We start from the raw sequence: 229,829 nt of genomic DNA, 5'->3' as shown, positions 1-229,829 counted from the left end.
CGCGCAGAAGACGATCGCTGACTTCCTGTTTAACGATCCAAACTCCCCGCGCATCGGCGCGAAAAACCCAAAGCTCACCCTGGTGGTGTTTACCGACTACAACTGCCCGTACTGTAAAAAATTCGATCCGTACCTGGAGAAGATTGTCGAAAAACATCCGGACGTGGCGGTGGTCTTTAAGTTTTTACCTTTCCGCTCGGAAAGTTCGCTGACCGCCGCACGAGACGCGCTAACCGTCTGGCGTGCGCATCCTGAGCAGTTTATGAAGCTGAACCACACCCTGATGGCGAAAAAGGGGTACCACGATGACGCCAGCATTCAGGAGGCGCAAAAGCGGGCGGGCGTGAGCGTGACGACGCCGGACGAGGAGAGTTTTCTGACGATCAGGCGCAGCCTCATTGTGGCGGAAAAAATGGGGATCCAGGGCACGCCCGCCACGCTTATCGGCGAGGGGCTGCTTCCCGGCTGGGTGCCGTTCGAACAATTCGACGAAATGGTCAGTGAAGCACTGAAAAACCGCTAACCTGAAGGGGGCGAAATGCCCCCGATAAACCGGAGAGGGAAATGAGAAAATTACTGTTACTTTCGGCGCTGGCGACGTCAGGGCTGGTACAGGCGGCTGAAGCCATACCGGATGTGGTGAAGCAGTTCAGCGAGCAGCAGCAGATCAACATCATCAAGAAGCTGGATGCGCCGGGCGGGGCGCCAGCCTGGCTGGGGCAGTATCAGGATATGGGCGTGACGCTCTTTTTAACCCCGGACGGCAAACACGTCATTTCGGGCTATCTGTACGATGACAAAGGAAAAAACCTCAGCGAAGGCTATTTCCAGAAAGAGATCTACGCCCCGATGGGACGCGAGATGTGGAAGAACCTGAATGCGGCGCATCCCCTGAAAGAAGGGGCGGATAACGCCCCGCGGAAGGTCTTTGTCTTTGCCGATCCGTTCTGTCCGTACTGCAAGCAGTTCTGGTCCGAGGCGCAGCCTTGGGTCAAGGCCGGTAAGGTGCAGCTCAATACGCTGCTGGTGGCGTTTCTCAACCCTAACAGCGGGCGCAACGCCGCCGCCATTCTGAATGCGAAAGATCCGGTTTCGGCCTGGCGCGAATACGAGCTTTCCGGCGGCAAAAAACTGCCTAAGCCTGAAGGCGAGGCTTCCCGCGAAACGGTTGCGATCCTACAGAAACATCAGGCGCTGATGGACAGCCTCGGCGCTAACGCCACGCCCGCAATTTACTATCTGAATGCGGAAAACGAGCTGCAGCAGGTGGTGGGTATGCCGGATGCGCAGCAGCTCGAGGCGATGTTCGGGCCGAAGCCGTAAAAAAACAGGCAGAAACGGGCGTTTCTGCCTGGTGGTCACTCAGCTACCCCAGCGTCCACGGAGATAGTTTACCGCCTGCTGGGTCTGCGGCTGGTTCAGGTAATCTTCCCGGAACAGGATGGTGCCGTTGACGTTGGGCAGCGAATCGTTGAGATCGAGCTGCTTTTTCAGCTCCGGCACGCCGCCCTGAACCGTCCAGTCCGGCTCTTTTTTCGACGGCTCGCCTACCTTGTAGAACGCAATGCCGATATACAGGCGAGTGTGGGTCGGCTTCACCACGTCGGCCCACCATCTGGTCAGCACGTCGTAGCGCGCGGCATCCCGCGAGAAGGGCCAGTAAATCTGCGGCGCGATGTAGTCCAGCAGGCCCTGCTGCACCCACTGACGCGTATCGGCGTAGGATTCATCATAGGCCGCGGCGCCGCGGGTGTCGGAGCCTGCCGGGTCAAAGGAGCGGTTGCGCCACACGCCCGCCGGGCTGACGCCAAACTCCACGTTGGGTTTTGTCTGCTTGATCGCGCGGGAGACCTGGACAATCAGCTGCTGCGTATTGTGTCTTCGCCAGTCGGCTTTTGAGGCAAACCCCTGGCCGTACTGCCGCCAGCTCTGCGCGTCATTGAGCGCGGATCCCGGCGATTCGGCATAGAAGTAATCATCAAACTGCACGCCGTCTACCGGGTAGTTCGCCACCACTTCGGTGACCACTTTGGTTATCCAGTCGCGCACCTCCGGAATGCCCGGGTCGAGCACAAAGCGGTCACCCGAAATGCGGACCCATTCCGGGTGCTGGACATAAACGCTGGACGGCGTCTGGTATGACGTCCGGTTCAGGGCGGCGATGGTGGACGGTTTGGTGTTGGTCGATACGCGATAGGGGTTAAACCAGGCATGGACTTTCATGCCGCGCTTGTGCGCTTCATCAAGCATAAACTGCAGCGGATCGTACCCCGGATACTCACCGATGTTGCCGGTCAGCATATCTGACCACGGTAAAATTTTGGATGACCAGAGCGCCGTGCTGTCCGGCTTCACCTGAAAAAATACCGTGTTGATGCCGAGCTGCTTAAGGTTGTCGAGCTTTGCGATCAGCGCCTGCTTTTGCATCGCGATGCGCTGGTCCGCGCTGCGGCCATTCACCGAGGCTACCGGCGGCCAGTCAAGACGCGAGACGGTCGCCAGCCAGATGCCGCGCATCGGGGCGTTTGCCTGCGGCGTCGGTTTGCTGACGGTGGGAAGAGGGGTAACCAGTGATTTGGGTGGTTTTGAGGAGCAGCTTACAAGTAAAAGCGCGCAGGCAGCCAGCGCACCAATCCGTTTTACGTGTCGCGTCATTTGCGTATTAGCTCTTGATAATCCTGCTGTTGGCCCAGGGATTAAAGGCGGGCGCCGCCTGCGCTGTATTTCCCTCATCGCTGAGAGAGTCCAGATACAGGGCTTCAACCTCCGCGCGCGCCCACGGGGTGCGGCGCAGAAATTTCAGGCTCGATTTAACGCTGGGGTCTTTTCTGAAACAGTTAATTTTGATGCGGTCACCCAACTCGCTCCAGCCATATTTCGCCACCAGGGCGTTGACCATCATCTCCAGCGTTACGCCATGCAAAGGATCTTTGGAAATATGTGCAGTCATAGGCGTCCGGATGTCTCGATTTTTAGGGGATTGGGGTAAACGCTGAAAGGGTACAAGAAAGCAGGGGAAGCGGCAATTTTCCTTTTCCCCTCGCTCACTTTATGACGGACTCCGTGCGCTGATTTTCGCCGACAATTTTTCCCGCGCTGTTTTTAATCGTAAACCGAATCGACACGTCGTCCTGGCCCGCGGGCGTGGCCGTGACCGCTTTTACCATCGTTCCCGAGTCTGCTGCGATCGTCATCGTCGCCGTGCCATTTGCCAGCACCTTATCGCGCTGGGTGATGCGCCAGCTCAGACGGCATTCGCGGCACGGTTTCCAGGTGTCGTTGATGGCCCACAGACGCACGGTCGCCGCCGCCCCGGATTGCCACTGCGCCGTGACGGGTTCAATGGACGGCAAAACAGGCTGGTAGGCGCGTTTTAAGGCGTAAAACCCGGCCTTAGGCTTACGCAGGTAGTCCACCACGCCCCAGTTGATGGAGGGCCAGGTTTCTACAAACATGAAGTGGAACAGGGCCGTCACCGGCTGGTAGCGCTGTCGACGGTAGCTCTCTGCCGCCGTGGCCACCAGCTGCGACTGGTACGCCTGAGTATTGCGGATCATCGCCTGAATGTTGTCCCCACGCGAAATACCGGCAAACTTAAAGGTCTGGAACGGCTGAAAATTATGGTATTTCCAGACGGTCCAGCCGGGATCGTCAGCGGCGGTCGTTTTGGGCCAGAGTGACGCCGCCGGGATGATGGTTTTTAGCGTCGACAAGCGGGGAAGTGCCTGCGCGCCGAACTCGGTGATGATCCCCGTTTTGGCCGGAGCAAGCAGGTCGCGTACGGTACCAAAGTACCAGCCCGCCCAGTAATGCTCCTCAACGGCGGAAAAGCGGTGCACGATGCGCGAGGTATCTTCGGCAAGCGTATCCGCCACCTTTTGCGTGAGCTCGCGATTCAGATTTTTATTCCAGTCCGGGAAGCGTTTTTCCATCCACGGCGAGTTCCACGGCGGTTCGTTATGCCCGCCCCAGACGATGATGGCGGGGGAATTGCCGAACTGTTCGATCATCTCCCGCGTCTGTCGAACCGCATTTTCCGTGAAAGCCGCACTGTTGTTGTAGCCCCACTGCAGCGGAACATCCTGCCAGATCATCATGCCCATCTCATCGGCCACGTCATACAACGCACGTCCGGCAACGTGTCCGTGCACGCGTATGGCGTTGGCATTCATGGCTTCCACCAGACGAAGATCGCGACGGTATTTTTCTCGCGTCATGGTGCTGAGCCAGGGGGAACCGATGTAATTACTGCCCTTAATGAAAAGGCGTTTGTCGTTAATGAGCCAGCCCTTATTGTCGGGCTGCTCGACGATCTTGCGCAGCCCGGTGCGGGTGACCGCCGTATCCATCAGGCCGTTTTCATCCCGCAATGCCACGCGAATGGTATACAGGTGCGGTTTTCCGGTACCGACGGGCCACCACAGTTTTGCCTTCGGCATGGGCAGCGTCAGCTGCACGGAATGGGCGCCGCTTTCGAGGGTAACCGGAAAGTCAGCTTGGAAGCGCTTGCCGCTGAAGTTGGCGGGCGTGGCGGTGAGCCGCACGGTCGCCGGGCCCTGACCGAGCGCGCGATAGCGAATGTCTGCTTTCAGCGCGGGGTGCGTCAGCCCCTGTGACCAGTCTGGCCGCAGGATGGTCTCATCAAGGGTGGCGCCCCGGCTAAGATGCAGCCTCACCGGCGCCCAGATGCCGCCCGAGTTGGCGTCCTGTCCTTGCGGCGACCAGGCCCCGCCGGGACGCGTGTCATGCTGGTTAAGGATCCCCTTCATGACCGTTTTATGCAGCGGCCAGACCTTAGTGGGATCTTCGTAAGGGCTGTCCACCCTGACCACCAGTCGGTTGTGACGTTGTAACGCTTGACCGGCATCCAGCGAAAAGCGCTGAAAATAGCCCTCATGCTGGCCCAGCGGCTGGCCGTTCAGGGTGACCTCGGCCAGGTAGTCGACGCCGTCAAACACCAGGGTGCTCATTACGTCGGGCGGCTGCACGGGCAGGGAAAACGCGTGCTTGTACCACAGCGCGCCCTGATGATCGTACCCGGCGCTGTACCAGTTGGCGGGGACCTGAAGCGGGCGCCAGCCTGATGCGGCAGGATGTGCGGTGTCATTGGCGTCCTGAACCTGCCATTCTCCGGCCAGAGACCAGCTGACCGGCGCAGCGTTCGCCACCGTATGGGTGGTCAACAGGGCAACGAGCAGCGCGCAGTAGCGAGTCATCATGCGTTTACCCCGCGCGCGTTGAGCCACGCCATCAGGCGCAGCGATTCCTTTTGAAGCTGCTGGTTTAGCGCCGCAAGCTGTTGCCCCTCCAGCGTGTGCGCCTCGCTCTCGAGCGCCTGCAGCTGACGGGCGAGTCGCCCGAAATCCAGCGTGACGGCTTCTCCTCGCAGCTTGTGGGCCGCGCGGCGCAGCGTTTCACGATCGTCGCTGTCGATAGCCAGGGTGATGGCCTTCATGGCCTCCTCCAGCCCTTCGCCAAACAGGGCCAGCAGCTCCTGAACCAGAGCAGGGTCGTCAGCACACTGCTTCAGCAGACGTGCTTCATCCGGGAAGGCGGAAGGGTCATCGTGGCGCGGGAGCACGCGAGCAATCTCCTCAGCGAGACGCTCCTGGCTGATGGGTTTGGCAATGTAGCCGTCGAAACCCATCTGAAGACAGCGCTCTTTATCCCCCTGCATGGCGTGTGCCGTCATGGCGACGGTGGGCTGCGCCGGTCCGGGCCGGGCGCGTTCTTCTTCACGCAGCAGGCGAATGGCGGTTTCACCGTCCATCTCTGGCATCTGAAGATCGATCAGCAAAACGTCCCACACGCCCGCGCGCCAGCGTTCCAGCAGTGCGACGCCATTATCGACGATCTGACAGGTGTGCCCGAGCCGCTCAAGCAGGCGCGCGGCGACCTTCTGGTTGACCAGATTATCTTCCGCAAGCAGGACCCTGAGCCCGGCCGTGTCCGGCGCGACGGTGGGCGCGGGCGCGCTTTCACTCACCGTCTTTGGCGCACGTTCAAACGCCGCGGCAATCGCCTGATGCAATTCATTCTGGGCGATAGGTTTATGCAGGTAGTTCTGGATACCGATCCGCTTCAGCATATTGATATCAAAATGTCGGCTCATGGAGCTCAGCATGATGATATGGCTTTCAGCAACCTGCGGCAGCACCGAAAGTTCGAGAGCCAGCGACACGCCGTCCATATCCGGCATCTGCGCGTCCAGCAGGATCAGGGGCCATGCCGTTCCGGTTTTAACCCGGTTGATGGCCTCGCTGGCATTATTAACGCAGGTGGGTTTCAACCCCATCTGGCTAAGCATGGCGGCCAATAGCCGCAGGTTGGTCGCGTTATCATCAACCACCAGCACGGGTTCCCCGTTAAAGCGATGGCTATGCCGGCGTTCCTCCGGGCCGGGCGCCTGGGCCGCAAGCGGTAGCACGAAGGAAAATTCGCTGCCTTTCCCCGGCTCGCTGGAGACCGTTAATTCGCCGCCCATCGCCGCGACCAGTCGCGCTGAGATGGTTAGCCCGAGCCCCGTACCGCCATAGCGTCGGGTGGTTGAGTTATCCGCCTGGCTGAAGGCTTCAAAAATGGCTTTCTGCTTATCTGCCGGTATGCCAATGCCGCTGTCGCACACCCGGAAACGCCATCGATCCGCGCTATCCGCGGGCTCAACAATCAGGATAACTTCCCCCTGATGGGTAAATTTCAGCGCGTTACCCAGCAGATTGGTCAGGATCTGACGCAGCCGCGCGCCGTCGACCAGCAGCACGTCGGGAACGTCGGGCGCAATATCGACCAGCAGCTCAATGCCTTTTTCGCTCGCCCCCGGCATGTGGGGGCGAATAAGCGACTGAATGAAGGGGCGGACCGGGACGGGCTCCGCCTCCAGCTCCACTTTGCCGGCTTCAATCCGGGAAAAGTCGAGAATGTCGTTGATGATATGCAGCAAAGACTGGGCAGAACTCATCACCAGCGTCAGGTAATCGCGCTGATCGGCACTGAGAGAGGTATCGAGGCACAGCTGGGTCATGCCAATAATGCCGTTCATGGGGGTGCGAATTTCATGGCTCATATTCGCCAGGAACGCGCTTTTTGCCTCATTGGCTTTTTGTGCCTCAATGGCCGAGGCGAACGCCTGAATTTCAGCCTCCTTGCGGCGCGTAATATCCTGCAGCGTGCCAATCACGCGCTCGGCGTTTCCCTCAATGGAGAGCGTGACCACCTGGCCGGAGAGCAGCATCCAGCGCAGACCTTCGGTAGGGTGATGCACGCGAATTTCACATTCAAAGACCGGACGATGATCCTGCTTCGACGCGTGCAGCGCCTTGCGCAGCGCAGCGCGATCGTTCTCGTGGACCTGATTGAGCAGAAAACGCACCGGATATCGCCACTGGGTGCGCGACTGGCCCAGCATGGCCAGCAGGGTATCGTTGACCTGGAGCGTGTCGCCAGACACCTGCCAGTCCCAGATCCCGATATGGATGGATTCCGCCGTCAGCAGAAAATCGTCATGCAGCTGATGACGCGCCCGCTGTGCTTCATCCAGCTCCGTGACATCGCTGTGCAGGCTGACAATGCCGCCGTCCGCAAGGCGCTGGTGCTGGACGAAGATCCGCCGCTGGCCTGCCTGCCGCACTTCGCAGTGTTTATCCTGCCGACAGTTGCGCACGATCGACTCGCGCAGCGTCTGGCGAAGGCCAGGGTCGACGTTGTAAACGGCGTCGATAAAGCGTTCCGCCAGCGACTCCAGCGTTGTGCCCACCTTCAGCCACGGGGTGATGACCGGATAAAAAAGGGCCACGTTGTGATTCCAGGCCTGCAGGCGTTCCTCGGCGTCATAAATCATGACGGCGGCCGGCAGCGCGTTAAGATCGTACGTGAATGCGCTCATCGTGATCCTCCTACGCGCGGTAGTGCAGTTCTGCCTGTCGGCGCAGGTATTCCAGCCCGGGCGCGATCGCCATGGCCCAGGCCGTCAGGATCTCATCGTCGCACTGCGGATCGCGCAGGCTCACGGTGTTCAACATCGCTTCGCGCCACAGGGCGAAAAAACGCGGCGGGAGGTGGAGACCATCGTCGCTTTGCTCCCGCGCCAGGCGCTCGAGGAAATCAGGCACGATTAACGCGCCGTCTACCGCAAGCATGGCGAAGAAACTCTTAAACAGAGTCTGCTGACCCTCGCTATCCGGCAGGCGAGAAAAATGCTGCTCCGTCTCGGGTGACATATGGACGAAGGCGTCATAGAACGTCTGAAAAAACGCCGTTTTATCATTATCCGGAAAGACGCGGTTCAGACTGGATTCAAACAGATCGCGGTAAAATTTCACGGCGTCCTCCTTACGGCATTTTCGCCCGGTAGACAGTGCCCGACGGGCGTATAGTCATCTGCCACACGGCGCGTAAAGTAGCTCTCTTTTTTAGCCCGGCGGGCGTCAAACAGGGGGCCCGCGTTGTGTTTAAAGAACAGGGCTTCCAGCACCGTGGCATTGGTAGAAAGGGTGAGCGCAGCGTTAGTATCGCCCGTGGCTTCCTGGCGGCCTTCGTACCAGCCTTTTTGCGGATCGTTAAGATGCTTTGTCACCGCCATCAGCACGTCGGTGTACGGGGTGTCCCACAGGGCCCACAGGGCAAAGACCGCCTTGGTCGATACCTGCGCGAAACGGGTGTAGTCCCGGCCATCGTCACCGACAGAGTTCCAGGCATAGCCATTTCCCCAGACCGTATCCTGGATATGCCAGGGCGCCTGCGGGAGCGAGAAATCTGCCCTGGCCGTCAGGATCTTATCGGTCTCCCAGCGGCTCTTCTGGCTCAGCCAGACGTTTTCGGCCTGCTTGCGCAGGTGTTTTTGCCGATCGGCCGCAACGCCTTCGGGCTCCCAGCCAAACTCCAGGCCCGGCAGCATATAGGGAAGGGTGGTGATCAGGGAGGGCTGCCACGTGGTGCGCGGATCCCGGGCATCGACGGCCAGACGCCGCTGGGCGATGATGACGTGGTGCGCCGGGGGCGTAAACGCTTTCTCCGGGGAAAATCCCCACAGCTGAAACGCCGTTGCGGCATATTCGCTCTCGCCCAGGCGCAGCTCCTCGCGCACCACCGGCTGGCCGTTTTGCAGGGAAGATGACCACAGTTCGCCTTCACGATCGATAACCGGACAGAAATTCCAGCGCAGGATGATTTTATCGAGGTATTCGCTGTACTGCGGTTCCCGCTCTGCGGTAAGGCGCAGGGCGAGCATCAGACGCGCCATGTCGCGCGCGGACCAGCCATTTTTAACGGGCTTGCCGCTAAAGTCGATCGGCGTCGCCGTCTGGCTGGAATAGAGTCGACCGGGCGTCCGGGCCTCGGTCAGCATCAGGCGATTGAGGGTGCCCATCAGCCGCGTCAGGCGTGCGTCATACTCGGCCTCCTCAATCAGCCCCAGCTCTTTGGCCGCCAGCAGGGCGATAAGCGTATCGCCCATTTGCCAGAGCGTGACGCGGGGCTGTTTGTCGCTGCCGTTGACCAGCCCGGTTTGCGGCTGGGTATTATTGACGAAATAGCGCCAGGCGATCGCCGCCCACGTCTGCTCTTCCGGCGTCAGGGCGGCAATACGCGCGCTGGAGTGCCAGCCGCCACTGATGAGCCAGCGCCAGCCTGCGCCCTGATGGGCAAACAGCGCAAAGACGATCGCGCCTGCAAGGAGTAATCCCGCAAGCCCTCTGGCTATGGTTTTAAGCATTGCGCAGTCACCGGAGGCAGTTTAACGGGCTCGTCCGCGCTGCATGACGCGCACTGACAGGCCTGGCAGGCGGGTTTGGTTCGCTGCGTGACGCCGGTCCGGTCGCACCAGCTTTTTACGGCCGGGGTGCTGGCAAGGAACGGGCGGCTGCGCAGCGCGTTGTTCTCTTCAAACTGATCGAGCAGCTTTCGATCCCACAGAGACGGGGCAAAATCCTTGCTCTTCGGGTTGTCGGTGTTGAAGGCCAGCAGTTTTCCCTCTTTTTTGAACAACAGGGCCTCCAGCATGATGCCGTTATTGTTCGCGGTGAACTCTTTGATCGGGCCGTCGCCGTTTTCATACAGCCCTTCGTAGTAGCCTTTTCCCTCTTCGTTGGCATTCTCAATGGTGTTCAGCAGGCGGTCAGTATAGGGGGAGTTCCACAGCACCCACATGCCCAGCGCCGCCTTCAGCGAAATCGCGGCAGCGTTAGGGACGAACTGGCCTTTATCGGTAATGGTGTTCCAGTTGTACCCGTCGCTGAAGACGGTGTCATAGACGAAGTAAGGGGCCTTATCGAGCTGGTGCTCGGAGCGCGCGGTCAGGACGCCGGTAATGGTATAGCGGTTCTCCTGAGCCTGATAAACGCGGTCGGCAAAGTTTTTCATCCACGTCAGGGAGTAGTCGCGCGGGGCGTTATCCCGGTCGGTCGGTTTATCAAAGCCGAACTCCAGCCCGTAGAGCAGGTAGGATTCCGTCACCACGTAGTTATGCTGCGACGTGTTGCGCGGGTCGCGCGTATCGTACGGGACCAGCACGCAGTAGATCTCGGCCAACTCGTAAGGCTGCGGACGGCTGGCTTTGCAGGTATTGAACCCCCACAGCTGGAAACCGGCCGCGCCGTACTCTTCATAGCCCAGTCGACCTTCCTGAACGTACTTCGGCTGGCCGTTCTCCAGATAGGCCCCGTACAGCGTGCCGCAGGGGTCGATCGCGTGGCTGAAATCCCAGCCGAGCACCACGTTATCAATGCTGTTGCCGTATTCCGGGTAACGCTCCTTGATGATTTTCAGCCAGACCAGCATTCGCCCGATATCCAGCGCCGAGAAGCCAATTTCGCCGGGCTTGTTGGTGTAGTCCACCTTCTGGCCGCTGATGGTGTTATAGGCCTTGTTGGGCAGCTCGTTGCGGAACAGCACCAGGGTGTTTAACGTGGCGAGAAACTTCAGCATCCGGCGGTCAAATTCCGCTTTATCAATGATCCCCAGCTCGCGCGCTGCCGTCAGGGCGGCCAGATAGGAGGCGCTGTCCCACATGGTGGTGGAGGGATATTTGTTGACCGCATTCACCAGGCCCGTCGTGGGCTGATAGTTGGTGACGAAATACTGCCAGGCGTTTTTCGCGATGGTCATCTCCCGGGCCGTCAGCTCGCCGCTGCGCGGGGAGTAACCTGATGCAGGAAGCTCGGTGTCCGCACGCACGGTCGATAGCGCCAGCCAGCAGATCGTTATTCCCGTGAGCAGGTGGAAAAGGATCGGGGATCGTGGCTTCATGGCGTTGCTCCTGCTGAGGGGGATGTGTAGAGGCAGGCCAGACAGAGCATCTGGCCATGCGCGATGTAAGACAGACTTTCCAGCACAATGGCATTGGTATCGGCGTCCACGACGGCATTGACGCTGTTGTTGAGATTTAACCCGCGCTGCCAGCCTTTACCCGGCACCTGAAGCGGCAGAACCTGCTGGCGCAGCGCTTCGCTCCAGCTGTTGCGGAACAGGGCGTACCAGGCAAACGCGGTGCGGGTGGAGGTCATCGCCACTTTCTCCGGCACCTCGTCGCGCAGGTTACGCGCCTGTACCGGCTGCCTGTCCGGCAGATCGTTAACGTAATCCGGCGCGGGCTCGGCATAATCCGTGCTGACGGGGGGTTTTGGCGCGCGCAGGCCGTGGCGCCGCTGCTGGATCTGCATAATCCGCCACGCAATTTCAGCGCTCTGCGCATCAAAGCCCAGCTCAAGACCGGTTAACAGATAGGGGAGACTGATCAGCGAGGTTTGCTTGCCCCAGGGCGTGCGAAGCCCTTCATCGGGCACCATTACGCCATCCAGATCGATCATCTTTTGCCCTTCAGGCGGGTTGGTCACCGCGAGTCCTGCCGCGCTGTCAATCAGGCGCAGCGTATGGCTGGCATAGAGACGGTAGCCAAAAGTGTCCCGCTGTTCATCGTCGGCCAGCGTCCAGTGGTGGAGCGGCACCGCAGCCTGGCTTTGGGTGTTATTTTCAATCAGCGCCGCGGTGCGCCACACGCTCAACAAATCGCGGATGGCCGCCGCGTGCTGGGGATAGCGCCACAGCAGGGTCTGTAATGCCGTCAGCAGCCGGCTCAGACCGATTGCGGAGGCGTCAGGTTTGCCCAGGATCTTGAGCGTGTCCGCATGGTAATAGGCGGCGGGGAGACCTTTGTCATTGAGCGGCAGTTGCCCCAGCGTGAACACGGCGGTGCTGACCCTCTCGTCAAACTCATCGGCGGAAATGATATTGAGCTGCTCTGCGGCAGCGGTCGCAAAGAGGTAGCTTCCCACGCTCCAGAGGCTCAGCCAGGGTTCACCGTCGCTGGCGTTCGCCAGCCCGTTTGGCTGGGTATTATTCACGTAGTATTGCCAGGCGACCCGCGCCCAGATGGCTTCGTCATAGGTCAGCGCCCGTGTTGTGGGCAGCGGCGGGAAATCTTTACTGAGCGCGATGCCGCCGCTGCTTTCCACGCGCGTGGGCATCTGTTTCTCCACCCAGACCACAATGGCAAAGCCGATCAGGAAGCCGAGCAAAATGGTGAGGTAGCTGCGCGCGGGCAGCAGGGCATCACGTATCCTCATTGAGTGACCTCGTCCTCTTCAGCGGGCGTCCACATGGCCGCGAAAATCAGCGGCAGCATGGCGGCGATGTTCACCCCTCCCCAGAAAATATTGATGACGTAGCCGGAGGGATCGTCCACCTGCCCACGCGCCACCTGAATACCGCCCCAGATAAGCCCTGCGAGGGTCAGCACCACGATGGCAATCTGCGGCTTCACCAGGTAGAGAAAACGGCCCGTCTGCCGCTCTTTTGGCGTGACGTGAAATTTGATCTGCTCGCCCCGCAGCACCGTATTGAGCGCGCGCAGGTTCATGGAAAAGAAGGAGAGGTATGAAGCCCTGCCGTCCCAGGCCGAGATCCCCCAGGTGCCGAACATAAACGCCAGTTCAGAGAAGATAAAAAAGGGGAGAAAGTGGAGATAGAACGGCGTCGACCAGGCGGACACCGGCGGAATGCCGGTAAACAGATAGATAATGGGCGAAATCAAAAACACCGTGTTCCACACGCAGGCCATGTATGACCAGAAGGTGGTGGCATACATCAGCGTCTGGGGGAGTGAAAGCCTGAAGCGGCGACGGCTGAAGATGTTGTCATGAAACAAAATATCCAGCGAACCGGCGGCGTACTTAAAGCGCTGGATCATCCAGGTGAGCATATCCTGCGGAGAGAGCATCTTCGACTCAACCCGCGGATGCATAACCGAGCGCCAGCGCCGTGCGGCGTCACCGTGCAGCAGCACCGAAGTGTAAATATCTTCCGAGACGTGGAATTTGTAGGGGGTAAGCTCGGTGTCAAACGCCACGTGCGGACGCATTGCATTCTGCAGCGCGTCCCGGGTCTCCTCATCGCGAATGTCGCGCGTATGACGATGGATCTCCTCTTCGACGGACCAGACATAGCTTCTTAGCGCGGCCTGCATGACCGCCTCGCGACGGTGAATGGACGCTGCGCCGCAGCAGAAAGCCGCGTTCGCCCAGTTGCGCCGCCGCAGGATCACGTCATAGAACATGCGCGGATCGTTAAAAAACGGGTCGCGGCCAATCGTGATCGGGCCAACACACTTTTGAATCAGCCAGCCCAGACCGTAGCCCACTTTTCCGGCTTTTCGCTGGCCCCAGCGCGACAGGTTTTCTCCTTCCGGAAGATCGAAGAACCACTGCGGCGTCTGTACCCAGGCCACGTCCGGATCGCGAAAATAGCCCAGCGTATGGCTGAGCAGGGTGGGAAATACCCGGGTGTCGGCGTCGCAGATAACAATAAAATCGCCGTCGGTTTGCTCAAGGCCGTTGCGCAGGTTGCCGGCCTTAAAGCCGATGTTGGTCTGGCGAGTGATATAGTTAACGCCTTCCTCTTCGCAAACGGCTTTCATCTCCGGGCGGCGGCCGTCATCAAGCACGTGGATGCGGTAGTCAATCGGGAACGGGTACGCCATCTTCAGGGCGTCGCGAATGGACAGCCTGACCAGCTCGGTGTCTTCGGAGTAGGTGGCAATGAACAGATCCACCTTGACGGGACGGGGCTCTACGGCCTCCTCAGGCGACAGGCATTCGTTAATTTCGCCGGGCGGCGGACTCTGAGGAGGATCCTGTTCTTTCCACAAATTGATGGTAAACAGCACGGTGCCAATCCACGCCAGGGTTTCGGCGAGGACCAGCGGAATGGCATACCATAATGCGTCAGTATTCAGGGAGGCGGTCCAGCGCCAGTAAATATAATTGGCACCCAGAATAAGCGCCGCGACCGCTAACACCTGCCAGGTGAACATGACCCAGCGCGGTGTTGTTAACGGTTCCGGAGGACGACGATGTTCAAAACGGGAAAAATAAAAATCCATAGTTCCGGCGTTCCTGATTCCGTGAAAATGCAGACCCATTCTGCTGCGCAGACAGTTGCCCAAAAGCGAAAGAAAATAGCGATTAAACAAGATTTAAGATAAGTGTAGAACGCCGAATAAAAGTGTCCAGCCACGTTTTTATTAATATTTAGCGGTGGTTAATTCAGCTTAAATTCTGCTTAATGATGTTTCATCGGCCGTCGATAAATTGCGGTTACTATTCCTTTAGGCTATCTACTTTATTTAGACCTTAATTTTCGTTTTCAGGCAAAGGACACCCTATGAGCCATGTTGCGCCGTCGGTAGCGCAAGAAGATGACGCTAAATCAACAGCATGGCGGTATGCCGTTGCAGGTGCCAGGGACCTGAGAATCGACTTTATGCGCGGCATTGCCCTCGTCATGATGGTCGTGGCGCATACGGAGGTGATGTCGGTATTTAATATATTCTCCTGGGAGCGTTTTGGGTTAACAACCGGTGCAGAAGGTTTTGTTATTCTCTCGGGGTTTATGCTTGGCATGCTGAACCGCGCGCGTCTGCAAAAAGTGGTTTTGCTCACGGTTTCCTGGGGGCTTTATCTCAGGGCATGGAAAATATATCGTGTAAATATCATTATCATAGTGTCGTTTATTCTTCTGGCCTATATCCCACATATTAACGTTTTCGAGGTCACCCATTTTACCGACCGTTTTTCGGGTGAAAGCTGGTCGCTTTATCCGGTTACGCCGCAAATAAAAGAGACCTGGTTCAACATTATCCTCTATTTGCAGATTGGCCCTCATCAGACGCAAATTCTGGGGCTGTATATCTTTTTACTGCTACTCAGCCCGCTATTTTTGGGGATGCTGCAGAAAGGAAAAGTCTGGTGGCTGCTGGGGCTGTCGCTGCTGGTGTACAGCCTGTGGCAGCGCTGGCCGCTTCGGCTGACGCCGTCGGAATTCGAATTTGCCTTCCCGCTGCTCGCCTGGCAGTTCATCTTTGTGCTGGGCATGGCCAGCGGCTGGTATAAAGCCGAACTGCTCTCTTTCGCCCGGACGCCTCCGGGGAAAGGGGTGGTAGTGGCGCTGGTCATGGTGTCGCTGGTGCTGGGATTTGTCGCCCAGAACCATACCAACCCGTTTATGCCGCCCGCGCTGCTGATGCACGTCATCCCGCCTGACAGCTTCAATTCGTTTTATCACACCTGGGCGGCGAAGAACGGGCTGGGCCCGGTGAGGGTGTTAAACGATATCGCCCTGATGGTCACCGTCTACCTGGTGCTGACGTATTGCTGGACGCCGCTCAATCGCCTGCTGGGATGGTTCCTGATCCCGCTCGGCCAGCACTCGCTTTATACCTTTATTTTGCATGTGTACGTGGTGCTGCTGGTGAGCCAGTTCATCACCTTCGACTTATGGCGACATGCCTGGATAGAGAACACGTTAGTGCATGCGGCGGCACTGGGTATTTTGTGGCTGATGGCAAAATACGACGTCGGCGCACGCTGGATACCTAACTAAGGATGGCGGTTATGCGCGAAAAATGGCTTCTGGCGGGCGTGCTGCTCGCCGCGATCCCCGCCGCAGAGGCGGCGAAAAGCAGTGAAAATGAATCCCTGCGCGATAAGAACGGTGAACCTGTTCAGGCTGGCGTCTTTACCAGCCGCTGGGGGCGCCTGTTCTCGGGTAACGATAAGAAATTATCAGGTGCGCTGAGCTTTAGCTCGGGACTGAAAGAGCAGTGGATGAGCATTCCTAACAGTTCAGACACCGCCACGGAAAAGAAAAAGATTAACCAGACGCTGAATCTCAGCCTTCAGTATTCCCCCTACAGCTTCTGGTTTGCCAACATTACGTCCCGACTGCCGGTCAGAGACACCAGCCGCTACACCGCCGATTTTCGCTACAGCTTCGGCTACGATGACTGGCACGCCAACACCGTCAGTCTGGTTTACAGCAACTACGGCGATAACCATTTCTGGACATCGGGCAGCCGACGACACACCTATTTCGAACAGGGCGCCTTCACGCTGGCCTACAAGTTTTCGCTACCGAAACCGGTCGAAAACACGCTCCTGATTAATAAAGGGGATTCCATCATTTGCCAGGTCGGGTACAGCTGGGTGCCGCGCTACTACGACCTCAGCAGCGATGACATCCGCAAAAATAAAAACGTCATGCTCGGCGGCTGCGGCTACACCTTCAAACAACATTTCTTCGTTCGCGCGACGGCATTCTGGTTCCCGGACAGCAGCCAGCAGCAGCCCTGGAACGGCGATTACAGCTACAGCTTCGGTTATGCCGGCTATACGCCGGGTTCGTTCTCCATCCAGTACGCGAACTATGCGGGAACGCGCTATCCGGGGCACGGCAACGGGAATGCAAAATTCAGGGAAGGGACCGTGAGCCTCATCTGGTTCTTACCGCTTTAGGAGGGATGTATGTCGGCGCTGCACGTGTTAATCGTTGAAGATTCGCTGATTTATCGTCGGTTACTCTCCCGAATGCTCACCCAGTGGGGGTATATCGTGAGCGAGGCTGAAAATGGCGTCGCCGCGCTGGAAATACTGTCCAGCCAGCCGATCAGCATGGTGATAAGCGACTGGGACATGCCGGAAATGGACGGACTCACGCTCTGTCAGACCATCCGCAACCGTCAGTTTGGCCACTACGTCTATGTCATTCTGCTCACGGCACGCGAAAATGCCGGGGATTTAACGCAGGGCTTTGATGCCGGAGCCGATGATTTTTTAAGCAAGCCGGTCGAACAGGATGAACTGCGGGCGCGTCTGCACGCCGGGGTCCGTATTTTAACGCTGGAAGCGACCCTCGCGGCGCACAACAAGCGCCTGAGTGAAGCGTTGCATCAGATTGAACAGGATCTTGAACTCGCGGCGCGCGTTCAGCACTCCGTGCTGCCTTCGCACCGCTTACGCTTTGGGAACTACTTTTCCGACTGGCTTTTCATGCCGTCTGCGTGGGTCTCAGGCGATGTGTTCAATATTTTTCCACTCGATTCTCACATTGGGTTCTATTGCGTGGATGTGTCCGGTCACGGCGTGGGGGCCGCGATGATGTCCCTCGCGGTGGCGCGTCAGTTCTTACATGGCCGGGTGGTAGACCGTTTTTTGTTTACCGATCAGGGCGGCATTCAGTCGCCTGCGGAGGTGATCGGAATCCTGAACAGCCGCTTTTGCAGTGAAGAGAGCGACATTACCAGCTATTTCACCATTATCTACGGGGTGATCGACCCCGAGAGCGGACGAGGGGTGTTGTGTCAGGCCGGGCATCCTACTCCCGTCATTGTGAACGCAGACAGCGCCGTCACGTCCGTGGGCAATGGCGGCCCGCCGGTCGGGCTGATGCCTGACCTCAGCTGGGAGGACGTCGCGTTTACCCTCAATCCGGGGGATCGCTTATGCTTATTCAGTGACGGTATTACGGAGTGTGAGAACGTCAGCGGCGAGCAGTTTGGCCCGCAGCGTCTCGAACGCTGGCTTCATGACCATGCCCGACTTCCGGTTGACCAGCTCCTGGCGCGGTTCGGTGACCACCTGACCGGCTGGCGCAATGCAAATCGTGATGAACCGACCGCCTTAACCGATGACGTTTCACTGCTCGTGATCGAGCGTCAGGGAGAACAGAATGATTATTAACACCGAACGACTACCGCATGCCAACATCCTCACGCCCGCAGTCCGGCGGCTGGATGCCTCCGTTGCCGCGACGTTTAAAGCGTCCGTGACGGAAGAAATTGGCGACGATCGCAAGGCTTTGATTGTCGACTTCAGCAAAGTGGATTTTATCGACAGCAGCGGGCTGGGAATGCTGGTGTCGTTGTTTAAGCTGATGAACGGGAAAGGCGACATGGCGCTGTGCTCCCTGAACCCTGGGATCATGAACATGTTCACCCTGACCCGCATGGATCGCATATTCCGCATCTATCCGGACAAAAGCAGCGCACTTGCGCAGCTGGGGCAGTAGATGCAGACGCCGGTGCAGGCAGAATTTCCGGCGGTGCTCGGTTCCCTGACGCCGCTGGCCGGCTGGCTGGAAGCGCGGCTGAGCGCGCTTCCCGTAGATGATGAGTGGCGTTTCGCGCTCGATCTCGCCGTCTGTGAGGTGGCGACGAATATCATCCGGCACGCGCTGCATGAGGATGCCTCGCGCACATTCAGCGTACGCTTCGATATCCGCGACAGCGACGTCTGCATTGTTTTTACCGACGCGGGCGACGCGTTCCCGCTGGCGCGGCTCGAGGCCGCCAGACGAGACCGCTTCTGCGAAATCTCGCCGTTACTGGAGAGCGGCAGGGGGCTGATGCTCATTTTGCTGAGCGTCGATCGTTTCTCGGTGGAGCGAGCGGCGGGTGAAAATATTGCCACGCTTGAAAAGAAAATCAGCGTATGACCTGCGGGCCATACGCGTGCTGTTTCTATTTCGTGTTGTCAGCAAACAGCTCCGGCGCCCACGGACGCGGATCCACCTCCATAAACGGCGCGCGCTCGAAGCGGTCCTTCAGCGCCCACGGCACCGTGCAGTCGAAGATCGTCTTGCAGGAGATGCCGTTTCCGCGAATCGAGGTGCTGTAATCCGGCGACTGGGACGGATCCAGCTGGTGGCCGCGGATCCCCGGAATATTGGTGATGCTCACATCGCCCTGCATGCGGGTGGTCATCGCCCACAGGATGTCGTCGCTGTCGAAAATATCCACGTCCTCGTCGACCAGAATAATGTTCTTCAGCTCCGAATAGGTGGCTAAGGCGATAAGCGCCGCCTGGCCCTGACGTCCTTCGTCTGACGGCTGGCGTTTTTTCACCTGCAATATCCCGAGGAACTTGCCGCCGCCCGCGGTATGGGCATAGACGTTTTGCAGGAAGCCCGGAATAGCCTCCTCTACGGCATTGCGGATGCTGGCCTCGGTCGGCAGTCCGGCCAGCGTGGTATGTTCTTCCCCCGGTCCCACCAGCGTTTGCAGGATGGCGTGGTTTCGCATGGTCACGGCTTTCACTTTGATCACCGGCAGGGAGGGGTTCGCCTCGCCGCAGTAGCCCGGGAACTCCGGCATCGCGTGGCCGGTGTTGGTGTGCTGATCCTCTCTCACACGCACGCCCGGCAGCAGTTCACCTTCGATGATGATCTCCGCCCGCGCGATGGCTTTCTCTTTGACCGCCACGCCCTGCACCAGCTCGACCGGCTGCTGGCGCAGCGCCCCGGCGACGCCCAGCTCGTTGTAGCCAAACGGCGTGGTAGGGGCCTCAAAGCACGCGCCGATGTAGATGGCGGGGTCGAGACCCATGTTGATCGTCACCGGCAGCGGTTTTCCGGCATCCTCCGCTTTTTTGCGGAAGACTTCGATATGGCGCCCGGCGGCAAGGAACATGGAAAGCTCGTCGCGCTCCTGAACGCAGAGGCGGTGGATGGTGACATCCGTCAGCGAGCTGTCTTCCGGATCGCTTGCCAGCACCAGCCCCAGACAGAAGAACGGACCCGCATCAATCGGCGTGTTGGTTGGGGCCGGAAGCAGCTTGCGCAGGTCGAAGTCAGGATCGTCAGCGTAAAAGACCTGCTCCTGGCAGGGGGCCTGCGAGGCCGGAACGACAACCGGCGCAACCGGCTTTTTCACCGCCTGGCCGACGTGCTTTGCCAGTTCCGAAGGCTCACAGCCCAACAGCAGCGCCGCGCGCTCGCGGCTGGCGTGCATGCCCACCAGGATGCGGGAGTGCGGATAGCCCTTCACGCTGTTGAACATCATCGCCGGGCCCGTGCGGGTCGGACGTTTGACCGTGCCGCCTGCGCCAATATGGCGGTAGACGCCCGCCAGTTCCGCGTTGGGGTCGACCGGACGATCGGTTTCAATGTACTGCCCTTCGTGGCGCTGCAGTAAGGCGATGGCGCTGCGGAGATCGTTAATCTGGTTTTCCATATTTTCCTCCCTCGGTTGAATACCTCCATTTTTATGGCAATGACCAATAGCATCAATTGCATCATTACTGTTAAATTGATAAGTAAATTAATATCAATTCAGGAGGTCGTCTCGTGCAGTTTCGCCAGATGCGCCACTTCATCGTCGTGGCCGAAGAGCTCCATATGCACCGGGCCGCCGAGCGTCTGAACATGGCGCAGCCGGCGCTGAGCCAGCAGATAAAGGCCCTGGAAGAACGTTTAGGCGTCACGCTTTTTAGCCGGGCGAACCGCCGCTTGACCCTGACGCCCGCGGGCGAAGCATTTCTCGTGAAAGCCCGGCTTGCCATCTCGCTGACCGAACAGGCGGTGCTGGACGCCAGACAAACGGCACGGGGCGAGCAGGGTGTGTTAAACCTCGGGTGCGTGTCGAGCGCGATGTTTGACGGCAGGCTGCCCGCCGCGCTGCGCCAGATGCACAGCCGCTGGCCCGCCATTACCATGTCGCTGATGACGGGAAACGTGCAGACGCTCTACGCCGCCGTGCAGAGCAACCAGCTGGATGTGGCCATCATCCGCGCGCCGCTGCCGTCGCTGCCGGACGATCTGCAAAGCCGCCCGTTCGCCTCGGAGAAAACGGTGCTGGCGCTGTATCGTCAGCATCCGCTGGCCTGGTCCGCCGCGCTGACGCTTTCGTCGGTGAAAGACGAAAAATGGATCTCCCTGCGCGACCCGGAGGGAATGGGGCTGGAGCAGTACTTCTATGACGCCTGCAGCGGGGCGGGCTTTCAGCCGGACGTGGTGCAAAACGCGACCGATGTGCCCACGGTCATCAGCCTGGTTTCGGCGGGGTTTGGGGTGGCGCTGCTTCCCGCGTCGGCAAAGGCGGTGAGCGTCGAGAACGTCGTCTACGTGGACATCCTTGACCGGCTGCGGGAGAGCGAACTCACCCTGGTTTGCCACCGGATTATTCGCTCAGAGGTGCTTAAAAAGTTTCTGGTTACGCTCGATCACACCTGACGTCCTGCTGCCCGCAGGAGCTGCTCGCGCAGCCAGGCGTTCGCCGGATCCTGGCTGTTTTTCGGGTGCCAGTACATGTTGATGGTAATGGGCTGGAGCGGCAGCGGTGGTGCAAAGAGATCCAGCGTGCTGGCGAACTGCTTCAGCATCCGTTCCGGCAGGGTGCACACCAGGTCGGTACCGGCAACCAGCGCAGGCGCCATAGCGTAGCTCTGGGTGGACATGGCAACGTGTCGCTGATAGCCCAGCCCGGCGAGGGTTTGGTCGACAAATCCAGTAAACGGATCGCCCGCCGACGACACCACAAGATGGGAAAGCGCGCAGTAGATCTCCAGATCTAACGCACCCGTTCCGCGCGGATGCCCTTTTCGCTGGGCGGTGGCAAACGCGTCGTCGAGGAGTTTGCGCCTTACCCACCCGTCATGGGCGCCCGCGCTCACGCCGATGTAGAGATCCACATCGCCGTTCTCCAGCTGCTGCGGCAGTTCGGCCATCTCGGGCAGGGCGAAGCGCAGGCGAATACCGGGAGCATCGGTACCCACCTGGTTAAGCAGCGCGGTGCCGAGCATCAGCGCCGGGTTTTCATGCAGCGCGATGACAAATGTCCGGCTGCTGGTTTGCGCGTAAAACGCGGTGGGCGCAAACATCGCGCTGATGCCGCGCAGCACGCCTGTCACCTGCGGCCTGAGCGCTTCCGCGCGCGGCGTGGGCAATACCCCGCGTCCATGCGGGGAGGGAATGAACAGCGGTTCGCCAAACAGCGTGCGCAGACGCGCGAGACGGGCAGACAGCGCGGGCTGGCTGATGCCCAGCCGCGCGGCCGCATGGGTGATGTTCCTGTCCTGAAGCAGGGCGTCCAGCGTCAGGAGCAGGTCTATGTCCATGTCAGATATCCGCGTCATCTTATTTCGCGCTGCTGGCGTCCCGGTTGGTATAGGTCACAGGGACCCAGGCATAGCCGCCTTTCTCGCCTTTCGTCACATAGCCGATGCCCGGGAAAGGCAGATGGGGCGCGGCAATGAGGTCCTTATTTTTCACAAAGTCAGCGAACGCATGCTCGCGTACGCTTGCCGCTTTGTTCTCATCTTCATCGTAGGTGATGGTCACCGCAGGCTGCGGGAACTGGACCGCCGCGGCGTGAATGATGTCGCCGACAAAGGTGATGTTCTCGCCTTTGCTTGTCAGGGTGTAGAAGGCTGAACCCGGCGTGTGTCCGGGATGAACCGTGCCGGTAAGCCCCGGAAGAATCTCCGATGTGCCGCTAAACGGCACCACTTTCCCCGCGTCAAGGTAGGGTTTTAAGGTCTTCTGCGCGACGTCGAAGTAGTTCTTGCCGTAGCCGGTTTTCTTTTGATTGTCGTCGTTAAAGAAAAAGTCGATGTCCGGTTTGCCAACGAAAACGCGCGCGTTGCTGAACACCACCTTGCCGTCTTTCACCAGGCCACCCGCATGATCGGAGTGGGCGTGGGTCAGCAGGACTTCAGTGATGTCCTCGGGTTTTATTCCCTGCGTGGCGAGGCTCTCAACCAGACGTCCGCCGGTATCAGGACCAAAGAGCTGGCCCGAGCCCGTATCCACCAGGATTTTATGTCCGGGTATCGCAATCAGAAAAGCGTTGATGGAAACCTCAGCCGGGTTGGTCTGAAAATTTTTTGCGAGCAGCGCATCAATGTTTTGCGGCGTTGTCCGGCGCAGCAGCTTGTGCAGATCCTGCGCGACGGTCCCGTCGGTAAACGAGGTGACAAGCACGTCGCCGACCTGCACGCTGTAACCGCCCGCCGGTTGTTTAACGACGTGCTGCGGCGTTTCTGCGGAGGCCTGGAGCGCAGGGTAGAAAAGCAGTGAGCTGGAAATCAGCGTGGAAAGAGCAAGTTTTTTCACGGTAAGCATACGAGTCTCCTTTGAAAGTGCTCATCTTACTGCTCCGTAAAATTATAAGAACCTGCTCAGAAATGATAGGACCTATAAACGGGATGGATAGGAAACCGAAGGGCCGGGAAGGGGCGCGATAGCTTTCCCGGCCCGTAGACATTATTTTTTCAGCGGCGCGTTCCAGCTGTCCGGCGTGGCTTTGGACCATGAGCCATAAGCGGCATTAGGCAGCACAATCCAGTCGTTGCCGAAGTGTTCCGCGCTGGCCTCAACCAGTTCACGCTGCTGCTCGCTCGGCTTTTTGTTTTTAAACTGCACGGCGAAATCCGGCAGGCTGTCGCCGAACAGCATCACGATCTGCTGCTTTTTGAGGATGCTCTGACGGCGCTCTTCCTTGCTGACCGTATCCAGCAGCACGCTTTCGTCAGATACCTGCGGCAGGCCGAGAGCGTTTAACGTCTTCAGCGTGTCGGCTTTGTTTTCCTGCATACGATCCGAGACATAGTAGATGCGGACCTTGCTTTGATTCACGTGGTCAAGAAACGCTTTCGCCCCCGGAATTAAGCCGGGTTTTCCCTGTTTCTCCCAGTCGCTCCAGGTGTCCCATTTCGTATAGTCGTGACACTGCTCCATGTCGCGCACCAGCAGAGGGGTGTTATCCAGTACCGTTTCATCCAGGTCCATTACCACGGCGTAATTTTCGGGCGTTTTCAGATCCTTTAACTTTTCGTTGAAACGCTCGGTGGCAAACCGATAGGTTTGCAGCTGAAGGGCCATAATCTCTGCCGATTTCTGCTGATAGCGCAGCGCCATTTCGTACGCTTTCGGTTCACACAGGTCGTGCTCCGCGGCCGTCGCCGCTGCCGTTGCACTCAAAACCGGTAATGCCAGCAGTAATGCCTTAGCCATTGAATTCACACTTCTTTCCTCAACACCGTGGTTAAAATCCCGAAAGCGTAATGAAATTCAGTGACAGAAATATGACCGTGATGTGGCAATGTGTTTCCGCTAGACCAGCATGTAATACCAGAACAGAGCGACCTCGTCTTTTTCCGGTAGGGCGTTGTAGAGATAACGATCGTATCCGCCCAGGGTAAATCCGTAGTGACGGTAAAACAGGCAGGCAGAGACGTTCACATTTTGTGTTTCAAGCCGTAATCCCGGCGCGTTTACGCTGCGGGCCCACACGTGCGCGGCGGCCATTAATTTATGCGCAGCGCCGGTTCTGCGTTTGGAGCGCTCAACGGCAATATAATCCACTGAAATAAATTTATTCCAGCCGACTGACGCGGTAATAAATCCGGCTATTTCACCGTCGTCCGTTTCCGCGACAAGAAATATGGCGTCCGGATTAACGCAGTGATTTTCAAGCGTTTGAATGTCGAGTTCGTAGGTTTTTATCCACGGCTCTGCCACGGCTTCAATATGCAAATCACAGTGGATAAACGGCTCCCGGGCAATGTGGCTAATGGTGAAAGAAAAGTCACAGCATTCAAGGCGTGCGAAGTCGGTATTGAGTCCTTTTCGAATCTGCATAGTATTCCCGTTAGTGAGTTATTTCATAAAGAATAGACGAAGCGGTTAAATCCGCTGAGCTCACGCACTTTTAATCCTGAACTAAGCTTGTACTTCGTTCCGCGTAAAATGTGGGTCATTCGAGGACAATGAATGGAATTCAGGACATTTCAAAAGCAGTGGGGTGCTGAGTTTATTTCCGATGACGTTGTACGTTTTCGCGTCTGGGCAGAAGGACAGAAAGAACTTACGCTACGTCTTGCCGCCACCGACGTGCCGATGACGGCAACCGGCGACGGATGGTTTCAGGCGGACGTCCCCGGCGTCAGGCACGGTGCAGAATATCAGTTTGTTCTTCAGGACGGCACGGCGGTGCCCGATCCCGCCTCGCGGGCGCAAAAGGGCGACGTTAACGGCCCCTCAGTCGTGATCGATCCCCGACGTTACCAGCCGGTCAACCGCGACTGGGCAGGGCGGCCGTGGGAAGAGACGATCATTTACGAACTGCACATCGGCACGTTTACCCCGGAGGGCACCTTCCGGGCGGCGATCGACAAGCTGCCGTATCTGGCGGAGCTGGGGATTACCCAGCTTGAAGTCATGCCCGTCTCCCAGTTTGGCGGTTCCCGCGGCTGGGGGTACGACGGGGTGCTGCTGTATGCCCCGCACTCTGCGTACGGCACGCCGGAGGATTTCCACGCGTTTATCGACGCCGCGCACGGGCTGGGGCTTTCCGTGGTGCTGGATATCGTGCTCAACCACTTCGGCCCCGAGGGGAACTATCTGCCTCTGCTGTCGCCCGCGTTTTTTGATGAGCATCGAATGACGCCGTGGGGCAACGGCATCGCTTACGAGCGCGAGCCGGTGAGGCAGTACATCACCGACGCACCGCTCTACTGGCTGACGGAGTACCGTCTGGACGGCCTGCGCTTTGATGCCATCGACCAGATTAAAGACAGCTCCGGGACGCACATTCTGGAGAAGATTGCCGCAAAAATTCGCGAGGCGATCCCACACCGGCACGTTCACCTGACCACGGAAGACAGCCGCAACGTGATTTTTCTGCATCCGCGCGATGAACAGGGCCACACGCCGCTGTTTACCGGTGAGTGGAATGATGATTTTCACAACGCTGCCCACGTGTTTGCCACCGGTGAGACACACGCCTACTACCAGGACTTTGCCTTTGAGCCGGAGAAAAAGTTCGCCCGGGCGCTGGCGGAAGGCTTTGTCTACCAGGGCGAGATTTCTCTGCAAACCGGCGAATCCCGCGGCGTGGAGTGCCGCACGCAGCCGCCGCAGTTCTTCGTCGATTTCATCCAAAACCACGATCAGACCGGCAATCGCGCCCAGGGCGAGCGGCTTCTCTCCCTCGCGGGGGTTGATAAAACGAGGGTGCTGCTCGCCGCGCTGCTGCTTTCCCCCCATATCCCGCTGCTGTTTATGGGCGAGGAGTTTGGTGAAACACATCCGTTCCTGTTCTTCACCGACTTTCACGGCGAACTGGCAAAGGCGGTGCGGGAAGGGCGCGCGAAAGAGTTCACCGGCCATGCCGGGCACGATGAAACTGTCCCGGACCCGAACGACGTGAACACGTTTATCCGCTCAAAGCTCGACTGGAACAAAATCGCCACCGACGAGGGCAAAACGTGGCTGCGCTATACGCGCCATCTGTTGACGCTGCGCCATCGCTATATCGTTCCGCTTCTGCATCCGGGCGGTGCCGTTGAGGGCCATGTGCTCAAGACCGCGCCCGGCATGGTGGCGGTGAGCTGGCGCTTCACGTCAGGCACGCTTTCTCTGGCGCTGAACATTGGAACGAAGCCCGTCGACCTGCCCGCGCTCGCGGGGGAGACGCGCTTCGCCTGGCCGGAGGTCAATGACGTTTTACCCCCGAACGGTATTGTCGTTCGCTTTGCTGATGGAGAAGCATCGTTATGATCCCTTCCGCCACGTACCGTATTCAGTTCCGTAACGGCATGACCTTCGACCGCGTTGTGGCGCTGGTGCCGTATATGAAGGACCTCGGCATCAGCCACCTTTACGCGTCGCCCGTGTTCACTGCCACGACGGGGTCTACCCACGGCTATGACGTGACCAACCCGAATGAAATCGACCCCGCGATTGGCGGACGAGAAGGCTTTGACCGCATGGCCGCGGCGCTTAAGCAGGCCGGTATGGGGCTGATTCTGGATATCGTCCCTAACCATATGTCCACCTCGCTGGAAAACCTCTGGTGGCGGGACGTGATTGAATACGGCCAGCAAAGCCGCTATTTCCGCTATTTTGATATCGACGGGTCGAGGCCGCTGACGCTGCCGTTTCTTGGCGATACCTTTGATGCGGAGCTGGAGAAGGGAGCCATCACGCTAAAACGTGACCCTGTCACGGAAAAGGCCGCGCTGGTTTACTACGACGCCGAGTATCCGCTCAACCCGGGCACGTACAGCGAGGAGAAGAGCATTGCTGGGCTGCACAACGCACAAAGCTGGCGGCTGATGTCCTGGCGGGAGGCGCCGAAGCAGCTCTCGTGGCGGCGCTTCTTTGAGATCACCGGGCTGGTCGGTGTTCGGGTTGAAGATGACGCAGTTTTCGACGATACGCACCGGCTGATCCTTGAGCTGGTCCACGCGGGCGTGGTGGACGGCCTGCGCATTGACCATGTCGACGGCCTGGCGGATCCGCTGGGCTATCTGCAGCGCCTGCGGCAGGCCGCCGGGCCCGACTGCTACATCACGGTCGAAAAGATTCTCGCCAAAGGGGAACAGCTCCCCGCTGACTGGCCGGTATCCGGCACCACCGGCTACGAGTTTATCGCCTCGCTGGCGGAGGTGCTGGTCGACGATGATAGCCTGTCGCGCCTGGAGACAATCCACGACGAAACGCTCGGCGTGACGGTCGATCGCCACGCGGAGCTGCGCGATGCCAAAGGCCTGATGACCGATCGCAATTTCGAGGGTGAATTCACCACGCTGCTAAACCTTGCTGAGGATCTGGCCCGCCGCAATGAGGTTGCGCTGCCGCGCGAGGATATCCGCCACGCGCTGCGCGAGCTGCTTATTGCGTTTCCGGTCTACCGCACCTACGGCACTCGCGAGGGGTTAACCCCGCCGGACGTGACGCTGCTCAACCGCGTGGTTGCCAGCGTGGAGACGTCTGAAGCCGCGCTCAGCCTGCTCGTGCGCATTCTTACCGGCGACCTGCCGGACGCATGCCGCGAGAGCGCCGCGCTGTTCAGGACCCGCTTCCAGCAGCTGACCGGGCCGCTGATGGCGAAGTCCGTTGAAGACACGCTGTTCTTTCGCCACAACCTTGAGCTTGCGCTCAATGAAGTGGGGGCCGACCCGACGCCGCGCGCGTTTTCCTTATCCCGCTTCCACCAGGAGATGCGCATTCGTCTGGCCCGTCAGCCCGACGCGCTGCTGGGCACCTCCACGCACGATACCAAGCGCGGGGAAGATGCCCGGGCGCGCCTTTACACCCTGACGGAAGCCCCGGAACGCTGGGGGGAAAATCTGGCCCGCTGGCGGCAGATGAACCAGACCCAGGTGCGTTTTCTCAATGACGGTACCGCGCCGAACGCCGCCGATACGTGGATGATCTACCAGGCGCTGGCGGGCGTCTGGCCCGCCACGCTGTCACCGGACGACGCTGAAGGGCTTAAAGCACTCGAAACGCGGTTCCTCGGCTTCCTCGAAAAAGCGCTGCGCGAGGCGAAACAGCGTACCGACTGGATTGACAGCAACGAGAGCTATGAGAGCGTGGTGTTGAGCTACGCGCGGCACCTGCTTTCGCCGGACAACACCCTGTTCCTGCACGATTTCAGCGAGGCGATGCAGCCCTTTATTCGCGCCGGGCTGATGAACAGCCTCAGCCAGACGGCGATCAAGCTGACGGCGCCCGGCGTGCCGGATATCTATCAGGGCAGCGAGGCGCTTAACTTCAGCCTGGTCGACCCGGATAACCGACGCGAGCCGGACTTTCCGGCCCTGGTGCAACACCTCAGCGCGGCGGATGCCGGGGTGTTTGACAACCCGGCCTGCTGGCGGGACGGACGGGTCAAACAGTTTGTTACCGCCACGCTGCTGCGGCTTCGACCGCACTACGACGCGCTTTTCCGCTACGGCGACTGGCTGCCGCTTAAGGTCACCGGCGAGCGGGAAGAGAACCTGATTGTTTATGCGCGCGTTAAGGACGAGGAGGCGCTGATTGTCGCCGTGCCGCGTCTGGTTTTTGGCGTCACGGATAATCATCAGCTGTGGGTCAATACCACGGTGGCGATACCCGACGAACTGGCCGGGAAGTGCTATCGGGATCTGTTCAGCGGTGAGAGCCGCATTCTGCAAAAGACGCTGGATTTAACGTCAGAAAAGGGATGTGTACTGGTTCTGCTTACCTGCGAATAATCGTGGAGAACGAAAATGGCAAAGGATACAACGTTTGAAATTCGGGCCGGTCATGGCCAGCAGTTGGGGGCGAATTATGACGGGAAGGGCGTTAACTTCGCGCTGTTCTCCGCGCACGCTGAACGAGTGGAGCTCTGTCTGTTTGACCCGTCCGGGAAAACGGAAATCGCCCGGCTGGAGCTGCCGGAGTATACCCATGAGATCTGGCACGGCTATGTGCCTGACCTGAAGCCGGGCGCGCTGTACGGCTATCGCGTCTACGGCCCCTACGACCCGGAAAATGGTCATCGCTTTAACCCGCATAAGCTGCTCATCGACCCGTACGCTCGCGAACTGGTGGGTGACATCGACTGGAACGACGCCCATTTCGGCTATGCGCTGGGGCATGACGAGCTGGATTTGAGCTTTGATACCCGCGACAGCGCGCCGTTTACGCCGAAATGCAGGGTTATCGACCCAAACGCCTTTGACTGGCAGGACAACAACCGGCCGAACGTCCCCTGGCCGCATACCGTTGTCTATGAGAGCCACGTGAAAGGGTTTACCCAGATGAACCCGGCCATTCCGCCCGAGCTGCGCGGGACGTTTGAGGGGATGGGGCACAAAGCCTCGGTCGACTACATCAAAAGCCTGGGCATTACCTCGGTGGAGCTGCTGCCTGTTCACTGGTTCCCGGACGACCAGCACCTGCTCGACCGCGGCCTGAAGAACTTCTGGGGCTATAACACGCTGGGCTTTTTTGCTCCGGCGTCGCGCTACTACGGCCCGGCGGGGATCCAGGGCTTTCGCGATATGGTGCGCGCCTATCATGACGCGGGCATCGAGGTCATTCTGGACGTGGTATACAACCACACGGCGGAAGGGAACGAGCTTGGCCCGACGCTCTCGTTTAAGGGGATTGATAACTACAGCTATTACCGCACGCTGCCCGACCAGCACCGGTACTACATCAACGACACCGGGACGGGAAACACGGTCAACACCTCGCACCCGCGCGTGCTGCAGATGGTGATGGATTCCCTGCGCTACTGGGCGGAATCAATGCACATAGACGGTTTTCGTTTCGACCTCGGGACGATCCTGGGCCGCGAGCCCGAAGGGTTTGATCCGCGCGGCGGTTTCTTCGACGCCATGACCCAGGATCCGGTCTTATCCCGACTGAAGCTGATTGGTGAACCCTGGGATATCGGCCCCGGCGGCTATCAGGTGGGCGGATTCCCGCCGGGCTGGGGGGAGTGGAACGACAAATACCGCGACACCGTTCGCGAGTACTGGAAGGGGGACAACGTCTCCACGGACTTTGCCGCGCGGCTGCTCGGCTCCGGCGATCTGTACGATCTGCGTGGACGCCGTCCGTGGGCCAGCGTCAACTTTATCACCGCCCACGACGGCTTTACGCTAAATGACCTGGTGTCGTACAACGAGAAGCACAACGCCGACAACGGCGAGGACAATAACGACGGGCATAACGATAACCGCTCGTACAACTACGGCGAGGAAGGGCCAACCGAGAACCCGGACATCATCGCTACCCGGGAGCGGCAAAAGCGTAATTTCCTGACCACGCTGCTGTTCTCCCACGGCACGCCGATGCTGCTGGCGGGGGACGAGTTTGGCCGCACGCAGAAGGGGAACAACAACGGCTACTGCCAGGACAGTGAGATCTCGTGGATCGACTGGAAGGGGCTCTCCGAAAACGACGCCGCGCTGCGCGAGTTTACCCGTCGTCTCATTGCCCTTCGCGCGCAACAGCCGCTGCTGCGCCGTGAAAGCTGGCGTGACGGGCTGGAGATCCGCTGGTTCAATGCCGGAGGCGGTCCACAGCAGGCCGAGCAGTGGGATGAAGGCTCAACGCTCGGGGTCTCCATCAGCAGGCCGGATCTTCAGCAGGAGGACGGCATCTGGCACGACGTGCTGATGCTGTTCAATCCGTTTGAAGGCACCGTGCCGTTCCAGATCCCGCAGTTTGGCGAAGGGGGATGGGTGCTGGAGCTGTCTACGGCGGATGATGCCGCCACCGGGACAGCGATCACCGAAACCGTTGAGTACGCGCTGGCCGGACGGAGCATTACGCTGTTCCGCCGTCCTTAGTTACAGTGACGCCGCCGCCCGTGCGGCGGTGTCATACAGGGAGGAGATCGTGCGTAACAGCTGCGCGGTCTCGCCAATCGACTTCCCGGCAATGCCGCTCTCCGCATGGATCGCAATCAGACACGCCTCCCGCACGTCCCGGTATTTCATGCACAGCGCTTTCCCTTCCTCGGTGGTAGAGAAAAAGAGCTCTTTGCCCGCTTTCTCGCTCGTCACGTAGCCCGCTTTGACCAGCTTTTTCAGCGCATAGGTCGCCACGTGGGTGTCTTCCACGTTGAGGACGAAGCAGATATCGGCCAGCTTTTTCTTGCGGTCGCGGTGGTTCACGTGATGCAGCAGCGAAACGTCAAAGGCGCCCATATCGGGCTCGCCGGCTGCCGTCATGCAGCGCACCATCCATTTGTTAAAGGCGTTGCCGGTCATGATCAGCGCATATTCCAGCTCTGATAACTCCGCGCAGCGCTCGGATACCAGATGGCGGGAAGAGACGATCCGGCCCTCGTTGATATCGTCGCGATCGGGTGAGGCACTCTTTTCTGAGGTCATAACGTTCCTTAGCCAGAAATGTAAACTCATCGATAAAATAAGAACATTTTATTGATAATTTGTTTACATGTTTTTGAGGTTCAGATATAGCTTTTTAGCGCAGGTTTTGCGAAGCCTGCCAACAAAACACAACATCGCTCGCCGCAAATTAAAAAAATAGCCGTCGGCGCGCAACGCTCACTTTCGATAGGGTAAACGTTATGGACGGTACTACGCTGCTGCCGCTGATCGGGATACCGATCGTGGTTATTGGTTTTGCACTGCGCTTCAACCCGCTGCTGGTGGTCGTGGTGGCGGGGCTGGCGACGGGTCTGTTGGTCGGCATGGATTTCGGGATGCTGCTGGAGACCTTTGGCGAGAAGTTCGTCAATAGCCGATCGCTGGCCACCTTCATCCTGATCCTGCCCGTGATTGGTCTACTGGAATATTACGGGCTTAAGGAGCGCGCCCAGGCCTGGGTGGCGAAGATCGCCAGCGCCACCTCGGCGCGTATTCTGATGCTTTACTTTGTCGCACGTGAAGGCACCGCCGCGCTGGGACTGATGTCGCTGGGCGGCCATGCCCAGACGGTGCGCCCGCTGCTGGCACCGATGGCCGAAGGGGCGGCGCTGAACGAATACGGCGAACTGCCGCAGCACATCCGCGACAAAATCAAAGCCCACGCCGCCGCGTGCGACAACATCGCGGTCTTCTTTGGGGAAGATATCTTTATTGCCTTCGGGGCGGTGCTGCTGATCGACGCGTTCCTGAAAGAAAACGGTATTCCGGGCATTGAACCGCTGCATATCGGCCTGTGGGCTATTCCGACCGCCATTGCGGCATTAATTATTCATATGACGCGCCTGCTGCGCCTCGATGCGAGCATCCGTCGCGACGTGATGGCCTGGCGGGCAGAGCAGGGTACGCAGGAGGCCGCGCAATGATGACGCTGATCACCATTAACCGCGTGTACTACCTGATTGGCTTTGTCGTAATGCTGCTGGTTGTCATGACCCTGCGCGATCGCGCCAACCCGAAGCGCTTTACCACCGCGCTGTTCTGGTTCTTGTTTGGCGGGATCTTCCTGTTTGGCGATCTGATGGTGCAGGAGCTGGGGAAATCGCTGGCGTACCGGATCATTGGCGGCGGCGTTATCGTTATCGCGCTGCTGGCGGGTTTTGGTCTCGTCGGGAAAGGGCACTATAAAATGTCCACCGAGGAGGAGCGCGTCGCGTCGTCAAATCGGCTTAAAAACTGGCTGTTCCTGCCGGCGCTGATGATCCCGGTGGTGACGGTGCTGGGCACGTTATTCCTGAAGGGCGTTTCGGTCGGCGGCGTGTTTCTGCTCGATCAGAAACAGCTCACCCTGGCGGCGCTGTGCGTGGCCTGCGTCGCGGCGATCCTCACCGGCTGGTGGCTAACCAAAGGCACGCCGCTCCATGCCGTTCGTCAGTCCCGCCGTCTTGTCGATACCATCGGCTGGGCGGTGATCCTGCCGCAGATGCTGGCCATGCTTGGCGGCGTGTTCGTGGTGGCCAACACGGGTGACTCGGTGCAGAAGGTGGTGAGCCTGTTTGTGAACCCGGATAACCGCTTCATGCTGGTGGTGATTTACTGCGTGGGGATGGCGCTGTTTACCATGATCATGGGTAACGCCTTTGCGGCCTTCCCGGTGCTGAGCGCGGGGATCGCCTTGCCGTTTCTGATCAACGTGCATCACGGTAACCCGGCGCCGCTGCTGGCGATTGGCATGTACGCAGGCTACTGCGGCACGCTGATGACGCCGATGGCCGCGAACTTCAATATCGTTCCCGCCGCGCTGCTGGAGCTGAAAGACAAATATCAGGTGATCAAGATACAGATCCCGACCGCGTTAACCCTGCTGGTGGTGAACGTGTTCTTAATGTATTTCCTCGTGTTTCGCTAAGGAGCTGTCATGGAATTAACGCAACATCAGGCCGACGCGTTTGCCCGCATGCCTTTGACCTATTTGCGCCAGGAATACCCGAACCACATCATGCACCTGCTGAATGATGATGGTGACGTACTGCCGCCGCGCGAGCTGCATCCCATTTTCTACGGCTGTTTTGACTGGCACTCGGCGGTGCACGGCTACTGGCTGCTGCTGCGCTGCGTGCGCCTCTATCCAGAATTACCGTGCCGGGACGCGATCGTCGCGCTTTTTGACGAGCACCTGACCGAAGAGAACGTGGCGAAGGAGCTGGCCTATTTTACCGCGCCGTTCCGCGCCTCGTTTGAGCGGCCGTATGGCTACGGCTGGCTGCTGGCGCTGGCCCAGGAGCTGAAACAGTCGTCGCTGCCGCAGGCCGCAGGCTGGTACCAGACGCTGGAGCCGTTAACCCAGGACATTCGCAACCGGCTGGTGGATTACCTCGGCAAGCTCACCTATCCGATCCGCGTCGGGACGCACTACAACACCGCGTTTGCCCTCGCGCTGGCGCTGGATTATGGTCGCGCAGTGGGCGACAAGGCGCTTGAGCAGGCAATTCTGGCGGCGGCTGAGCGGTTTTATCTCGCCGACACGCGCTATCCGGCTCATTATGAGCCCGGCGGAGACGAGTATATTTCCGGCGCGCTGACGGAGGCACTGCTGATGAGCAAGGTGTCGGAGGGCTTCCCGGCCTGGTTTGACGCGTTTCTGCCGGAGGTGGGCGCCGTTACGGCACTGATGAACCCGGCGGAAGTGAGCGATCGTACCGACCCGAAAATTGCCCATCTGGACGGGTTAAACCTCAGCCGCGCATGGTGTATGAAGCACATTGCGAAAGCGCTTCCAGCCAGCCACCCGGCGCAACCGGCATTGCGCGAGGCGGTGACGAAACATCTGGCCGCAAGCGTCGGGCATGTGGTTGGCAGCCACTACAGCGGCGGACACTGGCTGGCGAGCTTTGCGCTGCTGGCGCTGGAGTAAACAAACGCGCCGTCTTTCTTGCCGGGTGGCGCTGCGCTTACCCGGCCTACATTGTGCAACGCTTGCCTGGAGGCCTTGCCGGGCGCAGCCTACATTTCTTTGATTTTTAATGCGATTAATACCTTAGTCGGATATTTTTCCGTCATTTCTCTGGAAACAGATATCTTTTTTACCATCGCAAAAGTGTACGATACGCGGCCACATACCCACAGTGGATGGATGGTTAATATGGCTGTTATACCTTTGTTGCCTAAAGAAGGAATCGCACTTGTGTTGGCAAACATGAGGATTGCAAGAGCGCATGGTATGAGTAGAAACATGGCTATCCCTACGACCTATCTTTGGTTTTATCAAAAAGTAAGAAATAAGGGGCCGTGGGATTACAAGCAAGGACACCCGGAGTTAGCAAATTTTGGGAACTTCAATTATGGTTCGGCTGGCTATGCTGCCGGGATACCCTCAGAAACGCTATTGATGGGTGCTGGATGGGCGCAGGAAAGAGCTAAAACCTCCAAAAAGAAATGGGGGCACTGGTATCAAAAACCGCCTTATGGGGATGATCCTCACGATCAGTTTTGGATAAGGCAAGGTATAGAATATGCAAAGAAATACGGTTATTAAACGGCTTCATTGCTTACTCACAACGATTCTATTGCTCGTTGTTTGTGGGTTTCTGACATATCAATACTCTTTTAACGCACCTTCTCACGATAGTTTTGTCAGCAAACAGAAACTCTCTGATTCCGTCACACTGTACATAACTAAGTATGATGATGGAGGCGCTACGGTGTCGGATGTTTACCGCTTCTATTTAGATAAAGACAACAGCGGGAACATTATGAAAGCCCTTGAAGATCGATCACCATTCCTTGAAGCCAATACAAGCAATGTTACTGCTTCAGCTTATGGGAACACGGTAAATGTAAAAATCACCGGCAAGGTTTATTCATTCACTAATTCTGATCTGTTCTATGCAGATGGTGTAGCGATCATGCCTGTAATTAACCTCATAGCCAATGGAATAAGAGATTAATTAACATAAGGAGTTATAGAAATGGCTGTACCAGTACACCTCTTTTTGAAAGACGATGGCGGAGCAATGATCCGTGGCGGTTCTGATGTTGCAGACCGTGAAGGAAGTATAGAGCTCAGAGATCTGATTCATAACCTGAGCATTCCAACAGATGATGCAACGGGTAAACTTACAGGTACAAGGCAACACTCTGCTTTCAGTCTAACAAAAGCAATTGATTCATCTTCACCCTATCTATACAAAGCTGTGGCTACAGGTCAAACGCTTCATAGTGCTGAATTAAAGTTCTACCACATCAATGATGCTGGTCAGGAAGTGGAATACTTCAATATTCTTATGGAAGGGGTGAAGGTCATTTCAATAACTCCAATAATGCATGATACAAGAGATTGTCCCGGTACTGGTCACATGGAAAATGTATCTTTGCGATATGCAAAAATCACATGGAAAATTCTGGACGGGAATATTCAGTACACTGATGCGTGGAACGAACGCCCCGCAGCGTAGGCGTAAAAACGAGCAGCGCCGAGAGGCGCTGCAACAATTTACGCGGATGCCCGAACCGCAGGGCGCAGCCTGCTCAGGCTAAATACCACCGAACCCGTCGAGGCGATGACGGCTAACCACAGTGCAACCTGGATAGCATGTTGATGGTCCCATCCTGCCGCTGCTCCCAGCAGAACCCCCACCACGGCGGCGCCGAGACACTGGCCGAATGTTCTGACGATCGACAACACGCCGGAGGCATAGCTGGCATGTTCCCGCGCGACGTTAGCGAGCATTTCCCGATTATTGGGACTCTGGAAGCAGCCAAAACCCATCCCGCATACCAGACTGCGCAGACAGATATTCCAGGCGGAAGGATTGTCCGGCAACGTGGCCAGCAGGACCAGCCCGCCGACAAAAACCATCAGCCCGAGGGTCGAGATGAGCGGCGCGGAGATCGTATCCGCCCAGCGACCCGCGTGCGGCGCGATCAGCACGATGCCAATCGGCCATGGGGTGAACAGCAGCGCGGACGCTACAGGGCTGTAGCCATACACGCTCTGAAACAGGAACGGCAGCGCGACAAACGTGATCCCCTGGCTCACAAACGAGGCCAGCGAGGTCAGCGCGGCGAGGGTGAAGCGCCCGTTTCTGAACATCACCGGCGGCAGTAACGGATGTTGCGCGCGCCGAATCCGCCAGGTAAAGGCGAGGGCGCTAACCAGCGCCAGAACGCTCCAGCAGACGGCCTGCAGACTAATGTGTTGCGCCACGTGCTGAAGGCTGTCGGCCAGCATGATCGCGGAACCTAACAGGACAGCGGAGAGCACGGCGCCCGGCGCATCAAAGGGCGGTCTGTCAGCAACCGATTCCCGCGGCAAGGCCCGCCATGCCAGCAGCAGGGCGATGCTGCCCGGAATGAGGTTAATGGCGAACAGCCACTGCCAGCTCAGGGCGTCCAGTATTGTTCCACCGAGTACCGGGGCAATCGCCGTGCTGGAGGCGATAAGCAGGGCGTGCAGCCCCAGAATACGGCCCAGCAGTCGGCCCGGAAAAACGGACCGCAGGATCGCCGGAGCAATACTCAGGGTCGCCGCCCCGCCGATGCCCTGCAGAATTCGCATCCCGGTTAACATTTCCGGCGTTGTTGCCAGCGCGCAGCCGAGCGAGGTGAGCGTAAAGGTGGCAAGCCCGCTCAGAAAGACCGGGCGATAGCCCACGCGTGCCGCCAGCGCGGCGAAAATAGCCAGCGTCATCGCCGCTGACAGCAGATAACCGTTAGCGAACCAGACCGCAACGTTCGCGGGGACCTGCATCGCTCTAGCCATGGAGGGGAGCGCGATGTTGATCATGGTGCCGTCAAAGACGCCCATCAACGTGGTGGTCATGACGGCGGCCAGGACCCGGGCGCGTTCATGCCCGGGTAAACCTTCATCGCCGGGCTGGTTGGTAAATAGCGTCATCGTCGTTACTCCGGATAAGAATAGTGATGACGAAACTATAATCATGCGCTATACAGGGCGGAAGACGCAGCATTTGCACTAAATCGTTGCATATAACGCCTTATCTGAGGAGCCATCGTGTCCGATCCTGACTTTAACCTTCTGGTTGCGCTCGACGTTTTGCTGGCCGAAGCCAGCGTGGCGGGCGCGGCGCGACGTTTAAACCTGAGCACCTCCGCCATGAGCCGCACCCTGAGCCGGCTGCGGGAGGTGACCGGCGATCCTATTCTGGTGCGGGCCGGGCGTCATATGGTGCTGACGCCCTGGGCCGAAGCCACCCGGGACCGCGCCAGATGCGCCGTGCACGAGGCGAGGGCGGTGCTGCAGCCCTCCACCGACACGCTGAAGGTGGAAAGCCTCGAACGGCTGTTTACCATCCGGGCCAACGACGGTTTTGTCGTGGCGTTTGGACCTATGCTCATAGCCGCGGTGGCGAGCGTTGCGCCCGGGGTCTGCATCCGCTTCGCTCCCAAACCTGAAAAAACGTCGCGCTATTTACGGGAGGGGCTTGTCGACCTGGAGATCGGCGTGCAGAGCAACATGGGGCCTGAAATACGGCTGCAAAGGCTCTTTCAGGATCGGTTTGTTGGCGCGGTGCGCAAGGGACATCCGCTGTCTTTACAGCCTGAGGTCAGCCTTGACGATTATGTTGCCTGGGGCCATGTAGTGGCGTCGCCTGATGGGGCGTTACACGGGTCTGTGGACGACGCGCTGGCGGAGCGGGGGATGAAACGAAAGATCGCCAGCGTGGTGCCTGGATTTCCGACGGCGTTATCCGTAGCGCTGGCCTCCGACCTGGTTGCTATGGTACCGGCGTTGTACCTGCTCAATCAGGCGATGACCGAGCGCGTGCACGTCTTTGAACTGCCCTTTAAGACCCGGGCCATTACGGTATCCCAGATGTGGCATCCGCGCATGGAGCGGGACCCGGCGCATCGCTGGCTCAGGGAAAAGGTCCTTGAAGTGTGCCGCGCGGTTTGCTGACGCTCAGAGCACTTTCCCCGGCACGGTGAGGATGAAGCGCGTCGACACCGCATCCGATTCCACGCGGACTTTTCCGTGGTGCGCGGTGACGATGGACTTCACGATGGCAAGCCCAATCCCGCTGCCTTCGCCCTTACGCTGCCTGGACGGATCGACGCGATAAAAACGGTCAAACAGCTTTGGCAGATGCGCCTGCGGGATCGGCGTGCCGGGGTTTTCTGTCACCAGCTCAACGTCGTTATCCCTTTTTCTGATGGAGACCGTTACCGCTTTCCCTTCCGGCGTATAGCGCAGGGCGTTGGAGAGCAGATTATTGATTGCTCTTCTGAACATCTGCGGATCGCCTTCTATCAGGCAGGGCATCCCGTTAAATTTCAGCGAGACGTGGCGTTCTTCCGCCCAGGCTTCGAAGAAATCGAAGACTTTCATCACCTCGGCGCTTAAATCAAACATCACCCGATCCGGGATGAGCTGATTATTATCCGCCTGCGCCAGGAAGAGCATGTCGCTGACCATGCGGGTCATCCGGTTGTACTCTTCGAGGCTGGAGTAGAGGACATCTTCCAGCTCTTTCTGGGAGCGGTTCTGACTCAACGCGATTTCCGTTTGCGTCACCAGGTTGGTGATGGGCGTCCTGATTTCATGCGCGATGTCGGCGGAAAAATTCGCCTGCCGGGTAAAGACATCTTCAATTTTCCCAATCATATGGTTGAAGGAGATCACCAGCTGTTCCAGCTCAACGGGCACGCGGGACGGCTCCAGCCGCGCATCCAGATTTTCGGAGGTGATATTTTTAATGGCGGTGCTGACGTTACGCAGGGGCAAGTGTCCCTGGCGCACCGCGATACGAATCACCAGCACAATCAGCAGGCTGATCGCTGCGGCTATGGCAAAAAGATTCTTCTTCAGCGCCTCAAGGTAGTGGAGATGAAAATTAATCGAGAGCCCGATCAGCATGACGTAGTCCTGGCTTTTGCCCTGCAGCGTTGTCCTGCCTGAGGAGGCGATAATCCGGTACGTTTCCATTTTCATGTCGGACCCGGCATGCATAGGGTTGACCGGGTCTTCTACCGTCCAGAGAAACACATCCTGTGCCTGACGGTGTTCGCTAAAGTTCGCTGTGTTCATCGCCGGGCGCAATGCCGCGCCTTGCGCCGAGCTGAACAGGGTATTGCCCTGCGGATCCAGAAGCAGGACGGCCACGTTGCGGTAGCTGGCGACCGACTCTTTGAGCTTGCTGATTTTCTTTTGGTCGGGATCGGCCGGAGACTGGAGGATGCGATGCATTGCGCTGCTAATCTGCTGTAAGTCGCTGATATCCTGCTCGGCAAAGTGCTTCTCAACGGAGTGCAGCATAAACCAGGTAAAGGCGAAGAAGGCCAGTATGGTGGAGAGGCTGATAAAAAAGGTCAGCCGCAGCGCAAGCGAGAACGGGCGTCGGAGGGGCCTAACGGGCATCCGGCACCTCCAGCATATAGCCTACGCCGCGTACCGTCTGGATCAGCTTGGGTTCAAAATCGTTATCGATCTTTGCGCGAAGGCGCTTTACCGCCACATCTATTGCGTTCGTGTCGCTGTCAAAGTTCATATCCCACACCTGGGAGGCAATCAGGGAGCGGGGCAGCACCTCGCCCTGATGACGCAGGAAAAACTCCAGCAGGCTGAACTCTTTGCTGGTGAGCAGGATGCGATTGCCCGCCCGGCTGACCTTCCTCGACACAAGGTCAACCGTCAGGTCAGCCGTCTGAAGCTGGCTTTCCGCGATCACCGTATTTCCGCGTCTTAGCAGCGTCCTGACCCGGGCGAGCAGTTCCGCAAAGGCGAAAGGCTTAATCAGATAATCATCCGCGCCCAGCTCAAGCCCTTTAACCCGGTGCTCTATCGTCCCGAGGGCCGTGAGTAACAGGATGGGCATTCCTTTGCCGGCAGAGCGAAGCATGCGGACAATATCCCAGCCGTTCACGTCGGGCAGCATGATATCCAGAATCAGCAGGTCATATTCCGCGGTCATGGCGAGGTGGTACCCGGTCAGGCCATTATCCGCGTGGTCCACGACAAACCCCGCTTCCGTCAGCCCCTTGCTGAGGTATTCCCCGGTTTTCATTTCGTCTTCAACGATCAGTATTTTCATCTTGCTCCCCAGACTGGCTGCTGATGACATTCTAGTGAGCCCGCGATCGTTAACAATGACTTACGCCATAAATGACAACATTGTCATTATCCCGTCACCGGTCAAACAGAATGCGTTCAGTAGAGTAGCCCTAAAAATCCTCTGGACTTGATTTGAACCGCTATGTTCCTGTTAAAACGACTCAGCATCACTACGGTATTTATCCTGGCAGGCTGCGTCTCGCTGGCGCCTGAATACCCGCGCCCGGCATCACCGGTACCCCGGCAGTTTTCGCTCTCGCGCAACGGCCTGACGCCCGCGGCGGCCGGGTATCAGGACACCGGCTGGCGCAACTTCTTCGTCGACCCTCAGATAGCTGGATTGATTACAGAAGCCCTGAAAAACAACCGCGATATCAAAATGGCCGCCCTGAAGATTGTAGAGGCCCGGGCGCAGTTCAACGTGACGGAGGCAGATCGTTATCCGCAGTTGAATGGATCCGCAAGTATCACGTACAGCGGCGGGCTAAAAAGTGACAACCCGACCTCACGGCAGTACGACGCCGGTCTTGCGCTTAGCTACGAACTCGACTTTTTCGGCAAGCTGAAGAACCTGAGCGAGGCCGACCGACAAAACTATTTCGCCAGCGAAGAGGCCCGTCGCGCAGTGCATATTCTGCTTGTCTCTAACGTGTCGCAGAGCTATTTCAACCAGCAGCTGGCGTATAAACAGCTGCGCGTCGCGCGGGAAACGCTGAAAAATTACCGGCAGTCTTATGCGTTCGTTGAGCACCAGCTGGCGACGGGGAGCACCAACGTGCTGGCGCTGGAACAGGCCCGGGGACAGATCGAAAGCACGCAGGCAGAGATTGCCAAACGAGAGGGGGAGCTGGCGCAGGCCAACAATGCTCTGCAGCTGCTCCTCGGCACCTATCGCGGATTGCCGGGCGACAGCGGAATGAACGCCCGCGATATTGCGCCGGTAAAACTCCCGCCCCATCTTTCTTCAGCGATACTGCTGCAACGCCCGGATATTATGGAGGCGGAGTATCAGCTTAAAGCGGCCGATGCCAATATCGGCGCCGCGCGTGCCGCCTTTTTCCCGTCAATTTCCTTGACCAGCGGGCTTTCAACAGGCAGTACGGAATTATCCAGCCTGTTTACCGCGGGCAGTGGGATGTGGAATTTCATCCCCAAAATTGAGCTTCCAATTTTTAATGCGGGCAGGAATAAGGCCAACCTGAAGCTGGCTGAAATTCGTCAGCAGCAGTCGGTTGTGAATTACGAACAAAAAATACAGGCTGCCTTCAGGCAGGTTGCCGACGCGCTCGCGCTGCGGGACAGCCTCAACCAGCAGCTTGCTGCGCAAGAACGGTATCTTGATTCGCTAAATATTACCCTGCAGCGGGCCAGAGGATTATATACCAGCGGTGCGGTGAGCTATATCGAAGTATTAGACGCGGAACGGTCGCTGTTTTCCACGCAGCAAAATATTCTCGACCTTATTTATGCCCGGCAGGTTAATGAAATTAACCTCTTCACCGCGCTGGGCGGCGGTTGGGCCGAATAACCTCACTTAATTAAAAAGGATATTAAACATGCGCAATTCACTTAACGCCGTCGTATTTGGTGCAATCATTATGTTTTCTGCCGGTCTTCAGGCTGAGGTTCATCAGCACGCGGAGATGAGCGCCGCCAGCGAAGGTGCCTCAGAGCAGGTTATCACCGGGACCGGCATTGTGAAGAATATTGATCTCACGAATAAAAAAGTGACGATTTCTCACGAAGCCATCCCGGAAATTGGCTGGCCCGCGATGACCATGCGTTTTACTTTTATGCATGCCGACGCGAGTATTACTGCCTTAAAAGTCGGCAGCCACGTGAATTTCTCGTTTGTTCAGCAGGGCAATCTCTCTTTACTCAAGAGCATTAAATAGCGAGAAACGGCATGGCCTCATTAAAAATAAAATATGCTGCCATGATAGTCAGCAGCCTTATTGCCGGAGGGCTGATATCCGTGACGGCATGGCAGACACTTTATTCATCTGAAAAAACAGCAAATAGCGTTGCGGAAAGAAAGGTCCTTTTCTGGTATGACCCGATGAAGCCTGACGTGAAATTCGACAAGCCCGGTAAATCACCGTTTATGGATATGGATCTGGTGCCGAAATATGCCGATGAGGATGGTAAAAGCAGTGACGGTATCCGTATCGATCCGACCCAGGTTCAGAACCTGGGATTAAAAACGCAAAAAGTGACGCGCGGAAAGCTGAATTATGCCCAGACGATCCCGGCCAACGTCAGCTATAACGACTATCAGTTTGTCATTATGCAGGCGCGTGCGGAAGGGTTCGTTGAGAAAGTGTACCCGCTGACGATTGGCGATAAGGTGAAAAAAGGCACGCCGCTGGTTGATATCACCATTCCGGACTGGGTCGAAGCGCAGAGCGAGTTCCTCCTGCTCTCCGGTACCGGCGGTACGCCCACGCAGATAAAAGGCGTTCTGGAGCGTCTGCGCCTGGCGGGTATGCCGGATGACGACATTCAGCGGCTGCGTGCGACCCGCACTATCCAGACCCGGTTTACCATCAAGGCGCCCATTGACGGGGTGATCACGGCCTTTGACCTGCGCACCGGAATGAATATTTCCAAAGATAAGGTGGTGGCGCAGATTCAGGGGATGGATCCGGTCTGGATCGGCGCGGCGGTTCCTGAATCCATTGCTTATCTGCTGAAAGATACCTCGCAGTTTACTGTTTCGGTACCGGCTTATCCGGATAAATCCTTCCCGGTTGAAAAATGGCGTCTTCTGCCGAGCGTGGATCAAACCACCCGTACGCTGCAGGTGCGCCTGCAGGTCTCCAACAAGGATGAACTGCTGAAACCGGGCATGAATGCCTACCTGAAGCTGAATACCCAAAGTCAGGAAATGTTGCTCATTCCGTCTCAGGCCGTTATCGATACCGGGAAAGAACAGCGCGTTATTACCGTTGATGCGAACGGGAAGTTTGTACCGAAAAGGATCCACGTTCTGCATGAATCTCAGCAGCAGTCCGGCATTGGTACCGGACTGGAAGTGGGGGAGTCGGTGGTGGTCAGCGGTCTGTTTCTGATTGACTCGGAGGCCAATATTACCGGCGCGCTGAAGCGCATGCGCCACGCTGAAGCCGCTGACGACGCGCATTCAGGCCATTAAGGAGACGATGATGATTGAATGGATTATCCGGCGTTCGGTTGCCAACCGTTTCCTGGTGATGATGGGCGCGCTGTTTCTCAGCGTCTGGGGGACATGGACCATCATCAACACCCCGGTCGATGCCTTGCCCGATCTGTCTGACGTTCAGGTGATTATCAAAACAAGCTATCCCGGCCAGGCCCCGCAGATTGTTGAAAACCAGGTGACCTATCCACTCACCACCACCATGCTGTCTGTTCCTGGCGCGAAGACCGTGCGCGGTTTTTCACAGTTTGGTGATTCGTATGTGTACGCTATTTTTGAAGACGGGACCGATCTGTACTGGGCCCGCTCGCGCGTGCTGGAGTACCTGAATCAGGTTCAGGGCAAACTCCCCGCCGGCGTGAGTTCCGAAATCGGCCCGGACGCCACGGGCGTAGGCTGGATATTTGAATATGCGCTGGTGGACCGCAGCGGAAAACACGATCTCGCCGAGCTGCGATCATTGCAGGACTGGTTCCTGAAATTTGAGCTAAAAACAATCCCGAACGTGGCCGAGGTGGCCTCCGTCGGCGGTGTGGTGAAGCAGTATCAGATTCAGGTTGACCCGTTAAAGCTGGCGCAGTTCGGCGTCAGTCTGCCGGAAGTTAAGCAGGCCCTTGAATCGTCTAATCAGGAAGCGGGGGGATCGTCCGTAGAAATCGCGGAAGCGGAATATATGGTGCGGGCCAGCGGCTATCTGCAGACCATCGATGATTTCAATCACATCGTCCTGAAAACCGGTGAGAACGGTGTGCCGATTTACCTGCGCGATGTTGCCCGCGTACAAACGGGGCCGGAAATGCGCCGTGGTATTGCCGAGCTGAACGGACAGGGTGAAGTGGCGGGCGGCGTGGTGATCCTGCGTTCGGGTAAAAACGCGCGCGAGGTCATTACGGCGGTAAAAGACAAGCTGGAGACGCTGAAGGCCAGCCTGCCGGAAGGCGTTGAGATTGTGACCACCTACGATCGCAGCCAGCTCATCGACCGGGCCATTGATAACCTGAGCAGCAAACTTCTCGAAGAGTTTATCGTGGTGGCCATCGTCTGCGCGCTGTTCCTCTGGCACATTCGCTCGGCGCTGGTGGCGATTATCTCTCTGCCGCTTGGCCTGTGTATTGCCTTTATCGTCATGCATTTCCAGGGGCTGAACGCCAATATTATGTCGCTGGGAGGCATTGCCATCGCCGTCGGCGCGATGGTGGATGCCGCCATCGTGATGATTGAGAACGCGCATAAGCGGCTGGAAGAGTGGGATCACCAGCACCCGGGAGAGCAGATTGATAACGTCACCCGCTGGAAGGTGATTACCAACGCCTCTGTAGAGGTTGGACCGGCGCTGTTTATCAGCTTGCTGATCATCACTTTATCCTTCATTCCCATCTTTACCCTTGAGGGGCAGGAAGGGCGGCTGTTTGGTCCGCTGGCCTTCACCAAAACGTACGCCATGGCAGGAGCGGCCGCGCTGGCCATCATCGTGATCCCCATTCTGATGGGATTCTGGATCCGGGGTAAAATCCCCGCCGAGAGTCGTAACCCGCTGAACAGGCTGCTGATTAACGCCTATCATCCGCTGCTGATTCGGGTGCTCAACTGGCCCAAAACAACCCTGCTGGTTGCGGCCTTATCCATCTTCACGGTGATCTGGCCCCTGAGCCAGGTGGGCGGTGAGTTCCTGCCGAAGATTAATGAGGGCGATCTGCTGTATATGCCGTCAACGTTGCCCGGCATCTCTCCGGCAGAAGCGGCCGCGCTCTTACAGACCACGGACAAGTTAATAAAAACCGTCCCTGAAGTGGCCTCTGTCTTCGGCAAGACCGGCAAAGCCGAAACGGCCACGGATTCCGCGCCGCTCGAAATGGTGGAAACCACCATTCAGCTTAAGCCTGAGGATCGGTGGCGTCCCGGGATGACGATTAACAAGATCGTTGAGGAGCTTGATAAGACCGTTCGTTTGCCTGGCCTTGCGAATCTCTGGGTTCCGCCCATTCGCAACCGCATTGATATGCTGTCGACCGGGATTAAAAGCCCGATTGGCATCAAGGTGTCTGGTACCGTTCTGGCTGATATCGACGCCACGGCGCAAAGCATTGAAGCGGTAGCCAAAACGGTGCCGGGCGTGGTGTCTGCCCTGGCAGAACGTCTGGAAGGCGGGCGCTACATCGATGTCGATATCAACCGGGAGAAAGCCTCCCGCTATGGAATGACGGTGGGCGACGTGCAGCTGTTCGTCTCCTCGGCCATCGGCGGTGCGACGGTGGGTGAAACGGTGGAAGGCGTGGCCCGCTATCCGATTAATATTCGTTATCCTCAGGACTACCGGAATAGCCCGAGCGCGTTGAAGCAGATGCCGATCCTGACGCCAATGAAACAGCAGATTACGCTGGGTGATGTGGCGGATATCAACGTTGTTTCAGGCCCCACGATGCTGAAAACGGAGAATGCCCGGCCTGCGAGCTGGATTTATATCGATGCCCGCGGCAGGGATATGGTGTCGGTGGTGAACGACATTAAGACGGCCATCGGCCAGAACGTGAAGCTCAGGCCGGGTACCAGCGTGTCATTCTCCGGGCAGTTTGAACTGCTTGAGCACGCCAACAAGAAACTGAAGCTGATGGTGCCGATGACGCTGATGATCATTTTCGTTCTGCTCTATCTGGCGTTCCGTCGCGTGGATGAGGCCCTGTTGATCCTGATGAGCCTGCCGTTCGCGCTGGTCGGCGGGATATGGTTCCTGTACTGGCAGGGCTTCCATATGTCCGTGGCAACCGGCACCGGGTTTATCGCCCTGGCCGGGGTGGCAGCAGAGTTTGGAGTGGTCATGCTGATGTATTTGCGTCATGCCGTTGAAGCACATCCGGCGCTGTCCCAGCGCGAAACGTTCACTGAACAGGGGCTTGATGACGCCCTTTATCAGGGCGCCGTGCTGCGCGTGCGGCCAAAGGCGATGACCGTCGCGGTGATTATTGCCGGTCTGCTGCCCATTCTCTGGGGGACCGGGGCTGGCTCAGAAGTCATGAGCCGGATAGCGGCGCCCATGATCGGCGGGATGATCACGGCACCGCTGCTGTCACTGTTTATTATTCCTGCGGCGTATAAGTTAATTTGGTTACGCAGACACAAACCAGAGACAGCCGTTGGTGAAGATGACAGAGGAGTCAATACCTGATAAATTAGTTATTCAATAACCTATTCATAAAGCTATTCAAGGTCATGATAAATCGATCCGAAACACTACGACAATTGCTGAGGCAAGGCCCGGTATCGGTAAGGCAAATGACTGATATTATGGGTATTAGTCAGCCTACCGTTTCACGATCGATTAAAGCGCTTGGCGATGAGGTGGTTCGCATTGGCTCCGGTCCATCTATTCACTATGTGCTGCGGGATACACATCGAGGATTCAGTTCGGCTCCTGTCTACCGCATCACGGAAGAGGGTCAGGTAAAATCGCTGGGTAAACTCATTCCGGTTTATCCAGATGGTTTTGTAGTGGCGCAAACGGACAATGTGTGCCTCCATAGCGATGGGTTGCCGTGGTGGTTGTTTGACATGCGGCCTCAGGGATACCTTGGCCGCGCGTACGCCTCGCGATTTTCATCCGAGCTGGGCCTGCCGCCGAATCCAGAGAACTGGAGTGATACTGACGTTATCAGGGCTTTGCTCGCTCATGGACACGATGCGGTGGGGAACCTGTTAATCGGAGAACAGGCGAGGAATCATTTTGTAGAGATGCCGTCGCCTGTTGCGGTGGACCGCGCAACCGCCTACCCGTCGCTGGCGCAGGCCGTGAGCGCGGGCGAAGTACCGGGCTCCTCTGCTGGGGGTGAGCAGCCGAAGTTCTGTACTTATACAGAACGTGGCCACGTCATTGTGAAATTCACGGCACCGGACGATAACCCTGTAAGCGAACGCTGGCGAGACCTTTTGCTAGCAGAACATCTTGCGTTAAGCGTGCTTGGCGTCGAAACCGAGGTGTTTGATTTTGGCGGACAGCGCTTCCTTGAGATCCCGCGGTTCGACCGTACGGGACCCCTTGGTCGTAAGGGACTCTTTTCTTTACGTGCGCTCGAGGCGGAGTTTGTCGGCAGGGCAAGAGAATCCTGGCCGGTACTGGTGAATGAGCTGGCAAAGCAGGGCTGTGTTCACCAGGATGCGGTCGCCAGCACGTCAAGGCTTTGGGCGTTTGGTATGCTGATCGGCAATACCGACATGCACCACGGTAATCTGTCGTTTATCAGTTCCCACGGACGGCCTTACGATCTTGCTCCTGCCTATGACATGCTGCCCATGGGATTTGCCCCGAAATCAGGAGGCGCACTGGTGAATACGCTGCGTCCGGCTACGCTTATTGACGCGATCGCGGGAGAAACCTGGCATGAAGCACTGGCGCTGGCCGAGCGCTTTTATACGCTGGCCAGTAGTTGCGGCCGCTTTTCTGCCAATTTTGCGCCATGTCTTGCCGCATTGCGCACCCATCTGGACGAGGCGAGATTGAAGGTGTCGCGTCTTGGATAATGAGCGAGGTTTTTTACGCGGTGCATCCTTAGTGCGGTGTGTGCATCGCGAATTTGCCCGCTCAGCTTGCGCCAGGTACGATTATGCAGAGTAAACAGCAGCATCTTATAAAAGGATGTGGAGAGGATACAGCTGCCGCTAAGCAATAACATGACGATACTCACCAGGGCCGCAGTCAGACTGACAACCGGCAAAGCATTCCCGCTCAGCGCGGCCAGCAAAAAGGCTGCCGTTAAGACCAGGCTTATCGCCGCCAGCGTAAGATGAAAACGCACGGCGCGCATGCTGCCTTTGCCAATCATAAATATCGTCACGCCGTTGATGCCTGCGAACAGCAGGGCGATCAGCACAACCCACACGAATACGCGTTCGGCTGGCTGACCGAGTACGGCGAGTACGCCATAGCCCAATCCTGGGTTTAGGGGATGTACATAATCAAAATCATCATTATAAAGCATGTAGCGTACTGTATTTAAAGATATTTTTTTCAATTGAAAATGTAAATTACCGCTCATAAAACGCACAATTTATCAGATCTCAGTTCATGAACTTTTCTTTCAAAGATTGTAATGTGAACTACGAATTCAGGTTTCCGATGACAAAGTTCAGTGCGAAAGCGTGTCCAACTTGAAGTAGAACGGTAAACGAGACAATCGATACCGTACCTGCCGCAACAGTGAATTATCTCAGTAATAAAATTTGCATAAATTGCACTCCTCTTCTTTTTAAATCCCTGCGATTATTGCGGTCTTAGGGATTTCACTTAAGGAAAGACAATGAATATATGTTACCCGGTACGGAAGGCCGACGGACGGGAGTATAAGAACTATGACGAATTGCTGACCGACATTCGAAAAAATGCCCACGGTTGGTGGTTACTTGGCACAAATCGTTACTGGCATGGGGGAATTCATGTCGGGATGTCATCGTCCCCGGCCACGGTGCTGGATCCTGATTCACCAGAAAAATCTGTTCCGCTTCAGTTCATGATGGACGGTGAGGTGGTGGCATGGCGGGTTAACCGCGATTACGCGGTTATCGAGTGTTGCCAGGAACGCCCCCTGCGCCAGTCCGGCACCTTTGTGCTGGTTAAATCAGTGTACAAGCCTGACGAGCAGGATGAATCCTCCTGGCTGACGCTGTACCAGCTTTACATGCACATCGCGCCATTGTCAGAATTTCCGAAACGCTCGCTTTACCGGGTCACGCAGACAGGCCACGGCGTGCGGATGCGTAAACATTCCCGCTACGATGACAGCCGCGAAATCGCGCCGGACGTTCTGGAAAACAAACACGGCCACGCCAGAACGCTCGTACAGGGTGACACGCTTGCCGTACTGCAACAGAAATCGTTTTTACTGGAACAACGTCCGGAGCCGTTTGCTCTGGTGCAGCGTCTTCAGGACGGTAAACCCGCCGGAGAACTTTTCTGGGTCTCGATGCGCCCGGAATTTCTGGAGCCTGACGGCGAATGTTACGTGTGTCTGCCCGACTGGATGCACAGTGCGCTGAATCACGGCGTGTTAGATGATGTGGTGGTGCCGCCTGTGCCGCTGAAAGTGATGGTGAAAGCAGGGGATGCGGTCGGATTCCTCGGCGTTCAGGATCTGGCTGACGAAGATAACTTTCCGCAGATTATTACAACGGACTATAAAGCCCATATCGAGTTGCTGAGCCTCGATGAGCATGTCCCGGATGTGGTGGCAAACGTAAAGGGGATTAAAACGGGTAAACAGTTCATTAAGCTGAAGCTGAAACGCCCACTGTACCTTAGATGCGGGGAGGGCGAGGAAAGTACCTTTGAGCAGATGAGCGCCATTACCCGTGCCGATGCCGGAAAAATTATCCCTCGTGATGCCACGTACCCGTTTACGGATAAAACCGGAATCACATACTTTCAGATCCGCCCGCATACGTGGATACACGAGGACGATGTGGAACAGCTAAGCCAGCATGATTTAGCGGGGCTAAACTTTCACTGTATTGAGGATGAACACACAACCGATTTTACCCGCACGCTGGACGAACGATGGCTGATTGACGCCTTGAAAAGCATCAGTTCGCACTTTGACGGTGAAAAAGGACCTCAGTTCGCTCAGGCAAAAATGTTTTATGACAGCCTGATCCACAACGCTGAAACCAGAAGATCGCCTAGCCCGTATCCCGATAAATCACATGACCAGTATTTGTTTCGTGCACTGCATACCAACCAAATGAATATCCCTGAATATGCGCGGCGACTAATAGTGAAACACGACAGCGACTGGCACAGTACGCGCGATGATACACGCTGGTCATCGGTATTTAAGTTCAGGGATGAAAGTCCTGTTGTGAAGATGGCCAACGGGGGATTTCTGGATGCAACGCGCTGGATGGATAAGGTTCCGCCGTTCGCCAGTCAGCGCTCAGTATGGCATTTTCATCCGCTTGAGTTTCTGGAAATATTACGAAGTGCAGAGTTTCCCAAGACTCCTGTTAATGGGGAATTAACGCCTATAGAATTTATTAATTTCTATAATGAAGACAGAATTGATGATACTGATTATGAAGAGGCTGCAAAAGAGTTGGGATGCGAAGTTGCAGCAATTAAAGCTGTAGCAAAAACAGAAACAGGTTCTTATGGCTCCTATTTTAAGTTTGAAGATAACGATGATTATGTTCCTGCGATATTATTTGAAAGACATCACTTTCATAAATATACAAATGGGAAATATGATCATTTCGAAGATATATCAAACTCTGTTGCGGGTGGATATGGCGCAACATCAGTACAGTATACAAAACTAGTCAAAGCGTATGCCTTAGACCAAAAAGCTGCTTTGAAATCAGCATCCTGGGGTAAGTTTCAGATTTTGGCGTCGAACTTCGCCACGGCAGGCTACGCCAGCCCTGAGGATTTCGTTTTGGCATTAAGTAAGTCTGAAAAAAATCAATTAAAAGCATTCGTTAGCTTCATTAAGGCTGATAGAGTTTTATTGCATTCAATTAGGACTAAAGACTGGCTTTCATTTGCAAAAAGATATAATGGACCAAGACAGAAGGGTTATGATTTGAAAATGGAGAGAAATTACAATGCGTCATTATAAATTACTTGCGTTAGCAGCAATGTTTCTGTGTGGTTCATCGTTTGCGAATGATGAATATTTTGTGTGCGACACTGCAAAAGGAACAATCAAACTAGAAGAAAACGACGGTGTACTTCGGTACACCTTATTGAAAGACCACAAAAATGAATTTAACTATGAGTCGAAAGGCAATGAACATTTAGAATTTAAATACAATCATTATTCACGATTTCAAACTGATTACTTCAATGTGTCGTTTGTAAATGCAGGGTATAAATACACGATATTTAGTAATTATGAGAATGAGAATGAAAGTCGTGGGGTTAGTGTTACGAACCTGAATAGCAAGAAGGAATCTATTTACGATTGTAAGTCCGTTGGCATTGATCGCCTCAGTGATTTGTCGGCAAAATTGACCTGTGATAAGGACTCAGTTCTTGGTTGTGAGTAGATACTTCTTTTAGGTGGGCATAATACTGAATATGTCAAAAGCACCTCTGGTTTTGATAAGTCTCATGACTGTGGCGCAATTTCGGCAATAATTTAGAAATTGTTGCAACATGATTAAAAAGGGCAATTAATTGCCCTTTTGTTGTGCCGAAGATACTCCTGAATTTCAATACTGACTGGCGAAGCGCCGTTATATCTTCTTTACGCCCCCAATTCCGGCCATTTATACCCGCCATACTATGAATCTAATCACTGCGCGTACTCACAGTTATGAACTCAGTTTTGGTTCATAACTGTGTTAAACGCTGTCCAGAAATCACTCGATGTTACGTCTGTTAGTTCATGAACTGTTCGTTCTAATTTTATTATGTACGTCAGGTTTTAGTGTTCAGTAATATTACCTTTTACTCGATGATCGATTGTTTAGCACCTCTCCGACAACCGGAGCAGCGGTAAATGCGTTTGGCCAGCCAGCATAGAAGGCGGCCTGGGTAACGATCTCACCAGCTTCCTCAACAGAAAGTCCATTATCCATTGCTCTATTGAGGTGATAGCCAATCTGCGCGCTCTGTCCGGATGCGATTAACGCGCTGACCGTAATCAGGCTTCTGTCGCGGGGTTTCAGCGCGGGTCTTTGCCAGAGATCCAGGAACAGTGGATCTGCAGTGAATTTAACCAGGCCCGGAGATATTGGGCCAACATTTTTCTCCACTGTCTCTGAACGCTGCTTTTCTGCTTCCTGATTGAGAGGAAGCAGGTCCGGAGAAGCTTCAGGAAGTGCATCTGCCGTGACGCCACGAGTTTCAAATACTGCTTTGGTCACGCTGACGGCTGACATGGCATTTGGCCAACCTGAGTAGAACGCCAGATGGGTAATGATTTCTGACAATTCCGCTGGCGTAACGCCATTATCAAGGGCAATGTCTATATAGTGCTTAAGGTCGCCAGGCTGGTTTCTGGCAATTAGCATGGAGACGGTCACCATACTACGATCCCTGGGCGAGAGGGCATCGCGTGTCCACAGATCTTCAGCAATAGCTTCTCGACCAAAGCGCGCAAGAGCCGGTGAGACAGAACGAATATCAGCTTCAGAAATCGCTGAAGGTTCAATTTTCATCATAGCTTTACCTCTTGTTTCCTCAGCATTAGCAAAATCAGAAATAACAAGCGACATGGCCGCCGCTGCAATTACGCTTTTCATGTCAATCCTCACTGGTCAACGGTGCGGATCCTGTTTGATTCCGCCTTTGTTACGAAGAAATACCGGTTTTACCGGGATAGCGTCCTTACTGGTGCTCATATGCGCCGTTTGCCTGAGATAGTCACGGAAGTGTGGCGTTTGTCGGTGCAGTTGATACGCTTCCTCACTGGCGTAAATCTCATAGAAATACCAGCGGTTCGGAGTCTGTGAGTCTGTAGCGGAATACATGGCTAACACGCCTTTCTCTACTTTGAGTGACTCAGCCATTTCAGGCATGACGATGTTTTTAAATTCGGTCTGAAATTCAGGCTTTACCTCGACGATCACCAGATTATTAATGGTTCGCTCATTCGGTATGATGTGTTTGTCCCCCAGAAATTGGGGCTCCAGAGTGATTTTATTTTTCCAATCGATAATGTCAGGTGCCCGGGCAGCGAATGCCTTGTATGGTTCAGCATTTAGATGTTTGCGGTAAGCACTCTCGTTTTCATAGAGTTCGACCATGAATGCCTTATGTGGATTGTCGCTGCGGTGCAGGGCGTACATCGCCAGCGTACCTGCTTCATGATCAACCGAAGCGGAAATCGTCTGTCTGGCTACGTCTGCAAAATCTTTGTCCCGATCGTGCCTGACGCCAAGCTCAAAGATATTCATCACTACCTTATCCGGCGCGTCCAGTTTTGTTGCAAAGACAGGGCTGCTTATCAGCATGCAAATTAAAAGCATAAGAGTCTTTTTCACGATGATCCTTTTACTGAAATGGCTGTTTAAGACGTTCTATAAGTTGGTGTTGGTAAGAAGGTAACCGATCGCTGCTGGCGCTCTCAAAGACAAGGGGAGGAAGCCACGTCATACCTGCGTGCAGGGCGCTTGCCTTCATCGGTAAAAACACATCCGCGAGCGATACCCCGATCCTGCCGTCCGGCCCGTAAGTAGAGCGTCCCCCCGCAGCCGTACTGACTACAAGCATCTCCTTTCCCTGCCACAAACCGGGTCCGACACTCCCCCAGGTTTCATTCAACCAGGCCTTCATCATCGGCGTAATATTGAACCAGTGTGTCGGGAAGATAAAAACGACACGACTGTGTTCACGCATCATTTTTCGCTCCGCGTCGCCATTAATCCGTCGTGTGTCATAGCCATACAGCGTCTCAAGGTTGCGAACCGTCACGCCTTCCAGACTCTCAGCGGCTTCCTGCAGCCCTTTTGTCAGAACTGAGCGTTCCGGATAAGGGTGAGAGACGATAACGAGCGTTTTAATGTCGGTCTTTTCACGGCTATGAGCATGACTAATGGGCATGAGGAAGATAAAGGCAAACAAAAACAATGCTGCTGCTCTGCGCTGAAGTAACACCATCATAAACCTCCTTTGTCTTAACAGGATTGTAAAACGTTATGGTGTAACAGGAGCCAGTTCTGGCAATCCTTCTACGATATAGGTTCGCGAATTGCCGGCACGGTGTCGGATAGGAATGATCTTCTGGTACGCGGCCGAGCTATACCAGTCCTGGGCATTTTTGAGACTCTCAAACTTGATTACAACCAGTCTGCCCTGTGCTCCAAACCCTTCTTTAACATCGGGTTCACCTCCTCTGACGATGAACCGTCCACCAAAAGGTCTGAAGGTGGATTCAACCTGAGCGCTGTACGGTTTGATAGCGTCAAGATTGGTCGCCTGAAACTCTGCGATGTAATAAGCAGGCGTTGCTGCCAGGGCTGACGCGAGCCCTGAGAGGGTGAAAAGAGTGGCTACCACTGTTTTAAAAATCATCCTTCCTCCTCATAAGCTTTCATGAAAGTGAATAAGGGCTACCGCGTCCAGACCTGCCTGGCGTCTTTCGTTTGCGGCGTGTTTTGCCCCATGATCCCCGTCAGAACATGCGGCTGGTAGGTTTCTTCCAGAAACCGGATTTCCTCCGGGCTCAGTTGAAGATTTACGGCGTTTACCGCGCCATCGACGTGATCTTTTTTTGTGGCCCCTACGACAGGTGACGTGACTTTTGTCAGCAGCCAGGCGAGTGAGATTTCCGTCATGGACACCCTCTGTCGTTCAGCAAGCTCGGCGACGCGCTCGATAATGATCCGATCCTGTTCAGCCGTGCTGTCATATTTTCCGCGGGCATAGGCATCCTCGGTGGCTCGCCGCGTGTGGCCTTCTTTCCGGGCGAGACGGCCGCTGGCAAGCGCGCTATAGGGGGTCATGGCGATATCATCCTCAGCGCACAGACCGAAGAGCTCTCGTTCATCTTCACGCATAATCAGGTTGTAGTGGCTTTGCACGGAAACAAAGGGCGTCAGCCCTTCGCGTTCGGCAAGGGCGTTCGCTTTCGCAAGCTGTCAGGCATAGCAATTGGAAATACCAATAGCGCGCACTTTGCCCGCAGTAACGGCGGCATGCAGCGCTTCAAGCACCTCGATAACTGGCGTGTTGTAATCCCAGATGTGGTAAATGTAGAGGTCGATGTAGTCCATCCCCAGATTCTGCAGGCTCTGATCGAGCGATCGGGCTATTGCCTCTTTTCCGCCGATCCCCGCGGCAATTTGCGCGGCGGTTCGCGGCAGAAACTTGGTGGCCAGCACCACGTCCTCGCGTTTTGCCATCTCCCGCAGCGCCCGGCCAACGTATCGCTCGCTGGAGCCGTTCTGATAGGCGATGGCGGTATCGTAAAAATTGATACCCTTTTCGAGACCGTAGCGGATGATGTCCCGGCTTGCTGTTTCGTCCAGCGTCCAGCGATGCTGGCCCGTTAACGGGTCGCCAAATCCCATACATCCCATACAGATGCGGGAGACCAGTAAGTCACTTTTACCGAGCCGGGTATACTGCATCGTTATTCTCCCTCTGGATTATTCACGACGGAATTGAGCAGCTCGACAAGCCTTGAAGCGTGTTCCCGGGCAAGCGTTTTTTGCTGCGCGATTTTGTCGGCATCCCGGTCGGCATAGCTGATACCGCAGGTATAAACCGGCGCCAGCAGCTCAAGATTGCACAGCCTTGCCGTGGTCTCGAATGGAATAAGATACTCTTCTATGGCATGGCCAAAGAAACCGTCAGCGGTATAGAGCACCTGCGGCGCCCCTGTAGTGAAGGAGAGGATCAGCTTTTTACCGCCCAGTTTCGCCGTTGAGCCATGCGCGAAGCCGTGGACAAAGACCTCGTCCAGCCATTGTTTCATTAACCCGGGCAGCCCATACCATGAAAAAGGAAACTGCCAGACAATCACATCGGCCCTGAGCAGGCTTTCCTGCTCCGCAGCGATATTGAATTTTCCGTCCGGATAGAGCCAGTCCAGACGACGAATTTCAGCCTCGGGAAAGGCGGTCGCCACTTCGTCAAGGATAGTGGCGTTGGCGACAGAATGGTTCAGCTCAGGATGACCTGAAATAACAAGGATATTTTTCATTTCAATAAGTTAAAGAGGCTGGTGGATTTTTAACCCAGTATAGAGTGACACCATTATTTTTTTTAGCGCAGTAAAGGCTCATTCACTTTTAGGCAAAAACTAATAATGGTCGACTGTTCTCATTGTACCGGTCATCATGAACCCGTGAACTACGCTGTGATGCCCAGTAAACGTTCTGCATTGCGAAACGCGATGGCCTCTTTTTCAGCCTTATTGACCGGCAGACAGTCGATAAATGTTTTTACACCGTCCAGGGTCTGATAGGGATAATCAGCGGAGAACAGGATCCTTTCTGCCCCCATTAACGCGTAGATAAACTGGAAGTGCGGCAGCGTCAGCATACCTGACGGGGTAACGTAAACGTGCTCCTGGAAGGTTCTCGTTAGCGTGCGTGACAGACCCGTTGCAGCCAGTGGAAGGCTGTCATCAAGACGCTGCAGCCAGAAGGGCAGCATCTCCCCCCAGTGGCCACTGATTACCTGCAGGTGGGGATATTTATCAAATGCGCCCGATAACATAAGCCGTAACAAATGGATCCCGGCTTCGTGATGCCAGCCCCAGCCAAACATAGAGAGCCGGGAGTTGACCTCTGCGCTAAAGCCCGTGAAGTAGGCCTGTTGCACGCTTTTAAACGGTAATCCGGGATGAAGATAGAGTGGCACATTCAGTTTATTAAAGCGGGAAAGCAGGGAGTCATAGTCAGGATGATCGAGAAAGCATGAAGAGGGTCGGCCATTCAGAAGTGCCCCCTTAAACCCCAGTTTTTCAACTGCGCGGACAAGCTCATTTTCAGCATCTTTCGGCTGTGCCCAGGGAAGTGTGGCAAATGCCGCGAAGCGATCCGGGTGATTTCTTACCGCCCCGGCAAGGCGATCGTTTGCCGCCGTATTTAATGTTACCGCTTCATCCTCGGGTGCCAGCTGGGGGAATCCGCCCACAGAGAGTATCTGCAGGGTAATTCCAGCCTCATCCATATCCCTGAGGCGGCGGCTTCCCAAATCAGCGCCTTTCGCGTTTATCAGCGCATTCTTTTCTATCTGCGGCCGGCTTCGGTCAGGATTATGACCATCAGCGACGGTTTTCCCCCAGTCGCCAAGGAAAGGCGCCTGCTCAAGCGCAACAGGCATACACGCTCGCCCTAACTCGCTGTCGAGATAATGTTCTTCAAGGCAAATGATTTTCATATTCTCACCCTTCATACAAAGCAGTAAAAGTGATACAGATTAGGATCGCCCTGAACTGTCCATACGTGAATGTGATTCATGACAGTCTGTTCCGGATGGGCTTTACACCATCGGTTTTTCCCAGGCGCCTCGTGTATCCACTCTGGTCTCTGCGGCGAGTTGTTCCAGCAGGATGATTTCCTCATCGCGTAACTGGATGTCTGAAGCGCAGGCGGCGTCCAGCACGTGATGGGCTTTAGTCGCACCAACGAGGGGAAGGGTACCTTTTGCAATAGCCCATGCGATGGCTATCTGTGCAACGCTGGCATTCCTTTCGGCTCCCATTTTTTTCATGGCGGCGGTTAATCTTTCAATCTGCGGCAGTACAGAGTTATAACTTTCGGCCCGGCCACTCCCGGCAGGCATGGGATGATTTGAATCATAACGACCACTGAGCGCGCCTTGCTCCAGGACCATGTAAGCAAAGAACGTGATGTTATTTTTTCGGCAATAATCAAGGATCCCGGCCTCTTCAGAAGCGCGATAGAGCAGGCTGTAGTGATTTTGTACTGCACTGAGGGAATAACCGGATGCGTTAAGGATTTCGTTGGCGCGTCTGATTTGTGCCAGATTGTGGTTGGAAACACCTACGCGTTTGACCTTACCGCTTTGTAAAAGTGGGATCAGTCCTGGCGTCCATTTCTCAACGTCGAGGGGATTATGGATCCAGTAGATATCAATCGCGTCCACACCCAGACGTCCGAGGCTGGCCTCAAGCATATCGCTGACAGGCTGCGCTGACTGTTCGTTCGCAATCTGCGGTGTGAATTTGGTGGATAAAATCATATCCTCGCGGGGGAACTGACGGACTAATGCTCCCAGCGCTGCCTCGGAACTCCCCATGCCATATACTGCTGCGGTATCCCAGAGATTGAGGCCCTTACTCATGGCCGTGGTGAACACGTCTGCCATCTGAGTATCAGAAAGATGATTGCCGAAGACGGTGTCGCCACCGGCGAAACCTGTGCCCCAGGACCATGTGCCCAGCGCGACGGAAGGTAGTGTTTTCATATTCAGCTCCTGTAAAAAGGCCGGAACATTGCTGACGTAAACCGGCCAAAGAGGGTGAGTAACGATGAAAGACAGATGAATGAATTAAGTTGGCTGGCGGAGGGCATTTAACAGCGCCACACCGACACCGTGCGCTGAAGCGGGATTCTGCCCCGTGATAAGGCGTCCGTCGGTAACCACGTTTTCAGACCAGTTCGGGGCTTCATGATGAAGCGCGCCATGCTCGCGGAGTGCAGTCTCAAGCAGGTAGGGAACCACATCTGTGGTGTGAACTTCTTCCTCTTCCTTGTTGGTAAAGGCCGCCACGTTTTTGCCTTTCACCAGGTATTCGCCGCTGCTGAGCTTTGCGTCAACCAGTGCCGCAGGCCCGTGGCAGACGGCTGAGACAATCCCATCACTTTCATACACTTCGCGGATAATACGCTGGGCATCATGGCTGTCGCGGAAATCCCACATGGTTCCATGCCCGCCCGCAAAGAAAACGGCGCTGTAATCGGAACCGTTCAGCTCAGATAACGCAGGCGTTGTGGCCAGGCGCTGCTGAAAATTGGTTTCGTTCCAGTACCAGGCGTTGACAGGATCACTGAGGTCAAATCCATCCACCGGCGGCTGTCCCCCGCGAATGCTGGCTATCATCGTTTTTAGTCCGGCATCTTCCAGTACTTTCAGCGGATGGGTCAGCTCGGCCAGGAAAAAACCGGTTGGAACACCGGATGCGCCTTTAATCGGATGGCTGGAAACGACACACAGCACGGGTTTATCTGCAGGTTTCATATCGGGCCTCACTATTTATTTTTGTATTCAGCGGCAAAGAGATTTTCCCAGTTAATAAAGGAGCCAAGCGGAATGCACTCAAAGCTTAATAAGCCAGCTTTTGCCAGCGGGAATTCGGCCATTACGTTCATCGCTTCATCGACAGAGTCACATTCAAGAAAAATAGCGACGCCAGGTCTGTCCTGACGGAAGTAGATGTCGCGGATGAAGCCGGATTTATACAATCCCCAGGCGTGCAGCGCTTCAGCGTTAAGGTGTGGAGCATATTTTTCCAGCGATGCTCCAGGTGCGGGGATATCCAGACATAAAATTCGCATCATAGTCTCCTGAACTCAGGTCGTTGTAGAAAGAGATAAAAGTATAAGAGGCGAATTTCACGAAGATTAGAGGAGCATTGACTTAAGCATCTTTAGACTGTACTTAATAATCAGGCGGAGATTGCTTTAGGAAAACATTATGAATAACGCCCTGTATAACCAGATACGGATCTTTCAGAGCATTGCACGTGAGGGCAATATTTCGGCAGCCGCAAGAAAACTGGAAATTACGCCTCCCTCCGTCAGCAATGCGCTTAAGCTGCTGGAAGATCATATTGGCCATCCGCTTTTTGTGCGTACGACCCGCCGTATTGAGCTGACGGAAACCGGGCAGCTGTTGCTGGAACAGACCGCTGCGGCGGTGGAGTCGCTGGAAAATTCGCTTGAAAGCATTCGCGACCAGAATCAGGAGCCCTCTGGTATCGTGCGAATCACGCTCTCGCGTTTTGCCTATCTGTTAATTCTTAAGCCTGCAATGGCGAAATTCTGTCAGCAATATCCGGGTATACAGCTTGAAATTTCGGTTTACGACGGTACCGTGAATGTTATCGAAGAGCGTTTTGATCTTGGGATCCGTTTTGGCGATATCCTCGAAGGTGGGGTGGTGGCGCGGCCGTTAATGAAACCCTTTCGTGAAGGGTTATATGCATCCTCAGCTTATATCAGCGAGCATGGAATGCCCGAGGTGCCGGCTGACCTCAGTCAACACAAGCTGATTGGCTACCGTTTTATTACTAACAACCGCATCCTTCCGTTGATTCTGAACGATCGCGGAGAGCAGTTGACGGTTGAGATGCCCGGGCAGTTAATCAGCAACGATATTGACGTTATGGCAGACGGGATCCGTAACGGCCTGGGAATCGGACGTTTGTTTGAACCCATCTTGCAGTTACAGCCGGACAGGGAGCGCTTTATACCCGTGATGGAGAGCTACTGGAAAACCTACCCGCCAGTGTATCTCTATTACCCCAAAAACGCGGGTAAAACGAAAAGAGTGAAGGCCCTGATTGATTTTCTGATATCCGCTACGGGACGATAACGCCTCGTTCAGTATGGAGGCGCTATTTCACAACCCCAGCGGCCGGGCCTCCTGTATGAACTCAATCAGAAGGCGAAGCCCGGTCGGTAGTTGCCGGCGGCTTGAATAATAGATATGAAAACCTTCCTCCAGCGGGGACCACTCCGTAAGCACCAGGCGGAGCCGTCCATCCTTCACATAGGGTGCAACAAGAGGCTCCGGAAAATACATCAGGCCGGCTCCGCCTAATACGGCCACAAGGCCCGTTTCAGCCTGATTGACCGTCACAGAGCCAGGCACACTGATTTGGTACGTTTCGCCGTCTCGCTCAAGTTCCCAGCGATAAATCCGATCGTCGCCGAGACGATTGCTTATACAGCGATGGTGTAATAAATCATCAGGATGTTCAGGCGTTCCGTAGCGTTCAAGGTAGTCGGGGGATGCTGCGATAACCCAGCGAATATCGGCAGATAAACGCCGGGCAACCATGTCTTCCGGGACGGTGCCACCATAGCGGATACCGGCATCGAAGCCCGCATCAGTGACGTCAACCATACGGTTGCTGGCCACAATATCGATTTCAATATCGGGATAGCGATCCATAAACGCGGGCATAACTGGCGCAAGCAAAAGATTGGCCGCTTCAACGGCAGCATTGATGCGGATACGTCCGGTAGGGGTATTACGATACCGGTTAAGCGATTCAAGCGCGCCTTCTATCTTGTCGAAAGGCTGAAGGACAGACTGAACCAGTTCTTCACCTGCAGCCGTAGGTGTAACGCTCTTGGTCGTGCGATTAAGGAGGCGAACCCCGAGCCGGGTTTCCAGTGCCTTCAGGGCATGACTAAGCGCTGATGCACTGACACCTAATTCAATCGCCGCACGGCTGAAACTGCGATGACGTGCAATAGCCATGAAATAAATGAGATCGGCGACATCAGCTCTGCTTATTTGCATACAGAATCGTTTTCCTTGTGCGTTAAGGCCCGAATGCGTTGATACGGAAATGATATACACCATAGACCGACCAGGGCTAATCCGTTGCTGAATTTTTTTCACAAGTCCATCCACTCATCGCCTCTCACTGAACACGTTGTGCTTCGTTATTCTTGAAAATTATGCGCTCTGGCCGTCGGTCAGGGCGGAACATTCACCTAACGGAGCCGTGTATGAACTATACGCATCTTGGCCGCACCGGCCTGAAAGTCAGCCGCCTTTGTCTCGGAACCATGAATTTTGGTGACGTCACCGACGAGAAAACCAGCGCCCGCATTCTGGATGAAGCGCTTGAGGCGGGTATAAATTTCATTGATACAGCAGACGTGTATGGCACTGAACAATCACCCGATATCCAGCAAGGTTCGGGGCTGTCCGAGGAAATTATTGGTCGCTGGCTCCAGCAGGGTGGCCGCCGTGACCGTATTGTTTTGGCGACGAAAGTCTATCAGCCTATGGGGCCAGGTCCGAACGATCGCCGTCTTTCTGCTTATCATATTCGTAAGGCCTGCGAGGACAGTTTGCGACGGCTTAAGACGGACCATATTGACGTCTATCTGATGCATCACATCGATCGCTATACGCCATGGGAAGAGGTCTGGCAGGCCATGGAACTCCTTGTTCAGCAGGGAAAAGTGCTTTATATCGGTAGCAGCAATTTCGCGGGCTGGGACATTGCGACTGCGCAGTCAGTTGCCACGGCTCGTCATTCTCTGGGCCTGGTTGCTGAGCAAAGTCTCTACAATCTGACTGCCCGGACTGTTGAGCTGGAGGTCATTCCCGCATGCCGTCATTTTGGCCTGGGACTGATTCCCTGGAGTCCACTTGCCGGAGGGTTGCTTGGCGGCGTACTGAAAAAGATGGAAAGCGGGCGCCGTGCAAGGCCCGCGTTTTCCCGTCTAATCGAACAGTATCGTCCACAGCTGGAAGCCTACGAAGGATTATGTGAGGACCTCGGCGAAACCCCTTCCGATGTGGCGCTTGCCTGGCTCCTGCAGAATCCTGTCGTTACTGCTCCACTTATCGGGCCTCGTACGGTCGAACAACTCCAGCAGGCGCTGCACGCAACGACAATCACGCTATCAGACGACACCATGAGCTGTCTCGACGAACTCTGGCCCGGACCCGGGGGAGAAGCGCCACAGGCTTATGCCTGGTAATGACCAAATTAATGAATCCTTTCTTCGCTATAGGGAGTTCCAGTTTATGAGCAAGATGATGCATGACCAGCATTCTGCTTCCGTACCCGCTTCCCGGGATCGTCGCAATTTTCTGATCGCCGGAGCCGGTCTGGCGTTGGCCGCAACCCCGGGTACGACGCAATATCCGCACCTAATAGAAAACAGCGGTGCACCGCAAGTCCGGTTGACGGACAGCGAGCTACGCGAAATCGATGCGGCGCTGGCCAAAATCCCATTGCAGGGCGGTCGCGCCGATCCGTTTACCGAAAGTCAGTTTGATAAAAGTTAAACGGTAATGGCCACCTTTTTCACATCAGTGGCCAGGGAGACCCGGCAACGCCGGGCCAGGGAAGGGTGTTAACGGTTCTGTATTGCTGAAGGCGGCGTGAGTGAAGGGGGCGTATCAGGAAGCGGGGGAATGATCCCGTCGACGGGGTGCGGCAGATAGAGTGCCTCGAGTTCCGTGATTTCAGCATCGCTAAGTGTAAAGTCCAGTGCGCTGATAGCCGTGGAAAGATGTTCTGGTTTGGTCGCGCCAATGATCGGGGCTGTGATGACCGTTTTTGATAGCAACCAGGCAAGTGCAACATGGGCTCTTGGCACATGGTGCTTTTCAGCAATGCTGGCAACAACATCAATAACGGGCTTATCCAGAAGGGCTGCGTTCTCGTACATTTTTAATGCAAAGGCATCGTTTTGCGTTCGTCGGGACGTGACACTCCAGTCGCGCGTAAGCCTGCCGCGCGCCATCGGACTCCAGGGGATCACTCCAACGCCCTGGTCTTCACACAGGGGCAGCATCTCGCGCTCTTCTTCCCGGTAAAGCAGGTTGTATTGCGGTTGCATCGTAATAAATCGGGTCCAGCCGTTACGCTCTGCAGTATGCTGCATTTTTGCAAAGCGCCAGGCTTCCATAGATGATGCGCCGATGTAACGTACTTTTCCTGATTTAACGAGGTCATGCAGAGCCTCCATGGTCTCTTCAACAGGCGTAGAGTGGTCAAAGCGGTGAATCTGAAAGAGATCCACATAATCCATACCTAAGCGCATCAGACTATCGTCAATAGACTGAAAAATGGCCTTGCGGGAAAGAAACCCGGTATTGGGTGAGTTGCGCCACGGAAAGAAGGTCTTTGTCGCCACAACGATCTCATCGCGTCTGGCCATTTCTCTCAGCGCTTTTCCTGTGATCTCTTCAGAACTTCCGCCCGAGTAGATATTCGCGGTATCAAAAAAATTAATGCCTGCTTCAAGCGCCTGACGAATGAGCGGTCGTGACGCTTTTTCATCCAGGGACCAGGGTTGAGGCAAACGTTCGGGGTCACCATAGCTCATACAACCGAGGCAAAGACGGGAGACTTGCAAACCGCTACGACCCAGATTCACATACTTCATTCTGTGTTCCTTCTTTTATTGCCAGCAATTCTGTATGTGACAGGGTATTGCACTGACATGAAGGGAACCAGCATGCGCCATCGAATGGTGTTTTGAGTTTTTTTCACAAATCGTCGTTATCGACAGTGAAAGACGAGAAGCGAGAGGGTGGTCAGAATTAATAACAGATTGATGTATCGGCTCGTGATTAGCTATCAGATGTCATTTAACATAATATACATTATGCGCACTTAAATAAGGAGAGGCAAAATCTGCATTTCTGCGGTCATGATTGACCTGGTCCATTGAATCATGTGAAGCCACCTTTTCAGGCATGATTTGTGTCGAGGCCCCGCACGACCCAACGTCTACGTTTACACATGGTTGAAAGACGTTTGATATACTTCAGCCTTTGCCCACTGCTGCCGTAAACTTATGGAAATTGAATTAGATAAAAGCTTTAGAGAAAGGATTTTCCACGCGGTCATTTTTGAAGTCACGGCCAACATTATCATCGCGCTGTCGCTTGCCTGGCTGATGAACGTGTCGGTACTCCAGTCTGGCTCGTTGTCCGTGATATCCGCGCTTACCGCCACGGCCTGGAATTTTGTGTTTAACAAATTCTTTGACGCTCTTCAGAAAAAATACCAGTTTGAAAGAACGTTCCTCGTCCGCGCGCTCCATGCGGCCTGTTTCGAAGCCGGACTTATCATCACGTTAATTCCTGTGGCCATGGTGATGCTGCATTTAACGATGACGGAGGCATTTTTTGTTGAGATTGGTTTGGTACTGTTTTTCCTGCCGTACACGATGCTGTTTAACTGGGTTTACGATTACCTGCGCTGGACATTTGTTGGACGGAAACGGTCTGCTATGTAACGAGATATCTGTCACATAGACGCACCTGTGCTCATATTCGACTCCTGTCACCTTCTATACTCTTCATTTCTCTATCGCTTTCAAGGAGTCGATAATGTTTGATCATGTGAAATTTGGCGTCAGCGATTATGAAAAAAGTAAAACCTTCTTCCTCGAGGCGCTTCGTCCGCTTGGTGTCGAACTCATCGATGAAGGCGCGCCGGATTATGGTGTTGAGATGAGCTCTGGCAACGTTTCGCTTTGCCTTTTCCAGACAAATGACAAACCGGCGCCTCTGCATCTGGCGTTTGTGGCCAAGACCCGTCAGCAGGTAGATGATTTTTACCATGCCGCGCTGGGCGCTGGCGGACGTGATAACGGTGAGCCGGGGCTACGTTCCTATGGTGAAAATTACTATGCCGCTTTCGTCATCTCGCCTGATGGTCATAACATCGAAGCCGTATGCCATGCGCCGGAAAGTCATTTAGAAGCTAAATCCTGACAGCCAGTCGCTGGCTGTCAGAGGCTGTCACGATCTGAGGCCAGCACGACGGATACCCCCTTTTCCGATACTGCGCGGATCCACTCCTTATCTGTACCGTCTTCAACGATGATGGTATTCACTGATGATACATCACCAATCACAAACGACGACGCGGTGTTGATCTTTTCCGGAGACGCCAGAACGACCGTTTCCGCGGCTCTGCCGGAAAATGCACGTTTGATGCATGCCTCTTCGAAATCGCCGGTTGTCAGCCCCGCATCCGGATGAATACCGGCCACGCCCATAAAGAACAGATCTGCATGAATATTCTCTATGCCTTCGATGGCCGCCGCGCCGACCGCAACAATCGAGTGTTTATACAACCGTCCGCCGATCAAAATTACCTCAATGGCAGGATGATCAACAAGCCCCAGAGCAATACTCGGGCTGTGCGTCACCACGGTGATGCGCAAGTCAGGCGGGAAAAAGGTAATCAGCTCCGAGGTTGTCGTGCCACCGTCGATAATTACCACCTGGCCTGATGAAATCAGCTGGGCCCCTTTCCGGGCCACCCTTTTTTTTGCATCCATCTTCACGGATTGCCGTTCGGCAAACGGAGCAATTGCGGAAGATGACGGTAGTGCGCCGCCGTGAACACGCTGCAAACGCCCTTCTGCCGCCAGCTCGCGGAGATCGCGCCGGATAGTGTCTTCAGAGACGTCGAAAAGAATGCTCAGCGCTTTTGACTGGACCTGACCTTCGGCACCCAGCTTTTCAAGGATCAATTGTTTTCGCTGACGAGTGAGCATCCTGTTTTCCTGATGTTGCATGTTTTACCTTGAAAGTGCATGATGTTGCTGTTTATGAGTATTACTTTACGTAAGGAGGAACAATCGTGCAATCAAAACGTGCAGATGTGCGCATCATTAACAGTGAAACCCTGTCAGATAACTGGTACATCCTTAAAAAATACACCTTCGACCTGCAGCGCCGTGATGGCGAATGGCAGCGGCAACAGCGGGAAGTCTATGACCGTGGCAACGGCGCGACGATTCTTCTCTACAACCGTGAGAAAAAGACGGTCATCCTGACGCGCCAGTTCCGCTTCCCTGTTTTTATCAACGGACATGAGGACGATTTAATTGAAGCGGCGGCGGGATTGCTGGACAACATGGATCCTGAAAGTCGCATCAAAGCAGAAGCGGAAGAAGAGACCGGATTCCACGTTACGCGCGTAGAGAAAATCTTTGAAGCCTATATGAGCCCGGGCTCTGTCACGGAAAAACTCTATTTTTATCTTGCCGAGTATCAGCCGAAAGACAGAACCGGCGCCGGCGGCGGGATCAAGGCTGAGGGAGAAGATATCGACGTGCTGGAAATGACGCTTGAAGAGGCATTACGCCGCATTGAAACCGGCAGGATTGTCGACGGTAAAACCATCATGCTGCTTTATCATATTACCCTGAAAGGCATTCTGTAACCCACTGGTTTAAATCCTGATTTCAATTTGCATGAACCTGGGGAAAAGCGTAAAACCTCCTAAATTTTGCAGCCTACTATATTTAGTGAACGATTTCGAAATTCGATAAAAACATCAACAATTCCCTAAGTCATCTGCATTTACCATTCAAAAATCCCAAACGTTCACGAGGCTGCCAGTTGAGGCAGCCTGTCTTATCTGTTGACTGGATTAAAATGCGACTCGCTACAGATAACGAAGCATATTATACTTGCTCCTCCACTCGTACAGGAGGCAGCAACTCACGTGAAGGATACATATTACAACGACTTAACGATCAATACGCAAATTCAGAGTGAGCTGGACGCGTTTTTTGAGGACTTCAAAGGGATCGTCTTCGCCTACGCCATTATGAACAAGAAAGATCCCTCACAGATGAGGATAATCAATAACAGTCCAGAGTGGTTTACTATCTACCTTGAAAAAAAATATCAGTTCATTGACCCTGTTATCATTCGGGCTTTGCGCTGTGTGGAAGATTTTTTCTGGGAAAGTGATGTTGTCCTGTCAGATGGTTATAACCTGACGCGTATTTTCGACGAAAGTGTCCAGTATGATATTTATCAGGGACAGACGTTTCCTCTGCATGACTATTTGAATAATCTTGTTGTCTTATCCGTCATCAGTCCTAAGCATTCTGGGATTGACATTGAAAAATATCGGCCGCATTTTCTACGTTTCCTTGTTCAGTTACACCAGAAGACACTCAATCTGTATAGTCAGCATCAGCAGAAAAAGAATGTTTTCCTGTCGCCACGTGAGCGCCAAATCCTTAAATGGGTCAGCGCCGGAAAAACGTACGCAGAAATTTCTGTTATATTGTCTATTGCTGAGCGCACCGTTAAATTCCATATGGGCAACATCATGAAAAAGCTCGGCGTGAATAATGCAAGGCACGCAATAAAACTTGGAACGGAACTCCGGTTACTGGAGGACTGAGCCTCAGCCACTGGTTATAAATGGCGTAAGTGCTCGAGCATTTCGCGAAGCCAGTGACTGGATTTGTCTTTGCTAATAATGTCTTCAATAATGCTGGTGCTGGCGGGCATATAAATATAGTAAATAATCTCGCCTTTTTCAGAAACACCGCGCTGAATAACTTCAACTTTCCAGTTCGCATGGCGAAATATGGCATACATTCCACGACTGGCTACAGCATACATCCCATGATATTTGTTCTTCATGCAATAAATATTCATTGCAAGAAACAATGCTTTACTGGCGGGCACGCCATGCAGACTTGCGGAATCTCGTATTTCTTTATCTAAAAATAAACGGCTCACTTCACAACAAGGAACATCTGCGGGAAAAACAATGGGGTTATCGAAATAATTATGAAAAATTTCGCTTATCATTGTGGGCTGCGTTGCGTTAATAAATCGTGCGCCGCATAACAGTTGTCCATCATACATACCCAGTAAATATGTCGTGTTATGGGAATCAAATTGATCCTTCTCCATACCTTCGACGCATTCCACTTTCCAGTCGAGTCGGTCCCGAAACGTTTTTCTCCGGAGCCGGTAAAGTTCGCGCGCTAATGCTGGGGGTAAATCATCGTAGTCGTGTAAAAAAAATTCAATGACAGAATTCATGCTCTTGTTCCTGATAATAACACCTGAAACTATTATCACCTGTCTTTTAGGACAGCTTTCATTGTGCCGCATATTCCCTATACTTAAAAAGTACCTGACCACGAAGTTCTCGCAAAACTAAGCGGCCAGGAGGTCAAAGACCTACGAAACACCAGGGATATACCCATCGATGATTATCTAATATTTAAAGTTTCGGGTACAGAGCATAAGAAGCACTTTGCCGATAAAATATTAAAAAACAATAATCATAAAATAATTACAATAAATGTATTGCCCCTTAATCTTTTAAGGGGTAATATTTCCGTTTTATTATTTTTTGCACCTTTCCTCATTTTCTGACTCTGCTGGCTTCTTCTGGCCAAACACCCTCGCCAATACCGCTTTGCAGGCATCTGCCTGTGCTATTCTTGCAGAAACATGCAAAACGGAGAATTGATAATGGCCGACTGGAACCCTTCTCTTTACCTGCAATTTGGCGCAGAAAGAACGCGTCCGGCCGCAGAACTGCTCGCCAGAGTTCCTCTGGATGAGGCCGCTACCATCGCGGATTTGGGCTGCGGACCGGGAAACAGCACCGCGCTGTTGAAGCATCGCTGGCCTTCTGCTCACATCACCGGGGTCGATAACTCCCCTGCCATGCTCGAGGAAGCACGCGCCGACTTACCCGATTGCCATTTTGTAGAGGCCGATATTCGTCAGTACGCGCCCGGCCAGCCGCTGAGCCTGATTTATGCCAACGCGTCGCTGCAATGGATTCCGGACCATTACGATCTCCTGCCGCATCTTGTTTCCCTGCTTAAGCTAAATGGCGTGCTGGCGGTCCAGATGCCTGATAACTGGCTGGAACCCACCCATGTGGCGATGCGTGAAGTGGCGCTGGAGCAAGACTACCCAGATCGTGGCCGCGAACCGCTGCCGGGCGTACACGCTTATTACGATATTCTGTCGGAAGCTGGCTGTGACGTGGATATCTGGCGGACAACCTATTATCACAAAATGAGCTCTCATCAGGCGATTATTGACTGGGTAAGCGCTACCGGCCTGCGCCCCTGGCTTCAGGAACTGAACGAGAGCGAGCAGAAACGGTTCCTGAAACGCTACCATGAACTGCTGGAAGAGCAGTATCCGCTCCAGGAAAACGGGCAGATACTGCTGGCTTTTCCAAGGTTGTTTATCGTGGCTCAACGCCAGCCCTGATCCGATTATGAGCGGGCTTCTTTGAGCAGCTGCTGGATAACCTTTTCCTGTTGCTCATAGTCACCTTCGCCAAAGGCGGTATAGCGCAGCTGCCCTTTGGCATCAAAATAGTAATGTGCTGGCCAGTACTGATTGCCGAACGCATTCCAGATTTGATAGTTGTTATCCGTCACCACCCGATACGGCAGTAGCCATTTCTTAACCGCATTTTTAACCGACGACAGCGGTTTCTCCCAGGGATATTCCGGGGTGTGAACGCCAATCACCACCAGACCCTGCGGCTGGTACTTTGTGGCCCACTCCCGCACATGGGGGAGCGTATGCTGGCAATTAATGCAGTCCCACGTCCAGAAATCAATCAGTACAACCTTTCCCAGTAACGATTCAGACGTGACAGGGTCACCGTTTATCCACCCTGTTCCACCGCTTAGCGAAGGCAGCTGGCTGCTGGGCTCTGTCATGACTACCGGCTGGAGCTTCACCGGCGCGGTGGCAGGTTTCGCCAGATTCAAGAGCGCCGTCTCAAGACGGTCCGCGACGCCGTTTGCCCCTTTCAGTAGCGAAGTCATCCCCGTCGCGTTCAGGATGACTGCGGCTAACATCGCCACCCCCGCCCCCTGACGCAGCTTCGCCATTAGCGCCGATTTTGCTCTCAGTGGTGCCATCAGCGAGCGTCCGCCGAACGCGAGTAGACCCAGCATCAGCGCGCATCCGCTGCCATAGGCGGCAAGCAGTGCGCCTGTGGCGATGGCCGAATGCCCCGCAATATTAATGCTGAAAATCGCGCCCAGAATAGGCCCGGCGCAGGGAGACCAGAGCAGCCCAACCGCTAGCCCGGCCAGAAAAGCCGATGCCATTCCGCGCGTTTGCCCGCTGCGGCTGTTGAGAACATTTCCCGCGCTGACGGCCGGTCCCGCAATACGCTGGGCGAAAGACGGGAAAATCAAGGCCAGCGCGGCTGTGGCCAGAATGACGAGCGCGATCCAGCGCCCGACAATGGTTGCCTCTGTTATCCACTCGCTGGCGACGGTGACGACCATTGCCACCAGGGTGAACATCACGATCATCCCCGCAAGCAGGGCCAGAATATGCCGACGCTGCCCCTGGAAACCGGCGAACAGGAGTGGAATAACCGGGAGCGTACATGGGCTGAGCAGGCTTATCATCCCGCCCAGAAAAGCGATTACCAGAAACATAGTGACCTCACATGACATGTCCTGCGACACTGCAGTGAGGCTATTTCATCGTGCGGATGTGTTCAGGGTATGTGTAAACGCGTGGGTTTTGTCTGGCTCTGTATCGCCCAGGCCGGGAGATACAAAGCCGTACAATTTTACGAACGACGCGGTAACGTAATGGCGACATCCAGTCCGCCCCCGGCGCGGTTCTCCAGCCTGAGTTTTCCTTCCAGCTGTGCGGTCAGCTGCGCGGCAATCGCCAGGCCGAGTCCTGTCCCGCCGGTATCGCGGTTACGCGAGGTTTCAACCCGATAAAACGGCTGCAGAACCGCCTCCAGCTCGGCTTCGGGTATTCCCGGTCCGTCGTCCATAATGTGAATAATGACCTCGCTGTCCGACGAATCGTCTATCGCAATCGCAGCACGCTCGCCGAATTTGAGGGCGTTATCCAGCAGGTTGGTCATCACCCGGCGAAGCGCCTGCGGCCGCGTGACGATGGGCAAGCGGGTTTCGCTTGCCTGAAAGTGCACGTTTTTACCGATGTCCTGATAATCGCAGGCGATGCTGTTGATCCAGGCGTTCAGCTCCAGCTTCAGTGACGTCTCCTCCAGTGATTCCGATGACCGGGCATACGCAATGCCCTCCCGCACCAGACGAGACATGTTATCAAGGTCGTTCAGGAGCTTGTCGCGAAGTTCAGGCTCTCCGGCCATTTCGACGCGCAGCTTCATGCGGGTAATGGGCGTCTGGAGATCGTGAGAAATCGAGGCCAGGATCTGCGCGCGTTCCCGGAGATAAGACTGAATGCGCGCCTGCATGGCGTTGAAGGCATGCGCTGCCCGCTGCACCTCAAGCGGCCCTTTTTCCGTCATAGGCGTGCTGGCCGCCGGATCCAGCGCATCCACCGCGCGGGTAAAGTGTGAAAAAGGCCGTACCACCTGCCGCACGGCGATCCAGGCGCAGACTGCCAGTACGAGCAGCTGCAGGATGAGGACGACCGGGAGCCAGCTGGCGACGGGCGGCATGCGTGGGATCAGGTCAATGGTCAGCGGTGCGCCATCACGTAACGTAAGGTGGGCCTGAATATGTGAAATGGCGCCAGGAACGGCGGTAAAGCTAAGCGGGTAATGCGCGGCCAGCGTCGCTTTTAAGGTTCTGATGGCGTCCTGCGAACGCTTATCCGTCGGCTCTGCGCCGGGTTCCCCTGTGCCCAGGATATAACGATAGTTACCTCGTTCAAGCCGCGGCAGCCAGGCGGCGCGTTCGCTGGCCGGTAAGCGATCTAAAATGGCGACGCTGGTTGCGACATCGTTTTCCAGATTACCGAGCATCACCGTGCGGGCGCTGTGCATGCGTTCAACCATGACCAGCGTCAGGCTCAGGGCGTTAGCCAGCAGCAGACCGGCCAGCACGACGAGCAGCAAACGGGCCAGCAGCGAGCGCGGCCAGATCGTCATTCGTTAACCTCTTTGATGGTCACCGGCATCGTAAAGACGTAGCCTTCGCTGCGCACGGTTTTGATATAGGCGGGCGTGCGGGCATCTTCATTGAGACGCTGGCGAACCCGGCTAACCAGCAGGTCGATTGAGCGTTCAAACAGCTCGGCGTCTCGCCCCTGCGTCAGGTTGAGCAATTGGTCTCGGGTCAGCACGCGCTGCGGATGGTCAAGGAAAACGCGCAGCAGACGATACTCCGCTCCGCTGAGCGCGACGATCACCCCTTCCGGGTCGATTAAGTGGCGAGCGACGGTATCGAGCTGCCATTCACCGAATATCACCAGACGCCCTGCTTCCGTTACCTGTAAATTGGGCGGCATCGTGCGAAAACGCCGTAAAATCGCTTTAATGCGCGCCAGTAGCTCACGTGCGACAAACGGCTTCACGACGTAATCATCCGCCCCCATCTCCAGCCCCAGGATCCTGTCCGTCTCCTCGTTGCGCGCGGTCAGCATCAGAATGGGCAAATCTTTATACTTCCCGACGCGCAGCTCTCGACACAGCGTAAGGCCGTCGTCACCGGGCATCATGATATCCAGCACTACCAGGTCGATATGCTGTTTATCCAGCACGGCACGCATCTCTTTGCCGTTCGCCGCGCCGGAGGCGCGATAACCGGACTTAACGAGATAATCGACTATCAGTTCACGAATATCCCTGTCGTCATCGACGACAAGGATGTGGTCAATATGTTCCACCGAACTCTCCAGACCGAAGGGTAACGTACTGAAAATAGCACATTTCACAGCTTATCCGCGTCGATAACCGCCTTAACGAAATCCTGCGGATCTTCCTGAGGCGGATTGTGCCCCACGGTTGCCCCGAAGGTACGGTGCTCATATTTGCCGGTAAATTTAGCTGCATAGGCCTGCGGTGCCGGATGCGGCGCGCCGTTGTTGCCGCCTTCGATGGTGATCGTTGGTACGGTGATATTCGGCAGCGTGGCCAGTTTTTGCTCGTAGCGGTCGTATTTGCGCTCGCCTTTTTCCAGCCCTAAACGCCAACGATAGTTACTGAGCGTCACCGCGACGTGGTCCGGGTTATCGAGGGATTTGGCGCTGGCGTTAAAGACCGCGTCGCTGAATTTCCAGTCAGGCGAGGCCTGCGACCAGATTAAGCGCGCAAAGTCATGCGTGTTTTTGGCATAGCCTTCCGCACCGCGCTCTGTCGCAAAATAGAATTGATACCACCACTGCTGCTCTGCTTTTGGCGGCAGCGGCTGTTTGCCAATCTGCTGGCTGCTGATGAGATACCCGCTCACCGACACCAGTGATTTTACGCGCTCTGGCCACAGCGCCGCGACGATATCCGCCGTCCGGGCGCCCCAGTCATAGCCTGCAAACACCGCCTGCCTGATATTCAGGGCATCCATCAGATTAACGATATCTTTCGCCATCGCCGAGGGCTGGCCGTTGCGCGGTGTGTTTGCTGACAGGAAGCGCGTGGTACCGTAGCCGCGCAGAGACGGCACAATGACCCGGTACCCTTTTGCCGCCAGAGCCGGTGCAACCTCGGCGTAGCTGTGAATATCGTAGGGCCAGCCGTGCAATAAAATAACCGGCTGACCGTCCTTCGGACCAATGTCGACATAACCGACGTTCAGATCGCCAGCGTTAATTTGCTGGGGATGATCAAAGGCGGCCGCGAAATTCGTGCCGGTGGCTTCCGCCTGACAGGACATCACGGTGCCAAGCGAAACGGTCAGTGCGAGGGTTGAGTAAGCAAGTTTGCTGAACATGTTGGTATCTCCGGTTGAGTACAATTCACGGGGATATCACAACACCTCAATGTATAGCGGATATGTGCGAAAGCGTGTTTATTGCAAGCCTGTGTATGTATCCGGGACGCTGATACAGTGTGATACAAACACAGGCCTTGAAGTCTTAGAGGGAGAGACGGTAGCGGACGTAGTCGTCAGCTTCACCATATTTGTCATAAAGTTTACGCGCCGGATTGTTCTCCCGGGTGACCCAGTACAGTTTCGACCACCCTTCGCGCTTGCCTTCCTCAATCAGAGCGTCAATGAGCGCCTTACCGGCCCCCGCCCCGCGTTCGGCAGCATCAACAAACAGATCTTCCAGGTAGCAGACGGGGGCCGTTGACCATGTGCCTTCATGCAGAACACACATTGCGAAACCGATGATCTTTTCGTCCTTCTCCACGACCCGGCAGAACATCGATGAATGCGCTGAGAGCGCCCTTTCCCACGTCGCTGCGGTGACGGATTCCTCAAGGTAGCAATCATAAAAATGGGTATAGCCGTCCCACAGCGGTCGCCATTGGGAATAGTCGTCTTTGCATAGAGATCGTACCGTAACAGCCATGTTTTCCTCACATTACAGAGTAATCGCCATTTCAAAACAGCGTAAATCAGCCCCCGCCATACGCGAGTGATGATAGTTTTCGCGCAGCGTCACAAACCCCAGCTTCTGATAAAACGACTGGGCGTTAGGCGTTGCATCAAGCGTCAGGCGGGTTATCCCCCGGCTACGGGCCTCATGTTTGAGGACCTCGATAATCCGGGTCGCCATGCCTTTGCCGGAGGCTGCGGGCAAGGTGAAAATCGCCTCCAGGCAATGGGTATCCAGATCGAGGTAGCCGGTTGCCGCAACATCGCCCTTTTCATCTTCAACCACGTAAAAAGGGTATTCAATGACCATCTGCCGATAGCGTTCGGGCATCAGATCGGGCGTCCAGCGCGCAATGACCTCAGCGTCGTAACTGGTTGTACAGCCGTGACGAATCGCCTGATTGCGTATATTCCAGAGTGTTTCGGCTTCCTGTGGCGTGGCTTTTCGTAATGTCATAACCTCCCCCTTTAACGGCTTTTTAGCCGCATTTCCCGTGCCAATCTGGCAAGACGCTGAGTACGACAATAGAGCGTAAACAGAACAAAGCCGCTGCCGTTCATCACCACCCGACAAAGTAACAGCGCGAAAGATGCAATGACGTGTGGCCAGAGGCTTCCATCATGAGAAAGCATGACATGTAGAACCTGAACGAGGGTCGTTATCAGCAGGATGATGAACAACGCCATAAAGCCCGACAATCCCGACGTCTTTCCACGAGCCAGTAGTACGCTTGTCACAATGAGCGCGCCTGTCATCGTCAATGATGGTAAGAAAAAGCTCAATGCATGATGTAAAGGTGACAAACCCTGCAACGTGCTGAGAAAAGGCAAAAGGTTTAGCGCAAACGCCACTAAAAACAAAGGTAACAGCATAGCTACCGGGTAAGGATTTTGACGCGGAAGCTCGCTGAGGGGGCGCGAAAAATACCGTTCCAGCTCGGGAGTGGAATTATCCAGAAGGCGGGTATCACGACGAGCAATAGCCTCCTCTATATCTTTACCATGTTGCAGGAGATCCTGGAAAACCCGTCCGGTTAACAAACTCAAAAACTTCATCAGAATACCGCCAGTGACTGAATGGTACCGATAATGTATTTACCGGTCCGTGGTAAGTTACTGGGCGCTGCAATAACGCCGCTCACCGCACTTCCTGCCAATGCTGCGGCACTTGTTACCACTTGCCCAAGTTGTCGAGTGAGTTCTACCTGAACCGGCCCGGTTGGAAAGCGTTTCGGATAAGGCCCGCGCGGATAAGAGCCTTGATTTTTTTGTTGCCAGAACGTCACATAGATGAAAATACCAGAACGCAAACAAAAGCATAACGCCTAAAAAGGGAGATCCGCGCATGACGATACCGACGCTCACGACAGAACGTTTACTGCTGAAACCGCTGGTTACCGAAGATGCCGTCCAGATACAAACGCTGTATCCGCGCTGGGAGATCGTCCGCTATATGGTCTCTTCCGTGCCCTGGCCCTACCCGGATAACGGCGCGGAAAACTATGTCAACAACGTGGCGCTGCCGGATATGGCAAAAGGGATTGCCTGGTTCTGGAGCATCCGGCGACGTGAGGTGCCGGATGAATTGATGGGCATTATTTGCCTGTACGACGTCGAGGATAACAACCGCGGGTTCTGGCTCGCGCCGGAGTTTCAGGGTTTCGGATATATGCGCGAAGCCAGTATTGCGGCGACGGATTACTGGTTCAACACGCTAAACAAATCCGTTTTGCGGGCCCCGAAGGCCGCCGCCAACAGCCGCTCCCGCCGTATTTCTGACAGTAGCGGCATGCGGCTTATCAGAACGGAGAAGAAAGCCTACGTCAGCGGGATGCTGGACTCCGAGCTGTGGGAGATTACCCGCGACGAGTGGAACGCCCGTCAGGTCAGCTGATAGTGCTTATCCGGCATCAGCCTGTCCGGAATGTTCTCCTCATCATTCATCTGCAGCAGATCGCGTTCCATCATGTTGCAGATGGCGTCCAGCGGCAGGTCGTTATCTTCTGTGCCAAACGGGTCTTCCAGCTCTTCCGCCAGGGTGTCCAGCGAAATAAAGGTGTAGGAAATCAGCGCAGAGACAAAGGGCGTCATGTAGTGCAGGTCCACAACCAGCGCGAACGGCAGCATGATGCAGAACAGATATACCGTGCGGTGCAAAATCAGCGTGTAGGCAAACGGCACCGGCGTGGTCGCAATGCGCTCGCAGCCGGAAAGGACGATAGACATGTCGTTCAGACGGTTGTTCAGGCTATGGAACAGAATGTCTGAGAGTTGCCCGTTTCGCCGCCGCACGGCCAGCCACTCCCCCATGATCAGCAAAATACGGTTCGCCGGTGAGTTGGCGTCCATGACTTTACGTAAATCCTCTGCAGCAAGATAACGAGAGAGCTGCTCAGCGTTCAGTTCCCGGCGCAGGGTCATGCGCAGACAGTTGGCGAAAGCAATCTGCAGGCGGACAAATTCGCCGAGGTGCTTATCGTCGGGTAAGGTGTTTTTTACCTCGCGAAACAGCGAGCGTGCCGCTATCATCAACTGCCCCCAGAGCAGCCTCGCCTCAACGTAGCGAGAATAACAGGCGTTGTTTCTGAAACCCAGAAAGATAGCGATCGCCACGCCGAGAATGCTGAATGGCGCCACGGTAAATTTGATACCGAGCGAGGTATACCACGGTAACATCAGGATAACGGCGATAGAGAGCAGGAAGTTGAGCAGCAATCGGGTATAGATCTTGGGAAGTACCGAACCGTGCCAGACAAAAATCAGTTGTAGCCAGTGCTGTTTAGGACGAACGATCATAGTGAGTTTCAGGCAAGAAAAGAGCGAGGCTATTAAACGTGATCCCCGTCACCGTTGCAAGCTTGTTAACGGGACATTGCATTTTCTCCCCTGATTAGCGAAATTCGCACGGTGCTGCATGTGCTTTTTTAAAGACAAAGCACATAGTATGTTGTAACTAAATAGGGCTTATTCAAACCCGGCCGAAGCCGGGTGAATGCATTAGCAAAGCGGTTTAACCGCGGCGCGCATGCCCTTAAGCAGAATGGCATCCAGATCCAGCGTGACCTGGTCGACAAGACCGCTTACCTGCGTCAAGTCCTGCTCCCAGTGTTCACGTGCGCTGAGCACCGACTGCACCAGTTCACGGGTGCTAAGCTGCCGATCGCGGTGCTGCGCCCACAGCTGCTGATAACGTTCCAGCCAGCGTGCATCATCCTGCACCGGATAGCTCTCCCCGTTACGCTCCGCGCGATAAAACGCGATCAATGCGGCCAGTGCAAACGTCAGGCGAGCCGGTAATTGCCCCGTCGCCTTCTGCCCTGCCAGCAGCTGCGGCAGGATGCGGGTACGGTATTTGGTCATACCGTTAAGCGCGATGGAGAGCAGCTGGTGTCTGATGTAGGGATTACGAAAACGTCCTGTCACCGCACTGGCGAACGATTCCAGCTCGTTACGCGGCAAATCGAGGACCGGAATGATCTCCTGATAAATCGCTTTTTCGACGAACGCGCAGATCTCCGCATCATTCATCGCATCGCCTACAGTATCCAGCCCGGCCTGGAAGGCGACCGGCACCAGCGTCGTGTGCGCGCCGTTCAGAATGGCCACCTTGCGTTCTTTGTAAGGCCTGATGTCATCGACAATCAGCACGTTTAACGGGTACTTATCCAGACGAAGTTCATGCGCAAGAGATGCCGGCCCCTGAATCACAAACAGATAAAAATGTTCGGCCGTGTCGAGGAACCCATCGTGATAACCCAGTTCAGCCTCCAGTGCGGCCGCTTCATCGCGGGGATAGCCTGTCACGATACGGTCAACCAGCGTCGAGCAGAAGCTGTTGGCGTCGTTGAGCCACTGCATAAAGGCGGCAGGCAGCGCCCACTCCTGCGCATAGCGTAAGACGAGTTCACGCAGTGCGTCACCGTTGTAGTCAATCAGCTCGCAGGGAATGATGATCCAGCCCTTGTCAGCCGCACCGTTGAAGTGGCTAAAGCGCTCAAACAGCAGACGCGTCAGCTTCGCCGGATAGCTCACCGCAGGGGCATCGTCGACGCTGTCACCCGCGTGGTAGCTGATACCCGCTTCGGTGGTGTTCGAGAAGACAAACCGCATATCGGGATTGTGAGCCAGTTTCAGAAATGCGCCATAGTCGTCATAGACGCTGATTTCCCGGTTAACGGAGCGGATCAGCCGGGCCTCGCTCACCGCCTCGCCCTGATCATTCAGGCCACGAACGATCGTGGTGTACAACCCATCCTGGGTGCTTAACGACGGCGGGAAGTCGCTCTGAATCGGGCGAACGATTACCACGCCAGCGTCAAGATCGGTATGTTCGTTTAACAGGTCAATTTGCCAGTCGACAAACGCACGCAGGAAATTGCCTTCACCAAACTGAATGATGCGTTCTGGATAGTGCGCACCGGGAAAATCACGACGGTTGAGCGTGTTCACAAGGGGATTCCTTTTATGATTAGTCATACAGCCTGATAAGATTGGTACGATAACTTATCAAAACTTAACGACCAGAAACCCTGTTTTGATCAATCCGCGGTGCGGTTGTGCAAAATAATTATAAGAACTTATAAAACACAGAGGTGGCGGTCAGGGCGCCGTCAGGCATCAGCGCGTAGCGCGGGATCTCACCAACCTTTTGCCAGCCGGCACGCAGGTAGAAAATTTCGGCCCCGCTGCCGGTGGAGGTATCGAGCACCAGCACAGAAATGTCTCTGGCCCGGGCCTCAGCCTCCAGCGCTTCCATCAATGCCATCGCGGCCCCTTTTCGACGCGCTTTCTCGTGAACCAGCAGCTTCGCCACATCGGCGCGATGCGGCTGGTTTTCCGGCTGATCTGTGATCAGCTGCACCGTTCCGATGACGCCGTCCTGCGCATCGACGCAGGCAAGCACCAGCCGCTCGCCTCGCGCGACGCTTTCGGCAATACCGCGCCAGAAAGTACGGGCCTTGTCGAGGCTAAAAGGGAGCATAAAGCTGACGGATGCCCCGCCGTTTACGCAGTTTTCGAGGATCCCGGCCAGCGCATCAAGATGGATGAGGATCTCTTCCCGGGTGAGGGTTTTGATTTGCAGTGAGGTATTCATTGTTTTTCCTTACGTTGAATACGCTCACTTTGGGTTTAACAACTTATTAACGCAAGCGGTTCGGACATAGGCTTTTATTATGTCACCGGGCGCGCTGGCGCTGCTGCTTCATGGCATACATCTTTTCATCGGCATCTTTTAACCACTGTTGCAGGTCGTTGCCGTTATGATCGAATTCACTGAGCCCCCATGAGAAGTGTAGCGACCACGGGTGAAGCTTGCGGGCGTTATAGCTTTCCACCTGCTCGGCGAGATACTGCATGGCTATCCAGGCGCCCTGCTCGTCGGTATCCGCGAACAGCACCGCGAACTCATCCCCGCCAAAACGCACCAGCATATCGGCCTCACGGAAAGCGCTGCGCATCAGCTGCGCCATAACTTTAAGCGCCTTATCGCCCTCTTCATGCCCGTAGCGATCGTTAATCTCCTTAAAGCGATCCAAATCCAGCCAGCCGAGCGTCAGCGGCTCCGCCCGGCGTCGGGCAACCGAAAGCGTAAACCGCACCAGCTGATTAAAGCCCCGGCGGTTGAATAAGCCGGTTAACTCATCCGTGGTCGCCGCGCTGATGGCGGCAAACTCATCTTCTGCCAGCGCGCCCAGGTCTCCCAGCACGGCAAGATCGGCCGCCGAGAACTCACGGGGGGCGTAATCAATCAGACACAGCGAACCCACGCTGGCGCCATCCCGTAAGCGCAGCGGGAAGCCCGCATAAAAACGCACGCGAGGTTCACCCGCCACCAGCGGATTATCCGCAAAACGATCGTCCTGCAGCATATCCCCTACCACCAGCGGTGCTTCGGTGAGGATCGTATGGCCACAAAACGAGATATTACGCGGAACGGTGTCAGGCGCCTTGCCATCGGCCGACTTCACGATCAGCGAGTGCTCATCAATGAGGTTGACCATTGCCAGCGGCACCTGGAAGAAGCGCTTCGCCAGACGCGTAAGCCGGTCAAACGCCGGGGAACTGTCGATCTCAAGCAGACCTGATTCGCGCAGCGAGTTCAGTCTGTCTGTTTCATTTTCAGGGGTTGCAGGTGCTTTCATAATGTCTCCTGACGTAAAGCGTTACTCAAAGCGTAGCTTAAACAGTGACATTGTCAGTGTTCTGACAGTCTGTTAAGCCACTTGCTATTCACGACAATGCCTTATGACGATTAACGCAGCTCTGTTTCATGCCCGGTGGCGGCAGTAATATGCTCGTCCGCGACCCGGGCGCTGGTACGATTTCGACCCGCTTTTTTTGAACGATAGAGGTGATCGTCCGCTTCGGTCATGAGTTTGTTGAAGACCTCGGTCAACTGCCATGCCTGCGCCTTCCCGCTTCCAAGGCCAATACTGACCGTCAGAGAGAGCGTTTGCTGACGCCATGTAAAAGGATGGTTAGCGACGGTAGTTCTGATACGTTCCGCCAGTTCATAACCGTGTCGAGCGTCGCCAGAGTTGACCACCACCGCGAACTCTTCCCCGCCCATACGCGCGACCATCCCGTCTTCACCGACCACCTGCTGAACCTGCCGGGCGAATGACGCCAGCACGCGGTCGCCACACTCGTGGCCGTAGTTATCGTTGATGCTTTTGAAGTAATCGATATCCAGCAGCATAACGGTCAGGAAACGCGAATGGCGGTGCGTCTCTTCGTGTTTTAACGCCTCATAAAGTCCGGAACGCGAATAAACCTGCGTTAAAAAGTCATAATCCGCCCGCAGGGAAACCTGACGGATCAGGGAATTAATGGCTGCCATGCTGACGGAAACCAGCACCGGACAGATCGCCATCGTGGCAATACCCAGCCGGGCAGAAAACATCATTGGGGTGGTCAGCGGTGTCGCCACGGCAATATTAATCACCGAATTGGCGACCAGAATAATTTCAATGGCGCCCGTGACAAACGTCAGCAAGCAGGTCACAGGCAATGGGTAGCGTACCGCACACCAGATAAGCGCAGGCAGTGGAAAAGAGAGGCTCCCCGCGCCGCCAATCACGACTGACGCGACCACCGAGACGATCAGCGCAATAACCGGTAATAGCTGCTCCAGACGTAACCTGAATTCGCGCACGGGCATGCCTATCGTGAGCATACACGGCACAACAAGCACGCCGGTTGAGAACTGCTCGCTAAACCAGTCGGCAAAGAGCGGCCAGAAGGTGTGGCTGTCAATCCCGACCGACCCCACCGCGCCGAGCAGTGCGCACAGCAGCGCAGCAATCAGGCAGTAGTTGAACAGGCGTAATGCGTTAAGCGGATCCGGGGTTTTCTTCATCAGCCGCCTGTCACGCTGAATCAGCACGGCGACCACGACGATAAAGACCATGTTAGACAGGTTAATCACCACGGAGGCTATCCCCCAGTTGGTCGTCACCGCGTCATACATCAGCATGGCGACATACGATACCGCGTAGTAATGCAGGCGATTCAGAAAAACATAGCGGGCAAAGATCCCTGCCATCACGCCGTTGAGGGGCCAGAACAGCGACAAGGCCTCCACGAGACGTAATTCCGCACCCACAAAATAGAACAAAGTGGTGAGGATAAAGATCGTCGATGCATTTCGCAGCGGCGTGTCAGGCTGGAACGGCCTGAAAGCGGTAAGAGCAGAACGCATTAAATTTCATTCCATATGAAAGCTTATGGCAGTTATTGCGGTCGTCAGCACGATCGGCGCTCACTTAGGATGAATCTATAACACAAATATAACGGGATCATAACTCGTCAAATTTAGGCGTACATCTGGAGCACCAGCCAGTGGTGAATCACGCTGACGATATACTGCTGCTGCTGCGCGGTGAGCTGAACACCGTGAGGAATATTATGCCATTTCGCCAGACAGCCCCGACAACAGGTGGCGGTGGCATGCTGGGCGATAAATACCGGGTGACCGCGCATGGGCGTCTGTTTGCCGTCATTCGCGGGTTGTGCAGGGGCAAGGCGCTTTTCGACAAAATCAGCGGCATGCTGATCAATGGTATCGGGGCCTTTGTCCCAGCAATACTGCCGTTCCTTATCGCCTAAGCGGAAGCGCGAGCGAAACGTCGATCGCGCCAGACGGGAAAAAAGGGGATCCAGGTCAGACATCAGTAAACGGAACGTCCCATACGCTGGGTCAGTTTCTCCAGAACCGCGACACCGGCAAGGGAATTTCCCGTTTCATCCAGCTCGGGGCTCCAGACCGCAATCGCCATTTCATGCGGTACAATCGCCACCACTCCGCCGCCCACGCCCGACTTGGCCGGGAGACCAACGCGCCAGGCAAACTCGCCCGCGTTTTGATACATCCCGCTGGTTGCCATCAGCGCGTTGACCTGGCGCGCCTGCAGAGGAGAAACCACCTCATGATCGAGGTGCGGCGCGTGCCCCTGATGCGCAAGGAACAGGAACGTCTGAGCCAGCTCAACGCAGCTCATTTTCAGGGCGCAGTAGTGGAAGTAGTTTTGCAGGACGGTCGCCACGTCGTTATGGAAGTTGCCGAAGGATTTCATCAGCCACGCGATGGCCGCGTTACGGGCAGAGTGTTCGAACTCCGAGCGGGCCACCACCGGATCGTAGGCAATGTCGTCAACCCCCGAGAGCTGGCGTACTATCTCCAGCATTCGTTGACGCGGCGCGCTGAGGCGGCTCTGCAGCATGTCGCAGACCACCAGCGCCCCGGCGTTGATAAAGGGATTTCGCGGTTTACCCTGCTCGATTTCAAGCTGAAGCAGCGAGTTAAAAGGCTGGCCGGACGGATCTTTACCCACGCGCTGCCAGATTTCGTCTTCTTCATACTGGCGCATCGCCGCAACCAGACTGAGCACTTTCGAAATGGACTGAATGGAAAAACGTTCTGTTGCATCCCCTGCCTGGAATCGCTGTCCGTCGATGGTGCAGATAGCAATACCCAGCTTATTCCCGCTGACCGAGGCAAGGGCCGGAATATAGTCGGCAACCTTCCCCTTTCCAATTAACGGACGAACCTGCGCCAGAATCTCGTCCAACATCTCATTATGGATGACCGCAGCCACACTTTGCTCCTTGCCCTCAGGCTAAAACGGGCTGCGAGTATAACAGAGGCTTATGTATTGCGTCAGGCGCTAAGACGAAAACGCGAAACGGCCTGCAATAAAAGATCGGATTGCTTTTGCAGCCGCTCAGAGGCCTCCGAGGCGTCAGAGACCAGCAGGTCCGTCTGACGGGAGACCTGGTTCAGCGCCTGAAGCTGACGCGTCATCAGGTGAATACGCTCTCCCTGACTGAGCGTGGCGGTGGAGATCTTATTCAGCAAACTGCTCAAATTGCCCACCAGACCGGTGACCTGCTGCAAATTCTCTTCCATCAGAGTGACGGCACGGGAACCGTCTTCGATACCCTGCAGTGAACGGTTGATCAGCTCCTGAATGGTCTGCGTCGAGTGGCTGCTCTTTCTGGCCAGGAGTCCAACCTCGCGGGCGACGACGGCAAACCCGCGCCCCTGATTTCCGGCATGGGCGGCCTCAATGGCGGCATTCAGCGCCAGGATGTTCGTCTGAAACGCCACGCTGTCGATCATCGCCACGATCCCGCGCATCTCAGACGATCGGTCGACGATCGCCTGCATAGACGCGTTTACGGTCGACATCATCTGGTCGCCGCCCACGGCTGCCTGGCGCGCTTCATCGGCCCGGGAGCTGGCGAGTCTGGCATAGCCGGTATTCCCTTCCACGTGGCTTTCCAGCGCCGCAATATGCGCCGTCACATCCTCAAGCTCTTTCGCCTGGCGTGCCGACTGCTGATACAGCTTCTGGTTACCCTGTGCCAGAGAGTCAATGTTCTCCACCATGGTAGCCGTGGCGTGGCTGACCTGCGTCACCAGCTGCTGCAGGCCGTGCTGCATCGTGGCAATGCTGTCGCTAAGCTGCCCTATCTCCCGGTTGAAGCGCATGACGTTCGGCGGCGTGCCGGAGAGATCCCCTGCTGCCAGCCGGTTGATATGCGCGATGAGCCGACGCAGCGGCGTAATCACCCATCGGGACATACCGAACCAGACGACAGCGGCAATGGCGACTAACAGCAACGGGGCAAACAGGAATAACGTTTGCAGGTCAGAAAGCTGCGCCATGAGGCTCTGACGCCCCTGCATGGCCTGCTTCTCGCTTGCCTGCTGGTAGCGCGCATAGTTGTCGTTAAAATCGGTCTGAAAAGCCTGCGCCGGGACGGCAAAAAAAGCGTCGATGGTATTGGTTTTGACCAGACCTTCCGCCTGCTCGTTGATCGCGCCGTAGAAGAGCTGATAGCTGTTTACCAGGGCGTCGTCTTTCGGTGGATTCAGCGCCAGCCAGGCCTTCCACGCCTGCTGAGACACCGTCAGCGCCTTTTGCGCGTCATCCATCAGGCTGTGCCAGCTTCCGTCGGAACCGGTCTCTTTATCCTGCATAAACCAGACGCCGGAGCGGTTAAGGAGATCGCTTGCCGCCAGCAGAGAGACGCGGGCCAGATCCAGCTTGCTCTGCTGCTGCCACGCCAGCAGGTTTTGCTGCTCGTTGCGCTGGGCTTCGTTCAGGGAGGCGTTAAGCAGGAATGACGAGGAGAGCTGCAGCGCGGAGAAAAGGCCAATAATGCAAAAGATCCCTGTCAGCAGGCCAAAGTGACGGGGAGTGAGACGCTGCGCAATACGGCGAAAAATTTGCGTTAGGTTCATAATTAGCTTCATTTACAAGGCGTTAGACGCGAGCGAGTCTACGAAATGAAAATGACAGAACCATTGCAGATTAATGACAACGGCCCTCGCGATGAGGGCCGACATCGCGGGATTACACGCGATCCTTCCACACCGTCTGCACGTTGCAGAACTCGTGCAACCCAAAGTGGGAAAGTTCGCGGCCAAAGCCACTTTTCTTCACGCCGCCAAAGGCCACGCGCGCATCGCTGGCGCTAAAGCCGTTGATAAACACCCCGCCGCACTCCAGCTCGCGGGAGAAGGTCTCTGCCAGCGCATCACTGGCGGTAAAGACCGTGGCAGACAGGCCAAAATCGCTGTCGTTGGCCAGCATCAGGGCATGCTCCGCGTCTTTCGCGATAGTAATGGCCGCGACCGGACCAAACAGCTCCTGCCGGAAGGCCGTCATCGCCGGGGTGACGTTCGCCAGCACGGTTGGGGCGTAATAATTCCCCTCACCGCTGATTTTCTCACCGCCCAGCAGCAGCGTTGCACCTTCCGCCAGCGTCGCCTGCACCTGCTGATGGAGTTCATCGCGCAGGTCAAAACGCGCCATCGGGCCAATATAGTTTTCTTCCTGGTCCGGCGCGCCCAGCTTCAGCGCAGCAACCGCATCGACAAAGCGCTGGGTAAAGGTCTTCGCAATCCCCTCTTCCACAATGAAGCGTTTGGCCGCTGCGCACACCTGCCCGGTATTCTGGTAGCGGCCTGCTACCGCCGCCTTCACGGCAAGATCCAGGTCGGCATCGTTGAGGACGATGAACGGGTCAGAGCCGCCCAGCTCGAGAACACATTTTTTCAGCGCGGCCCCCGCCTGAGCACCAATGGCAGCCCCGGCACGCACGCTGCCGGTGACGGTCACCGCCGCAATACGTCGATCGTTAATCGCCTGGCTGACGCCGTCGTTGGTGGCATTCACCCAGCCGAACACGCCTTCAGGGAAACCGGCATCCGCAAAGATCTGCGCGATAAGCTCCGCCGAGCCGAGGACGTTGGGCGCGTGTTTGAGCAGATAGCTGTTACCTGCCAGCAGAATCGGCACCGCGCCGCGCAGCACCTGCCAGAGCGGGAAGTTCCACGGCATGACCGCGAGGATCGGCCCCAGCGGACGGTATTCAATGACCGCATTCTGGTTTTCGACCAGCGTCGGTTCCGCCTGCAGCATCGCCGGGCCGTGCTCGGCGTACCAGTCGCACAGGCCGGCGGATTTTGCCACTTCTGCCCGCGCCTGCTGAATAGGTTTGCCCATTTCTCGGGAGATCGTCTGCGCCATCTCTTCAGCGCGATGACGCAGCGCGGCGCCAAGATCGCGCAGCTTTTGCGCCCGGTGGGAGATGCTTTCGCGACGCCACAGGCGATAGCCCGCATCGGACTGAGAAATCGCGCGGTCAACCTGTTCCGACGTCGCCCACGGATACGCGGCGAGGGTTTCACCCGTTGCCGGGTTGACAGAGAAGGCATGTGTTGCAGAGGAATAAGTCATGGTGTTCTCCACGTTTTTCGGTTGATTCATTGTGGCCCACTCTGCTATTTCTTAAAAATGAATAATACTAACCACCTTATTCACGAAACGAGAACGCTATGGATTTAACCCAGCTTGAAATGTTTAACGCCGTCGCGCTGACGGGCAGTATCACCCAGGCGGCGCAGAAGGTGCATCGCGTGCCGTCAAACCTGACGACCCGCATCCGCCAGCTGGAAGCCGATCTTGGCGTTGAGCTGTTTATTCGTGAGAACCAGCGTTTACGTTTATCCCCGGCTGGCCATAACTTCCTGCGCTACAGCAAGCAGATCCTCGCCCTGGTGGATGAAGCGCGCATGGTCGTCGCGGGGGATGAGCCGCAGGGGTTATTTGCCCTCGGCGCGCTGGAAAGTACTGCCGCCGTGCGCATTCCTGAAACGCTGGCACTGTTTAACCAGCGCTATCCGCGCATTCAGTTTGCCCTTTCTACCGGGCCGTCCGGGACGATGATTGATGGCGTACTGGAGGGAACCCTGAGCGCCGCCTTTGTCGACGGGCCACTCTCGCACCCGGAGCTGGAAGGAATGCCGGTCTATCGGGAAGAGATGATGCTGGTCACGCCTGCCGGGCAGGCGGAAATCTCACGCGCCGCGCAGGTGAGCGGCAGCGACGTTTATGCCTTTCGCGCCAACTGCTCTTATCGTCGGCACCTGGAGAGCTGGTTTCACGCTGACCGCGCCGCGCCCGGCCGCATTCACGAGATGGAGTCCTATCACGGCATGCTCGCCTGCGTCATTGCGGGCGCGGGCATCGCGCTGATGCCGCGCTCGATGCTGGAGAGTATGCCCGGGCATCATCAGGTTGAAGCCTGGCCGCTGGCAGAAAACTGGCGCTGGCTCACCACCTGGCTGGTGTGGCGACGCGGGGCAATGACCCGCCAGCTGGAGGCCTTTATAGCGCTGCTAAACGAACGTCTTCAACCAGCGCCTTCTCCATAAACAGGCTGAGCGGGTCGTCAACGTACGGGGGAAACGCCGGACGCAAATCGTATCCGCACTGTTCATAAAGACGCACCGCGGCGCGCTGCTTGATGCCCGTCTCCAGCCGTACCGTATGGCAATGACGGCTCAGGGCCTCATCTTCCAGGGCGGCCAATAGCGTCTCCCCAAGGTGCTGCCCACGATGGGCCGGATCGATATAGACCCGCTTCATCTCCCCCGTACCGTCGCCGTTGAGCACGATGGCGCCACAACCAACGGCCTGAAGCTGCTGGTCGCGAATGACCATCAGGATCAGCGACGTTTCCGGCAGCGCAGCCAGATCGATCAGATGATTGCTTTCGGCGGGATAGAGTTCGCTCTGATAGCGGTCCAGCGCCGCGATCAGGCTGAGAATGTCCGGGTGACGTGCAGATTCAGAGGTAATGGAATACATGGCAGGCTCCTTGCTTTTTTTGTGAGGCTAAATGTCAACATAGCGCAGGCCTGCCGGGGTGCTTCATACAATTAACTTATCGTACCGCTCCGTTAGCGCAAAAAGATTTTCCCTTTCAGGTACAGGGTGGCCTGACCGCCAATCAGCACGCGGTCGCCCTTCATTTCGCAGCGCAGATCCCCGCCACGGTGCGCCCCCTGGTGGGCATAAAGTGACGTTTTACCCAGCTTTTCGCTCCAGTAAGGGATCAGCATGCTGTGGGCGGATCCGGTAACCGGATCTTCCGGCACCCCTTCCCCCGGGCAGAAGAAGCGGCTGACGAAGTCATATTTTTCGCCCGGCGCCGTCACGCAGACCATTTTATCCAGCGGGATCATCGCCCCAATATCCGGCGTTAACGCTTCCACCTGCTGCTGGCTCTCCAGCACCACCAGGTAATCACGTCCGACGCGCACCTCTTTTGCCTCTGTGATGCCCAGCGCGCTAAACAGCAGCGCAGGTGGGTTCTCGACCACCTCGGTTGACCACGCGGGGAAGTTCAGCGTCAGCCAGTCGCCGCTGCGTTTCACCGTCAGTTCGCCCACGAAGCGCGTGGTGAAGGTAATTTCAGTGTGCGGATAGTCAAGGTATTCGAAAATAACGTGCGATGCGGCAAGCGTAGCATGGCCGCACAGGTTAATTTCATCGAGCGTGGTAAACCAGCGCAGTTCAAACCCACCGTCGGTGCGTACAAAAAAGGCGGTCTCAGACTGGTTATGCTGCTGCGCCATTTTGAGCAGCGTCTCGTCCGGCAGCCACGCTTCCAGAGGACATACCGCTGCCGCGTTGCCGCCAAAGGTTTTGTCGCTGAAGGCATCCACCAGATAAAAATCAATTTCCTGCATTGTCTCTTCCTCTCTTGTTATGGGTTATTAGCGCAGAAAAACTGTGCCTTTCAGATAAAGTGAAGCCTGTCCGCTCATCAGCACGCGCGAGCCTTTCAGCTCACAGCGCACGTCGCCGCCGCGCGCGGAAAGCTGACGGGCAAGCATGGCTGTTTTCCCCAACCGTTCACCCCAGTATGGGATCAGCATGGTGTGCGCGGAGCCGGTGACCGGGTCTTCCGGAACGGATACCCCGGGGGAGAAAAAGCGGCTGACAAAATCGTATTCCCCCTCACCCCGTGCCGTCACGCTCACCTTATGCTCGCCCGGCGTCATCGCCGAAAAGCGTGGCGCGAGTGCTTCAACCTGCTGGCGATTATCCAGCACGATCAGCCAGGCGCGCCCTTTGCGGGCTGCAACGTAATGACGGATACCGAGCGCCGAGAGCATCTCCGGCGGCGGCGTCTCTTCTTGGCTTGGACATGCCGGGAAGTCCAGCGTCATCCACTCCCCCTCCCGGCTGACCGTCAGGCGGCCAGAGGCGGTATCAAAGTGGATCCGCGAGTCGGGATAATCCAGTTCATTAAACAGAACGTACGCGGCGGCAAGGGTGGCGTGGCCGCAGAGATTGACTTCGGTAAGCGTGGTAAACCAGCGTAGCTCAATGCCTCCTTTAGTGCAGACGAAAAAGGCCGTTTCCGACTGATTATGCTGCTGTGCCATTTTCAGCAAGGTCTCATCGGGTAACCATTCCTTGAGCGGACAAACGGCGGCCGGGTTGCCGCCAAACGTGGTATTGCTGAACGCATCGACCAGATAAAAATCAATCTCCTGCATTGTCTTACCGCCTGTTTTTATTGTGTTGTTCTTTTATATTCAATGAAAACAGCGCTCCCGGCTACCGCTTTCATAAGGTAAATATTGAGATCTGCGTCACATAATGGTTGAGTTTTCGCCATTCAACGTTTTAAGATCGTCTCCTCTTCTTTTCAGCAACGAATCTCCGACATCCCTATGACAACGAACACAGTTTCCCGCAGGGTTGCGTGGCTACGCGTGGTCACGCTGGCCATTGCCGCGTTTATTTTTAACACCACAGAATTTGTGCCGGTTGGGCTGTTGTCTGACATCGCTGACAGTTTCCAGATGGAAACGGCGCAGGTGGGCATTATGTTGACCATTTACGCCTGGGTGGTGGCGCTGATGTCCCTGCCGTTCATGCTGCTGACCAGCCAGATAGAGCGGCGCAGGCTGCTGATCGGTCTGTTTGTCTTGTTCATCGCGAGCCACGTGCTGTCGTTTATGGCGTGGAATTTTACGGTGCTGGTCATCAGCCGCGTCGGTATCGCCTTTGCCCATGCGGTGTTCTGGTCGATCACCGCGTCGCTGGCGATTCGCCTGGCACCGGCGGGTAAACGCGCGCAGGCGCTAAGCCTGATTGCTACCGGTACCGCATTGGCGATGGTGCTGGGCCTGCCGATTGGCCGCATCGTGGGGCAATACTTCGGCTGGCGTACCACCTTCTTCGCCATCGGCATGGGCGCGCTGGTGACGCTGGTGTGTCTGATTAAGCTGCTGCCCGCGCTGCCGAGCGAACATTCCGGCTCGCTGAAAAGCCTGCCGCTGCTGATGCGTCGCCCTGCGCTGCTGAGCATCTACCTGCTGACCGCCATTGTGGTAACGGCCCATTACACGGCGTACAGCTACATTGAACCGTTTGTGCAGGTGGTGGCGGGCTTTAGCGCCAACTTTGCCACCGTCTTACTGCTGATCCTCGGCGGCGCGGGGATTATTGGCAGCGTGCTGTTCGGCAAGCTGGGTAACCGGCACGCCTCCTCGCTGGTGAGCAGCGCTATAGGCCTGCTGCTGGCCTGTCTGCTGTTGCTGATGCCCGCCGCGGGCAGTGAAAGCCATCTGGCGATCCTCAGCCTGTTCTGGGGCGTGGCGATCATGATTATTGGCCTGGGCATGCAGGTGAAGGTGCTGGCCCTGGCGCCGGATGCGACGGACGTCGCCATGTCGCTGTTCTCGGGAATTTTCAATCTGGGGATTGGCGCGGGTGCGCTGGTGGGAAACCAGGTCATCCTGCACGTGTCGATGTCGGCGATTGGCTATCTGGGTGCCATTCCGGCGCTGATGGCGCTGATCTGGTCCGTGCTTATCTTCCGTAAGTGGCCGGTGGCGCTGGAGGAACAGGGGCAGCACGGGTGAGGTTTGTTTGTGCCGGGTGGCGGCTACGCCTTACCCGGCCTACAAGATCAGCAGGTCGGATTGACCCACAGCATTTGCATTAATACTGTCGTTCTTCATCTCCACCCAGATAGATAAATCTTTCAAAGGTTCTTTCAGACTGGCACTGATAGATCTTGATTCTTGTCTCAACAGGCGTGGCAGTAGAAGACGCATCACTGATCTTCCCGCATCTTTTAGCCTTCTCGTTAATCCAGAGATTCTGTTCTTTTTTCATAGAGGCTCTGACAGACTCTGGAAGCGATTTCCAGAGATTATTTAACTGACCATCGTTTTCTGAATAGGCAAATATGGCATTGTTTAATTTGTTATCGAGATCGGCTTTCTCAAGTTCGGATTTATTCATTGCCAGCATAGTCATAGCGGCCAGCGACTGAGAAATATAATCCCTACCAGAATATTCATAGGATGCAGAAATATCTTTGCCATTGTCTGCCAGAGATAATAAATAAACAAACTTCTCCCATTGAACACTATTGTTAAGCACCTTGCCGCCCCCTTGATTTATCCCACCTAACTTCTGAGGATAGGATGCAATAAACCCAAGAATTTCCGTTGGCATGGTGAGGGTCACCTTAGCGGTACAACTGCGGTTTGAATCATTTTTATCAAACGGTGTCGTTGTGACATTTTCCAACTGAATAGTTATTTGCTGTGCTTTTTCCAGGTAAGATTTAAGCGGTTTTCCATAAAATTGCGAAGGCGTTGCCAGATACATTTCCTGCAATTTACTCATTGCATCATCTCTGATTTTAGATTGCATAGCAGCAATGGCATCCTCACGACCACATTTAAATTCGGGCGCAGAATCGAACAAACCGGCAGTGGCATTAAATGAAAACAGCAACGTACTCAGTACGAGAAAACAGTGTTTTGCACGCATGACAATATCCTTAAGTGAAATGAGTGCAGTACATTACTTTAAGAGCTAACAAGCAACAAGCTTGGTGGTGCTTATTTGACCCAGATTAAATTAAAAAGTTATTTTTTCAGAATTGATTTATATTCATCTAATAAATGTTTTATATGCCGGGTAAGCGCAGCGCCACCCGGCAATGAACTTAATGATAGGTCTTAATAATCTCCAGCACGCCGTTAATAATAAACTGCACGCCCATACAGACCAGTAAGAAGCCCATCAGGCGGGAAATCGCCTCGATACCGCCCTTGCCTACCCAGCGCATGATGGCGCCGGAGCTGCGCAGCGATGCCCACACGATAATCCCGATAATCGCAAAAATCAGCGGCGGTGCCACCGTCAGCACCCAGTCCGGGAAGGTTGCGCTGTCACGCACCGTCGACGCGGAGCTGATGATCATCGCGATGGTCCCCGGCCCCGCCGTGCTCGGCATGGCAATCGGCACGAAGGCGATATTCGCGCTCGGTTCGGTTTCCAGCTCTTCCGATTTGCTGGTCGCTTCCGGCGATTCATGCGCTTTTTGCGCCGGGAACAGCATGCGGAAACCGATAAAGGCCACGATCAGCCCCCCGGCGATGCGCAGGCCGGGGATGGAAATCCCGAAGGTATTCATCACCAGTTGCCCGGCGTAGTAAGCCACCATCATGATGGCAAACACATACACCGAGGCCATCATCGACTGATGATTGCGCTCGGCGCTGTTCATGTTCCCTGCCAGCCCGAGGAAAAGCGCCACCGTCGTTAACGGGTTAGCCAACGGCAGCAAGACCACCAGCCCAAGGCTGATTGCTTTAATCAAATCCAACATAGTGCGTTGTCGTCCTTATCCATATTTAACACAGCAATTATAGGGGGAAAGTGTGACATTCAGCCATGGGCGCAACGTAACGATTATTTTCCTTCTGAAAAGATAACAGGAAGTTATCCCTATGATTTGAAACACCTTAAAAAAAGTTCATGAAACGTTTTAGCAATTCGTGGCATCGGCTGATTCATTCAGTTGACTTATACTTGCCTGAGCAATAATATCTGCCGTGACTAATTACTTGCCAGGGCAACCATTGTGAAAAGCACCAGTGATATCTTTAACGACGTTGTTCCGCTGGGTCGTCTTATTCATATGGTCAATCAGAAAAAAGATCGCCTGCTCAATGACTATCTGTCACCGCTGGATATCACCGCAACACAGTTCAAAGTGCTGTGTTCCATTCGCTGCGAAGTGTGTATCACGCCGGTTGAGCTGAAAAAGGTGCTCTCTGTCGATCTGGGTGCGTTAACCCGCATGCTCGATCGTCTCGTCTGCAAAGGATGGATAGAACGAAGCCCTAACCCGAATGACAAACGCGGCGTACTGGTGAAGCTGACCAGCGATGGCGCGGCCATGTGCGAGCAATGTCATCAATTAGTAGGACAAACACTGCATCAGGAACTAACAAAAAACTTAACGGCAGATGAAGTGGCAACCCTTGAGCTTTTGCTGAAGAAAATCCTGCCGTAAACAGAAAAAAGAGGTATGACGATGTCCAGACGCAATACTGACGCTATCACCATTCATAGCATTTTGGACTGGATCGAGGATAACCTGGAATCGCCGCTCTCCCTTGAAAAAGTGTCAGAGCGTTCGGGTTACTCCAAATGGCACCTGCAACGGATGTTCAAAAAAGAGACCGGCCATTCATTAGGTCAATATATTCGCAGCCGCAAGCTGACGGAGATTGCCCAGAAACTGAAAGAAAGCAATGAGCCGATCCTTTATCTGGCGGAGCGTTACGGTTTTGAATCGCAACAAACCCTGACGCGTACGTTCAAGAACTATTTTGACGTGCCGCCTCATAAGTACCGAATCACCAGCGTGCCGGGCGAATCCCGATACCTGTATCCGTTAAAACACTGTAGTTAATCATCGCCTGTCACAGACGTAACCGAGGAAATCATGAAAGTTATCGCCTCCGCCGCCCTCGCCTTGCTGGTGCTGTTCTCCAGCCAGACCTTCGCGGAGCAAACCCCTCGTGCAACGCAGCAAAATAATCCGGATACGATGATTTTGCCGTCCGCACATGACCAGTCGCCCTATGATTTCAACCACATGGGTGCTGGTAGCGACAAATCCGACGAATTAGGCGTGCCTTATTATAATCAGCACGGCTTCTGATTCGTTTTTGCCCCGCAGACGCGGGGCTTTTTTTATGCCTTTTCGCTTACCCGCGTCGTCCGACGAACCCGCAGACCAAACACGTTAATGTACAGCCCGGCCATGATCAGCACGGCACCCAACAGCTGCAGCGCGCTTAGCGTTTCATCCAGCAATATCGCCGCACTGGCAAGCCCTACCACCGGCACCAGCAGAGATAACGGCGCGACGCGCCAGGTCTCATAACGCCCCAGCAGCGATCCCCAGATCCCGTAGCCCACAATGGTGGCGACAAAGGCCAGATAGACGAGAGACAGGATCGTGGTCATATCGATGTCGACCAGACTGTTCAGCATCACCGCCGGACCGTCCAGAATACTCGACGCCAGCAGAAACGGGATAACCGGGATCAGTGCGCTCCACACCACCAGCGACATCACCGCCGGGCGCGCCTCGTGCTGCATGATCAGCTTGTTGAAGATATTCCCGCAGGCCCAGCTCAGCCCCGCCGCCAGCGTCAACATAAACCCGAGCAGCGCCACGTGCTGACCATTCAGGCTGGCCTCGATCAGCACCAGTACGCCAAACACCGCCAGCGTGATCCCCGCCAGCTGTTTGCCCTGCAGGCGCTCGCCAAAGACAAACGCCCCGAGAATAATGGTAAAGAACGCCTGCGCCTGTAACACCAGCGAGGCCAGACCGGCCGGCATACCGAACTTGATGGCGCAAAAGAGAAACGCGAACTGGCCAAAGCTAATGGTCAAACCGTAGCCCAGCAGCAGTTTAAAGGGGATCTTTGGACGCGCAACAAAGAAGATGGCCGGGAAAGCGACCAGCATAAAACGTAAGCCGGCCAGCATCAGCGGCGGCATGTTGTGCAGCCCCAGCTTAATGACCACAAAATTGAGCCCCCATACTACGACCACCAGCAACGCCAGCAGCCCGTCTTTCCGCGTCATATCCCGCCCCTGAATTATTAATAATTTGTTAACACTTCAAGGTAACAGAAAAAAGTGCGTCACGAGAAGATCATTATTTCTGGCAGGCAGCTGAAGCACTTAGGGATAAATCGGGTGCTATACAAGCCCCTTATGTCATGGTAATCCTGTTAACACACATCGAATAAAAGCATAAGCAACTGTCGGGCAGGAATATGAAACCATCTCTCAGGCGCTCAACCGCAGCGCTGCTGGCATCGTCATTGTTATTAACCATCGGTCGGGGGCAACGCTGCCGTTTATGACCATTTATCTCACGCGCGTCTACAGCATGAGCGTCGAGAATATCGGTTATGCCCTGACGATTGCGCTGACCATTGGCGTGGTGTTCAGCCTGGGATTTGGCATTCTTGCCGATAAGTTTGATAAAAAACGCTACATGCTGATCGCCATCGTAGCCTTTATCGCCGGATTTGTGGCGATCCCGCTGGTCAATAACGTCACGCTGGTGGTGCTGTTCTTTGCGCTGATCAACTGCGCCTACTCCGTCTTTTCGACGGTGCTGAAAGCCTGGTTCTCCGACGTGCTCACCTCCAGCCAGAAGGCGCGGGTCTTCTCGCTGAACTACAGCTTCCTGAACATTGGCTGGACGGTCGGCCCGCCGATTGGCACCCTGCTGGTGATGTACAGCCTGCAGCTGCCGTTCTGGCTGGCAGCCTTCTGTGCCGCCCTGCCGCTGGGCTTTATCCACTTCTTTGTGCAGAAAAGCGTGGCGTTAGATACCGCCGAGGAGAAGACGCCGTGGCAGCCGTCGGTCTTGCTGAAAGACCGCGCGCTGTTCTGGTACACGCTCTCTGGCCTGCTGGCGTCCTACGTAGGCGGGTCGTTCGCGAGCTGTATTTCGCAATACGTTCTCGCTGCACATGCGGACAGCGATTTCGCCGAAAAGGTGGTCGCCGTGGTGCTGCCCGTCAACGCCGCCGTGGTGGTAACGCTGCAATATGCGCTGGGCCGTAAGATCTCAGCCAGCAATATCCGCCCGCTGATGTCCCTCGCCACCCTGTTTTTTATCGTGGGGCTGGGCGGCTTTATGCTCTCCGGGGAAAACCTGGTTTACTGGGGCATCGCTGCCGCCATCTTTACGCTGGGTGAGATTATCTATGCCCCGGGTGAATACATGCTGATTGACAACATTGCGCCACCGGGAATGAAGGCGAGCTATTTTTCCGCGCAGGCGCTGGGCTGGCTCGGCGCGGCGGCAAACCCGATGATCACCGGTATCATCCTGACCAACCTGCCGCACTGGTCGCTGTTTGTGATTATGATGGCCGCGATTATTGTGGCGTGGCTGATGATTTTGCGCGGGATGAGCGTGAAGGCATGGTGCGAGTCACCCAAAGCGGCGTAGCAAATGTAGGCCGGGCAAGGCGAAGCCGCCACCCGGCAAAAGCAAAAACCTAGTGGTGCAACATCTCCTCCACCACCTGCTCTTTATACATCTCGTTCGGATAATAGGTCGGCCAGTTATCCATCTCTTTCAGCAGCGCCTCGTGGGAGGTATTGCCCATGAAAATATGGAAGTGCGAAGAGGCCTTCGGTCCGATGGTATGGTCGCTGAACTGGACAAACTTCGGCGCCTTGCTGCTGGCGTCCTTGCACTCAAAGAGATAGCGCACGCCTTTCTTGCCTGACGCGTAGGTCAGAATTTTGTAGCCGCTGTAATCATACTGGCAGCGGCTGACCGCTTTCCCCTGATGGAACTCCATCACGTTATTTTCGATACCGATGGCATCCACGTCCGTCGCATAACCCGTGCGGTAGTAGGCTTTCACCTCATCAAAGGATTTGCTTTTATCCTTCTGCGCTTTCTGCTTAAAGACCGGATCCAGCGAACCATCGAGCAGGAACGGATAGACCGACTGCCAGGTGCCGTCCCAGTCAGACAGCGCTCTGTCCTTCACGTCTTTATCCTCAAACACGCCGTTCGCCGCTTTCTGTTCTGCTTCGGTCATCTGGTGGCCGTGCGAGTGAGCAAACAGCTGGCCGCTGACCAGCAGCGCCCCCAGAGTCATGGCAAATTTCCCAATATGTGCAGCCAAAGTAACGCCCTCATTCCGTTTTATAAGAATGAGGATGTTATATTATAACATTTCAGATCGCAACCAGCCCGCGAACGCCCTCCTGCTCCATATTTTCACCCCGCCCGCGCTGAATAATAGTGCCGCGGGACATCAGCAAATAGCTGTCGGCCAGCTCGGCGGCAAAGTCGTAAAACTGCTCAACAAGCAGGATCGCCATGTCGCCTCTGTTTGCCAGGGTGCGGATCACGTGGCCGATCTCTTTAATGACGGAAGGCTGTATGCCTTCGGTCGGTTCATCCAGGATAAGCAGCCGCGGACGACTCGCCAGCGCGCGACCAATCGCCAGCTGCTGCTGCTGCCCACCCGAGAGATCGCCCCCGCGACGGTGCTTCATCTCTTTGAGCACCGGGAACAGCTGCCAGATCTCCTCCGGCACCTGCTTCGCCTCGCGGGCGGAAAACCGCGATAGCCCCAGCAGGAGGTTCTCCTCCACGGTCAGGCGCGGAAAAATCTCGCGTCCCTGCGGGACATACGCCACGCCAGACTGCACCCGCTGGTGCGGTTTGCTGTGGGTAATCGTTTTCCCCTGCCAGATGACCTCCCCGGTTTTCGCCGGGATCAGCCCCATCAGACACTTCAGCAGCGTGGTTTTCCCCACGCCGTTGCGCCCCAGCAGACAGGTGACTTCGCCGGTGATGGCCTCAAAGCTCACGCCGCGCAGGATATGGCTGCCGCCGTAATACTGATTCAGTTCGTTGACCTGTAGCATTCCCTCTCCTTAACGTCCCAGATAGACCTCAATCACCTGCTCGTTGGCCTGCACCTCACGCAGCGCCCCTTCCGCCAACACCCGCCCCTGATGCAGCACCGTCACGTGGTCGGCAATCGTTTCAACAAAGCCCATATCGTGCTCCACCACCATCAGGGAGTGCTTGCCCGCCAGCGTTTTGAACAGCTCTGCGGTGTATTCCGTTTCCGCGTCGGTCATTCCGGCGGCGGGTTCATCCAGCAGCAGCAGATGCGGGTCCTGCACCAGCAGCATGCCGATCTCCAGGAACTGTTTCTGCCCGTGGGAAAGCAGCCCGGCCCGTCGGTCGCGCTCCGCGCTAAGGCGCAGCAAAACCAGCATCTCGTCAATGCGGTCACGCTGCTCGCCGTTGAGTTTTGCCCGCAGGCTCGCCCAGACGGATTTATCGGTTTTCATGGCGATCTCCAGGTTTTCCCACACCGTCAGCGCTTCAAAGACCGTGGGCTTCTGGAATTTACGCCCGATGCCCTGGCGGGCGATGGCCGCAGGCTCCAGCGCGGTCAGGTCGATGGACTGATCGTAAATCGCCCTGCCGCTCTTTGGCCGCGTTTTGCCGGTGATGACGTCCATCAGCGTGGTTTTACCCGCACCGTTGGGGCCAATCACGCAGCGCAGCTCGCCCACGCCGATATTCAGCGAGAGATCGGTCAGGGCCTGGAATCCATCAAAATTGACGTTAATGGATTCAAGCTGAAGCACCGGGTCAGTCTGGTCCCGGTAGCGATCGCCGGGCAGCTGGCGGGTAAATAATCCTTCCGTTGGCTGCATTATTTCTCTCCCTTACGCAACAGACCGTAGACGCCGCGCGGCAAGAACAGCGTGACGGCGATAAAAATCAGCCCCAGAAACAGCTGCCAGTACTCCGGCATCGCGACGGTGAAGAAACTCTTCGCCCCGTTCACCAGCGCCGCGCCAATCACCGGCCCCACCAGCGTGCCGCGCCCGCCCAGCGCCACCCAGATGGCGGCCTCTATCGAGTTCGTCGGCGACATTTCACCGGGGTTAATAATGCCGACCTGTGGGACGTAAAGCGCCCCCGCCAGACCGCACAGCACGGCAGAAAGCGTCCACACCAGCAGCTTGAACCCGCGCGGATCGTAGCCGCAAAATGTCAGGCGGTTTTCGGCGTCGCGCACGGCGGTCAGGATGCGGCCAAACTTGCTTTTCGCCAGCGCAAACCCGGTGCCCAGGGCCAGAAGCAGCAACAGCACGGTCGCCAGGAACAGCGCGATGCGGGTGGTCGTTTCCGTTACCGAAAACCCGAGCAGCGTGGTAAAACCGGTAAAGCCGTTGTTGCCGCCAAAACCGGTTTCGTTGCGAAAGAACAGCAGCATCCCGGCATAGGTCAGCGCCTGGGTCATAATCGAGAAATAGACCCCTTTGATCTTCGAGCGGAAGGCAAACCAGCCAAACACCAGCGCCAGCAGGCCCGGCACCAGCACAATCAGCACCAGCGCCCAGGCAAAATGCTGGGTGCCCCACCAGAACCAGGGCAGCTCGCTCCAGGAGAGAAACGACATGAACGCGGGAAGACCGTCACCTGACGCCTGGCGCATCAGGTACATGCCCATCGCATAGCCGCCCAGGGCGAAGAAGAGGCCGTGCCCAAGGGACAGCATACCGGCGTAGCCCCACACCAGATCCAGCGCCACCGCCACGATGGCATAGCAGAGGATCTTGCCAATCAGCGTCAGCATCCAGGTCGACAGCGCCAGCGGATGCGTCGCAGGCAGTAAGGCGAAAAACGGCAGTATCAGCAAACACACCACCAGCAGGCTGCCCGCTATCTGCGTGGTGCGTGGCGCTTTGCGCGCCAGCGTTAAGGTCAGCGGCTGGCTCATCAGTCAATCACCCTCCCTTTCAGCGCAAACAGTCCCTGGGGGCGTTTCTGAATAAACAGCACGATCGCCACCAGAATCACGATCTTGCCCAGCACCGCCCCCATCTGGGGTTCAAGGATTTTATTAAAGATCCCCAGACCAAACGCCGCGGCCACGCTGCCTGCCAGCTGGCCTACGCCTCCGAGCACCACCACAAGGAAGGAGTCAATGATATAGCCCTGGCCCAGCTCAGGTCCGACGTTACCGAGCTGCGATAGCGCCACGCCGCCTAACCCCGCAATCCCGGAGCCAAGCCCGAACGCCAGCATATCGACGCGCCCTGTCGGTACCCCACAGCAGGCGGCCATGCTGCGGTTTTGCGTCACCGCCCGCACGTTAAGCCCCAGACGGGTTTTGTTCAGAATGAGCCAGGTAAAGAACAGCACCAGCAGCACGAAGCCCAGCACCACGATGCGGTTCCACGGCAGCGTCAGGTTGGCAAAAACCTGCACCCCGCCGGAGAGCCATGCCGGGTTCGCCACCTCCAGGTTCTGGGCACCAAAGGTCATGCGCACCAGCTGGATAAGCATCAGGCTGATGCCCCACGTCGCCAGCAGCGTTTCCAGCGGACGACCGTACAGATGACGGATCACCGTGCGCTCCAGCGCCATTCCAATGCCCGCCGTCAGGCAGAACGCGACCGGCAGCGCGATAACGGGATAGAGCACCAGCCACTGGGGCGCAAGCCCGGCCATCGCCTGCTGCACCATCCAGGTCGCATATGCCCCCAGCATCAGCATCTCGCCGTGGGCCATATTAATCACGCCCAGCAGGCCGTAGGTGATAGCCAGCCCCAGCGCGGCCAGCAGCAGCACCGACCCAAGGGACAGCCCCATAAACGCCTGGCCCAGCAGGTCGCCCCACATCAGGCGGTGCTGGATCTGGCTAAGACTCTCTTCTGCGGCCGCGCGCACCGCGCTATCCGGCTCCGTCTGTGGCTGGGTAAACGGGGTGAGCCTGGACTGCACGTCCGGATCGTCTGACTGGCCTAACAATTCGACGGCCTTGCGGCGCACTTCCGGCTGCGGGCTGGCCAGCTGGAGATTCGCGACCGCCAGCAGCAGCGCCTGACGCGCCACGGCGTCCGTCTCATCGTTCACACGCTTTTCCAGAAAAGCGAGCATCCCGGGCTGGGCATCGCGCTGCAGCTGACGCGCCGCCGCCCGCCTTTCGGTGACACTGTCACTCACCAGCTGATGCGTGGCGATGGCGGTTGCTGCCAGCACGCGCAGCCGATTCGTCAGGCGCACGGCTTTGGTTGGGCCCTCTGCCGTCTGACTGTCCCCTAGCGGGATGACGTTGCCATCGCGTTGTGCAAAGGCGTGCTTTTGCGTATCGACGTAGAGATTTTCCTTTTGCAGCGCCTCAAGGAGCGGCAGTCTTGACGCATCCGGCGCGGCGGCCCACTGCGTCAACAAATCCGCCTGCTGGCTGCGGCTGGCGGCAACAAAACGATCGGCATCCGATGCCTGCACCATCCCTGGCAGCAGTCCGGAAAGCCATACAAGAGCGATGAACAGGCGCATGGCGTTCATGACGTTTCTCCCTGCGGTGATGGCTTAGTTGCTGGCGGTTTTCATCGGCTGGGCGGGCTTTTTATCATTCCCGGCGATGAACGGGCTCCACGGCTGGGCGCGTACCGGCTGTTCGGTCTGCCACACCACGTTGAACTGGCCGTTGCCCTCGATTTCACCGATCATGACCGGCTTGTGCAGATGATGGTTGGTGGCATCCATGGTGAGCGTAAAGCCTGACGGCGCCTTAAAGGACTGACCGGCCATCGCCGCACGCACTTTGTCCACATCGGTAGTGCCCGCTTTTTCCACCGCCTGCGCCCACATGTGAATACCTACGTAGGTGGCTTCCATCGGATCGTTAGTTACGACGGTATCGGCGTTCGGCAGCTTGTGCGCCTTCGCATAGGCTTTGTAATCCGCTACAAACGCCTGGTTAGTCGGGTTATCCACGGACTCAAAGTAGTTCCAGGCTGCCAGGTTACCCACCAGCGGTTTGGTGTCGATCCCGCGCAGCTCTTCTTCACCCACGGAGAACGCCACCACCGGCACGTCCGTCGCCTTCAGCCCCTGGTTAGCCAGCTCTTTGTAGAACGGCACGTTAGAATCACCGTTGATGGTCGACACCACGGCAGTTTTGCCGCCCGCGGAGAATTTTTTAATGTTGGCGACGATGGTCTGGTAGTCGCTATGGCCAAACGGGGTATAAACCTCTTCGAGGTCCTTATCCTCCACCCCTTTCGAATGCAGGAACGCGCGCAGGATCTTGTTGGTGGTGCGCGGATAGACGTAATCGGTTCCCAGCAGGAAGAAGCGTTTCGCCGCGCCGCCGTCTTCGCTCATCAGGTATTCCACCGCCGGGATGGCCTGCTGGTTCGGCGCCGCGCCGGTATAGAAGACGTTTGGCGACATTTCCTCGCCCTCATACTGCACCGGATAGAACAGCAGGCCGTTCAGCTCCTCGAAAACCGGCAGTACGGATTTGCGCGACACCGACGTCCAGCAGCCAAATACCACCGCCACTTTATCCTGGCTCAGCAGCTGACGCGCCTTCTCGGCAAACAGCGGCCAGTTTGAGGCCGGATCCACCACCACCGGCTCCAGTTTCTTGCCCAGCACGCCGCCTTTGGCGTTGATCTCATCGATGGTCATCAGCGCGACGTCTTTCAGCGGGGTTTCAGAGATGGCCATGGTGCCGGACAGCGAATGCATGATCCCCACCTTGATGGTATCGGCCGCCTGCGCGCCAAAACTCATCCCTATCGCCACGACGGACGCGGATAACGCAAAAGCTTTTAATAAGGTACGACGCTGCATATTTTCACTCCTGAAAAAGAACGCTGTGCGAAAACGTCCGGTACGGCGTGGACGCGGAAAAAAAAGTGTCAGCGAAGCAGGAGCAAAAAGAGTGCCAGAATGGAGAAAGCGCTATTTCTGGGAGGGGAACGCCGGATGTAAAGAGAACGACTCAGAATGGTACAGCGCTGCACTTTTATAATGCAGCGCCGTATAACGGGGTTACCAGACTTCGCTGGCGATCTGCGTGACCAGCCGGACTTTGTCCCACTGCTGGGCTTCGCTCAGGCTGTTGCCCTCTTCGGTCGAGGCAAAACCGCACTGCGGGCTGAGGCAAATCTGCTCTTTCGCCACGTATTTCGCCGCCTCTTCAAGACGGGCTTTAATTCCCTCCGGATTCTCCAGCTCGCCGTTTTTTGTAGTGATAAGACCCAACACCACCTGCTGTTTGCCCGGGCGAACAAAGCGCAGGGGCGCGAAATCCCCGCTGCGGTCGTTATCATATTCGAGGAAGAAGGCGTCAACGTTGACCGTTCCGAACAGCACTTCCGCTACCGGCTCGTAGCCGCCTTCGGAAATCCAGGTGGAACGGAAATTGCCGCGACAGACGTGCAGTCCGATGGTCAGATCGTCCGGCTTGCCCTCCAGCGCCTTGTTCAGCACGCGGGCATAGATGCGCGCCAGCTCATCGGCGTCGTCGCCGCGCTCGCGGATCTGACGGCGCTGGTCGTCCGAACAGAGATAGGCCCAGACGGTATCATCCAGCTGCAGATAACGGCAGCCCGCGTCGTAGAAGGCCCGGATGGCATCGCGCCACGTGGTCGCCAGGTCATCGAAATAGACGTCAAGGTCCGGATACACGGTCGCATCAATATCTTTGCGACCGCCGCGGAAGTGCAGCACGCTTGGGCTCGGAATGGTCATTTTTGGCTGGGCGTTACCGCTGATGCTTTTCAGATAGCGGAAATCGTCCAGCATCGGGTGCTCGCCAAAGCCCAGCTTGCCGGTGACGCGCACGCCGTGGGCTTTGGTTTGCACGCCGTTAAACTGGATGCCCTGCTCGGAATCGTAACGCTCAACGCCCTGAAGACCGTCGAAGAAGTCGAAGTGCCACCAGGCACGGCGAAACTCACCGTCGGTCACCACATGCAAGCCGCACGCACACTGCTGCTCGACGACGTGGCGAATGGCCTCGTCCTCCACCGCACGAAGCTGCCCGGCATCAATCTCGCCGCTGGCAAATTGCAGGCGAGCCTGCTTGATGGCATCCGGGCGTAAAAAACTGCCGACTACGTCGGCGCGGAACGGGGCGTGGTGTCGTTGCATGGCAATCTCCTCAGTCTGCCGGCAATAATTGCCCGCAGTGATAATTCATTATTTGAAGCTTTAGACTTCTGGATGTCTAAATGTCCAAAAACAATGTCATACCTCACCGGTGCCGGCAAACGAGAAAATTTCACGGGTGTTGAAAAAAATTCATCATCACAGCGCGGCGACGGACGCCTCGCTGGCAAACGCGTAGCGTTCATCTTCCCAGCCGGTGATCCCACCGAGCATGATTTTGACCGGCAGCCCGAGACGCGCCAGCTTCAGCGCGGCTCTGTCCGCGCCGTTACAGTGCGGCCCTGCGCAGTAGACGACAAACAGCGTCCCTTCAGGCCATTGGGCCATGCGCTCAGCGGTCATCTGGCTCCACGGCATATGCAGAGCGCCCGGCACATGGCGACGGGCAAACTGCTCCGGGCTCCCCACCACGTGCAGCAAAACAAAGTCCTGCTCGTTATGCGTGATGGCATGATGCACATCGGCGCAGTCGGTTTCGACGCTCAGGCGACGCAGAAAATGGGTAACGGCTTCCTGCGGTTCGGCAGCCGGAAATTCAGTAACATAGCTCATGATCCTTCCTCATCTTTGGCGTTTGTGTTAACACTACTCTATCCACAAATTCAGCTCATGAATGCGCTCGCTTATGCCAGAAAACAGCAAAAAGATGACAACGTTAAGACAGATTGCCCGCCCGAAGGTGGTGGTGCTGGCGTATGACGGTCTGTGTACCTTTGAGTTTGGCGTGGCGGTGGAAATCTTCGGCCTGCCGCGCCCCGAGCTGGGCGACGACTGGTATCGTTTTGCCGTGGCAAGCGTTGATAACGGTGAGCTTCGGGCGACAGGCGGGATCCGCATCATTACCGATGGCGATCTCTCCCTGCTTGCGTCTGCCGATCTGATCGTGGTGCCGGGCTGGCGGGGGGTGGACTCGCCGGTCCCGGACGCGCTCTGCAACGCATTACGTCAGGCCAGCGCGCGGGGCTGTCAGCTACTCTCCATCTGCTCGGGCGTATTTGTGCTGGCCGCCTCCGGTCTGCTCAACGGACGCAAAGCCACGACGCACTGGCGCTACATCGAGACGCTTAAAGCCCGCTACCCTGACATCGACGTGGTCGAGGATGTGCTCTACCAGGACGAAGGCGAGATCCTGACTTCCGCAGGCAGCGCGGCGGGGATCGATCTCTGTCTGCACGTCGTGCGTCGGGATTTCGGGATGGAAACCGCCAACAGCGTGGCGAGGCGGCTTGTCATTCCCCCTCACCGGGATGGATCTCAGCCGCAACAGCTGAGCCGCCCGGTGGCGCAGCTGCGGGAAAGCCAGCGCCTCGGTCAGCTGTTTGATTTTCTGCACACGCATCTTACCGAGCCGCACAGCGTCGACTCGCTGGCGCGTCGTGTCGGTATGAGTCAGCGCACGTTTCTGCGTCGCTTCGAAGCGGCAACGGGAACGACGCCTGCCCGCTGGTTACTCAATGAGCGCCTGCTGCGGGCGAAAGATTATCTTGAAAGCAGCCGATTAAGCATCGACAGCATCGCGGAACAGACCGGGTTTGGTCAGGCATCGACGCTGCGTCATCATTTTCGCCAGCAGTTCGCGATTTCCCCGGCCCAGTACCGTAAACAATTTTCTCATGCCGGTACTGCCCGCTGAGGCGTCAGTCTTTTGGTTTCGCTGGAATACGGAGAACCTGATGGTCACCACACACGTTTTTATCGCAACCAGTCTTGATGGCTACATCGCCCGACACAATGATGATATCGACTGGCTGCTGCAGCGCGATGACCCGAATGAGGATCATGGCTACACGGCGTTCATCGCGGACAAAGACTGGATCGTGATGGGCCGGGGGAGCTATGAGAAGGTGCGGACCTTTGAGACATGGCCTTATGACAGGCCTGTGCTGGTGCTCTCCCGACAGCTGGCCGACACGCCCGTACCCGACGCGCTGAGGGGGAAAGTACTGTTTTCCAGCCGCACGCCAAAGGAGGTGCTCGACGATCTGGCGAGGCAGAACGCCCGTCGCGTCTATCTCGATGGTGGGCAAGTCATACAGTCGTTCCTGCGAGAAGGACTGGTGGCCGATATGGTGATCACAACCGTTCCTGTCCTGCTCGGTTCGGGAAAATCGCTGTTTGGCGCCCTTCCCGGGGATATCGATTTGACGCTGGTCTCCAGCCGCTGCTTCCCCTCGGGTCTGGTGCAGTCGCACTATCGGGTGACGCCATAACCCCACGGCCAACACCGCTACGTTATGCGCAAAAAAAAAACCGCCAAAAAATGGCGGTAAATGCTTGCATGGATAGATTTGTATTTTGGTCTCTACGTCCCGACACTCCATGGCCGGGCTGCGGATCCCATACAACCTAACACTCGTTGTCTTAACGAAGGTTAAACAGCCTTTTTAACCCGCACTGGTAATGATCTCTGATGAGATGCAGCGCGCCCGAAATCATCCTCTTTGACATTCCCTTTGCGCTAATTTTAACTTTTGAATAATAACCATAATAAATAATGGTCATCATTAAGCCGCAACGTTATTCGGCGGTGACCTCATGGTTAAAAAAGGTTTATCTCTCGTGATGCTTATCTGTGCCCTCTTTTCGGGCCAGCTTATGGCCGGGCACAAAGGACATGAATATCTGTGGGTAAAGAATGTGGATCATCAGCTGCGTCATGAAGCCGATAGCGATGAATTGCAAAGCGCGGCGGAGGAGTCGGCGGAGGGTTTGCGCGAACACCACCTGTGGCAGAAATCGCGCAAACCGGACACGCACGTTCGGTAGTTAGCTGCCCTTGCGTTTTGGCAGGGTTTTCATCAGATCGTCCGGGCTGACGGACGCCACAATACTGCCGGGCTGCGGCATTTTGAAGATGTGGTTTTTCATCTTGCCAATCACATGCATTTCGCACGGACGGCAGTCAAATTTGAGGGTCAGCACTTCGTCACCGTTTACGAGCTGCATAGGCGTGGCCTTCCAGCTCTTGATGTTGCCTTTCGCCTGCTTAGGACACAGGTTAAACGCGAAACGAAGGCAGTGCTTGGTGATCATCACCGGCACATCGCCCTTCTCTTCATGCGCCTCATAAGCCGCGTCGATCAGCTGCACGCCGTGGCGATGATAGAATTCACGCGCTTTATGGTTGTAGACGTTGGCGAGGAAGGATAAATGCGTATCCGGGTAGACGGGCGCAGGAACGGTTTCTGCTTTACGGCTAGCGCGCGGGTAGTTCGCCAGGCGCGCGTCATCCAGCATCTCGGCGGTTTCACGGCGGAACTGGTTGAGCAAACTGTTCGGCACAAAGAGGGCATCCGGCAGATTGACCTCAACGTTGCGGGCGTAGTAAATCGTCTGCCCCAGCTTCGCGACGCCATCCTTCAGGCTGTTGCGCGCTTTCTCTGCGTTGTTTGCCACCTCGAACAGGCCATCAAGCGTATGCGTTACGCTGATGCCGTCTTCACAGGTCATGGTCAGAATCAGCTGCTCTTCCCAGCCGCCCAGTTCAATATCCACCGCGATACGACGCTCGCTGGAGGTTTTCAGCAGCGCCTGCTGCCAGTTATGATCGAGGTTACGGTTAAGCGCCGCGTTCGGCCGCGCCTTGTAGAGATCGGCCGGCATTTCATTCGGCCATACGCGGTAGCGGTTCTCACCGGTTTTCTCCACCGTGTTGGCGCGGAAGCCCACGACCTCACGCTTAATCATCACGTTAAGGCCATCGCCGTTCGCCAGCGGCTCCGTCACCGCAACATCAAGGTGATCTTTCGCCACTTTCAGCACTTCACCCACCGGCAAACCGATAAACTTCGGTGAGTCAAACGCGCCGATATCCCCTTTACGGGCATTCACGAAATAGTCCGTGCTGCCGCGGTGGAACGTTTTGTCCGTCGACGGAATAAAGAAATGCTCGGTACGACCGGCCGACGCGCGCGCCAGGTCACCGCGATCTTCGATGATGGCGTCCAGCATCTGGCGATAGTGCGCGGTGATATTCTTCACGTAGCTCATATCTTTATAGCGCCCTTCAATCTTGAAGGAACGCACGCCCGCGTCGATCAGCGCGCCCAGGTTGGCGGTCTGGTCGTTATCCTTCATCGAGAGCAGGTGTTTTTCAAATGCCACCACGCGGCCCTGGTCGTCTTTCAGGGTATACGGCAGACGGCAGGCCTGAGAGCAGTCGCCGCGGTTGGCGCTGCGGCCCGTCTGCGCGTGCGAAATGTTGCACTGGCCGGAATAGGCGACGCACAGCGCGCCGTGGATGAAGAATTCAATCGTCGCGTCTGTCGCCTGGTGAATATCGCGGATTTGATTCAGGTTCAGCTCGCGCGCCAGAACGATCTGCGAAAAGCCGACGTCGGAGAGGAACTTCGCCTTCTCTACCGTACGGATATCACACTGGGTACTGGCGTGCAGCTCAATGGGCGGAATATCCAGCTCCAGCACGCCCATATCCTGAACGATCAGGGCATCCACCCCGGCCTGATAGAGATCGGTAATCAGACGTTGCGCAGGCTCCAGCTCATCATCATGAAGAATGGTGTTCAGGGTGACGAACACCTTCGCCCCGAAACGGTGGGCGAACGGCACCAGCTCAGCAATATCGCTCAGGCTGTTGCTGGCGTTATGGCGGGCACCGAAGCCCGGGCCGCCAATGTAGACGGCATCTGCGCCATGAAGGATCGCTTCACGGGCAATGGCGGCGTCACGGGCCGGGCTTAAAAGTTCAAGATGATGGGATTGCAGGCGCATACTTCGTCGTTATCCGTTATGGTCAAAATGGCGGCTATTGTAGTCAGAAGTCTGCGTCAGCGAAACAGTTTTGCGTAGCCTCAGCGGGGATAATGAATGAGGGAGTGAAAATGCACCGTCCGGTCGCTGCTGTTGCGGTAGGCGTGCGGTTTATCGCCGGCAAAACGGACGCCCGAATCGGCATAAATCGTCTGCCACTTGCCCTCGAGCTTCATCTCCAGCTCGCCGCTGACCACCACCACATGTTCAATCACCCCCGCCTCATGCGGCGTGGATTCACTCAGGGCGCCGGGGGCCAGGGTAATGGAGAAATAATCAAACCGGAGCGCCTCGTCCCACGGAAAGAGCGGCTTGACGACCATCGCCTGCTGCTGCGGGTCAAACACCGCCTGCCGGTCCGCTTCCGGCGTGATAAAAGCGGAAAACGGCACGTTCAGTCCCGTGGCAATTTTCCACAGCGTCGACACCGTGGGGCTGGACTCATTTCGCTCGATTTGCCCGAGCATGGCTTTTGATACGCCGGTTTCGTCCGCCAGCTTCGACAGGCTCCAGCCCCGTGCCTGGCGTAATGTTTTCAGTGTTGCTGCAAGGTGTTGTGTGATGTCCATATTTCCTCCTGACGACGAGCATACCACTTGTACGCTATAACGCACAGTGTTACCTTACCCCGGACGTTATAACGCACAACGGAGTTTTCATGCGCCCTTCCTCTCATCTTGTTCCGGTCGTACTGGCTGGATTTGTCGCCGTTCTGGTGGGTTACGCCAGCTCGGCCGCCATCATCTGGCAGGCCGCCGCCGCGGCTGGCGCCAGCGCGCAGCAGATCGCAGGCTGGGTGACCGCGCTGGGGATTGGGATGGGCGTCAGCACGCTGGTGCTTTCCTGGTGGTACAAAGCGCCCGTGCTGACCGCCTGGTCAACGCCCGGCGCGGCGCTGCTCGCCACCAGCCTGCACGGCGTCACGCTGGCGGAAACCATCGGCGTGTTCATCTTTGCCAACGCGCTAATTTTGCTCTGCGGCATCACCGGGCTTTTCGCCCGTCTGATGACGCTGATCCCCCATTCGCTTGCTGCCGCCATGCTGGCAGGGGTATTGCTGCAGTTTGGCCTGCACGCGTTTGCGCATCTTGAGGGGCACTTTCTGCTGTGCGGCAGCATGATTGCGGCATGGCTGATCGCAAAAGCGCTGGCACCGCGCTATGCCATCGTGGTCACGCTTCTGGTGGGCGGTATCGTGGCCTGGGCCGGTGGTGACGTTGTCACGGATAAGTTCACCCTTTCACTGGTGATGCCCGAATTTATTGCGCCCGCCTTCACCTTCACCAGCCTGGTGAGTATTGGCTTGCCCTTCTTCCTGGTAACCATGGCCTCGCAAAACGCGCCGGGGTTCGCCACGATGAAAGCCTCCGGTTACCCGCTGGCGGCCTCACCGCTCATCATCGTGACGGGTGGACTGGCGCTGCTGTTTTCTCCGTTTGGCGTCTTTTCAATCTGCATTGCGGCCATTACCGCCGCCATTTGTCAAAGCCCTGATGCACACCCGGACGCGGAAAAACGCTGGCTGGCGGCCATCGCAGCCGGCGGGTTTTATCTGCTGGCGGGAATTTTCGGTGGCTCTATTACCGGGCTGATGGCCGCCCTGCCGCTCAGCTGGATCCAGACGCTCGCCGGTCTGGCGCTGCTGGGCACCATCAGCGGGAGTTTATACCAGGCGCTGAGTCACGAAGCGGAGCGCGACGCGGCCATCGTCACGTTTCTGACGACCGCAAGCGGCGTCACGATCCTGGGCATCGGTTCGGCGTTCTGGGGGCTGGTGCTGGGCGGGGTAGGTTACGCCCTGTTTTCACGCGCTCGCCGCGCGTAGCTGCGACGGCGTCATGCCCGTCGCGCTGCGAAAGCGGTTGCTGAAGTGGCTGGCGGAGTTAAACCCGCAGGCCAGCGCAATGTCCGTCAGTGGCATGGAGGTATGCTGCACCAGCTCTTTCGCTTTGACCATTCGCCTGTGCATCACGTACTGATGCGGTGCCAGCCCCGTCGACTGGCGGAACATGCGGGCAAAATGGTATTCGCTGAGGGCGGCCTGCGCCGCCAGCTCGGCCAGCGTCAGGGGCTGCCCGAGGTTCTCTTCGATAAAGGCGAGGACGTTGCGCAGCACGAACGGCGACAACCCACCCGTAGCGATCGGCAGCTTCCACTGCACGTTTGAGTAGTTTTGCAGCAGATGGGTCAGCAGCAGCGTGGAGGCCGTGCTCAGGGTGAGCTGGTTGGCGTGCTGCTGCCAGTCACAGCCCAGTAAAAACTGGCGATACAGCGTGGTGATCTTCGGGTCGCTGCCAAAAATACGCTCGTCCAGGGTCAGCGAAAGCGGCCGCTTATCCCAGATTTTTTCTCCCACGTCGCGCAGGTGTTCATCGGTGCAGTAGAGATGCACAAACGACAGGTCATCGCGGATATCCCACGTCGATTCGCTCTCTTTGGGCATCAGGCAGAAACGGTCCGGCCCCCCGCCGTTCTTCCAGCCTCCTGGCGTTTTTTGATAGCTTTCGTAGCCGTCCGCCACGTACAGGCTGAGGGTATGATGGTTGCTCTTTACGGTGATCGTGTCGTGCTTGTTGTACCACGCGGCCAGCTGAATACCCGAATTCAGCGAGACGGTTTCCCGCAGGACTGCATTCTGTTGGCAAAGCGTTTCAAAGGTATCGTAAGCGTGAGACATAACCGTTAGCGCGTGAAGAATTGGAATATCAGTCTAAGAAGAGTTGCCGCCCGTTGCCAGTCCCTCCAGAAGAAAAAAGCGCAAGATTTTGCAAGTCTGCCGCAAGCGGGTGAAAGCCCGTTACGCATCTCAGCGTCATACTGCGAGCTTCCGCGGTTTAAGAAGAGGCAACTATGAACGCATTATTATACGGACTCGTGGTCATTATCTGGGGAACCACCTGGATTGCGATTTTCCTGCAGCAGGGCCCCGTCGCGGCGCCGGTGTCGATTTTCTGGCGCTTCGCCGTCGCCAGCCTCACCATGATGGTGGTGTTACTCGCCCTGCGTCGCCTGCGCACGCTGGCGCTTCGGGATCATCTTTTTTGCCTGCTTCAGGGATGCTGTGTTTTCTGCTTTAACTTCTGGTGTTTTTACACGGCAGCGGCACATATCAATACCGGGCTGGAGTCGGTGATCTTCTCCATGGCGGTACTCTATAACGCCATTAACAGCTTTATTTTCTTCGGACAGCGCCCGCCCGCGCGTTTCTGGACGGCGGCGGCGCTGGGGCTGGTCGGGATTATCACCCTCTTCTGGGACGACCTGCTGGCCAGCGGCTGGAGCGCGTCACTCCTGACGGGCATTGGCCTTTCCGCACTCGGCACGTATGGGTTCTCGCTGGGTAATATGATCAGCATGCGCCATCAGCGCAGAGGCCTGGAAACCATGACCACCAACGCCTGGGCGATGCTCTATGGCACGCTGGTGATGGGCTGCATTGCGCTGTTCAGAGGCGATAGCTTTGTGCCGGAATGGACGGTGAGCTATCTCGGCGCGCTGGTGTATCTGGCCCTGTTTGGCTCGGTGATTGCTTTTGGCGCCTACTTCACGCTGGTGGGACGTATTGGCCCGGGCAAAGCGGCCTACAGCACGCTGCTCTTCCCGCTGGTGGCGCTCTCCATCTCCACGGTGTATGAAGGCTACGTCTGGCATGTCAACGGTATCGTGGGATTAGTGCTGATTCTGGGAGGAAATATGGTGATGTTTACCAAACCGGAAACCTGGTTCAGACGCTTACGAATGGCATAAATAAAAAGGCCTGCATTACGCAGGCCGTTTTATTTTATTTCGCGGTCTTTTTCACATCAAACATGGTGGCGTCCGTCGCCATGTCATCAACAACCTGCTTCAGCGTCGCAAAGGTCATTGGTGTGTTTTCGTTATTCAGCTCTTTACCTTCGCCTTTACGTACCACCTTCATGACCGGTTTGTTGGTGGCCGCATCGATCAGCTCGCCTTCAAAGAAGAGATGCGTATCCATGGTGCGGTGTCCGGTTGCCATCTGCGTCCCGGCAACCACCAGCGCAACAGGCACCACTTCATAGAACTGCAGCCCCTCTTTCTGCGAACTCACCCCGGTAATCGCGCCACGGAAAATCAGGCTGTGTTTACCCGGCGTGGTGACAACTGGCTTACGCGTACCAATCGCCGTTTTCATTTTGTTATTGGTGTAATTCAACAACTCATCAAGCGTTTTTTGCCCAATTTGCGTGGTGGGTTTTGGCGTTGGATAATAGGTAATTGGCGTCCAGAGAATGCTGTCGTAATTGGCTTCGTTATACGAAGGATCGACCCAACGCAGCGTTGGTTTTCCCGTCGCCGAGGTCGTTTGCTGTAAGCCTGAATAATCTTTTAAAAAGCCGGAGTATTGTTCCGGAGCGGCGACTTTTGAAGAACAGCCCGCCAACGCCAACAGACCAGTAAGCACTGCAACTTTAAAAAAAGTTTGAGTACGCATGATAGTTTTCCATGTTATCTGCAAGTATGCATTTGAAGTTATAGCAAAAGTCTGGCGGGTTTGTTGTGACAAAAAATGATGCCGGGAGCACAAATTGCAAAAAGATTGCCCGGACGCATGCCGGGCAGTGAAAAATTACTGATTTATATCCACTTGCCAGAACAGATGTTTGCCAAACGGGTCGATTTCATAGCCCTTCACCTCCTTGCGCACCGGTTCGAAAATCGTTGAATGCGCAATCATCACCGCAGGCATCTGGTCATGCATCATCTGTTGAGCCTGTTTATACAGCGCCACCCGTTTATCATGATCGGTTATCGATTTGGCTTCAGCAACGATCTTATCAAACGGCTTATAGCACCATTTCGCCGAATTTGAGCCACCGTTCGCCGAGGTGCAGGTAAACAGCGGACCAAAGAAGTTGTCAGGATCGCCCGTTGCGGTCGTCCAGCCCATCAGCGCAGCCTGATGTTCCCCACCCTTCACACGCTTAAGGTATTCGCCCCACTCGTAGGTAACGATTTTGGTCTGTACGCCAATTTTCGCCCAGTCCGCCTGAATCATCTCCGCCATGCGTTTCGCATTCGGGTTATAGGGCCGCTGGACCGGCATCGCCCATAAATCGATGCTGACGCCGCTGGCAATGCCGGCCTCTTTCAGCAGCGCTTTGGCTTTTTCAGGATCGTAGTCGTAATCCTTAAGCTCGCTGTCGGCGCTCCAGACGCCCGGCGGCAGCAGATTCTTCGCCACGGTGCCGGTACCGTGGAACACCGCGTCAATAATGGCCGGTTTGTTGATGGCCATCGCCAGCGCCTGACGGACTTTTACGTTATTCAGCGGTGGTTTTTGGGTATTGAACGCCAGAAAACCGGTGTTCAGTCCGGCTTTGCTCATCAGGTTGATATCTTTATTGGCCTTCATGCGCGGCAGATCGGCCGGGTTCGGGAACGGCATCACCTGACATTCGTTCTTTTCAATTTTGGCAAAACGCACGGAGGCATCCGGGGTGATGCTAAACACCAGCCTGTCCAGCTTCGATTTCCCCTGCCAGTAGTCGGCAAACGCCGTGAACAGGATCCGGGAATCCTTCTGATACTGCGCCAGCTTAAACGGCCCGGTGCCGATGGGCTCCATATCCACCTTCTCCGGCGTGCCCGCTTTCAGCATCGCGTCGGCATACTCCGCCGAAAGGATTGAGGCAAAATACCAGGCCAGATCGGCGACAAACGGCGCTTCCGGGTGCGCCAGGGTAAAGCGCACGGTGTGGTCATCGACTTTATCAATGGCGGTTATCAGGCTGCCGAACTCCAGGCTTTCGAAGTTGGAGTAGCTGCCGTTAGAGACGTTGTGGTAGGGATGATTCACGTCTTTCTGGCGCATAAACGAGAAAATCACGTCGTCGGCGTTAAAGTCGCGGGTCGGCGTGAAGGATTTATTGCTCTGGAACTTCACGCCCTGACGCAGATGGAAGGTGTAAACCTTGCCGTCGTCGCTCACCTCCCAGCGCTCCGCCAGGCTCGGCACCAGCTCCGTGGTGCCGGGTTTGAAATCGACCAGACGGTTATAGACCGGCACGGCGCTGGCGTCGACGCTGGTTCCCGAGGTGTATAGCTGAGGGTTAAAGTTTTCCGGCGATCCTTCGGAGCAATACACCAGCGTTTTCGCGGCGACGGCGGAACTGACCGTGAGCGCCGCAAGCGCCAGCGCAATAGTTGTGAGTTTGCTTGTCATCATTTATTCCTGTCTTTTTAATTCGACGGCTAATTAATTCTTTTGCCATTTCATAAATAACATTAAAGTGAAGTGGCAAACACCCGAAAAATAAATAAGGAACAAATCACTATGGGCTCGCCGCTTTCCAGACAATTAACGCACCGTTTTTTCCGCTATCTCGCGATCACCAGTCAGAGCGATCCCAGAGTCAAAACTCTGCCCTCAACGCCGGGCCAGCACGACATGGCGCGCGAGCTGGCGCAAGAGCTGGCACAGCTGGGGTTAAACGATATTGTGATTGATGAATTTGCCACGGTAACGGCGGTAAAAAAAGGCAACGTGCCCGGTGCGCCGCGCATCGGCTTTATTACCCATATTGATACCGTCGACGTGGGACTTTCACCGGATATTCATCCACAAATATTAACGTTTACCGGTGAAGATCTCTGTCTGAATAAAGAGAAAGACATCTGGCTGCGGGTAGAGGAGCACCCTGAAATTCTGGCTTATCCGAACGAGGAGATTATTTTCAGCGACGGAACCAGCGTATTGGGCGCCGATAATAAATCGGCGGTCACGGTGGTCATGACGGTGCTGGAAAACCTGACGGCGGAACATCAGCATGGGGATATCGTCGTGGCGTTTGTGCCTGACGAAGAGATCGGCCTGAACGGTGCCAAGGCGCTCGATCTTAAGCGCTTTGACGTCGACTTCGCCTGGACTATCGACTGCTGCGAGCTGGGGGAAATTGTCTACGAAAACTTTAATGCGGCAGCCGCGGAAATCCGATTTACCGGCGTGACGGCGCACCCGATGTCCGCGAAAGGCGTGCTGGTGAATCCCCTGCTGATGGCGACTGACTACATCAGCCATTTTGACCGCCAGCAAACGCCCGAGTGCACCGAGGGACGTGAAGGCTATATCTGGTTTAACGGCATTCAGGCCGGACAGAACGAGGCCGTTCTTAAGGCCAATATCCGCGACTTTGACAAGGAGCGCTTTGCCGCGCGCAAGCAGCAGATTGCCGACGTGGCCGCGCTGATTGCCGCCCAATATCCGACGGCCAGCGTGGACTATCGCATTGAAGAGACCTACAGCAATATCAGCAATGCGATTGGCGAAGACCGACGCGCCATCGATCTGATGTTCGAGGCGATGGAATCGCTCGGCATCACGCCGAAACCGACGCCGATGCGCGGCGGCACCGACGGCGCGGCGCTCTCGGCTAAAGGGCTACTCACCCCGAACCTCTTCACCGGGGCGCATAACTTCCACTCGAAGTTTGAATTCCTGCCGCTGTCGTCGTTTGAGGCGTCTTATAAGACTGCCCTGCAGATCTGCCTGCTGGCCGCCCGTTAAGCGGGCTTGCGTGCCAGCATCGTGGCAAAGCGCAGCTTGATGCGGTTGCCGTTTTCATCGGTGCGGTGCAGTTCGCCAACGTCCTCGTTGTATTTGAGCAACTGCCAGCCTTCATAGTAGTTGCTCAGCTCACCGCTCCTGAACGCAAACGGGAAGCCGACCGTGCAGGGGTAGTCTGCCGTATCCATGGCGGCAACAATCAGATTGTAACCGCCCGGCGTCGTGCAGCGCTGCATATTGGCGATAAGGCCCGGGATGGTTTTTGCCTCCAGGAACATCAGCACCACGGTAGAGAGAATAAAATCGTACTGGCCGTCAAAGCTCAGGTTGTTCAGATCCTTAATCGCGGTATGCAGATTAGCGATCCCTTCTTCCGCCTTGATGCGCTCGATATTGTCGATGCTCATCGGGTTCTTGTCCCACGCGGTGACTTCGTAGCCGTTGGCTGCAAGATAAAGGCTGTTGCGGCCGTTGCCGCAGCCCAGATCCAGCGTTTTACCGGGCTTCACGATCTCCGCGCTGTACAGCACTTCTGAATGGGTACGGGTTAAGCCATATTTCTCAGTGAAGTAATTCTCATCGACGGTCATTATTGTTCCTCGGATTGCATAAGCTGCGCTTTATCAGCACGAACCAGAAGTTTGCCCTGAAGCAGCAGAATCAATGTACGCACCAACAGCCACCCAATAATCGCGTTGGTGAAAATAAACAGCGGCACGGCAATGGCGTGAAAAAAGCCCGTCGGACTGCTTTGTCCCAGATGCAGACCCGTGGTTGCCAGGGCCGATACGCCAAAGGAAAAACTCCAGAATGAGGCATTGAACGGCTGGGACAAATACCATGGCATCAGGCGGAGCATAAATAGCAGCTGCAGCAGACCATAGCCGAACAGCATTTTCGCAAACGTATCCGCCTGACCGCCATTTACGCTGAACCAGGCGCTACATGCCACCAGCGCGGGCGCCAGTTGAATACCCAATGAAGTACGCAGTGCGGAGGGCAGTTCTCCTGCACTACGAAGACGCTGAAGAATAACCGGTTCCAGGCTGAGCCAGGAAAAGACGCCCGCGCCAAGGAAGACTAACCCTGCATCGTTGAAGCACAGGGCACCGCATGCCATCGCGCTGATAAAATTATTCGCCACCGTAGGCAGATATAATCCAGGCGTGGTCGCCTCTTGCGGATGTTTCCCGCGCCATAACCCGGCGCTTTGCCAGGCGGAGTATGCAAGCTGCACCACCACGCCAATGCCGAACAATGTCAGTGACACCGCGCGACACCAGGGGATAAAACCGATGGCGACCAGCATCGTGGTGGCCGGGAAAAGGCTGACAAAACTGCTCATCACCGGGTGTCGCATCTCTGCCAGCACGCTGCGGGGAAAACGGATCGCGCGCGTCACAAACGCGACCGTTAAAAGAAACCAGCATATCACCGCAAGGGCTACGAGGCCCTCACCCGGCCAACGCGTCACTGGCCAGAGGGTGCTGGCGTATCGCCAGGCGAAACCCATCCCGATGATGCCAAGCACCATGCCAAAATACCCTGCGGGCAAGTTAAGTACCTGTTGGGGTTTGTTAAATTTATTCATTAATTTTAATTTTTAAAATGTATTTTAAATGCCATTTTAAGCGGTTTCTGCAGCGGATACCAGCAAAACGAAAAGCCGAAAATTTGCTACGTTTAGTTGAGATGCTTACCAGAGATCAAACGATGAAAAAGTACCGGCTCAGCGATGAAACCCGCCTCTGGCAATGGAAAAACGGCGAAACCACCCACGCCGCCACGCTGCGGCAGATCATCGCCACGGCGGACTTTAACGACGTGACGGTCGGCACGAGAGGCGGCTGGATTGACGATGAGCGCGCCCTCGCACAGGACGGCGACTGCTGGATCTACGATGAAAACAGCGTGGTGTTCGCCGGGGCAACCGTATCTGGCAACGCGCGCCTTACCCTTCCATGCATCATTAGCTATGACGCTCATATCGGCGACAGCTGCTGGCTGGACGGCGCGGAGGTCAGCCACGGGGCGCGAATAAGTGACAACGTCACCATTCAGCAATCCTGCGTACGGGGCGAGTGCCATATCTACGGCGACGCGCGCGTGCTGCATCACAGCGTGGTCATTGCCGCCAAAGGGCTGACGCCGGATCATGAACAGATCCTCCAAATCTACGATAAGGCGACGGTGAGCCAGTCGCGCATTGTGCACCAGGCGCAAATCTACGGCGAGGCGATGGTTAATTTTGCCTTCGTGGAACACCGGGCCGAAGTCTTCGACAGCGCGATCCTGGAGGGTAACGAACTCAACAACGTCTGGGTGTGCGACTGCGCGAAAGTCTACGGCAACGCCCGCGTGATAGCCGGTTTCGACGACGATGCCATCCCGACGGTGCGCTACAGCTCGCAGATTGCGGAGAATGCCGTGGTTGAAGGCAACTGCGTCATCAAGCATCACGTCCTGATTGGCGGTCAGGCATGGCTGCGCGGCGGGCCGATCATGCTGGATGATAAAGTGGTGATCCAGGGGCGCGCGCGAATCAGCGGCGATGTGCTTATCGAGCATCGGGTTGAAATCACCGACGATGCGGTCATAGAAGCGTTTGCTGGCCAGAGCATTCATCTGCGCGGCGAAAAAGTGATAAACGGCGACCAGCGCATCACCCGCACGCCGCTGCTGGGTGCGTTATAGGGTATAAATCCTGCCGTAGATATTCACGTCGTCAAAGCGGCCATTCAGGTATTCCGCTTCCCGCAGGCACCCTTCCAGCGTAAAACCGTTGCGCACGGCAACGCTGTTGCTTTGCTGATTCGCCACCCGACACTTGATCACAAAACGGCGGATCTCACCGCGTTCAGCGTAGTAGCGCATAAACGCCTGCAGTGACTGAGAGAGGATGCCCTGCCCCTGGTGGGCTTCATCCAGCCAGTAGCCGATGTAGCCGGCTTTGTTGGTCGGTTCAATGGTGTTGAACGACAGGACACCAACTAACGCATCATCATTGAAAATCAAAAACATTTTGGCGTAGCCGCGCTGATGCAGCATCTGGTTGCTCTGCACGTTGCGGCGGGTATCCTCTTCGCTGCCCACGTGCTGCGCCCAGTCAAAGGCTGTTTGCAGAAAGGCTCTGTTTTTAACAACGAGATTGTGCAGGTCGGCGGTGTAGCGCTCTTCGACGGCGCGAAGTTCGATATCCTGGGTGACGGGGATGATTTCTGAAGACATGGTGCCTCTCAATTGCCGGGTGGCGCTAGCGCTTACCCGGCCTACGTTTCGAAACTGTAGGCCGGGTAAGGCGAAGCCGCCACCCGGCACAATCCCACAAGGGTTAACGCATTACCCTGTCGTCAACGTACTGACGTTTATCCGGTGCCGGTGGGAAATACTGGTACAGCCAGGTTTCACTGATGGCGTCGCCCTGACAGCGCAGGAACAGGCGCATATCCACCGGCTCCGTCGAATCCGACGTCGGGTACCAGTCAAACAGAATGCGATAGCCGTCAAACGGCTCAACGTAGAGGATCTCTACCTGCTTCGCTTCACCGCTGGAGAGCGTAATCACCGGCTCGATGCCTTTTGGCGCAGCGGCCTTCAGGTCGCCACCGACGAAGTCAATCGCAAAGCGACGGGCCCACACTTTCGGGTAGTTTTCCCCTGGAGCCCAGCCTTCCGGGAAGCCGCCCATGCCGGTGCGGGTCGCATAAACGTTCGCCAGCGGGGAGCGCACCGGCGGCATCGCGCTCCAGTAGAGGCGATATTTGAAGTCCAGCTCGTCGCCCGCTTTCACCGCTTTTTCCGGCTGCCAGAAGCAGACCACGTTATCCAGCGTTTCGCCGGTGGTCGGGATCTCCATCAGGCCAACCGCGCCTTTACCCCAGTCGTTACGCGGTTCCACCCACAGGCTTGGGCGCTTGTTATACCAGCCCATCACGTCCTGATAGTGCGAGAAATCGCGATCGAGCTGCAGCAGGCCGAACCCTTTCGGGTTTTTGTCCATATAGGCGTTGAACTGCAGCTTCTGCGGGTTGTTCAGCGGACGACAAATCCACTCCCCGTTGCCGCGCCACATCGCCAGGCGGTCGGAGTCGTGAATTTGCGGGTGAATGGTGTCGCACATGCGGCGTTCGTTATTGCCGCAGCTGAACATGCTGGTCATCGGCGCGATGCCGAGCTGCTTGATGTCCTTACGCGCATAGAGGTGGTTTTCCACCTCCATGATCACCTGGCTCTTCTCGCAGTGGATCACGAACTTATAGGCGCCGGTGATGCTCGGGCTATCCAGCAGCGTATAGACGGTAAAGGTGGTGTCGCCGGGCTTGACGGTTTCAAACCAGAAGGCGGTAAAGTCCGGGAACTCTTCCGGCGTGTCGGTAAAGGTGTCTACCGCCAGACCGCGGGCGGAAAGGCCGTACTGGTAGGTGTCGTCCACCGCGCGGAAATAGCTGGCCCCCAGGAAAGAGACGATATCGCGACGCGCCAGCTCCGGCGCCTTAAACGCGCGGAAGCCCGCAAAGCCGAGATCGCTTTGCCCTTCCAGCTGTTTGGTATCCACCCCCGTTTCACCGTAGCTGAACAGCTCAGGGCGGAAGTGGATCTCGCGCGCCATAGAGGTCGACTGGTCCAGCGAGAACATCCGCACGCGGCGGCGGAATCCCATTCCCATATGGAAGAACTGCACGTCCAGCTGACGTCCTTCAATGTTGTTCCACAGAGACTGCTTTTCGTCGTAGCGAATGGCGTTGTACGCCTGCGGCGTCATGGTTGCCAGCGTCTCCGGCAGCGGACGCGGCGCGCCACCCCACGGGGTTTTCGCCAGGTCATGCGCCATGGATTGCAGTACGGAGAAGTCAAAACGACGGCTCTGGCCGTCAGCAATGTCAGAGTCGGCAGCGTATGCCGCTTTGGAAAACAGGGAAGCAAGGCCGGATGTGCCGCTCAGGGCTGCCACTGCCAGCGAGCCTTTTAGAAAACGTCTGCGATTCATGCCTGGAAAAACGTCCTTATGGTCGTGTGAATGTGTTCCGCGCTCGGCGAAATGACGGCAAGAAAGAACGCACAGCCTAAACAAAAATGGTTAAGAATCCAATTGTTGGCCGGTGATTATATGAACAAAGTGAGAAATATTTTCTGTCGACCAGAACGGCCCGAAAGTGGTGTAAAGAAAGCCTGGAAAATGTGTATAAAAATGCCCCGTCAGGACATCAGCTGACGGGGCCAATGAGGCGGTTATTTTACGCTGACATCGATACCCGGGAAGTACTTATCAGCGAGTTTGGCGATCGTGCCGTCGGCACGTACCTTATCAATTGCGGCATCAAGCTGCTTTTTGGTGGCCTCGTCACCTTTGCGCAACCCAAAACCGATCCCGCTGCCGAGGATGGTGTCGTCAGACACCGGTTTGCCGATGAAGCCAAACCCTTTTCCCTGCGGCTTGCTGAGGAAACCTGCCTGCCCGGCCGCGGACATGACCAGCGAGGCGTCGATACGGCCATTCAGCAGATCGCCCCAGGCCATATTCTGATCTTTATACGACACCACGGTGACACCCTGCTTTTCCCAGTGCTCTTTGGCATAGGTTTCCTGAATGGAGCCCTGCAGCACGCCGATGGTTTTGCCCTTCAGCCCTTCAGGCGTCGCCTCGACTGCCGTACCGGCCTTGCCGACCAGCTGCGACGGAATACGGTAGATCGGCTGGGTAAAATCAATGCTCTTGCGGCGCTGCTCGGTGATATTCATCGCCGAGTTGATGGCGTCAAACTTCTTCGCCACCAGCCCCGGGATCAGTGCATCAAACGAGGTTTCCACCCAGCTGCACTTCAGCGCTGCCGCTTTGCAGATGGCATTCCCCAGCTCAACGTCAAACCCTTCCAGTTCGCCTGCCGCATTGCGGCTTTCAAACGGCGGATATTCGGCTTCCAGACCGTAACGCAGCTCGGACGCTGCGAAGGAGGAAAAGGTACACAGCAATCCCATGCCGACAACTAGCGCGCGTAATTTCATCTCAAACTCCTTAGCGTGGTTTAACCCGACACAGGGCCTGGGCACCTGCCCGTAACGTCGCCTCATCTTTCGCAAAAGAGAGACGAATCAATTTATTATCCTTACCGTCCGCATAAAACGCCGACAGCGGAATGGTGGCTACACCGTACTCAACGATCAGCCGTTTCACCAGCTCGCTGTCGCGCTCGTCGCTGAACTGGCTGTAGTCCGCCAGCATGAAGAACGAGCCGGCGCTTGGCAGCAGCGTAAACGGCGAATCGGCCAGCAGACTCTGCAGCAGATCGCGCTTGCGCTGGTAAAACGCCGACAGCGACAGCCAGGTTTGCGGGTCGACCATATGTTCAGCAAACGCGTGCTGCATTGGCGTATCGGCAGAGAACATTAAAAATTGATGGACTTTACAAATCTCGTCCATCAGTACCGCCGGTGCAACACAGTAACCCACGCGCCAGCCGGTGACGTGATACGTTTTTCCGAAAGAAGAAATAATCACGCTACGCTCCGCCAGCTGCGGGTGCGTAGCCATCCCGTGGTGCGGCTCACCGTCAAACACCACGTGTTCGTACACTTCGTCAGACAAAATAATGATGTCAGTATTGCGGGTCAGCGCCGCCAGCTGCTGCAGATCGTCGGCGGAGAAGACCTGACCGCTCGGGTTGTGCGGCGTATTGATGATGATCATGCGCGTGCGCGGGGTGATCGCGGCGCGAACCTCGTCCCAGTTCACGGCAAAATCCGGCACGGTGAGCCTGATGGCAACCGGCGTTGCCCCCTGCAGGCGGACAATCGGCGCGTAGCTGTCAAAGGAGGGCTCAAAGTAGATCACCTCATCACCCGGGTGCACCAGCCCGCTGATTGCCGAGTAGAGCCCTTCGCTGGCGCTGGCGGTCACCAGCACCTCGCGGCCCGGGTCATACTGCGTGCCGTAAAGCGTGGCAATTTTATCGGCAATGCGCTCTTTGAGCGTCTGCAGGCCGGTCATCGACGCGTACTGGTTATGCCCTGCCTCCATCGCGCGGGTGACGCCCGCAACAAGCTTCGGGTCGCAGGAAAAATTCGGTGCGCCCTGAGAAAGGTTTATCGCGTTATGCTGCGCCGAGAGCTGGCCGATAACGGTAAAGATCGTGGTGCCCACATCGGGCAGTTTGGAGCGCGTTTGCACAGGCGTTTGTAAAGTCATCCTCTTTCCCTTCTCATGGACATTGCATAACTATTCAAACAACATCTCTGTTGTCGGGACAATCGAATTGTTGTCATAATAGCCATGAGAAAAATGCATAGCTGAGGTGTTTTCATGTCGCGCCGTTCGCTCCCGCTCAATGCCATCGACGCATTTTTAGTCACCGCGCGTCACCTGAATCTCACCCATGCTGCCGCAGAGCTTTGTCTGACGCAGGGGGCCGTGAGCCGCAAGATAGCCTCCCTTGAGGCCTGGTTTGGCTTTCCGCTTTTTGAACGCCACGCGCGCGGCCTGCGCCTCTCTTCACAGGGCTGCGCCCTGCTCCCGGAACTGCAGTCTGCGTTCGAACACTTGCTGACCGTGGCCGACCAGGCCCGCAGTCAGCAAACCGTGATCCGGCTCAAGGCGCCCACCTGCGCCATGCGCTGGCTGGTGCCGCGCCTGCTGGAGGTGGAGCGTGAGCAGCCGGATCTGCAGATCGCCCTGACCACCACCACCGATCATAACGTCAATTTCAAAACCGAATCTTACGACGCGGCCATCGTGTTCGGTACGCACATGAGCGCAGGCGACCTGCTGTTCGAAGAGGCGCTCACCCCGGTGATAAGCCCGGTGCGGGCGGGTGCAGCGCTGGGATCGCTGACGTTCCTGCATCCGACAAGGGATAAAACAGACTGGTCGCTGTGGCTGACGAAACAGGAAGGTCCGGGCTTTGCCATGCACAAAAATCAACACTTCGACACGATGGATCTCGCCATCACGGCCGCTATTCAGGGGCTGGGCGTTGCCATTGCCGACGAAACGCTGGTGGCCGAAGATGTCCGCGCGGGAAGACTGATGCGGCCTTATGAAACCAGCATAAAAACCGGCGCGAGCTACCGGCTGGTGCTGCGCGAAACGCCAGGGGAGGAAAATGGGCTGGCGGCGTTTCGCGCCTGTTTGCTTAATCGAGGCTGACGTGGTGCTTCATCACCCGTTTGAAGAGGCTCATCCGGGCGCGCATAAAGCGGTTTTCAAGCCTGAAACCTGCATGTTTATTCACGCCAATGCGTAATAAAACGTCCCGCCCTTTACGGCATGCGGGCCAGTGCGTCGGCCCGGGCAGGATCTCGCGAGGTCCTGCGTCTCGCGCAAAGCTCACCCAGTAATCGGCCACCTGAGCAGCAAACTGCACATCCCGTTCGTTGACATACTGGCGTGAAGGCTCCACCTGGCCGAGGGTATCAAAGACGTAAGGCACTTCATTGCCGTGCCACGCGCCGTTGATATAGGTGGCATGTTCCGCTTCCGCGACATAGTCAAACCAGTAACGCCAGCACAATCCGCCGACGCGCTGCTGCGCCTGCATCACGACGTAGCCCATCGTGGTGAACGCCATGTCGCGGCACACCTGCCTGCCCAGCTCCTCATCGCCTTTGACGCCCGGATAGAGCAGCTTAATCAGCCCCAGCCCGAAGCGTCGCTCCCGGCGAAGCTTCTGGATTTGCCCGGCGAGATCGATGCCAAACACCGCCATCACGCTGGCCTCATCGCTGTTCGAGCCGATCATTACCGGCACGGGGTGCTGGCGAGCGGCGAAAAAGACGTCCAGCATCGCTTCAGGCAGAACGCAATCCCCGACGATGGGGGCCGGAGCAATGTTCAGCGGCGCGGTGAGCGGCCAGAACGCCTCCGGCGGAATGGCGCGCAGTTGTTCGGCTGTCGCCTTTTCCAGGCCAAAATGGGCGGCCAGCGCCTCCCCTTTTTGCAACGCCTGCTCTCGCGGCGTGTCCGGCAAGGTGTACCCGCTTTGCACAATCGCCTTATGGAACAATCCTTCTGCAAGCGGGGAGGCCAGCAGAGAGAGCACGCTGCGCGCGCCCGCGGATTCGCCAAACAGGGTCACGTTAGCGGGGTCGCCACCAAATGCGGCGATATTGTCCCTTACCCATTCGAGGGCGGCGATCTGATCCAGCAGGGCAAAATTATGCACCACGCGATCTTCCTCGCCTTCCAGCGCGGGATGGGCAAAAAAGCCAAGATGACCGAGACGGTAGTTGATCGTCACCACAACCACGCCGCGCGTGGCCAGCGCTTTGCCGTTATAGGGCGGTAAGCCACCCGCACCGATGGTAAAGCCGCCGCCGTGCAGCCAGACCATAACCGGAAACGGCCCGGCGCGCTCTGTGGGAGACCAGACGTTCAGATAGAGGCAGTCTTCCGAGAACTGACCGGGATCGCCCCCGCCCAGCTCCTGGCAATATTCGCTGCTTTGCCAGCTTGAGGCCGAAAAAGCGGTAGCCTCGCGAACGCCATCCCACGGCTCAGGATGCCGCGGGGAGCGCCAGCGCCACTCGCCAACGGGCGGTGCGGCATAAGGAATACCGCACCAGACGTGGACATTTTCATCGGTTAAACAAGACAGTGCGCCCTGGCGCGTTTCAACCACAGGGGCGGAAGGATTTTGCATAACGACCTTATTTTTTCCATCACACCCCAGCAGAGTAACGCTTTCAGAGCAAACCGCAACGCTGTTTGCTGCGCGTTTCAGCCTCCTCATAGAGGGTAAATTCGTCATACACCGGGCAGCCGAGGGCCGCTTCAAACGCATCGCGGCTGGCATTACCGTGGCTGCGGGCCTGGGTTTCATTCCCGAGATTGGACTGGAAAATCCCCGCGGCGCTGACCGGGAGGAAATCTTCGTAGGTGATCGGCTGTGCGACGACCCATCCGCGCTCGATCAGCGGCTGCGGATCGTCGCCCGGCCGGAACGCATGCCGATGCGCTTCACCCGCTGGCGTCAGACGGTAGCGGAAATACGCCAGCTCCTGACGGCGCATTAACAGTTCGCTGTCAGGGAAGGCGCTAAAGATCTCCTGCAGATGCAGCTGGTGCGTCAGGTTATCTTTGCCGGTACCGGCCTGGGCAAGGAGGCTATCGTACAGTTCCCGGCCTTTCGGGGTCAGCGCCACGCCGCGCTGCTCAATCTCACCGAAGCGCGCCGTGTGGGTGCCTTTGTGTTCACCGGCAAACAGCACCGGCTCTTCCAGCGCCTTGAAACTGGTTTGACGCAGCAGGACGGGCACCTCGCGACGCGGCGGCCCTTCAATCAAAATTTTCGGCTCGATACCGTACTTCGGCATCAGCTCCTGCACCCGGTCAATATCCAGCGTCCGAGGCGTGAGGTGGTTGATATGGCAGCCCGGGAAGCAGACCACGTCGGCAATCAGGCGATGCTCGTTATGCAGCGCCTGATAGGTTTCCTGATCGACCGTCGCATGACGGTGCCAGCGGAAGGTTTCCAGCGCTTCCTGCACAAACTCCTGCGCCTGCTCGACGGTAAACTGCCCTTCCGATTCATACAGATCGAGAAGCGCCAGACAGCGCGGGGTGAAGATGTTTCGGTGAGACAGAATTTCCGCCGCACGTTCGCGCAGCGCGACGTTTTCAATCAGCTCAAGGCGCAGCAGCGAAGTAAAGATGCGGAACGGATTACGGCACAGCGCCGCATCATCAATCGGCCGAAATGCCGTTGAGTGGACCGGCACCCCCGCCTGGGAGAGATCGTAATAGCTGACCGGGTACATCCCCATAATGGCAAACATACGGCGCAGGGTTGAAAGTTCTTGCGCACTGCCGACGCGGATGGCCCCGTGACGCTCGACGTTCAGACGCGCAAGCTCATCGGCGTTTGCCAGTTGTTCATGTAATAGTGGATCATTTTCCAGCACCGCCAGGTTTACGTCCGCTACCAGTTCAAGCAAGGTGCCGTACTGCGGAACTTCCTGCTGGTACATCGCCGACATAGCCTGCGAAAAGTGTTCCCGAATGTCATCAGCCGTGATGGTGTTCGCCATGATGTCATGCCTCCAGTGAATATTACCTGGAGTGTAGAGAAACCCGTTCCTTCCGGGGGGAAAGATTTCTGATTTGTGATCTTAAGACGACAGTGGTCAAACCGTGTGCGACTGGCCTCTGAACAAGCCTTAACGAAACCGCCCTTTCGCGCCTGTCGCTTTTTATCCAGGATTTTCCTTATAATTATTTATGGTTTCGCTTTCTAGCTATAAAGGAGTATTTTTTATTTTCCCCTGACTGGAAATCAACCAATTTGAGTGCGTCATTATTTTTATCCTCAGCTTTCAAATTTTTAGCTCAAAGTTAGGAATAATCTGAACAGTTGTTTACAAGTCCTTCCTGTCTATCCATATTTCCAACGCAAGCGAAGCGCAAATTTACAAATATTTAAAAATAACGCAACCGCAAATAGCAAAACGCATTTGACGGATCGCACACAGCGACTAGAGTTATTACTCGAACGACGAGTGATACGGAATATTTTCGTATCGTACTGACATAACCAATATATGACTATGAGGTTTAATATGGCAGAGCATCGTGGTGGTTCCGGTAATTTCGCTGAAGACCGTGAAAAAGCATCAGAAGCTGGACGTAAAGGTGGCCAGCACAGCGGTGGTAATTTTAAAAACGATCCGCAACGCGCATCTGAAGCGGGTAAGAAAGGGGGACAGAACAGTCACGGCGGAGGCCGTAAATCTGATAACTCCTGATCTTATTTAGTACTCTTTTAATAAAACCAGAGAGCATGCTGCGGGCTGAAAAGCTCGCAGTACCCTTTCTTTATTTTACCGGAGCGTAATAATTATGAATATGAAAAGTGTAGAGGATGTATTTATTCATCTTCTGTCGGATACCTACAGCGCAGAAAAGCAGCTTACCCGAGCGTTAAGCAAGCTTGCCCGCGCCGCCTCCAGCGAGAAGCTGAGCGCCGCATTTACCGCACACCTTGAAGAGACGCAAGGTCAGATCGAACGCATCGACCAGATCGTGGAACAGGAAGACGGCATCAAGCTCAAGCGCATGAAATGCGTCGCAATGGAAGGCTTAATTGAAGAAGCTAATGAAGTCATCGAAAGCACGGAAAAAAATGAAGTCCGTGATGCCGCATTAATTGCCGCTGCGCAAAAAGTGGAGCATTACGAAATAGCCAGCTACGGTACCCTTGCCACTCTGGCAGAACAGCTCGGCTATAAAAAAGCCGTTAAGCTTCTTGCCGAAACGCTGGAAGAAGAGAAAGAGACCGACCTTAAACTCACCGACCTGGCCGTTGGCAATATTAACCAAAAAGCGCAGAAATGACGCGATAATACAGGTTAAATAAAATGAGCATCAGTCCCAGGACAATTAAACGGTGCCATTTAGCGGCAGCGATAATATGGTTCATTCTCGCTATCCCTTCCGTCATCTGGTGGAAGAACAGCGTGCTATGGGTCATTATCATCAGTATTTATGCCAATATTGTCGGCCATTTATCTGGCTACAGTGCCGCACGTGCCGATCAGGCTGCTGAAAGTGAGACCAAATAAGCGAACCCCTAATGAGGATACAATGATGAATCACGTAGAACACTACCATGACTGGCTACGCGATGCCCATGCAATGGAAAAGCAAGCCGAATCTATGCTGGAATCCATGGCCAGCCGTATCGATAATTATCCTGATGTTCGCGCCAGAATTGAGCAACATATTAATGAGACAAAACGGCAAATCACATTGCTGGAGGAAATCCTCGACCGTAATGATATTTCTCGTTCGGTCTTAAAAGACTCGATGAGCAAATGGCGGCGCTGGGACAATCCATCGGCGGCATGTTCCCTTCTGACGAAATCGTGAAGGGCTCGATCAGCGGCTATGTGTTCGAACAGTTTGAAATCGCCTGCTATACCTCCCTGCTGGCGGCGGCCAAAAAAGCGGGTGACACCGCCTCGATACCCGCTATCGAGACGATCCTCGCCGAAGAGCGCGAAATGGCCGACTGGCTGATTCGTCATATCCCGCAAACGACGGAACAGTTCCTGCTGCGTTCAGACGCGTCGGGTGTCGAAGCGAAAAAATAACCCACAGGAGAGTGAGCATGTTTCGACACGTCAAACAGCTGCAATACACGGTTCGCGTCGCCGAACCGAATCCCGGCCTGGCGAACCTTTTACTGGAACAATTTGGCGGACCGCAGGGTGAACTGGCCGCCGCCTGCCGCTACTTTACGCAAGGGTTGAGCGATGACGATCCGGGCCGTAAAGACATGCTGATGGATATCGCGACCGAGGAGTTAAGCCACCTCGAAATCATCGGTACCCTGGTTGGTATGCTGAATAAAGGTGCCAAGGGCGCGCTGGCGGAAGGGGTGGAAAATGAGGCCGAGCTGTATCGCTCCATGACCGAAAACGGCAATGACAGCCACATCACCTCCCTGCTCTACGGCGGCGGAACCCCGCTAACCAACTCAGCGGGCGTACCCTGGACGGCGGCCTACGTCGACACCATTGGCGAGCCGACGGCGGATCTGCGTTCGAACGTGGCGGCCGAGGCCAGAGCCAAAATCATCTATGAACGGCTGATCAACGTGACTGACGATCCCGGCGTTAAAGATGCCCTGGCGTTTCTGATGACGCGTGAGGCGGCGCATCAGCTCTCCTTTGAGAAGGCGCTGCAGTCCATCCGTAATAATTTCCCGCCGGGAAAACTGCCGCCAATCGAGGAATTCACCAACAAGTACTACAATATGTCTGAAGGTGGAGAGGTTCGCGGAAGCTGGAACAGCGATAAACATTTCGATTACGTTGAGTCCCCCCAGCCTGCGGTGGATGGCGGCGATGGCAGTGCCAGCGTCACGCTCACAACCGAGCAGGCAACCCTGGTTAAGGCGATGTCTGCCCGCACGAAGTCCGATCCACATTCTGACCCGCTGACCGGTGCCGAGCTGGGTGCCGGTAAGACTAAACCGTAATCGGTTTGCCGGGCAGGCCTGACCTGCCCGGCAATTCGCGTGCCCCATCGTCTCAGAGGTACGGACCATGTTCGAACTCGATGCGTTTCATCTGGCCAGAATTCAGTTCGCTTTTACCGTCTCGTTCCACATCCTGTTTCCTGCGATCACCATCGGTCTCGCCAGCTACCTGGTGGTGCTGGAGGGCATGTGGCTGCGCACCAAAAACGACGTCTGGCGATCGTTGTACCACTTCTGGCTAAAGATATTTGCCGTTAACTTCGGCATGGGCGTCGTTTCCGGGCTGGTGATGGCGTACCAGTTTGGCACCAACTGGAGCGGGTTCTCCCAGTTCGCGGGCAGCATTACCGGCCCGCTTCTGACTTATGAGGTGTTAACCGCTTTCTTCCTGGAGGCCGGATTCCTCGGCGTTATGATGTTCGGCTGGAACAAGGTCGGCCCGGGGCTGCACTTCTTTTCGACCTGCATGGTGGCGCTCGGCACGCTGATGTCGACCTTCTGGATCCTCGCCTCTAACAGCTGGATGCATACGCCGCAGGGTTTCACTATCGAAAACGGGCAGGTTATCCCGCAGGACTGGCTGGCAATCGTCTTTAACCCCTCCTTCCCGTACCGTCTTATTCATATGGCTATCGCCGCGTTCCTGAGCAGCGCGCTGTTTGTCGGCGCGTCGGCCGCCTGGCATCTGCTGCGCGGTAACGATACGCCCGCCGTTCGCACCATGTTTTCGATGGCGATGTGGATGGCGCTGCTGGTCGCCCCTATCCAGGCGGTGGTGGGCGATATGCACGGCCTGAACACGCTTGAGCATCAGCCAGCCAAAATCGCCGCTATTGAGGGTCACTGGGAAAATCCGCCCGGCGAGGCCACCCCGCTGCTGCTGTTTGGCCTGCCGGATATGGAGGAAGAGCGCACCAAATACGGCCTGGAGATCCCCGCGCTCGGCAGCCTGATTCTGACGCACAGCCTGGATAAACAGGTCCCGGCCCTGAAAGACTTCCCGAAAGAGGATCGCCCCAACTCGACCATCGTTTTCTGGTCGTTCCGCATTATGGTGGGGATGGGTCTGCTGATGATTACCCTCGGTCTGCTCAGCCTCTGGCTACGCTATCGCCATCGACTTTACCACTCGCGTCCGTTCCAGTGGTTTGCCCTCTGCATGGGGCCTGCGGGGCTGGTCGCGCTGCTTGCCGGCTGGGTGACCACCGAAGTAGGCCGTCAGCCGTGGGTTGTCTATGGCTACCTGCGCACCATCGACGCGGTATCGCTGCACAGCACCCTGCAGATGAGCATTAGCCTGCTGGCGTTCTTCGTCGTCTACTCATCCGTATTTGGCGTGGGCTATGTTTATCTCATCCGGCTGATTAAGAAAGGTCCTCAGCCCGTTGATACGCTGACGTCAAACACCTCGGGCACGCCTGCCCGTCCGCTGTCAGCCGCGGAGTCTGTTCCGGAAGAGGAGAGAATCTGATGGGCGTCGATATCTCAGTGATTTGGTTTGCCATCATCGTGTTTGCCACGCTGATGTATATCATTATGGACGGCTTCGATCTGGGGATTGGCCTGCTGTTTAACTTCGTGGGCGATGCCAAAGAGCGCGATGTGATGGTCAACAGCGTGGCGCCCGTCTGGGACGGAAACGAGACCTGGCTGGTGCTCGGCGGCGCGGGGCTGTTCGGCGCGTTTCCGCTGGCCTATGCGGTGATCATTGATGCGCTGACCATCCCTCTCACCGCGATGCTGATCGGCCTCATCTTTCGCGGCGTTGCCTTTGAGTTCCGCTTCAAAGCCACCCCTTCACACCGCAAATTCTGGGACTACTCCTTTGCCGGCGGCTCCCTGCTCGCCACCTTCAGCCAGGGCGTGGTGGTGGGCGCCGTGATCAACGGCTTTGACGTGGAGGGCCGACGTTTTGTCGGCTCTTCGCTGGACTGGCTCACGCCTTTCAACCTCTTCTGCGGCATCGGTCTGGTCGTCGCCTACACGCTGCTGGGCACCACCTGGCTCATCATGAAAAGCGAAGGCGCGCTGCAACAACGCATGCGCGAACTGACCCGCCACGTGCTGCTGGCGCTGATGGTGGTTATCGCGGTGGTCAGCGTCTGGACGCCGCTCGGCTGGCAGTACGTCGCCGACCGCTGGTTTACCCTGCCCAACTTCTTCTGGTTTCTGCCGGTTCCGCTGCTGGTCGGGATCTTCAGCGTGCTGATCTGGCGCCTGACCCGCAATCCGGACAGCCACGCGCGCCCTTTCCTGCTGACGCTGGGGCTGATCTTCCTCGGGTTCAGCGGTCTGGGTATCAGCCTCTGGCCGAACATTATTCCGCCGCGTATCACTCTGTGGGAGGCCGCGGCCCCGCCTGCCAGCCAGCTGTTTATGCTGGTTGGGACGTTACTGATTATTCCGGTGATCCTGGTGTACACCGCCTGGAGCTACTACGTGTTCCGGGGCAAGGTTTCGGATACTGAAGGCTATCACTGAGGCACGCTATGACGGACTGGCATACACGGGCCATTATTTACCAGATTGATACCGCACTCTTTTATGATTTGAACGGCGATGGTTGCGGGGACATCGCCGGGATAGCGGCCAAGCTGCGGTACATTCGCCGCATGGGGGCGACGGTTATCTGGATCACCCCGTTTTACCTCACGCCCTTTCTCGATGAAGGCTATGACGTCAGCGACCATCTCCAGGTGGATCCCCGCTTCGGAAAGCTGGCCGATATCATCGCCTTTATCGAACAGGCCCGCGAGCTGGGCATGCAGGTCATTATTGAACTGCTGATCCAGCACACCTCTGACGCGCATCCCTGGTTCCAGCAGGCCCGCCGTAACCCGGCGTCACCCTACCGGGATTACTACCTCTGGTCAGATAGTGACGACGACGATACGCCTCCCATGTTTCCCGGCGTGGAGGAGAGCATCTGGACCTGGGACGACGAAGCGGGACAATACTACCGGCACATGTTCTATCGCCACGAACCGGACCTGAACCTGACCTCACCCGCGGTGCTGAAAGAGATTGAGAACATCATCCTCTTCTGGCTCAAGCTGGGCGTGTCGGGGTTCCGCCTGGATGCCGCCTCCCACCTGACCACGCAGGCGGGAAACGGTGATGAAAAAAAGGGCCTGTGGATCCTCGAACACATGCGCCGTCTGATTGAGGAACATAATCCGGACGCGATCCTGCTGGGTGAAGTGGACGTCGAGGTGGAGGCCTATCAGGACTACTTTGGCAATAATGACCGCCTGAATCTGGTGCTCAATTTCTGGCTCAACAAATATTTTTACGTTAGCCTGGCCCGCAAAAGCGCCCGTCCGCTGCGCAACGCGGTGAAGAAAATGATCGTCCCGCCCGATTCATGCTGTTTTGCCAACTGGCTGCGCAATCACGACGAGCTGGATCTGGAGGGCATCAGCCAGAAAGACAAACAGTTTGTCCTCGATACCTTCGCCCCTGACGACGAGATGAACGTCTACCAGCGCGGGATCCGCCGCCGCCTGGCGCCGATGTTGAACGGCGATCTGAAGCGGCTGGCGTTCTGCCACGCGGTACTCTTTTCCCTGCCCGGCGTTCCGGTGATGCGCTATGGCGATGAGATCGGCATGGGGGATGACCTCGATCTGGAGGAGCGCTACGCTGTGCGCACCCCCATGCAGTGGGCAGGATCGAAAGGCGGCGGTTTTTCGGCAGCCGACCCGGAAAAATTTATCGCGCCGATTATTGACCGCGGTCCTTACCGCTATCAAAAAATCAACGTCGCTGATTCGCTGCTCCACCGCAACTCGCTCCTGCACCGCATCATTGATATCGCCAATACCCGCTCGGAGTTCCCCGAAATTGCCGTTGCGCCCTTTCGGCTCCTCACGATCGATAGTGACGCGGTGCTGGGGATCTATTACGAGACCGAAGAACGCAGCATCCTGACCTTTGTTAACTTCAGTGACCAGCCGGTGCAGTTCACCGTGAAGGGGATCCGCAACACGACCTGGACCGCCTGTCTCGCGGACAAACGCTACGATGACGCGCTGGTTTGCGGTAAAACCGTCGAGCTCAGCCTTGGCGGCTACGGCTATCGCTGGTTCTGGACGCACCGCAGCGCGCTGCGCTGATTACGGTTTCCGGCGGGTTATCAAACGCGTCAACACAATACCCGCCACCGCAAGGGCCCCTAACGCCACTTTGCCCGGCATACCGGAGGTCACGGACGACGCGCGGGTTTTCGCTTCGTCAGTGAAACGGCCATGGATTTTGTGCAGGTCGTTAACCGGCTGGTCGAGATAATCCCGGCGGTCCGGCGCGTTCAGATCGTCGGTCATCTGACCTTCCCAGGCTTTCTTCACCATCAGCCTGTCCAGAAAACCCGGGAAGAGGAACTGCCCGACAATCGACTGAATGGTGCTGCTGCCAACCCACAGCTCGCGCACCGGCTTTTGCGCCACCCTGAAGATGGCGCTGGCGGCGACTTCAGGCTCGAACACCGGCGGTACCGGCCGCATTGCCCACGCGAACTTGTTCCTTGCCCATTCGAACTGCGGCGTATTGAGCCCCGGCATCTGCACCATCGAAAGCTGAACCCGGCTGTTCTCATGCATCAGCTCGGTGCGCACCGCATCGGTAAACCCGCGGATCGCCGCTTTGGCCCCGCAGTAGGCGGACTGCAGGGGAATGGAACGGTAGGCCAGCGCGGACCCTACCTGAATAATCACGCCCCTGTCGCGTGGAACCATAAGCTCAAGCGCCGCGCGGGTGCCGTTCACGTAGCCGAGGTATGTCACCTCGGTCACGCGCCGAAACTCGTCCGGCGTAAGGGTACGAAACGGTGCAAGCACGGCCCCCATGGCGTTGTTGACCCAGACATCAATCGCACCGAGGCGATACTCAATCTCGTTAGCCGCATCCACCACCGCCTGACTGTCGGCGACGTCCGCCTGCACGGCGTGCGCATTTACGCCGAAGCGGCGCAGCTCTTCCTGGGTGGAGTGCAGGCTGGCTTCATCACGGGCGATGAGGCCCACATCGTAACCTGCTTTTGCGAAGCGCAGCGCCGTGGCTTTTCCCACGCCCGCCGTCCCACCGGTAATCACTATGACAGCCATAGAACCTCCACGTGAACTCAACCGTTATTTCCGTCCGACAATGCTGTTACCAGCTCTGCCAGCGAAAAATGCACCGCTTTTTCCACCACCTCCTGACAGTCTCCGGAGAAAAGCACGGTACGGGTTTTCGTCTCGCCACGTATGTTCCACGCAAAACAGACCGTCCCCGCCGCCGTGCCGTCGTCGCCCCCTTCCGGGCCAGCGTATCCGCTGATGGCGATGCTGATATCCGCCTGGGCAATGTCGCGGATGCTGGCGGCCATCTCGGTCACCGTCTGTTCGCTGACGGCGGTATAGCGCGCCAGCGTTTCAGGACGCACGCCGAGGATCCGCGCTTTCGCGGCATCGCTGAACACTACCAGCCCGACATCATAAAAATCGGCCGTGTTCTCTTCAGCGCAGAGCGCCACCGAGAGCTTTCCCCCGGTGCAGGATTCCGCCGTGGTTAAGCGCAGACCGGCATCGGTTAACTTGCTCGCCAGTTTTTTTGTCAGCTCACCGACGGTGTAATGGTTATCGTGCAAAAGATTGCTCATCTTGCCGCCTCTTATTTCTCGAAAGGAATGATTGAAATATGTCCATTGCGCTCAAGTATGGCATATTTAATTTGGCTTATTTCGGTAATGCCATTATTCTGACGCGCGGAAACCAGAATATCATCGCAAGAGACATCGACCTTTTTGAGTTTATCCGCCAGGGGAACGCCGTTTTCCACCAGAATCACGGGCGTGCCGTCCAGAATATTCTCTACCGGGGAAAAATACTTTTTCATAAGGCCAAAAATAATATCCACTACCACCAGGGTGGTAATCGTAATCATCGCGCCGGTGACGGAAAAATCCTGCCCCAGAAGCGCCTGCTGCGTGGCTTCACTAATTATCAGGAGAAGAATGAGATCAAAGCTGGTCATCTGCAGCAGCGCGCGTCGCCCGGCCACTTTAAATACCACCACGAGGAACAAATAAATAGCCAGCGCACGAAAGACCATATCCATATCAGCCTCCTACGGGTAAATAAATTGCCAGAGGGTGATCTCCGGCTCGTTGTTTACGCGGATGACCGAGTTCCATTTACCGGCCCGGGACGGTGTGGTAAAGAGTAATACCGAAAAGTTGTCCGTCTTTTTCAGGTTGTGATAAACAAAATAGAGGCTGTTTCCGTGGCTGAACATGGCGTCCGGCTGGGGCCAGACGCTGCCTGGATCATACGCATCGCTACTCTCGCTGGTGACGCTGAGGGTATAGGCCCCCTCCGTTTTCACCGGAAACGCAAGCTGCATCCGTGTCTCCGTCTCCCGCCGCCCGAAGCGCTCATAGTTTATGGTCAGCGACTTGGCGGAATTTGTTTTTACCGTATCGCTGACTATTCCGCTTGAAAACAGACCGGCAATGGCGGCAACGATAATACCTAACAGAACGATAAACCCCACCTGACGAAACGCGTATTCAAACGTCAGCAAGCGATATCTTTCCTCAATCCCGGGTAACTTTTCATTTTCACGCTTCATGGCCATCGTCACCGTTTCGCTTATTATCCGATAATTTTGATTTCTAACGCGAATGTTTTTAGGACTTATCACATTTGCCACATAAAGGAATAGCAACAATACTTAATAAGTCAAGACACCCAAAATGAAGGATATCCGATGAAATTATCGCTTATTTCCGCTTTTTTGATATTTCTGGTTCCGGCCGCATGGGCAGATAATAACGGCGGGTTACAAAAAGGTGAAGCCCCGCCGCCGCCCCACGCGCTGGATAGCGGATATCGCGGAACCGATGACGCGCGTATTATGACCATCGATCAGGCAAAACAACTGCACGACGGTGCGACCATTTCATTACGCGGTAATCTTATTGACGGTAGCGGCGATAAGTTTGTATTTCAGGATAAAACCGGAAAAATCGACGTTATTATTCCCCAGGCAGTCTTCGATGGCAGAACGGTAAAACCCGACCAGATGATCAGCATCAACGGTTCGCTTGATAAAAAATCATCTCCTGCCGTCGTCCGTGTCGATCGTTTGCAGAAATAATTCAGCGAAGCGTTAACGCTGCAGTTATCCATCAAATCTCACCCCTTGGCTTAAGGAGTCAGCTATGAGTGATACCCAACAACGTACGAACGCTTACCCGCAACCCCCGTTCCCGGAACAGCCACAGACGCCACCGGGACTGGCATCCGAAATGCAACCTGTACCCGACCACGGGGAAACTAGCTACAAAGGGCATGGCCGCCTGGCCGGTAAAAAAGCGCTGATCACCGGCGGTGACTCGGGTATCGGTCGCGCAGTGGCCATCGCCTATGCCCGCGAAGGCGCAGACGTGGCCATTAACTACCTGCCTGAAGAGGAAAAAGACGCCGCGGAGGTCATCGACCTGATCAAAGCCGAAGGCCGGAACGCCGTCGCGCTGCCGGGGGACGTTCGGGACGAAACCTTCTGCCAGAATCTGGTCGAAGAAGCCGTCTCGAAGCTGGGCGGGCTGGATATTCTGGTCAATAACGCCGGTCGTCAGCAGTTCCGTGAATCCCTTGAAGAGCTGACCACCGAAGATTTTGACGCGACGTTTAAAACCAACGTCTATGCCCCCTTCTGGATCACGAAGGCGGCGCTGCGCCACCTGAAAGCCTCGTCCGTTATCATTAATACCTCCTCCGTTCAGGCCGTGAAGCCGAGCCCGGTGCTGCTGGACTACGCCCAGACCAAAGCCTGCCTGGCGGTATTTACCAAATCCTTAGCCAAGCAGCTGGGTCCGAAAGGCATTCGCGTCAACGCGGTCGCCCCTGGCCCTTACTGGACGGTGCTGCAATCCAGCGGTGGCCAGCCGATGGAAAAAGTGAAGGAGTTTGGCGGCGATACCCCGCTGGGACGTCCGGGTCAGCCCGTCGAGATTGCCCCGCTGTACGTCACGCTGGCCTCGGATGAATGTTCATTTACCTCCGGCCAGGTATGGTGTTCTGACGGCGGTGACGGCGTGATCTGACCCCTTAACCCTCCCTCTCTGCAATGAGCAATAAATGAACAAGGACGTTCACATTTCTTCCCCTGCCGAAAAACATGTTGTAACTCAAACAGATCAAATGTTAAAAATATTTTGCTATCAAGTTATCAAAATTAAACAACTTAGCTTGTCACCCGCATCGCTCTGTTTTTAACATCGCCTATGGAAAAAAATGGTCTGTTCAGTCAGCGCATACGCTTGCGCCATTTGCATACATTTGTGGCCGTCGCTCAACAGGGAACGCTGGGGCGTGCGGCTGAAACTCTTAACCTGAGCCAGCCTGCGCTCTCGAAAACCCTCAACGAGCTTGAACAGCTGACCGGCGCCCGTCTTTTTGACCGGGGTCGGCTGGGGGCGCAGCTTACCATCGTGGGCGAACAGTTCCTTACGCACGCCGTCAAAGTGCTGGATGCGCTCAATACCGCAGGCCAGTCGCTGCATCGAAAAGAAGAACACACCAGCGAGGTCGTCCGCGTCGGGGCCCTGCCCACCGCCGCGCTGGGCATTCTTCCGCCGGTGATTGGCCAGTTCCACAAGCAGCAACGGCATACCACGATCCAGGTTGCCACCATGAATAACACCATGCTGCTCGCGGGGCTGAAATCGGGCGAGCTGGATATCGGGATTGGCCGCATGTCCGACCCTGAACTGATGGGCGGTCTCAATTACGAGCTGCTGTTCCTGGAGTCCCTGAAGCTGGTGGTTCGTCCCGATCATCCGCTGCTGCAGGACACGGTGACGTTAAGCCGCGTCATGGAGTGGCCGGTGGTGGTGTGCCCGAAAGGGACCGTCCCACGTCAGACCGCCGAAACCTTGCTGCAAATGCAGGGGTGTACGCTGCCCTCAGGGTGTATCGAAACGCTGTCAGCCTCGCTTTCACGCCAGCTCACCCTCGACTATGACTACGTCTGGTTCGTTCCCTCCGGCGCGGTAAAAGATGATTTGCGCCAGGGCACGCTGACCGCTCTCCCGGTAACGGCCCCCGGCGCCGGTGAACCTATCGGCATTTTGACCCGGGTAGATACCCCGCTTTCCACGGGCGCGCAGACGCTGCTGAGCGCCATTCGTAAATCGATGCCGGTTTAATACCCCTCACCCTAACCCTCTCCCCTAAAGGGGCGAGGGAACAGACCTGCGCGTTAATCAAATAATGCGAAATCATTCATTAACAATTGCGTAAAACAATTTAACAGTTTTATCATAGCCGTGAATTCACCAAATGGTTCACAAACGGTTTGATAAAAACGAATTCACCCGTACTAATCATCAATCCCACCGCATTTATTACCCAACTGGTACATACCCGACACGGCGGCGGGATCTAAAGGAGAGAGAAATGGCATTTGGCAGCGCGCCACGTGGAATACCGCGTATTCTGCAGTGGCTTCTTGCCGGACTGATGATGCTCATCGGTCTGGCGGTCGGCGGGTTGGGCTTTAAGCTCGCCACCGTAGGCGGGAGTAGTTACTTCCTGATAATGGGCGTGGCAATGGTGATTGCCGCGATCCTGATTTTCCTCAACCGCACCAGCGGGATCCTGCTTTACGGCATCGCGTTTATTGCCTCGCTGTTCTGGGCGGTAAGCGATGCGGGCTGGGATTTCTGGCCGCTCTTCTCCCGCCTGTTTACCTTTGCCGTGCTGGCGTTCCTGTGCGCCATCGTCTGGCCCTTCCTGCGCGCGGCAAACCACACTGCACCAAACAAAGCCCCCGCTTTTGGCGTCGCGGCGCTGCTCGCGGTGGCCATGCTGGTCAGCCTCGGCTGGATGTTTAAGCCGCAAACCCTTGTGGCAGCGAACGAGCCCGTGCCGGTGAAACCCGTCGCACCCGGCGAGCAGCAAAAGAACTGGGAGCACTGGGGCAACACCACCCACGGCGACCGCTTCGCCGCGCTGGACCAGATTAACAAGCAAAACGTCAGCTCGCTGAAAGTCGCGTGGGTTGCGCACACCGGCGATATTCCGCAGAGCAACGGCTCGGGTGCGGAAGATCAGAACACGCCGCTGCAGGTTGGCGACACGCTGTATGTCTGTACGCCGTACAGTAAAGTGCTGGCGCTGGACGTGGATTCCGGTAAAGAAAAATGGCGTTATGATTCGAAAGCCACCGCGCCGAACTGGCAGCGCTGCCGCGGTCTGGGCTACTTTGAAGATCATGCAAACGTGACAGCGTCACAGACCGGAACATCGCCAGCGGCATGCCCTCGCCGCCTGTTCCTGCCCACCACCGACGCCCGTCTGATTGCCATTAACGCGGATAACGGCAAGGTCTGCGACGACTTTGGCGACCACGGCACCGTGGATCTGAGCGTCGGTATGGGTGAGATCAAGCCAGGATATTATCAGCAAACCTCGACGCCGCTGGTGGCCGGGAACGTCGTTGTCGTCGGCGGTCGCGTCGCGGATAACTACTCAACCGGCGAGCCGCCGGGCGTGGTCCGCGCCTACGACGTTCACACCGGTAAGCTGGCCTGGGCGTGGGATCCGGGTAATCCGAACCTGACCGGCGTGCCGCCGGAAGGCCAGACCTACACCCGCGGCACGCCGAACGTCTGGTCTGCGATGTCTTACGACGCCAAACTGAACCTGATCTACCTGCCAACCGGCAACGCCACGCCAGACTTCTGGGCGGGCGAGCGAACCGCGCTGGACGATAAGTACAGTTCCTCCATCGTCGCCGTCGACGCGGCCACCGGCCAGGTCCGCTGGCATTTCCAGACCACCCACCACGACCTGTGGGACTTTGACCTGCCTTCCCAGCCTCTGCTGTACGACCTGCCTGACGGCAAGGGCGGCACCACGCCTGTGCTGGTGCAGACCAGCAAGCAGGGCATGATCTTCATGCTTAACCGCGAAACCGGCAAGCCGGTGGCGAAGGTCGAGGAACGCCCTGTCCCGGCGGGCAACGTTGAAGGTGAACGCTACTCCCCAACCCAGCCGTACTCTGTTGGCATGCCGATGATTGGCAACCAGACGCTGACCGAGTCCGACATGTGGGGCGCGACGCCAGTCGACCTGCTGCTGTGCCGCATTCAGTTTAAAGAGATGCGTCATCAGGGCGTCTTCACTCCACCGGGTCTCGACCGTTCCCTGCAGTTCCCCGGCTCACTCGGCGGGATGAACTGGGGCAGCGTCTCCGTTGACCCGAACAACAGCCTGATGTTCGTCAACGATATGCGCCTGGGTCTGGCGAACTATATGGTGCCGCGCGCGAACGTGGCGAAAGATGCCAGCGGCATCGAGATGGGGATTGTCCCGATGGACGGCACGCCGTTCGGTGCGATGCGCGAGCGCTTCCTGTCGCCGCTGGGCATTCCGTGCCAGAAGCCGCCGTTTGGCACCATGTCGGCGGTTGACCTGAAAACCGGCAAGCTGGTGTGGCAGGTTCCTGTTGGCACGGTGGAAGATACCGGCCCGCTGGGCATTCGCATGCACATGCCAATCCCAATCGGCATGCCGACGCTTGGAGCATCGCTCTCGACCCAGTCTGGCCTGCTGTTCTTTGCCGGCACCCAGGATTTCTACCTGCGCACATTTGATACCGCCACCGGGAAAGAGATCTGGAAAGACCGCCTGCCTGTCGGCAGCCAGTCCGGCCCGATGACCTACGTGTCGCCGAAAACCGGTAAGCAGTACATCATCATTAACGCCGGTGGCGCCCGCCAGTCGCCGGATCGCGGTGATTACGTTATCGCGTACGCGTTACCTGATAAGAAATAACCGATGAAAAAAGGGACCTTTTGGTCCCTTTTTTTTGCCCGGTGGCGCTTCGCTTACGCGGGCCTACAAATACAAGTAGGTCGGGTAAGGCGAAGCCGCCACCCGACAAAACACGCGACTCAGAACGTCTCCCAGTTATCCCCGGAAACTGTCGCCGCCGGACGCAACGGTACGTTCTGCGCCACCGGTGCAGCCGTCACCGCGCGGCCCTGCTTTGCGCTGCTCAACCGAAACGCCCCAACCGCCTCGGTCAGACGCGCGCCCTGTTCTTCCAGAGACGCCGCCGCCGCGGAGGCTTCTTCCACCAGCGAGGCGTTCTGCTGGGTCACTTTATCCATCTCCGAAATCGCCTGGCTCACCTGGACGATACCGCGACTCTGCTCATCGGACGCCGCGGCAATCTCCAGCATGATGTCGGTGACGCGCTTCACCGCGTCGACGATCTCATTCATGGTGTTACCGGCGGCAACAACTTCACCGGACCCCTGATCGATCAGCGAAACCGATTCGTTGATCAGGCTTTCGATCTCTTTTGCGGCATTCGCACTGCGGCTTGCCAGGGTGCGCACTTCACTGGCCACCACGGCAAATCCGCGCCCCTGTTCACCCGCCCGCGCCGCTTCTACCGCCGCGTTAAGCGCCAGGATATTGGTCTGGAAGGCAATGCTGTTAATCACGGCGGTGATTTCAGAGATTTTCTTCGAGCTGCTGGAGATATTGCCCATGGTTTTCACCACGCCGGAGACCATCTGGCCGCCGCGGGTGGCTTTACCGGAAGCATCTTCCGCCAGCTTGCTGGCATGATGGGCGTTATCGGCGTTCTGTTTCACCGTCGCAGTCAGCTGTTCCATGCTGGCGGCGGTCTGCTCGATGGCGGCAGCCTGCTGCTCGGTGCGGGAAGAGAGATCGGTGTTACCGGCAGAGATCTCGCTGGTGCCGCGGTAAATCTCCTCCGCCCCCTGACGCACGGTGCCGACCGTTTTTTCAAGCGAGTGCTGCATGGTTTGCAGATCCCGCGTCAGGCGGCCAATTTCGCTGCGCCCGGCCACGTCGTCCGGCATCGTCAGGTCGCCCTTAGCGATATTCTCGATACGTTTCGCTGCCCGCTGCAGCGGATTGATTACCGTGCGGCGCAGCACGACAAAGGTCATCGCCGTCAGCACCAGCGCCAGCGCAAACGCGCCCACCATAAACATCAGACCCAGCTGCGTGCGGCTGTGCGCCTGCGCCGTTAGCGCATTGGCACGGTCGGTACGGATCTTAATCGCCTTCAGCAGTACGGCGTTGTACGCGTCATCCAGCGGACGCGCCGTTTCGTTTTCGTGATTGATGATCGCCTCGAACATGCCGTTTTTGGCGAATTTCACCATCGGCTGCATGCCCGCGATATAGGCGTCATACCGGGTCTTAAGCTCCGCATCCAGCGCTGCGCCCTCGGCGGTACGCACGGCGCGATTCATGTAGGCGGTAAAGCTCTCCTGGGACTGCTTAATGCGCGTTTCCGCCTCGCTGATGTTCTGCTTCATCGCATCCATCTCTGCGATACGGCTTGCCGCACCGGCGTGGATCAGATTGATACGCGCGGTTCGCAGATGGTTTGAGCTGTTCGACAGCCCCATACGCACCTGAATTTCGGATGTGACATCCTGCTGATCGTTATCGGCCTGCAGCAGGAAATACCCTGCCAGACCCGAGCTCAAGGCAAACAGAAGAATAATGCCACCGAGAATGGAGGAAAACAGCGGAACCAGCCTGATGTGATGCAAGAAGCCCAGCTTGCGCTGCGCCAGCATCGAAGTAGTGTTGTCCATGACCGTCGACTCTCTTGTAGGTAAGATGCGTAAAAACACGCCTGTTAAATAGTCATCGGCACGGCAGAGATTTAGATTACGGCTAAAAACGCCGCACTGGTCACACTTTAGAGAAGATTATTAAAGAAATGCCAGCGGCGAAAAACCGCTGGCAGAAGAGTTACTTGTCGCCGAAATGGATAACGGTACGGATGGATTTTCCTTCGTGCATCAGATCAAACGCCTCGTTGATCTGCTCCAGCGGTAAGCGGTGGGTAATGAACGGATCGAGCTGAATCTTGCCGACCATCGCATCTTCAACCATCCCCGGAAGCTGGGTACGGCCCTTCACGCCGCCAAACGCGGAACCGCGCCATACGCGCCCGGTGACCAGCTGGAATGGACGGGTTTTAATCTCCTGACCCGCACCGGCCACGCCAATGATGATGCTCTCGCCCCAGCCTTTGTGGCAGCACTCCAGCGCGGAACGCATCACGTTGACGTTGCCGATACACTCGAAGCTGAAGTCCACGCCGCCGTCGGTCATCTCAACGATGACGTCCTGAATCGGCTTCTCGTGATCTTTCGGGTTCACGAAATCGGTCGCGCCCATTTCACCCGCCAGCCTGAATTTCTCCGGGTTGGTATCGACCGCGATGATACGGCCGGCCTTCGCCTGCACCGCGCCCTGGATCACCGCCAGACCAATGCCGCCGAGACCGAACACCGCCACGGTATCGCCCTCTTTGACTTTTGCGGTGTTATGCACCGCGCCAATACCGGTGGTCACGCCGCAGCCCAGCAGGCAGACTTTATCCAGCGGCGCCTGCGGGTTCACCTTCGCCAGCGAGATCTCCGCGCAAACGGTGTATTCGCTGAAGGTGCTGGTGCCCATGTAGTGATAAACCGGCTCGCCGTTGTAGGAGAAACGGGTCGTCCCGTCGGGCATCAGCCCTTTCCCCTGGGTGGCGCGAACGGCCTGGCAGAGGTTAGTTTTGCCGGATTTACAGAACTTACACTCGCCACATTCCGCAGTGTACAGCGGGATCACGTGATCGCCCGGCTTCAGGCTGGTCACGCCCTCGCCCACTTCTACTACAATCCCGCCGCCTTCATGGCCGAGCACCGCCGGGAAGACGCCTTCCGGGTCGTCGCCCGAGAGCGTAAACGCATCGGTATGACATACGCCGGTATGGGTGATTTTGATCAGCACTTCGCCTTTCTTCGGCGGTGCCACGTCAATTTCAACGATTTTGAGCGGCTGGCCGGGGCCAAATGCAACTGCAGCGCGAGATTTCATATGTCTTCCCTTCTTGTCAGGTATGTGGATTTATTTTAGATAAGAGCGCAGTAAATGGCCGACTTCCGCCATGCGAACGGCACGCTGATCCGGCGTGGTTTCCCCCGCTACCAGCTCATCATTGAGGTGAATTTCAACCATTTCGCCCATCAGGCCATTGGCAGCCCCGCGCACGGCGGCAATTTGCTGCAGGATGGCCAGACAGGGGTCGCCCGACTCCAGCGCGCGTTCCAGGGCATCAACCTGGCCCCGAATGCGGCGGACGCGGGTAAGAATACGTTTTTTATCTTCGGGTGAATGTGGCATACGCCCTCCTGATACTATAGGGGGGTATGGTACCTATTTTGTTACCGCTGTGTAAACCTAAAGATGAGAGGGTTGAGGTTTTGTACAAAACTCGGGGGAGGCATTGAATACGCCAGATAACGAAGCAAAATAAAAAAGCGTAAAGTCTCATCCTGATAAGCCGATAAAAACAGGGTCTTTTTTTAATATAGGGATATTACATGCGTAAACTCATCTCCTCCATTGGGCTCATAGCAGGTATGGCTGTAGCCACACCCGCGGTGCACGCCAGCACGTTGACACAAACGTTGACCCGCTGCGACTCAACCTTTTTCAACGAGATTTATCATCAGCGAGCCAAACTCAGCCGCGTAGCCCCCTTAACGCTCAACAAGCATTCGCAGGCCTGGTTCAAAGCCCCTGAAGATGGCAATCGCACCATCTGGTTTGCTCAACCGCTGCATGAATTAGATCTGACGGTATCGGGATATTACCTGCAAACCAGCAATCTCGATGAAATCAATTACGGTAAGTACTATTACTGGGGACTCATTTTCAAAGAGTCACAAGAAGAAGTGATGTCCAGACTTGATCATTTGTCCTGGAAAAAGGCGGGAGATGATTATGTTTCTCAGACGATGATTAAAATCAACCCAACGAGTGAGTGGGAAGACAACGCGCAGGCGGTGACAGGTATTGCTCCGGCAAAAGAAAGTACCGAAAAGCTGTTAATGCTCAGCAAAAGCAAAGACGGGACATTATTGCTCTGTACCGTTCAGGGAAATGTAACGCCTGACATGCTGATGACATTACGACCTGATTTATCCGCAGGGGATGCGAAATGAAAAAGCTAACATGGCTGGTATTACTTATGCTGACAGGTTGTACCGGGACAAGTAAACCCCAGCCCCAGCCTACCCCCAAACCACCGGCAGGCGTCATAAAAATCCTTGAAGATAAAAGAATTGCTTCGTATATCGATTTTCGGGTGATTTCAACTTATCAGGGTAACGATCACTTACGCCGCTTTTATTTCATCAATAACTACGCCGAGCAGACACTCATTATAAAAAATCCTCCCGTCTACATAGCGAGCTCACGGGCAATCGACGTGATTAACTGCGACAAAAACCAGCGTGCCGTTATGGCGCGAACCTATTTTTCGAAACCGTTCGCGGAAGGCGATGTCGTACATGTGACACAGGATGTGGGACAATGGGAAAGTTATCCGAAAGACTCTCTTTTTGGGATAATAGCGGAAAGCATGTGCAGTATTCCCGTTGAAAAACTCAAGCCAGAGCCAGCGAAAGATAATAGAAAACCATTATTAGATTAATACAGGCAAGGCAGAGACGCAGAGCATACGCTCTGCATCTCTATGTTACGGTTCACAATACAGTATTAAATTGCTGGACCAATTTCAGTTCCCGACTGTACCAGTCACGCCAACCGTAACCCATATACACAGAAGGTTTACTGGTACCTTTGGTCAGCATCTGGGTATCCGCGCCGGTCGAAAGGGTTTGGGAAAAGCGGACAAAAAAAGCATCATCAGGCGTCGAAAACGGCGTGGCAGCCCCTACAGCAGCATAGCTAATGAATTTCTTGTCAAAGCCATAAAATAGCTCCTTTTTCATGGATGCGCTTACCCCTGCGCAATGCATATACATTGCGCCTGAGGAATTATTGTAAATTATGAGTTAGCTATTATTCCGGTCTAAACCCGGGTTTACCATTTGCTGCTCGCCATTCTTTGATTTCTTTTACAACCCCCTCAGGGGTATCTTCACGAGTTTTTGAAGGGTAAAAAATAAGGTCAGAACCCTCTGGATATTCTGTTATCTCCTCAAAATAAAGCACATTCTCAACGTCTTTACTTTCAGAAGAATTTGCTGGATTAAAAATTCCGCGAACAAACTCTAAAAACTCAGTTTCAGAATAATCAGTGATTCTTTTTTTATGGTCCATACCTGGTACCTCACTCCTTTTTATGAATTTCAACATGGCGCTTAGGTGTTAACACCCTTAAATTATCAATATCATATACCTCGCCACCATCTTGTATTGATTTTTTATGGTGAAGTTCATGTTTTAACCTCTTGCCCCTCGCTCGTCTTTTTTCACAAAAGCTGTTTTCCCTAATTTTGTCTGACCAAGATTAGCATTATTTAATTGCTTCGCTAATTCAACTTTGTTCACGAGGTGCCGGAACATGCGCTGCAAACCGATATCTACCTGCCGTTAAATTGACGATCCGGTACTGACCGTCCTTTCTGCCGGGCGGCACTGCGCTTACCCGGCCTACCGTCCCCTGGCAGCCTGCGCCAGCGTTTGCAGTTCCTCCTTCAGCCAGCGCGTTGCGCCCCGCTGGGCGCTGCGTTTATGCGAGTAAATTTTCACTTCAAACGTGCGTATCGAGAACGGTAAAGGAAAAATCCTCAGGCCTGCTGCCGTAACCAGCTTCTCAGCGGCGTAACGAGGAATGGCCATCAGCAGGTCACTTTCCGCTACGATAAACGGTGCGCTGAGCATCGACGGCGTTTTGATCGCGATTTGTCGGGTATAGCCCAGCTGCTCAAGCCGTACGTCCAGAACGCCCTGCTTCTCATTCCATGGCGTCACCACCAGGTGTCGGGCCGCGAGATACTCCTCCAGCGTGAGACGCGTCCGGCGCGCGTTGCTGATGACCACATACTCATCTTCAAACCAGTCGATCTCTTCCAGTTCCGGGTGCCGGATATCATCCTGAGTGCTGAAGCCCAGCGCCAGATCCACCTCGCCCGCCAGCAGTTCCGTCAGCGCCGGGCTGTGCGGCAGATAGCGCAATTCAAAGCGTAAACCCGGGGCAGTAAGCTGCAGCCTGTGCATCAGCGCCGGGAAAATGCACAGCGCGGTAAAGTCCGTTATCGCAATTTGTAAGCACTCCGAACTGCTGGCTGCATCAAACTCCGGCTGCGGGGTCAGCTCATGATTCAGGAACGACAGTGCGGAAGCAATGGAAGGCGCGAGCTGAGAGGCATACACGCTGGGGGACATGCGGTGCCCTTCGCGGAAAAACAGCGGGTCATTCAGGGTGGCACGCAGGCGCGACAGCGCATGGCTGAGCGCGGATGTGCTCATCGCCAGCTCGTCAGCGGCCAGCCGAACGGAGCGGTGGCGGTAAATCGCGTCGAAAACGGGCAGCAGGTTTAAATCAAGACGTCTCAGGGCCGGATGCATAATATTCATCATTTGTTGATTTCATTGCACTTAATTCTTCAGACAATACGCCGTATGCTTAACGCCATCAATCAAGACGCACGCTAAAAAGCAGGAAAAACAATGAGCATCACCCTTCGTCAGGCACGCCCCGAAGATGCGGCAGCCATTTACGCCATGATTTATGAGCTGGCGGTGTATGAAAAAGCCCCGGAAGAAGTGGTTACCACGCCGGAGGAGATCCGGGAAACGCTCTTTGGCGCAGGCACAAAAACCGAAGCGCTGATCGCGGAGTGTGAAGGCAAAATCGCCGGCTATGCCGTGTTCTTCACTAGCTATTCAACCTGGCTTGGCCGCAACGGGATTTATATGGAAGATCTGTATGTTTCCCCAGCTTATCGCGGCCTGGGGGCGGGAAAAGCACTGCTGAAACATATCGCCCAGCTCGCCGTACAACGGCAGTGCGGTCGCCTTGAATGGAGCGTGCTGGACTGGAACCAGCCCGCCATCGATTTTTATCTGAGCATTGGCGCGCTGCCGCAGTCCGAATGGGTGCGCTACCGTCTTGACGGAGAAGCGTTGCTCAAATTTGCCGAATAGCGGCACGTCATACCCGAGAAGATCCCGCCCCGCGGGATCGCGCTTTCCTGCGTCGATCCCGTCTCAACAGATTATGAATTTATGCTACCCTTCCATAAATTTCATAAACATAGTGCAGAACGCCATGACGACAGCCCCTTTTATCCGCCCTCAACTCACCCTGCCAAACGGCGCTGACAAACTGCTGCTGCACTCCTGCTGCGCCCCCTGCTCCGGTGAAGTGATGGAGGCTATCCAGGCGTCGGGCATTGAGTACACCATTTTCTTCTATAACCCCAATATCCATCCGCAAAAGGAATACCTCATTCGTAAGGAGGAGAATATTCGCTTTGCGGAAAAGCACGGCGTGCCGTTTGTTGATGCCGATTACGACACCGATAACTGGTTTGAGCGCGCAAAAGGTATGGAATGGGAACCCGAGCGCGGCGTCCGCTGCACCATGTGCTTCGATATGCGTTTCGAGCGTACGGCGCTCTATGCGGCAGAAAATGGATTCAGCGTCATCAGCAGCTCGCTGGGGATCTCCCGCTGGAAGAACATGCAGCAGATAAATGACTGCGGCCAGCGTGCGGCGGCGCGCTATCCGGGTATGGTGTACTGGGACTATAACTGGCGCAAACAGGGCGGATCCTCACGCATGATTGAGATCAGCAAGCGGGAACAGTTTTACCAGCAGGAATACTGCGGCTGCGTTTATTCGCTCAGGGACAGTAACCTGCACCGTAAGTCACAGGGCCGCCCGCTGATCCGCATTGGGAAACTGTTTTACGGTCAGGATGACAATGAGAAATAACGGGTTCCGGGTATAGAGATATATCCGAAAACCGCCCTTTCAGGTGCCGAATTTAGCCTTTCGCCTGCCGTATCCACAAAGAGCGGCTATCCTTTAATTATCAACAAAAGGAGGCAAAAATGTCTGATTTCGGTACTGATAAAAACACCCAGTTTGCTGAAGATAAAGCAAAAAATAAATTTGATGAACTTGCAGGTTCAGCGCAGCAGCAGTTTGGTGAATTCGTTGATTCACCAAAACATCAGGTTAAAGGTGCTGCTAAAAAATATGCCGCTCAGGCCAGCGATGCCGTTTCCGATGTCACTGAAGCCGTCAGAAATAATCCGCTCACCGGCCTCGTTGCCGCGGGTGCAATCGGTATAGTTCTCGGCTTGTTGCTGGGCCGGAAATAACCCAGGGCCCTTCGGGGCTTTATTTTTTCTTAACTAAACAACCTGACCATGCGGTCTAACTCCTCCTCTTTCACGGCGCGCGATAAATAATATCCCTGAAAGTTCTTGATGCCCAGCTCGACTAATTTCTCAAACTTTTCTTCACTATCAACCCCCTCTGCAATACAGTCCGTTCCGGTCATGTCGCTGTAAACCTGTATCGCTTTAATCAAATTATAGTCATTGTCGTTTGCCACAAAATGCTCAACGATGTCCCGATCCAGCTTAAGCCCATCGAAATGCACCTGGCGCACCGGGAACATGGTTTGATGGTTAGAGAAGCAGTCATCCAGGAACAATCGACACCCCGTATTGCGTAAATGCCGCATGGTTTCAGGGATCCTTTTGTCCTTCGTCACGTCAATATCTTCTGCAAATTCAAAAACCAGCTTTTCGGCCCACTGCGGTTTGAGCAGCATGCCGATGGCTTTCCGTGCCATATCAGGCAAAGCATTCCCGGACGCCAGACGAGGCGGAATATTCACTGAAAAATAGTATTTCCCGTTATACTTATTAATACCTGAAACGGCGGCATGGATGACCAACGCCGTAATTTTCAGCCAGATTTCATGATTGGAAACATCCGTTAAAAAACTGGCAGGCTTGACAATTTTACCGTTTTTATTCCAGCGAATCAGGATTTCAAACCCAACCCCTTTTTTATCTCGATCGGTAATAATCTGATATGCCGGAAATATTTCCCGATTACGTAACGCATTAAAAATTTCGGCTTCTTTTTCCGTGAACCCCACTTTTTGACGCGGGTGTTTATCAGGTTTATCTGCTTTAAAATTGTGCGGATCGTGTAACCAGCGCTTAATTAAACGTAATTTAAGCACGCCTTCCTTTCGGTGGGTATAAACCGTTTTATTCGACAACCCCATTCTATCGCACATTTCCTTTACGGACATACCACGATAGAAATTTAATAAAACGTCAATCTCTCTTCTTGTTAACCACTTTAGATTTTCTTCCGAGCCAATATCCATGTAGCGTTCGCGTAATACACGGGAACGATCCTTAAAGCTTTTGTAATGGGTATTAAAACAGCCTACTACATCCGAAACACTGGCAACGCGAATCAATGATAATTGATAACTGTTATTTAAAAGACTGCCCAGCGTGCGGTACAGCCAGCCGTCAGGAATATCACCATACAGGGTGACATGCCGAATAACGGGGAGTGCATTGAGTACCGAGGCCAGTCGCTTCAGGCTTTCCAGGAGATTGACGACACCTTTCCCGAGGAACACCACGATATGGGCATCCTGATTTTTAAGGATATTTTCAACATCCTGTTGGGATGCCTCATCTCCGTTAAAGTGAATTTGGGAAGCGTGGATCCCGTACTTATTGAGGATCGAACAATACCCCTGAAATGTGAAGCCGCAGGCTGAGATGACAAATTTATGTTCATCGCAAACCCCATTTTTGAGAGACATTTTTTGGGTCATAACCTGCTCCTGGGCACCAAAGCGCCATTTCTGTTTGAGTATGCGTAAAATCTATTGCATCTGTTGCGTAGTATAATTTTACAGTAGCACCCAAGGTTAAGAAACTGTTATCAGTCTAATTCACCGGAACATCTTTGCGTTAATCACAAACGTTTAACTATACTTTTCTTTTCAAATAACCACGGCAAATGTTTTATTCTCAGGGTATAATGAAAATTCCGAAAAAGAAGACTGGACACTTCATCTATCGGCTCATTCAAATACGAGAAAAATGCTATGGATAATCATATCTCATCCAGGGCCTTGCTACATCGAAGGGATGTCATAAAGAGCAATCCACGATTCGGTGAGGCAATATTAGAGCACTACACAATTAATGACACCATCTACAAAAAACAACCTTTGTTCTACAAGACAATGCTACAGGAATCACGGTTCAACATTATCCTCTCCATGTGTTGTTTTATTTTTGGCAATCAGGCCGAGTCAGTTTCTGAAATTAAAGAGTTATGTTCTCGCTATAAGATAGCCAGCCCCAACAGCGTTATTGCGATCATTACGATACTCAGAACCACCGGGCGCATCAGGACCTGGCGCTGTACAGAAGACAGACGAAAGACGAGAATCGCGCCAACCGAAAAAGGCCTGAATGAACTAAAGCGTTATATGTCCGGCGCTTTTTTGCCCGTCAGCATTCTTTATCCGACATTTAATATTAATGTAAACCTGCTGGACAATGACATTTTGAGAAGTAACTTCTTCCGCCGCGCGGCAGAATATCTTTTTCGGGGATTAACGTTCAGAAAGGTTTTGCCTGAAGTAGGATTATTTATTGATAAAGATGGTGGCCGTATGATTATGCTTTATATTTACCTGCAGGCTATGAAAAACAAATCCGCCCATGGCGCCGTTATTGACTATTCAGCCAGCACGCTCGCAAAAGAATTTTTTGTATCGCGCATCCACGTCAACCGGATTATCAAATCAGCTCAGGAGGCGGGCTATCTTAAAGATCGGGGTGATGGTCGGCTATCGGTCTATCCGGCATTTATCGAACTCGTCGAAAATTATGCCGGATTATATTTTGCGTATGTCACGCATTACATCAACGTGGTTCCTAAAGAGCGACGCCACGCTCACAACGTGACGTCAACCGTATAATCCACCAGGCGTTCGGTGTTCCGAACGCCCTTCACCTATCTTTCCCGCAGCGCCTCTTTTGCCTTGTTCAGCGGTTTCAACAGATAATCCAGAATGGTTTTGCTGCCGGTTTTAATATCAACAGTGGCAATCATGCCCGGAAAGACCGGGAATTCCTGACCCTGCTTATTGGTCAGATGGTTACTGTCGGTACGAATATAGACGCGATAGTAATAAACATCTCTTTTCACCTCATCCTGCAGGGTGTCCGGCGAAATCATGGTTACTTCCCCTTCCAGCCCGCCGTAAATGGAGTAGTCATAGGCCGTCACTTTCACCAGCGCCTTCTGGCCAGGATGGATAAACGCCACATCGCGCGGCGAAATTTTCGCCTCAATCACCATCTGATCGTCAAGCGGAACCAGACTCATCAGCTTGCCGTTCGGCGGGATGACGCCGCCCACGGTCGTGACGTCAATATCCTTTACGATCCCGCGAACCGGCGCATTGAAGGTCAGTCGGGTCAGAGAGTCTTCCCGACCCTTCATCACCGAACGCTGGGCTTCAATCTCCGCATTGGCTTTCGCCAGCTCTTCACGGGCGCGGACGTAATACTGGTTTTTCATCTCGGTGATTTTATTCTCAAGCTCATTTTTTTGACGCTCAAGACGCAGCACCTCCACCTTGCTGGCCGCCCCCTGGGTCACCAGCGGACGGGTCAACGACAGCTCGCGTTGCACCAGCTCGGCACCCTGACGTAAACCAGCCAGCCCTTTTTCAAGGCTCTCGCGACGGGACTGATAGAGCGCCGTTTCCTGCTTAACCAGCTCAACGTCGTCATCCAGCTCCTCGGGAAACGTCAGCTCCGTGTCGTTAACTTCGGCTTTCAGGCGTGCCGCCGTGGCCAGCGCCGCATTCAGACGCGACTCGCTCTCCAGCACGCTCGACTCGGTTTTTGTCCGATCAAGCTGCGCGAGCTGCTGGCCGCGCTCGACGATGTCGCCTTCGCGCACCATCAGGCTGTGGATAATACCGCCTTCCAGGGACTGGATGACCTGCTCATGAGAAGACGGTATCACCTTACCGCTGCCGGTCGTCACCTCATCAAGATGGAACAGGCTCGCCCAGGCGATAAACGCCGCCAGCAGGGCGAACAGCGACCATGCCACCAGCGTGGCGCGCGGAAGGCGCGGCTCTTTCAGTCGGCTATTAAAACGGGAGAAATCATTCATGCTGCGCCCTCCTCTGCAACCGTCGCCGGTTTCATGGTCACGGTGCGCTGTGTTGTCTTTTGCGGCGCCATGCCGTGCTGGTGCAGGATGGCGTCGCGCGGGCCGTCCATCACGACCTTGCCGTTTTCCAGCACGATGATGCGGTCGACCAGGTCCAGAATCGGCAGGCGATGCGTCGCCACCACCAGCGTCCGGCGCTTACCCAGCCATGTGTGAAGATGCTGAATAAACTGCTTCTCGCTCATTTCGTCCAGCCAGGCGGTAGGCTCGTCCAGCAGCAGAATAGTCGGCGAGGTGATCAGGGCGCGCGCCAGCAGCAGCGCCTGACGCTGTCCGCCTGAGAGTCCCGTTCCGCCCTCGTTGATGATAGTGTTCAGCCCCATTTTCTGTTTGCGCACAAACTCCAGCGCGCCGCTGTTGACCAGCGCCTGGTGAATCTCATCGTCGGTCGCCAGCGGGTTACCCATCAGGATGTTGTCCCGCACGGAGCCAAAGAACAGACGGGCCTGCTGGCTCAGCAGCTGCATGTCGCGACGCACGTCGGCCGGGTCGAGGTGATTGAGGGCAATATCGTCCAGCAGAATGCTGCCCTGCTGCGGCTCCTGCATGCCCGCCAGAAGCTGTAACAGCGTGCTTTTGCCGGAGCCATTGCGCCCGAGCACCGCCACGCGTTCTCCGGCGCGGATCTGCAGCTTGCTGATGTTGAGCACGGTGAGTTTCTCTTCCTCGTCGTAGTAAAACCCCACGTCCTCAAGCGCATAATCGCCGCGCAGGTGGGCTTTGTGCACCTTCTTGCCGTGCTGCGGATCGTCAATCGGCCGCTGCATCAGGTCGTCCAGCCCCTTGCGGGCCACTTTTGCCGACTGCCAGCGCGAGAGCACGCCTGAGATCTGCGACAGCGGCGCAATGGTCCGCGACGCCAGAATCGAGGTGCCTACCAGCGCACCGGTGGTCATGTCACCGCTGATGACCAGGTAACAGCCGACCAGCAGCACCACCGCGTAAACAATGGACTGCACCTCCTGCGTCCAGGTGAGCAGCAGGCCCGTCAGCCAGCGCTGCTTCATGCCGACGCTGGCGGCGACGTCGTTGGTGTTATTCCACTGGTTCTGGAAACGCTGCTCGGCGCGCATCAGCTTGATGTCTTCAATGCCCTGCACCGCTTCCACCAGCGTGGCGTTACGAATGGCGGATTCACGCATCCCTTCGCTGGAGAGTTTCCCCAGCGGGCGCTGCACCAGCAGGCCAGGAATAAGCAACAGCGGCACGGCGAGCAGGACCACCAGCACCAGCGGACCGCCAATCATCCACAGAATGAAGACGAACAGCAGGAAGAACGGCAGATCGGAGAGGGCCGCAATGGTCGTCGAGGTGATCAGCTCGCGCACCGACTCCAGCTCGCGGATCTGCGCGATAAACGATCCGGTTGATTTCGAGCGTGCGCCGTTTTTAATCCGCAGCGCGTGGGCAAAGACGCGTTCAGAGATGCGCAGATCGGCGCGCTTCCCCACCACGTCGGAAATGTGCACGCGCAGCATGCGCATGATGAATTCGAACACGATGGCAATCATCACGCCGCCAAACAGCACCCACAGCGTGGCTTCTGACTGCGACGGTACCACCCTGTCGTAGACCTGCATGGAGAAGACCATGCCGGAAAGCGCCAGCACGTTGGCGACCAGCGCCACCAGCATAATGTCGCCGTAGCGTCGCCAGTCCTTCAGCGCCAGCTGCCAGAACCAGTTTTTTTCATACGGTTTGATGTAGTCATCCACGCGGGCATCCGGCGTGGACTCGAGCGGGCGCAGCACCATCAGGCCCTTTAATCGCGACCCGAGCGCCTCGCGCGTCAGCGTCGTCTCCAGGCCGCCGTCGCCGCTGAACTGCAGGCTGACGTTGCCTTCGTTGTCCATGCGGTTGATCACCGCAATCTGCCCGCCGGTGAATTCTGCCAGCAGCGGCAGGCGCCACGGATCGAGGGATGCCGCTTCTGCCGCCACCACGCGCATCCCCAGCCCAAGCTGGCGCGCCATCTCCTCCAGCACCAGCTGGCGCGGCGACTGGCTTTCATGGTTAATCGTGACCCGAACGTGCTCCACCGAAAAGTCCAGCCGGTAGTGCTTCGCGATGATGAGCATGCCCTGCAGCCAGGGTTCGTACTGTGGATGTGTCTTCATAATCTCCGGGGTAACGCAATTCGTCTAAAGAAACGCCAAAAGGCCGCGGGGATCGCTCCCCGCGGCGTTGTTTTACGCAATTAACAGTTGATGGTTCGCCAGCAGCGTCGCCAGATCCGTCTGCACGCCGTTCAGCGTCACCAGGGTGGTTGGGGAGAACTGACCGCCGGTACCGTCCAGGTCAACCTGAATCTCGGTATTGCTGCCGTTCTGCACCACGCGGATGTAATCGCTGATATTGCCCGCGCTGCTGTCCAGCGTGGCCACGCCGTTCACGTAGCTCGCCGAGCCCGTGCCGGTATAGCCGCTGCCGGAAAGCAGATCGCGCAGGTCAATACGATCCGTGTCCGCCGTCCCTTCCCAGGTGCCGACCGTAAAGCCGTTCACCACGTCGTGACCGTTACCGCCCGTGGCATCCGAGGCGTTGATCAGCTTGTAGAGCAGCGTATCGTGACCGCCGCTGCCGATGTTGAAGGTGTCGTTTCCGCCGCGGCCTTCGAACCGGTTATCACCGCTGTTGCCGGTGATGACGTCGTCGTAATCCGAGCCGTTAATCCCTTCAATGTTCAGCAGACGCGTGGTGCCGAAGCCGGTGTCCTGCGCGGTTGAGAGGCGCAGGTCAACGGTCACGCCAGAGGTCGCATTGCGGTAATCCACCACGTCCATCCCACCGGTGTTGCTCCAGGTGTCATGGTCGGAATGGGTAGTCCAGCCGCCGGAACCGTTGTAGGTATACGTGCCATTTTCGGCGATAAAGGTGTCGTTATACCCGGTTCCGGTAATGGTTCCGCTGTGGCCGCCGGTGGCCGCTTCGGCCGTCAGGACGTAGCCCTCTTTGCCGTTGCCCGCCTCCAGACCGCTCCAGGTGACGTTATCCGACACGCCGTTGGTGATCTTCAGGATCTCGGCCGAATAGGTTTCATTCGGATCCAGCCCGTAGAAACTCACCAGCGCCGACGTATCGTTCGACCCGATACCGGACTGGGCGTTGATGATCTGCGAGGCCACCAGCACGCCCGCGGCGTTGTAGAGGTTGACCGTATTGCCGTAGTAGGCGTTGATGCCCTCGCTGTCGACAATGTGCAGATGCATCGCGGTGCCGTCAGCAATGGTTTTGCTGTTTTGTACCAGCACCACCTTGCCGTTCTGCTGAGAGACCAGCAGGTCCTGCGCGCCGTCCCAGTTGTAGTCCACTGCCGCCACGCCGGTGGCGTAAGCAATGCCGGACGCCAGCTGGCTGGCGGTCCAGGTGGATCCGTAGCCGTTGTTGGTGAACAGCGTCGCCGTCTGCGAGCCGCCGTAGGTGCTGAGCTTGACGATGTCCATCTGCCCGTCACCGTTCCAGTCCACCGCCACCGACAGATAGCCCGCCGCTGCGTTAGAGGCCTCGACCGCGCTCTTGGTGGCCGAGAGCTTCCCGGTACCGTCGTTGTAGTAGATCACTCCGCCGTTGTTGTTGTAGCTGCTGCCCAGGTACAGATCCATGTAGCCATCGCCGTTGAAGTCCGCCCACGTCATGGACGCCGCCGTGGTGGTATTCGAGGCGTTGGCCACAAACACGTTCGTCAGGTTCTGACCGATGGAGAGCGTGCCGTTGCCGTTGTTGTTGATCACGGTTAACGAGTACGCGCCGCTGCGGTTGGTGTGCTGAACCACATCCACGGTGCCGTCATTGTTAATATCGACGCCGGAGATTTCACGCATGGTGGTGAACTGTCCCCAGAATCCCGCGCCGCCGTAGGTGCCGTCAGGCGAGAGTACCCCGTTGTTGTTGATCAGATAGGTAATGGAGTCCGCGCCGGAGTCACCGTACGCCAGATCCAGATACCCATCCCCGGTTTTATCGTAGGCAATCACGCCGCCGAACCAGATGGTGGTGCCCATTGCCAGCTGGCTGGCGTTATAGGTGCTGCCATCGTAGGTCCACATCACCTGCGTTGACCCGGCGTAGGTATTTTCCGTCGCGAAAATGTCCTGCGTGCCGTTACGGTCAAAGTCGGCGGCGGTCTGGCTCACCACGTAGTAGTTACGGGTGTTAGTCAGCGTATTGCCGGCATAGGTCGAGCTATCGCTGCTGGAGTAAGACTGGCCGTTAGCGATGATATTCCACAGACCGCTGCTGTTCATGCCGAGGGTCATGGTGGAGTTGTTGCTGTTCCCCGCCGCGGTTGCCCAGTCGGTGTTCACCGAGGTGGTATCAATCACCAGGCTGCCGGTCGCCGTACCGGTGGTGTTGCCGTTACCCGCGCTGCTCTTCACCTGCGCGGTCACGCTGTAGCTCGCCACGCTCAGCGCATCGCCGTCCGGGATCTGCAGATACCAGGTGTTGTGAGCCGGGTCGACCACCACCGCACCGCCCGTCTGGGAGGTGTAGGTTTTGCCGTTCACCGTCACCACCAGGTATTCACCGTTCACCAGGTCAGCGGAGACGGTACCGCTGACAATCGGGGTGGTATCCGACGTGGTCTGCGCGGTAATCGCCGCCGTGGTGGTCGGGATGCTGGTATCGACGTTCAGCACAAAGCCGTCCGATTCCGTGAAGTTTCCGGCCCTGTCGGTGACGCGCACGATGTAGGTGTGATTCCCGTCGCTCAGGCCGTTGTCCTGGAAGGACCAGCTTGCGCTGCCGTTCATGGTCACCTGGCCGAGCAGAACCCCGTCACGGTAAAGCTGCACGATCTCGCCGTCGTCCGGGGCGCGGTTCAGCGTCCCGTTGATCAGCGGCGAGTTATCGTCCGTGGCCACCGCGCTGCCAAAGGTGCCCTGGCGCTCGCCTTCGCCGTCGGTATAGCTCACGACCGTACCGACCGTGGTCGGCGGCGTGGTGTCTACCGTGACGACCTGAGACGCGGTGGAACCCACGTTGCCCGCCTGGTCGATAATCCGCACCTGGTAGGTGTAGTCCCCGTCAGGCAGATCGCGAGTATCGGTGTAGCTCCAGCGCTGGTTGGTGACCGTGGTATCAAGCCAGGTATTCCCGCCGTCCAGGCTGATCTGCACGCGCTCGTCGCTTGCCAGCGCGCTGCCCAGCGAACCGTTGATCGTCAGCGTGGTGTCCATGGTGATGAAATCACTCCCGGACTGGCCGGTATCGTCGCTGATGCTGTCGATGGTAACGCCGTACTGCGGCGCCTGGGTATCCACCGTCACCGCCTGCGAGGTGGTGGCCCCGACGTTCCCCGCCTGGTCGACAACCCGCACCTGATAGTTATGGCTGCCGTCGGTCAGGGCACGCGTATCGCTGTAGCTCCACTGGGTGCCGCTGACGGTGGCGTACACCCAGGTCGTGCCGCCGTCCATGCTCACCTGCACGTACTCGCCCGCGCCGAGTTCAGCGCCGAGCGTTCCGTGCAGGGTGTACGAGGTCGAACTGGTCAGGAAGTCGTTATTGTCGAAGCCGGTATCCACGGTGATGTTATCCACCGACACCGTGATCGCCGAATCCGGAGCAATCGTATCGACGGTCACCTGCTGATGGGCGCTGGCTCCCACGTTACCGGCGGCATCCACCACGCGGACGTAATAGTCATAGGTCTGGTTACCCAGCGTGCGGCTATCGACGTAGTACCAGCTGCTGCCGGTGACGATCACGTTCTGCCAGGTGACGCCGCCGTCGAGGCTGATCTGGGCGTATTCGCCGTCGGCCAGCGTCGCGCCGAGCGAGCCGTGCAGCGTCAGGGACGTGTCGCGAGTGATAAAGTCGCTGCTGCTCAGGCCGGTATCGTCGCTGATGCTGTCGATGGCGATCGTTTTGCTGGCGTCCGGTGCAACCGTATCAATGGTCACCACCTGAGAGGCGGTGGCGCTGATGTTGCCCGCATCGTCAATCACGCGCAGCTGGTAGTTGTAATCCCCGTCGGCCAGCGTGCGCCCATCGACGTACGTCCAGCTCAGGCCGCTGACGCTGACGTCGATCCAGGTGACGCCGCCGTCAAGGCTGATCTGCGCGTGGTCGCCGCTGCCCAGCGCCGCACCGAGCGTCCCTTTCAGGCTGATCTGGTTGTCGCTGGTGATAAAGTCGCTGCCGGACAGGCCGGTATCCTGCGTAATGGAATCCACGGTAATGGTGGTTGCCGCAGGCTTCGTCAGGTCAATCACCACGTCCTGGCTGTCCGTGGCCCCCACGTTGCCCGCGTTATCAATCACGCGGACCTGGTACTGATACGTCCCGTCCGTCAGGGTGCGGCCATCGGCGTAGCGCCAGGTGGTGCCGGTCACGGTCAGGTCGATCCAGGTGACGCCGCCGTCGAGGCTGATCTGCGCCTTCTCGTTATTGCCGAGCTGCGCGGTCAGCGAGCCGTTGACGACGACCTGGCTGTCGTTAGTGATGAAATCCGTTGCGCTCAGGCCGGTATCGTTTTGCAGCGAATCAATGCTGATCCCCATCGACGGCGCGGTGAGATCCACCGTGACGGTATGGTTATCGCTGGCGCTGTTGCCGATGGTGTTGCTCACCTGGGCGTTAATCACGTAAGAACCGCCGTCTGCCAGCGCGGCCACGTCAGCGCTGCTGACCGTGTAGCTCCAGGTGCCGTCATTCTGGACGGTAGCCGCATAGGTTTTACCGTTCAGCGTGAGGGTCACCGTCTGGCCCGCCGGGGCGTCGGTAGTACCGCTGACGACCAGCGGCGTGCCGTGCTCGGCGGCGTTGACGATGTCGTCCTGCGCAAAGGTGTTAATGGTGATGGTTGGGACATCGCCGTTCAGCGTCACGTCGTGCGTTGCGCTGCCCGGGTTGCCCGCCCTGTCGCTTACCGACGCGGTGATGGTGTACTCCCCGTCGCTCAGGCCGAGGAAATCACGGCCCGGTACGAAGACCGACCACGATCCGTCCGCCCCGACGGTCGCCTGATAGCTGTGCCCGTTGAAGGAGACGGTCACCGTCTGGCCCTGTTCCGCCGTGGTGGTGCCGCGGATGGTCTGGCCCGCCAGCTGCTCCGCGTTGTTGACGATATCGTCATCGGCCACGGTGCTGATGGTCACGGTTGGCGCGACGGTATCCACCGTTAAGGTGTGCGTGGTCTGGCCGCTGTTACCGGCTTTGTCGTTGACCGAGGCGGTGACCGTCAGCGCGCCCTGGCTCAGGGCGGCCAGGTCGGCTGCCGGCACGTCAAGCGTCCAGGTGCCGTCGCTGCCGACAAGCGCAGTGTAGGTTTTTCCTCCCAGCGTCACGGTAACGGTCTGCCCCGCCTCCGCGCTGGAAGATCCGTGCACGGTCAGCGGCTGCTGCGCTTCCGCGGCGTTCAGCATATCGTCAACCGACAGCGTCCCGATGCTCACCACCGGCGCAGTGGTATCCACGCTGATGCCGTGCGTTGCCGACGCGCTGTTGCCCGCGCTGTCCTGTGCCGACACCGATACCTGATAGCGTGCGCCATCGGCCAGAGCACCCACGTCGGCGGCCGGTACGGTGGTCGTCCAGGTGCCGTCGCTCTGGATCGTAGCCGTATAGGTCTTGCCGTTCAGGGTCACGGTGACCTGGGTCCCGCTGGCGAACTGCGCGCTGGAACCGTTAATCACCAGTGACGAACCGGCTTCAGCCGCGTTGATGACGTCGTCACCGCTAACGGTGTTCACCGTCAGCGCCACGGAGGCGGTGTTGACCACCACGTCATGGGTCTGGGTGCTGCTGTTACCCGCGCTGTCGGTAATGGTCGCGCTGAGGGTCACGGTGCCGTCGGTCAGCGCGGAAATCACGCTGGCCGGAACGCCCACGCTCCAGTTGCCGCTGGCGTCAACGGTGGTGGTGTACTGGTGCGAACCGAGGGTGATAACCACTTTATCACCGACGTTCGCGCCGGTTGCCGACCCGCTGACGATCTGCGCCTGGCCGTGCTCCACGCTGTTAATGACGTCATCGCCCGCCACCACGTTAAAGCTGACGGTCGGCGGCGTGGTATCAAGCGTAATCGTCTTACCCGCGCTGCCCGGGTTCCCCGCGGCGTCGCTCACGCTCACCTGCACGGTGTAGCCGCTATCCGCCAGTGCGGTCAGATCGCTGCCCGGCACGTTCACGCTCCAGACGCCGCCCTGCTGCACCTGGGCGGTATAGCTCTTCCCGCCCAGCGTCACGGTGACCGTCTGCCCGGCTTCCGCCGTGGTGGTGCCGGAGATAGCCACGCCCGCAGCCGCTTCGCTGCCGTTAATCACGTTATCGCCTGCGACCGTATCAATGGTCACGGCTGGCGCAGTCGCGTCCACGCTGTATTCGCGGCCCGCCGAGGCGCTGTTGCCGTGCGCGTTGGTGACGCTCACCTGCACGCTGGCGTCACCGTCCTTCAGGCCCGCGAGATCGGCGGAAGGCACGGTGGCCGTCCAGTGACCGTCAGCATCCACCTTCGCGGTGTACGTCTTGCCGCCGAAGGTAACGGTAACGGTCTGGTTTTCCTCCACGTTCGACGTGCTGCCGGAGAGCACCAGATCCACGCCCTTCTCCGCCGCGTTAATCACGTCGTCGGTGGCAATCGCATCGATGCTGATAGCCACCGCCGCCAGATCGACGGTCACGTCATGGCTGATGGTCACCGGGTTGCCCGCCGCGCTCTGGCCTGCAACGGTCACGGTGACCGTACCTGCTGCGAAGGCCGCGACGTCTGCCGCCGGGATCGCCGCGCTCCAGGAGCCGTCTGCCAGCACGGAGGCCGCATAGGTTTTGCCATTGACGGTCACGGTGAGCGTTGTGCCTGCCGCCAGCCCGTCGCTGGTGCCGGAGACGATCAGGTTTTGAGTATGTTCGATGCTGTTGATCGCATCGTCGCCCGCTACCGTATCGACGCGCAGGCCCGGCAGGCTGGCGTCTATAACGACTTCGCGCTCGCCCGTTCCCGTGTTGCCGTGGCCGTTGGTCACAGTCGCAGACACCGTCAGGTCGCCGTTGCCCAGCGCCGTCAGGACGGTTTCCGGCACGTTCACGGACCAGGTCAGATCGCTCTGCACTGTTGCGGTGTAGGTGTTGCCGCCAATGGTCACAGTGACGGTATTACCCGCCTCCGCGTTCGCGACCTTGCCGCTGAGGGTCTGGCCCGCGGCCACTTCCGCCGCGTTGATGACGTTATCGCCCGCCACGGTGTTGATGGTGACGGTTGGCAGCGCGGTATCCACCAGCAGGTTCGCGGTGTTGCTCACGCTGTTGCCCACGCCGTTGGTGGCGCTCGCGCTCAGGGTGTAATTCGCTTCGCCCAGACCCGCCAGATCCGCTGCCGGAACGGTCAGGCTCCAGGTACCGTCTGCCGCCGTCGTGGCCGTGTAGTTTTTGCCGTTGAGGGTCACGGCCACCACGGTGCCTTCTGCCAGATTGGCGCTGGTGCCGCTGACGCGCAGATCCTGACCCTTCTCTACCGCGTTCAGCACGTTGTCATCGCTGATGGCGTTGAAGCTGACCGAAGGCAGACCGGTATCGACGGTCACGTTATGCGTGCCGGTGCCGGTATTGCCCGCCGCGTCGGTAACCGATGCCGTGACGGTCACGCTGCCGTCGCTGAGGCCGGAAATCACGCTTGCCGGTACGCCCACGCTCCAGTTCCCCGCCGCGTCCAGCACGGTGGTGTACGTCTGACCGCCGATGGTGACGGTCACCTTATCGCCCGCTGCCGCGCCGGTGGCGGTGCCGCTGATGATGTGCGCCTGGCTGTGTTCTGCGAGGTTAATGACATCGTCGCCCGCCACGGTGTTGATGGTCACCGCCGGAACGGTGGCGTCCACCGTCAGGTTGTGATCAACGGACGCCGGGTTGCCCGCCTTGTCGCTGACCGATGCGGTAACGGTCACGCTGCCGTCCGTCAGGGCCGCAACATCGGACGCCGGAACGTTCAGCGTCCAGCTGCCGTCCGCGCTGACGGTGGTGGTGTAGTCTTTGCCGTTCAGCGACACGGTGACCGTCTGGCCCGCTTCGGCAGAGCTGCTGCCGGACACGGTCAGATCGCTCTTCGCTTCGGCGGCATTCAGAATGTCGTCCGTCGCCAGGGTGTTGATCGTGACGGTCGGCGCGGTGGCATCCACGCTGTACTCACGTCCCGCCGAAGCGCTGTTGCCGTTCACGTTGGTGACGCTCACCTGCACGCTGGCATCGCCGTCCTTCAGGCCAGCCAGATCCGCAGACGGTACGGTCCAGGTCCAGTTGCCGCTGTCGTCCACTGTCGCACTATAGATTTTGCCGTTCAGGCTGATGGTCACGGTCTGCCCGGCTTCCACGTTGATGGTCGCACCGGACAGTACCAGATCCGCGCCCTTCTCCGCCGCGTTGATCACGTCGTCGGTCGCAATCGGATTGATGCTGATGGCAACGGTCGCCAGATCTACCGTCACATCGTGGCTGATAGTAATCGGGTTACCCGCTGAACTGTCGCCGGTAACGCTGATTTTGACGGTGCCTTCCGGCCACGTGCTCACGTCCGCTGATGGAACAGCCGCGCTCCAGCTGCCGTCCGCCAGCACCGTGGCCGCATAGTCTTTGCCGTTGATGGTGACGGTCAGCGCCGTGCCCGGTGCCAGCCCGTCGCTGGAGCCGGTGACAATGAGGTTCTGCGCATGCTCAATGCTGTTGACCACGTTGTCGCCCGCCACGGTATCGACGCGCAGGCCCGGCAGGTTAGCGTCGATCGCGATCTCGCGCTCGCCGGTCCCGGTGTTACCGTGGCCGTTGGTAACGGTCGCCGTCACGCTCAGGCTGCCGTTACCCAGCGCCGTCAGCACGTCAGACGGCACGTTGACAGACCAGGTCAGATCGTTCTGCACCGTTGCGGTGTAGCTGTTGCCGCCAATGGTCACGGTCACGGTATTGCCCGCCTCCGCGTTCGCGACCTTGCCGCTGAGGCTCTGGCCTGCGGCCACTTCCGCCGCATTAATGACGTTATCGCCCGCCACGGTGTTAATGGTGACCGTTGGCAGCGCGGTGTCTACCAGCAGGTTCGCGGTGTTGCTCACGCTGTTGCCCACGCCGTTGGTGGCGGTCGCGTTCAGGGTGTAGTTGGCCTGACCCAGACCGGCCAGATCCGCCGCCGGAACCGTCAGGCTCCAGGTGCCGTCTGCCGCGGTCGTCGCCGTGTAGTTTTTGCCGTTCAGGGTCACGGTCACCACGGTGCCTTCCGCCAGGTTGGCGCTGGTGCCGCTCACGCGCAGATCCTGACCTTTTTCCACCGCGTTCAGCACGTTGTCACCGCTGATGGCGTTGAAGCTGACCGATGGCAGACCGGTATCGACGGTCACGTTATGGCTGCCGGTGCCGGTGTTGCCCGCCGCGTCGGTGACGGACGCAGTCACGGTCACTGTGCCGTCGCTGAGGCCGGAAATGACGCTGGCCGGTACGCCCACGCTCCAGTTCCCCGCCGCGTCCAGCACGGTGGTGTAGGTCTGGCCGCCGATGGTGACGGTCACCTTATCGCCCGCGGCCGCGCCGGTGGCGGTGCCGCTGATAACGTGTGCCTGACTGTGTTCAGCCACGTTAATCACATCGTCACCCGCGATGGTGTTGATAGTGACCGCAGGAACGGTCACATCCACCGTCAGGTTGTGGTCCACGGACGCCGGGTTACCCGCCTTGTCGCTGACCGATGCGGTCACGGTGACGCTGCCGTCGGTTAATCCTGCCAGATCGGCCGCCGGAACGTTCAGCGTCCAGCTGCCGTCTGCGCTGACGGTGGTGGTGTAGTCTTTGCCGTTCAGCGATACGGTGACCGTCTGGCCCGCTTCGGCGGTGCTGGTACCGGACACGGTCAGATCGCTCTTCGCTTCGGCGGCGTTCAGAATATCATCCGTCGCCAGGGTGTTAATCGTGACGGTCGGCGCGGTGGCATCCACGCTGTACTCACGTCCCGCCGAGGCGCTGTTGCCGTTCACGTTGGTGACGCTCACCTGCACGCTGGCGTCGCCGTCTTTCAGACCCGCCAGGTCGGCGGCTGGCACCGTGGCCGTCCATTTGCCGTCGGCGCCGACGGTCGCGGTGTAGCTCTTGCCGCCGAAGGTGATGGTAACGGTCTGGTTTTCCTCAACGTTCGAGGTCGCCCCGGAGAGCACCAGATCCGCGCCCTTCTCGGCGGCGTTAATCACGTCGTCTGAAGCAATCGCATCGATGCTGATGGCAACGGTCGCCAGATCTACCGTCACATCGTGGCTGATGGAAACCGGGTTACCGGCGCTGCTCTGGCCTGCAACGGTCACGGTGACCGTACCTGCTGCCAGGGCACCCACATCCGCAGCCGGGATGGCCGCACGCCAGGTGCCGTCGGCCAGCACGGTGGCCGGGTAGGTTTTGCCGTTTACGGTGACGGTCAAGGTGGTACCTGCGGCCAGGCCATCGCTGGATCCGGTCACAATCAGATTCTGCCCGTGCTCGATGCTGTTGATCACGTCGTCGCCCGCCACGGTATCCACGCGCAGGCCCGGCAGGTTAGCGTCGATCGTGATATCGCGCTCAGCGGATCCGCTGTTGCCGACACCGTTGGTCACGCTGGCGGTCACCGTCAAATCGCCGTTGCCCAGCGCGGTCAGAACGGATTCCGGCACGTTAACGGACCAGGTCAGATCGCTCTGCACCGTTGCGGTGTAGCGGTTGCCGCCAATGGTCACGGTCACGGTGTTGCCCGCCTCGGCATTCACCACCTTACCGCTGATGGTCTGGCCGGCAGCCAGCTCGGCGGCGTTAATCACGTCGTCACCCGCAATGGTGTTGATAATCACGCCCGGCAGAACGGACTCCACGTTTACCGTGTGCGACGCGCTGGTGCTGTTGCCGACGCTGTCCGTGGCTGACGCGGTGACGGTATAAAGTGCCTCGCCCAGCTGACCGACTTCGCTCGCCGGAACGGTGGTGGTCCATTTTCCGTTATCGTCCACCTGCGCACTGTACGCTTTGCCGTTCAGCATCACGGTCACTACCGCGCCTGCCGCCAGGCCGGACGCCGTACCGGAGATCGTCAGATCCTGGGTTTTCTCGGTGCTGTTGATCACATCGTCACCGGAAACGGTGTCAATGGTCAGCCCCGGCGCGGTCAGGTTCACCGCCACACCGTGCGTGGCGCTGTTGCTGTTGCCCGCTTTATCGGTCAGCGCCGCGGTAATAGTGTAATCCCCGGCGGCCAGCGCGGTAACGTCTGCCGCAGGCACGCCCACGCTCCAGTTGCCGGAGGCATCCAGGGTGGCGGTGTACGATTTGCCGTTGAGGGTGACGGTGACCACGTCGCCCGCCGCCGCGCCGGTCACGGAGCCCGTGACAATCAATGCCTGCACGTGCTCGGCGCTGTTGATCACGTCGTCGTCGGACACGGTGTGAATGGTCAGCTGCGGGACGGTGGTATCGACCAGCACGTCGCGATCCGCGGAGGCGGGGTTGCCCGCCTTGTCCGATACGGCGGCGCTGACGGTGTAGTTCCCGTCGGAAATACCGCTCAGATCCGCGGACGGCACGGTCACGCTCCAGCTGCCGTTTGCCTGCACGGTGGTGGTGTAGTCCACGCCGTTCAGGGTCACGGTGACGGTCTGGCCCGCTTCGGCGTTGGTTACACCATTAACGACCAGATCCTGCTGCGCCTCGGCCGCATTGATGATGTTATTGTCGCTGACGATCTCGATAGACACCGTCGGCGCGGTCGCGTCCACGCTGTACTCGCGGCCCGCCGACGCGCTGTTGCCGTTCACGTTGGTCACGCTCACCTGCACGCTGGCGTCGCCGTCCTTCAGGCTGCTGAGGTCGGCAGACGGCACGGTGGCCGTCCAGTTGCCGTCGGCATCCACCGTCGCGGTGTACGATTTGCCGCCGAAGGTGATGGTAACGGTCTGGTTTTCTTCCACGTTGGTGGTGGAGCCGGACAGCACCAGGTCCGCGCCTTTCTCCGCCGCGTTAATCACGTCGTCAGAGGCAATCGGGTTAATGCTGATGGCGACTGTCGCCAGATCCACCTTCACGTCATGGCTGATGGAAACCGGGTTGCCCGCCGCGCTATGACCTTCAACCTTCACGGTAACCGTGCCCGCGCCGAGCGCGCTGACGTCGGCCGCCGGAATGGCCGCCGTCCAGGTGCCGTCCGCCAGTACGGTGGCCGCGTAGGTTTTGCCGTTGACGGTGACGGTCAGCGCCGCGCCCGTTGCCAGACCGTCGCTGGAACCGGTGATAATCAGATTTTGAGCGTGTTCGATGCTATTGATCACATCGTCGCCCGCCACGGTATCGACGCGCAGGCCCGGCAGGTTGGCATCAATGGTGATGTCGCGCTCGCCGGTGCCGGTGTTGCCGTGGCCGTTAGTGACGCTGGCTGACACCGTCAGATCGCCGTTACCGATGGCGGTTAAGACCGAGGACGGCACGTTGACCGACCAGCTCAGATCGTCCTGAACCGTCGCGGTATACGTATTGCCGCCGAGGGTAATAGTGACAGCGTCACCGCTCGCCGCACCGCTCACTTTCCCGCTCAGGGTCTGTCCGGCAGCCACTTCCGCCGCGTTAATCACGTCGTCCGTCGCGACCGGATTGATGGTGACCTGCGGCAGCGCGCTGTCAACCAGCACGCTGTGGCCGGTGCTCGCGCTGTTGCCCGCGGCGTCAGTTACGCTCGCCGTCACGTTGTAGCTCGCTTCGCCCAGCGCCGAGACGTGTGCCGCCGGAACGGTCACGCTCCAGTTCCCGCTCGCGTCGGTGGTGGCCGTATAGTTAATCCCGTTCAGGGACACCGTAATGGCGGTTCCTTCCGGCTGGTTGCTGGTGCCGGACACCTGCAGATCCTGGCCTTTCTCGGCCGCATTGATCACGTCGTCAGCCGCCAGGGTATTGATGGCGACCACCGGCGCGGTCAGGGAGACGTCAAATTCGTGCGTCGCAGTGGTGCTGTTACCGGCTTTGTCGGTGAGGGTCGCGGAGATCGTCTGGTCGCCGTTGACCAGCGCGCCCACGTCCGCCGCCGGAACGCCCACGCTCCAGCTGCCGGACGCGTCCAGCATGGCGGTGTAATCTTTACCGTTCAGGGTCACGGTAATCACGTCGCCCGCCTGCGCGCCCGTCACCTTACCGGAGACGATCAGCGCCTGGCCGTGCTCGGCAATATTCACGATGTCGTCGCCCGCGACGACGTTGAAGCTAATCTGCGGTACGGTGGTGTCCACCAGCACCGAGGAGCCCGCGCTGGCCGGGTTACCTGCTTTATCGGACACGGTCGCCGTGACCGCGACGCCGCCGTCGGTGATACCCGCGAGATCGGCCGCAGGCACGTCGAGCGTCCAGCTGCCGTCCGCCTGCACCTGCGCAGTGTACTGATTGCCGTTGAAGGTCACGGTGACCGTCTGGCCCGCTTCGGCAGTAGAGGTCCCGCTCAGGGTCAGATCCTGCGCCGCCTCTGCCGCATTCAGCATGTTATCGCCGCTGATGGTGTTGATGGTCACCGTCGGCGCGGTGGTGTCGACGCTGAATGCCTGCGCCGAAGACGCGGCGTTGCCGTTCACGTTGGTGACGCTGACCTGCACGCTGGCGTCGCCGTCTTTCAGGCCGCTCAGATCGGCAGCCGGAACGGTCCAGGTCCAGTCGCCGTTGGCATCCACCGTCGTGGTGTACGTTTTTCCTGCGAAGATAATGGTGACGGTCTGGCCCGCTTCAACGTTAGATGACGTGCCGGACAGCACCAGATCCTGGCCTTTTTCCGCCGCGTTAAGGACGTTGTCGTCGGTCACGCTGCTGATGGTGATGGCAACCGGCGCGAGATCGACGTCCACGACGGTCCCGATAGCCACCGGGTTGCCGGAGGCATCCTGCGCGCTTGCCTTGATATCCAGCGAGCCATCTGCCCACTGGGACACGTCAGCCGCCGGTACCGCGGCCTGCCAGGAGCCGTCCGCCAGCACCGTTGCGGAATACGCTTTTCCGTTGATGGTCACGGTGACGGCGCTGCCCGCCGCCAGATCGGTGCTGGTGCCGGACACAATCAGGTTCTGAGCGTGCTCAATCACGTTGATCACGTCGTCGCCTGCGACCGTATCAATACGCAGCCCCGGAAGCTGGGCGTCGATGGTGAAGTCGAGCGAAGAAGAACCGGTATTGCCGTGCGCGTTGGTGACGCTGGCCGATACGGTGAGATCGCCGTTGCCCAGCGCGGTCAACTGGCTCTGGGTTAACGGCAGGCTCCAGGTGAGATCGTCCTGCACGGTGGCAGTAAAGGTCTGGCCGCCCAGGGAAATCGTGACAGTGTCACCTGGCGCCGCATTTGTCACCTTACCGGTCAGGGGTTGCCCTGCCGCCACTTCCGCCGCGTTAACGATATTGTCGCCCGCCAGCGTGTCGATCGTTACCACCGGCAGCGAGCTGTCCACCAGCACATCGTGCGAGGTTGAGGCGCTGTTGCCGACGCTATCGGTGACGTTCGCCGTCACGGTGTAATTCGCTTCGCCCAGCGCCGAGACGTTTGCCGCCGGAACGGTTACGCTCCAGTTTCCGCTGGCGTCAGCGGTAGCCGTGTAGTGAATGCCGTTCAGGGTCACCGTAATGGTCGTGCCTTCCGGCTGGTTGCTGGTGCCGGAAATCTGCAGATCTTCGCCTTTCTCTGCCGCGTTGATCACGTCGTCCGCCGCCAGCGTGTTGATACCGATGACAGGCGTCACGGTATTCACCACCACATCCAGTGAACTGCTTCCGGTATTGCCGGATCGGTCGGTCACGGAGACGTCGATGGTCCAGGTACCGTCCGCCAGCCCCTGTACGACAGACGCCGGCAGGCCAAGGCTCCAGTTGCCCGCCGCATCCACCACGGTGGTGTAATCGACGCTGTTAATAGTGATAGTCACCCGATCGCCCGCTGCCGCCCCGGTGACGGAGCCGCTCAGGATCTGCGCCTGTGCATGGGCGAGCTGGTTAACGGTATTGGTGTCGGTGACAAAGTCGTTAATGGTCACCTGCGGCACGGTGGCGTCCACCAGCCCAACGCGGTCGGCGCTGCTGCTGTTACCCGCCACGTCGCTTACGGTGGCCGTCACGGTCACGATGCCATCGTTGAGGGCACCGACGTCAGCCGCCGGTACGATCAGCTGCCAGGTTCCGTCCGCCTGAACCGTGGTCTGATACGTTTTGCCGTTCAGCGTCACGGTGACCGTCTGGCCCGGTTCCGCAGTACTGGTGCCGCTTAAGGCTAAATCCTGCTGCGCCTCAGCCGCATTGATGATGTTATCGCTGGTGAGGTTATCGAGGGTAATCGCCGGCGGCAGCGTATCCACCGTGACCACGCGCGACGCGTCGGCACTGTTACCGTTGACGTTCGTGACGCTGACGCTCACCTGCGCCCGCCCGTCGATCAGGGTTTCCATGGCGCTGGCGGGCACGGTCAGGCTCCAGGAGCCATCCTGCTGCACCTGGGCGGTAAAGGTCTGGTCGGCGAATTTCACCACCACGGTCTGCCCCGCCTCCACGCCCTGCGTCTGGCCGGAGAGAGTTAAATCGGCACCTTTTTCTGCCGCATTCAGCAGGTCATCGCCGGAGACGGTATCAATGGTGACCGCCACGGCGTTGAGATCGAGTTCAATCGGGTGTTCAGCCGCAACGGTATTGCCCCAGGCATCTTTTGCGCTGACGCTAACCGTCACCTCTCCCGCGGTCCAGGCCTGCAGGTCCGCAGCAGGAACGCCAATGCTCCAGCCGCCGCTGGCGGTAACCACGGCGTTATATTCGACGTTGTTAATGGTGACGACGATCGGCGTGCCCGCGGCCAGGTGGGTGCTGGCGCCGGTGACGGTCAGATCCTGCTGCTGTTCGATGGCGTTGATCACGTCATCGCCGGAAATGGTGTTCACGCGCAGGCCCGGCAGCTGTGCGTTGATGTTGATATCGCGCTCGCCGGTGCCGGTATTGCCGTGCGAATTGGTCACCGACGCGGTGAAGGTTAAATCGCCGTCGCCGAACGCCTTAAGATCCGCTGACGGGATTTTCACGCTCCAGGTCAGATCGCTGCCCACCGTGGCGGTGTAGCTCTTGCCGCCCACGGTGACAGAAACGGTATCGCCCGCCGCCGCGCCGGTAACGCGACCGCTGAGGGTTTGATCGACACCCGCTTCGGCGTTATTGACCAGGTTGTCGCCCGCAAAGGTGTTGATGATCACCTGCGGCAGCACGGTATCCACCAGCAGCGTCGCCCCGGCAGAGCCGCTGTTACCCACGCTGTCAGTGCCGCTGACGCTGACGGTGTAGAGGGTGTTCGCCAGATTCAGCACGTCGGAAACCGGCACCTGGACCGCCCAGATGCCGTTTTCAACGGTGGCCTGATAGCTGACGTTGTTCAGCGTCACGGTAATAGCGCTGCCGTCAGGCAGGTTGCTGGTACCGGTCAGGCTCAGCGGCTGCATCGCCTCCTGGGCATTCAGCACGTTGTCCTGGCTAATGGCGTCAATCGTAAATTCTGGCGGATTGCCGCTCAGCGTAATGCCGTGCGTGGCGCTGCCGGTGTTGCCTGCCGCGTCGGTCACGGATACTGAAATCGTGTGGTTGCCTTCACCCAGCGCGCCCAGCACGGATGCCGGAACGCCGACGCTCCAGCTGCCGTCCGCCAGCACCACGCCGGTGAAGGACTGGCCGCCAACGGTCACGGTGACCACATCGCCTGCCGACGCGCCGCTCGTCTGCCCGGAAATAATCTGCGCCTGGCCCTGTTCGCTGGTGTTCAGTATGTCGTCGCCCGCCACGGTATTGATGGTGACCACCGGCGCGCTGGTATCCACCGTGAAATCTGCGGTGACAGACGAACCGTTGCCCGCTTTGTCGCTGACGTTCACCGTCAGGGGGTGATTACCCTCGTTGAGCGCCTGCACGTCGTCCGCAGCAAGCGTGACGGACCAGGTACCGTCGCTGCCCACCGTGGCGTTGTAGTTTTTACCGTTCAGCGTGACCGTGACGATCTGACCGGCTTCCGCAGTCGTTTTGCCGGTCAGCGTCAGCGGCTGGCTGTGCTCGGCGGCATTAATGATGTTGTCCTGCGCGAGGGTATCGACAGAGAGGGTTGGCGCGACGCTATCCACGCCGATTGTCTGGCTGCCGCTCACGGTGTTACCCGCCGCGTCTTTGCCGCTGACGTTGACCGTCCAGGTGCCATCGCCCAACGCCTGCGCGTCGGCCGCGGGCACGTTAACACTCCACGTCCCGTCAGCCCCCACTTCCGTCGTATAGGTTTTACCGTTCAGCGTCACGATGAGTGCGGTACCCTGCGCCAGATTCTTGCTGGCACCGGAGAGCGTAAAGCCCGCGGATTGCTCGCTGGCGTTAAGCACGTTGTCGCCCGCCGTGGTAGCCAGCGTAATGGCAGCCTCGGCGGTCGAGACCGTTACGGTAATGTTGCCCGCATCGGTGGTTTTACTGCCGTCGATCTGCACCACCGACCAGGTGTGTTCCCCGTCCGTCTGGGTCGGTAATTTTACCGTCCAGGTGCCCTCTTTACCGACCATGGCGCTGGCGATGGTGCTGCCGCTGCTGTCTTTAATCTGGATGGTCGCGCCCGGCTGACCGGTACCGCTAAAGGTTGGCGTGTTGTCGTCCGTGATCGCGTTTGCTGTCAGCACGCCCTGCTTGTCGCCCGCTTTATCCGACAGCAGGAAGGTTGGCGTGGCGCTTTCCACCTCTTTCGTATTATCAATAACTTTTGTTTTAGTCTCGCCGTCGCCGCCGTTTGCCAGCAGCGCCCCGATGGCACCGCCGCCTAATGCAGCTCCCGCAATCCAGCCCCACGGGGCGTCGCTTAAGACGCTTCCCTGCTCGAGGAAAGGTTGAATGCTGCTAATCGGTGTGGCCTGCGCGGTTAGCTCGGTCACCGCAACGCCTGACGCTTCCCCGGTATCGGCAAAAGAAATATGCGTCAGTTCCTGACGATCGTTGAACACCAGCTCTGACTGGTTGTGCGTCTCAGGATCTTCAACAAAATAGTTATTGCAGCGAATCACGCTGCCATCTTTCATATAAATGAGGAGATCTTTACCCTGGCGGACATATCGCACCACATCCTGAGCAGAACCCTGGATTTCAATCACGCTCGGGGAGGAAATAGAGACCGACAAATTTCCTTCGCCGGTTAATTTCGTTTTCTCCGCCGTTTTGCGAATGATGACATCAACAACCTTTATGTTACTCATATTTCTCTCCTTGCAGGTGTGCGGATTCCTGTGGATATGTCCACCAGACGGATGTAGCTATCCCTGGGAAAAAACACCCATTATTTTCAGACTTATTTTGCGCGACAATGCGCGTCTTTTTTTAACTCAAATCGGGTAGTTTTGCGGCAGCGTTTTTCTCTATTCCAATAAGCGGCATTAAATTATCAACCGCGGAAGCATAATTAATTGCTGAACTCCAGCCATCATACTCAGCGATTATTTTCGCCGAGGTGGCCTGCCAGACATCCTGCTCAACGCTGAGCAGATCGTTAATGCTCCGCTTGCTCAGGGTGTACTCATTTTTATAAACATCACGGGCGCGCAGCGCATTTTCCAGCTGCTGTTTCCCGGCCTCCATTCTTCCCCGCGCGCCGGTCCAGTCCGCCTGCGCGACGGAGGCTTTTTGCAGGACGTCGAAACGCGCCTGATCGACCTGAGAGGAGGCCATCGCCCGCGCGCCTTCAGCCTGCCGCACGCGTGCAGAGACCGCGCCGCCCTGATAAAGCGGTGCGTCAATGTTGAGTTGGATCTGGTCGTCCCAGTACGAACGGTTGTCCGACTCGTAACGGGTACGTCCGCCCTTCAGGCTGAGGGTCGGCCAGTGCTGGGACTTCGCCGTCTCCACGCCATACTGGGCAGAGCGCTCCATGTTTTGCGCGGCCATGACCGCCGGTATCAGCGAATAATCAATGCGGTTGAGCGAATCAGGTTCAACCGCGAGGTTTGCGGGTACAGGCGAATAGTTTTCTGCCTGCATGCCGGTTAATACCGCAAGCCTTGCGCGGGCGCTGTTTAAGGCGGCCTGATACTGCGCGACCGTTGCCTGCATACCGGCAATACGCGTGCGGGTCTGGAGCTCATCGGAGGTCGAACTCACGCCCGCGTCGGCGCGCAGCTTTGCCAGCTGCTCAACATTTTTCAGCGCCTGAACGTTCTCCTTTGCTGCCTGCAGCAGATCGGCATAGCGTTTGACCTCGACATAGCTCAGCGCCGTTTTTTCCGCTACGTCAGAGAGCGTGCTCATCAGCTGGTAGCGATAGCTATCGCGCTGGGCGGAAGACTGGCTGATGCTGTTATTGGTCTTGCCAAAATCATAGATCAGCTGCGTCAGGCTCAGTCCCCAGGCGGCTGAATTCTTCAGCGACCCGCTGGAATCGGTGGTCTGGCTATGGCCCGTGCTCCCGTTCAGCGATATTTGCGGCATCCAGCCGCTGCGCGCTTCATCTATTTGTGCCTGACCAATACCGAGCTGCGCGGCCTGCTGACTAATAGACGGATCGCGATCGATAGCAAAAAGAATACTTTCTTTTAAGGTGGTCCTGGCAACCGGGGCAATACCCACCTGATTACTATTGGCGTACGCCGTATTTATGGCTAATGAAATGAATGCCAGCGCTGCTGTAAATCGGCGTAACATTGGCTTTCGTAATATCGTCATTTTATCTCCCTGACTCTGAGTGACACTGAAGCAATTACCCAAAAAGAGGTATAGATAATTAGACAAATATCTTTTTTAGCATCCTTGCCGAATTTTAGGTAAAACTCCCCATACCCATTTCCCCCTGGAGATGAGATCTGCCTGCGTCTTATTTAATTAAGAATTTACTTATTTCCTAAAGTGGTTAGCAGCATAACAAAATGTGTTATAGGCCACTACACCCACAATGTTAATGTGGTGTTACAATTAAGAAAAAAGATGGGGTTTCTGGACAAAACTCTTAAAATGACCTTTCAGATGAAACATATAAACCGTCTGTTATTTAAGGAAAATTCTTAATTTGCTCCCTGCACATTTTTGCGTTAATTTCCGCGCGGGTCAGACACAAAGATTTTCAAAGAAGTGTCAATTTAAGTAGCCAAACAGGATGAATTGGGATTTATCGCTATTAAAAAACTAATTAAAGAAATTAATAGCTATGAATATCTATTTTGTCGAAACTTAACTCCAGACAATGGTGTTGTACTGGTTACATAATCCAAACCGTTAAATAAAACATAACAATAACATTATGATTAACATTCAAAACGGCTTGCTTATACCTGTTTAATAAAATTTTAATAATCACGCATCTGAATCATCACCTCACTCCGCGACATCAAAACCACGTTGCCCTTCTCTCTGCGTTAAAATGCTGTATTATGCAAACTATTGCGATATTTTGCAGGAATGTAACCGATGCACAAAACTGCACGACAGCGCCACGTTCTGGATATCCTGAGCGAGCAAGGCCAGGCCAGCATCACCGAACTGGCAGAAAAGCTGCAGGTTTCAGCCGATACCATCCGTCGGGATCTGACCGACCTGGAGAACCAGGGCCTGGCGCAGAAGAACCACGGCGGAGCCATCGCGCTGAATCTTTCCGCCATGAACCGTCAGGGCCGCAATACGCTGCTGCCGGAAACCAAACAGCGCCTCGGAAAACAGGTCGCCCAGCAGGTCCCTGCGGGTTCTACCCTGTTTCTGGATGCGGGCAGCACGGTAATGGCTGTCGCCTCCTTTCTTCGCGGGCCGCTCACCGTCATAACCACGTCGCTGGATATCACCCAGCATTTTAGCGACCGGGAAGACGTTGAACTGATCCTGCTCGGGGGAAATGGGACCACCAGCAGCGCCTGTTTGCCGGAAGCGCCACGTTGTCGTTGCTGTCCCGTTATCGGGCAGATATCGCCATCCTCGGGGCGTGCGCCATTCATGCCGAACTCGGTTTGAGCGCCGGTAAAGAAGCGGATGCCGAGGTTAAGCGCGCGATGCTTGACGCGAGCCATGCGCACTGGATTGTTGCCGACCACCTGAAGGTCAACCGCTGCGAGCCGTATCTGGTTTCCGGGTTATCCAACATTCAACAACTCTTTTTAGATCGTCCCTGGCCTGAGCTTGGGGACCCTGGCGCATTGCAGGTCACGGTGTGCGCGAATTAACGTGGAGAAGTTCATGAGTACAGTTCGAACAATTAACATTGCGCTGATCGGGTATGGATTTGTGGGCAAAACCTTCCATGCCCCGTTAATCCAGTCTGTGGACGGGCTTAAGCTGGCCGTGGTCTCTTCTCGTGATGAAGAGAAGGTTAAACGCGATCTGCCGGACGTAGAGGTGGTCGCCACCCCTGAAGAGGCTATTCAGCATCCTGATGTTGACCTGGTGGTGATTGCCTCCCCCAACGCCACGCACGCCGCGCTGGCGACGCTGGCTCTGAACGCCGGCAAGCATGTCGTGGTGGATAAGCCTTTCACCCTCGACATGCAGGAAGCCCGCGACCTGATTGCGCTGGCGGAGGAAAAGCAGCGTCTGCTCTCCGTCTTCCACAACCGCCGCTGGGACAGCGATTTCCTCGGCATTAAGCAGATTATTGAGCAGGGCACGCTTGGCAAGGTCAAACACCTGGAGTCGCATATCGACCGCTTCCGCCCGGAAGTGCGCGTGCGCTGGCGCGAGCAGAACGTCCCCGGAAGTGGCTTATGGTTTGACCTGGGTCCTCATCTTATCGACCAGACGCTGCAGCTCTTTGGCCTGCCGCAGTCGGTTCAGGGGAATATCGCGACGCTGCGCGACGGTGCAGAAATTAACGACTGGGCGCACGTGGTCTTAAACTACCCGGAGCATAAGGTGATTCTGCACGCCAGCATGCTGGTGGCGGGCGGTACGGCGCGCTTTGCCGTCCACGGGGACAAGGGCAGCGTGGTGAAGGCCAGAATCGATCAGCAGGAAGCGCAGCTGCTCTCCGGGGTGATCCCCGGCAGTGAGGCCTGGGGCGAAGACAGCGACAGCATGGTGTTCTTTGGCGCTGACGGCGCATCGCAGACGATCCCAACCCCGAAAGGCGATCAGCGTCAGTACTACATCAACGTGCGTAATGCGCTACGCGGGGAAATCGCCAATCCTGTCCACCCTGTTGAGGCATTGGCGGTGATGGCCGTGCTGGAAGCGGCGGTGACGTCGTCGGAAACGGGGTCAACGCAGACGCTGGCGTTAACGGCTGAAGAGCGTGCTCTGTTGGGTTAAAAAACAAGCCGGGTGACGCGTAGCGCTCCCGGCCTACGATTCTGGAATTGCATCGTAGGCCGGGTAAGGCATAGCCGCCACCCGGCAAGCGTTAAAGACTACGAACGCTTTTTCGGCATCATGCGCAGCAGGGTATTATCTTTCCAGAAATAGTGGTGCATCAGCGCCGCCGCGGCGTGCAGGCCAATCACAAAATAGCCCAGATTTGCCAGCGTCTCGTGCCACTCTTTCAGCATATCTACCAGGTCAAAATTGGACTCCGCCGCATGCGGCATCGCCAGGCCAAAAGCAAACCAGTCGCTACCCCGGTTATACATCATCACAATGCCAATCAGCGGCAGCGCAATAAACAGCAGATACACCACCAGATGCCCCAGATGAGACATCCCCGTCACCATCGCTTTTGGCTTCGGTTGAATCGGTGGTGCACGGAATTTCAGGCGAACCAGCAGACGCGTCACCATCAGCACCAGGATACTGATCCCGCATGAGACGTGGATCATGTTGATCGTCGGGCGCGCGGTGCGCGGGAAGAAACCTCTGAACTCCATGGCGCAGTAGGCGACGATGATTAACAGAAACACCAGCCAGTGGATGCCGATTTGCAGGCTTGTATATTTAGTGCGCATGTGATTTCTCGATTAAAAACAGTTACCGCGCCAACATAATCTCCTTTCCTTAAAAATTCATTAACTTTTCTGTATGGTTTTTCAAATACATCCTCCCGCATGAAGCATCTTCAATTGCCGCCCTGCCCGTGATGGTCTAAGCCTGGATGAGTTCAAACTGTCACATCGACACGTTTACAGGAGAACACCATGAGTAAAATTGGCATTAACGGATTTGGACGCATCGGACGTCTTGTTCTGCGCCGCCTTCTTGAAACCCAGGACAGTAATACCGTCGTCGCCATCAACGACCTCACCTCTCCCAAAGTGCTGGCCTACCTGCTCAGGCACGATTCCAACTACGGTGGCTTCCCGTGGAGCGTGGATTTCACCGAGGATGCGCTGATCGTTGACGGTAAAACCATCGCGGTCTATGCCGAAAAAGAGGCAAAGCACATTCCGTGGAAAACCGCAGGTGTGGATATCGTTGTGGAGTGCACCGGCTTTTATACGTCTGAAGAGAAATCACGGGCGCACCTGGACGCGGGCGCGAAGAAGGTGCTGATCTCTGCGCCCGCGGGAGACATGAAAACCATCGTCTACAGCGTGAACGACGAGACCATTGACGCCAGTGATACCATTATTTCCGTCGCCTCCTGCACCACCAACTGCCTCGCCCCGCTGGCAAAAGCCCTGAACGACGCGTTTGAAATTAAGGTGGGCACCATGACCACCATTCATGCCTATACCGGTACCCAGGCGCTGGTGGATGGCCCGCGCGGGAAAGATCTTCGCGCCTCCCGGGCGGCGGCAGAGAATATCATTCCGCACACCACCGGCGCCGCCAAAGCCATCGGTCTGGTGATCCCTGCGCTCAGCGGCAAACTGAAAGGCCACGCCCAGCGCGTGCCGGTTAAAACGGGCTCCGTGACCGAACTGGTGGCCATTCTGGGCAAGAAAGTGACCGTTGAGGAGATTAACGCCGCGCTGAAAAAGGCCACTCAGGGCAATAAATCCTTCGGGTATACCGATGAAGAGATCGTGTCGTCAGATGTGATTGGCTCGCATTATGGTTCGGTGTTTGACGCCACGCAGACGGAGGTGTCAGAAGCGGGAGACCTTCAGCTGGTGAAAGCCGTTGCCTGGTATGACAACGAGTATGGGTTTGTGACGCAGCTGGTGCGGACGCTGGATAAGTTTGCGGCGCTGTGATTTTTCCCCCTCACCCTCTCCCCAATGGGGCGAGGGGATTGTTCCGTGTCTAAATTATTTTACGTGCGCCCTTCAGAACAGGATCCTGCTGTAGCTGTTTCCACGCGGCGGTGACGGCCTCGGGGAATTCAACGTGAGCAATATAATCCCGCCCGGCCGGGCCATAGCCGTTGGCGTCATCATACAGGCGCGGCAGCTCCCCCATAACCAGTGAAAGGTAACGGTCAACGGGCCACAGCCCGGTGCGGCCCTCGCTGAATTCCACGCCCTCGTTACCGTTTTGCAGCGTCGGCGTAAACCCGGGATGGCTTATCCACTGCGGTGAAACGGGCTCATCACGACACACGCGGGCAAACGTCGCCATCGTGCGGCGCTGCATCGTCGGATCCTGCACCACCAGCACCCGCCCGGTCGTTCGATGACGCTGTTTCAGCATGTTCCAGCTAAAGCGCGCGTTTTCACCGCAGTTGGTGGAGCGATCCTCAACCCACAGACGCGCCTCGGGGATCTGCCAGAACGCCCGCGCAATGTCGGCAAGAATGCTCGCTTCGGCCCGCCCCGTGACCGGTACGGTGTGGTAACGCGGATGATTGCCGATGGCGGTATATAAAAAGGGGGTCGAATGGCCGATGCCGCCGCTGATCAGAAGCGGTACATCTCTCTGGGCGGCAATACGGCAGGCCGCGTCAATGGTGGGGATCACCGCGTTTCCGGCCAGAATCACCGCATCGACTTCCGGGAGCGGACTCGTCGCGCTCAGGTCGTCCTGCGCCAGCCATTCACCGACAGTATTGAAGGCCGCCAGCGTGGCATCCGCCAGAACGGGAAAATGGGGCTGAACCATGGTGAACTCCTCACGTTGTTGAAGCGCCGAATTTATCATTTTTCTGAAATAACCAGAAACATCCAAAAATCATCGGGTTGCACCTGCCTATTATGCTTTTGATTTCCAGCTCTACAAAACATTGTATTGTGCAGGCGTCATGAAAAAGCACCCAACGCTGCTTATTTCGCCGTGATCTGACCAGTTTTATCCCCCCTGCGCTTGCCAAAGACAACATCCAACCCTAAGTTGCTTAACAATTTCACAACCTTTTTTATCATCACAGGTTGCACCTGAAGCGCGCCAGGTGACACCTCTCTCATCATCAACGTGGCGGGGTTTCAGGTCATGACAGAACATGAAAGTAAGACGACGGTGTTACGTAAAAATAAAAAGGTGTTAATCGCCAGCCTTACCGGGAGCGCCATTGAATGGTTTGACTATTTTCTCTACGGTACGGCGGCCGCGCTGGTCTTCAATAAGATCTTTTTCCCGATGGTCGATCCGGTGATCGGACTCATCCTCTCTTATCTCTCTTTCTCATTAACCTTCTTTATTCGCCCCATTGGTGGGGTACTTTTCGCCCACATCGGCGACCGCATCGGACGTAAAAAAACCCTCGTGCTGACCCTCTCTTTGATGGGAGGTGCAACCGTTATGATTGGCCTGCTGCCCACGTATGAGATGATTGGCCTCTGGGCGCCTGCGCTGCTGATCCTGATGCGCATCATTCAGGGGATGGGCATCGGCGGTGAATGGGGCGGCGCGCTGTTGCTGGCCTATGAATACGCGCCAGAAAAACGTAAAGGCTTCTTCGGCAGTATTCCGCAGGCGGGCGTCACCATCGGCATGCTGATGGCAACCTTTATCGTGTCGCTGATGACCCTGTTCAGCGAGGCGGATTTTCTCTCCTGGGGCTGGCGCATCCCGTTCCTGCTGAGCTCGGTGCTGGTGTTGCTCGGCCTGTGGATCCGCAAAGATATTGATGAAACGCCCGATTTTCAGCGAGTCAAAGCGTCCGGCCAGGTAGCGAAGGCTCCCCTGCGCGATACGCTGAAACATCACTGGCGTGAAGTGTTGATTGCCGCCGGTTTGAAGGTGGTTGAAACCGCGCCGTTCTATATTTTCTCGACCTTCGTGGTGAGCTATGCCACCAGCACGCTGACGTATCAGAAATCGCAGGCGCTGGAAGCCGTGACGCTGGGAGCCCTGGTGGCGACCCTTATGATCCCGCTAATGGGGCTGCTCTCCGATAAGGTAGGCCGTCAGCGCATGTACGCAATCAGCGTCTTCGTGCTGGGCCTGTTTATCGTACCGTGGTTTATGCTGCTCAATACCGGCACCACGTGGGGTATCGTGCTCGCGACGGTCATCGCCTTTGGCGTGTTGTGGGCCCCTGTCACGGCGGTACTCGGCACGCTGTGCTCTGAAATCTTTAGCGCAAACGTGCGCTACACCGGCATTACGCTCGGCTATCAGCTGGGTGCCGCGCTGGCTGGCGGTACCGCGCCGCTGATTGCCACCGGCCTGCTGGCAAAATACGACGGCGACTGGGTGCCGGTGGCCTGGTATCTTGCCGTCACGGTGACCATTTCTTTAATCGCGATTTTCTGCGCCAGCCGCGTTAAGCGCGCCACTCTCATCCAGGCGCAGCCCGAACGTCTCTGACCCTTCCCGGCCCGTCCTGCGGGCCGCTCTTTTTCCTTAAATTTCCCTTCACCATTTGATTAACATGCGTAAATCATATTCACTTGAATTATCATTTGCGGGAGTCGTAGAATCGCTAGCCCGCTAATTATTCAATCATTTCTAAGGTAAACGACGTTATGCGCCTGCCCGAACGCGACCCTTATGCTCCTCGCGAGTGGCAGCCACATGAGAAACCCGCCCTGCTGGGTTCGCCCTCCACGCCCGAACACAGTACGCCAAAACGCATTGCCTATGGCGTCGTGGGCCTGCTGGTCTGCCTGACGGGCGCGCTGGGGAATGCGGTGGTAACCGCCAACCTGCAAAATTTGCAGGGGACCTTCGGCGCCTGGTCAACCGAAATCGCCTGGCTGCCCGCGGTTTATGTGATGACCAACATCTCCATCAACCTGCTGCTGGTTAAATTCCGCCAGCAGTATGGCCTGCGCGCCTTTACGGAAGGTTTTCTGGTGCTGTACGTGCTGGTCACCTTTTTCCACCTGTTCGTTAACGATCTCAGCTCGGCGCTGATGGTGCGCGCCGCGCACGGCATGGTGGCCGCCGCGCTCAGCTCGCTGGGGATTTACTATCAGATCCAGGCCTGGCCTGCGAAGCACCGGCTGAAGGCGCTGACCATCGGCATCACCGGTTCATCACTCGCCATCCCGCTGGCGCGCCTGTTTTCAACCGAGCTGCTGCAGCTGGACGAGTGGCGCGGGCTTTATTTCTTCGAGCTGGGACTGGCGCTGATCTCCCTGGCCTGCGTCATCGCCTTAAAATTACCGCCGGGCGACCGGCGCAAGGTCTTTGAGAAAAAAGACTTTATCACCTTCTTTTTACTGGCTCCCGGAATGGCCCTGCTCTGTGCCGTCCTCTCTCTGGGCCGCCTTGACTGGTGGTTCGAAGCGCCGTGGATCGGCTGGTCGCTGGCGCTATCGCTGGTGCTGATTGTCGCAGCCATCGTCTTTGAACATAACCGCAGCAACCCGCTGCTGAACACCCGCTGGCTGTCGAGCGGCAGCATCGTCCGCCTGGGGCTGATTATGCTGCTGATCCGTATCGTGCTGGCCGAGCAGAACACCGGCGTCATCGGCTGGCTGCAGTACGTGGGCTTACAGAACGAGCAGATGACGCACCTTGCGTGGTCCATTTTCGCCGGGATCGTCTGCGGGATTGTCACCAGCTGTCTCACCATCAAGCCGACGAAACTGGCGTGGCCAATCATCACGTCTCTGGCGCTGATGATTGTTGCCTCGCTGCTGGACAGCCAGTCCAACAACCTGACCCGTCCGGATCAGCTGATGGTAAGTCAGTTCCTGCTGGGCTTCGGCAGCGCCTTCTTCCTGGCGCCCGCTATGCTGGCCGCCATTGGCGGGGTGATCGCCGACCCGCGTAACCTGGTCAGCTTCTCGGTGATGTTTGGCATGAGCCAGAACCTCGGCGGCCTGCTGGGCTCCGCGATCCTCGGCACCTTCCAGACCTGGCGCGAGAAATACCACTCCAGCCTGCTGGCGGACCAGCTCACCACGCTCAACCCGCTGGTCAACGAGCGAATTCAGCTTTATACCCAAATGTACAAAAGCCTGATTGGCGACAGCGCGCTGCTGGGCACCCAGGCGATAACGCAGCTGCAAACGGTCACCGCGCTGGAGGCGAATATTCTGGCTTATAACGATACTTATCTGCTGACGGCGAGCATCGCTGCCGCCACGCTGGTCTGGATTTTATGGCGCTTGCTGCGCCTGCGCATCACTGCCCGTCTGGCGCTGAAGAACGCCACCGGCAACAAATAATTGAAAGAGTTCTGGAGAGTTTATGAGTCAGCAGGATGCCGCCAAAGAGCAGGCCAACACCCGCAAAAATGTGCGCATTGTTTCCGTTTTCACCGCCGCCGCCATCGGTATTGTCGGCGTGCTGGTGATCCTTTATGCGTGGCAACTGCCGCCGTTCACCCGTCACGCGCAGTTTACCGATAACGCCTACGTGCGCGGCCAGACGACGTTTATCAGCCCGCAGGTGAACGGCTATATCACCGAGGTGAAGGTTCAGGACTTTGTGCAGGTCAAAAAAGGCGATCTGCTGCTGCAGATTGATGACCGTATCTATCGTCAGCGGGTGCATCAGGCAGAGGCGCAGCTGGCGATGAAAATTGCCGCCCTGAATAACAACCTGCAGCAGCGTAAAAGCGCCGAAGCAACGATCGCCAAAAATGACGCCGCGCTGAAAAATGCCCGCGCCCAGAGCCTGAAAAGCCAGGCGGATTTAAAACGGGTGAAAGAGCTGACGGCGGACGGCTCGCTTTCCATTCGCGAGCGCGACGCCGCGCTGGCCAGTGCCGCTCAGGGTAGCGCCGACATCGACCAGGCGAAAGCCGCCCTTGAGATGTCGCGTCAGGATCTGCAGACGGTGATTGTCAATCGCGGTGCGCTGGAAGCGGATGTTGAAAACGCCAAAGCGGCGCTGGAACTGGCGCAGATTGACCTACAAAACACCCGCATCGTGGCGCCGCGTGACGGCCAGCTCGGCCAGATCGCCGTGCGTCTCGGGGCCTACGTGACCGCCGGGACGCACCTCACCACCCTGGTGCCGCCGCAGCACTGGGTCATCGCCAACATTAAAGAGACCCAGCTCGCGGAGCTGCGCGTCGGCCAGCCGGTGAAGTTCACCGTTGATGCCCTGAACAACAAAGCGTATCAGGGCCGCGTGGAGAGCATCTCCCCGGCGACCGGCGTGGAGTTCAGCGCCATCACGCCGGATAACGCCACCGGCAACTTTGTCAAAATAGCCCAGCGTATTCCGGTGCGCATTGAGGTGCTCGGTAAGCCAGAGGAGGCCGCGCTGCTGCGTCCGGGTATGTCGGTACAGGTGACCATTGATACGCGGGAGGCGAAGCAATGATCCTTCGCCCGATAGCCGCGCTGGTGGCGGCGGTCATGCTGGCCGGATGCCAGTCCGTTGACGTCAAACCGGCGCAGCCGACGCTGCACATCCCCACCCAGTGGCGCACCGTCTCCGGCCCTGCCAGCCCGGCGGAGCAGCTCTGGTGGCGTAATTTCCATGACAACCACCTGAACCGCTATGTGGATCAGGCGCTACAGCATAACAGCGACGTGCTGATCGCCCGCGAACGGATAAACGAGTATCAGGCGCGGGTCTATGCGGCCGACGGCAGCCTGTTTCCTTCCCTCGACGCGGGCTTAACCGGGACGCGCGCCCGTTCACAATCCGCGGCGACCGGGCTGCCGGTTTACGGCACATTGTACAAAGGGAGCCTGACGGCAAGCTATGACGTGGATATCTGGGGCGTCAACCGCAGCACCTCGCGCGCTGCCGAAGCCTCGCTGGCGGCGCAAAAAGCCGCCGCCGCGGCCGCGGATTTGACCGTCGCCTCGTCTGTGGCATCCGGGTATGTCACCCTGCTCTCGCTTGACGAGCAGCTGCGTGTGACCGAGTCCACGCTGAAATCGCGCGAAGAGGCGTTTAACCTTGCGAAGCGTCAGTTTGAGACGGGCTACAGCTCGCGCCTGGAGCTGATGCAGTCGGATTCCGAACTTCGCTCAACGCGGGCGCAGGTGCCCGTGCTGCAGCACCAGATTGCACAGCAGGAGAATGCCCTCAGCCTGCTGCTGGGAAGCAACCCGGGCGACGTGGCGCGCAGTGAAAGCTTTGCAGCACTGACGCCGCTGACGCTGCCGTCGCAGCTGCCTTCTACGCTGCTGAACCGCCGCCCGGATATCGTTCAGGCCGAACGCCAGCTGGTGGCGGCGGATGCCTCGCTCGCGGCGTCGCGCGCCAGCCTGCTGCCGTTGATCAACCTGACCGCGACAGGATCGGTTCAGGATCGCACCCTATCCGGCCTGCTGGACAACCCGCTCCAGCTCTGGAGCGTCGGAGGCAGTATCCTTGCCCCGCTGCTGAACCGCCAGGCGCTGAATGCGCAGGTGGATATTTCTCAGTCCCAGCGTAACCAGGCGCTGTACGCCTATGAAAAGACCGTGCGTAACGCGTTTGCCGAAGTGAACAACAGCCTTGATGCGATTACGCGCTATCAGGAACAGCTGACGGAGCTGCTTGCCCAGCAGGATGTGGCCCAGGAGACGCTGCGCATTGCGCAGAATCGCTATCGCAACGGTTATTCCTCCTATCTGGACGTGCTGGACGCGCAGCGCACGCTGTTCTCGGTCCAGACCAGCGTCGTGCAGGTGAAAAATAACCTGCTGCTGGCGCAGATTGATTTGTACAGAGCGCTGGGCGGCGGCTGGGTCAGTGCCTGAAAACCTGCCCGGTGGCGCTTCTGTATGACCGGATACATAGGTGACAGATCAGACCGGGAACATAGGTAACACTTTTAGTCTATCCGCACCACACTCTGGGTTTTTCGGTCGTAGTACGCAAGCGTTATTCCGTTGAAGATGATGGCCTCCAGGCCATCATCCTGTTCTTCCAGCATGATGTACTCATCAGTCAGCGCTTCACTCAGGAACACCGTCCCCTTTTTCCCCATATAGAGTGTCCCCCTCGATTTCACCCTGTAGACCGTTCCTCCTGACGGATAGGCATAGTCAGGAACACGGCCATCCCACTGTCGCTTCGAGGGGTGCCACACCGTTCCGGGCGTTGCACCCGCCAGGGCTTCATGCGGTCTTTCGTAGTTAAATTCTTCCCGGTAGTCACTGAACCACCGCTGTTGTTCTTCCATCGTCATGAAGGTGTTCCCCTGCGCCAGCGCACTTTTCAGGGAACGGTGCATGCGTTCGTGCCGCCCGTTCTCTTCGGGATGGCCCCGCCGGATACGCTCCGGTCTGACGCCCAGCTTTATCAGCCAGACGGCAAGGCGACTTAACCCGGCGATACCCGTCCCTGCGAAGGGCTGACCATTATCGGTTCTCAGAACGTCCGGCAGACCGTACTCCAGGAACGCCTCCGTCAGACAGTGCCTGACGAAGGGCTCGCTCTCACGGTCCGTTCCACGGCAGCTCAGCAGATACCGGCTGTGGTTGTCGGTCAGGGTGAAGGGATGACAGTACTCTCTGCTCAGCAGCCTGAACTTGCCTTTAAAATCAGCGCTCCAGACCTGATTGTTTTCACTGATGCTGGTCAGAGGCCGGCGATTCCCCGGCGTTCTGCGCTTTCTCTTTCTGTCAGGTACCAGGCCTTCACGCTTGAGGATATCGCCGACAGTGCTGGCAGCAGGAACGGTAAAATCGACGTGATGATTGAGGAGCCACATCCGCAGTTTTTTCGGGCCCCAGTCAGGGTGTTTCTGACGCAGGGCAGTCAGGTGTCCGACGACCTCATCAGGAACCGTCCGGGAGTGAGAGCATGGTGCGCGCGACCGGTCAGAGAGAGAGGACAGGTCAGAAGGGTCAAAACGCTGAAGCCATTTGTAGCCGGTTTTGCGGCTGATACCAAAAAGACGGCAAAGAGCGGAGAAGGAGTCCGTACCTGCATGGCAGGCACGGATAAAATCAAGGCGTTGCATAGGTCGGGTCTCAGTCCAGGGCATAGCGAGTCTCCTCTTCTATGCCAGTTATAACTGTTACCCATGTATCCGGTCTAAAGTGTTACCCATGTTTCCGGTTCATACCCTTCGCTTACCGGGCCTACATTTCGCCCCGTAGGCCGGGTAAGCGAAGCGCCACCCGGCGATTCCCCCTCAGGAGACAATCTATGCAACAACAGTGGTCTGCAGTTGATAATTTCATGATTTCGTCACTTATTCCTGACGATGACGTACTGAATCAGGTGCTGGAAAACAACAAACGCGCCGGGCTGCCTGAACATGATGTCGCGGCCAATCAGGGGCAGCTGCTGGCGCTGTTCGTGCGCATGACGCAGGCAAGACGCATTCTTGAGATCGGGACGCTGGGCGCCTACAGCTCAATCTGGATGGCGCGCGCGCTGCCCCCGGACGGTAAGCTGATTACGCTTGAGGCCGATCCCACGCATGCCCGCGTTGCGCGCGAGAATATTCAGCTTGCGGGGTTAAACGAACGCATTGAATTAATTGAAGGCCCGGCGCTGAGCTCACTGGAGAATTTCGGCGAGGTTCCGCCGTTCGACCTGATCTTTATTGATGCCGATAAGCCGAACAATCCCGGCTATCTGGAATGGGCGCTGCACTACTCCCGCCCCGGTACGGTAATTATCGGCGATAACGTGGTCCGTGATGGCGAAGTCATTAACGGCCAAAGCGACGACGCGCGCGTGCTGGGCGTGCGGCGTTTTATTGAGATGATGGGCGATAACCCGCGCTTAACCGCCACCGCGCTGCAAACGGTGGGGATTAAGGGATGGGATGGGTTTACGCTGGCGATTGTAGAACGATAACCAGCCGGGTGGCGGCTTTGCCTTACCCGGCCTACATTTCGCACTCGTAGGCCCGGTAAGCGCAGCGCCACCGGGCAAGGGTTTAACCGGAAATCTGCTCCATCGCCTGCAGAATACGCTTATCCGAAATCGGATACGGCGTACCGAGCTGCTGGGCAAAGAAGCTGACGCGCAGCTCCTCGATCATCCAGCGGATCGCCTGCACGTCTTCATCGTCGCGGCGCGCTGGCGGCAGCTTGTTCAGCCACTGCTGCCACGCCTGCTGCACGCTCTCCACTTTCAGCATCTGCGCGCGATCGCGGTGCGGGTCGATAGCCATTTTCTCCAGCCGTTTTTCAATGGCCTGGAGATAGCGCAGCGTATCGCCGAGACGGTTGAAGCCGTTGCCGGTGACAAAGCCGCGGTAAACCAACCCCGCCATCTGCGCCTTCACGTCCGACAGACCCAGCGCCATGGTCATATCCACGCGCCCTTTCAGACGCTTGTTGATGTTGAACACGGTGGTGAGGATCTGCTCGACCTGTTTGGCAATCTCCACCACGGTGTCGTTCAGCTCCGCGCGCACCTTTTCATGCAGCTGAGCAAAGCCCTCTTCCGTCCAGACCGGGCCGCCCGCCTCGTGGATCAGTTTGTCCACGCCGCAGGAGATGCAGTCGTCAATCAGATCCAGCACCTTGCCGTACGGGTTAAAGTAGAGCCCCAGCTTGGCCTTGTTCGGCAGCTTCTCGTGCAGATACTTGATCGGCGACGGGATGTTGAGCAGCAGCAGGCGACGCAGCCCGCGCCACATCATCTGCTGCTGTTCCTGCGGGTTATCAAACAGCTTGATCGCCACGCTGTCGCGCTCGTCCACCAGCGCAGGCCAGGCTTTCACCTTATAGTTGCCGCGCTTCTGCTCGTAGCTCTCCGGAAGCTGACCAAAGCTCCAGATGTGCAGCCCGCTCTGCTCGATGCCGTCGTCGGCCACCGCAGAGAGCGTCTCCTGGACTTTGCCTTTCAGCGCCTCTTTCAGCTCGCTCAGGGAACGCCCTTCCAGCAGCTTTTTGTTTTTATCGTTCACCACGCGGAAGGTGATTTTCAGGTGATCGGGCACCTGATCCCAGTTCCAGTCGTCGCGGTCGATGGTGGTGCCGGTCATGCGGCGGAACTCGCGCTCCAGCGCGTCCAGCAGCGGCAGCTCCAGCGGTGTGACGCGGCCCAAAAACGCTTCCGCGTAGTTTGGCGCAGGCACAAAGTTGCGGCGAACCGGTTTCGGCAGAGATTTGATCAGCGCAATCACCAGCTCGCGACGCAGGCCGGGGATTTGCCACTCGAACCCGCTCTCATCCACCTGGTTTAACAGCGGCAGCGGAATGTGGACGGTCACGCCGTCCGCGTCTGCCCCCGGCTCAAACTGATAGGTCAGACGCAGCTTGAGGTTGCCCTGATGCCAGAAGTTCGGGTAGTCGAGTTTGCTGACCGACTCCGCGCCCTCTTTAATCAGCATGCTCTTTTCAAAGTTGAGCAGGTCCGGCGTCTCTTTGCTGGCCTTCTTCCACCAGCTGTCGAAATGGCGAGCGGAGATGACGTCGTGGCTGATGCGCTGGTCATAAAACTCGAACAGCGCTTCATCATCCACCAGAATGTCGCGGCGGCGCGATTTATGCTCCAGCTCTTCCACTTCAGCACGCAGCTTCAGGTTTTCACGGAAGAAGGCGTGGCGCGTCTGCCAGTCGCCCTCCACCAGCGCGTGGCGGATAAACAGCTCGCGGCACAGAGCCGGATCGATCTGACTGTAGTTGACCTTACGCGCGGCGACGACCGGCAGGCCGTAAACGGTCACTTTTTCGGTCGCCATCACCGCGCCCTGCGCGCGCTCCCAGTGCGGTTCACTGTACGAGCGCTTAAGCAGATGCTGCGCCACCGGCTCCACCCATTCCGGATCGATACGCGCGGCAATGCGTCCCCACAGGCGGCTGGTTTCCACCAGCTCGGCAACCATGGTCCATTTCGGCGGCTTCTTGAACAGGCCAGAACCCGGGAAGATGGCGAAACGGGCATTGCGCGCGCCGGTATACTCCTGCTTCTCGGCGTCCTTCATCCCAATGTGGGACAGCAGGCCGGTCAGCAGCGCGATATGGATTTCGCGGTACTCCGCCGGTTCGCTGTTCACCGGAATGCCCAGCTCTTTCACCACCTGGCGAAGCTGAGTATAGATATCCTGCCACTCGCGCACGCGCAGGTAGTTGAGGAAATCCACCCGGCACTGGCGGCGGAACTGGTTCGAGGAAAGCGCCTTCTGCTGCTCGCCGAGGTAGTTCCACAGGTTCACGAAGGCAAGGAAATCGGACTCTTTGTCGTGGAAGCGGCGGTGCTTTTCGTCCGAGGCCTGCTGTTTGTCCATCGGACGCTCGCGCGGATCCTGAATGGACAGCGCCGAGGTAATGATCATCGCCTCGCGCACGCAGCCGTGCTTTTGCGCTTCCAGCACCATACGCGCCAGGCGCGGGTCGACCGGGAGCTGGCTGAGCTGGCGGCCCAGCGGCGTCAGCTTATAAACCGTCGCCTGCTCGTCGGTGGTAATCGCCCCGAGCTCTTCCAGCAGACGCACGCCGTCCTGAATGTTGCGTTTATCCGGCGCTTCGACGAACGGGAACGCCGCGATGTCGCCCAGCCCCAGGGCGGTCATCTGCAGGATAACGGACGCCAGGTTGGTGCGCAGAATTTCCGGGTCGGTGAACTCCGGGCGCGACAGGAAATCATCTTCAGAATAGAGACGAATGCAGATCCCTTCCGACACGCGGCCGCAGCGGCCCTTACGCTGGTTAGCAGACGCCTGCGAAACGGGCTCAATCGGCAGCCGCTGGACCTTGGTGCGGTAGCTGTAGCGGCTGATGCGCGCCGTACCCGGGTCGATCACGTATTTGATGCCCGGCACGGTCAGCGAGGTTTCCGCCACGTTGGTCGCCAGGACGATGCGGCGTCCGCTGTGCGGCTGGAAGACGCGGTTCTGTTCGCTGTTGGACAGGCGGGCATACAGCGGCAGGATCTCGGTGTGGCGCAGGTCGCGCTTGCTGAGCGCATCGGCGGTATCGCGGATTTCGCGTTCGCCGCTCATGAAGATCAGGATGTCGCCCGCGCTTTCGTTACCCAGCTCGTCAACGGCATCAAAAATAGCCTGCAGCTGGTCGCGCTCGGTATCATCCGCCTCTTCCACAATCGGGCGATAGCGCACTTCAACCGGATACGTGCGTCCCGACACTTCAATAATCGGCGCATTGTTGAAGTGCTTCGAGAAGCGTTCCGGGTCGATGGTCGCGGAGGTGATGATCACTTTCAGATCCGGGCGACGCGGCAGCAGCTCTTTCAGGTAGCCGAGCAGGAAGTCGATGTTCAGGCTGCGCTCGTGCGCTTCGTCAATGATGATGGTGTCGTACTGCATCAGCAGGCGATCCTGCTGAATTTCCGCCAGCAGAATACCGTCGGTCATCAGCTTGACCATGGTGTTATCGCTCACGTGGTCGCTGAAGCGCACCTTGTAGCCGATGCAGCCGCCCGGCTCCGTCTGCAGCTCTTCGGCAATACGGTTCGCGACGGTACGCGCCGCCAGACGACGCGGCTGGGTGTGGCCAATCAGGCCTTTGATCCCGCGGCCCAGCTCCATACAGATTTTCGGCAGCTGGGTGGTTTTCCCCGAACCGGTTTCACCCGCGACAATCACCACCTGGTGGTCGCGTACGGCCTCAAGAATGTCCTGTTTCTTCTGGCTGACGGGCAGGTTTTCCGGGTAGGTAATCGCCGGGCGCGCAGCTTCGCGCAGCACAACCTTCCCTGCCGCCTGTTCAATCTCTTTCGCCATCTCCTGGTAAATGGCCTGTTGTGCATCAGGATTTTTAACCTTCTTAACGCCGTGCAGACGGCGGGCGAAGCGCTGTTTGTCGCGCAGCGTCAGAGAATCGAGCTGTTGCAGGAGCATCGGGAAGGTGAATTTTTGTTGTTCTGTCATAGCGTTAAAGGGCAGTACACGCCCTGATAAACTCTCTTTTTAATGATTGCTATAGAGTACCACACTGACGCCTTTCGTGCCTTATTCAAAAAATTCGAACATAGGCTTCGATATATTGCGCTATCTCTGTGGCAGGATTGTGAATAGAGTGTCAACAAGCAACGGGGCAACCCCCTTCAATCAAATGCAACAACAGGAATCACCCATGAGCAAAGTATTAGTTTTGAAATCCAGCATTCTGGCAGGGTACTCTCAGTCTGGTCAGCTGTCTGATTACTTCGTTGAACAGTGGCGTGAACAGCATTCTGCTGACGAAATCACCGTGCGTGACCTGGCTGCAAACCCCATTCCTGTGCTTGATGGCGAGCTGGTTGGCGCGCTGCGCCCAAGCGATGCACCGCTGAGCCCGCGTCAGCAGGAAGCGCTGGCCCTGTCCGACGAGCTGATTGCTGAGCTGCAGGCTCATGACGTCATCGTCATCAACGCCCCAATGTACAACTTCAACATCCCAACCCAGCTGAAGAACTACTTCGACCTGGTGGCGCGTGCTGGCGTAACCTTCCGTTACACCGAGAACGGCCCTGAAGGTCTGGTAAAAGGCAAGCGTGCGATCGTGCTGACCAGCCGCGGCGGTATCCACAAAGATACCCCAACCGACCTGGTTGCGCCGTACCTGAGCCTGTTCCTGGGCTTCATCGGCATCACTGACGTGAACTTCGTGTTCGCGGAAGGTATCGCTTACGGTCCGGAAGTGGCGACCAAAGCGCAGACCGACGCGAAAGCCGCCATCGACAGCCTGGTTGCAGCGTAAGACTTCACCCTCTCACCGCCCGGTGGGAGGGTTTTTCTTTTCCCCCGCATTTCGCTATCATCCGCTCCCACTCTCCAGCCGGGCGGCCTGATGTCTGCGATCATTGATTCTTTTATTGCCCCACCGTGTCACGATGACATTCAGATCCTCTGGCAGGATGAACATCTGCTGCTGATCGACAAGCCTTCCGGCCTGCTCAGCCTCTCGGGCAAAAATCCGCAAAACTTTGATTCCGTCCACTATCGTCTGGTTCAGGCGTTCCCGGGCTGCACGCTGGTGCACCGTCTGGATTTTGGCACGTCCGGGCTGATGGTGGTTGCGCGCAATAAGGCCATCAACGCAGCACTGTGCCAGCAGTTTAGCCAGCGCAGCGTGGAGAAAGTTTACAGCGCCCTGCTTTGCGGCCACGTGGAAAATGATGAAGGGGTTATTGATGCACCGATTGCCAAAGACCCGGCGCTGTTTCCGCTGATGTCGATCTGCGCCACCACCGGTAAACCCGCCCGCTCCCGCTACCAGGTCGTGGAACGGTTTTATCAGGGGGCGGGATTACCGTTAACGCGGGTGAAACTGATCCCGGAGACCGGGCGAACCCATCAGCTGCGCATTCACTGCCAGCAGCTGGGGCACCCGATTCTGGGTTGCGATCTGTATGGCGGTCTTGACGTGCCGGGCGCTGAAGACGCGCCCCGGCTGATGCTGCATGCCAGCGAGCTGAATTTTATTCATCCCGCGAGCGGCGAGCCGGTTAGTGCCCGCCACGCCGCCCCGTTCTGAATGTGGTTTACCACATCAAATCGTCAGGGATTTTGAAGTCCGCGTACGGATCGTCTTCGTCCTGCTCTTCCTGGCTGAGCGCGCTGTTTAACACGATGCTGTCGGCATCGCGCTGGGCAATTTTATCGGCCACTACCGCCGGGATAATCGCGTATTCACAGTCGCCGCTGGCGTTGATGACCAAGCGGGCAATCGCCAGACGGCCGTTGATCAGCTGAGCCTGGGTTTGCTTGTCCACCTCGATTTTTTTGATCAGATTACCGTCGGTGAAGTTAAAGGTGATGTTGCCTTTCGCCACGGTGATGCGGTTCATCTCGATCAGCTGCTTCACCTGCGCCTTAAACTCTTTCGCCAGCACGGCCTGCTTCTGCTGCTCGCTCAGCAGCTTGTCACGCTCGATCTGGGCCTTCTTGTTCTCTTCTACCGCTTCCCGAGCCTCACGCGCCTGAACGCGTGATTTCTTTGCCGTGCGCTGCACTTTCGCCGCTTTCTTGCTGCTGACGAGGCCCGCTTTCAGCATCTGCTCTTGTAAGGTGAGTTTTGTCATGATTATTTCTAAACCGGTTGGAAATTTTGGGGATTATAGCGGGAATTGCGGAGCGTGTGCCAGAGAAGCAGGCATGGCGTTTTGTTAGCTGAGTCTGGTTCATTATTCATTCAGCATTTACTAAGGTTAACGAGAAAGCGTGATTAAAAATTGTCAGGTCATTTTCTTAAAAAAAATGAGCCGTTCATAAATATGACGTGGGTTGAATATCTATGGTCACGTCAGGCGTAGGCTGGCTTTCTCTTAATAAAAGGATGCGGAGAAAAGATGGCCTTAAAAGGAACGATGCTGCTAAATGGTGCTGACTATGCGCCTTTTAACCTGTACGGCGTTGGCGTGTTTATGGCGCATTCCGGGCAGGGAATTTACAGAAACAACGGATTTTGTGGTGCAGTTAAAGGGTCGGGTCCAATTCCCCCAGGTAAATACTGGATTGTTGACAGAGGGACTGGAGGTTTCTTTTCAGGTTTAAAAGCGAAGGTTCAGGATCGGTGGAATAAGGTCAGGTCCGGTGCAGAATTTGGCCGCGATGAGTGGTTTGCTTTATACAAGGATGACTGGGGAATCGATGATGGTACCTGGATTGATAACGTCTATCGGGGTTTGTTTCGGCTGCATCCGGGTACGGTATCTGAAGGATGTATCACGATTGCCCATAATTCTGATTACGCACTGATTCGGAATGCTCTCATGAGTACAGAGCTTATTCAGGTTCCCTGTATGCGTTCACTGATGGCACGCGGTTGGGTTGAGGTGAGTGAAAGTGGATATACCAACGCGTGCCCTTAAATGGGGCATCAGGCTGTTCAAAACGGTCTGGTTTCTATGCATCAGCATTTTAGTAGGCCGCACATTGGGACCCGCTGAACGCTATCTTGATCATGACGTGGTCTCATCTCTATGTGATTTTATTTATGGTGATGTGAATGCTGAAACACTATACGACACATATACCAATATCGATATTTTAATCGTACTGACCCTCGCTACGGTTATTTACCGCTTAACAACGCTACTACTCAATAAAATAAGGAAATAAAGAATGCCTATTCCTCCCTATATGTGGCTAAAAGACGACGGTGGAGCACATATTAAAGGTTCTGTAGATGTTCAGGATCGTGAAGGTAGCATTGAGATCATAGGACTGAGTCATGGCCTAAACCTCCCGGTAGACAGCGCTAACGGCAAGATCACCGGCACGCGTCAACACTCATCTATGCGGATTGAAAAGGAAGTTGATAGCGCCACGCCCTACCTTTACAAAGCAGCATCTACCGGTCAGGCACTCAAAAGCGCTGAAATTAAGTTCTATCATATTAATGATGCCGGACAGGAAGTCTGTTATTACACTGTACTAATGGAGAACGTAAAGGTTACGGGTGTTAACTGCAGCGTGCCGAACGTGAAAATCGCTGCCAACGATAAAATGAACCATGTTGAAAGCGTAAGTCTGCAGTACGAAAAAATTACCTGGCGCATCGTCGACGGGAACATAATGCACAGTGACGCCTGGAACGAACGCCCTACAGCATAACACTAAGGGGCGCGATGCCCCTTACTCTCTCACTTTCCTCTCCAGGCTGTGCGCAATCCTGTTCATGAACTTCCCTCATGTTGCATTGAAATTAAGTCACTTCCCCTGCGCCGCGGGCTCAGGCATAAATTATGCATTGGTAACTTCTTAGCAACATGAACTTAGGATGCATAACCACAATGAGCAAAGCTTTCACATATACCCTTAAGCGCAGTTGCTTCGATGAGAATTACAACCCGTCAGAAAATACGCGTACGACCACCAACTTCGCCAACCTGGCCCGCGGGGAAAAGCGTCAGGAAAACCTGCGCAATACGCTGGTGATGATCAACAACCGCTTTAATGCTTTAGCGCGCTGGGATAACCCAAACGCCGATCGCTATGCGGTTGAACTGGAAATCATCTCTGTCGATTTGAATATTGGCGCGGAAAAGCCGTTCCCGGCCATTGAGATACTGCAAACCACCATTGTCGACAAGAAAAACAACCAGCGTATCCCTGGCATCGTCGGGAATAACTTCTCGTCTTACGTGCGGGATTATGATTTCAGCGTGCTGCTGCTGGATCACAACAAGAACCAGCAGCACTTCAGCATTCCGGAAAAATTTGGCGAACTGCACGGCAATATCTTCCGCCATTTTGTGAGTTCACCGGAATACAAAGAGAACTTCACAAAAGGACCGGTGATTTGCCTGAGCGTCTCCAGCAAAGATACCTATCGCCGCACCGGTAACCAGCACCCCGTACTGGGCGTTGAGTACCAGCCGGATGGCGAATCGCTTACGGAGCAGTACTTCGCGAAGATGGGCCTGAGCGTGCGCTACTTCATGCCGGAACACAGCGTGGCGCCGTTCGCGTTCTTCTTTACCGGGGATTTGCTGAGTGATTACACCGACCTCGAACTGATCGCCACCATCAGCACGATGGAGACGTTCCAGAAGATCTATCGCCCGGAAATTTATAACGCCAACTCGGCGGCCGGACTGTGCTACCGACCGGATCTGAACCAGCAGGATCACTCCTTAACCAAAATTGTGTATGACCGGGAAGAGCGAAGCCGTCTGGCGATTGAACAGGGTCGATTTACCGAAGAGTACTTCATTAAGCCTTACAAACACATTCTTGAGCAGTGGTCTGATAACTACACGCTTTAATACATCAAAAAGGTCTTTTATTATGAAAACATTGCTCCCGACTTCAACGGCTGGCAGCCTGCCTAAGCCGACCTGGCTTGCGCAACCTGAGACGCTCTGGTCACCGTGGAAGTTACAGGATCAGGAACTGCTGGCAGGCAAGCAGGATGCGCTGCGCCTGTCTCTGGATGAGCAGATCCGCGCGGGAATCGATATCGTCAGCGACGGGGAACAGACCCGCCAGCACTTCGTCACCACCTTTATTGAACACCTGAGCGGCGTCGATTTTGAGAACCGCCAGACGGTGCGCATTCGTAACCGCTATGACGCGAGCGTGCCGACCGTGGTCTCCGCCGTCGCGCGCCAGAAACCGGTCTTCGTCGACGATGCAAAGTACCTGCGCCAGCTCACGGACAAGCCGATCAAATGGGCCCTGCCGGGGCCGATGACCATGATCGACACCCTGTACGACGCGCACTATAAAAGCCGAGAAAAGCTGGCCTGGGAATTCGCCAAAATCCTCAACCAGGAAGCGCGAGAGCTAGAGGCCGCAGGCGTGGACATTATCCAGTTCGATGAACCGGCGTTTAACGTCTTTTTTGATGAGGTCAACGACTGGGGCATCGCCGCGCTGGAGCGCGCCATTGAAGGGCTGAAGTGCGAAACCGCGGTCCACATCTGCTACGGCTACGGCATCAAGGCCAATACCGACTGGAAAAAGACGCTCGGCTCGGAGTGGCGCCAGTACGAAGAGGCCTTCCCTAAGCTGCAGACCTCTAACATCGACATCATCTCCCTGGAGTGCCACAACTCCCGCGTGCCGATGGATCTGCTGGAGCTGATCCGCGGTAAAAAAGTGATGGTTGGGGCGATCGACGTGGCAACCAACACGGTTGAAACGCCGGAGGAAGTGGCCGATACGCTGCGAAAAGCGCTGCAGTTTGTCGACGCCGACAAGCTGTACCCGTCAACCAACTGCGGCATGGCGCCCCTCTCCCGTCAGGTTGCCAACGGCAAGCTTAGAGCACTCAGCGCTGGCGCAGAAATTATCCGCCAGGAGCTTGGCGCGTAATCCCCTTACGCTGCCAGTACAGCGGCGTACCAAATCGCTCGACGTAATAATCAATCACCGCCCTGACGTTCAGGGGCGGATGTCGGGCATCAGGGTAGATCGCCGCGATAGCCTGTTGTTCCGTAGTGATGGCGCACTCCAGCGCGGGCAGGAGCGGAATCAGCTCACCGCGCTGGAGCGGCTCGCTCACCAGCCAGTCCGGAAACAGCACAATCCCCATCCCTCCCCGCGCCGCAGCCAGCAACGCTTCCGCATTATTCGAGGTCATCAATGGCGTCACGGGATAGTGTGTCCACGCCTCGCCCGCCCTACGCAACAGCCAGCGGTTAGGCCCTGACGATCCGCGATACACCAGGCAATGATGGCGGTTCAGATCGTCCGGCACTTCTGGCGCACCGTGTTTACGCACGTAGTCTGGCGACGCGGCCAGATGGTACACCTGCTGCCCAAACACCCGCGCGCGAAACGACGAGTCCGTCAGCACGCCAATGCGGAAGATAAGGTCTGCCGCATCCCGGTGGGGGTCAATGAAATCATCGGTCAGCGTCAGCTCTACGCTCAGGCGAGGATAGCGTGCCGACAGGCCGGGAAGTCCTGGGGCTATGTGCTTCTGGCCGAAAAACACCGGTCCGTTAATGCGGATCGCACCGGACGGCTCCACCGCACGCGCGTCCAGCTCCCGGCGCGCCTCTTCAAGATTCTCCGCCATCGACCGGGCGTAGCGAATAAACAGATGACCGCTTTCCGTGGGAATGACGGCCCGCGTATTGCGATAGAAAAGCTGCTGCCCGAGCGCATCCTCGAGCTGGTGGATCACGCGCGATATCTGCGAGGCCGATATCCCCTGCCGCCGCGCCACGACGGAGAAGTTCTGCGCTTCATACACGTCGATAAAGATCAGCAGCGCGCGGATGTTGATGTTGCTGGCGTCAACCATTAATGCATATCCTGCAAAGGTGTTTCCACCATTATGGCATTTTTCTCATTGCACAACCCACGTAATCTTCTTCGCCTGAAAACGGAGGAAGAAGAATGCAGTTGGTTTTGATTTTACTGGTGATTGCTGGCGGGATGGGCCTCTCCGTCGAGGCGGGACTGCTGGGCCCCCTGGGGGGAAAAGTCGGGGATTTATGGGCGACGTTCAGCATTTTTGGCGTCGGCGCCGCGCTGACGTTTCTGCTGATGCTGTTTTTCAGCCCGCGCAACAGCCCGTCGTTTTTCGCACAGCCCGGCTGGCAGCTCCTCGGCGGGGTGCTGGGTCCGATCTACGTCGTCATACTGACGCTCGCCACGCCGACTATCGGCATCGCGCTGACGATGATTGGCATTCTGGCAGGTCAGGTTTTTAAAAGCGTCATCATTGACCACTTTGGTCTACTGGGCACGCAGGCCCGCAGGATTGACGCGAAACGGATTATCGCTCTGGGATTCATCATTGCGGCACTGATTCTGGTCGCACAGGGGTAACGCTATGACACTGATAATGATTCTTCTGGCCGTCTGCGGCGGCGCAACGCTGAGCGTACAGGCAGCCATTAACGGCCAGCTCGGCAGCAATGTCGGGGTATTTAAAAGCGCGTTTCTGACCTTTTCCGTCGGCGCGCTGGTGACCGCCCTGCTGATTTTCTTCTTTGAGCCTAAGCAGACCGTCACGCTGCTGGACGTGCCGAAATGGCAGCTTCTCGGCGCAATGTTTGGCGTGCCCTATATCGTGATTATGGTCGTGGCGGTGCAGCGCATCGGCACCGCCGTCGCCACGGTGGCGGTGATATTCGGCCAGCTCGCCATGAGTATGCTGATTGATAACTTTGGCTGGCTGGGCAATCCCGCCATTTCGTTTTCACCGAGCCGTCTGAGCGCGGTGGTATGCCTGGGGATTGCCCTGTACTTCATCTACTCCAGCAGCAAAACCGGCAGCGTCCGCGACTAAGCTGAGGTCTTACGGGTAAAGAACAGCGTTACCGTGGCGACGGTGACGCCCAGTTTCTTCATCTCGGTTTTATTAAACAGATGGTTCTCATCCTGCAGGTACATCCAGTCGTCAAAGTTCAGTAGCCAGGTGCTGCCGTTGGCCTTCACGTTCATGCTGTAATGCCAGTTGAACGCGTTGCCGGCGGCCTGCCCCGTTGCTACCCCTTCAATATCCCCCGCCGTGCCTTCGTAGCGATCGTTCCCCACGCGGCGGATATGCCAGACCCGCTGCTGCTTCTCACCGTCGTCGTAAACGAAGTGCTCGTTCAGCGTCAGCGTATCGCCGATAACGTCCCCGGCAATCTCAACGTGAAAGCGGCGGATCTGCTTGCCGCTGCGATCCTGCACCATCCCCCACGCTTCGGTTTTGCCCTGGAAGTAATGGAAGATATCCAGCCGCGGCTGCTGCTGGCGATACTCGGTCACCTCCGTGCTACAGCCTGCCAGCAGCATCGTCAATGCCAGCGCCATCATCAGGATACGTTTCATTTTTGGCCTCCGATTAACTGCTGACGCAGCTCAGGGTATTGCGTGCGAGGATCGAGCCAGATGGCCAGGAAGCGGGTGCTGAACGCTTCTGACTGACGCGGTCCGAGTGGAATAAAGGCTTTTTGCGCCGCTGACGCGCGATACCAGAACTGCCCCTGCCCGTCGTCGAGCACAAACGCCAGCTGTGCGCCCGGCCGGACATCCGGCCACAGAGAGCGCAGCATCTGTAACCAAGCTTCGCTTCGGGGTTCCCGTTGCAGGATCCCCTGCGCCTGCCACTGGTCGCGGGTCGCCTCGACCAGCTCATCGCGATCGATATCGCGCGCATAGGTAATAATCAGCGCCTGATCCTGGTTCTCCCGACCGTAACGCCCGTCCGGCGTACGCAGCTGGGAGGTATAGACGGTGAATGGCCCCCAGGTGAGCGTGGCATCACCCACCTTCCGCCACGCCAGCCAGTCGGCGGCCTGAGCAACAGGAACAACCAGCGTCAGACAAAGCAACAAAACCGCAGCTCTCATTTTTGTCTCCCCATCAGCAGGTGGAAAAACAGCATCAACACCAGCCAGCCCGGCGCCATCCAGCTGATGACGATAAAGGTCGGCTCCAGAAACGTGATGGCACCCAGCCGCTCGCCAATCAGGTACGCCACCGGCCCTCCCACGGCGGCCAGCAGGGTGAGCAGCCAGCCGGGCAACGTGGTGGTGCGCGTAAGCTGCGTCCAGACGGTGGCGAACATCAGCCATAATGCCACCATCCATAGCGGCATCAGGGCATCACCCGTGAAGGCGATCAGCCCCGTCAGCGCCCAGAGCGTATCCAGCAAACTGCCCGCCGCGGCCAGCCCAATGGCGTAAAAACGGTATACAGACGGCAAGAGCAGGCACGCCAGGATCGCCAGCGCGAGCCAGATAATCAGGCCCTGTTCGCGAAAGAGCACCACCAGCGCCCAGTAGAGATCGAACGCGACGGCCAGCAGGAAGACCTGAAGATATCGTCTCATACGCGCTCTGCGGTCAGCTGCACCACGCTGATGGTGCGGGCGTTAAACCCGGCTTCACAGTAGCCAAAGTAATAAAGCCACATGCGGCGGAACCGGTCATCAAAGCCGAGCTTTTCAATCTCCTGCCAGGCGTGGACAAAGCGCTGCCGCCAGTGCGCCAGCGTGCGGGCGTAGTCCGGCCCCATGTCGAAGAGATTGCGCACCACGAAATCGGTGTGGCGCGTCATCAGCTCGTTCATCGCGGTGATGCTCGGCAGGAAGCCGCCGGGGAAAATGTAGCGCTGAATAAAATCGACGCTTTTGCTGTAGTCGCGATAGCGCTGGTCCTGAATGGTGATGGCCTGAATCGCCATTCGTCCCCCCGGGCGCAGCCGCGCCTGACAGGTCCGGAAGAATGTAGGCAGATAGCGTTGCCCGACGGCTTCAATCATCTCTATTGAGACCAGCTTGTCGTACTGCCCGGTGAGGTCGCGATAGTCGCAGAGCAGCACCTCAACACGATCCTGCAACCCGGCGCGGGCGATCCGCTCGGTTGCCCAGACGTATTGCTCCTGCGACAGCGTGGTGGTAGTCACCCGACAGCCATAATGACGGGCCGCGTATTCCGCCATCGCCCCCCAGCCGGTGCCGATTTCCAGCAGGTGGTCGGCCTCGCTAAGCGCCAGCTGGTCGCACAGGCGCGCCATTTTGGCCTGCTGAGCCGTCGTGAGATCCTGCTCGTCTGCGGTAAAGAGCGCGCTGGAGTAAAGCAGTTCCCTGTCCAGAAAATGGGCATAGAAGGTGTTGCCCAGGTCGTAGTGGGCGGCAATATTTTCACGCGCCTGCGCGCGGGAGTTACGCCGCGTCCAGTGGCGCAAACGCTCCAGCGGTCGGCCAAGCAGCCGGAACCCTTTCTCAAGACGGCCAAGCACCTCGCCGTTGAGGGCCAGGATTTGCAGAAGCGGCGTGAGCTGCGCGGTTTCCCATTCGCCGTCCATCCAGGCTTCAGCGGCGGCAAGGCTCCCGCCCGTTAAGACGCGCCAGTAGACGGCGGGCGTGAGGATCTGCACGTCGGCGTGCAGCGCGGAGGATGTCTCGCCAAAATGGAAGGTCTGCGCCCCTTCACGCAGGGTGAGCGAACCACCGCGGATGCCGCTTAACAGACGAAACAGAAGCCATCGCGCGAGGCGGACGTTGCGCGGGATATCGGGTTCTAACGCAAAGACGGGATCGGTCATGAGCGTTCACTCCTGCTGACGGGATGGTTATACAGCGGCACGCGCTTGAGCCACAGCCTCAGCGCCTGCCAGTAAATGGCGAAAACGGTTTTCAGGGTCATAAGCGGGATGCGCAGCAGCAGCGCGCGCAGTGCCGGACGGGTCAGCGGCTCCCGGCGCAGGGCGAGCGTGGCGTCGAACACCTTCGCTTCCTGATGATTTTCAATGTGCATATGCAGCGTGTTATCCGGATCGTTGAAGCGCCAGTGGTAGATCATGTCCATCGGGTTGAAGGGGGAAACGTGAAACGCTTTTTCCGTGGGCTGGGCATGTTGCCCGTCGACCGCGTAATAATGACGCTCGTTCCACGGCGTGTTGCGAACCTCCGCCAGTACCCAGCGCAGAGTCCCCTTCCCGTCATAGCAGTAGTAAAAGTTGACCGGGTTAAAATGGAACCCGAAATACCGCAACTGCGTCAGAAGCATGACCCGCCCGTCCGGCCGTTCCCCGGTCAGGCTCTCCAGCCTGCTGAGCACGTTCTCTTTGAGCGGCGTGCCGAGCGGATAGTCCGCGTCATGGAACGCGGCGGCGGCAAAGCGATTGCGGCGCACGCCGACGGACGCCAGCAGCGGCAGCTCATCAAGATCCAGCCAGGCCATAAAGACGCTGTAGCGAAATTCATGGGTTTTCGGCTGAAGGCGGCGGTGGCGCAATACGCCGTGATAGAGGCAGCTGTTCATCTCAGTTCCCCTCTCCGGCCGCTATCGCGTTGACCACGTCCAGCGCGCTGCGCACCCCGTCCTCATGAAAACCGTTGTACCAATAGGCTCCGCAGAACCAGCTCCGCCGGTGACCGTTGATCTCGCCGCGCCGCGCCTGCGCCCGCCAGCTTTGCGGGTTAAACAGCGGATGTTCATAAACGAAGCGTTGCAGAACGAAGCGCTCATCCACCGCCGCGTCCGGGTTCAGGGTGACGCAGAACAGCGGACTGCCCGCAGGCAGCCCCTGCAGAATGTTCATGTTGTAGGTCACACAGGCGCTGGCCTGCGCCTGCGCGCTCAGCCGGTAATTCCAGCTCGCCCAGGCGCGCGGCCGCACCGGCAGCCAGCGCGGGTCGCTGTGCAACACCACCTCGTTGCGCTGCCAGCCGATATCGCCCAGCACCTCGCGCTCTGCGGAAGTCGGGTCGTCAAGCATCGCCAGAGCACTGCCGGAGTGGCAGGCAAATATCACCTGGTCGAAGGTATGGCTGCCGTTTTCAAGCTGGAGCGTGACCCCGTCCTCGTGGCGGCTCACCCGCTGAACCGGTGAATTGAGATGCACCGTCAGCCGATCGCCCAGTTTGTCCAGCATCGCGCGGATATACTCTCGCGAGCCGCCCGGCACCACGTACCACTGCGGGCGATGGGTGATATCCAGCAGACCGTGGTTTTGGAAGAAACGTAAAAAAAGCGGCAGCGGGAAACGCTTCATCTCCTGCAGCGAGGATGACCAGATGGCGGCCCCCATCGGCAGAATATAGTGGCGCGCAAAAAACGGCGTAAAGCCGTGCTGGTCCAGAAACGTCTGCAGCGTGGCGTTCGGGTCCACTTCCCCGTCCAGCGCCTGTTTTGCCAGACGATTGAAGCGGACGATTTCACCGAGCAGCCGCCAGAATGTCGGATTGACGAGATTTCGGCGCTGGGCAAACAGCGACGTCAGGGTGTGGCCGTTGTATTCCAGCCCCGTCTCAGGGTTGTGTACTGAAAAGCTCATCTGGGTTTTTTGCCCGCTGATACCCAGCTCGCTGAGCAGGCCCATAAAGCGCGGATAGGTGCGGTCGTTGTAGACGATAAACCCGGTATCGATCGCGTATGTGCCTTGTGGCGTCGTCACGTCAACCGTTGCGGTATGGCCGCCCGGTGTGGATCCCGCTTCAAACAGGGTCACCTGATGGTGCCCGGCCAGTCGCCAGGCGCACGTCAGCCCGGCAATGCCGCTGCCGATAATTGCAATGTTCATGAACGCACCATCCTGCGCAGCAGCGTGCGCTGAAGAAAAGCAGGCAGCCCTGAGAGCAGCCGCAAAATGAAGCCAAATCCGGCAGGAAACGCGATGTGCATTTTCCCGGCCGCCAGCCCGATACGGATCGCCTTCACCGCCTCATCGACGGTCACCCGACCCGGCATGGCAAAATCGTTTTTTCGCGTCAAGGGCGTATCGACGAAGCCCGGAGAGACAACCGTGACGGTAATCCCTTTTGGCTCCCAGTCGAGGCGCAGGCTTTCGGCAAACCAGCTCAGCGCCGCTTTGGACGCACCGTAGGCCTCTGCGCGAGGGAAAGGCAGCCAGTGGGCCATCGAGCTCACCAGCACCACGCGGTTGCCTCGAACCAGCTGCGGCTGCAGCGCCTCAAGGCAGTTCACCGGCCCGAGGAAATTGGTGTTCATGACCCGCTCCACCAGCGCCGCATCCACCACGCCACCGTCGAGGTATTCGCAGGTACCGGCGCAGAGAATAATCAGATCGGCGTAGCTGCCGGTCAGCGCCTGTCGGCAGGCCTCCCGGTCCGTCATATCGAACAGGCGAACGGTGAGATTGGGGCAGGTCTGATGCAGCGCTTCCAGACGCGCCGGATCGCGCCCGCAGGCAATCACATGATAGCCGTCAGCGGAGAAGGATTTCGCCAGCCCGGCGCCAATGCCCGAACTTGCACCGGTAATCAGTACCGTCTTCATGATTTGACCCTCCGCTTCACGCCGCGTACCGCCCAGCCCAGCAGAGGAAGATGTTCGTAGATCATCTCTCCCGCATCGTAGTAGTCGCGCTGGTGGGTGATGAGATCGTTTTCCGTCTCCACCACCGAGCACCCCGGCAGATCGAGCGGTTCGCCTCCGGCAATGCGCGGATGCGACCAGTGCATCACCCAGGTGACAACAAACCGGTTCCCGCTGCAGAGCGGTGGGTCGATAGAAAAACGGCAGTTCTCGACGTTGGCCAGCAGATGGGTGAAATAGCGCTGAAGCGCAAAGATACCGTCGTGCTCGCCGAACGGATCGACAAGCGTGGCATTTGAATGGTAAAGCCCGACCAGCGCGGACGGCGGCTGGCTATCCAGTGCGGCGTAGTACTCAACAAACCGACTCACGACAGAGGGCAAAGTGCTCATGGGTCACATCCTGGCTGTAAACAACGTGGCGTAATCGCATACTTAAAACTTACACAATTAACGTTATTTGTCCAAGTTTGTGCAAGTTTATTTTTTATTACCCATAAATATCAACAAGTTGAGAACTCAATCATTTGACGGTTTTGTAGGCCGGGTAAGGCGTAGCCGCCACCCGGCTTTCACTTTCAGGTTATCCTTAAGGCAAATTCAGCGGTCATCTTCCAGGCTTATCCTTTTTATTCATAAGGATGCCTGACATGAAACGTTTCTTTCTCTCCCTCTTCTCAAGCCCGGAATCCTTACTGCAGGTGATGAGTCAGCAGGAAATTATTGAAGCCGTGGAAGATGGCGACCGCATCATTATCGACCAGGACGGGAACGCCTCGGTGAACTATAAGAGCAACGAGGTGCGGCAGGACTTTCTGCGTCACGTTAACGCGCTGAAGAGGGCCTGATATGGGAACGGCGATATTTATGGTGCTGATGGTCTGCGGGTACTGGTACACCAGCCGCGACCTGTCGACCCGCTTTAAAATCAAGCGTTCCTTTGGCTGGGACGTCTATTTTCTCGTTGCGCTTTACGGCTGTATTTTTGTTCTGCAGGGGGTGATTGCTACGGGGCTGCTCTGGCTGCTGCTGCTCACCCTTTCCGCCGCCAACAACGCCTTCCACTTTGCCTCACCAAAATACACCGACTGGCAAATCGACTTTATGAACTGGAGTTTTTTAGGCATTCAGGCACCGGTGGTGGTGATGCTGGCGTTTGCCATTCTGTTTTGCCTCTACCGCTCTAACTGGGCAGGCAGCGCCAGGCTGGACGGCGAGAGTCGGAAAAAGCTCTACAAACGGCTTGCGCAGGCGAGCGGGATTGAACAACTGCTCTATCAGTGTATGGAGCAAGGCGAGCTGGCGCAGGTCACGCTCCGCTCGAGGCGGATTTACGTGGGTATGATCCACACCGCGACGCTGGAATATGAAAAAACGGCCAATATCGTGCTGATCCCGATGTTGAGCGGGTACCGGGATGCGAAGACGATGAACCTGCGCATCTAGAATAATTACAGCCGGTGGTATGCGGAGCATGACATTACGCTCGACTCGGAACCCCGCAGCGCCATGTCATTCCGCAAGGTGATTTTACTCAATCAGATTGAGAGCATCTCGCTGTTCGATCCCGCCAGCGCCAGCGCGCTGTCGCTGGCACAGCGGGACATGCATGCGCGTTCTAAAGAGACATCCCCATAATTCTCAGTATGCTCTGCTGTGAGGCTGTTTCAAAAAGGACGTTCTTAATGCAGAGCATGCCCTGCTTCTGGTAGAACCGGTACGCTCCTGCGTTCTGCTCAAGCACTTCCAGCCAGAGAGAGTCCTTTCCCCTGCTTCGGGCCATGTCGATAATTTTATTGAACATGTCCTGACCATAGTGCTTGCCGGTCTCGGCAGGATCGAGGTAGAGCTTGTTGAGGAGAACGCCCCTCTTGTCCGTTTCAGGAAGCATGGCGTCCCAGGTCACTTTCATAAATCCCACAGGCCGATCGGTTTCTGCCACAAACCAGGAAACATGGCTCTCGGTCAGGCTCTGCTCAATGACGGAAGGGGCATACTCGGCGTCCAGAAAAGCCGTCATCTCGGCGTCTGATACCCAGAGATGCTGAAAATGCGCGGGATAGATACGATATCCCAACTCGCTTAATAGCGTTGAATCGGCCCCGGTGGCCTGTCGAATTCGAAGCGTCATGGAAGGTATCCCCCGTAATCACCCGCGTTGGGCATGTTGATAGAGATCCCAGCGGTTGCCGTACATATCTTCAAACACCACCACCGTACCGTACTCTTCCTCACGCGGTTCTTCGCAGAAATGAACGCCTTTTGCCTTCATGGCATGGTAATCGCGCCAGAAATCATCCGTCTGAAGGAACAGGAATACTCGGCCACCGCATTGATTACCGATAAAACCTTCCTGCCTCTCGTTAGACGCACGAGCCAGCAAAATATTGCAGTCGCTTTCCGGGTTGGGCGAGACGACCACCCAGCGTTTACCCGGTTGCGGCGTATCCTCTACGAGGGTAAACCCCAGCTTGTCTGTGTAGTACTCAATGGCGCGATCGTAGTCATCAACCACAATAGCCACGCAGCCGAGGCATCGTTTCTGTGTTCTCATTTCCGTTACCTTTACTCTAAATGGTTATGCTCAGCGCTTTTCCACTGAATACGCGCACATAAAAACAGCGATCGCATGCGTAACCCGACGAGCAATTTCTTCATCAGATAAGCTTTTTCTGGCGCCAAGCTTTATCTCAAGGCTTGTCATCCCGAGCCACAACCCGGCCAGGTCGTCAGCCGCTTCGCGCGGGGAGCACGCGATCAGTAAGCCCTTTTCAACGGCTTCACCGATAATTGTCTCCAGCATCTGCTGCGCCCTGCCGGGACCTGCCGCATAAAAACGCGCGGGTAACTCCGGATGACGAATAGCGGCGGAGGCAATTAAGCGGTCCCAGCCCGTCAGCTCGCGCTGGTTGATGAAGCGGACAAAACGGTTGCCAAACGCGGTTAAGACCTCGGTCAACGACAGATGATGCCGCTCGGAAAAATCACTGTCACTGATGGTCAGATCCGATTCCTTACGGAGTACGGCCTCAACAAGCAGGTCTTTATCCGCGAAATTGGCATAAAGCGTGGCTTTTGCCACCCCGGCAACGCGGGCAATTTCTTCCGTCGTGACATCGAGGCCTTTCTCGAGAAACAGGCTTCTTGCGGCCTGCAGTATCGCCTGCTCCTTTGACGGATCTTTTGGGCGGCCTTTCTGCCGAACCTTTTCTCTCATCGTTTACGACCTGACAAAAGCATGCTCATCATGAGCCCCCGATAACGGTTATGTGTTCAAGCGCGATATGAAACTCCTGGGTGCGCTGGGGCTCGCTAAATTTCCAGAATGGATGCCCCACCGGAATGGTGAGTAATGTAAACACAATCAGCATTGCCGATCCAATCCATCCGTAGCCGGCAAAATTCGAAATCACCAGAGCAGAGCCTACAAGCTGACAGAGAATGGTGCCTGTCGCGAATAAGACGGGCCAGGGGAGACCCACATCCACCATTTCCAGCACAATCTCTCCAAAGTTGAACAACCCATAAAAGCCTGCCATCCAGAAGAAAAAGGTCAATAAAATTCTTGAAAGACAGAGTGTTGTGATAGATGACGTGATTTTTGACACTGAATTATCTCTTTGATCATTTAAAAGACTGGCTAGTCTACTTATTAATTAACAGACCGACAAGTCTGATAAGTGCGATCACCGCCCTGACACTCCAAAACGGGTGGGTGAACATCAGTGTGAGAACGCGCTAGTCTGCCTCTGGTGAATGGATGGTGAGCGATGAAGACATATGGAAATTATTTTGATGCGCCACGGCGAACCCGAATACAGGGGCGCCGGAAAGGTGTCGTACAGGGAAATGGTGGGATGGATCGACAGCTATAACCGCTCTTCAACGGGCCGCGACAGACCTTCGGAGATGGCTCAAATCCTCGCGTACCGCGCACTGACGTTTCTCAGCAGCCCTCTCCCGCGAGCCCTTTCATCGTTGAAAACGCTGGGGTGTGAACCGGGCTTAATTGATGAGGTTTTTCGGGAAGCAGAGCTGCCGGTGTTCCGTATTCCGGGGTTCCGGCTATCGCCTTTTTACTGGGCAGCGCTGTTTCGCGTTCTTTGGCTCTGCGGCCTGTCTGGCGAGTCAGAGCGCGTAAGCGCCGCAAAAGAACGTGCCGTTAAGGCGGCAGAAATCCTGGTGAATGTAGCGAAGGACTCTGACGGCCCCGTCTTGCTCATGGGGCACGGGGTCATCAACCGGTTCATTGCAAAAGAACTGATCGCATCAGGCTGGAAAGAACAGACTCGTCCGGGTAAGGGGTACTGGGGAGCGGGGGTTTACAGCATGGTATAGCGGCACATGCTGAGGCCGAGGATTGTTCATCCTCGGCGCACGCCAGCCGACTGTTATTCGCAAATGCTGAATGCACCTGTCAGCCTTCGTCTGGAGGACTAAGGGGATCCTCGCTAGCCCCCGATTAAGTCTGCCAGCGCCCTCTTCAACGACGCGATGACCTCATCCGTCTCCATGCCCATCTGCGCATGAATAATGGCGCCGTCAATGAGCAGCATGATTTCATTGACGACGCGCTCATCCGCGATGGTCGTCAGCGACGCAATAATATTCTTTGTTTCGATTTTATGATCGCGGCATATCGCTTTTATTTCGCTTTCAATATCTTCGGATTTGGCTTCGGCGCTGGCATTAATAAACGCACAGCCGTGGAACTCAGGCGAAATAAACCATTCATAAAGGGTAGCCGATAGAGCGTCCGCAGGCGTCTGGCCTTCAACGAGATGTCGACGAAGCGTGGCCTCAAACCAGTTAATCCATATTTCATGTCGATAGTGTAAATAGGCGAGAATAAGCAAGCTCTTACTCGGAAAATGGCGATAAAACGTCACCTTCGTCACTTTCGCCTCTTTAATCAGCGTATCCACCCCCGTCGCTCTGAAGCCTGTGGAATAAAACAGATCGTGCGCCGTCAGTAATATTTTATCCCTGACGCTTATTTTTTTATCGTTGTTTTCGGATTCTGCTTTCATTTGTCGATGGCCTCAAAACGGATGTTGACAGCGTTATTTTTCAGGCATAGATTAGCGCAAGTAGACAGATCTGTCTACATAATCACATAACGAGGTAATTGCCATGAACACACGTCCTCCCTTGCCGCCCTTCACACGCGAAAGCGCTATTGAAAAAGTCAGGCTGGCAGAAGATGGCTGGAACAGCCGCGATCCGGCGAACGTTGCGCTGGCCTATACGCTGGATACCCAATGGCGCAACCGTGCAGAATTCGCCACCAACAGGGAGGAAGCGCAGGCGTTCCTGGCGCGGAAATGGAAAAAAGAGCTGGATTATCGTCTGATTAAAGAGCTGTGGGCCTTTACGGATAACCGCATCGCGGTCCGCTATGCCTATGAATGGCATGATGATTCAGGAAACTGGTTCCGCTCGTACGGCAACGAAAACTGGGAGTTCGCACCGGACGGCTTGATGAAGCGCCGCTTTGCCTGCGTTAACGATATGCCGATAAAAGAATCCGAGCGACTGTTCCACTGGCCGCTGGGCAGACGCCCGGACGATCACCCCTCGCTGAGCGATCTGGGGTTATAGGCTCAACGCATCACTCCGGCTTCCCGGAGTGATGTGATTTACAGCGCGCCCAGCTGTTTCATCAGCGTCAGGTTGTCCTCAATATGCCAGTTCGCTGCAATTTTACCGTCACGGATTTCATAGATATCCGTGGCGATAAAATCTATTTTCTGCCCCTTTCCTTTCAGCCTTCCAAATGTCCCGGTGAATGTGCCGTAAAAATGTAAATGTGAGACCACGCGGTCGCCTGAAATAATCATCTGCTCAACGTCGCAGCGCAAATCGGGCACGGCCGTGCGAAACGCACGCGAGGCTAAAATAGCGCCTTCCGGCCCCTGCTTACGGCCTTCCGGCGGTGTTTTATCAACAAAGTTTGCCGCCAGGGCATCACGCGCCAGAGTTTCATTACCGGTGTTCCAGAACGTGGCATATTCTCTGGCAACGGCTTCATTCGTCTTTAATTGCATCTGGGGCAGGCTCTTGTCCACAATCAGCTGTTTCGGCTGTACCCTTTCCCCCTGCGCGGAAATAGCATTGCCCGACAGACCAGCAAAAATAAGCGCCGCGATAGCGGGACGAAAGCACGTCGTATATTTCATGATGTCTCTCTACAGAATGTTACGTTACCCGCAGACGATACCCTGCGGATCACATTAATGAGGGGTCAGTTAATTAACGCCCCGCCCTCAATATCAATGACCGACCCGGTGACAAAGGGGTTGTCCATGGCGAAAAGAAACCCTTGTGCGATGTCCTGCGCCCTTCCCCAGGCTTTGGCTGGCAGGGTTTCCGCCGCGCCTGCGAGCATTTTTTCCCGCGCGGCGGCGTCCATCCCCGCATACGCTTCCGTGTCGGTCAGCCCCGGACTCACGACGTTGACGCGCAGCGGGGAAAGCTCTTTCGCCAGCACCTTTGTCGCGGCCTCAATGGCGGCATTCATCGTTGTTTTTACGATGGCGCCCGCCACGGTGCGGCGCGCCACAAACCCGCTGGTGAAGGTCAGCGTACCGCGGGGAGCGATGTTCCCGCTGAGATAGCGGGCGACATTCAGGCTTCCCCAGAATTTTGTATCAAAGGCCTGTCTTGCCGCACGGAGATCCAGTCCGGAAAGCAGCCCGCCCGGCGCCTGTGAACCCGCCGTGACGACAATATTATTGACCTCGCCCAGCGTTTCACTGAGCGCAACAAGCTCTTCCTCACGGCTGATATCGAGCACGAGAGTGCTAACAGACGCGGCATGAGCGCCCAGTCGTTGCCGTGCAGCGTCCAGTTTCGCGCTATCGCGTCCCGCAAGCATAATCTCCTCGCCGCGCCCGGCAAGCAGGGTGCCCACGGCGAAACCAATGCCGGAAGCACCGCCGATAATTAAGGTCTTACGGGTCATAATATTTCCTCCTGCTGGGTGTACGTTGAGTAATCGGTATAGCCCGTGGCGGTGCCGCCAAACAGCGTGGCGGGGTCGCGCACCTGGGCCAGCGGCAAGCGGTGCGCCAGCCGGTGAGGCAAATCCGGGTTGGCAATAAACGGTCGTCCGAAGGCAATCAAATCGGCATAGCCCGCCGCCAGAATTTCTTCGGCTTTGGCAAGGTCATAGTTACCCGCGACGATCAGGGTGCCGCTGAAGGTCTCGCGAAGCGATTGACGGAAATGCTCAGGAATCTGCGGCGCGTCGTCCCAGTCGGCTTCCGCCAGGTGGATAAACGCAATCCCTTTTTGTTCGCACCAGGCCGCAAGCGCGAGTATGGCTTCAGAGACCTGCGGGTCGTTCATCCCGCGCTGGGTAATAAACGGCGAAAGACGGATGCCCGTACGTTCGTGACCAATCGCCCCGGCAATCGCGCTTAACACGTCCTGGGCGAAGCGGATCCGGTTAGCCACCGTACCGCCGTACTCGTCCGTGCGTTTGTTGGAGGTTTGGCGCAGGAACTGGTCGATCAGATAGCCGTTTCCGCCGTGGACCTCCACGCCATCAAACCCGGCCTGAACGGCATTCAAAGCGGCCTGGCGATAGTCCGCGACGATGTTCTGAATGTCCTTGCGTGAGAGCGTTCTCGGCTGCGGGCAGTCAACCATCTGGCCTTCTCCACGCTCATTCACCACCCACACCTGCGCGTCCGGGGCCAGCGCTGACGGGGCGACGGGCTGACCGTCCTGATGAAAACTGGCGTGCGACATTCGCCCAACGTGCCAGAGCTGAGAAAAAATGACCCCGCCCGCCTGATGTACGGCCCCCGTCGTGAGCTGCCATCCTGAAACCTGCTCCGGCGAATGGATGCCGGGCGTCCAGGAGTATCCCTGACCCTGAGGCGAGATTTGCGTGGCTTCGGTGATGATTAACCCCGCGCTGGCCCGCTGCCGGTAATACTCCGCCATCAGCGCGGAGGGAATGTTGCCCGGCTGAAGGGAGCGCGCGCGGGTCATCGGCGCCATGACGATACGATTTTTCAGGTCCAGCGACCCCAGCCTGTAGCGTTCAAAGAGTGAAGCAGGTTTCATGTTTTCATCCCTTATGGTTTGGATGAAATCACTTTACAGTCGGCATCTGATTTTGATAATTACGCTAAAAATAGATGCACTTTTCGGAAAAGATGAATAATGGGTAAACTCGAAGACATGGCCTTACTGGTGGCAGTCGCCGAGGCCGGAAGTCTTTCCGCCGCCGGACGGCGCCTGTCGCTTTCTCCTGCCACGATGACCGCCAGGCTGAAGGCAATTGAGGAGCGTTACCAGACGCGCCTGTTTCATCGCTCAACGCGATCCCTCACCCTGACCCGCGCAGGCGAAGAGTTTTATCACGCCGCGCTGCGCGTGCTGGAAGAGGTGCACCACGCCGAGTCGCTGCTGACGCAAAAAGAGGGCGTGCTCAGCGGCAATATTCGCCTTTCCGCGCCCTCGGACTTTGGCAGACAGTATCTCAGCCCTGCCGTCATTGAATTTTCTCGACACCATCCTGCCGTCAAATTTTACATCTCGCTAAAAGAACACGTTGAGGATCTGGTCGCTAACCGGCTGGATATGAGCGTGCGCTTCGGCAATTTGCCGGACAGCAGCCTTGTCGTCAGAAACATCCGCCCGAACCGTCGGGTGCTGGTTGCCTCCGGGGCGTATCTTAACGACCACGGTATCCCCGCCACGTTTGCCGATCTAGCCCGGCACCGGTGCCTGGCGCTGGAGTCTCAGGGCGTGGTGATGAACGAATGGCGCTTTGAACATGAGGGAGAGGAAAGCGTTGTTCGCGTCGAGCCCGCCATGGTGTGCGACGACGGGGCATTGCTTCGTCAGTGGGCCCTGGGCGGAGCGGGCATCGCCGGGAAATCGTGGTGGGACGTCAAAGACGACGTTGACGCCGGAAGACTCACGGTGCTGTTTGCCGACAGCTTCACCGGCTTTAGCCGCTACGATCGCAAAGATGTCGGGCTGCAGCTTGTTTACCCGCAGCGCAAGCTGCAGCCGCTTCAGGTTACGGCGTTTAGCCAGTTTTTTCTCGACTGGCTTAAAAAACATTAACGTAAAAAACAGTGATACACTTACTCCACCTGGCCGATTGTCCCGTCTTCACGACGTAAGACAGCACAACAGTAACCAAAGTACAAAATGGTCACTCGTTGCCAACCCTGGCTCGTCACGCTAAGCTTACATAATGACTAAAACTATGAACGCCCCATCAATACGTGGTCCACTTGACCATTCTGTCAGAGAGCAAATCGTCGAAGCGGCCTTTGAGCACTTCGGCCATTACGGCTATGAAAAAACCACCGTCGCCGAGCTGGCGAAATCTATCGGTTTTTCAAAATCCTACATTTATAAGTTCTTCGATTCCAAGCAGGCTATCGGCGAAGTGATCTGCGCTAACCGCCTGGAGCTGATTATGGCGGCCGTGCTTTCCGCCATTGAGGATGCGCCGTCAGCCAGCGAAAAACTCCGCCGTCTTTTTAAGTCGCTCACCGAGGCCGGCAGCGAGCTGTTTTTCCACGATCGCAAGCTCTACGACATCGCCGCCGTCGCGTCACGGGAGAAGTGGCCTTCGACGGAAAGGTATACCGAAAGCCTCCTGAAGCTGATTGAGAGCATCATTATCGAAGGCAGACAGGCTGGAGAGTTCGAAAGGAAGACGCCGCTGGACGAGGTCACCTGTGCCGTTTACATGGTGATGTGCCCTTACATTAACCCCGTTCAGCTGCAGTACAACCTTGAAACTGCCCCAACGGCGGCGGTACTTCTCTCCTCACTGATTTTAAGAAGCCTGGCCCCCTGATTAGTGACCATTGACTTTATTGGTCACTAATCACAGAATGCGGAAACTGTCCTGTTACTTCAAAAGGGTTTCCCATGCTCAGGCTCACTTCAGCCCGCCTTGCCATATGTCTTCTGCCGTTTGCCCTCGCGGCATGCGGCGATATTTCCGCGAGTGACGATCCGCGCACCAGGCCACCGCTTGTCAGATCCGCCTCCGTCGAGAGGGCGAATCCAGCCGCTCGCACCTTTACAGGCGTGGTGGTGGCAAGAACGCAAAGCGACCTGGGCTTCAGGGTTCAGGGTAAAATCCTCGAACGCCTGGTGGATACCGGGCAGACCGTCAAACAGGGCCAGCCCTTGCTGCGTCTGGATCCGGTTGACCTGAAATTACAGGCTCAGGCGCAGCAGCGCGCGGTGGATGCTGCCCAGGCGCGGGCGAGAAAAGCCACCAGCGATGAGGCGCGTTATCGCGGTCTGGTGGCGTCCGGCGCGGTGTCGGCCGCGGAGTACGATCAGATTAAAGCGGCGGCCGATACGGCCAGGGCGGATCTCAGCGCCGCCCGGGCGCAGGCCAACGTGGCGCAAAACGCCACGGGCTATGCCGTCCTGCTGGCGGATTCAGACGGCGTGGTGATGGAGACGCTTGCCGAACCCGGTCAGGTGGTCAGCGCCGGACAGGTGGCGATCCGCCTTGCCAGAGCGGGACAGCGCGAAGCGCTCGTGCAGCTTCCGGAGACGCTGCGCCCTGCCGTCGGCAGCGAAGCACGGGCCACGCTTTATGGCCGTGAACAACACCCGGTCACCGCCACGTTGCGCCTGCTGTCTGACTCCGCGGATGCCACAACCCGGACGTATGAAGCACGCTACGTGCTGGCAGGCCAGCTGGCGAACGCGCCGCTGGGGGCAACCGTCACGCTCAGCCTTGAAGACCCGAAAGCGGAAGGTCAGGCCATGCAGGTCCCGCTGGCCTCACTCTACGATGCGGGTAAAGGGCCCGGCGTCTGGCGCATTTCCGCCCAGCCGGCAAAGGTCACATGGACGCCGGTTAAAGTGCTGAGCGTGGGCGAAGATGCGGTCCAGGTCACGGGCGGCGTGAAGCCCGGTGAGAAGATCGTTGCGTTAGGCGCCCATCTTCTGCACGAAGGTGAAGTTGTCAGGCTGGCAGAACAGCGCCATGCCGCTCCGGCGGAGAACGCGCCATGAGCCAAAGCCGCTTCAACCTGTCAGCGCTGGCCGTCCGCGAGCGTTCCGTCACGCTGTTTTTGATCGTTCTGGTGACGATTGCCGGTATTTACGCCTTTTTTGGACTGGGACGCGCGGAAGATCCGCCCTTCACCGTGAAGCAGATGACGGCGATTGCCGTCTGGCCGGGTGCGACCGCGCAGGAGATCCAGGATCAGGTCGCGGAGCCGCTGGAAAAGCGCCTGCAGGAACTCAAATGGTATGATCGTACCGAAACCTATACCCGTCCCGGCATGGCGTATATCACGCTGTCGTTGCAGGACAAGACCCCGCCTTCTGAGGTGCAGGAGGAGTTCTATCAGGCGCGTAAAAAGCTTGGTGATGAATCCCTGCGTCTTCCGGCGGGCGTCATCGGCCCGATGATCAATGACGAATTCTCGGATGTCACCTTTGCCCTGTTTGCTCTGAAAGCAAAAGGCGAACCGCAGCGGCAGCTGGTACGCGATGCCGAAGGCCTGCGACAGCAGCTTCTGCACGTTCCCGGCGTGAAGAAAGTGAACATTATCGGCGAACAGGCCGAGCGGATTTATATCGCCTTCTCCCATGACCGTCTGGCGACGATGGGCCTCTCACCGCAGGATATTTTCAATGCCCTCAATAGCCAGAACGCCCTGGCCGCGGCGGGCGCCATTGAGACCCGGGGCGCGCAGATTTTTATCCGCCTGGACGGCGCGTTCGATGAACTGCAGAAAATCCGCGATACGCCTTTAGTCGCCCAGGGCAAAACGCTCACGCTGTCGGATGTGGCAACGGTTGAACGAGGCTATGAAGATCCCCCGACGATGCTGATACGCAATCAACATGAACCCGCCCTGCTGCTGGGCGTTGTCATGCGTGAGGGCTGGAACGGCCTGGCGCTGGGTAAAGCGCTGGATGCGGAGACGGCGAAAATCAACGATAGCCTGCCGCTTGGCATGACCCTGACCAAAGTCACCGACCAGTCCGTGAATATCCGCTCCTCGGTCGATGAGTTTATGATCAAATTCTTCGTCGCCCTGCTTGTGGTCATGGTGGTCTGTTTTGTCAGCATGGGCTGGCGCGTGGGGGTGGTGGTTGCGGCGGCGGTGCCGCTGACCCTGGCGGTCGTATTCGTGGTGATGGAGGCCGCGGGAATAAACTTTGACCGCGTCACGCTGGGCTCCCTGATCCTCGCCCTCGGCCTGCTGGTTGACGATGCCATTATCGCCATCGAAATGATGGTGGTGAAGATGGAGGAAGGTTACGACAGAATCAAAGCCTCGGCCTACGCCTGGAGCCACACCGCCGCGCCGATGCTGGCCGGAACCCTGGTGACGGCGATTGGCTTTATGCCGAATGGGTTTGCCCAGTCGACCGCCGGGGAATACACCAGCAATATGTTCTGGATTGTCGGCCTCGCCCTGATTGCCTCATGGTTTGTTGCGGTGGGGTTCACGCCGTATCTGGGGGTGAAGATCCTGCCCGCGATCCCAAAAGTGGAAGGCGGCCATGCCGCCATTTATAACACGCCTCGCTATAACCGCTTTCGCCAGCTGCTTGGCCGCGTTATCGCCAGAAAGTGGCGCGTGGCCGGGTCCGTGGTCGCCATTTTCATTCTGGCCGTGCTCGGCATGGGGCTGGTAAAAAAACAGTTCTTCCCGACCTCCGATCGCCCGGAAGTGCTGGTTGAAGTGCAGATGCCCTATGGCGCCTCGATTGCACAAACCAGCGCCGCTACCGCAAAAATAGAAGCGTGGCTGGGCAAGCAGCCGGAAGCCAAAATCGTCACGGCCTATATTGGTCAGGGCTCGCCCCGTTTCTATCTGGCAATGGCCCCCGAGCTGCCCGATCCCTCTTTTGCGAAAATCGTGATCCTGACGGACAGCGAGACGTCACGCGAGGCGCTCAAGTTCAGGCTCAGGGAGGCCGTCGCCAGCGGCCTTGCGCCCGAAGCTCGCGTGCGGGTGACGCAGCTGGTGTTTGGCCCCTACTCGCCTTTCCCGGTTGCCTGGCGCGTGTCGGGGCCGGATGTCAAACAGGTGCAGGACATCGCCGAACGGGTGAAAGCCGTGCTTCAGGCAAGCCCGATGATGCGAACCGTTAACACCGACTGGGGCTCGCGCGTTCCGGTGCTCCATTTCACTCTCGATCAGAACCGCCTGCAGGCGACCGGCTTAACCTCCAGCGCCGTTGCCGGGCAGCTTCAGTTCCTGCTCTCCGGCGTGCCTGTCACCTCCGTGCGGGAAGATATTCGATCGGTAGACGTCGTTGCCCGCGCGGCGGGAGATATCCGCCTTGACCCGGCAAAAATCGAAGGCTTTACCCTGGTCGGCAATGCGGGACAGCGCGTGCCGCTGTCTCAAATTGGCAAGATAGAGGTCGGCATGGAAGACCCGATCCTGCGCCGTCGCGATCGCACCCCCACGATTACCGTACGGGGCGATATCGCCGACAATCTTCAGCCGCCGGACGTGTCGGTCGCCATCATGAAGCAGCTCCAGCCGATCGTTGATTCGCTGCCGGCTGGCTACCGCATTGACATGGCGGGGTCGATTGAGGAATCGGGTAAAGCCACGCAGGCCATGTTACCGCTGTTCCCGATCATGATTGCCCTGACGCTGCTGATCATCATTTTGCAGGTGCGCTCACTCTCCGCGATGGTCATGGTGTTCTTAACCGCGCCGCTGGGGCTGATTGGCGTCGTGCCGACCCTGCTGATATTTAATCAGCCGTTTGGCATCAACGCGCTGGTCGGCCTGATCGCCCTCTCCGGCATTCTGATGCGCAATACGCTGATCCTGATCGGCCAAATCGATCATAACCAGAAGGACGGCCTCGATCCGTTCCAGGCGGTGGTCGAGGCGACGGTCCAGCGCGCACGCCCGGTCTTACTCACCGCCATGGCGGCCGTCCTGGCGTTCATTCCCCTGACGCATTCGGTGTTCTGGGGCACGCTGGCCTGGACGCTGATCGGCGGAACGCTGGGCGGGACGATCATTACCCTCGTCTTCCTGCCCGCGATGTATGCGATCTGGTTCCGGATCCGCCCGGTTGAACAACGCGTGCAGCCTGCCACGGAAAGCGTGTAAACTACCATCAGTAGATAACTGACCTGAGGCAAGCATGGTTGTTAAGCGCTTAAGAAAAGAGGACCGCCGCGTGCAGCTGCTGGAGGTTGCGCGAGGGATCGTACGTCAGCAAGGCACGGAGGCGTTGACCCTTGGCTATCTGGCAGAACGGGCCAACGTGACCAAGCCTATCCCCTACGACCACTTTGGCGATCGTGAAGGGCTATTGATGGCGCTGTACCAGGATTATAGCGATCGGCAGCTGGCAAAATTCCGCGAGACGCTGGCGGTGGACAGCAAAACGCTGGAGAAGACGATCCGCTTTTTCAGCGCGGCCTATATCGACTGTGCGATTGCCGCCGGACCTGAAACCGGGCCAATCGCCGCGGCGCTGTCCGGTTCTCGCGCGCTGCAGACGTTTCGGGAAGCGTGCGTGGCCGAATGTGCCGACTGCCTGCGCACCGCGCTTTCTCCTTTTATCGTCTTAAAAGGCGTTCAGGGAGAAGCGGTACTGACGGCCATCATTGGCGCGGCGGAGGCGCTCAGCACCTCGGCGGGCAACGGCGTGCTCGCCCGAAATGTGGCAGAAGATATGCTCTGCGGCGCCATGACCGGGGTGCTGGAGACCTACGCGAATAGCACAAAATGATCGCCGGGGGCGGATTGACACCTAAGTTACCAATAGTAATATAGGCGTCACTTCTCCCCCATCTGGAGGTCGCTATGTCTGCAACACATGCCATTAAAAACGCGCTGATCGTGACGGCACACCCGATCGACAATTCGTTATCCCATACGCTGGCAGCCCGTATTGCCGGGAAATTACGCGAGGAAGGTTCGCAGGTTGAGATCGCCGATCTGCATGCTGAAGGGTTTAATCCGGCGATGACCCGCGCCGATCTCGATTTGTATCACGGCGATCCGAGCGCCCTCCCCGACGATATTCTGCGCGAGCAACAGCGCGTCGAGCGTGCGGATATGCTGGTATTCGTCTTCCCGGTGTACTGGTGGTCGGTTCCCGCGCTGTTGAAAGGCTGGTTCGATCGCGTGTTAACCCTGAACTGGGCGTATAAGGTGGCCGACGACGGCCGGATTGTGGGCAACTTACGGGATGTTCCCGTCCGCCTGATTGCCACTGGCGGTAGCGATCTCACCGGATTTGATAAACACGGCTATTCGACGGCGATTCAGACGCAAATCATCGAAGGGGTATTTGGCTTCTGCGGGTTGAAGAACGTTAAGCTCGATATCCTTTACCAGGCAGACACGGCGACGCCCGAGCAGGTTGACGAATTCCTGAGCGAGATCGGGAACCTTCAATAAAATCGGCTCGCGTAAGTTGAATCGGCGAGATCTTATCTCTTTACCCGGCTCGCCTTTCCGCGCGCCGGGCACATAAGAGAATAATTACAGGGTAAAACCACCGTCACCCACCTGTGCCTGAGCGTACCATTGCATCAGCTTCTCGGTGCCGGGCTCGTTTTCTGCCGGTGACCATGGGGCGGTATCATGCTCGGGCACGGGCTGATACCCCCCGTGTTTTACCTCAAAAATGACGCCGCCTCTATCCAGCGACAGCACGGCATGCCAGGTTCCGGCATCCATCTCCAGGACTTTACACTCTTCGCCTAACACCACGCGCCGGGTCACGTTTCCGCTGTCGTCAAAATTCAGCACCAGAAAGCGGCCGCTCAGCGCCGTCAGCAGTTCAAACGTGTGCGGATGGCGGTGGGGCCGGACATAGGTACCGGGTTCCATTGCAATGGCCAGGCGCTGCACCGGGTCGCTCAGGTCAGGGTGTAAATTACGGTGCGCGCGTAAGCGAGGAGAATGTGCGGCCTGCTCGCTTTGCTGCTGCAGGTCACTGAAAGTAATCTGTTTCATATACACCTTTAGGTATGTGGGCTGTCTGCGGCAACCCGGTTGCCGCAGGACGTTATACCATCCTGAACGGTCGAGGAGCGATGGGATTTGTGAAACAAATCACTGCCGGGCGAGTGGTCGATCCCCCGGCAGGAAGCTCATCAGTAGAACTGACATAAAAACCGCCATTCCCCTTCTGATGACCGGTGAAAGTAACCGATACCGTTATCCGCCCACATCCAGTTTACTTTTTCCTCTGACCCAACCTGAAAAACAAACTCTTCGATTCCCACACCGTGTTGTATCTCAGTCGGAAATCCCCCTACCTTGGTTCCCCTGTAGCGATTGAAATCTTCAAAAAAACTATCACTGGCCTGCTCATCATCATTTACGCAAGAAAGATCAATAATATCCCAGGCATCTTCCCATCCAGGAGCATCGTCAACGACACTCAGCCATTGAACTGGAAACGGCCGATACGGCGTGTCCAATTCAGGCAATGGCTGAAGCCCATCAAGGCTGGCATACTCGCGAATTAACCATCCTTCACCGTGCGGTTTGTCAAAGGGATGTTGTTCCACATTGTGAAACAACACCAGAAGGGCTATGCCCTTCAACTGGTCAGGAATAACAGGAAGCTCGTCGACCCTGATCTGAAGAAGTGGAAACATGGGTTTGCCCTTCCAGGTGGGTAATCCTTCATCTGCGCGAGAAACGCCCTTCAGAAACCATGACGTAATGGGATCTTCCGGCGGCCGGAACCCACCGACCTGCGCGACCGATGCGGGTCTTAGCCTGGTCCGGAGTTCTTCTAAAACTGACGCACTCTCTAATCTCATGTTTGCTCGCCTCTGTAGACGCTTGTCGGACAGATATTCTGCTGTTCATTGTAAGTTAATCATCACATCTGGAGAATCTCATTGAATAATAAAACCTATGTTGAGTAAAACTCACATTGATTCCTACTATTTCTCGTTTTTCAAACGTAATCTCATTGAAATACCATCCCTTCATTCCCGGTCTCTTCCTGACCTGGAACAGAGAGCGAAACTCAAATAATAAATACACCTGCATGTCTATGGAGTACGTATGACACTCGATGTTTTATTTCATCTAATGAAAATGATCTCACCTGAAAAAAACATCGCGGGTGAAAATATACATGCGTTAATAACGTTACTTTCGTCAGAAAACGATAGCGGTGAGGTGCTTTCGCCCTTTATTCATCGACTGCATCTTCTGTCTTTCGCCCAAAGCAATCCGGGTAACGCCGAAGAGTTGCTCTCTGCGCTTTTACCCAAAGACGACGGGCTCCTTCCGCTTCTGGACTTCGCGGCCTGGCCCCGGGTGCGTTACGCCGCTTCAGGCGAAGTTCAGACGCCTGAATCTGAGGAGTACTTCCGTAAAATGACATCGGCTACCAATCTGTTACGTTCTGCGCTGATCGAAGCTGAACGCGTAAAGGGAACGCCAGCGCTATATATACTGGATAAATTACTCAACCTGAACAGCGCCCTGCCGGAAAGATATAAAAAGATGGCAAATATTCCCTACGCATAAATACGTTCACTGTGCGGAATATTTCCCTGTTAATATTCCGCTATTTATTAAATCCGCTTTTCATTGAAATCAAGACAGACAATATCCAAAGAGGGCACCACTGGCGCATTAAGGGTAAGCCAGGCCAGCAACCGTTCAATACTCTGTCCTCTGAGCGAATTTTTGGGCCAGACAAGGTAGTAACCGTCCCCTGTTGCTATCGCCTCCCTGAAGGGCAGCGCGAGAAGGCCGCTTTTCAGCGCGTCGAGCGTGAGCCGGAGATCCGCCATCGCTACGCCGTGTCCGTGCATGGCCGCAAGGCTGCCCTGCTCCAGGGTGTCGAACACGATCCCGCCGCCCATGTCGAGGCCGGGGAATAAGCCCGTCCTTTTCAGCCAGCGCTTCCAGTCCCGTCTGTCCGGTGACGGATGAATAAGATCGCACTCTGGAAGCTGCTGCCGGGCAGGCTCCAGCAAAGACGGCGTACAAACCGGAATAAGCCATTCGCTGAACAGCAGCCGGCTCTCCGTTGACTCGCCAAAATAGCCGTTCCCGAGGAGGATCGCACAATCGTAGGGCTCGCGGCTGAAGTCAACGGTGTCGAAGTCCATCCAGACGCTGGCGATTTCGATTTTCGGCTTCGCGTGGTTCTCGCGAAAGGATTTAAGCACATTGAGGAGCCATCGCATCGTCAGTGTGCTGGGGGCTTTGAGGCGCAGAAGGTGGTTTTCACTTTTGAATGCGCGACAGGCCCACTCAATATTCGAGAAACTTTCGCTAAGCTGCCCTGCCAGAATACGCCCGGCATCGCTGACCTCTACTCTCGGACCCTGCCGCTTAAACAGCTCGCAGTCAAACCACATTTCAAGCGTCCGGACATGCCTGCTGACCGCCCCCGGCGTGATGTTCAGGACTTCAGCCGCTTTGCTAAAGGAGTTCAGCCGTGCGGCAACTTCGAACGCGCGCAGCGCATACAGTGGCGGTAAAGACATACGTTCCCTTTTTGTCAGGTGTAATCATGCAGTTTTTGTATTATCGGCACTCGGTGACGTTTCATCCCATTCCTCAGCCGGAAACGTCAGCAGCAGCACCCTGAGCAGGGACTCAAGCTGCGCGCGTTGCGCCTCAGAGAGGTTTCTCAGCAGCGCATTTTGCGTTTCCGTGTGCACGAGCAGCGCCTGTTCGATACGCTCCTGCCCGTGCGGCGTCAGGCTGACGAGCGAGCTGCGCTTGTCGTCGGGATCGGCAATCCGCCTGATAAAGCCTTGCTGTTCAAGATGGTTGAGCCGATTCGTCATCGCCCCTGAGGTGATCAACAGGGATGTATACAGCTGCGTGGGCGAAAGGCAGTACGGCTCCCCGGCGCGGCGCAGCGTGGCGAGGACGTCAAACTCGCCCTCGCGAAAGCCAAACGGCGCCATGGCCAGCGCGCGTTCTTTTCCCAGGTGCTTCATCAGCCTGAGCATTCGGCCAAAAATTTTCATCGACGAGGCGTCCAGCTCGGGCATGGCGCGGCTCCACTGGCCGACAACGAAGTCTACATGGTCTTTCATCTTCACCCCGTATGGCGTGGGAATTTATCGAGTTGTGCGGTACATCTTACACTAAAACAGATTTTATCTTAACGTTAAGATAAATGCTCGCGGCAATTTGCCCGGGCCATTCACACACGAAAAGGATGCCATGTTGAAACGCACATCACCGTTACTCTTCGCCGTTATCGCTTTTATCGTCGGGCTGAACCTGCGCCCCATTCTGGCCTCGGTTGGCCCCCTGTTCTCCGTGCTGCAGCGCGAAGCAGGGCTGACCGCGACGCAATTCAGCCTACTGACGACCCTGCCGGTGGCGATGATGGGACTGGCTGCCCTGTGTGGTCCCTGGCTTTTAGCCAGGATCGGTGCCGTCAGGGGAATTATGCTCGGGCTGTTCATCCTGCTGGTAGCCTGTTCATTACGCGGTTTTAGCACCTCGCTGACGGGTTTGATGGGCACCGCGTTACTGGGCGGGGCCAGCATCGGCACGATCCAGGCGTTAATGCCTGCCCTGATAAAAAAGGCGTATACGCAAACGGCCAGCACGATCATGTCGCTATTCAGCACGGGCATTATGGCCGGTGCGGCAGTCGCCGCCGCCAGCGCCGAGCCGCTGTTTTCATGGCTCACGCTGAAGCCCGCGCTGGCTATGGCAGGCGTGCTTGCGCTGCTGGCGCTGATGCTGTGGTTACCCCTGGTTAAACAGCCTCAAGGGGAACAGACAGCACATGAATCCGTTACGCTCTCTTCCTCCCGGACTGGACTCCTTCTGCTCTTTTTCGGCGTGGGGACGGGCGCCTACACGCTGGTCTTAGCCTGGCTGCCCCCGCTCTATATTCAGGCAGGATGGTCCGCACGCAGCAGCGGCTATATGCTGGCCTGGCTGACCTTAACCGAGGTGGCCGCCGGGTTTGCCGTCTCCGCGCTGATCGGTAAATTCCCCGACCGCCGTGTTCCGCTGATAACTGTACTGTTACTGCTGCTCGCGGGTTTACTGTGTCTGGTCTTCTCTCCAGGTACGAAGCCGGTCTTATCAACCTTGCTGCTTGGCATCGGTATCGGCGCCCTCTTCCCGCTGTCGCTTATCGTCACGTTCGATCATGCGCGAACGCCCGCCCAGGCCGGGAAGTTACTGTCTAAAGTTCAGGGAGGAGGATATATGATCGCCGCGCTCATGCCGCTAGTTGCCGGGATCGTTCGCGACAGTTCGGTCTCGCTGACCAGCGCATGGCTGGTGATGAGTGCGGGAGTCGTGCTGTTGATCGCTATCGCGTTCACTTTCAAACCCGCCGCGAATGTGCAGGCGCGGTGAATGCGGTACCAGAAATGAGAGTCGTATTTCAGACAGCTCTACGCTAAATTCCATCATTTCAGGCTATTAAGGAGTGGATATGTCGCAGACGTTACCGGGAATTGATGTCATGTTCGTCGCCGGGTTCGGGCCCATTTCACAGGATACAGCGTCCAGCACCGCGTTTTATATCCAGACTCTCGGACTGCCGCTGAAGCCCATGGAGGGCAATGCCGATTATCTGCTCACTGAAGAGGGACGCTTACCGGGCGTGAAGCATTTTGCCGTCTGGCCGCTGTCACAGGCGGCAACGTCCTGTTTTGGTGAATCGGAGTGGCCCGTGGAGCATCCGATACCGCAGGGATGGATTGAATACGAGGTGCAGGATCTCGATTCCGCTACCCGTGTTCTGAGTGAAAAAGGCTATCGGTTGTTGGTCGCCAACCGCACGGAACCGTGGGGACAAACCGTTACTCGCCTGCTCAGCCCGGAAGGTTTGCTGACCGGACTAACAGTTACGCCGTGGCTGCGTGGATAGAGGATGTTATAAGGTGCTGGCTTATATCACGATAGGGACAAATGACTTTCAGCTCGCCGTGAACTTTTATGACGCTATTTTTAACGTGCTGGGCTATTCACGTCTGCCCGCCTGGACTGATAGCTGGGCAATGTGGGGAAACGAAAATCATCCGGATGACGAATTTAGCTTCTGCATTTGTCCTCCTTTTGACCAGCAACCCGCGACGGCGGGAAACGGGACAATGTTCGCATTCAGAGCCGATAGCGCGGAAATTGTCAGACGCTTCCATGCAGCGGGCCTCCGTGCGGGAGGAAAGGATGAAGGCGTGCCCGGTACACGAACCGCCTACGGCCCCGATTTTTATGTTGCCTATCTGCGCGATCCTGACGGGCATAAACTGGCGTGCGTTTGCCAGCATTATTCTCCTGATGCAGATAAGCTATCAGGCGAATAAGAGTCACTTCACTAATAAAATTTTGCGGTAAGGACCGGTAGACACCCAGTCCTGCGGAGATCACTTCAGCTCCAGCGTGCTTATTACATGGGCAATATCCGCGATGTCGCCAGCTGACAACGGTTGCAGAGGGCGAGGCAGGCAATCCATGTCGGTAAGCCCAAGCACGCCAGCCGCAGCGGCAATAACGCGAATACTTCCGCCATGTTTCCGGAAGAGCGACCACAATGGCTCAAGGCGGGTTGTCAGGGCTGTAACGCGTTGACGATCGTTTGCCGCCGCAGCTTCGGTGATTTTTTTCGCCATCTCAGGGAACAGACCGCCACCCACGGAATACCACACTTCACAACCGGCGTTTAATCCCAGCCCCGCATAAGCGTCGCCACTAATACCGATTGTTACGCCAGGGCGCAAATGTTGACGTAACGCATTCACCCGCTCAATCGCTGCAGCGGGGCTATCCGGGACGCCAGGGATCTTGACCGAGCGAACCCCCTCAAGTGAGGAGAGACGACCGTGGAGTTCATCCGTAAAGGTAAAATGCGTAGTGCCCGGATTATCATAGATACACACCGGTACAGACACGTGCCGGGTAACGGTCTCAAAGAGCGAGAAGACTTCTTCGTCACGGAGTGGCTGGTAGCTGACCGCCGGGAGTAACAGCGCATTCGCACCAGCTGCCTGTGCATCCTCTGCCAGATGCAGAATGGCATCGGTACTTACCGCTCCCACACACACCATAACGGGGATGTTCCCTGCATGCTGTTTAGCCAGCGTTGCTACGCGCTTGCGCTGCTCCCGGGTCAGATAGGCGTAGCTTCCGGTTGACCCCAGGATGCCCATAGAATCAACCCGAGCGTCTGTAAGACGGGAAAGAATATGGCTAAAACCCTTTTCATCCACGCCGCGGGCAGTGACTGGGGTTAATGGAAACGCCGACAAACCGGTAAACATAACTCTTTCTCCTGAAGGGTATTACAGCTGTTGTTCTTCGATGAGAGCAACTTCAAACCACAGACCGGGCATCATTTTTTCCAGGCCGTCGGTCAGCATCTTCCCGGCTTCGTGAAGTCTATCCAGCGGCATCTGCGGGAGACTCTCCAGAATGAACCACATTTGCTGAGCTTCCACGCCTAAGCGGGTTCTGATCCCCTGTCGCCAGTTCCAGCGACGGCAGGTCACGCCGATA

The 229,829-nt window shown here is 56.7% G+C and carries 209 protein-coding genes and 8 pseudogenes (2 of these 217 only partly in view); 96 read left to right on the top strand and 121 right to left on the bottom strand.

Translation table 11 applies throughout. From position 1 onward, the window contains the following. Positions 1-523, top strand: the 3' portion of a protein-coding gene (locus BFV67_RS10995; protein ID WP_023292370.1) for a DsbA family protein. The gene continues 89 nt to the left of window position 1, outside the view; 523 of the gene's 612 nt are visible here — the last part of the coding sequence; its start codon lies beyond the left edge, outside the window; its stop codon occupies positions 521-523. 41 nt (positions 524-564) lie between these two features. Next, complete coding sequence (dsbG, locus tag BFV67_RS10990) at positions 565-1,323, top strand: thiol:disulfide interchange protein DsbG (RefSeq protein ID WP_069598321.1); 759 nt, start codon at positions 565-567, stop codon at positions 1,321-1,323. Between the two features lie 39 nt (positions 1,324-1,362). Here dsbG and BFV67_RS10985 read toward each other — a convergent pair whose 3' ends face one another. The 9 genes from BFV67_RS10985 to BFV67_RS10945 form a co-directional block, all read right to left on the bottom strand. Further along, positions 1,363-2,655, bottom strand: a complete 1,293-nt coding sequence (locus BFV67_RS10985) for a glycoside hydrolase family 10-like protein (RefSeq protein WP_023344174.1) — start codon at positions 2,653-2,655, stop codon at positions 1,363-1,365. Positions 2,656-2,662: 7 nt separating this feature from the next. After that, positions 2,663-2,950 carry a VF530 family protein gene (locus BFV67_RS10980; RefSeq protein WP_008501679.1) on the bottom strand — a complete coding sequence of 96 codons (288 nt, stop codon included), beginning with the start codon at positions 2,948-2,950 and terminating at the stop codon, positions 2,663-2,665. Positions 2,951-3,044: 94 nt separating this feature from the next. After that, positions 3,045-5,219: a glycoside hydrolase family 2 protein gene (locus BFV67_RS10975; RefSeq protein WP_069598320.1), complete on the bottom strand. Its 2,175-nt coding sequence runs from the start codon at positions 5,217-5,219 to the stop codon at positions 3,045-3,047. Further along, complete coding sequence (locus BFV67_RS10970; protein WP_069598319.1) at positions 5,216-7,882, bottom strand: hybrid sensor histidine kinase/response regulator; 2,667 nt, start codon at positions 7,880-7,882, stop codon at positions 5,216-5,218. The genes BFV67_RS10975 and BFV67_RS10970 overlap by 4 nt, the downstream gene beginning before the upstream one ends. A 10-nt stretch (positions 7,883-7,892) precedes the next feature. Beyond that, positions 7,893-8,318 (bottom strand): globin family protein, encoded by a 426-nt coding sequence (locus tag BFV67_RS10965; protein WP_008501676.1) that lies wholly within the window; start codon positions 8,316-8,318, stop codon positions 7,893-7,895. Continuing rightward, positions 8,315-9,709: a DUF3131 domain-containing protein gene (locus BFV67_RS10960; protein WP_039025523.1), complete on the bottom strand. Its 1,395-nt coding sequence runs from the start codon at positions 9,707-9,709 to the stop codon at positions 8,315-8,317. The genes BFV67_RS10965 and BFV67_RS10960 overlap by 4 nt, the downstream gene beginning before the upstream one ends. Further along, on the bottom strand, positions 9,694-11,241 hold the full coding sequence (locus tag BFV67_RS10955; protein ID WP_063417833.1) for a DUF3131 domain-containing protein: 1,548 nt from the start codon (positions 11,239-11,241) through the stop codon (positions 9,694-9,696). Before BFV67_RS10955 ends, BFV67_RS10960 begins: the two co-directional genes overlap by 16 nt. Beyond that, entirely contained in the window at positions 11,238-12,557 is a 1,320-nt protein-coding gene (locus BFV67_RS10950; protein ID WP_023292377.1) for a DUF3131 domain-containing protein, read from the bottom strand. Before BFV67_RS10950 ends, BFV67_RS10955 begins: the two co-directional genes overlap by 4 nt. Continuing rightward, positions 12,554-14,371: a glycosyltransferase family 2 protein gene (locus tag BFV67_RS10945; RefSeq protein WP_021240158.1), complete on the bottom strand. Its 1,818-nt coding sequence runs from the start codon at positions 14,369-14,371 to the stop codon at positions 12,554-12,556. Before BFV67_RS10945 ends, BFV67_RS10950 begins: the two co-directional genes overlap by 4 nt. Before the next feature lie 281 nt (positions 14,372-14,652). On the opposite strand from BFV67_RS10945, the gene opgC reads away from it, so the two are divergent. The 5 genes from opgC to BFV67_RS10920 are packed head-to-tail and all read left to right on the top strand — an operon-like array spanning position 14,653 to position 18,759. Further along, positions 14,653-15,870, top strand: a complete 1,218-nt coding sequence (gene opgC, locus BFV67_RS10940; protein ID WP_023327506.1) for an OpgC domain-containing protein — start codon at positions 14,653-14,655, stop codon at positions 15,868-15,870. Between the two features lie 11 nt (positions 15,871-15,881). Next, positions 15,882-16,781 (top strand): hypothetical protein, encoded by a 900-nt coding sequence (locus tag BFV67_RS10935; protein WP_084833307.1) that lies wholly within the window; start codon positions 15,882-15,884, stop codon positions 16,779-16,781. A 9-nt stretch (positions 16,782-16,790) separates the two neighbouring features. Further along, positions 16,791-18,005 carry a PP2C family protein-serine/threonine phosphatase gene (locus BFV67_RS10930; RefSeq protein WP_044596461.1) on the top strand — a complete coding sequence of 405 codons (1,215 nt, stop codon included), beginning with the start codon at positions 16,791-16,793 and terminating at the stop codon, positions 18,003-18,005. Further along, positions 17,995-18,333, top strand: a complete 339-nt coding sequence (locus BFV67_RS10925; protein WP_023292380.1) for an STAS domain-containing protein — start codon at positions 17,995-17,997, stop codon at positions 18,331-18,333. Before BFV67_RS10930 ends, BFV67_RS10925 begins: the two co-directional genes overlap by 11 nt. Then, entirely contained in the window at positions 18,334-18,759 is a 426-nt protein-coding gene (locus tag BFV67_RS10920) for an ATP-binding protein (RefSeq protein ID WP_021240154.1), read from the top strand. It begins immediately after the preceding gene. Between the two features lie 25 nt (positions 18,760-18,784). Here the strand turns inward: BFV67_RS10920 and BFV67_RS10915 are convergent, their stop codons facing one another. Further along, positions 18,785-20,275 carry a UbiD family decarboxylase gene (locus tag BFV67_RS10915; RefSeq protein ID WP_008501666.1) on the bottom strand — a complete coding sequence of 497 codons (1,491 nt, stop codon included), beginning with the start codon at positions 20,273-20,275 and terminating at the stop codon, positions 18,785-18,787. Between the two features lie 113 nt (positions 20,276-20,388). On the opposite strand from BFV67_RS10915, the gene BFV67_RS10910 reads away from it, so the two are divergent. Then, the gene (locus BFV67_RS10910; RefSeq protein ID WP_069598317.1) at positions 20,389-21,273 is read left to right on the top strand and encodes a LysR substrate-binding domain-containing protein; all 885 of its coding nucleotides are present in this window, start codon (positions 20,389-20,391) and stop codon (positions 21,271-21,273) included. On the opposite strand, the gene BFV67_RS10905 is transcribed toward BFV67_RS10910, so the two are convergent. The 4 genes from BFV67_RS10905 to BFV67_RS10890 form a co-directional block, all read right to left on the bottom strand. Beyond that, the gene (locus BFV67_RS10905; protein WP_069598316.1) at positions 21,264-22,175 is read right to left on the bottom strand and encodes a LysR family transcriptional regulator; all 912 of its coding nucleotides are present in this window, start codon (positions 22,173-22,175) and stop codon (positions 21,264-21,266) included. The genes BFV67_RS10910 and BFV67_RS10905 overlap by 10 nt on opposite strands. Position 22,176: 1 nt before the next feature. Next, a complete protein-coding gene (locus tag BFV67_RS10900; protein ID WP_069598315.1) occupies positions 22,177-23,163 on the bottom strand; it encodes an MBL fold metallo-hydrolase in 987 nt (328 codons plus the stop codon). A gap of 141 nt (positions 23,164-23,304) precedes the next feature. Further along, positions 23,305-24,054, bottom strand: a complete 750-nt coding sequence (locus BFV67_RS10895) for a 5'-nucleotidase, lipoprotein e(P4) family (protein ID WP_191091747.1) — start codon at positions 24,052-24,054, stop codon at positions 23,305-23,307. A gap of 99 nt (positions 24,055-24,153) precedes the next feature. Further along, the gene (locus tag BFV67_RS10890; protein WP_021240150.1) at positions 24,154-24,681 is read right to left on the bottom strand and encodes a GNAT family N-acetyltransferase; all 528 of its coding nucleotides are present in this window, start codon (positions 24,679-24,681) and stop codon (positions 24,154-24,156) included. 132 nt (positions 24,682-24,813) lie between these two features. Here BFV67_RS10890 and treZ point away from each other — a divergent pair, with 132 nt between their 5' ends. Genes treZ through glgX form a run of 3 tightly spaced genes read left to right on the top strand, consistent with a single transcriptional unit; the run spans position 24,814 to position 31,157 of the window. Continuing rightward, positions 24,814-26,601 (top strand): malto-oligosyltrehalose trehalohydrolase, encoded by a 1,788-nt coding sequence (gene treZ / locus BFV67_RS10885; protein ID WP_069598314.1) that lies wholly within the window; start codon positions 24,814-24,816, stop codon positions 26,599-26,601. Then, positions 26,598-29,066 carry a malto-oligosyltrehalose synthase gene (treY, locus tag BFV67_RS10880; protein ID WP_069598313.1) on the top strand — a complete coding sequence of 823 codons (2,469 nt, stop codon included), beginning with the start codon at positions 26,598-26,600 and terminating at the stop codon, positions 29,064-29,066. The genes treZ and treY overlap by 4 nt, the downstream gene beginning before the upstream one ends. A 15-nt stretch (positions 29,067-29,081) precedes the next feature. Further along, positions 29,082-31,157: a glycogen debranching protein GlgX gene (glgX, locus tag BFV67_RS10875; protein ID WP_021240147.1), complete on the top strand. Its 2,076-nt coding sequence runs from the start codon at positions 29,082-29,084 to the stop codon at positions 31,155-31,157. Here the strand turns inward: glgX and BFV67_RS10870 are convergent, their stop codons facing one another. After that, a complete protein-coding gene (locus BFV67_RS10870) occupies positions 31,158-31,703 on the bottom strand; it encodes a winged helix DNA-binding protein (protein WP_069598312.1) in 546 nt (181 codons plus the stop codon). 200 nt (positions 31,704-31,903) lie between these two features. On the opposite strand from BFV67_RS10870, the gene BFV67_RS10865 reads away from it, so the two are divergent. The 6 genes from BFV67_RS10865 (at position 31,904) to BFV67_RS10840 (ending at position 36,154) form a co-directional block, all read left to right on the top strand. Further along, the gene (locus BFV67_RS10865) at positions 31,904-32,626 is read left to right on the top strand and encodes a DUF969 domain-containing protein (protein WP_021240145.1); all 723 of its coding nucleotides are present in this window, start codon (positions 31,904-31,906) and stop codon (positions 32,624-32,626) included. Beyond that, on the top strand, positions 32,623-33,609 hold the full coding sequence (locus BFV67_RS10860; protein WP_021240144.1) for a DUF979 domain-containing protein: 987 nt from the start codon (positions 32,623-32,625) through the stop codon (positions 33,607-33,609). Before BFV67_RS10865 ends, BFV67_RS10860 begins: the two co-directional genes overlap by 4 nt. Before the next feature lie 9 nt (positions 33,610-33,618). After that, positions 33,619-34,614 (top strand): DUF2891 domain-containing protein, encoded by a 996-nt coding sequence (locus BFV67_RS10855; protein ID WP_069598311.1) that lies wholly within the window; start codon positions 33,619-33,621, stop codon positions 34,612-34,614. A 75-nt stretch (positions 34,615-34,689) separates the two neighbouring features. Beyond that, on the top strand, positions 34,690-35,235 hold the full coding sequence (locus BFV67_RS10850; RefSeq protein ID WP_235610628.1) for a polymorphic toxin type 44 domain-containing protein: 546 nt from the start codon (positions 34,690-34,692) through the stop codon (positions 35,233-35,235). After that, positions 35,213-35,647 carry a hypothetical protein gene (locus BFV67_RS10845; protein WP_032623151.1) on the top strand — a complete coding sequence of 145 codons (435 nt, stop codon included), beginning with the start codon at positions 35,213-35,215 and terminating at the stop codon, positions 35,645-35,647. Before BFV67_RS10850 ends, BFV67_RS10845 begins: the two co-directional genes overlap by 23 nt. 21 nt (positions 35,648-35,668) lie before the next feature. Continuing rightward, positions 35,669-36,154: an Hcp family type VI secretion system effector gene (locus BFV67_RS10840; RefSeq protein WP_045354100.1), complete on the top strand. Its 486-nt coding sequence runs from the start codon at positions 35,669-35,671 to the stop codon at positions 36,152-36,154. A 38-nt stretch (positions 36,155-36,192) separates the two neighbouring features. On the opposite strand, the gene BFV67_RS10835 is transcribed toward BFV67_RS10840, so the two are convergent. Beyond that, positions 36,193-37,596, bottom strand: a complete 1,404-nt coding sequence (locus tag BFV67_RS10835; RefSeq protein ID WP_069598310.1) for an MFS transporter — start codon at positions 37,594-37,596, stop codon at positions 36,193-36,195. A gap of 117 nt (positions 37,597-37,713) precedes the next feature. Here BFV67_RS10835 and BFV67_RS10830 point away from each other — a divergent pair, with 117 nt between their 5' ends. Then, entirely contained in the window at positions 37,714-38,619 is a 906-nt protein-coding gene (locus tag BFV67_RS10830) for a LysR family transcriptional regulator (protein ID WP_065102535.1), read from the top strand. A 3-nt stretch (positions 38,620-38,622) separates the two neighbouring features. On the opposite strand, the gene BFV67_RS10825 is transcribed toward BFV67_RS10830, so the two are convergent. Beyond that, a complete protein-coding gene (locus tag BFV67_RS10825; RefSeq protein WP_069598309.1) occupies positions 38,623-40,077 on the bottom strand; it encodes a Cu(+)/Ag(+) sensor histidine kinase in 1,455 nt (484 codons plus the stop codon). Then, complete coding sequence (locus BFV67_RS10820) at positions 40,067-40,750, bottom strand: copper/silver response regulator transcription factor (protein ID WP_069598308.1); 684 nt, start codon at positions 40,748-40,750, stop codon at positions 40,067-40,069. The genes BFV67_RS10825 and BFV67_RS10820 overlap by 11 nt, the downstream gene beginning before the upstream one ends. Positions 40,751-40,912: 162 nt before the next feature. On the opposite strand from BFV67_RS10820, the gene BFV67_RS10815 reads away from it, so the two are divergent. Genes BFV67_RS10815 through yjjJ form a run of 5 tightly spaced genes read left to right on the top strand, consistent with a single transcriptional unit; the run spans position 40,913 to position 48,460 of the window. Further along, positions 40,913-42,298 (top strand): efflux transporter outer membrane subunit, encoded by a 1,386-nt coding sequence (locus BFV67_RS10815; protein ID WP_069598307.1) that lies wholly within the window; start codon positions 40,913-40,915, stop codon positions 42,296-42,298. Between the two features lie 28 nt (positions 42,299-42,326). Beyond that, entirely contained in the window at positions 42,327-42,665 is a 339-nt protein-coding gene (gene cusF, locus BFV67_RS10810; RefSeq protein ID WP_069598306.1) for a cation efflux system protein CusF, read from the top strand. A gap of 11 nt (positions 42,666-42,676) precedes the next feature. Beyond that, a complete protein-coding gene (locus BFV67_RS10805; RefSeq protein ID WP_069598305.1) occupies positions 42,677-43,924 on the top strand; it encodes an efflux RND transporter periplasmic adaptor subunit in 1,248 nt (415 codons plus the stop codon). 10 nt (positions 43,925-43,934) lie between these two features. Beyond that, positions 43,935-47,111, top strand: coding sequence for a Cu(+)/Ag(+) efflux RND transporter permease subunit SilA (gene silA, locus BFV67_RS10800; RefSeq protein WP_069598304.1), 3,177 nt, complete (start codon positions 43,935-43,937; stop codon positions 47,109-47,111). Between the two features lie 44 nt (positions 47,112-47,155). Continuing rightward, entirely contained in the window at positions 47,156-48,460 is a 1,305-nt protein-coding gene (gene yjjJ, locus BFV67_RS10795; RefSeq protein WP_069598303.1) for a type II toxin-antitoxin system HipA family toxin YjjJ, read from the top strand. On the opposite strand, the gene BFV67_RS24595 is transcribed toward yjjJ, so the two are convergent. Further along, positions 48,349-48,975, bottom strand: a complete 627-nt coding sequence (locus BFV67_RS24595) for a hypothetical protein (protein ID WP_235610626.1) — start codon at positions 48,973-48,975, stop codon at positions 48,349-48,351. The genes yjjJ and BFV67_RS24595 overlap by 112 nt on opposite strands. A 261-nt stretch (positions 48,976-49,236) precedes the next feature. On the opposite strand from BFV67_RS24595, the gene BFV67_RS10785 reads away from it, so the two are divergent. Beyond that, positions 49,237-51,546: an N-acetylmuramidase family protein gene (locus tag BFV67_RS10785; protein ID WP_069598302.1), complete on the top strand. Its 2,310-nt coding sequence runs from the start codon at positions 49,237-49,239 to the stop codon at positions 51,544-51,546. After that, positions 51,533-51,976, top strand: a complete 444-nt coding sequence (locus BFV67_RS10780; RefSeq protein WP_069598301.1) for a hypothetical protein — start codon at positions 51,533-51,535, stop codon at positions 51,974-51,976. Before BFV67_RS10785 ends, BFV67_RS10780 begins: the two co-directional genes overlap by 14 nt. A gap of 396 nt (positions 51,977-52,372) precedes the next feature. On the opposite strand, the gene BFV67_RS10775 is transcribed toward BFV67_RS10780, so the two are convergent. The 10 genes and pseudogenes from BFV67_RS10775 to BFV67_RS10730 all read right to left on the bottom strand — a co-directional run bounded on the left by BFV67_RS10775 (position 52,373) and on the right by BFV67_RS10730 (position 59,905). Next, a complete protein-coding gene (locus BFV67_RS10775; protein ID WP_045354070.1) occupies positions 52,373-53,176 on the bottom strand; it encodes a carboxymuconolactone decarboxylase family protein in 804 nt (267 codons plus the stop codon). Between the two features lie 15 nt (positions 53,177-53,191). After that, entirely contained in the window at positions 53,192-53,887 is a 696-nt protein-coding gene (locus BFV67_RS10770) for a putative quinol monooxygenase (protein WP_050488755.1), read from the bottom strand. 40 nt (positions 53,888-53,927) lie between these two features. Beyond that, positions 53,928-54,533, bottom strand: coding sequence for an NAD(P)H-dependent oxidoreductase (locus BFV67_RS10765; protein ID WP_100245886.1), 606 nt, complete (start codon positions 54,531-54,533; stop codon positions 53,928-53,930). A gap of 36 nt (positions 54,534-54,569) precedes the next feature. Further along, complete coding sequence (locus BFV67_RS10760) at positions 54,570-54,947, bottom strand: DUF1330 domain-containing protein (RefSeq protein WP_069598299.1); 378 nt, start codon at positions 54,945-54,947, stop codon at positions 54,570-54,572. A 38-nt stretch (positions 54,948-54,985) separates the two neighbouring features. Continuing rightward, positions 54,986-56,005, bottom strand: a pseudogene (locus tag BFV67_RS10755) (aldo/keto reductase). Positions 56,006-56,007: 2 nt separating this feature from the next. Continuing rightward, positions 56,008-56,580 (bottom strand): NAD(P)H-dependent oxidoreductase, encoded by a 573-nt coding sequence (locus tag BFV67_RS10750; protein WP_055322363.1) that lies wholly within the window; start codon positions 56,578-56,580, stop codon positions 56,008-56,010. 149 nt (positions 56,581-56,729) lie between these two features. Next, on the bottom strand, positions 56,730-57,764 hold the full coding sequence (locus tag BFV67_RS10745; protein WP_032663510.1) for an amidohydrolase family protein: 1,035 nt from the start codon (positions 57,762-57,764) through the stop codon (positions 56,730-56,732). 102 nt (positions 57,765-57,866) lie between these two features. Next, a complete protein-coding gene (locus tag BFV67_RS10740; RefSeq protein ID WP_032663511.1) occupies positions 57,867-58,814 on the bottom strand; it encodes an aldo/keto reductase in 948 nt (315 codons plus the stop codon). Between the two features lie 84 nt (positions 58,815-58,898). Beyond that, entirely contained in the window at positions 58,899-59,588 is a 690-nt protein-coding gene (locus tag BFV67_RS10735) for a type 1 glutamine amidotransferase domain-containing protein (RefSeq protein ID WP_032663512.1), read from the bottom strand. 11 nt (positions 59,589-59,599) lie between these two features. After that, a complete protein-coding gene (locus BFV67_RS10730) occupies positions 59,600-59,905 on the bottom strand; it encodes a hypothetical protein (protein ID WP_032663513.1) in 306 nt (101 codons plus the stop codon). A 139-nt stretch (positions 59,906-60,044) separates the two neighbouring features. Between BFV67_RS10730 and BFV67_RS10725 the strand changes: the two genes are divergently transcribed. Further along, positions 60,045-60,944: a LysR family transcriptional regulator gene (locus tag BFV67_RS10725; protein WP_032663514.1), complete on the top strand. Its 900-nt coding sequence runs from the start codon at positions 60,045-60,047 to the stop codon at positions 60,942-60,944. 27 nt (positions 60,945-60,971) lie between these two features. On the opposite strand, the gene BFV67_RS10720 is transcribed toward BFV67_RS10725, so the two are convergent. Beyond that, entirely contained in the window at positions 60,972-61,880 is a 909-nt protein-coding gene (locus BFV67_RS10720) for a LysR family transcriptional regulator (RefSeq protein ID WP_069598298.1), read from the bottom strand. A 212-nt stretch (positions 61,881-62,092) separates the two neighbouring features. Here BFV67_RS10720 and BFV67_RS10715 point away from each other — a divergent pair, with 212 nt between their 5' ends. Both BFV67_RS10715 and BFV67_RS23855 read left to right on the top strand, forming a co-directional pair. Next, positions 62,093-63,079: an aldo/keto reductase gene (locus BFV67_RS10715; RefSeq protein WP_032663516.1), complete on the top strand. Its 987-nt coding sequence runs from the start codon at positions 62,093-62,095 to the stop codon at positions 63,077-63,079. Positions 63,080-63,227: 148 nt separating this feature from the next. Further along, positions 63,228-63,389: pseudogene (locus BFV67_RS23855) on the top strand (aldo/keto reductase); the annotation flags it as partial. 68 nt (positions 63,390-63,457) lie between these two features. Here the strand turns inward: BFV67_RS23855 and BFV67_RS10705 are convergent. After that, on the bottom strand, positions 63,458-64,495 hold the full coding sequence (locus tag BFV67_RS10705) for an aldo/keto reductase (protein WP_063435465.1): 1,038 nt from the start codon (positions 64,493-64,495) through the stop codon (positions 63,458-63,460). 414 nt (positions 64,496-64,909) lie between these two features. Between BFV67_RS10705 and BFV67_RS10700 the strand changes: the two genes are divergently transcribed. Both BFV67_RS10700 and BFV67_RS10695 read left to right on the top strand, forming a co-directional pair. Beyond that, a complete protein-coding gene (locus BFV67_RS10700; protein ID WP_008503221.1) occupies positions 64,910-65,353 on the top strand; it encodes a PACE efflux transporter in 444 nt (147 codons plus the stop codon). 94 nt (positions 65,354-65,447) lie between these two features. Continuing rightward, positions 65,448-65,834 carry a VOC family protein gene (locus tag BFV67_RS10695; protein ID WP_069598297.1) on the top strand — a complete coding sequence of 129 codons (387 nt, stop codon included), beginning with the start codon at positions 65,448-65,450 and terminating at the stop codon, positions 65,832-65,834. A gap of 17 nt (positions 65,835-65,851) precedes the next feature. Here the strand turns inward: BFV67_RS10695 and BFV67_RS10690 are convergent, their stop codons facing one another. Continuing rightward, the gene (locus BFV67_RS10690) at positions 65,852-66,625 is read right to left on the bottom strand and encodes a DeoR/GlpR family DNA-binding transcription regulator (protein ID WP_069598296.1); all 774 of its coding nucleotides are present in this window, start codon (positions 66,623-66,625) and stop codon (positions 65,852-65,854) included. An 86-nt stretch (positions 66,626-66,711) separates the two neighbouring features. Between BFV67_RS10690 and BFV67_RS10685 the strand changes: the two genes are divergently transcribed. Both BFV67_RS10685 and BFV67_RS10680 read left to right on the top strand, forming a co-directional pair. Next, positions 66,712-67,296: an NUDIX hydrolase gene (locus tag BFV67_RS10685; RefSeq protein WP_069598295.1), complete on the top strand. Its 585-nt coding sequence runs from the start codon at positions 66,712-66,714 to the stop codon at positions 67,294-67,296. Positions 67,297-67,581: 285 nt separating this feature from the next. Beyond that, complete coding sequence (locus BFV67_RS10680; protein WP_008503218.1) at positions 67,582-68,274, top strand: helix-turn-helix transcriptional regulator; 693 nt, start codon at positions 67,582-67,584, stop codon at positions 68,272-68,274. Between the two features lie 14 nt (positions 68,275-68,288). Here the strand turns inward: BFV67_RS10680 and BFV67_RS10675 are convergent, their stop codons facing one another. After that, entirely contained in the window at positions 68,289-68,927 is a 639-nt protein-coding gene (locus tag BFV67_RS10675; RefSeq protein WP_069598294.1) for an acyl-homoserine-lactone synthase, read from the bottom strand. Between the two features lie 438 nt (positions 68,928-69,365). On the opposite strand from BFV67_RS10675, the gene tam reads away from it, so the two are divergent. After that, positions 69,366-70,124, top strand: coding sequence for a trans-aconitate 2-methyltransferase (gene tam / locus BFV67_RS10670; protein WP_069598293.1), 759 nt, complete (start codon positions 69,366-69,368; stop codon positions 70,122-70,124). Positions 70,125-70,129: 5 nt separating this feature from the next. Here tam and BFV67_RS10665 read toward each other — a convergent pair whose 3' ends face one another. The 7 genes from BFV67_RS10665 to BFV67_RS10635 all read right to left on the bottom strand — a co-directional run bounded on the left by BFV67_RS10665 (position 70,130) and on the right by BFV67_RS10635 (position 76,204). Then, on the bottom strand, positions 70,130-71,320 hold the full coding sequence (locus BFV67_RS10665) for a cytochrome c biogenesis protein/redoxin (protein ID WP_069598292.1): 1,191 nt from the start codon (positions 71,318-71,320) through the stop codon (positions 70,130-70,132). A 137-nt stretch (positions 71,321-71,457) separates the two neighbouring features. Beyond that, complete coding sequence (locus BFV67_RS10660) at positions 71,458-72,759, bottom strand: ATP-binding protein (protein ID WP_069598291.1); 1,302 nt, start codon at positions 72,757-72,759, stop codon at positions 71,458-71,460. Then, positions 72,756-73,496 carry a response regulator gene (locus tag BFV67_RS10655; protein WP_069598290.1) on the bottom strand — a complete coding sequence of 247 codons (741 nt, stop codon included), beginning with the start codon at positions 73,494-73,496 and terminating at the stop codon, positions 72,756-72,758. The genes BFV67_RS10660 and BFV67_RS10655 overlap by 4 nt, the downstream gene beginning before the upstream one ends. Positions 73,497-73,540: 44 nt before the next feature. After that, positions 73,541-74,536: an alpha/beta fold hydrolase gene (locus BFV67_RS10650; RefSeq protein WP_021242489.1), complete on the bottom strand. Its 996-nt coding sequence runs from the start codon at positions 74,534-74,536 to the stop codon at positions 73,541-73,543. 145 nt (positions 74,537-74,681) lie between these two features. Further along, positions 74,682-75,122, bottom strand: coding sequence for a GNAT family N-acetyltransferase (locus tag BFV67_RS10645; RefSeq protein ID WP_069598289.1), 441 nt, complete (start codon positions 75,120-75,122; stop codon positions 74,682-74,684). A 12-nt stretch (positions 75,123-75,134) separates the two neighbouring features. Then, on the bottom strand, positions 75,135-75,605 hold the full coding sequence (locus tag BFV67_RS10640) for a GNAT family N-acetyltransferase (RefSeq protein WP_063418577.1): 471 nt from the start codon (positions 75,603-75,605) through the stop codon (positions 75,135-75,137). A gap of 11 nt (positions 75,606-75,616) precedes the next feature. Continuing rightward, on the bottom strand, positions 75,617-76,204 hold the full coding sequence (locus BFV67_RS10635; RefSeq protein WP_023292418.1) for a hypothetical protein: 588 nt from the start codon (positions 76,202-76,204) through the stop codon (positions 75,617-75,619). A gap of 289 nt (positions 76,205-76,493) precedes the next feature. Here BFV67_RS10635 and BFV67_RS10630 point away from each other — a divergent pair, with 289 nt between their 5' ends. Then, on the top strand, positions 76,494-77,042 hold the full coding sequence (locus tag BFV67_RS10630; protein ID WP_069598288.1) for a GNAT family N-acetyltransferase: 549 nt from the start codon (positions 76,494-76,496) through the stop codon (positions 77,040-77,042). Here BFV67_RS10630 and BFV67_RS10625 read toward each other — a convergent pair. From BFV67_RS10625 to sad, 9 genes are all read right to left on the bottom strand, one after another. Continuing rightward, positions 77,030-77,944: a bestrophin family protein gene (locus tag BFV67_RS10625; protein ID WP_023292420.1), complete on the bottom strand. Its 915-nt coding sequence runs from the start codon at positions 77,942-77,944 to the stop codon at positions 77,030-77,032. The two genes, BFV67_RS10630 and BFV67_RS10625, sit on opposite strands and share 13 nt — an antisense overlap. A 201-nt stretch (positions 77,945-78,145) precedes the next feature. Next, positions 78,146-79,597 carry a tagaturonate reductase gene (locus BFV67_RS10620; RefSeq protein ID WP_069598287.1) on the bottom strand — a complete coding sequence of 484 codons (1,452 nt, stop codon included), beginning with the start codon at positions 79,595-79,597 and terminating at the stop codon, positions 78,146-78,148. Positions 79,598-79,715: 118 nt separating this feature from the next. Further along, positions 79,716-80,243 (bottom strand): GNAT family N-acetyltransferase, encoded by a 528-nt coding sequence (locus BFV67_RS10615; RefSeq protein ID WP_008503205.1) that lies wholly within the window; start codon positions 80,241-80,243, stop codon positions 79,716-79,718. Between the two features lie 82 nt (positions 80,244-80,325). Continuing rightward, complete coding sequence (locus BFV67_RS10610; RefSeq protein ID WP_021242497.1) at positions 80,326-81,291, bottom strand: sensor domain-containing diguanylate cyclase; 966 nt, start codon at positions 81,289-81,291, stop codon at positions 80,326-80,328. A 110-nt stretch (positions 81,292-81,401) separates the two neighbouring features. After that, entirely contained in the window at positions 81,402-82,850 is a 1,449-nt protein-coding gene (locus BFV67_RS10605; protein WP_069598286.1) for a GGDEF domain-containing protein, read from the bottom strand. A 113-nt stretch (positions 82,851-82,963) separates the two neighbouring features. Then, entirely contained in the window at positions 82,964-83,320 is a 357-nt protein-coding gene (locus BFV67_RS10600) for a DUF4186 domain-containing protein (RefSeq protein WP_069598285.1), read from the bottom strand. Continuing rightward, positions 83,320-84,246, bottom strand: a complete 927-nt coding sequence (gene glsB, locus BFV67_RS10595; protein ID WP_069598284.1) for a glutaminase B — start codon at positions 84,244-84,246, stop codon at positions 83,320-83,322. The genes BFV67_RS10600 and glsB overlap by 1 nt, the downstream gene beginning before the upstream one ends. A 62-nt stretch (positions 84,247-84,308) precedes the next feature. After that, positions 84,309-85,898 carry a methyl-accepting chemotaxis protein gene (locus BFV67_RS10590; RefSeq protein WP_069598283.1) on the bottom strand — a complete coding sequence of 530 codons (1,590 nt, stop codon included), beginning with the start codon at positions 85,896-85,898 and terminating at the stop codon, positions 84,309-84,311. Between the two features lie 112 nt (positions 85,899-86,010). Continuing rightward, complete coding sequence (sad, locus tag BFV67_RS10585; RefSeq protein WP_025911135.1) at positions 86,011-87,399, bottom strand: succinate-semialdehyde dehydrogenase; 1,389 nt, start codon at positions 87,397-87,399, stop codon at positions 86,011-86,013. A gap of 98 nt (positions 87,400-87,497) precedes the next feature. On the opposite strand from sad, the gene ptrR reads away from it, so the two are divergent. Further along, positions 87,498-88,376: a putrescine utilization regulator PtrR gene (ptrR, locus tag BFV67_RS10580; protein WP_069598282.1), complete on the top strand. Its 879-nt coding sequence runs from the start codon at positions 87,498-87,500 to the stop codon at positions 88,374-88,376. Here the strand turns inward: ptrR and BFV67_RS10575 are convergent. The 3 genes from BFV67_RS10575 to BFV67_RS10565 form a co-directional block, all read right to left on the bottom strand. Continuing rightward, the gene (locus BFV67_RS10575; protein ID WP_023292427.1) at positions 88,330-88,812 is read right to left on the bottom strand and encodes a GNAT family N-acetyltransferase; all 483 of its coding nucleotides are present in this window, start codon (positions 88,810-88,812) and stop codon (positions 88,330-88,332) included. The genes ptrR and BFV67_RS10575 overlap by 47 nt on opposite strands. A 92-nt stretch (positions 88,813-88,904) precedes the next feature. Continuing rightward, complete coding sequence (locus BFV67_RS10570) at positions 88,905-89,696, bottom strand: PhzF family phenazine biosynthesis protein (RefSeq protein WP_025911140.1); 792 nt, start codon at positions 89,694-89,696, stop codon at positions 88,905-88,907. Positions 89,697-89,723: 27 nt separating this feature from the next. After that, positions 89,724-90,512 carry a PhzF family phenazine biosynthesis protein gene (locus BFV67_RS10565; protein ID WP_025911142.1) on the bottom strand — a complete coding sequence of 263 codons (789 nt, stop codon included), beginning with the start codon at positions 90,510-90,512 and terminating at the stop codon, positions 89,724-89,726. Positions 90,513-90,689: 177 nt separating this feature from the next. Here BFV67_RS10565 and BFV67_RS10560 point away from each other — a divergent pair, with 177 nt between their 5' ends. Then, positions 90,690-91,886: a sugar transporter gene (locus tag BFV67_RS10560; protein ID WP_008503194.1), complete on the top strand. Its 1,197-nt coding sequence runs from the start codon at positions 90,690-90,692 to the stop codon at positions 91,884-91,886. A gap of 79 nt (positions 91,887-91,965) precedes the next feature. Here the strand turns inward: BFV67_RS10560 and BFV67_RS10555 are convergent, their stop codons facing one another. Both BFV67_RS10555 and BFV67_RS10550 read right to left on the bottom strand, forming a co-directional pair. Next, positions 91,966-92,808 (bottom strand): lysozyme inhibitor LprI family protein, encoded by an 843-nt coding sequence (locus BFV67_RS10555; protein ID WP_069598281.1) that lies wholly within the window; start codon positions 92,806-92,808, stop codon positions 91,966-91,968. 178 nt (positions 92,809-92,986) lie between these two features. Next, positions 92,987-93,652, bottom strand: a complete 666-nt coding sequence (locus tag BFV67_RS10550; RefSeq protein ID WP_008502235.1) for a MarC family NAAT transporter — start codon at positions 93,650-93,652, stop codon at positions 92,987-92,989. A gap of 255 nt (positions 93,653-93,907) precedes the next feature. Here BFV67_RS10550 and marR point away from each other — a divergent pair, with 255 nt between their 5' ends. From marR to marB, 3 genes are read left to right on the top strand one after another with little or no spacing between them, the layout of a single operon-like run. Then, the gene (gene marR, locus BFV67_RS10545; RefSeq protein WP_008502236.1) at positions 93,908-94,342 is read left to right on the top strand and encodes a multiple antibiotic resistance transcriptional regulator MarR; all 435 of its coding nucleotides are present in this window, start codon (positions 93,908-93,910) and stop codon (positions 94,340-94,342) included. Positions 94,343-94,363: 21 nt separating this feature from the next. Further along, the gene (gene marA / locus BFV67_RS10540; protein ID WP_008502237.1) at positions 94,364-94,744 is read left to right on the top strand and encodes an MDR efflux pump AcrAB transcriptional activator MarA; all 381 of its coding nucleotides are present in this window, start codon (positions 94,364-94,366) and stop codon (positions 94,742-94,744) included. A gap of 33 nt (positions 94,745-94,777) precedes the next feature. Then, complete coding sequence (gene marB, locus BFV67_RS10535; RefSeq protein WP_008502238.1) at positions 94,778-94,996, top strand: multiple antibiotic resistance protein MarB; 219 nt, start codon at positions 94,778-94,780, stop codon at positions 94,994-94,996. Between the two features lie 32 nt (positions 94,997-95,028). On the opposite strand, the gene eamA is transcribed toward marB, so the two are convergent. After that, positions 95,029-95,934: an O-acetylserine/cysteine exporter gene (eamA, locus tag BFV67_RS10530; protein WP_021242508.1), complete on the bottom strand. Its 906-nt coding sequence runs from the start codon at positions 95,932-95,934 to the stop codon at positions 95,029-95,031. A 194-nt stretch (positions 95,935-96,128) separates the two neighbouring features. Here eamA and ydeE point away from each other — a divergent pair. Further along, positions 96,129-97,321: pseudogene (gene ydeE / locus BFV67_RS10525) on the top strand (efflux MFS transporter YdeE). 49 nt (positions 97,322-97,370) lie between these two features. Here the strand turns inward: ydeE and zinT are convergent. From zinT to BFV67_RS10485, 8 genes are all read right to left on the bottom strand, one after another. After that, positions 97,371-98,012 (bottom strand): metal-binding protein ZinT, encoded by a 642-nt coding sequence (gene zinT / locus BFV67_RS10520; protein WP_008502241.1) that lies wholly within the window; start codon positions 98,010-98,012, stop codon positions 97,371-97,373. 52 nt (positions 98,013-98,064) lie between these two features. Further along, entirely contained in the window at positions 98,065-98,763 is a 699-nt protein-coding gene (urtE, locus tag BFV67_RS10515; RefSeq protein WP_008502242.1) for an urea ABC transporter ATP-binding subunit UrtE, read from the bottom strand. A 9-nt stretch (positions 98,764-98,772) separates the two neighbouring features. Beyond that, positions 98,773-99,570, bottom strand: coding sequence for an urea ABC transporter ATP-binding protein UrtD (gene urtD, locus BFV67_RS10510; RefSeq protein ID WP_069598279.1), 798 nt, complete (start codon positions 99,568-99,570; stop codon positions 98,773-98,775). After that, positions 99,570-100,643, bottom strand: a complete 1,074-nt coding sequence (urtC, locus tag BFV67_RS10505; protein ID WP_023292434.1) for an urea ABC transporter permease subunit UrtC — start codon at positions 100,641-100,643, stop codon at positions 99,570-99,572. Before urtC ends, urtD begins: the two co-directional genes overlap by 1 nt. Further along, the gene (gene urtB / locus BFV67_RS10500; RefSeq protein ID WP_069598278.1) at positions 100,643-102,217 is read right to left on the bottom strand and encodes an urea ABC transporter permease subunit UrtB; all 1,575 of its coding nucleotides are present in this window, start codon (positions 102,215-102,217) and stop codon (positions 100,643-100,645) included. Before urtB ends, urtC begins: the two co-directional genes overlap by 1 nt. A 24-nt stretch (positions 102,218-102,241) precedes the next feature. Beyond that, on the bottom strand, positions 102,242-103,513 hold the full coding sequence (gene urtA, locus BFV67_RS10495) for an urea ABC transporter substrate-binding protein (protein WP_069598277.1): 1,272 nt from the start codon (positions 103,511-103,513) through the stop codon (positions 102,242-102,244). 201 nt (positions 103,514-103,714) lie between these two features. Next, a complete protein-coding gene (locus BFV67_RS10490) occupies positions 103,715-104,818 on the bottom strand; it encodes a cobalamin-independent methionine synthase II family protein (protein WP_069598276.1) in 1,104 nt (367 codons plus the stop codon). A 156-nt stretch (positions 104,819-104,974) separates the two neighbouring features. After that, positions 104,975-105,388, bottom strand: a complete 414-nt coding sequence (locus BFV67_RS10485) for a rhodanese-like domain-containing protein (RefSeq protein ID WP_008502248.1) — start codon at positions 105,386-105,388, stop codon at positions 104,975-104,977. A gap of 73 nt (positions 105,389-105,461) precedes the next feature. Here BFV67_RS10485 and ftrA point away from each other — a divergent pair, with 73 nt between their 5' ends. The 3 genes from ftrA (at position 105,462) to BFV67_RS10470 (ending at position 107,602) form a co-directional block, all read left to right on the top strand. Then, on the top strand, positions 105,462-106,469 hold the full coding sequence (gene ftrA, locus BFV67_RS10480) for a transcriptional regulator FtrA (protein ID WP_021242516.1): 1,008 nt from the start codon (positions 105,462-105,464) through the stop codon (positions 106,467-106,469). Positions 106,470-106,509: 40 nt separating this feature from the next. Then, positions 106,510-107,046, top strand: coding sequence for a dihydrofolate reductase family protein (locus tag BFV67_RS10475; RefSeq protein WP_069598275.1), 537 nt, complete (start codon positions 106,510-106,512; stop codon positions 107,044-107,046). A gap of 325 nt (positions 107,047-107,371) precedes the next feature. Continuing rightward, positions 107,372-107,602: a DUF2554 family protein gene (locus tag BFV67_RS10470; protein ID WP_069598274.1), complete on the top strand. Its 231-nt coding sequence runs from the start codon at positions 107,372-107,374 to the stop codon at positions 107,600-107,602. On the opposite strand, the gene BFV67_RS10465 is transcribed toward BFV67_RS10470, so the two are convergent. Further along, positions 107,603-109,567 (bottom strand): peptidase U32 family protein, encoded by a 1,965-nt coding sequence (locus tag BFV67_RS10465; protein ID WP_025911165.1) that lies wholly within the window; start codon positions 109,565-109,567, stop codon positions 107,603-107,605. An 80-nt stretch (positions 109,568-109,647) separates the two neighbouring features. Beyond that, complete coding sequence (locus BFV67_RS10460) at positions 109,648-110,175, bottom strand: helix-turn-helix domain-containing protein (RefSeq protein WP_021242520.1); 528 nt, start codon at positions 110,173-110,175, stop codon at positions 109,648-109,650. Between the two features lie 89 nt (positions 110,176-110,264). Here BFV67_RS10460 and BFV67_RS10455 point away from each other — a divergent pair, with 89 nt between their 5' ends. Next, complete coding sequence (locus BFV67_RS10455; protein WP_069598273.1) at positions 110,265-111,431, top strand: benzoate/H(+) symporter BenE family transporter; 1,167 nt, start codon at positions 110,265-110,267, stop codon at positions 111,429-111,431. On the opposite strand, the gene BFV67_RS10450 is transcribed toward BFV67_RS10455, so the two are convergent. Then, on the bottom strand, positions 111,411-112,283 hold the full coding sequence (locus tag BFV67_RS10450; RefSeq protein WP_069598272.1) for a helix-turn-helix transcriptional regulator: 873 nt from the start codon (positions 112,281-112,283) through the stop codon (positions 111,411-111,413). The two genes, BFV67_RS10455 and BFV67_RS10450, sit on opposite strands and share 21 nt — an antisense overlap. Positions 112,284-112,456: 173 nt before the next feature. Here BFV67_RS10450 and BFV67_RS10445 point away from each other — a divergent pair, with 173 nt between their 5' ends. After that, positions 112,457-113,353 (top strand): DMT family transporter, encoded by an 897-nt coding sequence (locus BFV67_RS10445; RefSeq protein WP_021242523.1) that lies wholly within the window; start codon positions 112,457-112,459, stop codon positions 113,351-113,353. A 34-nt stretch (positions 113,354-113,387) separates the two neighbouring features. Here the strand turns inward: BFV67_RS10445 and BFV67_RS10440 are convergent, their stop codons facing one another. Both BFV67_RS10440 and BFV67_RS10435 read right to left on the bottom strand, forming a co-directional pair. After that, positions 113,388-114,062: a DUF3313 domain-containing protein gene (locus tag BFV67_RS10440; protein WP_008502258.1), complete on the bottom strand. Its 675-nt coding sequence runs from the start codon at positions 114,060-114,062 to the stop codon at positions 113,388-113,390. A gap of 135 nt (positions 114,063-114,197) precedes the next feature. Beyond that, the gene (locus BFV67_RS10435) at positions 114,198-115,793 is read right to left on the bottom strand and encodes an ABC transporter substrate-binding protein (protein WP_069598271.1); all 1,596 of its coding nucleotides are present in this window, start codon (positions 115,791-115,793) and stop codon (positions 114,198-114,200) included. A 111-nt stretch (positions 115,794-115,904) separates the two neighbouring features. Here BFV67_RS10435 and pepT point away from each other — a divergent pair, with 111 nt between their 5' ends. Then, positions 115,905-117,134: a peptidase T gene (gene pepT, locus BFV67_RS10430; RefSeq protein ID WP_069598270.1), complete on the top strand. Its 1,230-nt coding sequence runs from the start codon at positions 115,905-115,907 to the stop codon at positions 117,132-117,134. Here the strand turns inward: pepT and tehB are convergent. Next, positions 117,131-117,724, bottom strand: coding sequence for a tellurite resistance methyltransferase TehB (tehB, locus tag BFV67_RS10425; protein ID WP_025911174.1), 594 nt, complete (start codon positions 117,722-117,724; stop codon positions 117,131-117,133). The two genes, pepT and tehB, sit on opposite strands and share 4 nt — an antisense overlap. Continuing rightward, entirely contained in the window at positions 117,724-118,725 is a 1,002-nt protein-coding gene (tehA, locus tag BFV67_RS10420; RefSeq protein ID WP_025911176.1) for a dicarboxylate transporter/tellurite-resistance protein TehA, read from the bottom strand. Before tehA ends, tehB begins: the two co-directional genes overlap by 1 nt. 122 nt (positions 118,726-118,847) lie before the next feature. Here tehA and ydcK point away from each other — a divergent pair, with 122 nt between their 5' ends. Further along, positions 118,848-119,828 carry a YdcK family protein gene (ydcK, locus tag BFV67_RS10415; RefSeq protein ID WP_069598269.1) on the top strand — a complete coding sequence of 327 codons (981 nt, stop codon included), beginning with the start codon at positions 118,848-118,850 and terminating at the stop codon, positions 119,826-119,828. Here ydcK and rimL read toward each other — a convergent pair. The 4 genes from rimL to BFV67_RS10395 all read right to left on the bottom strand — a co-directional run bounded on the left by rimL (position 119,823) and on the right by BFV67_RS10395 (position 124,317). Further along, a complete protein-coding gene (rimL, locus tag BFV67_RS10410; protein ID WP_069598268.1) occupies positions 119,823-120,362 on the bottom strand; it encodes a 50S ribosomal protein L7/L12-serine acetyltransferase in 540 nt (179 codons plus the stop codon). The two genes, ydcK and rimL, sit on opposite strands and share 6 nt — an antisense overlap. A 103-nt stretch (positions 120,363-120,465) precedes the next feature. Beyond that, positions 120,466-122,121, bottom strand: coding sequence for a glucan biosynthesis protein D (locus BFV67_RS10405; protein ID WP_021242530.1), 1,656 nt, complete (start codon positions 122,119-122,121; stop codon positions 120,466-120,468). A 242-nt stretch (positions 122,122-122,363) separates the two neighbouring features. Continuing rightward, positions 122,364-123,137 carry a transporter substrate-binding domain-containing protein gene (locus BFV67_RS10400; RefSeq protein WP_021242531.1) on the bottom strand — a complete coding sequence of 258 codons (774 nt, stop codon included), beginning with the start codon at positions 123,135-123,137 and terminating at the stop codon, positions 122,364-122,366. A 10-nt stretch (positions 123,138-123,147) separates the two neighbouring features. Then, positions 123,148-124,317 (bottom strand): pyridoxal phosphate-dependent aminotransferase, encoded by a 1,170-nt coding sequence (locus tag BFV67_RS10395; RefSeq protein ID WP_069598267.1) that lies wholly within the window; start codon positions 124,315-124,317, stop codon positions 123,148-123,150. Between the two features lie 114 nt (positions 124,318-124,431). Between BFV67_RS10395 and BFV67_RS10390 the strand changes: the two genes are divergently transcribed. Beyond that, a complete protein-coding gene (locus BFV67_RS10390) occupies positions 124,432-125,274 on the top strand; it encodes a LysR family transcriptional regulator (RefSeq protein WP_008502268.1) in 843 nt (280 codons plus the stop codon). Here the strand turns inward: BFV67_RS10390 and BFV67_RS10385 are convergent. Together BFV67_RS10385 and hglS are read right to left on the bottom strand one after the other, a co-directional pair. After that, complete coding sequence (locus BFV67_RS10385) at positions 125,261-126,766, bottom strand: carboxylesterase/lipase family protein (RefSeq protein WP_069598266.1); 1,506 nt, start codon at positions 126,764-126,766, stop codon at positions 125,261-125,263. The two genes, BFV67_RS10390 and BFV67_RS10385, sit on opposite strands and share 14 nt — an antisense overlap. A 43-nt stretch (positions 126,767-126,809) precedes the next feature. Next, positions 126,810-128,153, bottom strand: coding sequence for a 2-oxoadipate dioxygenase/decarboxylase HglS (gene hglS, locus BFV67_RS10380; protein ID WP_049120464.1), 1,344 nt, complete (start codon positions 128,151-128,153; stop codon positions 126,810-126,812). A 528-nt stretch (positions 128,154-128,681) separates the two neighbouring features. Here hglS and BFV67_RS10375 point away from each other — a divergent pair. From BFV67_RS10375 to BFV67_RS10340, 8 genes and pseudogenes are all read left to right on the top strand, one after another. Then, the gene (locus BFV67_RS10375) at positions 128,682-128,867 is read left to right on the top strand and encodes a con-10 family general stress protein (RefSeq protein ID WP_004150795.1); all 186 of its coding nucleotides are present in this window, start codon (positions 128,682-128,684) and stop codon (positions 128,865-128,867) included. Positions 128,868-128,961: 94 nt separating this feature from the next. Continuing rightward, positions 128,962-129,456 carry a YciE/YciF ferroxidase family protein gene (locus BFV67_RS10370; RefSeq protein ID WP_008502272.1) on the top strand — a complete coding sequence of 165 codons (495 nt, stop codon included), beginning with the start codon at positions 128,962-128,964 and terminating at the stop codon, positions 129,454-129,456. Positions 129,457-129,479: 23 nt separating this feature from the next. Next, on the top strand, positions 129,480-129,683 hold the full coding sequence (locus BFV67_RS10365; RefSeq protein WP_008502273.1) for a hypothetical protein: 204 nt from the start codon (positions 129,480-129,482) through the stop codon (positions 129,681-129,683). Between the two features lie 25 nt (positions 129,684-129,708). Beyond that, positions 129,709-130,214, top strand: a pseudogene (locus BFV67_RS10360) (ferritin-like domain-containing protein). Between the two features lie 17 nt (positions 130,215-130,231). Continuing rightward, on the top strand, positions 130,232-131,104 hold the full coding sequence (locus tag BFV67_RS10355) for a manganese catalase family protein (RefSeq protein WP_008502274.1): 873 nt from the start codon (positions 130,232-130,234) through the stop codon (positions 131,102-131,104). A gap of 67 nt (positions 131,105-131,171) precedes the next feature. Beyond that, on the top strand, positions 131,172-132,575 hold the full coding sequence (locus tag BFV67_RS10350; RefSeq protein WP_021242535.1) for a cytochrome ubiquinol oxidase subunit I: 1,404 nt from the start codon (positions 131,172-131,174) through the stop codon (positions 132,573-132,575). Beyond that, positions 132,575-133,585, top strand: coding sequence for a cytochrome d ubiquinol oxidase subunit II (cydB, locus tag BFV67_RS10345; protein ID WP_032651830.1), 1,011 nt, complete (start codon positions 132,575-132,577; stop codon positions 133,583-133,585). Before BFV67_RS10350 ends, cydB begins: the two co-directional genes overlap by 1 nt. Positions 133,586-133,593: 8 nt before the next feature. Then, complete coding sequence (locus BFV67_RS10340) at positions 133,594-135,219, top strand: alpha-amylase family protein (RefSeq protein ID WP_069598265.1); 1,626 nt, start codon at positions 133,594-133,596, stop codon at positions 135,217-135,219. Here BFV67_RS10340 and BFV67_RS10335 read toward each other — a convergent pair whose 3' ends face one another. Genes BFV67_RS10335 through BFV67_RS10320 form a run of 4 tightly spaced genes read right to left on the bottom strand, consistent with a single transcriptional unit; the run spans position 135,220 to position 137,713 of the window. Continuing rightward, a complete protein-coding gene (locus BFV67_RS10335; RefSeq protein WP_044596403.1) occupies positions 135,220-136,206 on the bottom strand; it encodes an SDR family oxidoreductase in 987 nt (328 codons plus the stop codon). Between the two features lie 17 nt (positions 136,207-136,223). Continuing rightward, positions 136,224-136,742 carry a 2-oxo-tetronate isomerase gene (locus BFV67_RS10330; RefSeq protein ID WP_069598264.1) on the bottom strand — a complete coding sequence of 173 codons (519 nt, stop codon included), beginning with the start codon at positions 136,740-136,742 and terminating at the stop codon, positions 136,224-136,226. Between the two features lie 11 nt (positions 136,743-136,753). Further along, positions 136,754-137,200 carry a DUF421 domain-containing protein gene (locus BFV67_RS10325; RefSeq protein ID WP_008502280.1) on the bottom strand — a complete coding sequence of 149 codons (447 nt, stop codon included), beginning with the start codon at positions 137,198-137,200 and terminating at the stop codon, positions 136,754-136,756. Positions 137,201-137,209: 9 nt separating this feature from the next. Beyond that, positions 137,210-137,713, bottom strand: a complete 504-nt coding sequence (locus BFV67_RS10320) for a hypothetical protein (RefSeq protein WP_069598951.1) — start codon at positions 137,711-137,713, stop codon at positions 137,210-137,212. A gap of 138 nt (positions 137,714-137,851) precedes the next feature. Here BFV67_RS10320 and BFV67_RS10315 point away from each other — a divergent pair, with 138 nt between their 5' ends. From BFV67_RS10315 to BFV67_RS10300, 4 genes are all read left to right on the top strand, one after another. Beyond that, positions 137,852-138,241 (top strand): YdeI family stress tolerance OB fold protein, encoded by a 390-nt coding sequence (locus tag BFV67_RS10315; RefSeq protein ID WP_008502282.1) that lies wholly within the window; start codon positions 137,852-137,854, stop codon positions 138,239-138,241. 64 nt (positions 138,242-138,305) lie between these two features. Further along, the gene (locus tag BFV67_RS10310; RefSeq protein WP_021242539.1) at positions 138,306-139,190 is read left to right on the top strand and encodes an SDR family oxidoreductase; all 885 of its coding nucleotides are present in this window, start codon (positions 138,306-138,308) and stop codon (positions 139,188-139,190) included. Positions 139,191-139,370: 180 nt separating this feature from the next. Beyond that, the gene (locus BFV67_RS10305) at positions 139,371-140,294 is read left to right on the top strand and encodes a LysR substrate-binding domain-containing protein (protein ID WP_021242540.1); all 924 of its coding nucleotides are present in this window, start codon (positions 139,371-139,373) and stop codon (positions 140,292-140,294) included. A 250-nt stretch (positions 140,295-140,544) separates the two neighbouring features. Further along, positions 140,545-142,926 (top strand): glucose/quinate/shikimate family membrane-bound PQQ-dependent dehydrogenase, encoded by a 2,382-nt coding sequence (locus tag BFV67_RS10300; protein WP_069598263.1) that lies wholly within the window; start codon positions 140,545-140,547, stop codon positions 142,924-142,926. Positions 142,927-143,045: 119 nt separating this feature from the next. Here BFV67_RS10300 and BFV67_RS10295 read toward each other — a convergent pair whose 3' ends face one another. The 3 genes from BFV67_RS10295 to BFV67_RS10285 form a co-directional block, all read right to left on the bottom strand. Further along, positions 143,046-144,737, bottom strand: a complete 1,692-nt coding sequence (locus BFV67_RS10295; RefSeq protein WP_069598262.1) for a methyl-accepting chemotaxis protein — start codon at positions 144,735-144,737, stop codon at positions 143,046-143,048. Between the two features lie 160 nt (positions 144,738-144,897). Beyond that, entirely contained in the window at positions 144,898-146,016 is a 1,119-nt protein-coding gene (locus tag BFV67_RS10290; protein WP_021242543.1) for an S-(hydroxymethyl)glutathione dehydrogenase/class III alcohol dehydrogenase, read from the bottom strand. 30 nt (positions 146,017-146,046) lie between these two features. Next, the gene (locus tag BFV67_RS10285; RefSeq protein WP_069598261.1) at positions 146,047-146,322 is read right to left on the bottom strand and encodes a metal/formaldehyde-sensitive transcriptional repressor; all 276 of its coding nucleotides are present in this window, start codon (positions 146,320-146,322) and stop codon (positions 146,047-146,049) included. A gap of 200 nt (positions 146,323-146,522) precedes the next feature. Between BFV67_RS10285 and BFV67_RS10280 the strand changes: the two genes are divergently transcribed. Both BFV67_RS10280 and BFV67_RS10275 read left to right on the top strand, forming a co-directional pair. Continuing rightward, the gene (locus BFV67_RS10280; RefSeq protein WP_069598260.1) at positions 146,523-147,146 is read left to right on the top strand and encodes a hypothetical protein; all 624 of its coding nucleotides are present in this window, start codon (positions 146,523-146,525) and stop codon (positions 147,144-147,146) included. Continuing rightward, a complete protein-coding gene (locus tag BFV67_RS10275) occupies positions 147,143-147,637 on the top strand; it encodes a surface-adhesin E family protein (RefSeq protein WP_069598259.1) in 495 nt (164 codons plus the stop codon). The genes BFV67_RS10280 and BFV67_RS10275 overlap by 4 nt, the downstream gene beginning before the upstream one ends. Positions 147,638-147,689: 52 nt before the next feature. Here BFV67_RS10275 and BFV67_RS10270 read toward each other — a convergent pair whose 3' ends face one another. From BFV67_RS10270 to BFV67_RS10260, 4 genes are all read right to left on the bottom strand, one after another. Next, a complete protein-coding gene (locus tag BFV67_RS10270) occupies positions 147,690-147,938 on the bottom strand; it encodes a hypothetical protein (RefSeq protein WP_032676797.1) in 249 nt (82 codons plus the stop codon). 70 nt (positions 147,939-148,008) lie between these two features. Beyond that, positions 148,009-148,269: a bacteriocin immunity protein gene (locus BFV67_RS10265; protein WP_023292465.1), complete on the bottom strand. Its 261-nt coding sequence runs from the start codon at positions 148,267-148,269 to the stop codon at positions 148,009-148,011. Between the two features lie 10 nt (positions 148,270-148,279). Further along, positions 148,280-148,366: a hypothetical protein gene (locus BFV67_RS24975; RefSeq protein WP_324252045.1), complete on the bottom strand. Its 87-nt coding sequence runs from the start codon at positions 148,364-148,366 to the stop codon at positions 148,280-148,282. A 236-nt stretch (positions 148,367-148,602) separates the two neighbouring features. Then, positions 148,603-149,532, bottom strand: a complete 930-nt coding sequence (locus tag BFV67_RS10260) for a LysR family transcriptional regulator (protein WP_069598258.1) — start codon at positions 149,530-149,532, stop codon at positions 148,603-148,605. 90 nt (positions 149,533-149,622) lie between these two features. Between BFV67_RS10260 and BFV67_RS10255 the strand changes: the two genes are divergently transcribed. The 3 genes from BFV67_RS10255 to BFV67_RS10245 all read left to right on the top strand — a co-directional run bounded on the left by BFV67_RS10255 (position 149,623) and on the right by BFV67_RS10245 (position 151,284). Further along, positions 149,623-150,099 carry a GNAT family N-acetyltransferase gene (locus BFV67_RS10255; RefSeq protein WP_008502292.1) on the top strand — a complete coding sequence of 159 codons (477 nt, stop codon included), beginning with the start codon at positions 149,623-149,625 and terminating at the stop codon, positions 150,097-150,099. 124 nt (positions 150,100-150,223) lie between these two features. Beyond that, positions 150,224-150,892 (top strand): epoxyqueuosine reductase QueH, encoded by a 669-nt coding sequence (locus BFV67_RS10250; RefSeq protein ID WP_008502293.1) that lies wholly within the window; start codon positions 150,224-150,226, stop codon positions 150,890-150,892. 119 nt (positions 150,893-151,011) lie between these two features. Continuing rightward, the gene (locus BFV67_RS10245) at positions 151,012-151,284 is read left to right on the top strand and encodes an ElaB/YgaM/YqjD family protein (RefSeq protein WP_008502294.1); all 273 of its coding nucleotides are present in this window, start codon (positions 151,012-151,014) and stop codon (positions 151,282-151,284) included. Positions 151,285-151,313: 29 nt separating this feature from the next. Here BFV67_RS10245 and BFV67_RS10240 read toward each other — a convergent pair whose 3' ends face one another. Next, positions 151,314-152,777, bottom strand: a complete 1,464-nt coding sequence (locus tag BFV67_RS10240; RefSeq protein WP_032663544.1) for an EAL domain-containing protein — start codon at positions 152,775-152,777, stop codon at positions 151,314-151,316. A gap of 276 nt (positions 152,778-153,053) precedes the next feature. On the opposite strand from BFV67_RS10240, the gene BFV67_RS10235 reads away from it, so the two are divergent. Continuing rightward, a complete protein-coding gene (locus tag BFV67_RS10235; protein ID WP_069598257.1) occupies positions 153,054-153,938 on the top strand; it encodes a helix-turn-helix domain-containing protein in 885 nt (294 codons plus the stop codon). Between the two features lie 35 nt (positions 153,939-153,973). Here BFV67_RS10235 and BFV67_RS10230 read toward each other — a convergent pair whose 3' ends face one another. From BFV67_RS10230 to BFV67_RS10215, 5 genes and pseudogenes are all read right to left on the bottom strand, one after another. Continuing rightward, positions 153,974-155,149, bottom strand: a complete 1,176-nt coding sequence (locus tag BFV67_RS10230; RefSeq protein ID WP_008502297.1) for an HlyD family type I secretion periplasmic adaptor subunit — start codon at positions 155,147-155,149, stop codon at positions 153,974-153,976. Next, positions 155,146-157,326, bottom strand: coding sequence for a type I secretion system permease/ATPase (locus BFV67_RS10225; protein ID WP_069598256.1), 2,181 nt, complete (start codon positions 157,324-157,326; stop codon positions 155,146-155,148). The genes BFV67_RS10230 and BFV67_RS10225 overlap by 4 nt, the downstream gene beginning before the upstream one ends. A gap of 72 nt (positions 157,327-157,398) precedes the next feature. Further along, positions 157,399-172,875, bottom strand: a complete 15,477-nt coding sequence (locus tag BFV67_RS10220; protein WP_472323099.1) for an Ig-like domain-containing protein — start codon at positions 172,873-172,875, stop codon at positions 157,399-157,401. A gap of 18 nt (positions 172,876-172,893) precedes the next feature. Next, a pseudogene (locus BFV67_RS24970) lies at positions 172,894-175,404 on the bottom strand (Ig-like domain-containing protein); the annotation flags it as partial. Positions 175,405-175,525: 121 nt separating this feature from the next. Continuing rightward, positions 175,526-176,863, bottom strand: a complete 1,338-nt coding sequence (locus BFV67_RS10215) for a TolC family outer membrane protein (RefSeq protein ID WP_008502300.1) — start codon at positions 176,861-176,863, stop codon at positions 175,526-175,528. A gap of 738 nt (positions 176,864-177,601) precedes the next feature. Between BFV67_RS10215 and BFV67_RS10210 the strand changes: the two are divergent. Next, a pseudogene (locus BFV67_RS10210) lies at positions 177,602-178,344 on the top strand (DeoR/GlpR family DNA-binding transcription regulator). 13 nt (positions 178,345-178,357) lie between these two features. Further along, positions 178,358-179,425, top strand: coding sequence for an oxidoreductase (locus tag BFV67_RS10205; protein WP_069598254.1), 1,068 nt, complete (start codon positions 178,358-178,360; stop codon positions 179,423-179,425). Between the two features lie 98 nt (positions 179,426-179,523). On the opposite strand, the gene cybB is transcribed toward BFV67_RS10205, so the two are convergent. Then, positions 179,524-180,054, bottom strand: coding sequence for a cytochrome b561 (gene cybB / locus BFV67_RS10200; protein ID WP_021242559.1), 531 nt, complete (start codon positions 180,052-180,054; stop codon positions 179,524-179,526). Between the two features lie 189 nt (positions 180,055-180,243). Between cybB and gap the strand changes: the two genes are divergently transcribed. Then, positions 180,244-181,245, top strand: coding sequence for a type I glyceraldehyde-3-phosphate dehydrogenase (gap, locus tag BFV67_RS10195; protein WP_025911237.1), 1,002 nt, complete (start codon positions 180,244-180,246; stop codon positions 181,243-181,245). Between the two features lie 49 nt (positions 181,246-181,294). On the opposite strand, the gene BFV67_RS10190 is transcribed toward gap, so the two are convergent. After that, positions 181,295-182,089, bottom strand: a complete 795-nt coding sequence (locus BFV67_RS10190) for a YdcF family protein (RefSeq protein ID WP_069598253.1) — start codon at positions 182,087-182,089, stop codon at positions 181,295-181,297. Positions 182,090-182,416: 327 nt separating this feature from the next. Between BFV67_RS10190 and BFV67_RS10185 the strand changes: the two genes are divergently transcribed. The 4 genes from BFV67_RS10185 (at position 182,417) to BFV67_RS10170 (ending at position 188,028) form a co-directional block, all read left to right on the top strand. Continuing rightward, positions 182,417-183,736, top strand: a complete 1,320-nt coding sequence (locus BFV67_RS10185; RefSeq protein ID WP_069598950.1) for an MFS transporter — start codon at positions 182,417-182,419, stop codon at positions 183,734-183,736. Positions 183,737-183,894: 158 nt separating this feature from the next. Beyond that, positions 183,895-185,547 carry an MFS transporter gene (locus tag BFV67_RS10180; protein ID WP_008502308.1) on the top strand — a complete coding sequence of 551 codons (1,653 nt, stop codon included), beginning with the start codon at positions 183,895-183,897 and terminating at the stop codon, positions 185,545-185,547. 22 nt (positions 185,548-185,569) lie between these two features. After that, positions 185,570-186,652 carry an HlyD family secretion protein gene (locus BFV67_RS10175; RefSeq protein WP_021242565.1) on the top strand — a complete coding sequence of 361 codons (1,083 nt, stop codon included), beginning with the start codon at positions 185,570-185,572 and terminating at the stop codon, positions 186,650-186,652. Then, positions 186,649-188,028, top strand: coding sequence for an efflux transporter outer membrane subunit (locus BFV67_RS10170; protein ID WP_069598252.1), 1,380 nt, complete (start codon positions 186,649-186,651; stop codon positions 188,026-188,028). The genes BFV67_RS10175 and BFV67_RS10170 overlap by 4 nt, the downstream gene beginning before the upstream one ends. A 74-nt stretch (positions 188,029-188,102) precedes the next feature. Here the strand turns inward: BFV67_RS10170 and BFV67_RS10165 are convergent, their stop codons facing one another. Beyond that, complete coding sequence (locus BFV67_RS10165) at positions 188,103-189,236, bottom strand: integrase core domain-containing protein (protein ID WP_235610607.1); 1,134 nt, start codon at positions 189,234-189,236, stop codon at positions 188,103-188,105. Between the two features lie 188 nt (positions 189,237-189,424). On the opposite strand from BFV67_RS10165, the gene BFV67_RS10160 reads away from it, so the two are divergent. Continuing rightward, a complete protein-coding gene (locus BFV67_RS10160; protein ID WP_008502311.1) occupies positions 189,425-190,084 on the top strand; it encodes an O-methyltransferase in 660 nt (219 codons plus the stop codon). An 82-nt stretch (positions 190,085-190,166) separates the two neighbouring features. Here the strand turns inward: BFV67_RS10160 and hrpA are convergent, their stop codons facing one another. Next, positions 190,167-194,069 (bottom strand): ATP-dependent RNA helicase HrpA, encoded by a 3,903-nt coding sequence (hrpA, locus tag BFV67_RS10155; protein WP_069598251.1) that lies wholly within the window; start codon positions 194,067-194,069, stop codon positions 190,167-190,169. A 205-nt stretch (positions 194,070-194,274) separates the two neighbouring features. Between hrpA and azoR the strand changes: the two genes are divergently transcribed. Further along, positions 194,275-194,880: an FMN-dependent NADH-azoreductase gene (gene azoR, locus BFV67_RS10150; protein ID WP_008502313.1), complete on the top strand. Its 606-nt coding sequence runs from the start codon at positions 194,275-194,277 to the stop codon at positions 194,878-194,880. 90 nt (positions 194,881-194,970) lie between these two features. Beyond that, entirely contained in the window at positions 194,971-195,657 is a 687-nt protein-coding gene (locus BFV67_RS10145; RefSeq protein WP_069598250.1) for an RluA family pseudouridine synthase, read from the top strand. Between the two features lie 7 nt (positions 195,658-195,664). Here BFV67_RS10145 and BFV67_RS10140 read toward each other — a convergent pair whose 3' ends face one another. Further along, positions 195,665-196,204, bottom strand: a complete 540-nt coding sequence (locus BFV67_RS10140; RefSeq protein ID WP_021242569.1) for a DUF2058 domain-containing protein — start codon at positions 196,202-196,204, stop codon at positions 195,665-195,667. Between the two features lie 267 nt (positions 196,205-196,471). On the opposite strand from BFV67_RS10140, the gene BFV67_RS10135 reads away from it, so the two are divergent. The 4 genes from BFV67_RS10135 (at position 196,472) to BFV67_RS10120 (ending at position 199,943) form a co-directional block, all read left to right on the top strand. Continuing rightward, positions 196,472-196,993 (top strand): DUF2778 domain-containing protein, encoded by a 522-nt coding sequence (locus BFV67_RS10135; protein ID WP_032674738.1) that lies wholly within the window; start codon positions 196,472-196,474, stop codon positions 196,991-196,993. A gap of 253 nt (positions 196,994-197,246) precedes the next feature. Continuing rightward, positions 197,247-197,738: an Hcp family type VI secretion system effector gene (locus BFV67_RS10130; protein WP_008502317.1), complete on the top strand. Its 492-nt coding sequence runs from the start codon at positions 197,247-197,249 to the stop codon at positions 197,736-197,738. Positions 197,739-197,917: 179 nt separating this feature from the next. After that, positions 197,918-198,892 carry a DUF1852 domain-containing protein gene (locus BFV67_RS10125; protein ID WP_069598249.1) on the top strand — a complete coding sequence of 325 codons (975 nt, stop codon included), beginning with the start codon at positions 197,918-197,920 and terminating at the stop codon, positions 198,890-198,892. A gap of 22 nt (positions 198,893-198,914) precedes the next feature. Beyond that, a complete protein-coding gene (locus BFV67_RS10120) occupies positions 198,915-199,943 on the top strand; it encodes a methionine synthase (protein WP_045335863.1) in 1,029 nt (342 codons plus the stop codon). On the opposite strand, the gene BFV67_RS10115 is transcribed toward BFV67_RS10120, so the two are convergent. After that, a complete protein-coding gene (locus BFV67_RS10115; protein WP_044596386.1) occupies positions 199,918-200,880 on the bottom strand; it encodes a LysR family transcriptional regulator in 963 nt (320 codons plus the stop codon). The two genes, BFV67_RS10120 and BFV67_RS10115, sit on opposite strands and share 26 nt — an antisense overlap. Positions 200,881-200,975: 95 nt before the next feature. Here BFV67_RS10115 and BFV67_RS10110 point away from each other — a divergent pair, with 95 nt between their 5' ends. Next, positions 200,976-201,410 (top strand): DMT family transporter, encoded by a 435-nt coding sequence (locus tag BFV67_RS10110; RefSeq protein ID WP_069598248.1) that lies wholly within the window; start codon positions 200,976-200,978, stop codon positions 201,408-201,410. Positions 201,411-201,414: 4 nt separating this feature from the next. Then, positions 201,415-201,873 (top strand): DMT family transporter, encoded by a 459-nt coding sequence (locus tag BFV67_RS10105; protein WP_069598247.1) that lies wholly within the window; start codon positions 201,415-201,417, stop codon positions 201,871-201,873. On the opposite strand, the gene BFV67_RS10100 is transcribed toward BFV67_RS10105, so the two are convergent. Genes BFV67_RS10100 through BFV67_RS10065 form a run of 8 tightly spaced genes read right to left on the bottom strand, consistent with a single transcriptional unit; the run spans position 201,870 to position 207,750 of the window. Continuing rightward, positions 201,870-202,403 carry a DUF3833 domain-containing protein gene (locus BFV67_RS10100; RefSeq protein WP_023327407.1) on the bottom strand — a complete coding sequence of 178 codons (534 nt, stop codon included), beginning with the start codon at positions 202,401-202,403 and terminating at the stop codon, positions 201,870-201,872. The two genes, BFV67_RS10105 and BFV67_RS10100, sit on opposite strands and share 4 nt — an antisense overlap. Next, a complete protein-coding gene (locus BFV67_RS10095; RefSeq protein WP_023292489.1) occupies positions 202,400-202,924 on the bottom strand; it encodes a chalcone isomerase family protein in 525 nt (174 codons plus the stop codon). The genes BFV67_RS10100 and BFV67_RS10095 overlap by 4 nt, the downstream gene beginning before the upstream one ends. Continuing rightward, positions 202,921-203,406 (bottom strand): DUF2878 domain-containing protein, encoded by a 486-nt coding sequence (locus BFV67_RS10090; RefSeq protein WP_021241374.1) that lies wholly within the window; start codon positions 203,404-203,406, stop codon positions 202,921-202,923. Before BFV67_RS10090 ends, BFV67_RS10095 begins: the two co-directional genes overlap by 4 nt. Continuing rightward, positions 203,403-204,623: an SAM-dependent methyltransferase gene (locus BFV67_RS10085; protein ID WP_023292491.1), complete on the bottom strand. Its 1,221-nt coding sequence runs from the start codon at positions 204,621-204,623 to the stop codon at positions 203,403-203,405. Before BFV67_RS10085 ends, BFV67_RS10090 begins: the two co-directional genes overlap by 4 nt. After that, on the bottom strand, positions 204,620-205,342 hold the full coding sequence (locus tag BFV67_RS10080; protein ID WP_008502327.1) for a DUF1365 domain-containing protein: 723 nt from the start codon (positions 205,340-205,342) through the stop codon (positions 204,620-204,622). The genes BFV67_RS10085 and BFV67_RS10080 overlap by 4 nt, the downstream gene beginning before the upstream one ends. A gap of 1 nt (position 205,343) precedes the next feature. Next, positions 205,344-206,603: an NAD(P)/FAD-dependent oxidoreductase gene (locus BFV67_RS10075; protein ID WP_069598246.1), complete on the bottom strand. Its 1,260-nt coding sequence runs from the start codon at positions 206,601-206,603 to the stop codon at positions 205,344-205,346. After that, the gene (locus tag BFV67_RS10070) at positions 206,600-207,319 is read right to left on the bottom strand and encodes an SDR family NAD(P)-dependent oxidoreductase (protein ID WP_023292494.1); all 720 of its coding nucleotides are present in this window, start codon (positions 207,317-207,319) and stop codon (positions 206,600-206,602) included. Before BFV67_RS10070 ends, BFV67_RS10075 begins: the two co-directional genes overlap by 4 nt. Continuing rightward, positions 207,316-207,750 carry a nuclear transport factor 2 family protein gene (locus tag BFV67_RS10065; RefSeq protein WP_008502330.1) on the bottom strand — a complete coding sequence of 145 codons (435 nt, stop codon included), beginning with the start codon at positions 207,748-207,750 and terminating at the stop codon, positions 207,316-207,318. The genes BFV67_RS10070 and BFV67_RS10065 overlap by 4 nt, the downstream gene beginning before the upstream one ends. 257 nt (positions 207,751-208,007) lie before the next feature. Here BFV67_RS10065 and BFV67_RS10060 point away from each other — a divergent pair, with 257 nt between their 5' ends. Then, entirely contained in the window at positions 208,008-208,205 is a 198-nt protein-coding gene (locus BFV67_RS10060; protein WP_008502331.1) for a hypothetical protein, read from the top strand. A gap of 1 nt (position 208,206) precedes the next feature. Then, positions 208,207-208,995, top strand: a pseudogene (locus BFV67_RS10055) (hypothetical protein). On the opposite strand, the gene BFV67_RS10050 reads toward BFV67_RS10055, so the two are convergent. From BFV67_RS10050 to BFV67_RS10035, 4 genes and pseudogenes are all read right to left on the bottom strand, one after another. Further along, complete coding sequence (locus tag BFV67_RS10050) at positions 208,976-209,488, bottom strand: GNAT family N-acetyltransferase (RefSeq protein WP_055322029.1); 513 nt, start codon at positions 209,486-209,488, stop codon at positions 208,976-208,978. The pseudogene BFV67_RS10055 and the gene BFV67_RS10050 sit on opposite strands and share 20 nt — an antisense overlap. Before the next feature lie 18 nt (positions 209,489-209,506). After that, entirely contained in the window at positions 209,507-209,911 is a 405-nt protein-coding gene (locus BFV67_RS10045) for a VOC family protein (protein WP_008502334.1), read from the bottom strand. Between the two features lie 30 nt (positions 209,912-209,941). Continuing rightward, entirely contained in the window at positions 209,942-210,574 is a 633-nt protein-coding gene (locus BFV67_RS10040) for a TetR/AcrR family transcriptional regulator (protein WP_021241367.1), read from the bottom strand. Next, positions 210,571-210,965, bottom strand: a pseudogene (locus BFV67_RS10035) (DoxX family protein). Before BFV67_RS10035 ends, BFV67_RS10040 begins: the two are co-directional and overlap by 4 nt. A gap of 172 nt (positions 210,966-211,137) precedes the next feature. Between BFV67_RS10035 and BFV67_RS10030 the strand changes: the two are divergent. Continuing rightward, positions 211,138-211,695, top strand: a complete 558-nt coding sequence (locus BFV67_RS10030) for a histidine phosphatase family protein (protein WP_021241365.1) — start codon at positions 211,138-211,140, stop codon at positions 211,693-211,695. A 113-nt stretch (positions 211,696-211,808) separates the two neighbouring features. Here the strand turns inward: BFV67_RS10030 and BFV67_RS10025 are convergent, their stop codons facing one another. Continuing rightward, positions 211,809-212,387, bottom strand: coding sequence for a TetR/AcrR family transcriptional regulator (locus BFV67_RS10025; protein WP_069598244.1), 579 nt, complete (start codon positions 212,385-212,387; stop codon positions 211,809-211,811). Between the two features lie 103 nt (positions 212,388-212,490). On the opposite strand from BFV67_RS10025, the gene BFV67_RS10020 reads away from it, so the two are divergent. Further along, positions 212,491-212,958, top strand: a complete 468-nt coding sequence (locus tag BFV67_RS10020) for a nuclear transport factor 2 family protein (protein ID WP_023327398.1) — start codon at positions 212,491-212,493, stop codon at positions 212,956-212,958. Between the two features lie 38 nt (positions 212,959-212,996). Here BFV67_RS10020 and BFV67_RS10015 read toward each other — a convergent pair whose 3' ends face one another. The 3 genes from BFV67_RS10015 to BFV67_RS10005 all read right to left on the bottom strand — a co-directional run bounded on the left by BFV67_RS10015 (position 212,997) and on the right by BFV67_RS10005 (position 215,433). Beyond that, the gene (locus BFV67_RS10015) at positions 212,997-213,536 is read right to left on the bottom strand and encodes an ester cyclase (RefSeq protein ID WP_059364594.1); all 540 of its coding nucleotides are present in this window, start codon (positions 213,534-213,536) and stop codon (positions 212,997-212,999) included. Between the two features lie 65 nt (positions 213,537-213,601). Beyond that, a complete protein-coding gene (locus BFV67_RS10010; RefSeq protein WP_069598243.1) occupies positions 213,602-214,321 on the bottom strand; it encodes an SDR family oxidoreductase in 720 nt (239 codons plus the stop codon). After that, positions 214,318-215,433: an alkene reductase gene (locus BFV67_RS10005; RefSeq protein WP_069598242.1), complete on the bottom strand. Its 1,116-nt coding sequence runs from the start codon at positions 215,431-215,433 to the stop codon at positions 214,318-214,320. Before BFV67_RS10005 ends, BFV67_RS10010 begins: the two co-directional genes overlap by 4 nt. A 99-nt stretch (positions 215,434-215,532) precedes the next feature. Here BFV67_RS10005 and BFV67_RS10000 point away from each other — a divergent pair, with 99 nt between their 5' ends. From BFV67_RS10000 to BFV67_RS09975, 6 genes are all read left to right on the top strand, one after another. Then, positions 215,533-216,444 carry a LysR family transcriptional regulator gene (locus tag BFV67_RS10000; RefSeq protein WP_023292503.1) on the top strand — a complete coding sequence of 304 codons (912 nt, stop codon included), beginning with the start codon at positions 215,533-215,535 and terminating at the stop codon, positions 216,442-216,444. A 133-nt stretch (positions 216,445-216,577) separates the two neighbouring features. After that, positions 216,578-217,192 carry a TetR/AcrR family transcriptional regulator gene (locus tag BFV67_RS09995; protein ID WP_031275020.1) on the top strand — a complete coding sequence of 205 codons (615 nt, stop codon included), beginning with the start codon at positions 216,578-216,580 and terminating at the stop codon, positions 217,190-217,192. Between the two features lie 74 nt (positions 217,193-217,266). Continuing rightward, positions 217,267-218,376, top strand: a complete 1,110-nt coding sequence (locus BFV67_RS09990) for an efflux RND transporter periplasmic adaptor subunit (protein WP_045372808.1) — start codon at positions 217,267-217,269, stop codon at positions 218,374-218,376. Further along, entirely contained in the window at positions 218,373-221,462 is a 3,090-nt protein-coding gene (locus tag BFV67_RS09985; protein WP_069598241.1) for an efflux RND transporter permease subunit, read from the top strand. The genes BFV67_RS09990 and BFV67_RS09985 overlap by 4 nt, the downstream gene beginning before the upstream one ends. A gap of 34 nt (positions 221,463-221,496) precedes the next feature. Continuing rightward, complete coding sequence (locus BFV67_RS09980) at positions 221,497-222,090, top strand: TetR/AcrR family transcriptional regulator (RefSeq protein ID WP_028013051.1); 594 nt, start codon at positions 221,497-221,499, stop codon at positions 222,088-222,090. Between the two features lie 74 nt (positions 222,091-222,164). Then, a complete protein-coding gene (locus BFV67_RS09975) occupies positions 222,165-222,764 on the top strand; it encodes an NAD(P)H-dependent oxidoreductase (RefSeq protein WP_069598240.1) in 600 nt (199 codons plus the stop codon). A gap of 84 nt (positions 222,765-222,848) precedes the next feature. On the opposite strand, the gene BFV67_RS09970 is transcribed toward BFV67_RS09975, so the two are convergent. Together BFV67_RS09970 and BFV67_RS09965 are read right to left on the bottom strand one after the other, a co-directional pair. Continuing rightward, on the bottom strand, positions 222,849-223,325 hold the full coding sequence (locus BFV67_RS09970) for a WbuC family cupin fold metalloprotein (RefSeq protein ID WP_032663581.1): 477 nt from the start codon (positions 223,323-223,325) through the stop codon (positions 222,849-222,851). A gap of 140 nt (positions 223,326-223,465) precedes the next feature. Beyond that, complete coding sequence (locus tag BFV67_RS09965; RefSeq protein WP_069598239.1) at positions 223,466-224,143, bottom strand: DUF1963 domain-containing protein; 678 nt, start codon at positions 224,141-224,143, stop codon at positions 223,466-223,468. Positions 224,144-224,393: 250 nt separating this feature from the next. Between BFV67_RS09965 and BFV67_RS09960 the strand changes: the two genes are divergently transcribed. After that, positions 224,394-224,864, top strand: a complete 471-nt coding sequence (locus tag BFV67_RS09960) for a hypothetical protein (protein WP_069598238.1) — start codon at positions 224,394-224,396, stop codon at positions 224,862-224,864. Positions 224,865-224,911: 47 nt separating this feature from the next. On the opposite strand, the gene BFV67_RS09955 is transcribed toward BFV67_RS09960, so the two are convergent. Then, positions 224,912-225,835 carry a LysR substrate-binding domain-containing protein gene (locus tag BFV67_RS09955; protein WP_069598237.1) on the bottom strand — a complete coding sequence of 308 codons (924 nt, stop codon included), beginning with the start codon at positions 225,833-225,835 and terminating at the stop codon, positions 224,912-224,914. A 24-nt stretch (positions 225,836-225,859) separates the two neighbouring features. Then, positions 225,860-226,396, bottom strand: coding sequence for a MarR family winged helix-turn-helix transcriptional regulator (locus BFV67_RS09950; RefSeq protein WP_069598236.1), 537 nt, complete (start codon positions 226,394-226,396; stop codon positions 225,860-225,862). 130 nt (positions 226,397-226,526) lie between these two features. On the opposite strand from BFV67_RS09950, the gene BFV67_RS09945 reads away from it, so the two are divergent. From BFV67_RS09945 to BFV67_RS09935, 3 genes are all read left to right on the top strand, one after another. Then, complete coding sequence (locus BFV67_RS09945) at positions 226,527-227,687, top strand: MFS transporter (RefSeq protein WP_069598235.1); 1,161 nt, start codon at positions 226,527-226,529, stop codon at positions 227,685-227,687. A 79-nt stretch (positions 227,688-227,766) separates the two neighbouring features. After that, the gene (locus tag BFV67_RS09940) at positions 227,767-228,204 is read left to right on the top strand and encodes a VOC family protein (RefSeq protein WP_025911323.1); all 438 of its coding nucleotides are present in this window, start codon (positions 227,767-227,769) and stop codon (positions 228,202-228,204) included. 13 nt (positions 228,205-228,217) lie between these two features. Beyond that, positions 228,218-228,640, top strand: coding sequence for a VOC family protein (locus BFV67_RS09935; protein WP_069598234.1), 423 nt, complete (start codon positions 228,218-228,220; stop codon positions 228,638-228,640). Between the two features lie 60 nt (positions 228,641-228,700). Here the strand turns inward: BFV67_RS09935 and BFV67_RS09930 are convergent, their stop codons facing one another. Then, positions 228,701-229,594, bottom strand: coding sequence for a dihydrodipicolinate synthase family protein (locus BFV67_RS09930; protein WP_069598233.1), 894 nt, complete (start codon positions 229,592-229,594; stop codon positions 228,701-228,703). A 21-nt stretch (positions 229,595-229,615) separates the two neighbouring features. Beyond that, a protein-coding gene (locus BFV67_RS09925) for a B3/B4 domain-containing protein (protein ID WP_069598232.1) crosses the window boundary here: on the bottom strand, positions 229,616-229,829 show its end. It continues 482 nt past the right edge of the window; the window shows 214 of its 696 coding nt (coding positions 483-696); its start codon lies beyond the right edge, outside the window; it ends in the stop codon at positions 229,616-229,618.

The sequence above is a fragment of the Enterobacter roggenkampii genome, from assembly GCF_001729805.1.
Taxonomy (GTDB): Bacteria; Pseudomonadota; Gammaproteobacteria; order Enterobacterales; family Enterobacteriaceae; genus Enterobacter; species Enterobacter roggenkampii.
The sequence above is the reverse complement of the archived record's forward strand: the minus strand, read 5'-3'. Positions and strand labels throughout refer to the sequence as shown.

Coding starts and splice junctions, on each gene's coding strand:
- BFV67_RS10855 (WP_069598311.1), top strand. CDS start 33,619: ATGGAATTAACGCAACATCAGGCCGACGCGTTTGCCCGCATGCCTTTG.
- yjjJ (WP_069598303.1), top strand. CDS start 47,156: ATGATAAATCGATCCGAAACACTACGACAATTGCTGAGGCAAGGCCCG.
- BFV67_RS10140 (WP_021242569.1), bottom strand. CDS start 196,204: ATGACAAAACTCACCTTACAAGAGCAGATGCTGAAAGCGGGCCTCGTC.
- BFV67_RS10275 (WP_069598259.1), top strand. CDS start 147,143: ATGAAAAAGCTAACATGGCTGGTATTACTTATGCTGACAGGTTGTACC.
- BFV67_RS10470 (WP_069598274.1), top strand. CDS start 107,372: ATGGTTAAAAAAGGTTTATCTCTCGTGATGCTTATCTGTGCCCTCTTT.
- BFV67_RS10230 (WP_008502297.1), bottom strand. CDS start 155,149: ATGAATGATTTCTCCCGTTTTAATAGCCGACTGAAAGAGCCGCGCCTT.
- glgX (WP_021240147.1), top strand. CDS start 29,082: ATGGCAAAGGATACAACGTTTGAAATTCGGGCCGGTCATGGCCAGCAG.
- urtD (WP_069598279.1), bottom strand. CDS start 99,570: ATGCAGCCAACGGAAGGATTATTTACCCGCCAGCTGCCCGGCGATCGC.
- BFV67_RS10235 (WP_069598257.1), top strand. CDS start 153,054: ATGGATAATCATATCTCATCCAGGGCCTTGCTACATCGAAGGGATGTC.
- urtC (WP_023292434.1), bottom strand. CDS start 100,643: ATGAGCCAGCCGCTGACCTTAACGCTGGCGCGCAAAGCGCCACGCACC.
- BFV67_RS10960 (WP_039025523.1), bottom strand. CDS start 9,709: ATGCTTAAAACCATAGCCAGAGGGCTTGCGGGATTACTCCTTGCAGGC.
- BFV67_RS10030 (WP_021241365.1), top strand. CDS start 211,138: ATGGAAATTATTTTGATGCGCCACGGCGAACCCGAATACAGGGGCGCC.
- BFV67_RS10190 (WP_069598253.1), bottom strand. CDS start 182,089: ATGGTTCAGCCCCATTTTCCCGTTCTGGCGGATGCCACGCTGGCGGCC.
- BFV67_RS10065 (WP_008502330.1), bottom strand. CDS start 207,750: ATGAGCACTTTGCCCTCTGTCGTGAGTCGGTTTGTTGAGTACTACGCC.
- BFV67_RS10350 (WP_021242535.1), top strand. CDS start 131,172: ATGTTCGAACTCGATGCGTTTCATCTGGCCAGAATTCAGTTCGCTTTT.
- BFV67_RS10260 (WP_069598258.1), bottom strand. CDS start 149,532: ATGATGAATATTATGCATCCGGCCCTGAGACGTCTTGATTTAAACCTG.
- BFV67_RS10925 (WP_023292380.1), top strand. CDS start 17,995: ATGATTATTAACACCGAACGACTACCGCATGCCAACATCCTCACGCCC.
- BFV67_RS10860 (WP_021240144.1), top strand. CDS start 32,623: ATGATGACGCTGATCACCATTAACCGCGTGTACTACCTGATTGGCTTT.
- eamA (WP_021242508.1), bottom strand. CDS start 95,934: ATGACGCGGAAAGACGGGCTGCTGGCGTTGCTGGTGGTCGTAGTATGG.
- treY (WP_069598313.1), top strand. CDS start 26,598: ATGATCCCTTCCGCCACGTACCGTATTCAGTTCCGTAACGGCATGACC.
- urtE (WP_008502242.1), bottom strand. CDS start 98,763: ATGCTACAGGTCAACGAACTGAATCAGTATTACGGCGGCAGCCATATC.
- BFV67_RS10610 (WP_021242497.1), bottom strand. CDS start 81,291: ATGAAAGCACCTGCAACCCCTGAAAATGAAACAGACAGACTGAACTCG.
- BFV67_RS10650 (WP_021242489.1), bottom strand. CDS start 74,536: ATGTTCAGCAAACTTGCTTACTCAACCCTCGCACTGACCGTTTCGCTT.
- BFV67_RS10370 (WP_008502272.1), top strand. CDS start 128,962: ATGAATATGAAAAGTGTAGAGGATGTATTTATTCATCTTCTGTCGGAT.
- BFV67_RS10920 (WP_021240154.1), top strand. CDS start 18,334: ATGCAGACGCCGGTGCAGGCAGAATTTCCGGCGGTGCTCGGTTCCCTG.
- BFV67_RS10985 (WP_023344174.1), bottom strand. CDS start 2,655: ATGACGCGACACGTAAAACGGATTGGTGCGCTGGCTGCCTGCGCGCTT.
- BFV67_RS10955 (WP_063417833.1), bottom strand. CDS start 11,241: ATGAAGCCACGATCCCCGATCCTTTTCCACCTGCTCACGGGAATAACG.
- BFV67_RS10120 (WP_045335863.1), top strand. CDS start 198,915: ATGAAAACATTGCTCCCGACTTCAACGGCTGGCAGCCTGCCTAAGCCG.
- BFV67_RS10730 (WP_032663513.1), bottom strand. CDS start 59,905: ATGCGAATTTTATGTCTGGATATCCCCGCACCTGGAGCATCGCTGGAA.
- cybB (WP_021242559.1), bottom strand. CDS start 180,054: ATGCGCACTAAATATACAAGCCTGCAAATCGGCATCCACTGGCTGGTG.
- BFV67_RS10645 (WP_069598289.1), bottom strand. CDS start 75,122: ATGGCTGTTACGGTACGATCTCTATGCAAAGACGACTATTCCCAATGG.
- hglS (WP_049120464.1), bottom strand. CDS start 128,153: ATGGCGAACACCATCACGGCTGATGACATTCGGGAACACTTTTCGCAG.
- BFV67_RS10390 (WP_008502268.1), top strand. CDS start 124,432: ATGTCGCGCCGTTCGCTCCCGCTCAATGCCATCGACGCATTTTTAGTC.
- dsbG (WP_069598321.1), top strand. CDS start 565: ATGAGAAAATTACTGTTACTTTCGGCGCTGGCGACGTCAGGGCTGGTA.
- BFV67_RS09960 (WP_069598238.1), top strand. CDS start 224,394: ATGACACTCGATGTTTTATTTCATCTAATGAAAATGATCTCACCTGAA.
- BFV67_RS10840 (WP_045354100.1), top strand. CDS start 35,669: ATGGCTGTACCAGTACACCTCTTTTTGAAAGACGATGGCGGAGCAATG.
- BFV67_RS10760 (WP_069598299.1), bottom strand. CDS start 54,947: ATGATTTTTAAAACAGTGGTAGCCACTCTTTTCACCCTCTCAGGGCTC.
- BFV67_RS10295 (WP_069598262.1), bottom strand. CDS start 144,737: ATGGACAACACTACTTCGATGCTGGCGCAGCGCAAGCTGGGCTTCTTG.
- BFV67_RS10245 (WP_008502294.1), top strand. CDS start 151,012: ATGTCTGATTTCGGTACTGATAAAAACACCCAGTTTGCTGAAGATAAA.
- BFV67_RS24595 (WP_235610626.1), bottom strand. CDS start 48,975: ATGAGCGGTAATTTACATTTTCAATTGAAAAAAATATCTTTAAATACA.
- BFV67_RS10085 (WP_023292491.1), bottom strand. CDS start 204,623: ATGACCGATCCCGTCTTTGCGTTAGAACCCGATATCCCGCGCAACGTC.
- BFV67_RS10145 (WP_069598250.1), top strand. CDS start 194,971: ATGTCTGCGATCATTGATTCTTTTATTGCCCCACCGTGTCACGATGAC.
- BFV67_RS10675 (WP_069598294.1), bottom strand. CDS start 68,927: ATGAATTCTGTCATTGAATTTTTTTTACACGACTACGATGATTTACCC.
- BFV67_RS10005 (WP_069598242.1), bottom strand. CDS start 215,433: ATGAAACCTGCTTCACTCTTTGAACGCTACAGGCTGGGGTCGCTGGAC.
- BFV67_RS10635 (WP_023292418.1), bottom strand. CDS start 76,204: ATGAAGTTTTTGAGTTTGTTAACCGGACGGGTTTTCCAGGATCTCCTG.
- BFV67_RS10340 (WP_069598265.1), top strand. CDS start 133,594: ATGACGGACTGGCATACACGGGCCATTATTTACCAGATTGATACCGCA.
- BFV67_RS10665 (WP_069598292.1), bottom strand. CDS start 71,320: ATGTTTCTGGTAATCGCTTTTCTGGGCGGGATGATAAGCCTGCTCAGC.
- BFV67_RS10560 (WP_008503194.1), top strand. CDS start 90,690: ATGACAACGAACACAGTTTCCCGCAGGGTTGCGTGGCTACGCGTGGTC.
- BFV67_RS10975 (WP_069598320.1), bottom strand. CDS start 5,219: ATGATGACTCGCTACTGCGCGCTGCTCGTTGCCCTGTTGACCACCCAT.
- BFV67_RS09945 (WP_069598235.1), top strand. CDS start 226,527: ATGTTGAAACGCACATCACCGTTACTCTTCGCCGTTATCGCTTTTATC.
- BFV67_RS10945 (WP_021240158.1), bottom strand. CDS start 14,371: ATGGATTTTTATTTTTCCCGTTTTGAACATCGTCGTCCTCCGGAACCG.
- BFV67_RS10365 (WP_008502273.1), top strand. CDS start 129,480: ATGAGCATCAGTCCCAGGACAATTAAACGGTGCCATTTAGCGGCAGCG.
- BFV67_RS10900 (WP_069598315.1), bottom strand. CDS start 23,163: ATGCTTACCGTGAAAAAACTTGCTCTTTCCACGCTGATTTCCAGCTCA.
- BFV67_RS10930 (WP_044596461.1), top strand. CDS start 16,791: ATGTCGGCGCTGCACGTGTTAATCGTTGAAGATTCGCTGATTTATCGT.
- BFV67_RS10805 (WP_069598305.1), top strand. CDS start 42,677: ATGGCCTCATTAAAAATAAAATATGCTGCCATGATAGTCAGCAGCCTT.
- BFV67_RS10090 (WP_021241374.1), bottom strand. CDS start 203,406: ATGAGACGATATCTTCAGGTCTTCCTGCTGGCCGTCGCGTTCGATCTC.
- urtB (WP_069598278.1), bottom strand. CDS start 102,217: ATGAACGCCATGCGCCTGTTCATCGCTCTTGTATGGCTTTCCGGACTG.
- ftrA (WP_021242516.1), top strand. CDS start 105,462: ATGCCAGAAAACAGCAAAAAGATGACAACGTTAAGACAGATTGCCCGC.
- tam (WP_069598293.1), top strand. CDS start 69,366: ATGGCCGACTGGAACCCTTCTCTTTACCTGCAATTTGGCGCAGAAAGA.
- BFV67_RS10405 (WP_021242530.1), bottom strand. CDS start 122,121: ATGAATCGCAGACGTTTTCTAAAAGGCTCGCTGGCAGTGGCAGCCCTG.
- gap (WP_025911237.1), top strand. CDS start 180,244: ATGAGTAAAATTGGCATTAACGGATTTGGACGCATCGGACGTCTTGTT.
- BFV67_RS09995 (WP_031275020.1), top strand. CDS start 216,578: ATGACTAAAACTATGAACGCCCCATCAATACGTGGTCCACTTGACCAT.
- BFV67_RS10845 (WP_032623151.1), top strand. CDS start 35,213: ATGCAAAGAAATACGGTTATTAAACGGCTTCATTGCTTACTCACAACG.
- hrpA (WP_069598251.1), bottom strand. CDS start 194,069: ATGACAGAACAACAAAAATTCACCTTCCCGATGCTCCTGCAACAGCTC.
- BFV67_RS10095 (WP_023292489.1), bottom strand. CDS start 202,924: ATGAGAGCTGCGGTTTTGTTGCTTTGTCTGACGCTGGTTGTTCCTGTT.
- BFV67_RS10080 (WP_008502327.1), bottom strand. CDS start 205,342: ATGAACAGCTGCCTCTATCACGGCGTATTGCGCCACCGCCGCCTTCAG.
- BFV67_RS10355 (WP_008502274.1), top strand. CDS start 130,232: ATGTTTCGACACGTCAAACAGCTGCAATACACGGTTCGCGTCGCCGAA.
- BFV67_RS10570 (WP_025911140.1), bottom strand. CDS start 89,696: ATGCAGGAAATTGATTTTTATCTGGTGGATGCCTTCAGCGACAAAACC.
- cusF (WP_069598306.1), top strand. CDS start 42,327: ATGCGCAATTCACTTAACGCCGTCGTATTTGGTGCAATCATTATGTTT.
- BFV67_RS10395 (WP_069598267.1), bottom strand. CDS start 124,317: ATGACTTTACAAACGCCTGTGCAAACGCGCTCCAAACTGCCCGATGTG.
- BFV67_RS09980 (WP_028013051.1), top strand. CDS start 221,497: ATGGTTGTTAAGCGCTTAAGAAAAGAGGACCGCCGCGTGCAGCTGCTG.
- BFV67_RS10725 (WP_032663514.1), top strand. CDS start 60,045: ATGAATAACGCCCTGTATAACCAGATACGGATCTTTCAGAGCATTGCA.
- BFV67_RS10890 (WP_021240150.1), bottom strand. CDS start 24,681: ATGCAGATTCGAAAAGGACTCAATACCGACTTCGCACGCCTTGAATGC.
- BFV67_RS10615 (WP_008503205.1), bottom strand. CDS start 80,243: ATGAATACCTCACTGCAAATCAAAACCCTCACCCGGGAAGAGATCCTC.
- BFV67_RS10045 (WP_008502334.1), bottom strand. CDS start 209,911: ATGAGAACACAGAAACGATGCCTCGGCTGCGTGGCTATTGTGGTTGAT.
- BFV67_RS10825 (WP_069598309.1), bottom strand. CDS start 40,077: ATGCCCGTTAGGCCCCTCCGACGCCCGTTCTCGCTTGCGCTGCGGCTG.
- BFV67_RS09955 (WP_069598237.1), bottom strand. CDS start 225,835: ATGTCTTTACCGCCACTGTATGCGCTGCGCGCGTTCGAAGTTGCCGCA.
- BFV67_RS10950 (WP_023292377.1), bottom strand. CDS start 12,557: ATGAGGATACGTGATGCCCTGCTGCCCGCGCGCAGCTACCTCACCATT.
- BFV67_RS10240 (WP_032663544.1), bottom strand. CDS start 152,777: ATGACCCAAAAAATGTCTCTCAAAAATGGGGTTTGCGATGAACATAAA.
- BFV67_RS10130 (WP_008502317.1), top strand. CDS start 197,247: ATGCCTATTCCTCCCTATATGTGGCTAAAAGACGACGGTGGAGCACAT.
- BFV67_RS10215 (WP_008502300.1), bottom strand. CDS start 176,863: ATGACGATATTACGAAAGCCAATGTTACGCCGATTTACAGCAGCGCTG.
- BFV67_RS10915 (WP_008501666.1), bottom strand. CDS start 20,275: ATGGAAAACCAGATTAACGATCTCCGCAGCGCCATCGCCTTACTGCAG.
- BFV67_RS10435 (WP_069598271.1), bottom strand. CDS start 115,793: ATGACAAGCAAACTCACAACTATTGCGCTGGCGCTTGCGGCGCTCACG.
- BFV67_RS10780 (WP_069598301.1), top strand. CDS start 51,533: ATGCGTCATTATAAATTACTTGCGTTAGCAGCAATGTTTCTGTGTGGT.
- BFV67_RS10270 (WP_032676797.1), bottom strand. CDS start 147,938: ATGAAAAAGGAGCTATTTTATGGCTTTGACAAGAAATTCATTAGCTAT.
- ptrR (WP_069598282.1), top strand. CDS start 87,498: ATGGATTTAACCCAGCTTGAAATGTTTAACGCCGTCGCGCTGACGGGC.
- BFV67_RS10785 (WP_069598302.1), top strand. CDS start 49,237: ATGAATATATGTTACCCGGTACGGAAGGCCGACGGACGGGAGTATAAG.
- BFV67_RS10175 (WP_021242565.1), top strand. CDS start 185,570: ATGAGTCAGCAGGATGCCGCCAAAGAGCAGGCCAACACCCGCAAAAAT.
- BFV67_RS10550 (WP_008502235.1), bottom strand. CDS start 93,652: ATGTTGGATTTGATTAAAGCAATCAGCCTTGGGCTGGTGGTCTTGCTG.
- BFV67_RS10315 (WP_008502282.1), top strand. CDS start 137,852: ATGAAATTATCGCTTATTTCCGCTTTTTTGATATTTCTGGTTCCGGCC.
- BFV67_RS10170 (WP_069598252.1), top strand. CDS start 186,649: ATGATCCTTCGCCCGATAGCCGCGCTGGTGGCGGCGGTCATGCTGGCC.
- azoR (WP_008502313.1), top strand. CDS start 194,275: ATGAGCAAAGTATTAGTTTTGAAATCCAGCATTCTGGCAGGGTACTCT.
- BFV67_RS10225 (WP_069598256.1), bottom strand. CDS start 157,326: ATGAAGACACATCCACAGTACGAACCCTGGCTGCAGGGCATGCTCATC.
- rimL (WP_069598268.1), bottom strand. CDS start 120,362: ATGTCTTCAGAAATCATCCCCGTCACCCAGGATATCGAACTTCGCGCC.
- BFV67_RS10600 (WP_069598285.1), bottom strand. CDS start 83,320: ATGTCTGACCTGGATCCCCTTTTTTCCCGTCTGGCGCGATCGACGTTT.
- BFV67_RS10815 (WP_069598307.1), top strand. CDS start 40,913: ATGTTCCTGTTAAAACGACTCAGCATCACTACGGTATTTATCCTGGCA.
- BFV67_RS10180 (WP_008502308.1), top strand. CDS start 183,895: ATGCGCCTGCCCGAACGCGACCCTTATGCTCCTCGCGAGTGGCAGCCA.
- BFV67_RS10115 (WP_044596386.1), bottom strand. CDS start 200,880: ATGGTTGACGCCAGCAACATCAACATCCGCGCGCTGCTGATCTTTATC.
- BFV67_RS10980 (WP_008501679.1), bottom strand. CDS start 2,950: ATGACTGCACATATTTCCAAAGATCCTTTGCATGGCGTAACGCTGGAG.
- BFV67_RS10575 (WP_023292427.1), bottom strand. CDS start 88,812: ATGTATTCCATTACCTCTGAATCTGCACGTCACCCGGACATTCTCAGC.
- BFV67_RS10445 (WP_021242523.1), top strand. CDS start 112,457: ATGAACGCATTATTATACGGACTCGTGGTCATTATCTGGGGAACCACC.
- opgC (WP_023327506.1), top strand. CDS start 14,653: ATGAGCCATGTTGCGCCGTCGGTAGCGCAAGAAGATGACGCTAAATCA.
- BFV67_RS10590 (WP_069598283.1), bottom strand. CDS start 85,898: ATGAACCTAACGCAAATTTTTCGCCGTATTGCGCAGCGTCTCACTCCC.
- BFV67_RS10475 (WP_069598275.1), top strand. CDS start 106,510: ATGGTCACCACACACGTTTTTATCGCAACCAGTCTTGATGGCTACATC.
- BFV67_RS10255 (WP_008502292.1), top strand. CDS start 149,623: ATGAGCATCACCCTTCGTCAGGCACGCCCCGAAGATGCGGCAGCCATT.
- BFV67_RS10125 (WP_069598249.1), top strand. CDS start 197,918: ATGAGCAAAGCTTTCACATATACCCTTAAGCGCAGTTGCTTCGATGAG.
- BFV67_RS10040 (WP_021241367.1), bottom strand. CDS start 210,574: ATGAGAGAAAAGGTTCGGCAGAAAGGCCGCCCAAAAGATCCGTCAAAG.
- BFV67_RS10010 (WP_069598243.1), bottom strand. CDS start 214,321: ATGACCCGTAAGACCTTAATTATCGGCGGTGCTTCCGGCATTGGTTTC.
- sad (WP_025911135.1), bottom strand. CDS start 87,399: ATGACTTATTCCTCTGCAACACATGCCTTCTCTGTCAACCCGGCAACG.
- marA (WP_008502237.1), top strand. CDS start 94,364: ATGTCCAGACGCAATACTGACGCTATCACCATTCATAGCATTTTGGAC.
- tehB (WP_025911174.1), bottom strand. CDS start 117,724: ATGACCGTCGATGAGAATTACTTCACTGAGAAATATGGCTTAACCCGT.
- BFV67_RS10455 (WP_069598273.1), top strand. CDS start 110,265: ATGCGCCCTTCCTCTCATCTTGTTCCGGTCGTACTGGCTGGATTTGTC.
- BFV67_RS10250 (WP_008502293.1), top strand. CDS start 150,224: ATGACGACAGCCCCTTTTATCCGCCCTCAACTCACCCTGCCAAACGGC.
- tehA (WP_025911176.1), bottom strand. CDS start 118,725: ATGAATAAATTTAACAAACCCCAACAGGTACTTAACTTGCCCGCAGGG.
- BFV67_RS10000 (WP_023292503.1), top strand. CDS start 215,533: ATGGGTAAACTCGAAGACATGGCCTTACTGGTGGCAGTCGCCGAGGCC.
- BFV67_RS10265 (WP_023292465.1), bottom strand. CDS start 148,269: ATGGACCATAAAAAAAGAATCACTGATTATTCTGAAACTGAGTTTTTA.
- BFV67_RS10300 (WP_069598263.1), top strand. CDS start 140,545: ATGGCATTTGGCAGCGCGCCACGTGGAATACCGCGTATTCTGCAGTGG.
- BFV67_RS10440 (WP_008502258.1), bottom strand. CDS start 114,062: ATGCGTACTCAAACTTTTTTTAAAGTTGCAGTGCTTACTGGTCTGTTG.
- BFV67_RS10605 (WP_069598286.1), bottom strand. CDS start 82,850: ATGCGTTCTGCTCTTACCGCTTTCAGGCCGTTCCAGCCTGACACGCCG.
- BFV67_RS10020 (WP_023327398.1), top strand. CDS start 212,491: ATGAACACACGTCCTCCCTTGCCGCCCTTCACACGCGAAAGCGCTATT.
- BFV67_RS09975 (WP_069598240.1), top strand. CDS start 222,165: ATGTCTGCAACACATGCCATTAAAAACGCGCTGATCGTGACGGCACAC.
- BFV67_RS10625 (WP_023292420.1), bottom strand. CDS start 77,944: ATGATCGTTCGTCCTAAACAGCACTGGCTACAACTGATTTTTGTCTGG.
- BFV67_RS10460 (WP_021242520.1), bottom strand. CDS start 110,175: ATGGACATCACACAACACCTTGCAGCAACACTGAAAACATTACGCCAG.
- BFV67_RS10740 (WP_032663511.1), bottom strand. CDS start 58,814: ATGAAAACACTACCTTCCGTCGCGCTGGGCACATGGTCCTGGGGCACA.
- pepT (WP_069598270.1), top strand. CDS start 115,905: ATGGGCTCGCCGCTTTCCAGACAATTAACGCACCGTTTTTTCCGCTAT.
- BFV67_RS10320 (WP_069598951.1), bottom strand. CDS start 137,713: ATGAAGCGTGAAAATGAAAAGTTACCCGGGATTGAGGAAAGATATCGC.
- BFV67_RS10185 (WP_069598950.1), top strand. CDS start 182,417: ATGACAGAACATGAAAGTAAGACGACGGTGTTACGTAAAAATAAAAAG.
- BFV67_RS10015 (WP_059364594.1), bottom strand. CDS start 213,536: ATGAAATATACGACGTGCTTTCGTCCCGCTATCGCGGCGCTTATTTTT.
- BFV67_RS10110 (WP_069598248.1), top strand. CDS start 200,976: ATGCAGTTGGTTTTGATTTTACTGGTGATTGCTGGCGGGATGGGCCTC.
- BFV67_RS09965 (WP_069598239.1), bottom strand. CDS start 224,143: ATGAGATTAGAGAGTGCGTCAGTTTTAGAAGAACTCCGGACCAGGCTA.
- BFV67_RS10870 (WP_069598312.1), bottom strand. CDS start 31,703: ATGACCTCAGAAAAGAGTGCCTCACCCGATCGCGACGATATCAACGAG.
- BFV67_RS10330 (WP_069598264.1), bottom strand. CDS start 136,742: ATGAGCAATCTTTTGCACGATAACCATTACACCGTCGGTGAGCTGACA.
- BFV67_RS10745 (WP_032663510.1), bottom strand. CDS start 57,764: ATGAAAATCATTTGCCTTGAAGAACATTATCTCGACAGCGAGTTAGGG.
- treZ (WP_069598314.1), top strand. CDS start 24,814: ATGGAATTCAGGACATTTCAAAAGCAGTGGGGTGCTGAGTTTATTTCC.
- BFV67_RS10400 (WP_021242531.1), bottom strand. CDS start 123,137: ATGAAATTACGCGCGCTAGTTGTCGGCATGGGATTGCTGTGTACCTTT.
- BFV67_RS10865 (WP_021240145.1), top strand. CDS start 31,904: ATGGACGGTACTACGCTGCTGCCGCTGATCGGGATACCGATCGTGGTT.
- BFV67_RS10465 (WP_025911165.1), bottom strand. CDS start 109,567: ATGCGCCTGCAATCCCATCATCTTGAACTTTTAAGCCCGGCCCGTGAC.
- BFV67_RS10060 (WP_008502331.1), top strand. CDS start 208,008: ATGAAACGTTTCTTTCTCTCCCTCTTCTCAAGCCCGGAATCCTTACTG.
- BFV67_RS10935 (WP_084833307.1), top strand. CDS start 15,882: ATGCGCGAAAAATGGCTTCTGGCGGGCGTGCTGCTCGCCGCGATCCCC.
- BFV67_RS10285 (WP_069598261.1), bottom strand. CDS start 146,322: ATGCCACATTCACCCGAAGATAAAAAACGTATTCTTACCCGCGTCCGC.
- marB (WP_008502238.1), top strand. CDS start 94,778: ATGAAAGTTATCGCCTCCGCCGCCCTCGCCTTGCTGGTGCTGTTCTCC.
- BFV67_RS10820 (WP_069598308.1), bottom strand. CDS start 40,750: ATGAAAATACTGATCGTTGAAGACGAAATGAAAACCGGGGAATACCTC.
- BFV67_RS10705 (WP_063435465.1), bottom strand. CDS start 64,495: ATGAAGTATGTGAATCTGGGTCGTAGCGGTTTGCAAGTCTCCCGTCTT.
- BFV67_RS10770 (WP_050488755.1), bottom strand. CDS start 53,887: ATGCTGATAAGCAGCCCTGTCTTTGCAACAAAACTGGACGCGCCGGAT.
- BFV67_RS10160 (WP_008502311.1), top strand. CDS start 189,425: ATGCAACAACAGTGGTCTGCAGTTGATAATTTCATGATTTCGTCACTT.
- BFV67_RS10075 (WP_069598246.1), bottom strand. CDS start 206,603: ATGAACATTGCAATTATCGGCAGCGGCATTGCCGGGCTGACGTGCGCC.
- BFV67_RS10070 (WP_023292494.1), bottom strand. CDS start 207,319: ATGAAGACGGTACTGATTACCGGTGCAAGTTCGGGCATTGGCGCCGGG.
- BFV67_RS10165 (WP_235610607.1), bottom strand. CDS start 189,236: ATGCAACGCCTTGATTTTATCCGTGCCTGCCATGCAGGTACGGACTCC.
- BFV67_RS09930 (WP_069598233.1), bottom strand. CDS start 229,594: ATGTTTACCGGTTTGTCGGCGTTTCCATTAACCCCAGTCACTGCCCGC.
- BFV67_RS10305 (WP_021242540.1), top strand. CDS start 139,371: ATGGAAAAAAATGGTCTGTTCAGTCAGCGCATACGCTTGCGCCATTTG.
- BFV67_RS10490 (WP_069598276.1), bottom strand. CDS start 104,818: ATGCAACGACACCACGCCCCGTTCCGCGCCGACGTAGTCGGCAGTTTT.
- BFV67_RS09940 (WP_025911323.1), top strand. CDS start 227,767: ATGTCGCAGACGTTACCGGGAATTGATGTCATGTTCGTCGCCGGGTTC.
- BFV67_RS10720 (WP_069598298.1), bottom strand. CDS start 61,880: ATGCAAATAAGCAGAGCTGATGTCGCCGATCTCATTTATTTCATGGCT.
- BFV67_RS09950 (WP_069598236.1), bottom strand. CDS start 226,396: ATGAAAGACCATGTAGACTTCGTTGTCGGCCAGTGGAGCCGCGCCATG.
- BFV67_RS10050 (WP_055322029.1), bottom strand. CDS start 209,488: ATGACGCTTCGAATTCGACAGGCCACCGGGGCCGATTCAACGCTATTA.
- BFV67_RS10640 (WP_063418577.1), bottom strand. CDS start 75,605: ATGACATTACGAAAAGCCACGCCACAGGAAGCCGAAACACTCTGGAAT.
- BFV67_RS10450 (WP_069598272.1), bottom strand. CDS start 112,283: ATGTCTCACGCTTACGATACCTTTGAAACGCTTTGCCAACAGAATGCA.
- BFV67_RS10280 (WP_069598260.1), top strand. CDS start 146,523: ATGCGTAAACTCATCTCCTCCATTGGGCTCATAGCAGGTATGGCTGTA.
- BFV67_RS10895 (WP_191091747.1), bottom strand. CDS start 24,054: ATGGCTAAGGCATTACTGCTGGCATTACCGGTTTTGAGTGCAACGGCA.
- BFV67_RS10325 (WP_008502280.1), bottom strand. CDS start 137,200: ATGGATATGGTCTTTCGTGCGCTGGCTATTTATTTGTTCCTCGTGGTG.
- BFV67_RS10385 (WP_069598266.1), bottom strand. CDS start 126,766: ATGCAAAATCCTTCCGCCCCTGTGGTTGAAACGCGCCAGGGCGCACTG.
- BFV67_RS10290 (WP_021242543.1), bottom strand. CDS start 146,016: ATGAAATCTCGCGCTGCAGTTGCATTTGGCCCCGGCCAGCCGCTCAAA.
- BFV67_RS10970 (WP_069598319.1), bottom strand. CDS start 7,882: ATGAGCGCATTCACGTACGATCTTAACGCGCTGCCGGCCGCCGTCATG.
- BFV67_RS10700 (WP_008503221.1), top strand. CDS start 64,910: ATGGAAATTGAATTAGATAAAAGCTTTAGAGAAAGGATTTTCCACGCG.
- BFV67_RS10630 (WP_069598288.1), top strand. CDS start 76,494: ATGACGATACCGACGCTCACGACAGAACGTTTACTGCTGAAACCGCTG.
- BFV67_RS10660 (WP_069598291.1), bottom strand. CDS start 72,759: ATGACGATCTGGCCGCGCTCGCTGCTGGCCCGTTTGCTGCTCGTCGTG.
- BFV67_RS10310 (WP_021242539.1), top strand. CDS start 138,306: ATGAGTGATACCCAACAACGTACGAACGCTTACCCGCAACCCCCGTTC.
- BFV67_RS10565 (WP_025911142.1), bottom strand. CDS start 90,512: ATGCAGGAGATTGATTTTTATCTGGTCGATGCGTTCAGCAATACCACG.
- ydcK (WP_069598269.1), top strand. CDS start 118,848: ATGAAAAAGTACCGGCTCAGCGATGAAACCCGCCTCTGGCAATGGAAA.
- BFV67_RS10555 (WP_069598281.1), bottom strand. CDS start 92,808: ATGCGTGCAAAACACTGTTTTCTCGTACTGAGTACGTTGCTGTTTTCA.
- BFV67_RS10715 (WP_032663516.1), top strand. CDS start 62,093: ATGAACTATACGCATCTTGGCCGCACCGGCCTGAAAGTCAGCCGCCTT.
- BFV67_RS09990 (WP_045372808.1), top strand. CDS start 217,267: ATGCTCAGGCTCACTTCAGCCCGCCTTGCCATATGTCTTCTGCCGTTT.
- BFV67_RS10335 (WP_044596403.1), bottom strand. CDS start 136,206: ATGGCTGTCATAGTGATTACCGGTGGGACGGCGGGCGTGGGAAAAGCC.
- BFV67_RS09985 (WP_069598241.1), top strand. CDS start 218,373: ATGAGCCAAAGCCGCTTCAACCTGTCAGCGCTGGCCGTCCGCGAGCGT.
- BFV67_RS09970 (WP_032663581.1), bottom strand. CDS start 223,325: ATGAAACAGATTACTTTCAGTGACCTGCAGCAGCAAAGCGAGCAGGCC.
- BFV67_RS10905 (WP_069598316.1), bottom strand. CDS start 22,175: ATGACGCGGATATCTGACATGGACATAGACCTGCTCCTGACGCTGGAC.
- BFV67_RS10375 (WP_004150795.1), top strand. CDS start 128,682: ATGGCAGAGCATCGTGGTGGTTCCGGTAATTTCGCTGAAGACCGTGAA.
- BFV67_RS10105 (WP_069598247.1), top strand. CDS start 201,415: ATGACACTGATAATGATTCTTCTGGCCGTCTGCGGCGGCGCAACGCTG.
- BFV67_RS10765 (WP_100245886.1), bottom strand. CDS start 54,533: ATGGTGTTACTTCAGCGCAGAGCAGCAGCATTGTTTTTGTTTGCCTTT.
- BFV67_RS10750 (WP_055322363.1), bottom strand. CDS start 56,580: ATGAAAAATATCCTTGTTATTTCAGGTCATCCTGAGCTGAACCATTCT.
- BFV67_RS10835 (WP_069598310.1), bottom strand. CDS start 37,596: ATGACGCTATTTACCAACCAGCCCGGCGATGAAGGTTTACCCGGGCAT.
- BFV67_RS10205 (WP_069598254.1), top strand. CDS start 178,358: ATGAGTACAGTTCGAACAATTAACATTGCGCTGATCGGGTATGGATTT.
- silA (WP_069598304.1), top strand. CDS start 43,935: ATGATTGAATGGATTATCCGGCGTTCGGTTGCCAACCGTTTCCTGGTG.
- BFV67_RS10485 (WP_008502248.1), bottom strand. CDS start 105,388: ATGAGCTATGTTACTGAATTTCCGGCTGCCGAACCGCAGGAAGCCGTT.
- BFV67_RS10690 (WP_069598296.1), bottom strand. CDS start 66,625: ATGCTCACTCGTCAGCGAAAACAATTGATCCTTGAAAAGCTGGGTGCC.
- BFV67_RS10735 (WP_032663512.1), bottom strand. CDS start 59,588: ATGAAACCTGCAGATAAACCCGTGCTGTGTGTCGTTTCCAGCCATCCG.
- BFV67_RS10135 (WP_032674738.1), top strand. CDS start 196,472: ATGGCCTTAAAAGGAACGATGCTGCTAAATGGTGCTGACTATGCGCCT.
- BFV67_RS10100 (WP_023327407.1), bottom strand. CDS start 202,403: ATGAAACGTATCCTGATGATGGCGCTGGCATTGACGATGCTGCTGGCA.
- urtA (WP_069598277.1), bottom strand. CDS start 103,513: ATGCAGCGTCGTACCTTATTAAAAGCTTTTGCGTTATCCGCGTCCGTC.
- BFV67_RS10025 (WP_069598244.1), bottom strand. CDS start 212,387: ATGAAAGCAGAATCCGAAAACAACGATAAAAAAATAAGCGTCAGGGAT.
- BFV67_RS10775 (WP_045354070.1), bottom strand. CDS start 53,176: ATGAAAAGCGTAATTGCAGCGGCGGCCATGTCGCTTGTTATTTCTGAT.
- cydB (WP_032651830.1), top strand. CDS start 132,575: ATGGGCGTCGATATCTCAGTGATTTGGTTTGCCATCATCGTGTTTGCC.
- BFV67_RS10695 (WP_069598297.1), top strand. CDS start 65,448: ATGTTTGATCATGTGAAATTTGGCGTCAGCGATTATGAAAAAAGTAAA.